We start from the raw sequence: 230,686 nt of genomic DNA, 5'->3' as shown, positions 1-230,686 counted from the left end.
GATACGCTCTGGATAGGTGAGCACGGAACAAGAGATCTCGGCGGCTGGGCCATGTTTGCGATACAGTTCTTCTGGCAGTTCCCGCATTTCTGGGCAATTGCATGGATAGCACACCGCGATTATGAGGCTGCAGGTTTTAAGTTGCTGCCATCTGTTGAAGGGCCTACAAAGTATTCAGCGATACAATCGATCATTTATTCAGTATTGCTGATACCGGTTGGATTATTGCCCTATTTCACAGGACTTACCGGTTGGGTGAGCCTGCTTATAGTGCTGATAGCTAACCTGGGGATGGTATACCTGAGTGTGCGGCTTTATTATGATATGGAAGTGAAAGCTGCTCGCCGGGTGATGTTTGGAAGTTATTTTTATTTGATGGTAGTGTTTTTTGCACTGCTCGCCGATAAGATAGGGTAAATAAATACAGTGAGAATGAGTACTAATATAGCTATGGAACAAAGAAAAAGGATACATCCAAGTAAGTTCACTCTTTGGGTGGCAATTGGGAGTATGATAATGATGTTTGCCGGGCTTACAAGTGCCTATGTGGTCAAAAGAAGTATGCCCAGCTGGACCACCTTCGAGATGCCAACCATCTTCTGGTATTCCACCGCGGTAATGGTCATCAGCAGCTTAACTATGATCATGGCACTGAGGGCATTTAAACAGCGTGAAAGGGTGAAGTATCGTGCCTTACTAACGCTAACAGCCATCCTTGGAGTGGCATTTGTTATAATGCAGGTTATTGGCTTCAGCCAGATCTGGGCAACGGGCATCACCTTTGCAGGGTCAGGAGCGGGACAATTCCTTTATATCATTGCCGGCCTTCATGGGATACACGTTTTAGGCGGGGTGATAGCACTGATAATTATGTTTTTTAAAGCATTTAGCACAAGAATGCGAAATTATAATGCCGTACCGGTAGAAGTAATGAGCACATACTGGCATTTTGTAGACTTTTTATGGATCTACCTGCTGGTATTTTTTATGCTAATGCAATAGTTAATTCCGTATATCCGATTAAATTTGCGAACCAATCTTAAACACTGAACATGGCACAAGCAGTACCTGCAGAACAAAAATGGTGGAGTGGCGGTAAAAGTCCCTTCAACGTGGAGTATGGTAAACTGATGATGTGGTATTTCCTTATGAGTGATGCTTTCACCTTTGGTGCATTCCTGATCTCTTATGGCACCATCCGTTTTTCCAGCAATTCATGGCCCGACCCCAATGAAGTTTTCCAATCATTCCCTGGATTAGGTTCCGGACTCCCATTGATGTTTGTGAGCCTGATGACATTTATCCTTATCATCAGTTCGGTTACCATGGTACTTGCGGTTCAGGCCGGTCATGCGATGGATAAGAAAGCCGTGGTTAGAAACCTTATACTCACAATTATCGGGGGTATCGCCTTCCTTAGCTGCCAGGCATGGGAGTGGAACCATATGTTCCATGAAGGTGCATGGTGGGGTAGCAATCCCTTCCTGAATATTGATGGCACCAAGGCATCAACTAACTTTACTAACTTCTTCTTTACTATAACAGGCTTTCATGGTTTCCACGTATTTAGCGGGGTTGTCATAAATATCATCATGCTGATCATGACGCTTAATGATGTATTTGAGCGCAGGGGTCATTACCTGATGATAGAAAAAGCCGGACTGTACTGGCACTTTGTAGACCTGGTATGGGTATTTGTTTTCACTGTATTTTACCTTGTTTAACCCAATAAAGACAATCATATCATGGATAATATTCACGATCTTCAAGAAGTAACCCATCACCACGAATTTGACCGGGAAGCAGGCCGCAAAGAGGTGATCAGAGTTACCGTGATTCTTTCAGTTATCACACTGATTGAACTTGCCCTGGGTTTCTGGCTGATGTATATAGATGGCGAATTCTTCCGCTTACTCATCAAAGGAGTTATATGTGTGCTGATGCTTGCAAAGGCTTTTTACATTGTTGCATACTTCATGCACCTCAAACATGAGTTGAGAAATATGATCATGACGATAGTGGTTCCGCTATTGCTGTTTGTATGGTTCCTCATAGCTTTCCTGTATGATGGAAACTCATATAAGAATCTTAAGAATACATATGATCCTTACCACTATGAACAAAGCAAGACCAAGGCTGAGAAACCAGCCCATGGCGGTGGTGAAACTAAGGATGCCAAGAAGGAAGGCTCAGTTGAATAAGGGCTAATGTTCTTAATGGAATTGAACCATCCGCCCTGCGGATGGTTTTTTAATAGGATCCAATCATCAATAAAATAAGGTCTTGAATAAGAAAGCATTAGTGGGGATATTGATAGCGCTGGTTCTTCCCGTGATCTGTTACTTTATCGTGGATTATTACAGTGTGGGTGCTATTGATATGCCACGTCGTTATTATGTTGATACTGTATTAACACGTGTAGACGGAGGAAAGGAAATCACCGACACCGTTTGGCATAAAGTGGCGGATCTCTCGCTTGTTAACCAGTTGGGTGATACGGTTTCTCTCAGCGATGTAAACGGTAAAGTGATCGTAGCTAATTTTTTCTTTACACGCTGCCCTTCCATTTGTCCAGTCCTCACCCGTAATATGCTGCGTCTCCAGAATACACTTCAACTGAAAGAGGTTACCCGGAAAATTGATACCACCTTTGTGCAATTCCTTTCATTTAGCGTAGATCCTGAGCGCGATTCAGTTCCACAGCTTAAGAAGTATGCCGACAAATATGGTGTTAATCATGATGTGTGGTGGATGCTTACCGGCGATAAGAAAACCATCTATGATTTCGCCCTGAATGAAGTGAAATTATCAGCATTGGATGGAGAAGGTGTCGATTCAAATTTTATCCATACCGAACGCTTTGTTTTGCTTGATAAAGACCGCGTGGTAAGGGGATATTATAATGGCCTCGACAGTATGGCCATGCAGGATCTTGCCGGCGATATCGTTAAGCTGATGCTCGAAAAAGATAAAAAGAAGAAACGTAAATTATTTGGCAATTAATTGAAATACCATGTTACCGGCACTAATAGAGAAAAATGATAAACAAGCCAGGATATTGATAGGCATTGTTTCCATAGTAGTTTTTGCAGCAGTGGTGATGCTGGGCAGGGTAGAGTTGAAGGTAGATCTAGGCTTTGACGTGCACCTGTTCGCTAAAATTAATGCAGTGATCAACTCTGTAGTTACCTTATTACTGGTAGCCGGGTTAGTGGCGGTTAAAAAAAGAAAATATTCATTGCATAAAAAGATAATGCTCACCGCAATGGTATTGTCGGCTCTTTTCCTGATATCTTATATCGGCCATCATCTTTTTGCCGGCGATACAAAATTTGGTGGGCAGGGTTTCATAAGACCGGTTTATTATTTTATCCTTATCACCCATATCATTCTCGCCGCTATCATATTGCCATTTATACTATTCACTGCTTATCGCGCGCTCACAGCAGAATGGCCAGCACATCGGAAACTTGCAAGGATAACCTGGCCTATATGGTTCTATGTTGCATTGACAGGGGTCATAGTATATCTTATGATCAGCCCTTACTACGCTAATGCATGACCGAAGTTTTGTATTTTAATTTAGCATAAATTCACGGGATGACAGTTCGGTCTTCTCCATTTTACGAATTGCAAAAGCTGTACAGGATACTTCTTTATGCCCAGATCGGTCTGGGTATTCTGGGAATTGCACTCATTCAGTTTAACCTGCTGAAGCCCTTTGCCTCCGTTTCGATGGACCGGCTGCTTCAGGTGATCACGGTTATCTATTCATTTGCAGCCGTTATAGTTGGTATGCAGCTATTCCGCCGCCGGGTTGAATCTATCCGTTCTGATGATAATGCTGTGAGGACAAAACTTGCAGCCTACAAAAGTGCAGCCATGCTTCAGTGGTACCTGCTATTAGGAGCGAGTGTTTTCTGTATGGTATCATATGTCATAACAGGGAACTGGTCATTTCTTGGGCTGACAATAATGATACTAGCTATTTTCGGCGGACTTAATCCCTTCAAACAAAAGGTGATGCTTCAGTTAAGGTTATCGGAGCAGGATGTTGCTGGCATTTAGATGAGCATCAATCGTCTGCCAGTTTGGTTGGGTCCCAGAATCTTTTATTAAAATCCATAACAGTATCGTTCTCTACTATTATCCCCTCTTTCTCGAGGAGTTCCTGCATTTGAGTGGGTGTGGCGAAATGTGCCTTTCCGCTGAGTTGCCCGTTTCTGTTCACTACTCGTTGGGCAGGGATCTTTCGTGAACTGGTGAATGATCCGTTGAGCGCCCAACCGACCATCCGGGCTGATAATCCTGATCCTAAAGCCCTGGCAATGGCCCCGTATGTGGTAACACGACCCCGGGGGATCTGTTCTACAAGATCATATACCTGTTCAAAAAAAGAGCTTTCCGCTTTTCCGGAGGGTAAGACAGTCTTAACCTCCTTCTTTTTCCTGGGCATGTCTCTCTGTTTTTTGGCGGATAAATTGACTTCGGCGGGGCTCTTCCACGTTGTCATAGTTATATGGACAATGCAAACAACCGTTGCCACAGCAAAATCCCTTCTCGAGATGATACTTTTCTGTGAGTACTACAAATCCCTCAGCATTATAATAGAAATCTATTCCTTCAACTAGTTGCTTCTTCATGTTTCTTAACCAATTCCTGCAGCTCATCATCCAGATCCTGCAGCGGCTGTTCCGGTAGCCGGAATGAAATGTAATGAATGCGATTACTTCCCGCTATATCCAGTCCCTCATAATGTGTTTTGATCTTCAATTCAGGAGTGATGCCTTCCCATGAATGTATATCATCATGATGTTCAACCATCTCCAGCCGATGAAGGTCAATGACCATTAAGGTAAATCGGTATAGTACGGGCGAGTCGGTCTTTAAATGAACTAAACCGCCGGGCGACAGAAATTGTTGGTACAATCGTAGAAATTTCGGGTGTGTCAGCCGTTTTTTAGCCCTTGACCGCCTTAATTGGGGATCTGGAAATGTTATCCATATTTCGTTTACCTCGTTTTTATTGAAGTAAGTGCCTATCCGGTCAATCTGCGTACGCAGAAAAGCTGAGTTGCTGATATTGGCAGCAATCGAGTTTTTAGCACCTACATAGAGCCTGTTTCCCTTCACATCAACGCCTATAAAATTCAGCTCCGGATACATCGCCGCCAAACCAACGGTATATTCTCCTTTCCCACAGGCCAGTTCGAGGGTAATCGGATGATGATTGCCAAAATGTTTATGCCAGTTACCACCCATTCCTTCCGGGTTCTGTAAAACATTGGGAAATCCCTTGATCGCCTCAAACCGCAGTAATTTTTTTTGACCCATGCGCGCAAAGATATGCAGAAGCAAATACTGAAAATGGGTTGTTTGAAAGGAGTGTAAACCCGGTACTTTTAACGTCTTATCCTAGGGTTATCCTAGGGTTATCCTAGGGTTATCCTAGGGTTTTTAGCCTTCAAAAGCCTAGGATAACCCCAGCACAACGCCAAGATAACCCTAGGATGGCAATTAGTCCATTCAACTTTAATACAAGGATTAATAAAACGGCCGTCTCAAATGAATGAGACGGCCGTCATTTATCTTTCAGATGGGCAGGAAATTACCTTTCGAGTATATTGGTATTAGAGGGGATGATATGCAGCAAAGCACCTTTCCCCGGTGCTAATGCAGCAATGCGCGAATGACCTTCGATCACCATAAAATCGCCACTTTCCTTATTGGCAAAGCGGGCCAGGATGTTGATTGGTCTTTGCTGATTCTGTATAATGAAATCCTCATCCTCGCACCATGCACTCAGGGTGCCATCAGGACCCATTTGGATCGTACGGATCATGGTTCTTAGTGGCCGGATAAAACTTTTATCGATCTTTTCTTTGATAGATGCAAATCTGAATACGCCCAGTTTGCTGCTTATCTTGTCCATTTCAATCTTTTTCATGATCGTACAATTTTTATTATCAGTTAATTAGATGAGGATTTGACTATTGTCCGGTTCCTGCTTCCTTTTTAGCGTCTTCAACCATCTTTTCTGTTGCATAGATGGCGAATTCAACACGGCGGTTCTTGGCACGGTTAGCCTCTGAATCATTGGGGAATTTTGGTTGATTTTCACCATACCAGGCTGTCTTGAGTCGGTTGGTTGCAATCTTTTTTGATTCCAGGTAGGCAGAAACAGCTGCGGCTCTTTTTTCTGCGAGCTCCATATTGTAGCCAGCTCCTCCTTTAGAATCTGTGTGGCCTTCAATAAGTATATAAGTATCAGGATACTTGTTGAGAATATTGGCCAGTTCTCCAACTTTCTCTTCAGCTGCAGTGGTCAGATTGGACTGATCGTAACCAAAAAGAACACCAGAGTCGAATGTTACATTGATTCCTTCTCCAACCCTTTCAACAGTAGCCCCTGGGATAGTTTCAATTTCTTTAGCCTGCTTATCCATCTGCCTTCCGATAATCCCTCCGGTAACGCCACCAACTGCCGCACCGATGATTGCACCAACTGCGGTGTTCCCTGCAGCCTTACCAACACCAGCTCCAACAGCACCGCCGGCAGCAGCACCTATTACAGCGCCTTTCTGGGTTTTATTCATTGATTTACAACCCGTTGCTACAGAAGCAATGAGTGCTATACCAAGCGTGAACCTTCCCAGGTTCCTGCTTATAGATTTTTGATTGATTGTCATGGGTTTCGATTTTTTAATTATTCAGGCCTTACTTTACCAATTCCAAAGGTTACGCCAACGTTCAGTCCGAGATTCCTGTTTTTCATATCCAGGTTATCGGCCTTCATTACATCAGAGAAACCATGGTAATAATTGAGGTCGAGGTTTAGCCAGGTTTTGTTTACCAGGCGGTAGTTCAATCCAACAGATCCGTTCAGACCTATATCAAAGGAATTGGCGATATCTTTTGAATCCACTTCTGTTTGAAAGGCGTCACTAACTTCATATTTCTGCTTTCCACCAACGAGGAAACCAAGTGAAGGTCCGAGGGTCACTTTAGGTCTTACCCTGTTACCCAGTTCTCCAAAAAAGTACATAGCCTTGATGGGAACCCTGATATAATCGAGGCGGGTAGTGGTAGTTGAATTGTCTGTAGAAGATTTTCCCCCTTCTATACTCCATTTAACGTCAGCTCCAAATCCGAAGCGTGTTTCCGTACTTACAACCAGTGCTAACCCAACGTTTCCAGCCGGCTGATACTTACTGTTTGGGCTGTTGCTCAGCCAGGTATGGCCAAATCCGGCAGTTGGTCCGAGAGATACATTGTCCTGTGCTTTTACAGTTGTTCCAAGGGTCAGTGCCGCTGTGATGCCTAGAATCGCCGGCCTGATCATCATACTCATTTTCATGTGGTCATTAATTAGTTATACACGGGTGGGAAAAAAACTATGCCATCCAAACCTCAATTCCTCACCGGCTAATAGTCAATATTATCCCGTTCCCATATAAGCATAAATGTTATATGGGGTTATCCTGACCCGCTATTTAATTGAAAATGAATTATTAAGACAAAAAAAGCCCCTCCTAACAAGAGGGGCTACCTAACAGCTGTAAACACACACATGAGAAAAAATCGTTGGGCCATTAACAAAAAAATCCCACCATAGGGGGCGGGATTTAAGCGAAAAATTGCTGTAGGGGGAGGAGTCGAACCTCCACGAGGCAGTTAGCCGTAGCACAAAGATTAGTGGTCAACCCTGGTCGGCTTTATTACAGTACCGGTTACCCGGAACAGCAATACCAGTCGGCTCTATGCTAAGTTTATCCTGGAATCCCCACCCCCGAGACGAGAGGGCATGTCTGCCAAAGATTTCATCACCCCACAGTATTAAGAACAAAAAAGATATACGGTTGCTGTAGGAGGAGGAGTCGAACCTCCACGGGGTCGTTAGTTTTGCCGAAGCAAGCTTTATCCGATTGTCCCCACCCCCGAGACCAGAGGGCATGTCTGCCGAAAAATTTCATCATCCCACAGTGTCTATAAGAACTTCGATAATGCAAACATACAGAGAAATGGGTATTCCTTGCAAATAATTCAATCAATAATTGAAAACTATCGAAATTATCTAAAAATTACTATATTGTGGTAGAAATCATCAAAAACAGTGACCGAAAATGGCGGTGAAATTAAATTTAGATAAACTGGATTACCAGATCATCCATGAGATGATGGAGAATGCGGAGACCTCTTATGCAGATCTCGGTAAAAAGCTCTTTGTTTCTGGTGGTACCATCCATGTACGCATTAAGAAATTGCAGGAGATGGGCGTTGTCAAAGGCTCCCGACTCAGTGTTGACCTGAAATTGCTTGGATATGATGTAATTGCCTTTATTGGTATTTATCTTGAAAAGAGCTCCTTGTATGATACAGTTGCGCGTGAGCTGGGAAAGATCCCGGAGATCGTGCGCATGAATTATACGACCGGAAATTACAGTATTTTGGCGGAGATCATCTGCAAGGATATAAATCATCTCCGGAATGTATTGCATGACCAGCTGCAGAAGATCAAGGGTATAGAGCGGACCGAGACATTTATTTCACTTGATGAGAGTCTGAACCGGAATGTTCAGGTGAGGGGTGAGACTAAGATATAAGAGAGCAAACGGTTATGAATACAGTTGACTGGTTCAACAATTATTGTGTAGAAAATACATATCCGTTATCTTTAAAATTGAACAATGATAATGCTATCGCATGAAAAGAATATTTCCTTTTTTACTGATTGTTGCAAGTCTGGCCCTATTAGGATTACCATCCTGCAGTAAGGGCGGCGGAGGTGGTGGCACAACGCCAGAGGAAAACCTGAATATTACAACCAGTCCGGCCATTAATGGCCAGTTGGAAGCTCCGGGAGTTGGACCAGATTTTCCCTTAACCGTAACTGTTAATTCCGCGATGCCGCCCCAGGGAGTCCGGATAGAAGTAACGGCAAGACCGGATGGTTCAGGTACTGCATTTTTTACGGAAACAAAAACAACCAGTGCTAAGACAACAACTTTCCAGATAAAGAACACCCCGGCTGCAACGCCTTGTCGGGTAACCGTTACTGTTACTTCGGTTTCTAAACCAAGTAATACCGTATCAGGATTTTATTTGTATTCCAGAAAGAGCTGATGCCTCTAATGACCTAGGCTTTTACATCCAGTGCATCACGGATACCATTACCCAACAGGTTAAAAGCTAATACCAGCAACATAATAGCAAAGCCCGGTGCCAATGCCAGCATCGGGTTATTTGTTATGATGAAATTGTAGTTCTCTTTGATCATACCACCCCAGCTGGGCTGCGGGGGCTGCACACCCATTCCAAGAAAACTGAGTCCCGCTTCAATTACTATTGCTGATGCAAAATTTGCCGCTGCAACCACCAGTACCGGACCCATTATATTGGGCAGAATATGTTTTATGATGATGCGCATATCACTATAACCAAGTGCACGCGCCGCCTCCACGTATTCGAGGTTCCGGATGGCCAGCATTTGCCCTCGAACAATCCGCGCCACATTCACCCACATGGTGAGTCCAACGGCGATGAACACCTGCCAGAATCCTTTTCCCAGCAATAGTGTAATTGCGAAAACCAACAAGAGCGTGGGGATGCTCCAGATAACGTTGATGAACCACATGATCCAGTTGTCAACCTTGCCTCCATAGTAACCGGCGAGCGCTCCTAATATAAGCCCAATAGTAAGGGATAGCAACATAGCAATGCCCCCCACAAGCAGGCTTACACGAACACCAATCAGGAGCCTGCTCATTATATCACGTCCATATTTATCTGTTCCGAGATAGAATTTCTTTGTAATGATATTTTTTTCTAGCGGAGTGTTTAAATCATCAAGGCTGATCTCCATTGGCTCTGATAATCCCTCATCAATGAATTTATGGAGAATAATACTATTTGTAGTTAGTGTAAAAGAGTCGATGGGTATAAAAATATGTTTATCGGGCTCACCGTAAATTGTTTTACTGAGCCAGTTTTGTTTTTCGCCTGTTTCCTTAGGCTGCAGGAAAAATGTTTGCCGGAAACCAGGTTTACGCCCACCGATTTCAACGATCATACGATTGGCATCGGGACTCCCATCAGGCGCCAGCCAATAAGCAAAAATGGCCAGGAAGAATGAAGTAACAATCAGAACCATACCGAATGCTGCTCCTTTGTTCTTAAGCAGTTTACGGATAATATGATTTTCATTGTTTGATTGCATTGGGTAAAAATAAAGAATTAGCTGACCCTCCTTCCTTTCCATTCGTATTGTCCGAACTGGCCGAAGCTGCCTGCTATAACCGTATATAAAATATGGATTGGCTGGAAGAGCGGAAACCAGACCATCAGATTTTGTTGTTGGTAAAAACTGGAAACTGAATACATGAACCGCCATTCCACCAACGTCTTAAGTAATAAAAATCCAACCGCAATTATTGCCTGGTCGATTGAAAAAAATCCAGCTATCAAAATGGTAAGGAGTAGCAGGTTCATGGTGTAAACGAGCAGCAATACACGAAAAACATTTTTATCCTTGTAATCCTGTGCTTTACTGGCCCACCTGATGCGTTGCTGGAAGAACGCACGAAGGGTTGGTTGTGGATTTGTAGTAACAACAACTGCCTTATTTTTCAGGTATCCAACCTTCCCGGGGAACTTCCTGGCTATTTTGTGCATAAGCAGCATATCATCACCGGAAGCCTTTCGATCAATATCACGGAAACCCTCAACAGTATAAAATGCATTTTTTGTGTATGCCAGGTTGGCGCCGTTGCACATACTGTGAAAACCCCTGTGAACCGATGCTGCCGTAATACCCTGCAGACTCGTGAAATCGAGTACCTGGAAAATGGAAAGCCATCCCCCTCTGTGTTTGATCTTTACCGGAGCGGCAATAAACTGATCACCGGTTTTCTCATAATGTGCAACCATATGATTTAACCAGTCCTGCTCCATGGTACAATCTGCGTCGGTGGTTATGATCAGTTCTCCCCCGGCAGCTGCAATTCCTGCTTCCAGTGCTTTTTTCTTGTATGAATTAGTGGATGGTGAAATCCCCTGGTCATGCAATGAGATCAGGTGCAGAATAGGCGAGTCGAACTGTTTTACTATGCGGGCGGTATTGTCCTCTGAATGATCATCAACAATGATGCATTCCATCAATGAGGATGGATAGCGTTGCTGCAATATCGACTGAATACAGGAGGCAATATCTCTTTCTTCATTTCGGGCCGGAACAATTATCGAAACCCTTGTATGTGGGGAGCTGGTTAGTGCTGGCTGGGCTGGTTCTGCCGGCATATCTTTCCAGCTTCTGAAATAGTATTGAAGCAGCAGGGCATACGCAGCCAGGAGTACTAACGCAGTGATATATACGAAAATCATCATGCCGGTTGCTGATATATTCTTTCTGCAATGGTAGCAGCAAAAGCTGGCTTTAGCAAACGATGCCCTGCTTCTATAATGTAGAGCCTGGTTTCTGCGCCGCTCTTTCGGAGGAACCGCTCGCCCTGGCGGGTTGTAATGATGCGGTCATAATTGCCGAAGAAAAACAATAGAGGCAGTTTTGATGATTTCAACAGATGGCTTAGCAGGGTTGTATCGGGGCGGAAGTTGCGGAACAGCGTCCAACGTTCATATAGTTGGTTTCTTTGTTCGGGGTCATCGAGGTAGCGATGGCTGAATTTAAAGATGCTCTGGTTCAGTAGCCCAGCCTTACGGGCCCATTTCATTGCGCGGAAAAGCCAGTTGGGGTTATTCATCGTTTGGCGGAAAAGCCGGTTACCTACCTGGGTTTGGGTGGTGAGCCAGTACCAGAAATTGAGCTTGAGTCCATCAGGTGCCAGTAATATCAGTTTCGTAATACTGCTTGTATAATGCTGGGCCAGTGTTAACGCAAGTCTTCCCCCCATACTATAACCTGCCAGGGCCCATTGGGAAGTACCGGGCATCACCTTTTCTGCAATGGAAAGCAGGATCAGTTGCAGGTCGGGAGGCAGGAATTCGGCCTGCCGCCATACCGTTTTACCATGCAGGGGTAGGTCGGGGCATATTACAGTATAGGTCTTAGCCAGTTGTTCTGCAAGGGCGCTGAATTCCTCGCCGGTTTCGCCATAGCCATGCAGGCAGAAAAGCAGGTTGGGGCCGCTGCCGAAACGGATATAATGAATGGTATTATTCTGGTGATTGAGGTACATGAGATGCAAATCTGCCATACAATATAGCTCCATTTTGACGGAGAAACCCAGTGATCAAAAGCAACAAAAAGAACTTGCAGATATGAATTTAATCTATTACATTTGAATAGTTGTTTAACTAACTATATGCCAAACAACCAATTCAAAAAGGGGGAGTTATACAGTTTTATCACGGGTAAAGCATCCACTGCCATAGCGAGGCGTTTGCAGAAGAAATTCAATTCAGCCGACCTGAACCTTACTATTGAGCAATGGAGTGTTTTGTATCATTTATGGAAACAGGATGGCATTAGTCAGCAGGAGCTATGCAATGCAACATTCCGGGATAAGCCAAGTATCACCCGGTTGGTCGACAACCTGGAGAAACTGAAGCTTGTAAAGAGGGTTTCATCCAAAGAAGACAGGCGTATGAACATGATCTTCCTGACTGCTGAGGCGAGGAAGCTGGAGATAGAATCAATGGAACTGGCAGAGGAAACACTTAATGATGCGCTGGAGGGGGTGCCCGCGGACCAGGTTGAAATTTGTAAGCAGGTTTTACAGATCGTGTATGATAATCTGAAATAGATCTCCCAATATACCAAACCACATAAAAAAACAAAAATGAGCAGTGCCGCCCAACAACAAGCCACCATCCTTAAAGGAGGAGAATGGCTGATCAAAGAAAGCGCAGCGTTTGAGACCTTCATTCCGGAGGATTACAACGAAGAGCAGCAGATGGTGAAAGAGATGTGCGTTAGTTTCCTTGAATCGGAAGTGATGCCCATTCTTGACAGAATCGATAAACTGGAGCCGGGGCTAATGCCTTCGCTTGTTGACAAAGCAGGGGAACAGGGTTTGCTGGGCACTTCCATTCCGGAAGAGTTTGGCGGACTCGGCAAGGATTTCATCACCTCAACTTTGGTGAATGAAGGCTTGGGTGGCGGATTTTCTTTCTCTGTGGCAATTGCAGCCCATACGGGGATCGGAACCTTACCCATACTATATTTTGGAACCCCCGAGCAGAAGGCGAAATACATTCCAAAACTTGCTTCCGGTGAGTGGAAGGGCTCCTATGGACTTACAGAACCTAACAGTGGGTCAGATGCCCTGAGTGCCAAAACAACCGCAAGACTCAGTGAGGATGGAAAGCATTACCTGCTCAATGGACAGAAATGCTGGATCACCAATGGCGGCTTTGCAGATATCTATACTGTATTTGCAAAAGTGGATGGAGATAAGTTCACAGGCTTTATTGTTGAGCGCGGCATGGAAGGATTCACCCAGGGGCCGGAAGAGCATAAGATGGGTATCAAAGGCTCCTCAACCGTACAGCTCTATTTCCAGGATTGTAAAGTACCGGTGGAGAATGTATTGGGTGAAATAGGCAAAGGACATATCATCGCCTTCAACATCCTGAACATTGGAAGATTAAAACTTTGTGCGGCAGCATTAGGTGGAGCCAAAAGAGCATTCAATGTTTCTATTGAATATGCCAATACCCGCGAACAATTCAAACAGCCGATTGCAAATTTCGGGGCTATCAAACATAAGATCGCTGAAATGGCGGTTCGTATATGGGTAGCCGAAAGTGCATTATACCGCACCAGCAAATGGATCGATAATAAAGAACATGAATTGCTGGATAGTGGCAAGCCTTTCAATGAAGCCCTACTGGGGGCTGCTGAAGAATATGCCATTGAGTGTGCCATGCTGAAAGTATATGGAAGTGAGATGTTGGATTTCATTGTGGATGAAGGCGTGCAGATTCATGGAGGGAATGGCTACAGTGATGAATATGTGATCTCCAAAGCCTATCGCGACAGCCGTATCAATAGGATCTATGAAGGCACCAATGAGATCAACAGATTACTTACTGTTGATATGGTATTGAAGCGGGCCATGAAGGGAAAGCTTGATCTGATGGGTCCAGCTATGAATGTGATGAAGGAACTGATGAGCATTCCTGATTTCGGGTCAACTGATGAAGCGCCTTTTGAAGCGGAAAGAAAAGCTGTCAATAATTTCAAGAAAGCAATACTCATGACAGCGGGTGCTGCCGTACAGAAACTGATGATGAAAATTGAGGACGAGCAGGAAGTGTTGATGCAGGTTGCCGATATGGCCATTGAAACTTTCAATGCAGAGAGTGCACTCCTAAGGGTCATGAAACTTGTAGAGCAAAGAGGGGAAGCAGCCTGCCAACTTGAATTGGATATCATGCGTACCTATCTCTATGATGCCGCCGACCGTATCAATAAACATGGTAAAGATGCGATCAATGCATTTGCCGATGGTGATGAACAAAGAATGATGCTGCTTGGACTGAAGCGGTTTACCAAAGTTTCTTCTTTTAACAGCAAGGAAGCACGTCGCCGGATAGCAGCAAAAATATTGGGAGATAATAAATATCCCATGTAGTTGGTTTAGTTACATTTCTGACAGATCCCGGTGCGACCCACCGGGATTTTTTATGTCTATATCCCAAAAATATTTTTAAGTGTAAAGTTGACTATTAAAAAAAATATGTTATTATTGGGATAGCATTAACATTTAGGGAACGGGTATTTACAAAAGATGATGTTTAAGAAACAGCTTTATTTTAGCAAATTACCTAATACAGATAATGTTAATTTCGAGTTAATTGGAGATAAAATCGGGGTGGTAACCCCAATCTATTTCCATTAGCTTTAACCAGGTTCCGAAGTCAAGCGCGGAAACTGGAAATTTAAGACCAAAAAACTGCTATTATGAAACGATTGCTTAATTGGCTCCGCCACATAAGGAGTGATGTCTTTAAAAGCCCTCCCGTTATTTCCCCTAGTTACATATCATCTTAAGAAGACCGTAGTTGTTACCGGGCAGGTTCCGGCCTGACCTGAAGTATTTATTAACCAAGTCAACTATCATTCATGAACAAAAGTTCTTTGTTTCATCCCCTGTTTGCTAAAAAGAGAGGAAGCGTTCACATGATGATCGCACTCTGCGGTATGGCTATTGCCACACCTTTATTTAATTACGCTACTCCAGACATTCCGATGGAGACTCCCTATTATGCCGATCGAGAGATCAGCGGCAGAATAGTTGATGAAAAGGGAGCGCCAGTGGCCAATGTGAGTGTAATGGTAAAAGGAACTACCATTGGAACTACCACTGATGATAATGGAAATTTCAAGTTGACTGTTCCCGATGGCCAGTCTGTACTTGTAATCAGTTATGTTGGATTCAAATCAACAGAGTATACGCTTAACAGTTCTAACACTGTTGCCATCACGCTTACTCCCGAATCATCCCAGTTATCGGATGTTGTGGTTGTTGGTTATGGAACCCAAAGAAAAGTAACCGTTACAGGAGCAGTGAGTGCTATAAAGGGTGAAAACCTGGTGAAATCACCAGCTGTTGACCTTTCCAACTCACTAGCCGGACGTGCGCCGGGCCTGGTGGTTATCCAACAAAGTGGTGAACCAGGATATGATGGTGCTACTGTATCAATCAGAGGTACAAATACACTGGGAAATAATAGTCCCCTTATCGTTATTGATGGTATCCCCGACAGAGACGGAGGACTTGGTCGTTTGAATCCAAGGGATATCGAATCTATTTCTATCCTTAAGGATGCATCGGCTGCCATTTATGGTGCAAGGGCCGCAAATGGGGCGATCCTTATCACAACAAAGAAAGGCAGTAGCGGAAAGCCAAAGATCACCTACGATTTTAATCAGGGTTGGAGTCAGCCTGCCCGGATACCTAAAATGGCAAGTGCTTTCCAGTATGCAAATATCATGAATGAACTTCCAATTTATAAGACCATACCTGCAAATGAATGGGAAGCTGCATGGGAATCTATCAGAACAACAGGAACCTACGATTCTCCTACACCTGATGTAAGTACACTTAACGCAAACTATAGTCCGGATGCGGTTCAAAAGTATGCAGATGGTTCAGATCCCTGGGGTTATCCTAATACTGACTGGTTTGGTGATGCCTTTAAGAAATGGTCACCCCAGTCAAGGCATAATCTTCAGTTGACCGGTGGAAATGAAAATATCCGCTATTTCGCTTCCATGGGATATGTTAGCCAGGATGCCTATTACAAAAATTCAGCAACAAATTATAAGCAGTATAATTTCAGGACCAATGTTACTGCCAAGGTGAATGATTATATAAGCACCACTTTAGGAATCCTTGTACGTCGTGAGGACCGGAACTTTCCAACGGAGAGCGCAGGATCCATTTTCAGGATGTTGATGAGGGGCCGTCCTACTGAACCTGAAGTTTGGCCGAATGGCAAACCAGGTCCCGATATTGAAAATGGGCAGAACCCTTATGTAATTACTACAAATGCTACAGGGTATGTAAAAAATCCCAAGGATTATATTCAGGCCAACGGTTTAGTTGATATCACGAACCCTTGGATCAAGGGACTGAAATTGACTCTTATGGGTGCTATTGATAAGAATAGCCAAACAGAGAAAAGGTGGCAAACCCCATGGATGCTATATTACTGGGATAAGATCTCCTATGATGATAATGGTGATCCCTTACTGGTTGGTGCTATCAGATCAAATTTCACTGATCCGAGGTTGACGCAGAGCTATGGTACCGTATTAAATACCAACCTTTCTGCTATCCTGAACTATGACCGTAAAATTGGTGACCATAATATCGGGGTGATGGCTGGTGTTACCAAAGAAACCTTTGAAGGTGAAGGATTTCTTGCCTTCAGAAGAAATTATATATCACCTGCTGTTGACCAGCTTTTTGCTGGCGGATCATTGCAACAGAATACGGGGGGAAGCGCATATGAAAGAGCTCGTCTGGGTTATTATGGACGCGCACAGTACAACTACAAAGAAAAATATCTTGCTGAATTCATCTGGAGATATGATGGTTCCTACATTTTCCCAGAGAACAAGCGTTTTGGATTCTTCCCTGGACTTTTATTGGGATGGAACGTATCTAATGAAGATTTCTGGAATGTAAATGCCATTGATTACCTGAAGTTGAGAGCTTCTTATGGTCAGATGGGTAATGACCAGGTATTCTACAACAATCAGTTGCAGGAATATGCATATCTGTCTACTTATAGCTTCGGTGCTTATCCTATCAACAATGCTGTTGTTACCACCTTACAGGAAACTGTATTGGCCAATCCTAACTTTACCTGGGAAAGAGCAAATAACTACAACGTTGGTTTGGATGCAACCTTCCTGAATAACAAGTTTGACTTAACACTGGAGTATTTCTTTAACCGCCGCGACCAAATCCTGATTCAGAAAACAGGATCAACTCCTTCTTCTTCTGGTATCAATGCACTCCTTCCACCTGTAAATGCCGGACAAGTTGATAACAAGGGTTTTGAATTTGCATTAGGTTATAATACAAGGGTTGGAAAGGACCTCACTATTCGTGCAGGCATAAATGGTGGGTATGCTAAAAACAAGGTGGTATTCATGGATGAAATTCCAGGTGCCCCTGATTACCAGAGAATGGAAGGAAAGCCAATTGGAGCTTATCTCGCATACAAATCAGACGGTGTATTCCGTGATATGGAAGAGATCAATAAAAATACGATCGACTATAGCGGTGTTACAGGTCAACTCATACCTGGTGATATGAAGTTTGAAGATACCAATGGCGATGGTAAAATTGATGCTGATGACCGCGTGCGTCTCGATAAGAATGCAACTCCAACTTTTAACTATGGTGCTACATTCGACCTCCGTTATAAGGGATTTGACTTAAGCATACTCTTCCAGGGTGCAAGTGGTGCAGCTATTCGTATTCAGACTGAATCAGGAGATATCGGTAACTATCTTGAATATTTTTATGAGAACAGATGGTCAGTTGATAATCCAAGCAGTGTTCATCCACGACTTGCCAGTCGCGGTGATACATATTTCACTGGCGGTAACTTTGGTTTCAACACTTATTATCTCTTCAATAAGAATTACCTCCGCCTCAAGAATATTGAGCTTGGATACAATTTCCAGCCACAAATTCTTGAAAGAATCAAGATGAGTAATCTGAGATTATATGTTAACGGTCTAAATGTATTCACTATCGACAAAATGAAAGTATTTGACCCGGAAGCAACTGTTGAAAGTGGCGTTTATTATCCACAGGCAAGGGTTATCAATGCCGGTTTGTCATTAACTTTCTAAATTATCAGCGTATGAAAAATATAAAATTATTAATTGGACTGATCGCATTTTCGCTGGTATTCATGGCCTCGTGTAAGAAGAATTTTTTGAATACACAGCCACTGGATAAAATTTCCAGCGAAGCAACATGGGCTGATGGCCCTCTTGCTGAGGCCTTTATATTCGGGGTATATTCCTTCCTGGGATATGGTGGTTTTGAAGAGCAGGCGCTTGCTGCTTATACGGATGAAGCAATGTTTACCCATGCCGGCAGGAACATAAATACCTTTACCGAGGGCTCTGAAACACCTTCCAATATTGGTTGGATAAGTAGCACCTATGGATGGGACAATATGTATTTCGCCATTCGTGAGGCAAATGTTGCCATCAACAGGTTGCCAACATCCACTTTCGCAGATGATGATTTACGTGACCAGTTGTTGGGCGAAGCCTATTTCCTCAGGGGATATTATTACCATCAGTTATTGCGGTATTATGGTGGTGTTCCACTTATCAAGCAACCTTATGGACTTAATGAAGATTATACAATTGCGAGGAATACTTTTGAGGAGACCGTTTCTTCTATTGTTTCTGATCTCGATAGTGCAACATTACTATTAACGGGAAAAGACATGTCGGATGGCCGAGCCTCAAAACTGTCGGCTATGGCATTAAAAGCACGCGTTCTGCTATATGCTGCCAGTGATCTTCATGATGCCACTACAGCCAAGGCAAAATCAGCTACTATGGCTGCATATCCCCAGATTAACCTGGTTGCTTACGAAAGTGGCGACAGGCAAGCCAGGTGGCAGGCTGCTAAAGCTGCAGCAAAAGCTGTATTGGATGAAGGTCAGGGATACAAGATGGACCTTACAGCACCAGTGTCGGCCGAAGAAGGTAAAATGAATTATATCTCTATTGCTATGGGTGGTCAAAGTGCTATTGGAGATGCAGCTGCTGCAACTGAGCTTATATTCCAACGTACGCACACTGCTTTGTATACACAAGAAGATAACTGGCCATTGGGTGGTATTCACTATGGAATTAATAACGGACCGAATGGTTATCATAACTGGGCAGGCAATACACCTATCCAGCAATTGGTTGACGATTATGAAATGATGGATGGATCAAAATTTAACTGGAGTAATCCGGAACATAAGGCTGCCCCTTATGAAGACAGGGATCCACGATTCTATGCCTCCATTCTTTATGATGGTGCTGAGTGGAAACCCCGGCCGGCAGACGTTGCTGCATTAGATCCGGTTAATAAGATCCAGACGGGTTATTATCCTGATGGAAATGGCGGAACCCTCAATGGTATTGACACCCGTGAATCAGTTATTGAAAACTGGAATGGTAGTCGTACCCATTATTATACACGCAAGTTTATCGATCCTAACCCAGCTTTGGCAGACAACCAATCAAGTGCACAGGTAGTGCCATGGCCTTTCATTCGTTATACTGAAATGGCGCTTAACTATGCCGAAGCCTGTATTGCCCTTGGTGAAGAGGGTGAGGCCCGTGACTGGATCAATAAAATAAGGTTCCGAGCAGGAATGCCTGCAATAGAAGATGCAGGTACTGCATTGGTTGACCGCTACAGAAATGAACGCCGAATTGAACTGGTTTATGAGGAACATCGCTACCATGATGCCCGCCGTTGGATGATTCCGGCACAAACCGTGGGAAGAGGAATTAAGGCAATTAATATAGTTGCAACACTTAAGCCAGGCAAATCTGCGCTTGTTCCCTACAGGCATGATAACACCGTATATAATTATACCTATACCCCGGTTGATAATACAGAAAATGAAACCAGGAAATGGGATGATAGAATGTATTACAGGCCAATCAGCAGAGATGAAATTAACAGGAATGACAAACTAGTTCAGAATCCAGGATTTTAAGCAAGCTAAATAGGTATCTGAGAAAAATCTATCCCTATATTGGGGATAGATTTTTTTATAGCATTATCTCCCAATGAAATCTTTCTATTCATATTACGGTGTCTTATTTATCAGCCTTATTTTTTTAATTGGCTGTAAAAACGATGCGGATTTAAAATCTGCGGAAAAAGGAAATAGCATGTTTGTTTTGATGTCTCCCGAAGAAACCGGGGTCGATTTTCAGAATACACTCACGGAGGCCTTGAATACAAATATTCTGATGTATGAATATTTTTATAATGGTGGGGGAGTGGCGGTAGGAGATTTCAATAATGATGGACTTGAAGATGTTTATTTCACCTCCAATATGTCAGAGAATAAAATGTTTCTGAACAAGGGTAATCTGAAGTTTCAGGATGTTACCCTTGTTTCTCGAGCGGGCGGCAGACCGGGTCCATGGAAAACCGGGGTAAATGCAGTTGATATCAATGCAGATGGCCGGCTAGATATCTACCTTTGTTACTCGGGAGCATTACCGCCCCAGAAAAGAGCCAATCAACTTTTTATAAATGCAGGAAATGACTCCAGGGGAATACCCGTTTTTGAAGAACGAGCCGAAGCATTTGGATTAGCCAGCACCGGCTTCAGCAACCAATCTTATTTTTTCGATTACGATAAAGACGGAGATCTTGATATGTTGCTTATGAACCATAATCCCAAAAATCTCCCACTATTAAATGAAGCCGGAACAGTGCAGCTCTTAAAACAGGATAACCCGGAAAAAGGATTACGCCTTTTCAGACAGGATAATGGGTTGTTTACTGACGTCACAATAATATCAGGTATTAATGGCTCGGAGCTTAGTTATGGGCTGGGCTTAGGAATCGCTGATCTCGATGGTGATGGCTGGCCCGACTTTTATGTTTCTAATGACTATTCCGTTCCGGATTATCTATATATCAATAACAAAAACGGAACATTTACCAACAAACTGGAAAGCAGCCTGGGTCATACAAGCCAGTTTTCCATGGGCAATGACATTGCGGATATAAACAATGATCAGCTGCCTGATATCTATACATTAGATATGTTGCCAGAAGATAATCATCGACAGAAGCTTTTGCTTTCACCGGATAATTATGAAAAATTCAACCTGAACCTTCGAAGCGGTTTTTATTACCAGTATATGCGTAATATGCTGCATTTGAACAATGGTAATGGCAGCTTCAGTGAAATTGCACAGGCAGTAGGTATTTCCAATACCGATTGGAGTTGGGCAGCACTACTTGCAGATTATGACAATGATGGTTGGAAAGATCTCTTTGTAACGAATGGTTATTTAAGAGATTATACTAATCTTGATTTCATTAATTATATGAATGAATATGTGCAGCAGAAGGGCCGCTTACAACGCGAAGATGTAATGCAGATCATTCAGCAGATGCCTTCATCTAATGTGGCTAATTATATTTTTAGGAACAGGGAGGGATTTTCATTTGAAAATAAAAGCAATGAGTGGATCAACAGCAAAGCATCAAATAGCAATGGAGCAGTGTATGCTGATCTCGACAATGACGGGGACCTGGACCTGATCGTCAATAATATCAACGAGCCTGCATTCATTTATAAAAATGATTCCCGTTCTGGGGGGAAAAATCAATACCTGCAATTCACCCTGAAAGGTCTTACTCCTAATCTGCAAGGTATAGGAGCGAAACTGGTTGTATTTCACAAGGGCCAAAGCCAGGTTGTTGAGCAATACCCCGCCAGGGGATATCTTTCAAGTGTTAGCACTACACTTCATTTCGGGCTCGGTGAGGCAATGAAAGCAGATTCAGTGATTATAATCTGGAATAGTGGGAAGAGCCAGAAACTCTATGATGTAAAAACCGGACAGCGTATAGTATTCGAGGAGAAGGATGCTACAGAATTGAATAAACCTGTTGGGAATAGCGTGAGATGGTTTACAGAATCCCAATCTGATATTCGTTACCAAAGTTTCAATAACCATATTAATGATTTTAACCGTCAGCCCTTATTAATAAGCCAGTTTTCTTATGCCGGTCCCTGCATGGTTACACATGATCTTAATGGTGATGGAACAGAAGATGTTCTTGTTGGTGGGGAAGCAGGTGTCGCCGCTTCCCTTTGGATGCAAGCTTCTGATGGGTCATTCAGCCAGAAACGCATCCCCGCATTTGAAAATGACAAGGGTTTTGTGGATAGTGATATTGCAGTATTTGATGCTAATGGGGATGGACAGTTGGATATTTATATTGCAAGCGGAGGGTATCATTCTTTATTGCCTTCAGATTCATTACTGCAGGATAGATTATACCTGAATGATGGTAACAATAATTATAGCAGGACTAATGGTTTACCCATGGTATCAGGCAGTAAATCCTGTGTGCGGATTCATGATATCAATGAGGATGGGTCACCAGATATTTTTGTTGGGGGGAGGGTTGTTCCGGGTAGATATCCCGAAAAACCTTCAAGCTATATATTGATCAACAATGGAAAAGGAATTTTTACAGATGAAACCAAAAAGATAAGTCCCGAATTATCTGCAATTGGTATGGTGACCGATGCATCCTGGGTTGATCTTGATAATGATAAAAAAGGGGAATTGTTATTGGTGGGTGAATGGATGCCTATAACTGTTTTCAAATTTGAAGGCAGTAAACTCATCAAGAGGTCTGAACAATTCTTTGACAAAACATTTGAGGGTTTCTGGAACAGAATTAATGTTGGAGATCTGAATGGTGATGGACGGCCAGATCTGGTGCTTGGAAATATGGGATTAAATACCCAATTCAATGCCTCCGAAAAAGAGCCCTTGGAAATGTTTTATCGTGACTTCGATCAAAATGGTTCTGTGGATCCAGTTTTCAGTTATTATATTCAACATAAACGCTATCCATATCTTACACGTGATGAGTTGATAGGTCAATTGCCAGCTATGCGTAAAAGGTTTGCCAGTTATAAAAGCTTTGCGGATATAACCCTGGAGGAACTATTTGATAAGGAATCTTTGAAACAGGCAGGCAAGCATACAGCAAATCATATGATGACAAGTCTTTTCCTAAGTACCGCTGCAGGAAAACTCCAAATGATAGAATTGCCACAGGAAGTGCAATATTCCCCAGTCTATACAATTAACCAGTTAGATTTTAATAAAGATGGATTAACGGATCTTCTTCTATGCGGAAACAACAGCCGAACAAAAATCAGACTTGGTAAATTTGATGCTAATTATGGACTACTATTAAAGGGAGACGGCAAAGGAAAATTTAATTATGTAAAGCAGCATGAATCAGGGTTTAAAATCAAAGGAGATGTTAGAAGCTGCGTTCAGGTAGCAAATACATTTTATTTTGGAATTAACGGAAAAGGGGTTGCTGCGTATAAATTGATTAAATAATGAAAATGCGAGTCGGTATTATGGTTATATTTTGTTGGCTGTTAGCCTGCACAGTATTCCTTTCCTGCCAGGACAAAAAGGCCACTCCACCAGAGGATTATGAACTTGCTGCCTCCTGGGCAGATATTACGAATTATATAACTCAGAATACCCCGGCCAATTCACCAACATTTGCCTCCCGATGTTTTGGTTATATAGGTCTAACGATGTATGAAGCCATAGTTCATGGGTATCCCGATTACCAATCGGTAGCTGGACAATTAAATGGATTGGGAAAATTACAGGAACCAGAACAAGGGCTGGAATATAATTGGCACCTCGCGCTCAATGCCGCACAAGCAGAAATCATCCGGAATATCTATATCCAAACTTCTGCGAATAATAAAAGAAAAATCGACTCACTTGAACAGCATTATGCCAACATTTATAGTGCGGCTATATTGAATGACAGTATTGCTGAAAGGTCTGTTTCCTATGGAAAAAAAATTGCCCTGCAGATTTTTGAGTGGTCAAAAACAGATGGAGGCCATAGGGGATATCTTAGCAATTTTGACAAAAAACTTGTATTTGAGGAAAAACCCGGATGTTGGCAACCGCCTCTTTATGCGCAGTCTTTCAGCCATTACCCGCTTCATCCGCATTGGGGTAAGAACCGGACTTTTCTTTCCAATGATTCTTCACTTGTTCCACCTGAATCTCTTCCTTATGATACCACTCCCGGTTCGGCCTATTATGAACAATTCAGGCAGGTTTATGAGAAAAGGAAAATACTATCCCAGGATGAAAAAGAAGCGGCATTGTGGTGGGGCGATGACCCAGATGTTAGTTTTACTCCCCCCGGGCATTCCTATCATCTTGCAACTATAGCAGTCAGAAAAACAAGACCGGATCTCATACATTGTGCAGAAACCTATGCTCGGGTAGGCATGGCCGTGGCAGATGCATTCCGAAATTGCTGGAAATGGAAATATCAATTTTATACAGAGCGGTCCAATACTTTTATTCCACGGTACATCGACGCGCGATGGGAATCGTTCTGGCCCGATCCGCCTTTTCCTTCATTCCCCTCAGGGCATGCCATGCAGGCAGGCGCAACAGCCGCCGTTCTTACAGATTTATATGGCGATAAATTTGCCTTCACTGACAGCGCACATGTTGGAAGAGCGAAAGATGAATTGCGTAATACAGCCTTTAATCCACGACATTTCAATTCTTTTTGGGAAGCTGCAGAAGAAACGGCTATGTCCAGATTTTATGGTGGAATTCATATTCCTCTGGAAAATGAAAGGGGATTGGAAAAAGGAAAAGAAATCGGTATGAATGTGAATCAATTAAAATGGAAAAAATAGTTTCTCTTTTAACAATTGCCATCTTCTCGCTTGGCACTGCAAATAGCCAGAAGCCCTTTACAGATGTTACTGATTCGGCAGGAATCAATCATGTTTTTAAAGTTTATGAAGGAATGTTTGGGGGAGGAGCTTGTGTGTTAGACTATAATAAAGATGGATTTGAAGACCTGTATATTACTGGTGGCATGAATGATGACATCCTGTATAGGAACAATGGTAATGGCAGCTTCACCAATGTTTTTGAACAATCAGGAATGTTGATTACGCGAAATTATGTTACCCAGGGGGTAGCGGGTGCTGATGTAAATCGCGATGGATATGTTGATCTTTTTATTACAACCATTACAAGGCGCGACAGAAAAGAGGCCATACCCCGTGAAATCAACCTTTTTTTTCTAAATAATGGGGATGGCAGTTTTCATGATGCAACAACTGAGTATGGTCTTGACCAACTCTATTCTTTTAGTACCGGGGCAAGCTTTGGAGATTTCAATGGAGATGGCTTGCCCGACCTGTATGTAGGTAACTATTTTAATGAGTACAAAGGAAAGCTTAGTGTAATTAATGATGAAACTGTAGTGGGGGCCAATCAAATCGCTAAAGGGTATCTCCTCCTGAATGATAAAGGAAAAAAGTTCAGGGATGTTTATCAGGCTTATGGCCTCGATTACCGCGGATTTGGATTTGGTGGCGTTTTTACAGATTATGATAATGATGGTGACCAGGACCTTTTCGTTAACCATGATTTCGGTTACAAGCGCACGCCTGATATGCTTTTGGAAAACAATTTCCCCCGAAAATCATTTGAGGATGTTGCAAAAGAAAAGGGCATGGATCTTAAGATTAACTCAATGGGTACTGCCGTAGGCGATTATAATAATGATGGCCTCATGGATTACTATATTACCAATATAAAGTTCAATCCTTTTATGGTCAACCAGGGAAAAGGAAAGCCATTTCTCGACAAAGCAACTGACCTTGGTATGGGATTCTTTGCTATTAGCTGGGGAGCCAATTTCGCTGATTTTGATCATGATGGAGATGTTGATCTTTTCGTTGCAAATGGTGACCTTAATCCGAACTGTGCCGTAATGGCGGATTTCTATTATGAGAATCTGGGAAAATCGTTCCGTGAAAATGCCCGTGCCGTTGGCGTAGCCGATTATGGGATTGGCCGCGGATCTGTAGTTTTTGACTATGATAATGATGGCGACCTCGACTTGCTTGTTGTTAATCAGGAACCCATACTCCAATATCCTGTTCCCTCTGTTACCCGGCTGTACCGGAATGATTCTGTAAGAGGTAACTGGATAAAAATCGCTCTGAAGGGTGTAAAGGCAGAAAGCCAGGGTATTGGTTCCAAGATTGAAGTGCAGTCCGGGGGGAGGAAGATGATCAGGGAAATAGATGGAGGGGGCTCAAGTCATCTTTCCCAAAACTCTGTGATTGCTCATTTTGGTCTTGGTAATGCAACCTCCATAGATAAGATCACTGTATCTTGGACAGGTGGGGTTAAACAGGAATTTAGAGGAATTTCAGTAAACCAAATGGTTACCCTAACAGAGATACCATTAAAAGAAACGGGCAGCGTATATATTTATTTGTTAATAGCCGTAGGCGTCCTGGCGGTTGTCGTATTTTGGTGGAAATGGGTGTATTCTCGCAAATAACAATGGGTATTAACTATTCACATTAATTAATTTTTTCGTAGCTTAATTTCCCTAAAACGCAAGCAACAACATGGAAACCCAAACAAGGCGGGAATTTATTTCCGAAACTGGTAAGGCTACTGTAATGGGTGGAATAGGAGCTTTCTCTGCAGCATCGTGGGAGAACAAGCTTCGCCACAAATTTATCCACCACGTATATTTCTGGTTAAAAAATCCGGATAGCGCTGATGATAAAAAGAAGTTGCTGGAAGGATTGAAAAAACTTTCATCGGTTAAAACAATAGCGATGTCGCATATTGGTGTTCCGGCACCAACCAACCGCGAAGTAATTGACCGTTCTTATGCTGTTTCCTGGCTTCTTGTATTCGACAATGATGAAGACCAGGCCAGCTACCAAACCGACCCTGTTCACCTGAAATTTATTGAAGACTGTAGTATGCTCTGGGAAAAGGTAATCGTGTACGATTCCGTAGAACAAAGCATTGTTTAGTCCTGCAGCTGGCTTGCGGCGGCTTTGTCAACTATCCAGTGGGTAACGCCGTATTCTGGTTGGATCACCTGTGATGGGTAGAGGTTAATATTGGTATCACCCTGTAATACCTCTTTCAATGCCGCGGCCTTATTGGCTCCTGTTGTCAAAAATAATATGCAGGCAGATTTGTTGGCGATGGTTTTGGTGAGTGTAATCCGGAACATATCCTGTTGCTTCAGAAAAAAGGAGGTACACCACTTTTCGGTTTCATACACCACTTCTGTGCCGGGAAAAAGTGAAAGTGTGTGTCCATCATCCCCCATCCCCAGCAACAAAAGGTCGAAGCTTTGTTCTTTACCGTCAAAATACTGATGTAATACTGCCTCATACTGTGTGGATGATTCACGGGGATCAGGCAGGTCGGTCCGCATTACATGGATCTGTTCTGCAGGAATGCTCACATTATTCAGAAGCGTATCATATGCCATTCGCGCATTGTTCCTTTCATCTTCAAAAGGAAGGTAACGCTCATCACCCCAGAAAATATGGATCCTGCTCCAATCGATGCGCGAACGGTAGGGTTCGGCACTCAAGAGTTCATGCAATCGTTTAGGTGTACTACCACCTGATAATGCCATAGTAAACCGGTCACGGCTCTGCAGTGTTTGCTCAATCCGTTCGGTGATAAACTGTGCTGCATGCTGAGCTACTGATTCGGCATCCGGGAGTATATGCAGGGCTGGGGAAATCATGGCTTTTCTTTTGGTTATTTACCTCTATTTTTTTTTGATTACCTGCTTTCCTGGTGAGGCGGAGGCAATGTCACCCAATTCCTTCCATCACGGGCAATAAGCGCTTCAGCATCTTCCGGTCCCCATGACCCGGGGGCATAATTCGGAAAATCAACCGGGGGTCTTTGCTGCCATGCCTCCAATATGGGCATGATCACTTTCCAGGCGGCTTCAACCTGATCCTCACGCATGAAAAGCGTGGCATTTCCTTCCATCACGTCTAACAAAAGTGTTTCATAGGCTTCGGGCTCATGTTCTTCATAAGCATCATTATAGCTGAAGATCATATCTACCGGGCTTAGTGTGAGGTCCTGTCCAGGTCGCTTGGCCTGGAAACGAAGGCGGATATCCATAACAGGCGCTATGCTGATGGTAAGCCTGTTGGAACGCCAGGTTTCGGCTGATTCGGGCGGGAAGGCATAACTGGGTGCCGCCTTGAATTGCACCGTTATTATCGTCTCTTTATCCTGCATCCTTTTGCCAGTTCGAACATAAAATGGAACATCCTGCCAGCGCCAGTTATCAATATAAAATTTAACGGCTGCGAATGTATCCACTGCCGAATCTGGTGCTACATTCTTCTCCTGGCGATAACCTAAAACCTGTTCACCTTTCATCCATCCCCCCGAATACTGACCGCGGACGGCATAGTGGTGAACATCCTCGCGACTTATTTTCCGCATCGCATGCAATACATCCACTTTCTTATTTCTGATCTCATCAGCATTAAAATTCACAGGCGCTTCCATAGTAACCATGCACAATAGCTGCAGGATATGATTCTGTACCATATCACGCAGTGCTCCTGAACTCTCATAAAAATCTCCCCTTCCTTCAACACCAACCGTTTCAGCCGCCGTGATCTGGATATGATCAATATAATTGCGGTTCCAGATAGGTTCGAATAAGGCATTGGCAAAACGAAGCGCCAGGATATTCTGAACAGTTTCCTTTCCGAGGTAATGGTCTATTCTGTAGATCTGTTTTTCATCGAACATACCTGCCAATAGCCGATTGAGCTCAAGGGCACTGGCAATATCATGGCCAAAGGGTTTTTCCACCACTACGCGTGTGCACTTTGTATCGGCACATATGTTGAGTGGGCCCAGCTTGCTTACAATTCCCGGTACCAGTTGAGGTGCTACTGCCAGGTAAAAAATCACATTTGGATGCTCCCCATAGGCGGCCTCTTTCTCTTTTACAATTGCGGCAATCTTCTCATAATCTTCCTCCACTTCCGCATCCATCTGCAGGTAAGAAACATATTCAGAAAATACCTGCCATTTGCCGCCCTGGTCGTCCTTGCGCCTGCTGAATTGTTGTATCCCGTTAAAGAGATGTTTCCTGTAGGAAATGTTGTCATAGGGCCTGCGACCAATTCCGACGATATCAAATTTTTCCGGCATCCATTCATCTATAAAAAGATTATATAGCGCGGGGGATAGCTTGCGGTGGTTGAGATCGCCGCTGCCTCCGAAAATGAAGATCAGTGATGCAGACGGGCGTTTATGTGCAGCAGACATAATTTAATTTCTTGTTTTCGTTTTGTGGTTTCTGATCAGGTCCATTGCGTATGATACTTGCCTTCCTTATCTGTTCTTTCATAGGTATGTGCACCAAAATAATCCCGCTGGGCCTGAAGTAGGTTGAGCGGTAATCTTCCTGTTGTATAAGCATCATAATAAGTCAATGCATTCATAAGTGCACCAGCAGGAAAACCATTCAGTGCAGCCTGCGATACTACCCTTCGGAGTGCATGAATGTTATCTGTCACAAGCTTTGCAAGAGTATCATCAAGGAGCAGGTTGGGTATTTGCGGGTTGCGGAGATATGCCCCATAAAATGTTTCCAGTAAAGTGGAGCGTATGATGCATCCTCCCCGCCAAACCTTAACAGCATTGTGAAGCGGAATTTGCATCTCCAATTCTGATGACGCTGTATGTAACATGGCCATTCCCTGAACATAACTCATGATGATGGCAGTATATAATGCCCCGCGGCAGTCATCCGCCAATGTGCCAGCTTTCAACATTTCGGCCGGGTTAGAAGTTATTCCAGCTTGTTTGTCGCCATGTATCTTATCGGCTTCCACTCTTTGCGACTTAAGGGCTGAAAGATTTCGCATGGTCACAGCCATATCAATAGTTGGGATAGCAACACCCATGTCCATCGCAATCTGTGAAGTCCACTTGCCGGTTCCTTTAGATCCGGCCTTGTCAAGAATCATATCAACAAGATGGTTGCCGGTCTCTGGATCTTTCATGGAGAAAATATCAGCGGTGATCTCTATCAGGTACGACTTGAGCTCCGCTTCGTTCCAGCTGCTAAACAATTGGTGAAGTTCTTCATTGTTCTTACCCGCCCCGCGACGGAGTATATCATATATCTCGCAAATAAGTTGCATGATCGCATACTCTATTCCGTTATGCACCATCTTAACAAAATGCCCGGCGGCACCATTTCCCATATAATCCACACAAGGTTCGCCATTCACTTTTGCTGCAATGGATTGGAGGATAGGCTTAAGATGTTCCCAGGCTGTAATATCCCCACCCGGCATCATGGAGGGACCAAACCTTGCGCCCTCTTCGCCACCGGAAACCCCAATGCCGATAAAATGAATTCCTTTCGGGGCTAAGTATTGGTAACGTCGAAGTGTATCCGTATAATAAGTGTTACCACCATCAATTATAATATCCCCCTCATCAACCAATGGAAGAAGACTTTCGATAACATCATCTACTGGCTTACCTGCAGGAACAAGTATCATAATTCGGCGGGGAGTGGCTAGTTGGCTAACCATCTCTTCCAGCGTATTAACACCTTTCACGATGGTGCCAGCCGTGGCGGCCTTTTCAAAATCAGCTGTCTTGACGGGGTCTTTATCGAAGCCGATGGCTTTGAAGCCATGATCGGCAACATTCAGCAGGAGATTGCGGCCCATTACACCAAGGCCCACCATTCCGAAATCATATTGTTGGTCCATTGCAGTTGGTTGGATTGGCCGCAAAGGTAAGAAGCCGCGTCCATTTAAGGTGGCGCATTTACGTTACCTATTCCCCTTTTCTATTCAGGATTGGGGAAGGGTGGCAAGCGAAGCCCTTCCGGCTTTGTGTCCAGCGAGGGCATAATACAGTATATATACATAGGCGGGAAAGGAAACCATAAAAAAGGAGAGGTTATTGGGAAGTTTGAGGCTATCCTTCAGGAAGCCATACAATAACGGGATCAGCGCTCCCCCGGCAATACCCATGATAAGCAGGGCAGATCCCATCTGTGTATGTTTACCAAGGCCATCAATGGCGAGCGGAAAAATGGCTGGCCACATCAGGGCATTGGCTAATCCAAGCAAAGAGATCAGTGTAATTGCAAGGTAACCGTCTGAAAAATAGATCCCGCCACATAAGATAAGTCCAAGCAATGCTGAAGCCTGAAGTGCTTTCTGCTGGCTGAGATAACGGGGTATTGTGAAAATGCCGATGATATATCCGAGCAACATAGCAAGTAGTGTGAACGTAGTAAAATATTTAGTCTGGTCGAGGCTCATGCCCATCGATTTCCCATAGGTACCGATGGCATCACCAGCAAGTACCTCAACGCCAACATAAAGGAAGAGGCAGGCTACTCCTAATAAAAGGTGTGGATAGGAAAACACAGATGCTCTTGCTGTAGCAGAACTATTTTGTTCAGTCGCTTCCTTCCCGATCTCCGGTAAACGGGAGAAATAAATGAGCAGCGAAAGGGCTGCCAGGCAAATGGCTATAATGATATAGGGTGTGATTATACGTGAAGCCAGCTCCTGGAGCAATTGCTCTTTCAGGATGGGATCTGTTTCGGTAAGAATTTTGTTTTCGATGGCTTGAGCATTCTTCAGTACAATGGCGCCTAGTATGATAGGGCTCAATGCCCCGGCAACCTTATTGCAGATTCCCATGATACTTATTCTCCTGGCTGCACTTTCAATGGGTCCAATAATACTGATATAAGGATTAGACGCTGTTTGCAACAAGGCAAGGCCTGCACCCTGGATAAAAAGGCCAGTTAGAAACAGTGGAAAACTCCTGCTATTTGCTGCCGGGATGAAAACAAGGGAGCCAATAGCCATAACCGCCAGTCCGAATGCCATGCCCTTTTTATAGCCTGAAATTTTTAATATCGCTGCCGATGGGAGCGCCAGGAAAAAATAAGCCATATAAAAGGCGAAGGTCACAAAGAAGGCTTGTATATCATTTTCCAGCTGGCAGGCGAGTTTCAGAAATGGTATAAGCGTACCATTCAGCCAGGTAATGAAGCCAAAGGAGAAAAATAGGATTCCTATTATTACAATGGCATAGCTGGCTGAAGCTGATTTTGTGTTGGACATCAGTATTGGTTTTATTCTTTTCCCAAAATAGTCAATCGGGTGTTCATAAATTGATAAGAAGGCGGGTCAATCGATTGCATATTTTTGCGGGCCTCCGGATATGAATGATTATATGTGGGGTTAACAAGATTTATGGCAAGCAACAGGAAAGCGGCGCTGGGATTTATTTTTATTACCATTCTTATCGACGTGATAGGTCTTGGTATCATAATACCTGTGGTTCCTCAACTAATCACCAATCTCATTAATGGTGATATGAGTGAGGCCTCCAGGTATGGCGGGTGGCTGGGTTTTGCCTATGCCATCATGCAATTTGTCTTTGCCCCGGTGCTGGGAAATCTCAGTGACAGATATGGACGGAGACCTGTTCTGCTTCTTTCCTTATTGGGTTTTGGAATCGATTATATTTTCGTTGCCTTTGCTCCTACCATTGGCTGGCTATTCCTTGGGCGTATCATTGCCGGGATTTTTGGTGCCAGCATTACCACGGCCTCAGCCTATGTGGCAGATATAAGTACTTCAGAAAACAGGGCACAGAATTTCGGAATGATAGGTGCAGCTTTTGGGATGGGCTTTATCATAGGCCCGGTAATTGGTGGATTGCTAGGTGAGCATGGTGCAAGACTTCCCTTTCTTGCCGCCGCTGCTTTAAGTTTGCTGAATGTGATCTATGGTTATTTCGTATTGCCTGAATCATTGCCCCTTGAAAAGCGCCGACCCTTTCAATGGAAAAGAGCTAACCCTGTAGGATCCTTCAGGCAGTTAAAAAAATATCCTGCAATCTCCGGACTCGTGGCCTCGCTCACGCTAATTTATATTGCTGTTCATGCGGTACAGAGCACCTGGACCTTTTATACCATTGAAAAGTTTGGTTGGACAGAGAAGATTATCGGTTATTCATTAGGGTTGATCGGATTGATGATCGCCATTGTACAGGGCGGTCTGATCAGAATTGCTATACCCCGACTGGGTAATGAACGTAGTGTATATATTGGCCTCTTGTTTTATAGTATTGGATTTCTGCTATTTGCTTTTGCCGGGAATAGCTGGATGATGTTTGTTTTTACAGTGGTCTATTGCCTGGGAGGAATTTTTGGTCCAGCTATGCAGGGGATCATATCCTCCAGCGTGCCCGCCAATGAACAAGGGGAGCTACAGGGTGCGCTTACCGCACTGATGAGTGCAACCTCAATAGTAGGACCCCCACTGATGAATAATCTCTTTTCCTATTTCACCAGGCCCGGGGCGTCATTTCGCTTTCCGGGAGCACCCTTCGCCATGGCCGCCCTGTTGGTGTTAATAAGCGCTGCGCTGGCCTACAGGAGTCTGCATTCTACCATTATGTTACAGAAAAAGAATAGGTAGCACTTACTCTTAATAGTTGATTAACAGGAATAAATTTGTGGCGGAACATTAAAGCTGTACATTTGCGTCGTTATTGAGTTAAGGATCCCGGCTTTGGATCGAGTTATTCTGCTACGCATTTTCTGCTATCTGGTAATTTTCCCGCCCGAATCGTTTCGCTCATTTTTTATTTATTTTTTTATTTTAGTATGAACATTTACGTTTCAAATCTGAGCTTCAATGTTGAAGACGAAGATCTTAGAGAGTTTTTCGCTGAGTATGGCGAAGTAACCTCTGCCCGTGTAATCATGGACAAATTCACCAACAAGAGCCGTGGTTTCGGTTTTGTTGAAATGTCTGATGACGAAGCTGCCCAGAAAGCAATCGCTGAACTGGATGGTGGTATGGTTGAAGGTCGTGCTATCCGCGTATCAGTTGCTAAGCCCCGCGAAGAGCGCAGCAACACTGGTAACGGAGGTGGTGGCGGTCAACGTCGTTCTTTCAGCAACAGCGGAAGCCGTTGGTAAGATCGAAGATGACCTGAGGGTCATCTCCCAAAAATTTAGCAGGCCATTCCTTTGTTGGAATGGCCTGTTTTTTTATTCAATGATTTTCTCAATTCTTGTAAGCTTCCCCTGTGCATTAACTCCTTCTACAACTATTCGCAACCTCTTACTGATATCATTGTTGTAAACGTCATAAAAAATTCTTCGGTTATTCCTGTCTGTGAAAACATTTGGGTTCCAGAACAGGGTAGGACGATTATCCTCATTGCTATGTTCAGGTTCTACTTTTGAGTAATCGGGTGAATAGAATTGTTTCTCCGGCAAGTAGCCCGGCACATTGGTAAAATCCAATCCTTTAACATTATCATTTGCCGCCGCGCCCTTTTTTGTATACACCGCAATGGCGCCGCCGCCACCTCCCGTACCCCCAAAAAATGGTGGCCGGAAAACTTTGATCATGGCAACATCACTCATAGATGTATTTTGAAGTACATCCATCTGTGATTGCATTTCATTAAGGAATAAAGATGGTGAACCTCCTCTCCAGCTTAGCTGGGTATTTTGCCCGGCCCCGGTGATCTGTAATCCAGCTACTTTTCCTTGCAGATATTGGAATACAGACATTGCCGAATTTGCTGTTGGATCATCTTCCATGATAAATGTATAACCATCCTGGCCTTTGAAAAATCCACTTGCATATTCTTCATCCATCTTTTCCTTCTTCGATTTTGTTCTGGCCACAACCGTTACCCCTGCCAGGGTCTGCACTTTCCGGCGTTCTTCTTCCTGCATTATATTTTTACGGGCCATATCGCGGTTCAGGCGGTAGAAGCTGCTGTCCTGCCTTCTCCAGCTGGGTGTCCAGGCTGCTGCTGCTTTGAAGGAAGGAGCTACCTGCAAAAAATCCCCTTTTATATTAATAAGTGCCTTTGAGCTTAAAATTTTGTTCTGGTCATTATTGAACTGGTAGTACATTTTGGCTGTATCATAAAAGATCAAACCGGGAATACTGAATTTACCTTCGGTGCTCACCGGAATCACCATCACCTGCTGGCTGCCATTCTTAAGGGTAAAAATTCCAGTTAGTTCCTTTTGGGTTAATTCGGATTTCGAGAGCCCCATTACCGACCCATTTATAGTAAGGTAATCCTCCACCGGATGTTTAATGACAGGCCATTTATCTGCCAGGATATCTTCCCATTTAAATCTCCTCCAGCCATTTGTCATCATTACCAGATCAAGGTTGCGGGATACGGATTCTGATTCACTTGAAAAATAGTACCCGGGATTGTGAACATAACCCCTGATATCACTGGCAAGCAAGAGATGAGAATAAATATCCTGATCGCTTTCATGCGGCGGATTGATAGTTGCATCGGTAACTGATATGCTCAGATTACATTCAACTGTATCCGGAACATCGATCTGAATTACATTCCTTGCCCTTTTATCTGTTCCTTTTAAGGGAATGTTGAGGTCAGTAATGAAATAGTAATCCTGGTGATTTACAAAAGCGATCCTTTCTGCCAGTGGTTTGCCTTCCTCACTAAAAACAGTAACCTGTGTTATGCCCGTGGGAAGTATGTCGCCGGGGATTACTGCTTTCACTTCTGCTGAACGGGTAAGATTTACCTTGGCCTGGTAAAGCATCTGTTGTTGCGACTGCGCAACCAGCACTACAGAAGGCACGTCAGTGGCAGCTGCATTTCGCCTCACTGTGAATTGAAGTCCGCCATCAACATTGTTTATTTCAAGTACCAGCCCGGTTTTCTGAATTGAAGGTAGTTTTACCTGCTGCTGTTTTCCAGTGGGGTCTTTGAAAGATGCTGTATAGGTTTCGCCTAAATCAGGGGTGATACTGAATATGCCCATGCCATCGTGTTGGGTGGTAAAGCTTGCATGCTTTTTTCCCTTTGAATCTGTAATATCTCCGGCAATGGTTACCGGGATACCATTTCCATCCGTTGCTTTGAATGCTACTCTTGATTGTACGCCCGCCACCAGGTCGCCCCCTTCAGGGAAAAAGTTGAGCTTTGTTATAGCAACAGTTTTTTTTGCTACTGCGTTGGAAGGATTCCTCACAGAGAGCACGGGAATTGTTTTGGTGTAGAGGAAAGCAGAGTCGAAATTCAGCATCCATCGGGTATAAGCACGAACATACACAAGGGAGTCGGTGATACTTGCCGGAATTTCAAAGGAAGATGCTGCCCCGGCCTTAATGATGGGCGTAATATGCCTTTGCAATAGCTCTCCTTTCTCATTCAGTAATTCAGAATAAAGGTTTCGGCTAAAGGGGGAGGCATTGTTTCCTACCTGTACATAGGCCTTGAACCATATAGTTTCACCTGGATTATAGGCCGATTTATCAAAATGCAGGTATAGCTTTTCCTGAGGGTAATTTGCGTCGAGCTGGGCCAATGCCGAATCATATTTTTGTGCCTGGCCCAATATTGCTGAGAGAACCAACATTGTAATTAGAACAGTGGCCCGAATTTGTCGTCTTTTCATATCTGTACGCTTCAACATAGTCGGCAATATCCTAAATTTTTACGCAACGGGAGAAGCCCACCTTCAGCGGGAGTAATTTTTATCGAAACCTTTCGAAAAACTCCCAGGTCCTTAATAGCTGGTCCATACGTTGCCTGTTATTTCCGCTTCGGGTGATCTCATGCGTAGCACCCGGATGCCGAACATATTCCACTGGGCGCCCCAAAACTTTAAGGCTTTTATAGATTTGTTCGCTTTGAATAACGCCGGTACGAAGGTCGTTCTCGCCATGGAAAATGATATAAGGTGTAGTGATGTTCCCCACATAGTTGATGGGTGATTCGCGTTCAAGAACTTCCCGTGTCTTCGGCTCCCATGGATACCCATCAAAATAGTTGGGAACCAGGCGCCATGCATTGCCTTCTCCAAAAAAAGTTTCCAGGTCATAAACCCCGCGCTGGCTGCAGGCCGCCCTGAACCTCTTGTCGTGGGCTATAATATATGCTACAAGATATCCGGCATAGGATCCTCCTGTAACAAATAAGTTACTGGTATCAGCCCAACCTTCACTAACAGTTTTGTCGAGCGCCGTAAGTACATCACTCATTGGACCTTTGCCCCAATCGTTTTTATTGGCAACCAGGAAGTCCAGGCCATAACCACCTGATCCGCGGGGGTTGCTGTATACAACACCATATCCCTTACTACACCAGTACTGGAATTCATGCCACATGGAACTTTCGCCGGGTCCCCACATAGCAGCCGGACCACCATGGATCTGTAGCAGGAGAGGATATTTTTTGCCTGCAGTATAATTGGCCGGTTTCATGATCCAGTATTCAACTGTGAGTCCTTTGTCATTTACAAAGCTTTGTTTTACCGGCTCTGAAATAGATTTCCTGTTAACCCAGTTACTGTTGAAATTGCTTATCCTCTTCTCATTTTTTCCATCCTGGTCAGCAACATAAATATCAAAGGGATTTTTCACCATGGTCTTCACGTAAACCAGGCGGTTGCCAGCCACATCGAATGAGCCTATGCCTTCATCAGCACTTCCCAGGAATTGTTGTGTTCGGGTTTTTAGGTCGTACCTCAATATGCGTGCGCCCCCGTTGCCCGGGACGTTGGCAAACAGCACTTCATCACCCTTCCAGGCCAGGCCACCTGTATTCCGGTCAACGGAAATATTTATGAGGTCTTTTTCTCCGCCATCAGCAGGCAGGATGGCAAGCGTGGGAATAGTAACATAGCCAACACCACCATGCTGCAGAGCGATCCACTTACCAGTGGCGGAAACCCGGGCACCAGTAAAGCGGTAATCATTTTTGGCGAGAAGAGGAGAGAACCCACTGCCATCTGAATTCACCCGGTAAATTGCCGTGGCCAATGAACGGTCGGGATGACTGTTTCCGCCAATGCCCCCTTCCACAATAAGCTTCACATTTGTCAGGAACTGTGGATTATTAAATGAGTTAAAACCTTTGGTGAGCTGTTGTTCACGGCCATTTTCACTGACGGAAATAATAAAGACATGCGACCGGTTCATTTCGCCGCTGGTAGATGATTCGCCCTGAAATTGCAAGCGGTTTATGACCTTGGCTTTCTTGTCCTGTTCATTCTTTTTGAGCCAGGCTCTTACCTCTTCGAGGGATCCATCGGGGTCGGCAGTTTTATTGCCCGCTACCAGAAAATCATTATTGCTAAATCCTGGCTTTTCGGTTGACCATTCCGGTGATTGTTTACCCGGGTTGAAAAGAGAGTCGGTGGCCAGTTCCGTTAAGCTCGCCGATGAAACAAATGCGATCTGTTTACTATCAGGGCTCCAAACGGGTGAGGACGCTCCATATCTGTTATGGGTAAGCTGAATAGCTTCGCCACCATCCATTTGTAAAAGGAATAGTTGGGATTTCCCATCCACCTGGCGGGTGAACACAAGCCTTTTACCATCTGGACTAACTGCCATTTGGGAAGATGATTCTTTTGATGCAGTAAGCTGACGGGGTGCTGCGCTGCCATCGGTATTCACCATCCAGACTTGTGTGCGATATTGATATTCCCATTTCTTATCAGCTTCCGATTCGATTTTGGTTAGCGTGAAATAGGCTTGTTTACCATCTGGTGACAACTGAATATTAGCGGGCTGGCTTATCCTAAGCATATCAGTGAGCAAAACAGCAGAACTGTCAGGCTTTCTGCTCTGTGCCGACGCAAAGCTTATGCTGAAAAGAAATGATAGCAGGATGGTGAATTTCATATTCGCGCTTTTGTCTAATATACGAAACAGCAGCTTCCAGTTCCGTAGATTTGCAGGGTTAAAAATTGAAACATGAGTCAGCTGGTAAAAGAATTCAATGAATATCGCGAGAAGATGAACGAGGTGATCCTCAGCAAGAATAACCTTGTAATGAAAAGGCTCTGGAACCTTGATACAAACACTTATGATGAGGGCGCCCTTGATAAGAAAACCAAGGAGATGCTTGGCCTGGTGGCCAGTATGGTGTTACGTTGTGATGATTGTATAAAATATCATGTTGGCAAATGTCATGAGTTAGGTATCACCACAGAACAGCTTTATGAGATCTTCGCAGTTGCTAATATAGTGGGAGGAACTATTGTTATTCCGCATACTAGGAGGGCAGCGGAATATTGGGAAGAATTGCAGACAGCCTGAGTTATCGCTTATGCACCACCAACTCCCCCTGGATCTGAATATTTTCCGGGGGCAGGGGCTCATCACCAGTATTATTGAGTTGATTCAATAAAAGTTCAGCCGCTTTGGCGCCTTGTTTTTTAGGGTATTGTTCAATTGAAGCCATGGGTGGATTCTCGAGGTAGTTCGTAATTGGCAGGTTAGCATAGCTTACAAAAAAGATATCCTTGTTGTTCCTGATCTTCTTCTTTTTGCAGTACTGGATGGCATCCAGCGCCACATAGTCATTGATAGCAAGAATGGCTGTGGGGGGCTGTTTGAGGCTTAACAGGGATTCCATGGCTTCAGCGGTTCCTTCCTTGGTAAGATCGCAGTAAGCAACGAGGGTCAGGTCAATTTTCAGTCTTTTTTTCTGCATCACCTCCATATAGGTGTCAGTTCGTTCTTTTGAGGATTTCATTTCAACGGGACCATTTATAATGCCTATGCGGCGATGGCCCTTTTCCATCAGGTAGGTAATTGCCTGGTGTGTGCCTTGTGGCATATCAAAGGCAACTTTATTAAATTGGTTTGAAGCAGGTACCCTGTCGAAAAATACTACCGGGATCTGGTACTTTTCGAGAGCAGTGAAATGGTCGAGGTTGCGGGTATGTTTTGAAAGTGAAACGATAATACCATCAACCCGTTGGTTTTTCATGGCAGTTATTATCGTCTTCTCTCTTTCCACATCATCATGGCTCTGACCGATAAGCACATTATATTTTTGACTGTTGGCAACCTCCTCTATACCACTTATTGCACCGGCAAAGAAATCTTCAATTAGGAAGGGGAGTACAACACCAATGGTAAATGTTTTACGCTGTTTAAAGAAAATAGCCGTCTGGTTGGGTTCATATCCAAGTTCTGCTGCCAGCTGCTGAACCCTGGTGCGTGTACGCAAACCTATGCTGGGGTGATCATGCAATGCCCTCGAAACTGTTGAAACAGAAATGTTCAGTTGCTCGGCAATTTCTTTAATAGTGGGTAATTTCTTATTTATCATGCTATTAATGATCGATTAAATGTAAAGATAATTGGCCAATCAGCTGCGTCGTGAACCCGGGGTTCTCCCTACCTTTGCTTATTATTTGACTTTATGAGTACTACTGAAGCAACACCCTCACCTGCCCTGACAGCCAAAGATTTTGCCACTGACCAGGAAGTACGCTGGTGCCCCGGATGTGGCGATTACTCCATTCTTGCGCAGGTTCAGAAGATCATGCCGGGTATTGGTGTTCCCAGGGAAAATATTGTGATCATATCAGGGATCGGCTGCAGCAGTCGCTTCCCTTATTATATGAATACGTATGGGATGCATTCCATCCATGGCCGGGCAACCGCGGTTGCCAGTGGATTAAAGGCTGCCCGCCCCGAACTCAGCGTGTGGATCGTAACGGGTGATGGTGACGGACTAAGCATCGGCGGTAACCATACCATTCACCTTCTTCGCAGGAACTTTGATGTAAATATTCTGCTTTTCAATAACCAGATATATGGATTGACCAAGGGGCAATATTCTCCAACCTCTGAACAACAAAAGATTACCAAGAGTACTCCATTCGGGTCAATCGACCATCCTTTCAATCCGCTGGCACTGGCTATGGGGGCCGATGCAAGCTTTATTGCGAGGAGTATGGACAGAGACCCTAAACACCTGCAGGATATGCTGGTAAGAAGCCATAAACACAGAGGGTCGTCTTTTCTGGAGATCTACCAGAATTGCAACATCTTCAATGATGGCGCCTTTGAGATCTTCACCGAAAAATCAACAAAACCCGAACATGGGCTTTTCCTGGAACAGGGGAAACCTCTGCTTTTCGGCGCTAATAAGGAGAAAGGTATAAAGCTTGATGGATTGAAACCCGTAGTTGTAGATCTTACCCAGGGCGAAAGTGCTGATGATTGCTGGATTCACGATGAACGCGATTTCTTTAAAGCACAATTGCTTGTTCGTCTCTTTGACAATCCAAGAATTGAAGGACATATGCCAAGGCCATTCGGTGTATTTTTTGAAACTGAACGAGCCTGTTATGAAGATGTAATGGCTATGCAGATTGACGATACCATTGCCCAGAGAGGTAAGGGCGATCTTGATAAGCTCCTCAGGGGGAGGGAAGTTTGGACAATCAGCTAATTTTTTTATATAAATCGGTTGGGCAAATAGGTTAGTTACCTGTTTGCCCTTTTTTTATGTGTTGTGAAGTCATTAAAAAAAATGCCAGCGATTGAGATCGCCGGCCTGTGCTTACCTCTGAAACCACAAAAAGAAAGAGGTGATATATTGGTTTTCAATTAATCAATACAAGTTATCACGCCATAGGCGGACATCAATTAAAAATTCAAAGGGAAGATTTGATCAGGATGGCTTTTACTGGATAGTGGTCAGGAGAGGAAAAGGTGATGGCGTAAATTTATAACCTGTTTATTGATATTGCAAGTGTTATTAAAAATAAATTATCTTTTTTTTATGTCCGTAAGAAAACCTGGCCTATTCAATATAGTGAGCCTCCCGCTCAACCTTCCTGTTTATGCTTAACTTAGGGCATGCTTATTCACGTGCATCCTGATAATCCACAACCCAGGGCTATCAATACTATTATAGAGACGCTGAGGGCAGGTGGGGTTATCATCTATCCCACTGATACCATTTATGGCATTGGCTGTGATATTTTTCAGCCAAAGGCCATTGAAAGAATATGCCGCATCAAGCAGGTGGCTCCCCAGAAGGCACAACTATCATTCATTTGTTATGACTTAAGTGACATGAGCCAGTATACGAAAAGCATATCCACACCCCTTTACCGGATATTAAAAAGCCATTTGCCCGGCCCCTATACTTTTATACTGCCCGCAAGTAAGGAAGTGCCTAAACTGCTGAAAAGTAAGAAAGACACTATTGGCCTTCGGGTACCCGAAAATAATATCGCCCGAACCATCATAAGAGAATTGGGAAGGCCTATCCTTAGTGCCTCTTTGCCGGGTGAGATGATCGAGGAGTATACTGATCCTGAACTTATGCAGGAAAACTTTGGCAACCTTGTTGACATGGTTGTGGATGGTGGAATTGGCGGATGGATACCTTCCACAATTATAGATTGCACCCAGGAACCCCCGGTAGTGCTCAGGCAGGGTGCAGGTGTTTGGGAAGAAACAGAATAATTCATGCAAAACTTCGAAACATACTTTCCTCCTTCCCTCGTGCTTATGACCGAGCGGGTATTGTTGCGTAAACTTGAAGATGACGATGCTGAAAGACTTTTTACTATAGCACAGGAACCGTCCCTTTTTACCTGGTTCACCCGTTATCTGAATGAAAGGGATGGAATGGATGGGTGGATTGAAGAGGCGATGGGCCATTACCAGCAAAGAATCAGATTTCCCTTTGTTGTGACTTTAAAAGATAAAGACACTATTTGCGGGAGTACAAGCCTGGGAAATATTTCATTCCCCGACAAAAGAGTAGAGATCGGGTGGACCTGGTATGGGGATGCATTTCGTGGAACGGGTATCAATATTCATTGCAAGTTCCTGCTGATGCAATATGCCTTTGATACCCTTGAATTTGAAAGAGTTGAACTAAAAACGGATGCATTAAATCTTCGGTCGAGGGCAGCAATGAAAAAACTTGGACTTGTAGAAGAAGGAACATTGCGTAGTCACATGAGCATGCCAGGGGGGCGAAGACGTGATTCGGTGTATTATAGTGTGATAAAATCCGAATGGCCTGCGATGCGCAGTAGGTTGCTCGAAATGTTATGATGATAATCCCTCAAAACAAAATTCTTTCTGAACCGGAAGTATATTAAAACTTCTGCGGTGGTAAGAACAAAGGCCATGAGATTCAATTGCCATTCGATGTTCTGGTGTTCCATATCCCTTATTCTGTTTCCAATTGTAAGAAGGGAACTGCTCATGCAGCCGTATCATATGGTCATCGCGATAGGTCTTAGCCAGAATGCTTGCTGCGGCAATGGAAGTATAGGTGGCATCCCCCTTTACAATACAATGATGCGGAAGGCTGCCATATGGCCTGAACATATTGCCGTCAATCAATAAAAGTCCGGGTGTGATCTGTAATGCTTCAATGGCCCGGTGCATGGCAAGCCAGGAGGCCTGAAGAATATTGATGCGGTCAATTTCCTCTTCGCACACTGACGCTACAGAATATGCAATGGCTTTCTTTTCAATTACTTCCCGGAGCATATACCGTTGCTCTTCCTTTACCTGCTTTGAATCATTAAGGAGGGGATGTCTGAAATCACGGGGAAGTATAACCGCCGCGGCAAAAACCGGGCCTGCATAACAGCCCCTTCCTGCTTCATCGCAGCCCGCTTCGAGCAGTTGATCCTGGTAGTACTTTTTGAGTGCCATCTTGCGCTCAAATGTAGAAAGAATCTTTTGTTGTAATTTCATTGACACGCAAAAACTGTCCACAAATGTCAACTACCGCCATTGACCAAACCTTCCCTGATTTTGAAGAAGCACTGAAGGAGGATATCCAGAAGAATAGTGAGATCCGAACTTTCCGGGCTGGCGAACAAATGATGCGAACCGGGCAATATTTCAGAAGTACAATGCTGATAATTGATGGGCTTGTGAAAGTTTACCGGGAGGATGATGCAGGTAATGAATACTTCATGTATTATCTGAAACCTGGTCAGGCATGTGCACTCAGCATGGTTTGTGCAGCCAAACGTGAAACCAGTGAGATAATGGCCAAGGCAGTTAAGGATACTGAAGTAATTGCCATACCACTTTCTTATATGGACGAATTCATGAGTAAGTATAAATCATGGTATCATTTTGTGCTGGAGACCTATAGATCCAGATTTGAGGAATTACTGGTTACCATTGATCACATCGCATTCCGGGCAATGGATGAAAGGCTGGAATTCTATCTGATTAAACACCAGCAAACACTTAAGGACAATATTGTACATCTCAGCCATCAGGAAATTGCAGATGAGCTAAATTCTTCAAGGGAAGTTATTTCCCGTTTGCTCAAGAAAATGGAACAATTGGGAAAGGTGCGTCTTCACCGCAATGCTATTGAGATTATCAGCCTGGGATCGATATGATCTGATGATTTCAACCCACTCTACCGACCCTCCGCCATATTATGTGACAAAAGTCATAGATAACCCTGTATATCCAATGCAATTTTGCCATATCAAATGCTAAAACACTTTCAGTATGAAAATTGAACAAATTTATACCGGATGCCTGGCACAGGGTGCCTATTATGTGGAGAGCGATGGCGAAGCTGTTGTGATAGACCCGCTTCGCGAAGTGCAGCCCTATATTGATCGTGCAGAAAAGGATGGCGCTAAGATCAAGTATGTTTTTGAGACCCATTTTCACGCTGATTTTGTGAGTGGTCATCTTGATCTCTCCCGGAAAACAGGAGCACCTATTGTTTATGGTCCCACGGCTAGCCCAAGCTTTGAGGCACATATTGCCTATGACGGCGAAGTTTTTAAGGTGGGCAAGCTGAGTTTTGTTGTTTTACATACTCCTGGCCACACCATGGAAAGCTGCTCATATCTATTAAGAGGTGAGTCTGGGAAAGATATTGGACTTTTTTCGGGTGATACGCTATTCATTGGCGATGTTGGAAGACCTGATCTTGCACAGAAAGCCGCTCATATGACGCAGGAGCAACTTGCGGAGACCCTTTATGATTCACTTCGTAATAAGATTATGCCTTTGGCTGATGATATCATTGTTTATCCCGCCCATGGCGCTGGTAGTGCATGTGGTAAGAATATGAGTAAGGAAACTACTGACACATTAGGTCACCAGAAAGCTAGTAATTATGCTCTCAGGGCAAATATGACCAGGGAAGAATTTGTGAAAGAAGTTACTACCGGATTAATGCCTCCACCAGCCTATTTCCCACTCAATGTAATGATGAACAAGCAGGGCTATGATAGTATAGACGAGGTACTGAAACGCGGACAGCATGCGTTTAGCGCTGAGGGATTTGAAGTTGCAGCCAATGAAACCGGCGCTCTTATCCTTGATACGCGTGATCCACAGGTATTTGCGAAAGGCTTTGTTCCTAATTCAATCAATATTGGAATTGACGGCAATTTCGCTCCCTGGGTAGGTGCATTAATACCGGATGTAAAACAGGAGTTATTGATCGTATCTGAGCCCGACCGTGTTGAAGAAGTGGTTACAAGACTTGCACGCGTAGGATATGATTATACTATTGGATTCCTCGAAGGTGGATTTGAAACATGGCTCAAGGCTGGTAAGGAATATGATAGTATAAAATCTGTAACTGCGGAAGAGCTCGCTGAAATAGCAGGAAGAGAAAAAATAAATATCCTTGATGTTAGAAAGAATAGTGAGTTCCAAAGCGAACACCTCGCTGATGCAGAAAACGCACCACTCGATTTCGTCAATGAAAGCATGCTGCAGGTAGATAAAAATAAGCAATACTATGTTCATTGTGCCGGAGGGTATCGGTCAATGATTTTTAATTCAATTCTTCGCGCTCGTGGATATGATAACCTGATAGATGTTAAGGGGGGATTCAAAGAACTAAAAGAAACAGGAAAGTTTGCAGTAACTGATTATGTATGCCCCTCAACATTGCTTTAAAAATTTAATCGAACTATCGGAATGAAAACAATAAAGGAATTATTAAGAGATCAGAATGCGACTGTGGTTGATGTTCGCAGTGAGGAGGAATTTAATTTGTCGCATCACCCAGGGGCCATCAACATACCTCTTGACCAGGTACAGCAACGTGCAGATGAATTAGGGTCTATGTCAAAGCCATTGATCTTGTATTGCCGTTCGGGCAACCGGTCTGGTATTGCACAGGCTATACTTAAACAACTCGGCGTGTTGGAAGTGTATAATGGAGGAGGATTGGAAGATATGGCTCAATCATTAAAGAACTGATATGTTTGATTTTTTAAAAAAGATGTTCGGTTCAGGAACTGATTTTAAGGCTTTAAGAGCTAAAGGTGCGGTTATCATTGATGTACGCACCCCCGCCGAATACATGGCTGGACATTTAGAAGATTCATTGAATATTCCGCTTGACTCATTGAAAGCGCAACTGCCGGTTCTGAAGAAGAAATCACAACCAATAATAGCTGTTTGCAGATCAGGTGCACGAAGTGGTGTTGCTGTTGCACAGTTAAAGCAGGCAGGGATTGAAGCATATAACGGAGGCGCATGGATATCACTTAAACAAAAAGTTTAGCATGAGAGAAACAATTTTGACGGGATGGAATTGGATGCGCTGGCTTCGTTTTGCTATAGGTGCTTATGCACTAGTGCAATCGGTAATCGAAAAGGAGCCCTTGTTGGCACTTGCAGGGATATTTCTCCTTGGTATGTCAATATTTAATATTGGTTGCTGTGCCGGTGGCGTATGTGCTGCGCCGCGCAGCAATACCAAAAGCGGTAAAGATGAGATTGTTCAATATGAAGAAATAAAAAGTGATAAACAATAATCAATGGCAACCTTTCAGGAAATAATACAATCAGAAAAGCCGGTGCTGGTTGACTTCTTTGCAGAATGGTGCGGTCCCTGTAAAATGATGACCCCCATACTGAAGAATGTTAAAGAAAGTGTGGGCAGTGCAGTAACCATCATTAAAGTTGATGTTGACAAGAATCCTGAAGCTGCAAGGCAGTTTGGAATCCAGGGCGTTCCTACTCTTATGGTATTTCAAAATGGGCAGGTAAAATGGCGACAGAGTGGAGTGGTTCCTGCAAAACAACTTGAACAGGTACTGGAGAAATACAAATAAGAAAAAACAGCGCATTAAAAATATTAAGCTACAAACTTCAAACAAATACAATATGAATTTTATAGAATGGATCAAACAACCATGGCCCTGGTATGTAGCCGGACCCCTCATTGGATTAACCGTTCCTACACTACTGATAATGGGTAACAAATCTTTTGGCATCTCTTCTTCCCTACGCCATGTTTGTGCAGCATGTTTTCCCTCCAAAATTCCCTTCTTTCAGTATGACTGGAAGAAAGAACTCTGGAATATGTTTTTTGTAGTAGGCATCCTGCTGGGAGGCATTCTCACTGCAGCCTTCTTATGGAACCCGGAGCCAATACAAGTGCATGCCAATCTTGCCAGTGAATTATCGGGTTATGGTATCACTAATTATACCGGGCTTGTTCCGGTTGATGTATTCAACTGGCCGGCACTATTTACTTTAAGAGGGTTCATTATGATGGTAGTGGGCGGACTACTTGTTGGTTTTGGAACAAGGTATGCCGGTGGTTGTACATCAGGCCATGCAATCATGGGAATTAGTAACCTTCAAATGCCTTCTGTAATAGCCACCTGTTGTTTTATGGCAGGTGGATTTATCATGGCAAACCTTGTACTTCCCTACATTCTTTCACTTTAACCCAGTAATTTATTATGTCAACTAATACAACATTTGTAGAAGCAAAAACACCTAATACTGATTTTGAAGTTCGTTCTCTTGATACCATGTGCGTCAATGATACGAAAAGGCAAGAACCCTGGTACAGCAATATTAAGTATCTCGTACTTGGAGTTATTTTCGGAATTGTGTTTACAAAAGCTGAAGTGATCTCCTGGTTCAGAATACAGGAAATGTTCCGGCTTCAGAGTTTTCATATGTATGGTGTCATCGGATCTGCCATTGCAGTTGGTATGCTCTCCATTTTTATTATCAAGCGGTTTAATATTAAAACCATACATGGTGAAAAGATAGAGTTCCATGATAAGAAATTCAACAAGGGACAGATCTATGGAGGCTTGATTTTTGGTTTCGGCTGGGCAATAACAGGTGCTTGTCCCGGACCACTATTTGCACAAATCGGAACAGGCGCAACAGTAATTATTGTTACACTTATTAGTGCAATTGCTGGTACCTGGATTTATGGAAAGTTTCGTGATAAATTACCCCACTAATTATGTCAATTGAAATCCGGCATGGCTTAAGACAAAACTGGCAGCAATTCAGTTTACTGGTTCTGGTGAATGCATTTGTAGGCGCCATGATTGGTCTTGAGAGAGCCGTGATGCCGGGTTTCGCTGAAACAGTTTTTCAAAAGCAGGGCCAGGTGGTCTTGCTTTCATTCATTGGCGCCTTCGGAATAGCAAAAGCATTTGCCAATCTGGCTATGGCATCACTTAGCAAAAAGTATAGCCGAAAGATGCTGCTGGTAGCGGGCTGGCTGCTGGCCATTCCCGTTCCATTCCTGCTCATTTATGCGGAAAGCTGGAGTATGGTGGTGGTGGCAAACATCCTGCTGGGACTCAACCAGGGGCTGGCATGGTCTTCTACCGTTATTATGAAAGTTGACCTTGTGGGAGAGAAAAACCGGGGCCTTGCAATGGGTATCAATGAATTTGCGGGATATGTATCAGTAGGATTGGCTGCATACCTGGCCAGTTGGCTCGCTACTGAATATGGCTATCAAACTGCACCCTTCATACCGGGGATAATATTTTCTTTCCTTGGGCTGCTTATAACCCTGATATGGATTCGTGATACGGGCCATCATGTGAAAAAGGAATCGGTAGAAAGCAGGATACCATTGCTGGAGAACGTTTTTATAGATACCAGCTACAGGCATAAGACCATAGGAACTGTTACCATAAATGGTCTTGTCAATAATATGAATGATGGGGTTATATGGGGCTTGCTTCCAGTGTTACTAATCAATAAAGGATTCAGCCTTACTGAAACTGGTATGCTTGCCGGTTTATATCCGGCCGTATGGGGATTGGCCCAACTTTTCACAGGCAAATTGGGTGATACGCATTGCAAAAAGCAACTCATCAGCACTGGCATGCTTATGCAGGCTACCGGTATTCTTATACTAGTGATCGCTCCAATTACATTTCTTGTTGCGCTCAGTATGATATTATTGGGACTGGGTACTGCACTCGTTTACCCTAATTTCCTATCAATGATCGCCAACCACAGCCACCCTTCCCAAAGGGCGGCTTCATTGAGCATTTTCCGGTTCTGGCGCGATAGCGGCTATGTTTTCGGTGCATTGGTTGCCGGATTTACTGCAGCTTTTGCTGGCATACCCACTACCCTGATATTGGTGGCTATTATTACTGGTGCTGCAGGCCTGCTAAGTCATTTCCGGATGTGTTGCACCAACAAAACGATCTGGAAGGAGACGCCATGTCTTGAAATATACTGATCTCAGTTGCCATCCCGGCTGATATTTATCATGGTTAATATCATACCCTTAAGTGACAGTTATCACGAAGGGCGCCTGGCACCAGGACTACCTTTGACATATAAATTTTATTGTTATGTCTCAGCATTATCAGGTTCTTATAATTGGCGGCGGAAACGCCGGAATTTCAGTAGCAGCCCAATTGCTGCGGAAGCGTTCCAATCTGGAAATCGCCATCATTGAGCCATCTGATAAACATTATTACCAGCCCGCCTGGACCCTTGTAGGGGCAGGTGTATTCAATATTCATGATACTATCCGTTCAGAGTCATCGGTGATGCCGGATAAAGTAAAATGGATCCGTGATGCGGCAGAAAGTTTCCAGCCTGAAATAAACCAGGTAACTACAAAAAGCGGAGCTGAAATCACCTATGATTACCTCATTGTTGCCCCTGGAATCCAACTGAACTGGAAAGATATTGAGGGCCTGAAACAAACCCTCGGCCGAAATGGAGTTACAAGTAATTATTCAGTTGACTACGCCACTTATACTTATGAGTGTCTGCAACAATTAAAACCTGGCCAAACAGCTCTATTTACCAGTCCGGGTACAGCTGTGAAATGTGGTGGAGCCCCACAGAAGATCATGTATCTGGCGGCTGATTATCTGCGTAAGCATGGCCTTCAGGGCAAAGTGAATGTAGAATTCGTTACTGCAGGGGGTGTGATTTTCGGCATAAAAAAATATGCAGATGAACTCATGAAGAAGGTTAATGAATATGGCATAAAACTTAATTTCAAACATGATCTTGTTGCAGTAAACGGTGACCAGAAAACTGCGACTTTCAAAGTGGTTGATGGGGAAGGTGTTGTAAGCATGGTGGAAAAACATTTTGACATGATCCACGTTGTTCCGCCACAGAGCGCTCCTGATTTCGTGAAAGCAAGTCCCCTTGCCGATGCAGGGGGATGGGTTGAAGTTGACAAATTCACGCTTCAGCATACACGCTATAAAAATATTTTCGGAATTGGTGATGCGATGAGTGCACCCAATTCTAAAACTGGTGCAGCTGTCAGGAAGCAGGCTCCGGTGGTTGTCAAAAATCTTCTTGCATTAATAGATGGACAGCAAATGCCTGCTGCATACAGCGGATATGGAAGCTGCCCTCTGGTAGTAGGATATGGTAAATTGATTCTTGCAGAATTCGGTTATGATAATAAGGTTATGGAAACATTTCCTTTTGACCAGTCGAAGCCTCGTTGGAGCATGTGGATACTTAAACGTTATATACTTCCCTGGTTGTATTGGAATAAAATTTTAAAGGGAACTGCTTAAGCATTTCTTGCGTATCTTGTTGTTAAGTTCATCCTGCAGTACCCGCTGTGGGATGAATTTTTAAAAGCAGCACTATGGCGAATATATTAGTCCCTTTTGATTTTTCCCCCAATGCGATTGCTGCATTGGAGCAGGCATTTTATATTGCTGATGGCAAAGGCCTGAATGTTGAAGTTTTACATATCCTGAATTTTAAAGCAGCGCATGATTATCCGAAGGAGTGGAATATTGATCCCCATCATGTTGATCTTGGTGCTATACATACCCGTTTATCAGAACTTGTATTTGATAAAATGGAAGCCTGTTGCGGGGGTCGTAACAAACTTGAAGTAACTACCCTTGTGAAGGAAAGTGTGATGATAAATGGTGGTATCATCAACCATATGTTGCTGGAGCGGTCAGACATTATTATAATGGGCACCCATGGTGCAACAAATGCAATGGAAAGATTCTGGGGTTCCAATACAGCCACCATGATCAATCATGCGTTGTTCCCTGTTATGGCTGTTCCCCCTCATTGGAACCCGGTACGGTTTAAGGAATTGATCGCGGCTGTAAGCCTGAAAGAGTTGACTACACTAGCCCCTCAAATTATAAAATGGGCCAACTGGTTACATGCGGAAGCAGAAGTAGTGACTATGACTTCCCTGCCCTCCGCCGACCAGGAAGAACTCGATAAAGCCATACTGGAATTTCCTGGAATAAAGGCCCACCTGGTGGAAAAAAAGAATGACCTGCCCATGTGGAAGAACCTGGTACAGTTCACAGCTGAACGCAAAGAAGCCGCATTGCTGATGTTTGTTCATGAACGTACAGTATTGGAAAAGCTTTTCAATTACAGCATCACTTCCAAAGTGGCTGATGGTATCCGTATTCCCTTACTGGCACTTCCAACTAAACATAAGTAAGACGCTGCTTCAACACCCGGTTACAAACTTCAAACATCTCCCTATTTTTGCATCCTTATGGAAACGCAGCAGCACACGAAGGGTAACCGGGCAGTAGCTACCTGGTTGATAATTGGGGTGGTTATGATCATTGTTCAGGTGATATTAGGAGGTATCACAAGGCTTACAGGCTCGGGTTTGTCGATAACTGAATGGGAAGTGGTAACCGGCAGCTTTCCTCCTTTGAATGAAGCAAACTGGTTAGCAGAGTTCAGGAAATACCAGGAAACCCCTCAATACCGCCTGCTAAACACCGATTTTACCCTTTCGGATTTTAAGTTTATTTATTTCTGGGAATGGTTTCACCGAGTTTGGGCAAGGCTAATAGGAATCGTATTCCTTGTGGGCTTCATTTGGCTGACCGCAAAAAAATACCTCCGCAAGGATATGGTTAATCCTTTGTTGGTACTCTTTATTCTTGGTGCTATTCAGGGAGCAGTAGGTTGGATCATGGTTGCGAGTGGTTTAACAGGAGATGCTGTTTATGTTAAACCAACCCGACTGGCCCTTCACTTTATTCTGGCTTTGTTATTACTCTGCTACACCTGGTGGTTTGCACTTCAATTACTGGTTCCTGCACAACAGAGAATTTCATCCCCCCCAATTAGAAAATTGACCATAGTATTACTTGTTTTGATGACGGTACAATTGATATATGGTGCATTGATGGCAGGTCATAGAGCAGCAACCGTGGCCCCCACATGGCCAACAATAAACGGAGACTGGCTACCACCCACCATCTGGCAGGATAATCCTCTATTGCTAAACTTCATTGATAACCCGATTACTATTCATTTCATTCATCGTAATCTGGCTTATCTCATTGTAATTCTAGTAATCATCTGGTACCGGAAAATGAGCCAGGCAGAGATCACACCACTAATAGGGCGATGGAAACGGTTCCCGCTAATTCTTACTGTTATCCAGGTTTTGATGGGCATATTTTCTGTTCTTACAAGTAAAGATATCATCCCAAATCATTGGGGTAATTTTGAGTGGATGGCCCAGCTTCACCAGATAGTGGCCATGATATTGTTGCTTTCCATGGTAAGCCTTCTTTATCTTTTCCATAAACCGAGGCAGCAGGCATAATTTCGGTCTTGTCTACACGTTTATAGATGTAACTTGACAAGTATGAAGCCGCGACTGAAAGCCATATTTTATTCTTTCCCGGTTCAGCTCATCCTGCTTCATTTTAAGAAGTTCCAGGTGTTGCTGTTATTCTGGATGGTTTTATTTGGTGCCGTTAATGGAAGTTTTATGGCGGCATATGGCGTCAATTCCCTTTATCTCTCACCCGAATACCTTGGCAAGGTCAATACTGTAAGTGCAGGAATTGTTGGTGTTACTATTGGCATCTTCATTATGAGCTGGAACATTACCACCTTTATCCTTTTCAGCCGGCATTTCCGTTTTCTTGCTACTACCACCCGACCATTTTTAAAATACTGTATTAATAATGCAGTGATACCAGTTCTTTTCCTTGTTTTTTATTTTGTAAGGGCGGTAGATTTTGAAATCAACAAAGAACTCCTGGGCTGGGGCGAAGTGCTCATGCTGATTTCCGGATTTCTGATTGGGCTGGTCATTATAGTACTGATATCTTTCGGATATTTTTTTGGTGCTGATATTCATATTGCACGCAATATGATTAATCTCGACCCATCTCCACTTCCCTTTCACCGGGGACTGAAACCACATATAGTACTCAATAGTGGAGGAAGCAGGCTGATTAAAGTGACTACCTACTTAAGCGGCCGATTTGAGCCCCGGGCTGTAAGAAATGTTTCACACTATAGTAAGGACTTCCTGGAGAATATTTTTAATCGTCATCATTTTGCAGCTGTACTCTCCATATTCATAGCTTTCGTTTTCCTGATGGTAGTTGGTTTTCTGCTCGATTACGAAGTGTTCCAGTTGCCTGCTGCAGCTAGTATCACCTTGTTTCTGGCGATATTGGTTGCCGTAGTGGGGGCCTTTTCCTATTTCCTTCAAAGCTGGAGTGTACCCTTTGCCGTTATAGTGATACTGGTATTGAACTTTCTCTATCGTAACGGTATAATCGATCCAACTAATAAAGCATATGGTCTGGATTATGGCAAGTCCATTCCACGTGCAGCCTATGATCCTGAAAATCTCAGGCAACTGACCAGTCCCGCTAAAATCACTGCTGATAAGGCGGTTATGTTATCAGTACTTGAAAAATGGAAGGCAAAGCAGGGAGTAGAAAAACCCTATCTATATCTTGTGAATGTTAGTGGTGGAGGAACAAGAAGCGCCACGTTTACCATGGGAGTGATGCAAAAACTGGATAGTTTGAGTGGCGGACAATTCATGCAGCAAACCTTTATGATAACGGGAGCTTCTGGTGGCATGCTGGGGGCTGCTTATTTCAGGGCTTTGTCGCAGCAACGGGCATTGGGCAAGCCCATTGATCTGTTGGATAATAAATATGTTGATGATATTTCAAAAGATTTGTTGAATCCGATTTTTTCTTCCTTTGTTGCGCGCGACCTTGCAGCCCCCGCTCAGAAATTCAGGGTAGGGGATTATGAGTATGTGAAAGACAGGGCTTATTCTTTTGAACAGCAGCTTAACATAAATACGCGCTTCCTTCTCGATAAAGAATTGAGTGACCTTGCACTGGATGAACGCGAGGCTCGTATCCCATTGATGCTATTCAATTCTGTAATAACCCGTGATGGCAGGAAAATGCTGCTCAGTACACTGCCGGTTAGTTTTTTGATGCGGCCCGGGGGCGATACAAGTATGCATGATGCAGCCGATCCGGATGCTATTGATTTTGCTGCCCTCTTTGCAAAGCAGGATCCCATGAACCTTCGGTTACTCACGGCGCTTAGGATGAATGCCACATTTCCTTACGTTCTCCCCAACGTATGGTTGCCAACTGAACCAAAGATCGACGTTATGGATGCCGGCTTGAGAGATAACTATGGAATGGAACTGGCATTGCGATTCACATTTGTATTCCGCGAGTGGATACAGAATAATACAAGTGGAGTAGTATTGTTACAGATCAATGACAGAAAGGGCGGCGGCTGGGAGTATCCATTTGAATCTAAAGACATTTCGGAGATCGTTACAAAACCTATGCTTCTGTTACAATACAACTGGTACAAGATGCAACAGTATAATCAATTCGATAATCTTAGCTATACTGCTGCAATGATGGGAGGGAAGCTGCAACGGGTAAGTTTCCAATATTTGCCCGAAAAAGAAGACATGAAAGCAGCCCTTAATTTTCATCTTACTCAAAGGGAGAAACAGGACATACGCAATGCGTTGGGCAATACTTATAACAGGGAAAGCTTTCGAATCTTCCAGGGCCTTGTTAAGCATGATTCCGCTGGTATGCAGTTATCAGAAAAATGACCTTGATTTTATTTAGCTTATGACGGGTTGTATAAGCGAAAAACAACGAGGCAGAACTTTAATATTCAGGTATTCACAGGTTTCTTTTGGTTCTCCATCAATATGCAAGGGTGCACCGTCGCGATTGCGAAGTTGAAGTTTTGGAGTCTGGAAATACTGAATAGTTCCTTCTGCTTCTTCTTTTACCCCGGTAAATTGTCCTGCACTCACCTGTTGTATGAGTGCGAATGGAAGTATGGCCTTATTCATCTTCGGAACTACAACAATATCAAGTAACCCATCATTCAGGCTTGCCTTGGGGGCAATGGTGAACTGGTTTCCAAACTGGTTACTATTGGCAATGCTTATGAAAAATGCATCTGTCTGGATTACATGGTCATTTACAACCAGGTCAAAATGATAGGAGTTGGCGGTAAAAAAATTCTTAAGTGTTTGCTGTGTATATGTTAATAATCCACGGGAAGGTTGTTGTGCAAAATCATGTGCCACTTTAGCATCAAAACCAAGCCCGCATAGCATACAGGCAAACTGATCATTCACCATGAATGCATCAATGTATCTGGCCTTGCCTGAAAAGGCAAGTTCAATGGCTTTATTTATTGATTTTGGTATTCCCGCAGAATAAGCAAGTCCATTTCCCGAACCAAGTGGAATGATACCAAACCGTACATTCATATTTCTAAGATTATCCACTACCTGGTTCACCGTACCATCACCACCGCATATCACTACGTCTGTATAGTTCTCTTCTTCAATCTTTTGACGTACAAACTGGTAATCACCACCGTCTACTGTTGGTAGTATTATGGCATGCGCACCTGCCAGGGCAGCACCCTTTAATATTTTATCACCCAGATCGGTTTTAGGCTTAGTACCTGAAATAGGGTTGACGAGGAAAATAAATTTTTTATCTGCAATGGTTGTTGGCATTGGCATTCTTATTGGCCCCAACAAAGCTAGGGGATTCGGTTTTCTATGATATGTTTAAATTCTGCTTTGCTGATGGCAAAAACAGTACCATGCCTTGCGCCTTCTGGAAATTGTAATCTATCAGAACTGTCGGTCCAGTTCACCAGGTTGTTGGATTCAAGCAGGCCATAAGATTTCTGGGTATATTTATCGAAGTAAAGCAGCCACCTGTTATTAAATTTTACGGCAGTGGGTCCTTCGGCCCAGTATTTTCCGGTTATCGGTGCAGTAGGGGATGAAAATCCTCCATCGGCACGCGGGCTCCTTGCAATACGGATATTTTTTTGCGCATCAGGCTTCAGGGTTTCATCCTTCAGGAACATCACATATTCATTGTTGTTGCGTACGATACTTGCATCGATCACATTAAAACCTTTATCGTAAAGAATTTTGGCCTTGCTGAATGTTTTAAAATCTTTGGTGCTTACCTGGTATATACGATGGTTATGATCACCCTGCTTTTCTGTTTCCGGAAATCGGCCTTTGATTGTTGTTGACCAGTAAATCATATAATGCTTTTTATCTGCATCAAAGAGAATTTCAGGAGCCCAGCAATTCTCTGCAGCCGGCTCATGGGCCATAACCGGAATGAACTTTTGTTCCGACCAGTTCAAAAGGTCAGTTGAACTTGCATAGCCAATCCCTTTATCCTTCCAGCTCACTGTCCACACCATATGAAAGCGGCCATCCGGTCCCTTGGTGATGCATGGATCGCGCATAAGTTTATCACCAGCAACCTTTGGCTGCAGGAAGGAGCTGTCGTTCTTTAACGATATCCATTTATAACCATCAGCACTGGCGGCAAAATGTAACCCGTCTTCTCCATTGCCTTTGAAGTAAGCAAATAACAACACACTGTCCGATTGATTGAAATCAGACAGATCTGAGTTTGCAGTCTTACTTCTTACTGTACGTACACCAAACACTCTCCCGGCAGTTTTCCCATAATTGGATTCTATTCGAATTTTGATTACGGTTTTATTAGCAAGTAAATCTTTAGGAAGCGTATACTCCCGGTCATAAAATTTACCTGTTGTTCCACCAGTTAATGTTGCTGTATGAATAAGTTTACCATCAGCAACGATATCAAATTTCCTGTCGCGGTCATCACCCAGGTATGTTAGCATTAAATTATTTTGAATGGCAGGATCAACTTTGATATCAAAAGAGAAAAATCCACCGGCTCGCACCTCCCTTCCATTTATTCCAAGTGCATCACTTACATAGCTTTTTTCACTCGCCTGCAGGTTATGGTCTCGCTCGGGTTGCATCTCGCCAATGCGGAAAACATCAATGGTGCGCTCTGCAATGCTTTGTTGTCTTTTCTTTTCGGCTTCATATTCGGCCTGCCTGGCTGTCCAATCGGCTGGCGTGAAAAAATCCCAATACACCGAATAGTACTCTTTATACATTTTGAAAAAGGGAATGAGTTCAACGTCTTTGGGCTTACCTACGCCATTGAGAGTAAAATGCAAAGGCTTACCGGCTACAGGTTGTATCCAATTATTGACATTTTTATCAGCTGTGAGCAATACCGGTGATCCAAAAACAGGGTCCGGCATTTCTGTTCCCAGGTTACCTGCAAGCACGAGGGGGCCATACATTAAAGCGATCCTGTCCTTATTATCCGGCATGCTTTGAGTATGGAGAAATTTAGGCAACCCTAGGGTAACCCGATCCTTATTTTTCCATTTGCGGTGTATAGTAATAAAGCCGCTGGAATCTGTAATAATTTCTGTGGGAATATTATTGATGTGGAGCACTGCATTTTTTACCCAATAAGGTTTGCGGATTCGTAAAGTGAAACTTTTGGCAGTTTTTGTTTCAATTATAAATTGCAGGCTGTCAGATTCTGGAAAATTATGCTCTTGTATGAGCTTTATCTTTTTCTCCCTCCAGTTTAATACCGAAGGTATGAAGAGATTCACAAATAGGCTGCCATCTGCACCATTATAGTAAATACCCTCTCCGTATTTGCTATGGTTTTCCATACCACTTCCCACACAGCAGGTAAATGATTGCAGTGAATCAGAGAATTGTTTTTTTGTTCCCATGCGCAATGGCACGAAATAGCACATCATTCCGGTTTCCGGATTCTGTGATGCCAATATATGATTGTAAAGAGCACGTTCGTAATAGTCGCCCATCTCAGCTGATGGTTGCATGCTGAACAGACTTCTGGTAAGCTTCAGCATATTATAGGTATTACAGGTTTCTGAAGTGTTATCACTAAGCCTGTCATTGAGTTTTCCAGCCTCTCCGCAATACTCATAATTGCTATTACCACCAATTACATAACTGTGATTGTTCACCATGGTACTCCAGAAAAAGTTTGCAATTGTCTTATCACCTTTTCTTCCACCAAACATATACTGCGTGGCACTGCCTATCGCTTTGGGCACATTGGTATTACTGTGTTTGCCCGGCATTGGATCGATCTCCTTTGAAAGAGGCTCCATAACGAAATCATCATAGAATTTATAGGAACGATCCAGGTGTTTTTTATTTCCTGTGATACCATAGAGCTGAGCAAGTACATCATTCATCCCACCAAATTCACAACGAAGCATTTTCTGCAATTGCGATTCGTTGAGTCCTTTCAGAATATTTGCTGTCCAGTCGCTCATCCCCTCTGCAATTGCTAATGCTTTTATATTGCCGGTATACAGGTATGCATCTACCAACCCACTCATTAATTTATGTACTACATACCAGGGCGCCCAAAGGCCGTTAAGGTCAAATCCTCCTGACCTTATATCTCCATCCGCAACCTTTCTCCAGGCGCTGTCTTCGCCGGGCATGGCGCCAACAAAGCCCGTGCCTCTTGCCTGTTGGCAGCGACCGAGCTCACTAATTATATAGTCTACCCGCTTTTTGTATTCCTCCTTTCCAGTTGATGCGTACATCATACTGATAGCCGAGAGATAATGGCCAAGCGTATGACCGGAAAGGCCTTCCGTCTCCCATCCACTGTAAACCGCTGCTTTGGGGGAGAGGCCGGCATTCAGATGAAATCGGTGCAAAAGCCTGTCGGGCTCCAGGAAAAGAAGATAGCCCGCATCCTGTTGCATGGCATGATAAAATGGACTTCCTTCCTTTAGCTTAACATCTCTAAGGTCAAATCCATATGCTTTAATAGGCACAACTGGTTTCACCATGTATCGACTATCATTCTTAACGGGGATATATGATTGGGCCTTGAGGTTGGCTGCCACCAGAAACAAGGCAAGAGGTATAATTATTCTTTTCATACTTCTGTTATAGGTGTCTGACACATGTTCGGAGGACGTTAGAACATGTGTTCGAACATATCACGAACATGTGTCAGACACTATGTAATGATCAGAGAACCTGGAAGCCATAAGCATAGGGATCATCTGAAGGATCGATGGTTATTGTATTGTATCCGTAAATACGTGCCCACCCTTCGATACCTGGCCTGATAGCAGGCTTACCAGCTATACTTGTTTCTTCTTCGATGGTTCCGGTGAAAGTTGATCCGATTATACTTTCATGTACAAACCGATCCCCCTTCTTCAATTTACCTTTCGTGTACCATTGGGCCATTCTTGCGGAGGTACCTGTACCGCATGGGCTTCGGTCAATTGCCTTATCGCCATAAAATACTGCATTGCGAGCAGTTGAAGCCCGGTTTAACACGGCTCCGGTCCACAATATATGCGAGCAGCCATTGATTGTTGGGTCCTCAGGATGAACAAATTCATATTTTTCGTTTATACGTTCCCGTAAAGTACGAGCCATTGAGATGAGTTTATCGGCAGTATAATGTTCCAATCCGGCAAAATTTTTCTGGGTATCTACAATGGCATAGAAATTCCCTCCATAAGAAACATCAATGACCAGTTCGCCGAGCCCGGGACAATCAACAGTAAGTTCAGTCGCTGCAAGATATGCAGGTACATTTGTCAGTTTAACTGATCTGACCTTGTTTCCTTCCTGCTTATATTCAATATTGATCAACCCTGCCGGTGCTTCCATCCTGATTATCCCAGCTGTCTTCGGAATGATTAGCCCTTCCTCCACAGCTATAGTTATTGTACCAATAGTACCGTGGCCACACATAGGCAGGCAGCCACTGGTTTCAATAAAAAGTACGGCAACATCATTATCGGGGTCATGTGGCGGATAGAGTATCGATCCACTCATCATGTCATGTCCGCGTGGTTCAAACATAAGCCCCTTGCGGATCCAGTCGAACTCTCCCAGGAAATGCTGCCTCTTTTCACTCATCGAATTTCCCTTAAGTACGGGCCCTCCTCCGGCAACAAGACGAACCGGATTTCCACAGGTGTGCGCGTCGATACAAAAAAAAGTCTTTTTCATTATTGCTTGAATAAACAGAAGTTAATTTACCTTAATCTGCCCGTTTAGAAATATCCGGGAGCATTCTTTATTCAATTTGAAAATTATAAATATGGCTTCATTTTCATGGTCTGGTGTATTTCCGGCTCTGCTAACCCCTTTTGATAAAGAGGAAAACCTTGATCTTACACTTTTCGAAACCAACCTGAAGGCGCAGATTGAGGCTGGGGTAGATGGTGTTATTATTGGCGGCTCACTTGGTGAGGCAAGTACGTTATTGAATGAAGAAAAAAAGGAATTGCTGCTCTATGCAAGAAATATAGTGCCTGCTGGTTTTCCTGTTCTGGTGAACATTGCCGAGCAACGCACCAGGGATGCCGTGAATCTGGCAATGGATGCAGAAGCCTCCGGTGCCAGCGGACTTATGCTGCTTCCACCTATGCGTTACCGGTCTGATGATGCAGAAACAGTCGCCTTCTTCAGGGCCGTGGCAGCAAGCACTTCCCTTCCCACCATGATCTATAATAATCCGGTGGATTATAAGATTGATGTAACCCTTGATATGTTTGAAGAATTATCTGCCCACGATAATATCCAGGCGGTAAAAGAATCTACCCGTGATATAACGAATATAACAAGGATGATTAACCGCTTTGATAAACGTTTCAGTATATTATGTGGTGTAGATACAATTGCACTTGAAGCACTGGTGTCAGGTGCTGATGGGTGGGTAGCGGGATTAACAGATGCATTCCCAAGGGAAACAGTAGCTATTTTCCGCCTGGTTAAAGCTGGAAAAATAAAAGAAGCACTCGATATTTATCGATGGTTCATGCCATTGCTTGAGCTCGACATACATCCCAAACTGGTGCAATATATTAAGCTTGCAGCAGCCTCTACCGGAATCGGTTCAGAATATGTGAGGGCGCCCCGTCAAATACTTCATGGCGATGAGCGTATTAGGGTGCAGCATATCATTGATAAGGCACTTGGCAACCGTCCTCTACTTCCCGATTACATGAACCTTTAAACAGAGGGCAGTTTATATCCATTATGGTATTGTGCCTTCAATAACTTATTGGCCGAAGCAGAATCAAACTTTTGTTTTTTGTGATCCCATTGAAGTTTTTCACCTGTGCGGAAGGCAATATTGCCCAACTGGCATACCTGTGCAGTATGCGAACCTTGCTGAATAGATGTGTTTAGTAAACCCGGATCACTTGCTTTAATGGCACTTACAAAATTCTGCATGTGTTTTTCGAGTGAACCACCCTGGTCCTTTTGTAAAGCTACAGGTTCCATTTTTCCTTTCTCTGCACTTACATACCATCCTTCCCTGTTAAGGACCAATGTGCCGTTGTTACCTATGAAAGCAGTTCCGTGTGTAAGTCCATATGGACCAAGATCAATTCCCGTGGCATGTTCCCATACCATGTTAAATTTATCAAATTCAAAAACAGCAGCAAGCGTATCAGGCGTTTCGGATGCATCATCGGGGTAGGCCATCTTACCACCGGAGGCCATAACCTGGTTCGGAAATCCTGCTTTCATTCCCAATAATGCATAATCTACCATATGCACTCCCCAGTCTGTCATAAGTCCCCCTGCATAATCCCAAAACCACCTAAAGTTGAAATGAAATCTGTTGCTGTTGAAAGGCCTTTGGGTGGCTGGTCCAAGCCAACGGGTATAGTCAACTCCGGGAGGTACACTTCCATCTGATTTGATGGGAACTGGTTTCATCCAACCCATATATGCCCATGACTTTACTGTTCTGATATTTCCCAGCTGACCGCTATGAACAAATTTAATGGCATCCTGGAAGTGGGGAGCACTTCGCTGCCACTGCCCCACCTGTACTATAGATTTATACCTTTGCTGCGCTGCCTCCATTACCAGGCATTCTTCCACCGAGTTGCCACATGGTTTTTCAACATAAACATATTTACCTGCTGCGCAGGCATCAACCATCTGTATGCAATGCCAGTGATCGGGCGTGCCAATAATTACAATATGTACATCCTTATTTTCCAGTAGCTTCCGGTGATCAGAATAGGTCTTCACCGGCATATTGAGCTTTTCGAGTTCTGCCACCCTTCGCCTGATCACATTTTCATCAATATCACAAATCGCTATGCATTTTGTTCCCGGGATCTTGAGTAAAGCAGTAAGGTTACTCCATCCCATTCCATTGGCACCAATTAGTCCGATATTCAGTTGGTCGGATGAACCGGTTCTGGATTGGCCTATCGTAAATATATCATTAGCGAAAGCTGGGAGCGCTGTTGTTCCTAAAAGTAAGGCACCGGAATTGCGCAGAAAATTGCGACGTGGGTTTGGCATAGCTTAGTTTATTTATCCAATTGACACTTAATTTACATACAATATCAATAAGGAAGGAAAATGTATATAAGTTTTATAAATGTCATTCGTACATTTATATTGATTTCTGAATTTACAAAGCATGTCATATGAAGAAGCCGTGTACGATATTATTGATGTTTTTATCTTTTGGAGGAGGTAAAATTTCAGCCCAGCAAAAAATAGGTGATTATCTCATACAGCCTGTAGACTTTACCCGTGTACATTTTACAGACCAGTTTTGGGCACCCAAGATAGAAGTGAACCGGACCATTACCATTCCTTATACTTTGCAGAAGATTCGTGAAACAGGGAGAATTGATAATTTCCTCAAAGCCGCAGGAAAAATGCCTGTGGGAAAAATTACCGAATTCCCCTTTGATGATACGGATCTGTACAAAGTGATTGAAGGAGCCTCTTACTCGCTGCAGGTAAGGCCTGACGAGGCGCTCAACAGAACTCTTGACACGCTTATACAGATCATAGGCGACGCACAGGAGCCGGATGGTTATCTATATACTTTCAGGACCATGAAACCGGAAAAACTACATCCATGGATCAGTGTGAACCGCTGGGAGAAGGATCCAGACCTAAGCCACGAACTCTATAATTCCGGCCATTTATATGAAGCGGCAGTAGCTCATTACCTTGCAACAGGTAAAAGATCATTATTGAAAATAGCCCTTAAGAATGCCGATCTGCTGGTTAAGGATTTCGGTCCGGGTAAAGCAGCATTTTTTCCAGGTCACCAGGTAGTGGAAATGGGCCTTGCGCGACTCTACCGTGTAACAGGAAAGAAAGAATACCTCGACCTGGCTAAGTTTTTTCTTGACATAAGAGGTGATGGAAAAATCAAGGGAGCCGAATATAGCCAGAGCCACAAAATGGTGACGGACCAGCATGAAGCAGTTGGCCATGCTGTAAGAGCTGCATATATGTATACGGGAATGGCTGATGTGGCAGCACTTACAGGCAACCGCAAATATGTTAATGCCATCAATGATATCTGGAAAGATGTTATAGACCATAAGCTCTACCTCACAGGAGGAATTGGTGCTACCGGTAATGGGGAAGCATTTGGTGATGCATACCATCTCCCTAATATGTCGGCCTATGCAGAAACATGTGCATCAATTGCCAATGTATACTGGAACAGTAGAATGTTCCTGATGAATGGTGACGCTAAATATATTGATGTTCTGGAAAGGATATTGTACAATGGATTGCTATCCGGTGTTTCATTGAGTGGAGATAAATTCTTTTATCCCAACCCACTTGCTTCCATGGGCCAGCACCAGCGGAGTGAATGGTTCAGCTGCGCCTGCTGCATTTCCAATATGACCCGATTCATGCCCTCCATCCCCGGTTATGTATATGCACAAAAAGAAAATGATCTCTACGTGAATCTCTATGTTGCCAATACAGCTACTATTGAATTGCCAGCAGGCAAAGTTTCACTAGAGCAGCAGACCAACTATCCCTGGGATGGTCAGGTGAAAATCAAGGTTAAACCTGAAAAAGAAAGTAGCTCCTTTGCACTTTTTGTAAGGATTCCCGGCTGGGCAAGTCAGGATGCGGTGCCGGGCAATCTATATACATTTCTTGACCAGCAGAAACGCCCGATACCCATCCGTATAAATGGTAAGTTGGTAGAATATAAAATTGAAAATGGATATGTGAAGCTCAATCGTGAATGGCGAAACGGTGATGTGGTTGAACTACTGTTGCCAATGGAGATCGAGAAAGTACTGGCTCATTCAGCAGTTAAAGACGACAATGATCGTTATGCAATACAAAGAGGGCCGCTTGTTTATTGCCTTGAGGGAACGGATAATAAAGACAGTGCAGTACTTAATATCGTCATAGATAAAGAGGCAACTTTTGAAAATGCATTCAAGCCAGGATTCCTGAATGGGGTGATGGTGCTCACAGCAAATGGGACGGCAACAAAGCGACAAATTGACTCTGACCAGTTGTTGCGATCTACCCAAACGGTTATGGCAATTCCATATTATGCCTGGAATAATCGTGGTGCGGCAGAGATGCAGGTTTGGATTCCCTTCAATGAATCGGCTGCCAGACCTAAGCCTGCACCCAGCATAGCTACTAAAAGCAAATCCAGCAGCTCAGTAAGTAATCCCCGCATGTTGCGCACACTGAATGATCAGTATGAACCTCAAAACTCACAGGATCATAATGGGGGATACCTTCATTGGTGGCCGAGGCAAAATACAACAGAATGGGTACAGTATGATTTTGACAGCACCTATACCATAACCGAGTCAACTGTATATTGGTTTGATGACGAACCTTTTGGCGGATGCAGAATCCCCAGATCTTATAAGCTGCTTTTTCAGCAAAATGGAAAATGGTTGCCTGTTGAAATGGTAAGAATGGATTCAATCCGTAAGGATGCATATAACAGCATATACTTCAAACCTGTGCGTACCAACGCCCTGCGCATGGAGATACAATTACCGGAAGCACACTCATCGGGCATTCATGAATGGATCATTAAATAGTTAGTATTACCAACGGAGCAATGCACTAGCCCAGGTAAATCCACTGCCGAAGGCAGCAAGGCAAACAAGGTCGCCTTCTTTGATCTTACCCTTTTCCCATGCCTCGCAAAGTGCTATCGGAACTGAAGCTGCTGTGGTATTACCATATTGCTGGATATTATTATATACCTGGTCATCACGGAGCCCGAGTTTTTGTTGTACAAATTGTGCAATTCGAAGATTGGCCTGGTGAGGTATCAGCATAGAAATATCAGAGGCATTCAGCTTATTGGCAGTAAGAGACTCCATTATTACTTCCGGAAACTTTACCACCGCTTTCTTAAATACTGAAGGCCCATCCATAAAGGGGAAATTCTGTGCATTGTCAATCATCTCATGGCTCATAAACATTTCTGCGATAGGAGCATCCTTGAAATCGGCATAATGTCCCCAATGATTTGCATGTGTACCTGGATTATACATGGCAAGTATCTCTGCACCTTCACCATCACTATGCAGATGAGTGCTTAGGATACCACGGTCTTCCTCTTCTGTTGGTTGCAATACTACCGCCCCGGCACCATCACCAAAAATGACAGAGATGTTCCGGCCACGGGTGGAGAAGTCGAGACCAAAAGAATGCTTCTCACTTCCAACAACCAGGATATTTTTATATGTTCCGGTCCGGATAAACTGGTCTGCTACCGATAATGCATAAACGAATCCACTGCACTGGTTGCGTATGTCGAGAGCCCCGATCTCTTTCATCTTCATGGCCCTTTGTAACAATACACCGCAGCCCGGGAAATAATAATCGGGTGAGAGAGTTGCAAAAACGATGAAATCAATATCCTGTGGGGTGATGCCAGCACGTTCAATAGCGATCGAAGCTGCTTCTACAGCCATGGTAGTGGTTGTTTCGCCCGTGCGATCTGCATAACGCCGCTCAATAATTCCAGTTCTTTCCTGGATCCATTCATCACTGGTATCCATATATTTTTTCAGATCATCATTAGTGACAATATTCCTGGGCACATACATCCCTATACCTGAAATTTTTGAACGCAACATGGCAAGCAGTTTAGTCTTCAAAAATATAGAGTATTTTCATAGCATCATGATCATTCAGAGGATATGGAGAAACAATGAGTTGCTGGCCTGGGTCAGTGCCTTGTTATGGCTGTATTTTATGGTTGATCCCGGTCAGCAACAACCAGGTTATTGCCCCTTTCACTGGCTGGGCCTTGATCAATGTCCGGGTTGTGGAATTGGCCGTAGCATCCATGCTGCCATGCATCTCCAATGGAAAGTTTCATGGAACTATCACTGGATGGGCATTCCCGCGCTAATTATTATATTACATCGCATTTATTCACTAATACAACCAACAACAAAACATCTTATTCATGCAAAATTATCTGGCGGGACTGACTGACCTGCAGCCCGAAGAAATGGCAGGTATCAATGAATTAACCAAAAACATGACCGCCTCACAGCAACAGCAATTCTTCATGTTATACCAGGGCAAGCGCAAAAAGCCCCAGGATATCTTGTTGCTTACATGCCTTGGTTTCATCGTTATTGCCGGTGTTCAAAGGTTTGTTATCGGCCAGGTTGGCATGGGTTTACTATACTTGTTTACCGGTGGACTCTGTTTGATAGGAACCATCGTTGATGTTGTCAATTATAAGAAGCTGGCAACAGATTATAATCTGGAGCAGATGTATGAAGCATCAAGAATGGTAGTTTAAAACATTGATTAGTTTTTAATAACAGTTGACTTAAGAAAATCTTCTATCTCTCTTTCTACTCCCGCAGCATCTTTTGATTTGAACGGAGAGGCAATTACATGGTCGCCGGTTCCTGGCATAGGAACCTCGCGTTTCATGGAATTGGGAGTTGACACCTGCCGGAACATTTCACGCATAGCAGAGACCTTTACCACCGGGTCCTGGTTTTCTTCATCTTTATAATAGTAGAGAAGGAGCAGGGGCTGGGTGATTTTTGTAAAGGTCTCTTTGTTCATGCTGGTTTCTAACATCTCTTCCAGCGCTACAGTGGCCTCAAGTCTGTATGGACTGTTCCAGTATTTTTTATACTCTTCTCTTTTATCTGAGGACTCCCGGTACCGGCTACCCGTAACCGCAGTTGCCAGCTCTAATCCCCAGGGATTATTCAACAGCCATGCATTCGGATCATTAATGGCAATATTGGGAGATAGTAGTATCAGCGCATGAACATCACCGGGATAGGTTGCTGCAAGCTGAAGTGCATTGGTACCGCCGGTAGATGTGCCCATAAGAATAACCTTCCTGCCCAGCTGCTTTCCAATTACAAGTGCTTCTTTAGCTGATTCCCAATATTTATCAGCATTGAGATTAACAAGGGGGTCAATAGTATCTATTCCATGTTCTGCAAGCCTGGCAAGAAAGAGATTGGCACCAAACTTCCTGGCGATATTGGTATGTGTTGGAGCACCTTCAAATTGCGAGGCACTGAATCCATGCAGGTATACAATTGAATATTCGGTTGGCTGCTTCAGCGAATCGTTGTTCCATATTATTCTTGCATGGTTATCAGGTTTCAAACGATGGCGGCTTTCGTGCTCATTCAGATACTTCTCCAGGTCTGCGGCTACACCAGGAATAACAGGTAAGGTGGTTTTGTATTCAGGTGTTGAAGGAGATGGCCCTGCGATATAGGCGATAATCATCACTAAGGGTAAAGCAAGCAACCATTTCTTTTGCATAGAAGGAAATCATTTGTACTCCAAACTACGAATTGTAAACGCATGGTAAATCGCTTTTTGAAAAAATAAAGCAAGATGTTGGCGGCCTATGAATCTCTTATCGGCAATAAACTTGTTAAATTCGGATAAACCCTCAAAACTACATGCGCCAGATAGCCCCCCGTTTCCTCGCCCTTGACGTATTCAGAGGCATGACCGTTTGCTTCATGATCATTGTCAATACCCCAGGCAATTATGAAACAACACTGGCTCCCCTGCTGCATGCAAACTGGCATGGGTTCACCCCTACTGACCTTGTATTTCCATCCTTCCTCTTTGCCGTAGGAAATGCAATGGCATTTGTATCTCCTAAATGGGAAGGAATGCCGCAATCTGCTGTTCTAACGAAAATTCTCAAACGGACTGCTATTATATTTCTGCTTGGTTATCTCATGTATTGGTTTCCCTTTGTGCGATGGGATGGCAATCAATTTTCTGCTTTCCCTTTTTCCGAAACAAGGGTATTTGGTGTGTTGCAGCGGATCGCACTCTGCTATGGAATCACAGGACTGTTAATTTATTACCTGAAACCCAAAGCCACATACATCATTGCCATAATATTGTTATTGCTGTATTGGTTTCTGCTGGTGCAATTCGGATCTGGAACCGACCCCTATAGTCTGGAAGGGAATGCCGTTTTGCGTCTTGACAAGTGGCTCATTGGTGAAAAGCATATGTATCATGGCGATGGAATTGCCTTTGACCCGGAAGGACTACTTGGAACTTTGTCCGCCATAGGTAATGTTGTTTTTGGATTCTGGGCGGGGGATCTGGTAAGAAAGAAAGGACAGGTTTGGGAAACAGTTGCAAAGCTGCTGCTGGCTGCAGCCCTCTTTCTTTTAGTTTCCTATTGCTGGGATCCCTTCTTCCCCATCAATAAAAAACTATGGACCAGCTCCTACGTCATGCTAACTGTTGGGATTGACCTGGCATTGCTGGCTGTTCTTATGTATATTATAGAATTCCGAAAGCATACTGGCTGGACCAGTTTTTTTACTGTCTTCGGCAAGAATCCGCTCTTTATTTACCTCCTTTCGGAAGTTATTGCCATCCTTCTTTGGTTCTTTAAAACCAGTGATGGCAAACCCTATTACAACCATTTATATGACAAGATATTTAGTCATATGGGTCCATATACCGGATCCCTGGCTTTTGCTCTTTTCATTATGATGGTCTGCTGGCTGGTGGGCTGGTGGATGGACAGGAAGAAGATTTATGTGAGGGTTTAAAAATGGCCAGATTTCGGTCTTATATAACAAATTCTTTATTCAATACTGCTTGCCAGCCCGGCATTTTGGCTTACCTTTGCGCGCCCTTAGGGCTTTGGTTGAATGGTGGCCCCATCTAACCATTTAATCTTCAAGTAATTAGAAAATGGATATCAGAAATATAGCAATCATTGCACACGTTGACCACGGTAAGACTACCCTGGTTGACCGCATCCTTCACACTACCAAGGTGTTCCGCGAAAACCAGGATACAGGTGACCTGATCATGGATAGTAACGACCTTGAGCGTGAAAGAGGCATTACCATCTTTAGTAAGAACGCTGCCGTTATTTACAAAGATGTGAAAATCAACGTAATTGACACCCCTGGTCACGCCGACTTTGGCGGTGAGGTAGAACGTGTTCTGAAAATGGCTGATGGGGTTATCCTCCTTGTAGATGCCTTTGAAGGACCAATGCCACAAACCAGGTTCGTGTTGCAGAAAGCCTTACAGCTTAACCTGCACCCAATTGTTGTGATCAACAAAGTAGATAAGCCAAACTGTCGCCCCGATGAGGTGCATGATGCTGTATTCGACCTTTTCTTTAACCTTGACGCTACCGAAGAGCAGCTCAACTTCCCTACCTTCTATGGTAGTGGAAAAAATGGCTGGTTCAATGACAGCCTCACGCAGAGTGAAGATATCACTCCACTCATGGATGGCATCCTCAAATATGTACCTGAGCCAAAAGTTGAGGCCGGTCCGCTTCAGATGCAGATCACTTCACTCGATTATTCCTCCTTCCTTGGCAGGATCGCCATTGGAAAAGTAGCACGTGGAAGCATAAAAGAAAACCAGCCCATCGCCCTCATGCAGGCTGATGGTACTTTCAAAAAGCAGCGCGTTCGTGAACTCTATGTTTTTGAAGGCATGGGCAAGCGTAAGGTAACAGAGGTTCTTGCCGGTGATCTTTGTGCTGTTGTGGGATTGGAAGATTTCAATATCGGCGATACCATTTCTGACCAGGAAACAATGGAAGCATTGCCCGTTATCAGTGTGGATGAACCAACCATGAACATGCTATTCAGCATCAACAACTCACCTTTCTTTGGTAAGGATGGTAAATTTGTTACCTCCCGTCACCTCCGTGACCGCCTGATGAAAGAAACAGAAAAGAACCTCGCATTGCGTGTGTTCGATACCGATAGTGGAGATAGCTTCCAGGTTTATGGTCGCGGTATTCTCCACCTTGGCGTATTGATCGAAACCATGCGTCGTGAAGGATATGAACTCACCGTTGGTCAGCCACAGGTTATTCTTAAAATGATCGATGGCAAAAAATGCGAGCCTTTTGAATTACTGGTTGTTGATGTACCGCAGGAGTTTGCTTCTAAGGTAATTGACCTTGTTACCCGTCGTAAAGGTGAAATGCATGTGATGGAAACCAAGGGTGATATGCAACACCTTGAATTTGAAATACCTTCCCGCGGACTAATCGGTCTTCGTACCCAGATGCTTACGGCAACAACAGGTGAGGCGGTAATGAACCACCGTTTCATTGAATACAAGCCATGGAAGGGACCAATACCTGGTCGTAACAATGGTGTGTTGATCTCTAAGAATACTGAAAAGACAACCGGATATTCCATTGATAAACTTCAGGATCGCGGAACTTTCTTCGTTGATCCGGGAGAGGATGTATACGCCGGACAAATCGTTGCGGAGAATATCAAACCCGGCGATCTTGTAGTAAACGTTACGGAGCCTAAAAAGCTTACCAACCACCGTGCGAGCGGAAGTGATGATGCAACAAGAATTGCACCCAAAACACAGCTCAGCCTTGAAGAATGTATGGAGTACATCCAGCATGATGAGTGTATCGAGGTAACGCCAATCAATATCCGTATGCGTAAGATCTATCTCGATGAGAATGATCGTAACCGCATCCAGAAAATGGCGAAGACGGAAGAGGTTGGGTAATTAGGTGTCTGACTATAAAACTGAAGTCGCTGTGAGCAATCGCAGCGGCTTTTTATTTAAGCTACTACTAGCCCTTCTGAAAGGTCCAAAGCTGGAGTCCGCTAACCGGCTCTACAAGTTCGCGCAGTATTCGGAAACCCAGGTGTTGATAAAATGAGACATTAGCTGGTTGGGCCGTTTCGAGATAAACCGGAATACCGTCAGCGGCCGCCTGTTCCAAAACCGGATCAAGTAAGATCCTCCCGTAACCCTTACCCTGGTGAACCGGGTCAACCCCTATTACCATTGTGTACCAGTGCGGCATCGGGATATCCTCTTTGTGAAACGTCTCCACAAATGCAATTGCATTAAAGAAGCGATTCATCTCTTCTGTCCCAACCTCTTCCGGAAGTTTATCGAGCCCTGCCGCAACCGCCATCTCCGGACTGCCGTCAGTTTCACCCGGTCGCAACCAAACCACAGCGCCGCCAATGTCATCAGTTGTATATACATCCCCAAACAGGTATCCATAATTAAGTATCGACTTGAAATGGATTGGAGATTTTTCTCGGTTATCCTTTTCCTCCGGAAAAACATAACGCTGAAGGGGATCCATGAAGAATGCATTAGCTAACGATAATGATGCCGCTTCCAATTCCTCTTCTTTAATTTTTCTTATGTTCATATTTGATATATGCGTCTGACGCCTGTCACGACATACGTCAGATGGGGTTCAAAAAGGGTACATCAGCCAGCCTGCCGGCACCTGCCAAAGGGCAGTATCACGGAGGAAAATATATGTCAGCTGTCCAGCCAAAAAGATCGAAAGAATGATCAGGGAGTGACGGTATTTATTCCCTAGTTTCCTGTCGTAATTCAGCATTAGCAAAACAACGAAATCAATGATGAGGAATGAAGTAATATAATAGAGGTAGTCCCAGTACCCGCCTTCAATTCCTATTAACCAATAAAGCAAACGATCAAGCGTTGGACCAATAATAAGCATAGCGGTAGCGATCATATATTTGGCATGAATGATAGCTTTTCGCCTGAAATAAACAGCAAGGGGATAAAAGAGAAGGAACCCCCCAAAATATATAAATGGGAGGCCCAGGTTCTTTCTTGCCACCTCAATGGGTTGTGTTGAAAGCTGTGATTGATAGGTATAACGGATCATCAGGAAGGTTGCTAATAAAAGCACCGGAACAAGGAAGTAACTAAACCTTCCAACTTTACGATGTAGATCGAATCGCCTTTTTTTTATCAGGATAGGCTGCAATATTATTACACCCACCCAAACCATCATTAACGCAGCATGTAAATGAATGATGGAGGCCCTTGGCCTAAAGAGTACTGCAAAATAAGTGGGGTAGAATCCTGCAAACATCAATATAGCAAGAGGCATAAACCAATACCCGATATTCAGATAGATGTTTGCAGAACGTTTCATTTTGGAGGCTTTAAGGTCTATAGGTGGCGGCAACCTAAGTATAGTAATATATGAAAATTATTTATAAACTATATTGCCTGTCATTACCCCATTAAGCCAGGCCAGTGCTTGTTGTCTTCAACAATCGCTTTTCAATTGGCTTGCAACCCGTAATTTTGAACAAATCCCAGATAATGATGCGTGCTGTTGTTTCTCTGATGATGATATTTTTACTTTCCACCGGTCTGGAGAGCCAGGCACAATGTTCTATCTGCACTAAAACCGCCCAACAGCTTGGTGAGAAGCCGGCAAAAGCACTGAATGGCGGAATCATTTACCTGGCCGCCACACCTCTCGCTATTCTTGGTATACTTGGTTTTCGTTGGTATAAGGCAAACCGCGATATGTTCTAGCCTTCCCTCTTTAAAGGATTTCTTCGACTTCTTGCTGCAGTTTAGTAAATTGATGGATAAACCCCAGCCCATGCGATTGTCACTGCACTGCATATTTGCAATGCCATTATTGCGCATGCAATATCCACCTCTTTCAATTTTATTATCAGCATTCCAAATTAACCAATAATGAAGTTGAAGAAAGAGCAGGAAGCAGAACTTATGCAGGTGTACAATACCTGGTGCAACAGCTACCTGAATGGCGACGTAAAAACATACGATTCGATTCTTGCTGATGATTATCATTTTGTTGGCTCTTTTGATGCTACTGCTCACCAGTTAACCGGCAAAGCTGAATTAAGAAACGTTACAAGAAAAATTGAAGAATTGGTTGGTGGGCTGATCTTAATCACTGACCTGGCTGATGCATATGTAGTAGGTGAGCCCCAATGGGTATTCTATTCGCGTTTCAGGTTTTCCTCATTGATGCAGGAAACAGAACATGGATGGCGTTTTATTTACCAGCATTTTTCCGTCCCTGATACAAAGGCAAAAGTAGGCGAAGCTTTAGGAACTGAACAGATCACAAAAGAAAACCTGGAACTTCGTGATGCCATTAAAAGAAGAACGGTTGAACTGGAACATAAAAGCCGTGAACTGGAGATTGAAGCCTCTCTCGAAAGAGTAAGGGCCGTTGCTATGGGTATGACCAAACCCGACGACCTGTTGGAAATTTGTAAACAGCATTACGCTGAGTTACAGTTACTCGGCTTCAACGAACTAAGGAATACGATGATTCATCGATTCTTTGATGACAAAAAGTATTTCATTAATTACGATTATTCTGAAGCAACCGGCGGCTCCATTTCGACAATTCCCTACCATGGCAATTCCCTCATGGAAAAATTTATAAGGGATATCCGGAAGGCTAATGATTCATTTTCGGAACTTGAAATAGCCGGTGTAGAACTAGAAGAATGGAAATCATTCAGGCAGGCCAATGGCGAGTATGATGACCCACGGCTAAATGATATCCATGCATTATACTATTATAATTATTCGGTAGGCGAAACTGGTATCGGCATATCAACTTACAGTGCTATCAGTACCGGGAAGCTATCTGTTCTCAAACGTTTCAGGAATGTTTTTGACCTTTCATACAAGCGATATATTGATATCACAAAAGCAGAAGCACAGGCAAGAGAAGCGCAGGTGCAATTGGCTTTGGAAAGAGTGCGGGCAGGAAGCATGGCCATGCATAAAAGTGAAGAACTTGCGGATCTCTCTCTCGAATTAGTAAAGCAGGTACAGGAATTGGGGGTGCCAACCTGGTTTTGTGCATTTAATATAAATGATGAAGACCCCAATAGCTCTGTGGAATGGGGGAGTAATGGCAAGGGTACGTTTCCTCAATACAGAACGCCAAGAGAAGGGGTATTTCTTCGTTATTACGAAGCAGGGAAAAAGGGGGAAACGTTTTTGATCAATGAGATCGGCGAAGATGAATGTCCCGCTCATTACAAATACTTATGTAGTTTACCAGGGGTGGGTGATCAGCTCCTCCAAATGAAGGATGCAGGCATCCCATTTCCCGCCTCGCAGATAGACCATGTGGCCTTTTTCAGGTATGGCTACCTGCTCTTTATAACTTATAAACCAGCTCCTGAAGCCCACGATATCTTCATGCGGTTTGCAAAAGTATTTGAACAGACCTATACGAGATTTCTGGACCTGAAAAAAGCAGAAGCACAGGCAAGGGAAGCGCAGATAGAATCGGCATTGGAAAGGGTCAGGAGCCGTGCGATGGCTATGCATAATTCAGAAGAATTATCTGCACTTATAGGAACTGTATTCACCGAGTTAACGAAGCTTGAACTGGTTCTTACACGATGTCTGATTATGATCTTCAACGAAGAAACCAATGATTCAAAATGGTGGATGGCTAATTCAGAAGATCCGGAAAATCCGATGGGATTATATATAAAACAACATGATCATCCACCCATAACTGCATATTTTAAGGCATGGAGAGATAAAAAGTTAAAATGGAATTATGTTTTGGAAGGGCAAATAAAAAAAGAATGGGATGATTTTATTTTTTCAGAAACTGAATTATCCCAGCTGCCAGGTTTTGTACAGGAAGGTATGAGAGCCCCAGACAGGATAAATTTGAATGTGTCTTTTAATAATTTTGGATGTATCACTTTAGCAAGCATGGATCCCTTGCCCGACGAGCATTTTGATATCATGCTCCGCTTTTCAAAGGTTTTTGATCAAACCTATACTCGTTTCAATGATTTAAAGCAGGCAGAAGCGCAAGCGAAAGAAGCAATGCTTGAAGCAGCCCTGGAAAGGGTTAGAGCAAAAACCATGGGCATGCAGAGAAGTGATGAACTCCAGGATGCGGCATTGCTTTTATTCCAACAGATTCAGGAGCTCGGCATACCCCCTTTTTCCTGCGGCTTTAATATCTGGGATGAAGAGAGAAACACAGCTACAGCCTGGATGGGTTCGGTGAAAGGTCTTCAGCCACCCTTCAGGACCGACAGTTCAAAAGATATATACCTTCCAATTTATGAAGCAGCGCAAAAAGGAGAATCATTACTTGTAATTGAGCAGCAGGGAAAGGGTTTGGAAACTCACTACCAATACCTTGCATCTATACCCGTTTTCAGAGATACTATTTTGCCGGACCTAAAGCAAGCCGGTTTTTCATTGCCAACTTTTCAGATCATTCACTGTGCATTTTTTTCGCAGGGCTACCTGATGTTCATAACCTATGAATCCTGCCCATACGCTTACGACATTTTTGTACGCTTCGCCAAAGTATTTGAACAGACCTATACCAGGTTCCTCGACCTTCAAAAAGCTGAAGCACAGGCTTTGCGGGCAGAGCAGGATCTGATAGAAATCAAAGTAGCCAGGAAAAAGGCGGAAGAAGCATTAATAGAATTGCAGGAAACACAAAAACAACTGATACAAAGTGAGAAAATGGCCTCCCTCGGTGAACTCACCGCAGGTATCGCCCATGAAATTCAAAACCCGCTAAATTTTGTCAATAATTTTTCTGATGTAAGTACTGAACTGATTGACGAAATGATGGAAGAAGTGGCTAAGGGAAATTTTGAAGAGGTCAAAGCCCTGGCAGATGATGTAAAGCAGAACCTGGTAAAAATTAGTCATCATGGTAAACGAGCCGATGGCATCGTAAAAGGCATGTTACAGCATAGCCGCAGCAGCAGCGGACAAAGGGAGCCAACAAACATTAATGCCTTGGCTGATGAATATCTGCGATTAGCTTATCATGGGTTAAGGGCAAAGGACAAGAGTTTCAATGCATTGCTGAAAACAGCTTATGATGAAACAATCAGCAACATCAATGTGATTCCACAGGATATAGGTAGGGTGATTCTGAATTTAATAACCAATGCGTTTTATGCGGTTAATGAAAAGAAAAATCAAACCGGAGATGGATATGAACCAACTGTTTCAATTAGCACCCAAAAGTTAGGCTCTAATGTAGAAGTGACCGTAATGGACAATGGCAACGGCATCCCGAATAAAATATTGGATAAAATCTTCCAACCCTTTTTTACCACCAAACCCACCGGACAGGGTACGGGATTAGGTTTGAGCTTGAGCTATGATATAATAAAAGCTCATGGGGGAGAGTTGCAGGTGAAAACAAAAGAAGGAGAAGGGTCCGAATTTATCATTCAACTACCTTCAACAGCCTGGAATTGAAAGAATGAAAGGGGATGTTGTTAAAAAAAGCAAAATCGCCCGTAGTTTTGAACTTTTTGTGGGCTTCCCTGTTTTATCGGAACACTTAAATGCCTGTTCAAAGGATCAGGCTTCAGCAATTAACTCTCTTTCACATAACGGAAACCAAAAATGGCAAATGATCAGGCTGAGAAGGACCTAAAGCGTCCTTTACAACGTTTATTGCAGGTACTTAACCTGGAAAGGAAGGAAATAGGATCTATTTATTTTTATGCGATACTCGCCGGGCTTTTGCAATTAGCCGTTCCGTTAGGTGTGCAGGCCATCATCAATTTTGTGCTTGCCGGCCGGATGTCTACCTCAATTATTGTTCTGATAGTTCTGGTAGTGATAAGTGTATTTCTGACCGGATTACTTCAGGTGAACCAGATGAAAATCATTGAGAAGATCCAGCAGCGAATTTTTACCCGTTACTCTTTTGAATTTGCCTGGCGAATTCCACGCCTTGATCTTAAAAGGATCGATCAATACTACCTCCCTGAATTTGTAAACCGCTTCTTTGATACCATCAACCTTGAAAAAAGTTTAAGCCGGATTCTGCTCGATATTCCGGCGGCCATGATCCAAGTGATCTTTGGTTTGATCCTGCTTTCACTTTATGCCAATGTTTTTATCATTTTCAGTTTACTCGTGTTACTTATATTATTTATAATAATTCGTGTAACATACGCAAGGGGACTTTCCACAAGCCTCGATGAAAGTGAATATAAATATGCTGTTGCGGGATGGCTTGAAGAAATAGCAAGAGTTTTAAAATCTTTCCAGTTTTCACGTGGTTCATCTTTACCGGTTGATAAAACTGATGATCTGGTTACGGGATATTTACACGCCCGCACAAGTCACTTTCGCATTTTGCTGATGCAGTACTGGTCCCTTATTGGGTTTAAAATTATTATTACAGCAGGTATGCTCATTGTGGGAGCATTTCTGTTGGTAAGTAATGAAATTAACGTAGGTCAGTTTGCAGCAGCGGAGATCGTTATATTGTTAGTGCTGGCATCCGTTGAAAAACTTATCCGTAGCCTCGATAAGATCTACGATATCCTCACAAGCGTTGAGAAATTAGGTAAGGTGATTGATAAGCCATTGGAAGCAGAGGGTTCACTAAGCCCCGATGAACTACAACAGGGCATGTCAGTTTCCGCTAGCGATCTCAGTTTCAGTTATAACGACGAGACTTCTATTTTGCAACAGGTTTCTTTTGATATACGTTCAGGTGAGAAGGTCTGTATTACAGGTGGGGATGGTTCCGGCAAATCAACTATACTGAAATTATTGACCGGAGCCTACACCGATTTTCGTGGAAGAATAAGCATCAACAATATTCCGATCGGTAATTACAATCCAGCCCTCTTGCGGGCAGAAACAGGAATTCTATTTCATCAGCAAGACATATTCCAGGGTACCCTTTATGAGAATATTACCCTGGGAGATACTGCAGTTACTACATCCGAAATCACAGTACTGGCAGCCCAACTAGGAATAAGTGATTTTATCTCCTCATTAAAAAAGGGTTACGATACACCCATTGATGCGGCAGGAAAGCGATTGTCAAGTGCCGTTATCCGAAAAGTACTCTTATTGAGAGCACTCATATCTAATCCAAAATTATTATTGCTTGAGGAGCCGTGGCTGGGGTTTGATGCAGAAAGCAAAGCAAAAGTTGAGAACTATTTACTTCACCAGATCCCTGGCACCACGGTAATCGTTATCAGCAATGATGAAGATTTTGCCAGTAAATGTGATCAGGTACTTGCCATGCAGGATGGAACAATTATTAAGAAAGCAACACCATAATTATAACCAGTTATAAAAGCAAAATATGGCCTTTCAATTATTAACTCCTGATATACAATCCAAGGTTGGAAAGCCCTTACAATCCTTTGGAAAAATTTACCGGCAAAACAAGGTGAGTAATATCCGCCTATATTTTTTTCTTATTGTCTTAATTGTGATCATAATCTTGTTTCTGCCATGGACGCAAAATATCCGCAGTACTGGAGCGGTTACAACATTAAGACAGGAACAACGACCACAACAGATTAACAATATTATCGGTGGACGTATTGTAAAATGGTGGGTGAAGGAGGGCGACTTTGTTAATAAGGGGGATACTATTGTGCAGCTGGCAGAGATAAAGGATGATTACCTCGATCCGAATCTTTTGCAGCGTACCGAACAGCAATTATCTGCAGAGCGAATGACCATTGATTTTTATGAAGGGAAAGTAAAAAGCACTGATCAGCAGATTAATGCACTCGAGAATGAAAGGGAGTTGAAATTGAATTCAATTGATAATAAGATAATCCAGACCAACCGCAAAGTACAGAGTGATAGTATGAAAGTTAGCGCGGCAATGAATGAAATGAATGTAGCCGACCGCCAACTGGAGGGTGCTGTTAAAATGTATGAGCAGGGGGTTATTCCATTAACTGAGTTTGAACGAAGGAAAGTGATGCACCAGAATGTGAATGCGAAAATGATTGGCGCCCAAAACGATTTCAATAACAGCAAACAGGATCTGCTCATTTTACAATTGGAGCGTAGCGCAGCAATTCAGGAATATGCGGAGAAGATCGCAAAGGCTTCAGGTGATCGGTTTCAATCCCAATCTCAAATTTCCAGTGGTCAGGGAAAAGTGGCGAAGTTGCAAAATCAATATGATAATTACAGGATACGGAACGGACAGTATTATGTACTTGCACCGCAGGATGGACAGGTAATTAAGGCAATGAAAGCGGGTATAAATGAAATGCTGAAGGAAGGTGATATGATTGTTGAAATAGTTCCTAAAAATTATCAACTGGCAGTAGAGGTGTGGGTAAAGCCAATGGATCTGCAACTACTTAACCTTGGACAAAAAACACGGTTTATGTTCGATGGATTTCCGGCAATCATCTTCAGTGGTTGGCCCGAGGCTTCCTATGGAACCTATGGTGGTGAAATTGTAGCCATTGAATCGAATCTCAGCGACAATGGTATGTTTCGCGTTTTGGTTGCAGAAGATAAAAATGAGAGACCGTGGCCCGCAAATATGAAACTGGGAACGGGTGCTGTAAACTTTACACTCTTGAAAGACGTATCGGTATGGTATGAATTATGGCGGCAGATCAATGGCTTTCCACCAGATTATTATCGCCCTCAAACAGCATCAACCGTAAAAGAGGGGAAAGAAAAATAATTATTGATGATTAAGGATGTAGCATATATTTTGAAGCGTGGATTTTTGAGTTTGTTCATTTTTTGCGCAACTGCAGGCAGTCTCCTGCACGCGCAGGATTCATTGCGTGTATTGTCGGAAGAGGATTTTATCAATATGGTGAAAGAGCATCACCCCGTTGCAAAGCAAGCCGGCCTTTTGGTGGATGCTGCAAGAGCGCAACTTGTTGCTATACGAGGAGAATTTGATCCGCAGGTATTTATAAGCAATGACCAGAAAACATTTGATGGAAAAAACTATTACAATTATTCCAATGCAGAGCTTGGCGTACCTACCTGGTTTGGTGTAGAACTATATGCCGGCCTTGAAAATAATATTGGGGATTTTACTAATCCTGAAGTATCGCTTAGTCGTACTAGTTATGCCGGTATCAGTTTACCATTATTAAAAGACCTGGTATTGGATAAACGACGCGCAGCTCTTGAGAAGGGCAAACTTTTTACCCAGCAATCAGCGTTTGAACGACGCGTTTGGATCAACGATCTTTTATTGGATGCCTATAAAGCCTATTGGGGCTGGGCAAGGGATTACCAGCTGCTTGCGGTACTTGACACCACTATTTTATTGAATGAAGCCAGGTACGAGCTGGTGCGTATTTCATTTCAACAGGGCGACCGTGCAGCTGTTGATACCACGGAAGCACTCGTGCAATTGCAGGCCTTTCAGCAACAACGGGAAGAAGCATGGTTGAAATTCAGGAAATCAACATTGGAATTATCAACATTCTTATGGATGGAAGATGATAAGCCCGTATACCTGAACGAGATGGTTATTCCCGATACCTTATGGTCAAAGCAACCCATTTCAAAGTATGAAGTTGATCAACTCAATAACTGGATCACAGAAGCGCTTACTGAGCATCCTAAGTTGCAGGAAATCAATTTTAAATTACAGTCCCTCGAAGTTGAACGTAGATTGAAATTTCAAAGCCTTCTCCCAAAAGTTGACCTGAAGTACAATTTTCTGCAAAAGGGATATAATGTGACCAATTCCTTTAAGGCTAACCTATTTGAGAATAATTACAAGTTTGGGATAAATGCGATTATCCCCATTCCCAACCGAAGTGGAATCGGTAATTACCGTGCTGCAAAAATTAAGATTAAATCCACCGAACTTGATCGCAGCTTCACAGAACTGAATCTGGAGAATAAGATCCGGTTTCATTATAGTGAAGTGCTCAACCTGCAAAAGCAAATAGCCATTTACGAAGATGCTTACCGCAACTACTTACGCCTTTTTGAAGCTGAGCAACTCAAATTCTCATTTGGGGAAACAACCTTGTTTTTGCTTAACTCCCGCGAAACCAAAGTGTTAGAAGCAAAGCAGAAATTACTGGAATTGAAAGTGAAGTTTTACCAGGCCTTTGCTGCACTGAATTGGGCAGCGGGTGGATTGCAGTAATGCGAGGCCACATGGGGACCGGATGGAGATAAAGAGGCGACCAGGAGGCGACCACTATTGGTCTATGTAAAAGCTTAATGCCTTCTTTAGCGGTCGAATAGCGGTGTGCATTAATGGAACTGCATCACAAATTTGTATAGATTAAAAGCGTTCTTTTCCTGGAGTTCCTCAATTGCCTCCTTAAGCCGCTGCTTATTGATATCCTTCATCCGGTTGCGCTCAATCAGGTGGTATGCCCTTTCAGCAAGTAACCAGGCTTTTCTATCGGTTTGCTCATGGTGAAGTAAAACGGCCTCAATTGCTTCCAGCACGTCCTCCGTTCCTTTCTTTTCGGAAGCAATGGTTTTGATCACCACCACTTCATTTTTATGACGGCTGAATGTGGGCGCCAGCATGCTGCGAAGGTTTCGGACAAATTGATCGGCATCGGGGCGGTCTGCCTTATTTACAACAAACAGATCTGCGATCTCCATCAATCCCGCCTTCATGGTTTGGATCTCATCCCCCGCTTCGGGTACAAGGATTACTGCTGTAACATCCGCCAGACCAACGATCTCCACCTCACTTTGGCCCACCCCAACCGTCTCCACAATTATGTAATCAAAGGGTGCCACTTTAAGCAATTCAGTGATCTCAATGATATGTGGGTGCAATCCCCCCAAAGAACCACGGGTGGCAAGTGAACGGATAAAAACGGAGGGGTGGTTGTACCAATCGCTCATGCGTATGCGATCACCCAGCAACGCTCCCAAATTGAATGGAGAAGAAGGATCCACGCAGAGAACGGCAACTTTTTTACCCGCATTCACCATTATGCTGATGAGGGCATCAACCAGGGTGCTTTTCCCTGCACCGGGTGGACCGGTAATTCCTATGACCGGGGTGTTGAAATGAGGCAGCGATTGCATAAGTTCCTCATAACCAGGCACCTCGTTTTCAATAAGCGATATGCTTCTCGCGATGCTTTTCACATCTCCATCCATTATCCCTTTCATGATTGCTGGCCACATAATTGCCGTTAAGTTAAGATGATGCGGTCAATTGCCGGAACAATGCAAGGTATTGTTCTGTACAGTGGGAGATGCCATGATTTTCAAGCAGGTAATCATAAGCCTTTTCCGTCATTTTCAGATGCTCCTCATTTCTGTCAAGCAGGTTGTTCATGCCATTAGCCAAACAGGCAGCATCACCTGTTTCGCAGAGAAGCCCACGGCCATTACCCAACAGATTCTTCAGTCCCCCGGCTGCCGTTGCAACCACTGGTATCCGGTGATAAAATGCATCGAGCACGCTGCTACCCAGGCCTTCTTCCAAAGAACTCATCACGAAAACATGCATAACGGGGTAGATCTGCTCAATATGTTCGAGGTGGCCTGGGGTAAAATAAACCCCCGCTAATCCTTCCGACTGAACTTTATTCATGACCTTTTCCCTCAACACGCCATCCCCAAAATGAAGGAAAATAAAATCCTGTCTTTTTTCATAGAGCCGCTTTACAGAATCTACAAGAGTGAAGGGATCTTTTTCAGAGGTCATGGCGGCGGCAGTTCCAATAACCTTCCTATTACCGATATTGAATTCTTCTCTCAGCGCCGCAATTTTTCGTTCATCCCCGGGAGTTGGAAGAAATGCACTGGGAATTACCTGCACATTTTTCACGCCAAAAGTCAGGAGTGTTTCGCGGATGGCATCACTTACTCCCACCACAGCGTCCGTCTTCCTGTATTTCCAGGCGGTTAGCGCGCCTTTGGGTTTAAAATTGACCCGACGGCTAAGTACCACTGGACGGTTGTGGATTTTTTTTGTAAGGATACACCAGGTGAGTTCCTTACTTCCCTGGCAATGGATGATGTCATAGGAAGAGCCATAGGCCGATAGCCATCTGGCCATGGCCATACTGCCGGTAACCAGTGCGGTTGGAATTTGCTGCAGGTGGCAATGATCAGCCAGTTGCCCGCCCTTACTGCACAATACCGTCACCTCATGGCCCTTATCGAGCAATGATTTTGAGGTGTAGAAAGTTTGCCTTTCACCACCCCTCCACGAACGGGCCAGGTTTATCTCGAGAATTTTCATGCTGTATGATTAAGGTGTCTGACACATGTCAGACACCTATTAGGTGAGCCGGTAATTCCGAAAAGCAAACAATCGACGGCCGGTCAGTTTTTCAAAGGCATATAGCACCCGGTTCTTCAGGGTCATCCTGTTACGGCTCAGGTCGAACTGCATATCCCAGTTCCTCGTTGCCAGCCGTTCTTTCATTACCGCAGGGTGTGTGCCGGTAAATCGCTTCAATGAATCATAATCATTTACATCAAACACTTCAACCGGTGAAACAGCCCGCTCTTTTCTTTCCTGCCATAGCTCCAGTGCACTGCGAACTTTTTCTTTCATCTGCTCAGCACTCTTCACCCATCCATAATGATATACCCAGGCGTGAGCAGGTTTTACCCTGATCTTTTCTCCGTTCCGTCTAAAACCCTGGGCATCGCGGTAGGCGCGGATCGATTTATCATTGCGGATCAGCCTCACCTCTTTATCATACCATTTTCGGCTGTCGCCCACATAGTCATAGGTGCCATAAAAATGAAGGTAATTGAAGAGCAGTCCATCCACCCGACGGTCAGCCAGGTGCCGTTTGGCGGCTTCCAGAATGGAGGCGTGGTATTTTTCATGGATGCATTCATCGCCCTGGATATAGAATGCCCAGTCGCTGTCAGCACCCACCAGGTCAAAGGCTTTATTGGTTTCATCGGCCAGTACGAAACCACCTTTCTGGAGGCTCTTATCCCAAACAGAATGGTGAATGCGGATCTTATCTGAATTGATAGAGCGGATCAGGGCTTCGGTATCATCTGTGCTGTCGCCTACCAGAACAATCATTTCATCTACTATCGGTAAGATCGAGCGGATGGCTTCTACAATCGGGTAATCGTTGATGACCGCATTTTTGATGATAGTAAATCCGGTAATTTTCATAAACTTTATTGTGGCGAAAATAGTTACCTGTTATAAGGCGAAGATAAGCCCAACCGTGAATGCTGATCCATGACAAATTTCATTCCTATATTCCCCCTGGCCATCGTTGTTTATCCCGGAGAGCAACTGAACCTCCACATCTTTGAACCGCGCTACAAGCAGCTTATCAACGAATGTGTTGATGGCAAAAAGTTTTTCGGGATACCCACAGTAATAGAAAAGAAAGTTCAGGAGATGGGTACGCTGATGCGGGTAACAGAAGTGACCAAGACCTATGAATCGGGCGAAATGGATATCCGCACAGAAGGGGTGAAGGTATTCCGCATCCTCGAGCAGGTGAAGGATATCCCTGACAAACTCTACACGGGTGCCATTGTCAATTACCCGCCTAATATCGGGGGCAAGGGCAAGCGGCCGCTGATGGAGATGGTGGTGGCGGGCATCCGCGAATTGCACCGCCTGCTTGAGGTCAGAAAGGATTTTAAGAAGCCCGATGACCAGTTGATCAGTTACGATGTGGCACATCATGCCGGACTTTCAATTGAGGAGGAATATGAGTTGCTGGGATTACTCCATGAGCTCCAGCGGCAGGAATATCTTAAGCGACACCTTGCAAAAGTATTACCGGTGATTGCCGAGATGGAACAGCTTAAGGAAAAAGTGAAGCTCAACGGCCATTTTAAAAACCTATCTTCGCTCGATTTAGATGTGTAAACCAAATGGCTGCAATCACGCTCTGTTTTGATTTTGGCAATACACGCCAGAAATATGCTGTATTTAAGGGGGCCGATATGCAGGAAGTTATCCTGCTGGAAAATACCGGAGCGGAAGCTATCCGGCAGGCATTAGCGCTTTTCCAGCCAGAGAGAACTATTCTGTCGTCTGTAATGGACCATGATCCGCAGGTTGAAGTGGAATTGGAAGGAGGTTCGAAGTTTCATAAACTCAGCCACCTTACCCAGCTTCCGTTCACAACGCCGGTTGGAAAGCCAGCTACTATCGGGGCCGACAGGCTTGCCATCGTGGCTGCTGCCGTGAATCTTTTTCCGCAGCGGAACAACCTGGCAATAGCATTGGGAACGGCCATCACTTACAATTTCGTGAACCGTAACCATGAATTCCTGGGTGGGGGAATATCACCGGGTATGGATATGCGTTTCCGCAGCCTGAGCGACTATACGGCAAAGTTGCCACTGGTTAAAGAAGACTGGAATTTCCCCCTGGTGGGCTATGATACTGTCACGAATATTACCAGCGGAGTGATCCTCGGGATGGCTAAGGAAATTGACGGATTCATAGATGCCTACAAAGAAAGGTATGGGAACTTTAACGTGCTGTTAACCGGGGGTAATTCGGGCTATTTTGTGCCGCATCTAAAAAACAAGATATTTGCCGACCAGAATTTAATATTTAAAGGACTGTATGCGATCAGTGAGTGTAATTAAAAGACCAATTTCCCAGCTGTTTATGACTGTTTTGCTGTTAAGCGGACTGGTGGCGGATGCCCAGGAAAATTCGCCCTATTCACGTTACGGCTGGGGTAACCTGGTTCCAGGCACTCCTGTTGCCACAAGAGGAATGGGCGGTATCACTACCGGCTTCGTGGATTATGACCCCCGTTTTGACCTAAAACTTCGTTACCCGAAGCCACAGACCCTGAACACTTTCAATCCCGCCAGTTATGGCAAACTCAGGATCACCTCCTTCGATCTTGGGTTTCAGGTAGATAACCAAAGTTTGCGCCAGCAGAACCGGACCGATAAGTATAAAGCCAGTTTCGCCAATATCTCCTATGTTCAGTTGGGTATCCCCCTGAGCAGGAAGAATAATTTTGGGATGGTACTGGGGCTAAGGCCGGTTAGCAGGATAAATTATAAGATTACATCATCAGGCCGTGAATTCAATCCGGAAACAGGAAATCCCATTGATTCCACCCTTACCCTCAATGAAGGTACCGGCGGTTCTTACCAGGCATTTGCCGGTTTGGGAAAAGGCTTTGGCAATTTCAGCATAGGAGCTAATGTGGGATACCATTTCGGAACAAAAGATATCAGCACCAGGAAAAGCTTCCTCAATGATTCAGTCCTTTACCGGAAAGGGAACTACCAGACCAAGATCAATTTCGGCGGTGTATTCCTGAACGGAGGCGTTCAGTACATTGCTAAGCTCGACAAAAAAACAAGGTTGGTTTTGGGTGCCACGGGAACCCTGAAACAGGATTTTAACGCCACCCGCGATATCACCAATGAAACTTTTGAATACGATGGATCGGGCGGAACCTTCCCCATTGACAGTGTTTATAAAGAAGCTGATGTTGCAGGTAAGGTTAGTTTTCCCGCAACTTATTCTGTAGGTTTCACACTCGATCGCCAGGACAAATGGATGATAGGAGCCGAGTATACTACCACGGCCTGGGATGATTTCAGGATCTATGGTGAGAAAGACTCTGTGGTTTCCAATAGCATGATCAGGATAGGCGGACAATTAACGCCCAATCCTTTTGGCGCTAATTACTGGGGAAGGGTAACCTACCGGGCAGGTTTCAATTTTGGAACTGATTATATTAAAGTGCGTGATGAAGACCTGAATCAATATACAGTAACTGCTGGTTTTGGATTTCCGGTAAGGCCAAACCGTTTCAGTGAGCAGTATACCAATCTTAATCTCGCCCTTGAATATGGAAGAAGGGGAAACACATCCACTTATCTCCAGGAGAATACATTCAGGATATCATTAGGCTTCACCCTGAGTGACCTCTGGTTCGTGAAGCGTAAATATGATTAAGAACCTCTTTTATATCTTGTGCTGCCTTTTTTTCGTCGCCTGTGAAAACAGCGAAGAAGAGATCAATGCCCTAACCACCAAGCGCATTGCGGTGGAAGAGGCAAAATTCATTGAGAGTTATCTCAGCCAGGGGGGAAAGATGCGTGCGCGGCTAACCGCCCCTGTTATGAACCGCTACCAGACCGACAGTCCATACATCGAATTTCCCAATACGCTCCATGTTGATTTTTTTAAGGACAGTCTGCTTAAGGTGGAAAGCCAGCTGGATGCAAAATATGGTCGTTATAAAGAAAGTGATAACAAGGTTTTCCTGCGAGATAGTGTTATCGTTTTTAACGACAAGAAGGATACTTTGAAGTGCCAGGAGTTATGGTGGGACCAGAACCTGGAAAAATTCTATACAGATAAGCCGGTCCAGATCCATCAGCCCGATAAGATCATTTTTGGAACTGGCCTGGAAGCCGACCAGTCTTTTACCTGGTGGGTGATAACCCAGGTAACAGGAGAGTTGCTGGTGCCGAAGGGAGGATTTGCCACTACGCCGGTTATTGACTCATCAATGATAGCCCCCGGAGATGGTGAGGTTGACAGTCTTCAACTCAATGTTCCGCAACCCCCGCTGCGCCCGGTTCCCAGGATGCGGTCACCGGTTGATTCGGCTCGTGAAGCCCAACGGCGGGCAAGGGATAGTGCTAAGCAAAAGTGATCAGGGTCACCAACTGAACCCATTTTCATTTGTATATTCATCCCCCCGATTTATTCTTGCAAATCGCCAATTTTAATCGCTTTATCAGCAACTAAAAAATGTTTTATGCAATACCGTTACATGGGCCGTACCGGCCTGCAATTGAGTTTATTAAGTTTTGGTAGCTGGGTTAGTTTCCATAAGCAAATTGATGACAGCAAAGCCGATGAACTGATGGGCATTGCCTATGATAGTGGCATCAATTTTTTTGATAACGCGGAGGGCTATGCGCATGGCGAAAGTGAAAATATGATGGGCCGGGTGCTGAAAGGAAAGAACTGGGACCGGACCTCTTATATTCTCTCCTCTAAGGTGTTTTTCGGCAGCCGGAAAGATAGCAAACCTAACCAGACGGGGCTGAGCCGGAAGCATATTGTGGAAGCCTGCCATGAGGCTATTAGCCGACTCCAGACTGATTACCTTGATCTCTATTTCTGTCACCGTCCCGACCCCGCAGTGCCTATTGAAGAAGTGGTGTGGACCATGCACAATCTCATAACCCAGGGCAAGGTGCTCTATTGGGGAACAAGTATGTGGAGTGCAGCCGAGATCATGGAAGCCCACCGGGTGGCGCAGCAGTATGGACTGATCGGTCCGGTGATGGAGCAGCCCCAATACAATATGTTTGAGCGCTATAAAATGGAGATGGATTATTTGCCGGTATTCCGTAATGTGGGATTGGGCACTACCATCTGGAGCCCGCTGGCCGCAGGATTTCTTACCGGTAAATATCTATCAGGCTTTCCAGAGGGGTCAAGGCTGGGGCTCGAAGGGTTTGAATGGCTTAAGGATCGCTGGCTGCAGGAAGAGAAGATCGATAAACTTCGTCAACTGGATGCCCTGGCTAAAGAGTTGGGTATATCTGTTGGCGGGCTGGCCATAGCCTGGACCATCAGGAATCCAAATGTGACCACCGCTATTCTGGGAGCAACCAGTGCCCCCCAACTCGAAGAGAACCTGAAGGCCCTTGAAATTCTGCCGCTGCTTACTGATGAGGTGATGCAAAAAATTGAAGATATTCTTCAGAATAAGCCTTTCCTGAACCTGGCATAAAATAAAAAGCCCCCAAGGCGTGAGCTGCGGGGGCTTTAATGTTTTTGTACGATTCAGAACCATTAGGTCTAGGTCATCGATAGGTACAAATTTTACGGTCGGTCATTCTTTAGGAATTGGATCGCGTGAAATAGGATTTTAAAAACGTTCTGTCAGTTAAATGATAATCAATCATTTGGTCTTTCTTCGGATTTTTGGATGCTCTTGGTCTTTCTTCGGATCTGGATCTTTTGGACTTTGGACTTGAAACTTTTTGGACTTAAGTTACAAACGGTTTGGACTAGGACTTGGTTTTTCGGACTCTTGGACTTCTTGGTTTTTTAAAGGATTCCTGGACTTGGTTTTTTTCGGACTCTTGGACTTTTTGGTTTTTTAAAGGATCTGGTTCTTCTTTCTTCGGTTTAGGATCTTTTGGATTTCCGATTTACATCGGGTTGGTTTTTTCTTAGGATCTGGTTGATTTGTTATCGATCAACTGACTTAACAAAAGTATTAACAGTACCCTAACGTAACAAGAGCAGTAATGCTTAATCTTCCCTCTTCGGTAAATACCCCCAAAATCGTAGAATTACGAGGTGAAAATTGGTATAACTCGCCTAACTTCCGTTAGCTTTTAGATAATGATAATCCGTTAAACCTTCAAAAACCTCAGTAAACATGGAGTTTCAAAACAAAAACGTACTTATAACAGGTGGCAGCCGGGGCATCGGGAAGGCTATTGCACTGAGGCTAGCGGCCGGTGGAGCCAATATTGCCGTTGCTGCAAAAACCGTGGAACCGCATCCCAAACTTGACGGCACTATCTATTCTGCCGCTGAAGAAATCAAAAAGGCAGGGGCAGGGAAAGTACTTCCCCTCCAGGCCGATATCCGTTATGAAGAAAGTATTCAGCAGGCGGTGGAAGCAACCGTTAAGGAATTTGGGGGGATTGACATCCTTATTAATAATGCAAGTGCTATCAGTCTCACCCCAACGGAACAAACTGAAGCCAAAAGATGGGACCTGATGCATGGAATCAATGTTAGGGGAACCTTCCTGGTGTCAAAAGCCTGTATCCCACATCTCAAAAATGCGCATAATCCGCATATACTCAACCTCTCTCCGCCGCTGAATATGGATCCCCGCTGGTTTGCGCCACACCTTGCTTATACCATGAGTAAATATGGGATGAGCATGGTGGTGTATGGCCTGGCAGAGGAACTGAAACCTCACCGGATCGCTGCTAATGCCTTATGGCCCAAAACAACCATTGCCACTGCAGCGGTTGAAAACCTGCTGGGCGGTGATTTTCTCATCCAGCGCAGCAGAACGCCGGAGATAGTGGCCGATGCGGCCTGGTATATATTACAACGCCCTTCGCACGAATGCAGCGGCAATTTTTTCATTGATGAAGAAGTGCTTGCCGCCGAAGGCGTGAATGATTTCAGCAAGTATGCTGTGAATCCAAACCACAAGCTGATGAACGATCTGTTTGTATAAAAATCTGGTTATAAATAAAAAGAGCGCCTCTGATGGAAGCGCCCTTTTTTTTAATCTTCAAAATTTTCTGGCCTCATCTGGGGAAAGAGTAATACATCCTGTATGCTCGGTTGGTTGGTGAGCAACATGCAGAGACGATCAATTCCTATCCCGATTCCTGCTGTGGGGGGCATGCCATATTCAAGGGCACGGAGGAAATCCTGGTCAATGAACATAGCTTCATCATCACCCCGCTCCATCAGTTTCACCTGTTCCTCAAATCTTTCCCGCTGGTCAATGGGATCATTCAACTCAGAGTAGGCATTGGCAATTTCTTTGCCGTTGATCATCAACTCAAAACGTTCTACCAGTCCGGCTTTGGTTCTATGTTTTTTGGTAAGAGGACTCATCTCAACCGGATAGTCCATTATAAAAGTTGGTTGTATATATGTATGTTCGCTGGTAGCCCCAAATATCTCGTCTATTAATTTCCCCTTGCCGATATTGGGTGCTACTTCAATTTTGAGGTCTTTACAAACATCACGTAATCCTGCTTCATCCATTTCGCTGATATCAATACCAATATTTTCTTTTACTGAATCAAATATGGATATGCGCTTGAAGGGAGTCTTGAAACTGATGGACTTACTGCCGACAGTAAGTTCGGTTGTGCCATGCAGTGCAAGTGCCAGTTTCTCCATCAACTGTTCAGTTGTTTCCATCATCCAGAAATAATCTTTATAGGCTGTATACCACTCCAGTACAGTGAATTCAGGGTTATGCGTGCGGTCCATGCCTTCATTGCGGAAGTTGCGGCTGAACTCATACACCCAGTCGAACCCACCAACTATGCAACGTTTTAGATAGAGCTCATTGGCAATACGCAAATAGAAAGGAACATCCAGGGCATTATGGTGGGTGACGAAAGGTCGTGCCGCTGCACCGCCTGGAATGGCCTGGAGAACAGGTGTATCCACTTCCAAGGCACCGCGCTCATTAAGGAACCCGCGGATGGTATTTATCATCTTAGTTCGTTTTACAAAAGTTTCACGAACCTGCGGATTGATGACAAGGTCAGCATAACGCTGGCGGTACTTGAATTCAGGATCTGTAACGGCATCAAATGTTTGTCCTTCCGCTTCTTTCACTACTGGTAGTGGTTTCAGCGCTTTTGTGAGTAGAGTCAATTCCTGAACGTGAACAGATGTTTCACCTGTTTTTGTTGTAAATACAAAACCCTTTATCCCAAAAATATCGCCTATATCGGCGAGGTGTTTCCAAACATTGTCATAGAGGCTCTTGTCTTCGCCGGGGCAAATATCATCGCGACGAACATAGATCTGGATGCGGCCTGTGCTATCCTGCAGCACGGCAAAGCTTGCCTTACCCATATCTCGGATGCTCATGATGCGGCCGGCAAGGCAAACCTCAGTGAAATCAGCTTTATTCTCTTCTCCTTTATAGTATTCCCTGATATAGGAGGCATTGGTATTAACGGGAAAAAGCGCGGCAGGGAAGGGGTCTATGCCCAGCGCCTGCAGTTGGTGCAGTTTTTCTCTACGGATCTGTTCTTGTTCTGATAATTGCATGCTTCCAAAAATTTGATGCGCAAAAATAACGCATTTGGAGGGATAACAATTTCTTAGCGCATGATCATCATTCCTTAACCTTTAAGTAGTAATGAGGTAACAGGAGAAAATGAAATTTACCAAACATCCCCAATGAAAAAACGCAGCCTTGATGTAGCCGTCATTTCGGACCTCCACCTTGGCACTTATGGTGCAAAGGCAAAGGAGCTGCTAAACTATCTCAGGAGCATATCTCCACAAATGCTGATCCTCAACGGAGATATTATTGACGGATGGCAATTTAGCCGGCATTATTTCCCCAGTTCACATATGGCCGTTTTGAAAGAGATCCTTTGCATGATGAGTAATGGAACGAGGGTTATCTATATCACCGGTAACCATGATGAGATCATGCGGAAGTATTGCGATATCCAGGTGGGAAATTTTCAGCTTACGGATAAACTCGTGGTGGAGATAAATAATAAAATGACCTGGATATTCCACGGTGATGTATTTGATAATACAACAAGAGGTTCGGCAAAATTCTGGGCGAAACTGGGAAGCAGCGGTTATGGATTCCTGATACTTCTGAACAGGTTTATCAGCTTCCTGATGAAGATGATAGGACGGGAGCGTATCTCCTTATCGAAAGCTGTAATGGCTGGAGTGAACCGTGCTGTTACCCGCATCAATGATTTCGAGATGACTGCTGCAGAGATCGCGATTGAAAAAAATTATGATTATGTGATCTGCGGGCATATCCATCAGCCACAGAAAAGAATGGTAGAAACAGAAAAAGGCTCCGTCATGTATCTCAATTCGGGTGATTGGGTTGAACATTTGACAGCTCTTGAATTTCAACACAACGATTGGCATATATATCAGTATGATGAAAAGGAATTTGCTGATACCAGGCATGAACATGTTCAGCCTGTAATAAATGTTGTAACGGATGAGGTGAATTTTTATGTGAATTCATTAGCGGGATAACACAATTGATAAAGAAATTAAAACTAAACCATGAAGATCCTTTATTCTGTTCAGGCAACCGGCAACGGGCATATTTCAAGAGCGATAGAATTACTACCATATCTGCAACGATATGGTCTCGTTGATGTTTTCCTGAGTGGTGCAAATAGCCAGCTACGGCATGATCTGCCGGTAAAGTATCGAAGCAAGGGTCTGAGTCTTTTTTATTCAAAGAATGGAGGACTTCAATATGGTAAGATCGTCAGTCAATTGAATATTCCGGGAATAATCAAAGCAGCGCGTGAATTGCCAGTACATAATTACGATGTTATCATAAACGATTTTGAATGCATCACTTCCATCGCTTGTGCATACAGGAAGATCCCATCTGTCAATTTTGGTCACCAGGCTTCCTTCTATTCAGACCTGGTTCCACGCCCCGCGAACAAAGAGATAATGGGTGAGTTCCTTTTAAAAAATTATGCAAGGGCTTCGCAATATATCGGACTGCATTTTGAACGCTATGATGATTTCATTTTTGAACCGGTAATCAAGAAGGAAATCTTAGAATCAAAACCGCGTAATAAGGGTCATATCACAGTTTATCTCTCTGCTTATAGCGATAAGATCTTAATTGAAGCGTTTTCAAGGTTATCAAATTTTAAGTTTGAACTGTTTTCGAAAAACGTGAGATCGCCTGAAACAATTGGCAATGTAAAATTGATTCCAGTCAGCCAAAGGCTGTTTAATGAAAGCATGATAAATTCTTATGGAGTGATCACCGGTGCAGGATTTGAGACGCCTTCGGAAGTAATGCACCTGGGTAAGAAGCTGATGGTTATTCCTATTGGCGGACAGTATGAGCAAAAATGTAATGCTGCTGCCTTAGAAAAGATGGGTGTTACTGTAGTTCCTGCACTGGATAATAATTTCCATGATTCTTTCCTTGAATGGATCGGATCCTTCAATAGCTGTGTTAGACAGTACTCTAATAACATTCCGGATATACTCGGCAACCTTTTCGATAATTATCCTTCAGGAGGAGTTGGACTCGCTCTTTTATACCCTGAATTAATGATCGGTTAATGTTTTTGTTCAGAGCCCGGCCGGACAAAGGATAAGGTTTTCATGGTCTTTATTTTTTGTGCATAAGCATGGAATAGGCGATACCAGTAATGGCTTGCGTGCTACCAGGTAGGCGGAGAATATTTCCTTTAATTTGTCTGGAATAATTTTATCTAACCAAAGGCTGATACGGTTTAACCTGCCTGGAATTATCATGGGCCGGCCTTTCATAAGTGCATATAATGCTTCTTCCGCAACTTCCGCCGGCTCCATGGTGGCCAATTTGGTAAGCCAGCTTGCGGACTTAGATAGAAGATATTGATTAGGGTTAGAATTGATGCCTCCGGGGCATACCACTGTAACGCTGATGCCTGAGTGACGGAGCTCTTTCCGAAGGCTCATAGAGAAATAACGGATATAAGATTTTGTACCGCCATATACCTGTTTGTCGGCCAGCGGGAAGAATGAGGCGAGGCTGCTGACGTTGAGAATATATGCGGGCCCATTTAACTTTAGAATAGGAAGGAATAGGCGGGTGAGTAAGGTGGTTGCCATAATATTCAACCTTATCAGTTGCTGGTAAGCATTGATATTGCCATCAGCAAACAGAACAGTGTTGCCTATGCCCGCATTGTTGATAAGCATATTAACTTTCCATCCTCCAAACATTACCTGTTCAAAGAGCGACCAGCATGCGGTTTCAGTACTAAGATCCTTCTCAAATACCACTACAGTAACCTGGTAGTTCAGCCGGATATGCACTGCCAGTTGATGGATTTCCCTGCCGGGTAATGCAACCAGGAGAAGGTTCATTCCTTTCTCGGCACATTGGAGGGAGAATGATTTCCCAAGTCCCTCACTTGCGCCGGTTATAATTGTGAAATATGGGGTAGCCATGTCAGATCTTTTTTAAGTGATGAAAGGGTTTCAGCCATTCCGGATTCAAAAGGGGTTATAGAATAATTGAGATCTCTGCGTGCCTTAGAACTATCGAAGGCGGCATTGGAAGTGTATCTTTTAAGAGAGGATGGCGTGAAAAGGGCATCTTCCTTTATGAGTTTTTTATACTGTAGCAAGAGCTGGCTGAAAACTTTTAGTAAGCCCAGCGGGAGAGGAATATAGTTTACCTGTTCAACCAGTTGCCTGATACAGTGCAGCACTTCCCTCACCATTTTATTTTCTCCACCCAGCAGGTATTTTTCGCCGGTCCTCCCAAAACGCATGGCCTTGATATGTCCACTTACTACATCATCAATATAGGTATAGTTTCCAATTGCCTGTGGCGCATAAGGCAGCACGATCCATTCTTTCAGCAATGCTCTTTTCAGGAGATTGGTAATGGCATTGCCTGGACTATTTATTCCATAGCCATAAACTCTTGAGGGACTCACGATACACACCTCCAAACCATCCATGGCAGCTTTGATTACCTCTTTTTCTGCAAGGTGCTTTGACAGGTCGTAATCATTATCAAAGGGAGCTATGCGGGGTGATTCTTCTGTAGCCGGAAGAAAACCTGTGGGACCAAAAACAGCTGTACTGGAAGTATGTACCATTTTTTTTATGCCCAGTTCTTTGGCAGCTTTCAGCACATTTTTGGTTCCATCAACGTTCACTGCATAAAAGATAGAGCTATCCGGCGCCCAGAGACGGGCATATCCTGCTACATGATAAACCTGGCTGGCATCTTTCATAGCATTGTATAATGCTTCATAATTAGTGATGTCACCCGTTACGAGCCTGATATTTGGGTGATGCAGTGAGTTTTGCTTTTCTGGTGATCGAACCAAAGCAGTGACATCGTTTCCTTCATTAGCTAATGTGATTGCAAGCTGGTTGCCGATATAGCCGGTAGCACCGGTGAGAAATATTTTCATATGGTTATAGTTTTAGGGTATGTTGAATAGTGATAGGTGATCAGGAATTCATAGGATATACTTAGCAGTACATGAATGACCATGGCAGGCAGTGCAGATCCAAAGTACCAACTCGTTAAACAGAGAATGATGCCCGCAGGAATGCAGGCTAAGATCATCCTGCGACTTGCACCGTAATGTGCCATCATGTATAACAGCACATTGATGCCGATGGAAACAGTAAGGGAAAACAGGCTGGTAAAAACCCAGAGCATTAGTCCTCTGAAGAATGCCTCATACAAAATGAGATGGGCGATCCTCAGGGAAAAGTAAACAGCTAATGATCCTTTTCCCGGCAGTGGAAAAGTCCGGTCTTTGCTTTCGCGAAGGAAACGCATCGCACCAAAATATCCTGCAACTACGGCTACACCGGCCAGGGCAACAGGCAGGGTAAACTTACCGGTACTGAGAGCAGGAAGAGTAAGGTAAATGTTCTTTAGATCGGCATAGCGGCAGGAGAGAATGACTGGCAGCGAAAAGAGTATTATCCCCTTAATTTGTTTCATGACCAATTGGACATAACCGTCACCGCGACTATCTTTTTTGATAATGTCACTGATATTATAGGCTTCCATTTTGGATTATTTAAGGTTAAAGGAAATGGTATACAAAGAACCTTCAGTTACCATACGGGTGCAGATGCCATCTTTGTAATAATACCGGCAGGTGGTTCCATTGGGTAGCCTTATCGCATAGCAATCAGCGGCCACCTGCGAAATACTGATCATCCTGCTGTAGCTATCAGAAAATACTTCCCTGATACGAAATGGTTCCTGTGCATATAGTTTCAGGATATTGAAACTTATCTCAGGAAGGTTTAGCTTTTCTGCGGATGATTTTTTCTGAATAAAATAGCCATCCTTCTGGCGGCTGATTGCATGGTTCAATTTTACCTGGCCATTAACTTTACGATGAATGGATGATTGCACAAGGCTTTCATTTTCGAAACTCGCTTCTTCGTTGGACTGAACGGTAATCCTGAATAACATGGTTGCGGCGATGGAGGAAACAAGGTTATAATTAACTATATTGTTGCTCGCTTCCTGGGTGAAAACCATTTCGCCCACTTCTTTACCATTATGCATTGCCTGATATGTGCGTTGGATCCGCTGGCCCTGCATGGTAACTGTCAGCGATAAAAATAAAAGCAGAAAAATAATTAAGTGGCGGCCGCGACGATGTATAAAATCGGATACCAGGTTTAAAAATGAAACAGCGCCCTGGTTTCGGCCATATCTCCTGATATACAGAATTAATAAGAGCGTTAACATGGTATAAGGTTTTAGGTGATTGCTTGTGTAAAACTAGCAATGCCCCAAAGCCTTATCTAATTGATAAAACGAACTGTTAACTGAGTATTTGATAATAATGCGGCAATTGGCAAAAGAGAATTTTCCTTTGGTAATAAATCATAGTTTCTTCCGGGTATTTTTCCCGTTAGTACGCATTTTCTCCCAAAAATTACTGCGGCATTAGTAATTATTGCAAATTGTTCCACTTGCCATTAAGGAAGTGATAACAATACCTGCCATGCCTCGGCTATTTTATGCTTTTCCAGCAGTTCCTTAGCATATAGCTGGATCTCGCGTTCCATCTCATCGGGACTAACAGCATAATATTGGAAAATACTCTTTAGTTTATCGTCATCGAATGCAGGATCCACCACAGGCATTTCGTGTACATTTCCCAATTGTGCCAGCTCATTACCTGTAAGAATTAAGCTGGTACGAATTGTTTCTGGCAGCACATCGATGCCTATCCCAAGTTTTACATTGGGTTTCTCTACTTCAAAAAGATTGGATGGATCTACTTTACTGTACCAGTTGCCACCCAGCCTGGCAATATGATGTAATTTTCTTTGGTCAATCATACTGCCGTCTTCATTAAGTATGCTATCGTTTACGTGCATGCGAAGTACTTCACATATCACCAGGTTACCAGCTCCACCTTCAGTGCCTAAAGATTTTATTTCGATCACCCTGCATTCCATCTTCACCTTGCTTTCGCGAACCATTGGCGGCCTTATTATTGTGGCCGGTTCTTCTGTGAAGCCGGCCTTAATAAATTCATTCGTGCCGCGGGGATATTCACAACTGGCCAGTGAAACCTGTTGTACCATTTCTTCATCCACTATGTTGATCACAACCTCGGGGATCTCATTAACATTTTCAAGAGTATGCTTGATACTATTATCACGTACTCTTCTGGAAGGAGAGAAGATCAATATCGGCGGATTTGTAGAGAAAAGGTTGAAGAAGGAAAAGGGGCTAAGGTTTACCTCTCCCTTAGCGCTGATGGTGGAAGCGAAACAGATGGGCCTTGGGGCTACAGCATGCTGCAGCCACTGTTGCTTCATCATGGGGTTCAGGTCATTCAGATCAATCTGCATAATCGCTGTTTTATTCCTGGATTGTTTTTTTGAGGGCGAGAATTGAATAGTCTGTTGGTTCTGCAACGATAGTATTTGTCAGGATGCCAAGGCCATCAATCTCCAGTTCAACAACATCACCTTCTTTCAACCATTGTTGAGTGTAGTTGGGATCATTGAGTTTACCCGTGCCGTTCAGCTCAAGAAAACATCCTGTACCCACAGTGCCGCTTCCAATTACATCACCTGGATGCATGGTAACGCCATAAGAACAGCGTTCAATGATTTCCGCAAAGGTCCAGTCCATATCACCAAGATTGCCATCGCTAACCTGAACACCATTTACCCGGCATTGCATGCGAAGGTTCCAGCGCTTTCCTGTATGGTTTTCTTTTGCAGGTATTTCATATTGTTCTAACTCATCTGGTGTAACCAGCCATGGACCAATAACAGTGCAGAAGTCTTTTCCTTTGGCGGGGCCTAGGTTCAGCAGCATCTCCTCCATCTGCAATCTTCTTGCGCTGATATCATTCATGATCATGAGTCCGCCTATATATTCATCTGCCTCAGATGCTTTGATATTTCGTCCGGCTTTACAAATAACCACGGCAGCCTCCAGTTCAAAATCAAGTTTTTCAAAATGATCGGGCATGCAGATGACCTCACCAGGCCCCTGGATACTACCATGATTGGTAAAGTAAAAAATCGGGTACTGGTCAAATTCAGGAATCATGGGAGCGCTGCGATTACGTCTTGCCGATTCAACATGTTGACGGAACGCATATCCATCACGGCAGGAAGTGGGAAAGGGAACAGGTGCAAGAAGGTATGCCTCTTCAATGGGGAAGCCTTTTTCTTTCGTGATCCTACCTTCTTTAACCATACGTTCTGCCATCTGCGCAACAGGAAAAGATTCTTCCCAATATTGCAGAAACATATTCATGTTGCCGGGTAATTCGGGGTGTAGCATCTCCATGTCATAGAGGTAACCATCCACATAAATTCCTAATTGATCATGACCATCACGGAGATAAGAAACAAGCTTCATATGCAGGCATTTTTAGAGTGGTCAAAAATAGCGGGAATATTTATCTTTCCGCTATGCGCTCTATAGTCTTACTATTTATTGTCCTTTTATTTTGGGGTTTAAGCGGCCATGCTCAAACACGGCATAACCGAGGTTTGGAGAAGTTTATAAGGGAAAGAGCCAGCCCCTTCCTGAAGGGGATCCTTGACAATCCCGATACCTACCGGTATCAATTAATATATACACGTATTGATCGGAACAGGGCAAACCAACCCAGGTGCCGCTCACAATACCTTCGTGTGGATGCCGATGAATATTTCAATCCAGCCTCCATGGTTAAACTTCCTGTAGCAATTCTTGCACTTGAAAAGTTAAACCAGCTGAAAAAATATGGGGTAAATAGAAACAGCACTATGCTTACAGATAGTTCCTGTTGCCGGCAGACCCCGGTTCTTGCAGATACCAGTGCGGCTGATGGGAAACCCTCAATAGCTCATTATATAAAGAAGATCTTCATTGTGAGTGATAATGATGCATATAACAGGCTTTATGAGTATGTAGGGCAGGAAACGATCAATAGGAGGTTGCAGGAGATGGGATACCGGCAAAGCAGGATAACGCGTCGTTTCGTATCGATGAATGAAGAGGAGAACCGCCATACCAATCCGATCCGCTTCCTGGATGCTGAGGGTAAATTGCTTTTTCACCAGCCGGCTGCCTATAACCCGCAACCTTTTGATTTCAGTAAGAAGATCTTGATTGGAAATGCGCATTATGACCGCAATGATTCACTTATCCATCGTCCAATGGATTTTACAACACATAATAATATGCCCCTGGACCATCTGCGGCAGATGCTGCAGTCGGTTTTATTCCCGAACTCCGTAGCGGCAGAAAAACGCTTCCGGATAAATGAAGACGACCGTGAATTCCTTCGGACATGCATGCAACAGCTCCCATCTGAAAGTATTTCGCCTGTTTATGATACAACGGAGTTTTTTAACAGTTATACCAAATTCTTTTTTTTCCGGGATGGAAAACAGCCAATACCGCCATCTATCAGGAGTTATAATAAAACCGGCTGGTCATATGGATTTTTAACGGATGTAGCCTATATCGTTGATAAAGAAAACGGTGTTGAATTTATCTTGAGCGGCGTAATTTATGTGAATAGTGACGGTGTTCTTAATGACGATAAATATGAATATGAGGGAGTTGGTTACCGTTATTTCAGGGAAATAGGGGAAATGGTTTACCAGTATGAATCAGGAAGGAAAAGAAAGAACAGGGATTTTCGTATTTTTGCCCTGAACTAGGATACTATGAAATTTGAAAAGATACACAATAAGGGCCAGGCCCAATTGTTCCGGAACCAGTATCTGGAGATGCTCACCAAAACCCATCCGCTGGTAATCTGGGGGATGTATCTTCCGATAATAATCGGGTTTCCCTGGTATGGTTTACAACATGATGATTACGGCATAATTCAGATGGGGCTGTTGTTCCTGGGTGGTATGCTATTCTGGACTTTTTTTGAATACATCATGCATCGCTGGATATTCCACATGGTTGCGGATAGTGAACGTGCCCAGAGAATAATTTATGTATTACATGGTAACCACCATCATTTTCCGAGAGATAAAGAAAGACTATTCATGCCACCGGTACCAAGTCTTATAATATCTTCCATTATCTTTTCACTGCAGTACCTCGTTCTTGGCAAGTTTGCGTTCTCATTTTTTCCTGGCTTCATGCTGGGCTATTTAATGTATGGCAGTATGCATTATGCCATTCATGCATGGAATCCTCCTTTTAAATGGATGAAGCCATTGTGGAGGAATCATCATCTGCATCATTACAAAAATGATCACCAGGGTTTTGGCGTAAGCACAACCATCTGGGACCATGTTTTTGGAACCATGTTTGACCTCGACAAAGAAAAAGAAGACAAGGAAAAAGTTAAGGAACTGATGTATTAAATATTCAGTCCACCGCATGTGCTTAATACCTGGCCAGTCATATAAGAACTCATATCACTTGCGAGGAAAAGTGTAACATTGGCTATCTCTTCTGTTGTACCAAATCTGCCAAGAGGAATCTTTTTAAGGAACTCATCAGCACCTGCACCTTCTTTCAGGTAATGTGTCATATCTGTTTCTACAAAGCCGGGAGCGATAGCATTGCAACGGATATTGCGGCTGCCCAGTTCCTGGGCAATTGATTTTGTGAACCCTATGATACCGGCTTTAGATGCTGCGTAGCTGCTCTGGCCAGCATTTCCCCTGATACCAATGATAGAGCTCATATTGATGATACTTCCCGATTTAGCTTTCATCATCGGGCGAATGACCTGCTTGGTCATATTGTATACACTTTTAAGATTGGTGAGCATAACATCATCCCACTGGTCAGGCGTCATGCGAAGCAAAAGGTTGTCTTTAGAGATACCGGCATTGTTCACGCATATATCAATAGATCCGAAGGTTTTTAGAACATCATTCACGAATATTTCACACTCTTCAAAACTTGCAGCATTGCTTCGGTATGCTTTGGCGTTAACCCCCATGGATTTTAATTTCTCTTCCAATGCAGCAGCTTTTGGTGCACTGCCTTCACTAACATAAGTGAAAGCGATATGCGCACCCTGCTCCGCCAGTTTAATGGCGATACCTTCTCCTATGCCACGGGCAGCACCCGTTACGATGGCAACTTTATTATCGAGTAATTTCATGTGATCGAGTTTTTATCTGGTGGCAAAACTAGGCCATTGAAAGGATATTTTCTATGATGCTACGATCATTGGAGAGCCTTGGTACTTTATGTTGCCCTCCCAGTTTGCCTTTGAAGCGAAGCCATTCATTGAAGAGTCCCTTCCTTACCGCGTGTATAACGGGCATGCGCAGGGCAATATCTTTATGTCTCTTAGCTTCATAATCACTGTTCAGGTTCTTAAGTGCTGAATCGAGTTCATAGGCAAACAGAGAAAGATCGGCGGGTTCTTTTTCGAATTCAATCAGCCATTCATGTGCGCCATTACCCTCATCACTGAAGTAAACGGGCGCAGCAGTATAATCAATAACAGCGGCACCGGTTTTTTCGGCGGCGGCTGCCACGGCTTTGTCACTGTTGTCAACAATCACCTCTTCTCCAAAAGCATTGATATAATGCTTTAACCGACCGCTCACCTTAACCCGGTATGGTGCAATTGTTGTAAACTGGATGGTATCACCAATTATATAGCGCCATAGTCCGCCGGAGGTACTAATTATGACAGCATAGTTTTTTCCTGTTTCCACTTTTCCCAATCCAACCGTATGAGGAAATTTCTTTCCATATTCTTCAATGGGCATGAATTCATAAAATATACCATGACGGGTAAAGAGTAACATGCCGTCCGAATCAGGACTATCCTGCGCAGCAAAGAACCCTTCACTCGCATTATACATTTCCAGGAAGTGGATATCCTTACCGATAATTTTTCTGAACTGATCGCGGTAGGGCACAAAAGAAACCCCGCCATGCATATACAGTTCGAGGTTGGGCCAGATCTCTGATATAGAGGATTTGCCTGTCATTTCGAGTATACGCTTCATTAATACGAGGGTCCAGGTAGGAACTCCCGATATGGAAGTGACATTTTCGGGGATAGTGGCAAGTGCAAGTTGTTCGATCTTTGATTCCCATTCGTCCATAAGGGCAATAGAGAGTTCAGGTGTTCTGATCCAGCTTCCCCAAAAAGGGGAATTCTGCAGGAGCACGGCGCTGAGATCTCCATAATTTATTTCTTCACTTACCTGGCTTACCTGGTGGCTTCCCCCAATCACCAATCCTTTTCCTGATAAAAGATCTGAATCAGGGTTATATCCGTAATACATTGTGAGTACATCCTTGGCACCTTGAAAATGGTTCTCTTCAAGGCTTTCTTCGCTTACTGGTATGAACTTGCTTTTATCTGAAGTAGTACCGCTGCTCTTGGCGAACCAGCGGATAGGGGTGTTCCAGAGAACATGGTCTTCACCACCCATCATCCTGTCTATGTATGGCTTAAGATCTTCGTATTCGTGAACCGGAACAGTCTGTTTAAAGGTTCTTATATTAAAGAGGTGGTTGAAACCATATTGCCTTCCAAAGGCGGTATACTGGGCTGAAGTGACGAGTTCCTGTAACACTTCGCGCTGGGCTGCGATGGGGTCATTAACCCATTCTTCTATTTGCCAGAGCCGAAGCCGGGCCAGTCTGGATATGGCAGGCGAAAATATTTTCATGCTACGCCGGCAAAATACAGAAAAAAGCCGTTAAATCTTGGGGAAATCGGTCATGCCCTTCATTACTTCCTCATGCAGGTAGTCTTTTCGTTTGAGTTCGAAATTCCTTCCCAGGTAAAGTCTTCGCACATGTTCATCCGCCGCCAGTTCTTCTGCAGTGCCGTGTTTAAAGATCTTTCCTTCAATAAGAAGGTAGGCTCGGTCGCAGATAGAAAGCGTTTCATTCACATTATGGTCAGTGATCAGGATTCCAATATTCTTGTACTTAAGCCTGGCCACAACGGTTTGAATATCTTCAACAGCAATGGGATCCACTCCTGCAAAGGGTTCATCCAGCAGGATGAATTTTGGGTCTACCGCTAATGCGCGGGCTATTTCTGTACGTCTTCTTTCACCACCGCTAAGACTGTCGCCATTGTTTTTCCTTACATGATGCAGCCTGAATTCGTCGAGCAGTTCTTCCAGTTTATGCTTCTGTTCCTGCCGGGTTAGTGTAGTCATTTCGAGTACTGCCCTGATATTATCTTCAACAGATAGGCTCCGGAATACAGAGGCTTCCTGAGGAAGATAGCCGATACCGAGCTGTGCCCTTTTGTACATGGGCAATTCGGTTATGTCCCTGTCATTCAGGTAAACTTTTCCTTCATCGGGCTTAATAAGTCCGACTACCATATAGAAGGTTGTGGTTTTACCAGCACCATTGGGGCCAAGTAATCCCACGATCTCTCCCTGCTGTACATTCACTGAAACATGGTTCACTACAGTTCTGTTACTGTATGATTTTACCAGTTCGTTTGTTTGGATCACTAGGTTCAAAATCAAAGGCTTTGGGCAAAAATACCGGAATGGCTTGTTAATTGGGCCATGCGTCCTAAGTTTGTAGATAGTTAAATTCTGCAAGCAAGCAAATATGAAGGTAATCGATCATATAAGAGAGGCAAAGGATACGCTGATATCATTTGAAATTCTGCCACCATTGAAGGGTAAGGGAATCAATGCAATCTATAATCATCTTGATCCCCTGATGGAATTCAAGCCATCGTTCATCAATGTAACTTATCACAGGAGTGAGACCATGTTCAAGAAGCAGGCCGATGGATCTTTTGCCAAGATCGAGGTTCGCAAGCGGCCGGGAACGGTAGGTATATGCGCGGCCATCATGCAACACTATAATGTTGATCCTGTTCCGCACCTGATCTGTGGCGGATTTACGCGTGAAGAAACGGAGAACGCTCTTATTGACCTCGCCTTCCTCGGAATCGATAATGTGTTGGTGTTGAGGGGAGATGCGCCAAAAAATGAAACTTTTTTTGAACCTGAGCAGGGTGGTAACCACTATGCAATTGACCTGCTGAAACAAGTGGTTGATCTTAACCATGGACTATACCTCGAGGAAGAGGTTAAGGATCCGGGGAATGCTCAGTTTTGTATTGGTGTGGCCGGTTATCCTGAAAAACATTTTGAAGCGCCTAATAAATCTACTGACCTCGCCTACCTGAAAGCAAAAGTGGATGCAGGTGCAGAATATGTGGTTACGCAGATGTTCTTTGATAACCAGAAATATTTTGAATTTGTAGAATCCTGCCTGGCTGCAGGAATCAATGTTCCCATTATTCCGGGACTAAAACCCATTACCAACAAAAAGCAGATGAGCCTTTTGCCAAGGATCTTTCATGTTGATCTTCCTACTGATCTTTCAGGCGAGATCATGAAATGTAAATCTGATGCAGATGTTGAGTTGGTAGGAACCGAATGGTTGCTGAACCAGAGCCGAGAATTAAAGAAGGCAGGTGTTCCTGTGCTGCACTATTATACTTTGGGGAAACCAAAAGTGATCTGGAATGTGGTGAAAAACCTCGTTTGAGGTAAGAGGCAAGAATTGAGGTAAGAGGTAAGAGGTAAGAAGTAAGAATTACTTGGTGGATGAACTACGCTAAAATAAATCTAACTTCTTACCTCTTACCTTTAAATGTCTTACCTCTTACTTCTTAAGTGGCTAGAGGCTTAGCCCTAAACTTAGGCTCCAGACACGGTTCTTATTTTTATCATCAGAACTATTATCGCCACCAGAGTTGATCTTGGTAAGACCATGGCCATAATTCACTGATACCATTACATTCTTGAAAGCAAATCCTGCTGTACCATTCAGTCCAAGATCGAAACGCTTCATCATTCCAAGTCCGCCATTTTCTTCGGTACCGGTTGTAGTAGGATCATCATTGCTGAATTCGATCTTGTCTTCTGATTCAAAAGCTACACCGATGAATTTTCCTTCCGTTTTATTTTTTCCTGCAATACCCATTGCAGCATAACCACCACCACCTACAAAGAACTTCGATTCTTTATCAACCAGTGGAATATTAACTACCAGGTTAAGGGGAATTTCAATGTATTTGGGGCTGGTGGTAGCCTTGATATAGTTCTGGTCGGTTTCACTACCACTCTGCCACTTAGCACCCTTGCCTGAAAAAAGTAATCCAGGCTGGAACGAAAGTGCACCTTCACCTACCGGCAGGTCTGCCATAAAGCCGGCATGGAAACTTGATAATGCATTTGATTCTTCTATGCCTCCATCTTTGGAAACGGAGATATTAGCAAGGTTATAGCCGCCCTTAATATACAATTTACTGTCCTGGGCTTTGGCCTGAAAAGCGATGGCTCCCATTGCCATCATCACGATCATTGTTTTCTTCATTGTTGGTTTTTTTAGGTTAGTATCAAAATCTTTCACGCAGAGGGCTACACGCAGAAACCATGCCACTACCTGTTAATTGATTTCCAAACTGTCTGGTTGATCTTTACAGGATATTTCTTCTTTAGTTCCTTTATCCATGCATCTTCCAGCACCTGCTGGTAATCATTTAACACGAATCCTTTAGCTTCTTCATAGCTACGGGAAACATTAGCGGGCCATGTTTTGATCAAATAGAAGAACTGGTGTAATTCGTCCGCCTTGTTATATACGGGTTCAGTAATGAGTCCGGATTTGGTTTCAGGGAGTTTAAGAGGAAGCTGGTCAATCTCAAAACGGGAACTGTCATATTGCACAGCCCCGTTCTCCAGAAGTATCAATCCCTTCCAGGTTTCAGGTTCAGCCATGAGTTTTTTGTGGAATGACCGAAGTACGGATGCATCAGTACTACTAAACAGAACACCGCTTACACTTTCTTTCCATTTATACCTGCCACTATTATTTTTATAGTATTGCTGCAATCCTTTTTCATCGCCTGCCGATTTGTCCCATACCTTTCTCTGCATCGCTTCAAAGAGTAGATTACCTTCTGCAAATTCATTGATCTGTGCCGCATACCCACTGTCATACTGCTCTAGACCGGCAATATATTTTTCCAGGACCTCATCCTCACTGGTTTCTGCTGGTATTCCTGTAGCCTTTCTCGCGCGCTGCAGCACTGATAACCTGATAAGCGCATTACGATCATCATTTTGGATTAATGTTTTCATGGCAGCAATATCTTCTGCGTTATTTATGTCAGTGGGGCGGGGATATCTTCTCAGAAAACGAAGTATATGCCAGCCATTGGCTGTTCGGAATGGCTTACTAAAAATATTTTTATCAGATAGCATCACAGCCTGCTCTTCAAATAATGGATCATGCGTGCCGGGAGAGAAGGGCTGTAACACTCCCTGGTTATTAAAAGAAGCATTGTCGCTGCTAAAGCCCAGCGCAAGCTTTCCAAAATCTCCTCCTGCAACGATCACTGTATATAGGGAATCAGCCAGCTTTTTTACCCGGTCTGCTTCCCTGGAGGGTGCATTTTCAGGAAGCTCCAGCAGGATCTGTGCAACGTGTATATTGCCTGTAGCGGGTCTTTCTGCCGATGGACGGAAGAGATGATAGGCAGTGCTGCTTTTGTATATAGAGCTGATGGTGCCAATGGGTGTATTATAAACCAGCGATTCAATGGCATAGGGAAGGGTGAAGCTGCTGATCCAGCCAATATCACCCTTATTTGATTTGACAGATGGATCCTTAGAAAATTCCATTGCAACATTCTCAAAGGACTTTCCCTGCTGAACTGCTTTAGCTGCATTTTTTATTGCATCGGATGCTGCCAGCGTATCTGTACCATTAAATGGAATATATATATGCGAGAGCCTGATATCACGTTTACTATTAGCCATGGAAACTTTAACCAGTTCCAGCATCATGCTGTCATCAGTGAGGTACATTCCAATAACCTGGTTCCTGAAATTTTCCAGGTCAGCTTTCTGGGAAGGCAGGGTATCGAGTTTCATATCATATGCATCCTGCACCTTTAGCCTGAACCTGGTATATAATTCGAGGTATTGCTGCATGGCAGCGGCATCCTTTCCGCCTAAATTATTTTTTTCATAAGCGCGTAAGAAGGTTTCCTTACTAACCTTATGGGGACCATACGTGAAAAGCGGCTGCGCATTTCCGGTAGCCATTGCCAGCAATAGTATAATGGTGGCAGTTAAGTTTTTACACATGATCATTTTTTAGCGGTAGTTTTTTTCTGCTTTAGATCCAGGATATTATCCAGCTGCTGATAGGTAAGTTTTTTTGCTATGATGCGCTTATCCTTATCGAGAAGGTATAATACAGGCGTCTGGTAAACATCATATAATTGGCGGAAGCCCGGCTTTCCTGAATTGCTTTCAGCATCACGTTGTGCTTCGGTCTGGTGCACATGAATCCAGTCGTTTAAGTTGTTCTCCCGGATATAGCGGGTCCAGTTATCTCTTCCCCCTTCCGTCATCACACCAAAAATTTTGACATCATTCTTTTTCCATTTGGCCTGGTAAATGGAATCAAGTTTAGGTACCATTTCCTTGCAATGCCCGCAGGTAGGATCCCAAAAACAGATCACTGTAAAGGCTGCTTTCACTTCATAGAGGTTTGAAAGCTTACCACTGGTATCGGTCATTATGATATCCCAGGCAGGGTTACCGATCAGGTTTGCCATCAGGGAATATGCCCTGTCTGTCATGTATTTCTGGTATTTGTCGGTGAACCAGTTAACCTCGGGATTGCCGTTAATATATTTTTCAAAGAGGTGCACGAAAACTGCATCCTGACCCATATATTCAGGATTGATATATTTCTGTACGAAATGGGTTAGCAGGTATTTAAAGCTTTCCTTGCTGCTGACTGCCTGGCCGAGTATTATATCAATTTCTTTTTTTATTGAATCTGGATCAGGCGATACCATGTCGCGCAGATAACGGTCTATCCTTGCTTCATAAAAGGGTGTACGGATGAGGCGGTCGTCATTGAACTTAACTCCATCCCAGTAATGTGATTTAAAATAATTGAATGCATAGCTACTATCATACGCCCCTTTTGGATGTTGGTTGGCAGGAGGAACAACTGGTTCCTGCAATGCTGCGAACAATGCATTAAGAAAATTTGCGGAGGAAGTTTTGTTGTAGCTGGTTCGATAATCAATGATCTCCTGGTTTAGGGTGCGCATTTCAGTGGTAATGACAGTACTGTCGTTGCTGTTTTTTGCTGAAGCAAGACTTTGCTGAAGCCTGCTGATAGCAGCCCCTTTGGTATTTACATATCGGGTATAAGCCTGGAAATCACTATTCAATGGTGAATTGGTGAACTGTGCAGCCGAGGGGTTGGCGGTATCCAGCTTCATGGAGAATGCCTGGTCTTTATCAAGCAGCAATTCAAAAAGGATCTCTTTTTTGGGGGATACCATAAAATAGATGCCGCCTGGCAAGGGGTCGGCTCCACTGAAAATGGCAATGCCGGATGGGTTTACCAGCGCAGAATCAGCGAGGGCCTTGATCTTGCCATAGTGGTAGGCTAGATAAACATATTGTGATTTATAGCCATTGGTGTTCAGCGTGAGTTTGTATCCTTTTTCAGCGGCAGATTGGGCCATCAGGACTGGGCTGAAAAAATTGCATACGGTAAGGAGTAATATTAGAAAGGCGTTTTTCATCGAACCGATTAAGCTGCTAATTTCACGAATTGGCCGCAATAATATTGTGTTTACTTTTGCCGGATGCGTAAAAAGAATGTTACAGTTGATCGTCTGGCGGTGGAGGATTATGCCGCGGGGGGAAAGGCGATCGGGAGAGTGGACGGTAAAGTGATTTTTATTGAGGGTGCTGTGCCGGGTGATATTGTGGATGTAAGGCTCACCAAAAACAAAAAAGACTGGGCTGAAGGCAGGGTGATCCGTACCCATAAGTTTTCTGAGGATCGCGTGGAACCTTTCTGCCAGCATTTTGGCATCTGCGGTGGATGCAAATGGCAGATGCTGCCTTATGAAAAGCAATTAGCGTATAAGCAGCAGGAAGTGGAGCAGCACCTGAGAAGGATCGGAAAGGTTTCACTTCCTGCCATTGAACCTATACTGGGTTGTACAGACACAAGATTTTATAGAAACAAACTTGAATATACCTGCAGCAACCGGCGCTACCTTCTTGCTGAAGAAGTGGAAGCAGGGGGGGAGATCAAGCAGGAGAATGCAATCGGATTTCATGTGCCGCGCATATTTGATAAGGTTATTGATATATATACCTGTCATCTGATGCATGAGCCGGCTAATATCATTCGCAATACGATCCGTGATTATGCACTGGAACACGGCCTTAGTTATTATGACATCCGCGAACACCATGGATTTTTGCGCACGGTTATCGTTCGGGTACTCACCACCGGTGAAGTAATGGTGAATATTGCATTCGGAAAGGAGGATAAGACAGCACGCAAAGGATTGCTCGACCACCTTCTACAGAAAGTGCCTTCCATTACAACCCTGTTATATACCATCAATACAAAGTGGAACGATAGTCTATATGACCAGGAGCCAAAGGTGTATTACGGAAAGGGTTATGCGATGGAAACGTTGGAGGATTTCCAGTTTAAGATCAGTCCAAAATCATTTTTCCAGACCAATACCCGCCAGGGTGAACGTCTCTACCAGGTTACCCGCGAATTTGCTGAACTAACGGGTAAAGAGACTGTTTATGACCTGTATTGCGGAACAGGAAGCATTGGTATTTTCGTTAGCGGAAATGCTGCAAAGGTTATTGGAGTGGAAGTGATTGAAGATGCTATTGCTGATGCAAGGGAGAATGCATCCCTCAATAATATCGGGCATGCTGAATTCTTTGCAGGTGATGTGATCGATATTTGTGATGATGCTTTCTTCGCAACCCATGGTCGTCCGGATGTTATTATCACTGATCCACCAAGGGCAGGCATGCATGAAAAGCTTGTACAGAAGATACTGGATATGGAAGCTCCAACAGTAGTGTATGTTAGCTGTAATCCGGCCACTCAGGCAAGGGACCTGAACCTGCTGGATACTAAATATGAAGTAAAAAGAGTTAGACCGGTGGATATGTTCCCGCATACCCATCATATTGAAAACGTGGTACAGTTAAAATTGAGGAAACAACTATGAGATCATTACCGCCAGTAGTAAAGAATATACTTATAGCCAATGTGGTTATATTTTTCGCGCAGTTCATATTTGAAAAGCAAGGAATATTCCTGGAGCAGTGGGGAGCATTATTCCCTTACCAGAGTCCCCATTTCCGGATCTGGCAGCTGGTGACGCATATGTTCATGCATGCTGGACTCTTTCATATCCTGTTCAATATGTTCGCGCTCTATATGTTTGGTGCAATGTTAGAGAACCTTTGGGGGCCAAAGCGGTTTCTGAATTTTTACATGATATGTGGTATAGTGGCAGGCATCGCACAGCTACTCCTCGACCCTAATTTTGATCTTGCCGTGGGTGCCTCGGGAGCAATTATGGGTATACTGGCAGCCTTTGCCTACCTGTTTCCCAACACCCCGTTATACCTTATGTTTATCCCCATTCCCATCAAAGCCAAATATGCCATTCCCGGATTGATGGCCCTCGATCTTTTTGGGGCAATAGGCAGGGTGCCGGGAGATAATATAGCCCACTGGGCCCATCTTGGGGGTGCGCTGGCAGGTTTTATAATGGTACTTTTGTGGAACAAAACCAATCGAAATACGTTTTATTGATATCATATGGCTATGAATGTGCAAGAAGATAAGCGTAGAAGCGGTATTCTGCTGGGTGCCGATGGGAATGCACTGGTGAACCTGGTGGTGGTGAATGCAGTATTATTTGTACTTATTAAGTTCATTTATGTAATCTACCTGCTGAGTGATCTTAATATTGATGCTTTTTACAGCAGTGTTTTTAGCTGGTTTATTCTCCCCGCAGATATTGATAAACTTGCATACCGTCCCTGGACAATCATCTCCTTCATGTTTACCCATGAAAGGGTGATGCATGTTATAGCCAATATGCTATGGCTCTGGTTATTCGGTTATATCATGCAGGATCTTACCGGCAACCGCAAGCTGGTTTCAGTATATTTTTGGGGTGGTATTGCAGGGGCATTCGCTTTTGTACTTGCACATTATATTTTTCCTCGTTTACAGGCCGACCTTGGCTTTGCAAGTCTGCTAGGTGCAAACGCTTCAGTTATGGCAGTTGCCGTGGCCACTACAACTGTTTCACCCGATTACAGGATCTTCCCGATGATCAATGGAGGCATTCCTTTATGGATATTGACATCGCTCTATGTTATCATTGATTTTGCCACCATCTCGGTAGGTAATGGGGCTATGTATCTTGCCCACTTTGCAGGTGGTGCACTTGGATTTATGTTCATTTACCAAATGAGGCGGGGCCGCGACTGGAGTTTATGGCTTAACAACCTGTTCGACTGGTTTGATAATCTCTTCAATCCCGAGAAACCATCCCGAAAGAAAAACAACAAGGATAGTTTCTTTTATAAAGTGAGTGGGCAACCACCCTTTAAAAAATATCCTAATATCACTCAACAGCGGATCGACCAGATCCTTGATAAGATCAATGTTGAAGGTTACCATATGCTAACGGATGAAGAAAAAGACATACTGCGTCGGGCGGCAAATGAAGATGAGTTGTAAATTCGGTGATGGCTTCCATGCTCCGCAGCCTTACCAAAAGGTTATTTGTTCTACTCACTTTTGCGATAACGGTCCTATTCCTGTTATCATGTGCTGCGTGGTTTATTGAGCCTGGCAAGCACTGGTATATTGCATTATTGGGTGTGGGTTTTGCCTTCCTCTTTTTTGCAATTTCTGCAATGCTGATTTTCTGGATCGTGCTTCGTTCTAAATGGTTTCTGTTGCCATTGGCTGCTATGGCAATTGGCTGGAAGCCCATTAATGCTTTTATTGCTTTCCACCCTTTTACCCCTCAGAGCCAGCAAAAAAAACCATCATCGCTCCGCGTGATGCAATGGAATGTTGCACGTTTTGATGAAATGAGGGGCAGACCAAGGTCGGGGAAATCAAAACGGAGACAGATCCTTGAATATATCAGGAAGGAAAATCCTGACATCATTTGTATGCAGGAGTTCCTTGAAACCAATGACAGGAAACTTTTTGATGAGAATATTCCCTTTTTCAGGGATAGCCTTGGTTACCGGTATTTCTATTATGCAATGGATCATCGCCGGCCCGACAGGGTTTATGAACATGGGATAGCCATATTTTCAAAATACCCTATCCGTAAAACACACCGGCGAAAGTTTGGTGGTCCCCGCGAGCAGAAGGCAGATGAAAGTTTCATCTATGTTGATATTGCCGTTAATGGTAAAATGGTCAGGGTATTTACCACGCACCTCCAATCATTATTATTTACGAATGCTGAGTTCAGGAAATTTGAAGAGATAAAGCAGGGAGGAGATTCAACTATTGAAAAATCACGTGACATCTTCCTCAAATTTCGGAATGCCTATGGCTTCAGGCAGCAGCAGGCAGAAATGATAAGAAAGGAACTGGATGCAAGCCCTCATCCGGCAATCATTTGCGGCGACTTCAATGATGTTCCAAATTCTTTTGTTTACCATCGGATCAAGGGCGACCGCAAAGATGCTTTTACCCGAAGAGGGTTTGGTATTGGCCGAACCTATTCGGCGCTGAGTCCAACTTTAAGGATCGATTATATCATGACAAGTCAGGAAATCGGGGTATTGCAGTGTCGTAATCCACATCCCTCCCTTAGCGATCATTTCCCTGTTATAGCTGACCTCCTGTTGCCGGATTGAAATCATTATCTTAGAAGATCGTTATCCTATTATTTTTGCAAGCAATCGATATTAATATGTCCGAATTGAAAGTTTATAATTCCTATACCAGGCAGAAAGAAGTATTTGAACCAATAGTACCGGGTTATGCGGGCATGTATGTGTGTGGACCAACAGTAAGCGGTGAGAGCCATCTGGGCCACGCAAGGCCCTTTATTACTTTTGATGTATTATACCGCTACCTTATGCATCTCGGTTATAAGGTGCGATATGTAAGGAATATAACCGATGCTGGACATTTTGAAGAAGAAGGACGCGAAGCAGAAGATAAGATATCTAAGAAAGCGCAGATCGAGAAACTCGAACCAATGGAAATGGTGCAGAAGTATACCAACCTTTTTCATTGGGCCATGAAACAATTTAATAATCTTGATCCCAGCATTGAGCCAACTGCCACCGGACATATCGTAGAGCAGATAGATATGATCCGCACCATTATTGATAAGGGCTATGCGTACGAGAAGAATGGATCAGTTTATTTTGATGTCCGCAAGTATGCAGAAGAATATCCCTATGGAAAGATGAGTGGTAGGGTAATGGATGATCTGCTCGAAACCACCCGTGAGTTGGAGGGGCAGGATGAAAAACGTAACAAGCAGGATTTTGCTTTGTGGAAAGCCGCGCCGCCCGAACATATCATGCGATGGAATAGTCCATGGGGCGAGGGTTTCCCTGGATGGCATATTGAGTGTTCAGCCATGGCCACCAAATATCTTGGAAAGCATTTTGATATTCATGGAGGTGGAATGGATCTTCAGTTTCCCCATCATGAAAGTGAGATCGCCCAGAGCACTATCTGTAATCATGAAGTACCTGCACGATACTGGCTGCACAATAACATGATAACCATCAACGGAAAGAAGATGGGTAAGAGCTACAACAATGTTATCAAGCTTACTGAATTGTTCAGCGGCTCGCATCCATTACTGGAACAGGCCTACCATCCCATGACCGTTCGATTTTTTATACTTCAAACGCATTACAGGAGTACACTCGACTTCGGCAATGAAGCTCTGCAGGCCGCCCAAAAAGGAATGCGCAGATTATGGGATGCCTATAAAGTGCTTAATGAGATGGAAGGCGGTGGTGCTGATGCCGGAGATGCAGAACTGGATGCACGATGCATTAAATTGGTTGAGGAACTTGATGAGTTTATGAACGATGACCTTAATACTGCCAAAGTGCTGGCCAGTATGTTTGAAATGGTGCCCGTCATAAATGGTATCAGGGACAAACATATTGATGGCGATGCATTATCAAAGGGAACTATTGAAAAAATGCGGAAGGCTTTCAAATCATACCTTGAAGATATATTCGGATTGCAGGATGAACAGGCTGCTGGTGGTGGGGAGGATAGCAAACTGGATGGTGTGTTGCAATTGCTGATTGATATCCGTAAGGATGCTAAAAGCCGTAAAGATTTCGCCACATCAGATAAGATCCGCAACCAGTTACAGGAACTTGGAATTCTGTTGAAGGATGAGAAAGATGGCGGAGTGAGTGTGAGTTTTGCTTAACATTTAAAATATAGCGGATGAAAAACTTGCTCGGCCTATTCATGGCCATGACCTTTTTCAGTTTCTTGGCAAATGCCCAGGAAAAGAAAGCCAATAGCGAAAAGTTACTACGCCATGTAGTATTATTTAAGTTTACCGATAGCAGTAGTGAATGGGATGTAAAGAAAGTTGAAGAGGCTTTCCGTGCATTGCCCAAACGCATCAAAGAAGTCCATTCTTTTGAATGGGGAAAGAATAATAGTCCGGAGAATCTTAACCAGGGTTTCACCCATTGTTTTTTTGTGACTTTTAAATCAGAAGCCGATCGCGAAGTATACCTGCCACACCCTTCACATCTTGCTTTTGTAGAAGTGTTGAAGCCTCACCTTGATAAGGTTCTGGTGATAGACTATTGGGCAGATAAATAATTGCCTTACTAAACTAACAATGCTTGCTTATGAAGTTGAATTACTTCTCCCGTGGATTTGTTTCCATGCTCCTGCTGCTGCTTTGTAGCCAGCTTCTTTTTGCACAGGTAACTGTAATGAATACCCGATGCGAAAACCTTGCTAATCCAATTGGCCTTGATATTGCTGCGCCCCGTTTTAGCTGGCAGTTAAAAGGCAAAGACAGGGATATTTTACAAACTGCTTATGAAATAGAGGTTTTTACAGGATCACCAAAAGGAGCTAAAGCCTGGACATCAGGAAAAGTAAATTCGGATAGTTCAGTATTTGTGAGCTATAAGGGAGAGAATTTAAAGAGCGGCACCAGATATTTCTGGCATGTAAGGGTATGGGATAATAAAGGAAAGATGTCTAAATGGTCGGAGTTTGCCAATTGGCATACCGGCTTATTCGAGGCATCCGATTGGAAAGCAAAATGGATAGGGGGAGTGGCCGACAGTAGTTCAGATCAACCCAGTCCACTTCTAAGGAAGGAATTTCAAACAGCTAAAAAAATCCGATCAGCTATAGCTTATATCACCGCCAAAGGAATGTATGAAGCAAAGGTAAACGGAACCAGGGTGGGAGATGCTTATTTAAGTCCGGGTTGGACAAGCTATAACAAGCGCCTTCAATACCAGGTATATGATATCACCGATATGCTTCGGCAGGGTCAAAATGCTATTGCTGTTACGCTGGGCAATGGCTGGTACCGCGGGAATATTGGTTTCCAGGGACAAAGGAATTATTATGGCAAGGACATTGGCCTATTGTTCCAGCTAGATATCACTTACACAGATGGTAGCAAGGCGTCGGTAATATCAGATGAAAGCTGGAAAACATCTACCGGCCGTATCCGATCATCTGAGATTTATCATGGAGAAACAATTGATAACAGGTTAGATCAAAAAGGATGGGAGTTGGTGGGGTTTGATGATGCTGGCTGGAAGCCGGCTATCTCAGCTTTGCCTTATGAACATGCACTGGTAGCCACCCTCAATGAACCCATTCGTAAGAAGGAAGAGTTCAAACCGGCTAAAATGATCACTACACCTTCTGGTGAGAAAATAATTGATTTCGGCCAGAATATGGTGGGCTGGGTAAAAGTAAAGGTTAGAGGAAATAAAGGTGATAGCATTAAGATCTATCACGCAGAAATATTGGATAAGGCAGGAAATTTTTATACCACCAATCTACGCGCTGCCAGGCAGGAGAATATATATATCCTTGGTGGTGACGATGAAGAAATATTTGAACCGCATTTTACTTTCCAGGGATTCAGGTATATCAGGATCGAAGGGTATCCCGGAGAAATAAAACCAGAAAATTTTACGGCGATCACACTTTACAGCGATATGAAACCCACGGGTGAATTCACCAGTTCCAATGCCCTGATAAACCAGTTGCAACATAATATACAGTGGGGGCAAAGAGGAAATTTTCTGGATGTGCCAACAGATTGTCCGCAACGTGATGAAAGGCTGGGATGGACGGGGGATGCACAGGTTTTCTACCGAACGGCATCATTCAATTTTGGCGTAAATAATTTCTTTTCCAAATGGTTGAAAGACCTGGCGCTTGACCAGCTCGATAATGGATCAGTGCCCTTTGTAATACCAAATGTATTGGGTAAGGATGCATCCGGATCAGCAGGCTGGGCAGATGCAGCTACTATCATTCCATGGCAGAATTATCTTGCCTACGGTGATAAGAAAACCTTATCGGAGCAATATGCCAGCATGGAAAAATGGGTGGGTTTTATGAGTGCCAATAGCAAGGATGATCTTTGGAATAAAGGTTTTCATTTTGGCGATTGGTTGTTTTACAGACCAGATGATGATAATGATGGCCGATCAGCCATTACGGATAAATACCTCATCGCACAATGTTTTTATGCGAACTCCACACAGTTGGTCATTAACGCAGCTTCAGTGCTTGGTAAAAGCGCGGATGTTGAAAAATATACTGCTTTATTAAATAAAATTAAAGCGGCTTTTAACCGGGAATATGTAACACCATCAGGCAGGCTGGTTTCTTCATCTCAAACAGCTTATGTGCTGGCCCTGCATTTTGATATGTTACCTGAAGGAATAAGGCAGCAGGCTGCTGACAGGCTTTCAGAGAATATCAGTAATTATGGTGATCATCTCACAACTGGTTTCCTTGGTACTCCCTATCTCTGCCATGTACTTACTAGGTTTGGAAAAACTGAACAGGCATTTAAATTATTGATGCAGGAGAGTTATCCTTCATGGCTATACCCTGTAAAAATGGGTGCTACAACCATCTGGGAAAGATGGGATGGACAAAAGCCGGATAGTAGCTTTCAGACACCCGGAATGAATTCTTTCAATCATTATGCATATGGTGCTATCGGTGACTGGATGTACAGAACAATAGCAGGTCTTGATACGGAGGAGGGATTTGCAGGCTATAAAAAAATTAGCATCAAGCCACATATCGGTGGTGGGTTAAGCCATGCCAAAGCTGTGTTGCAAACAAATTATGGTCAATTGTCGAGTGAATGGAAGATTGATGCAAACGGCACCACTTACAACTTTGAAATACCGGCAAATACTAGTGCCACAGTTTATCTGCCTGAGGCTCCGGGAGATAAAATATTTGAAAATGGCAAGCCTCTTTCCGCTTCCAGGATTAAAGTTAATTCAAGCGAAGGTGGCCGTACCGGGTTGGTGCTTGGTTCCGGAATTTATAATCTTACAGTAATCAAATAGCAGAAGAGCAACCTGCAATGGTTATATTTATAGCTCTAAAATTTCTTGCTGTATGAAAAAAGTGTTGATTTTACCCTTATTACTATGGGGTATTATTTCCTTTGCCCAGGAACAGGTAATAAGGTTATATCCTGGTAAGGCACCCGGCTCTGAAAGCTGGACATGGCAGGAAGGCAGAAAAGATACCAATGTTTTTAATACACCTGTGGTTTATAATGTAGTGGATCCTACTCTAACAGTTGTTCCTGCAAAATCATCTTATAATACCGGAACAGCTGTGATTATTGCACCGGGGGGTGCTTTTCATACACTCTCTATCAACAGTGAGGGATTTGATGTGGCCAGATGGCTTAGTGCAAAAGGGATCACATGTTTTGTCCTTAAGTATAGAGTAGTCAGGAGTCTTACGGATGAGCCTGCAAAGGAAGTAATGGAGAAGATGGGAAACTCGGAAAAATTCGGAGCTGATGTAGCACCAGTGTTTCCATTGGCAATCAAAGATGGCCTGGAAGCGGTTGCTTATGTTCGAAACAATGCATCAAAATACAATATTGATCCCAATAGAATAGGTTTCATGGGATTCTCTGCAGGAGGCACGGTAACGATGGCAGTTACGCAAAATTCCAATGCATCAAACCGGCCAGACTTTATCGCTCCCATTTATGCTTATGTAGGGGAAATGATCGGGGGAAAGATTCCCACTGAAAAAATACCTGCATTTATTGTAGCAGCATCAGATGACCAGTTGGGATTAGCATCACATAGTGTTGGCATTTATAATAATTGGATGGCGGCGGGTCAGGATGCTGAACTGCATATGTATTCAAAAGGGGGTCATGGTTTTGGATTGCGTACCCAGGAAATTCCAACGGATACCTGGATAGAGCGGTTTGCGGATTGGCTTGGGGCAAGAGGCCTTCTATGGCCACCTAATCCAAAGGGCTGGATGGCCAACTCTAATTACCAGCTGATGAAAAAGAATGAAGTAGCACGTGAAGAGGGCTTTCATAATGACTGGGCCAATCTTAAGCGTTTTGAGGCTGATAATAAATTATGGGCGAAGGTGGTGCCAAAGGATCGAGTTGTATTCATGGGGAATTCAATAACTGAGGGATGGAAAAATATTGACAGTGCCTTTTTTAGTGGCCGGCAGTATATCAACAGGGGAATCAGCGGTCAGACTACACCGCAGATGTTACTGCGTTTCCGGCAGGATGTGATAGACCTCAAGCCGGGTGTAGTAGTATTACTGGCAGGTATAAACGATATTGCTGGCAATACGGGAGCTGCAACACTTGAATCCATTTATGGAAATATTGTTTCTATGGCAGAGCTTGCCAAAGCTTCAAACATCCGCGTGATAATATCTTCAGTACTACCTGCATATGATTTTCCATGGAGGCCGGGTCTTCAGCCTGCACAGAAAGTTGTGGAACTGAATAAAATGCTGAAGGCCTATGCACAGCGTTCCGGCAGCATTTATGTTGACTATTTTTCTGCAATGGTTGATGATAGGAATGGCCTGAAGGCTTCACTTGGAGATGATGGTATTCATCCAAATCTTGCCGGATACAAGATTATGGAACCTCTTGTAGAAAAGGCAATTCAAACTGCATTAAAGGCAAAATAAAATATATTCAATGATCAGAGCAGTCCTCTCATCAGTCATGTTTCTCGTGATTGCATTTGTTATTTTCAGTGTGCCAGCTTGTTCTGGTCGTTCGGGCAAGCCGCGTGTTCTTGTATTTGCAAAAACAGCAGGTTTTTACCACCAGAGTATCCCTGATGGGATGGCAGCCATTCAACAAATGGGTGCTGCAAATGGATTTGATGTTGATACTACCCGAAATGCAGAATGGTTCACGGAAGACAGTCTGGATAAATATGCAGCCGTCATCTTTTTAAGTACAACAGGAGACGTACTGAATAATTACCAGGAAGCTGCCTTTGAAAGGTATATCCAGGCGGGCGGCGGATTTGTTGGAATTCATGCAGCAGCCGATACAGAATATGAATGGGGTTGGTATGGCAGGATGGTTGGGGCATATTTTCTTGATCATCCGGCCATCCAGGAGGCCGTGTTGAATGTTACTGATCGCACACATAATTCAACAAAGCATTTGCCTGAAAAATGGAAGAGGACAGATGAGTGGTATAGTTTCAAAAATCTCAATAAGGAAGTTAAGGTGCTGATGTCTATTGATGAAACTACCTATAAGGGTGGTAAGAATGGTGATAATCATCCCATGTCGTGGTATCATGAATTTGATGGGGGAAGGGCTTTTTATACTGCACTTGGCCACACCTCAGAATCCTTTAAGGAAGAAGCGTTTCTGCAACATATGCTTGGAGGAATTCAATATGCAATCGGTAAAAACAATAAACTGGATTATTCAAAGGCAAAGACCCATCATGTGCCGGCCGAAGATCGATTTACAAAAACGATGTTGGTCACCGGGCATTTTTTTGAGCCTACCGAAATGACCATATTACCTAATCTGGATATCCTTATTGCGCAACGAAGAGGAGAGATCCTTCTTTACAAAAATGGAGACTCCACTGTAAGCCAGGCCCTTTCTCTTAATGTATACTGGAAGACCAATACACCGGGGGTGAATGCTGAAGAGGGCGTATTAGGTATTAAAGCAGATCCCAACTTCAGTAAGAATAAGCATGTCTATATTTTTTACTCGCCCATAGACACATCAGTCAACAGGCTCTCAAGATTTACATTTAATGGCGATAGTTTAACCGCCGAAAAAATAGTCCTGGAATTTTATTCACAACGTGAGATCTGTTGCCATACTGGCGGCTCCATTGCATTTGACAAAGACGGTTTGCTTTATCTCTCAACAGGAGATAACTCAACGCCCTTTGATGAACCAAATCAATTGTATGTAAATCGCGGTTATGCCCCATTGGATGACCGTCCGGGCCATGAGCAGTATGATGCACGCCGAACTTCCGGCAACCCCAATGACCTTAGGGGAAAAATTCTCCGGATACGTGTTCGTGAAGATGGAACTTATGAAATTCCGGATGGCAACCTTTATCCAAAAGGCCAGGCAGGAACGAGGCCGGAGATTTATGTACAGGGCAATAGAAACCCTTATCGTATTTCTGTTGACCAGAAGAATGGTTGGTTGTATTGGGGAGAAGTTGGTCCGGATGCCAGTAATGATAGCATGGGCATCAGGGGACCGCGAGGATATGATGAAGTTAACCAGGCAAGAAAAGCAGGGTTTTTCGGTTGGCCGCTTTTCATAGCTAATAATATTCCCTATCACCAATATGATTATGCAACGGGTAAAACTGGTCCACTTTTCGATCCGGCAAAACCAGTAAATGGTTCACGCAATAATACCGGTATCCAGGAATTACCTGCAGCCCAACCGGCATTTATATGGTATCCCTATGGAGCATCCCCCGAATTTCCACAAGTGAAAACAGGTGGAAGAAATGCAATGGCAGGCCCGGTATACTATACAGATATGTATCCTAAAGAAACAAGATTGCCAGAATACTATAATGGGAAGCTGATCATCTATGACTGGATTCGGGGATGGGTAAAAGCAGTGACCATGAAACCTAATGGTGATTTTGATAAAATGGAACCCTTCATGGAAAATACCCGGTTCAACTCCATGATTGATATGGAAGTGGGACCAGATGGTAAACTCTATCTGCTTGAATATGGTAGTGGCTGGTTCAGTAAGAATCCGGATGCAGGATTAGCCAGGATTGATTATAATGGTGGCAACCGCGCGCCAAAATTGACGGCACTTCGAGTTGACAAGCGTTCAGGTGCAGTTCCATTCAAAGTAGTTGCAACTATTGTGGCTAAAGATCCTGAAAATGATAAGCTGACCTATAGCTGGGATCTTGGTAATGGCGTTAAAAAAGAAACGACAGAACCACGTATTGAATATATATATGAGAAGGCAGGAGATTTCGATATTACAGTGGTTGTTGCCGATGATAAAAAGGAGTCGGTAAAAAGCAATCCGGTAAATGTGTATGCAGGTAATGAAACGCCCGAGGTATTGGTAACTGTTACAGGTAACCGATCATTTTATTTCCCTGGAAAACTGGTTGGATATAAAGTGGAAATCAATGATCGGGACGACCCTAATGCCGCAACTGATCTGTCCGGGTTATATGTATCTGCAGATTATATAGAAGGTTCAGATAAGGCAGGTGCCAACCTCGGTCACCAGGTGGTATCAGAATCTATGATTGGCAAGAGTCTTGTGCAATCGTTAGATTGTAAATCATGTCATAAGGAGAACGAAAAATCAATTGGTCCGGCTTATTTAGATGTGGCCCGCAAATATGAAAAGAAAGAAGATGCGGTAGCGTATCTAACCAATAAGATCCTCAAAGGAAGTGTTGGTGTTTGGGGTGAAGTTGCTATGCCTGCGCATCCCGATATGAAGCCTGATGAAGCCCGCCAGATAGTTTCCTGGATTCAGACACTTACTGGTAATAACAAGGCAGCTAAATCGCTTCCTGCGAGTGGAACTGTTAATGCTACACTGGGCAAGAAACCTGTTGACAATGGAGTACTTGTATTATCCGCCACCTATACCGATAAGGGTGGAAACAATGTGAAGCCAATGACAGGGTCAGATGCTGTAGTGCTAAGGAGCCCCAATCTGGATTTTTCGGCGGCGACTAATCTAAAGGAGTATTCTTCGATGACATATAATGGTATGAATCTATTGATAGTACCTAAGGATAGTGGTTCTTTTAGTATAGACAGCCTCGACCTGACTGGTGTAAATGCTCTCATGCTAACGATTGGATGGCAGGTGGCTTCTAAAGCAGGTTTCGGTTTTGAAATCAGGTTAGATTCGCCTGATGGGAAAAAGATTGGCGAAGCAGTTTTGAAAGGAGGGCTGAGTTCGCCAGCAGAGGGTGGCATCGGTGGTACAATCCTGACCTTTGAGGTTGAACCGGTTACTGATGGCAAATTCCATGACCTGTACATTGTAAGCAAAGCTGTGGATGCTAAAGAATCAAGTACAATAGCCTTACAATCGATCAGATTGGTTTCAAAATAAGTAACAATAAAAATTGAATGATCCGTAAAATGAAACTTTTAAAATTCTCAATATCCTCGGGCTTAGTAATAATGTTTGGAACTGTCTCCTTTTCACAGGAAGTGCGGACGTCTGCATCTATCAATGATACTGTACAGCTTGAAGATGTGGTTGTAACTGCACAGAAACGAGAAGAATTGTCTCAAAAGATACCTGTCAGTCTTAGTGTGATTTCTGCCCGTAAAGTTCAGGACCTACGTTTATGGAATAGTAATGAGCTCACAGCAGTAGTACCCGGACTATTCGCCAACAACTCGGGTGACGAAAGAAATGTAATATCTATCAGGGGCATAACTACTACATCTTATGATCCTGCCGTTGCAGTATATGTTGATGGTGTGAACCAGTTCAGCCTGGATACTTATATTCCACAACTGGCAGATGTTGAAAGAATAGAAGTACTGCGTGGTCCGCAGGGGACATTATATGGAAGGAACGCCATGGGAGGAGTTATCAATATCATTACAAAGCAACCTGGTAATACTCCGAATGGATTCGCAGAACTGAGTATAGGGAATAACGGATTGCAGAGATATGCTGCGGGAATAAGGACTCCCATTATAAAAGATAAACTTTACTTCGGTGCTTCGGGAGTTTACAACAAGCGTGATGGTTACTACACCAATACTTTTAATAATACCTCCTTTGACCGCCAATCGGCACTCACCGGTAATTATTTCCTCAAATATATTCCCATTGAGAACTGGGGTTTAACATTGAATCTTAAACATCAGAACAATCGCAATAATGGTGCTTTCCCTATGGTGAATGGCCTTGAAGAAGCGTTTGGAAATCCATACAAACTAAACCAGAATGCTGTGGGGAAAATGATAGATAATACCCTGAATGCTTCTCTCACGGTAAATCATTCCTCTCCCAGGTATTTTGATTTTATCTCACAAACGGCGTGGCAGAGCAACCAGCGTGTATATGACTCGCCCATTGATGGCGATTTTTCACCACTTGATGCTGTAACTATTATCAATGATTATGGCAATAAGTGGAACAAAGTAAAGGTGTTTACGCAGGAGTTTAGGTTCAGTTCACCTTCAAAGAGTTTTTCACCTGTGAAATGGGTAGGAGGAGCTTATTTGTTCCATCAATCAAACCCTGTTAAGCAGGCTACGCATTTTGGAAAGGATGCAGAAATGATTGGCGCACCCATGGCGAATTTTGCAACAATTAATACTACTACCGCAACTAATAAAGGGTATGCATTATTTGGCCAGATCAGTTATGATATTAATACACGGTTTTCAATAATTGGTGGTCTTCGTTTCGACCATGAATCAAAAGACCTTGAGGTTAGGGGTGAATTCCAACCCGATGGGGAAGAGGCTATGATTACTCAACCAGATACATCGGCAAGTGCATCTTTTAAAGCCTTCTCTCCTAAACTCGGAATTCAGTTTTCACTGGCGGAGGACAATATACTCTTTGCGAATTATAGCCGTGGATTTCGTACAGGAGGTTTGACGCAGTTATCATCTGACCCATCCCAACCACCTTTGTATCCTTATAAGCCTGAGTATAGTAATTCATTTGAGCTGGGTACAAAGAATATGTTCTTTAACGATAGACTTAGATTAAATCTCACTGCATTCTATGCAAAAATAACTGATGCCCAGGTGCCAACACTTGTATTGCCAGATGCTATAACGGTTACCAGGAATACGGGCGAACTTGTTTCAAAAGGTTTTGAACTGGAAATGAATGCACGGCCAACAAAGGGTTTTGAGATCGATTATAGTTTTGGATATACGCATGCCCGTTATGAATCACTAAAGTTGTCACAGTATGGAAATGAAACAGATCTTGAAGGAAAGCGTCAGGTATTCACTCCTGATATCACATCAATGCTTGCACTTCAGTATGGTATTCCACTTACAGCAAATAAGGAATGGCAATTAACGCTGAGAGGTGAATGGATATACCTCGGACAACAATATTTTGACCTTGCCAACCAGATAAGGCAGTCTCCATATCAGAAGCTGAATGCCCGGGTTGGTGTAAGTGGAAAACATCTGGGCTTGTTTTTGTGGGCAAGAAATCTCACCGACAGAAAGTTCATTGCATATGCTTATGATTTTGGAGCAATCCACCTAGGGGAGCCGGAAATATACGGAGTAACAGTATCTGCCAAATTCTGATGTAAAAATTAATGATATGAAAATGATGAAACAAAGTTCACTGGTGAACATCCTATTACTGTTCTCATTATTTTCATTTGGCCAGGTTTCAGATGCACAGATCATTCATGAACAATGGAAAGCTTCCTGGATAAAAATGCCCGGGGAGAGTGATTATGAATATGGTGTTTATCTATTTCGTAAGCGCATAAATCTGGATTCTGTTCCTTCCAGATTCGATATACATGTATCTGCTGATAACCGGTACAAGTTATATGTAAATCAAAAGTTGGTATCCTTAGGTCCCGCACGTGGTGATCTTGCGCATTGGAATTTTGAGACTGTCGATATTGCTCAATACCTGCAGCCAGGTCAGAATATAGTATCTGCCAGGGTCTGGAATGAAGCTGCATATAGGCCCGAGGCTCAGATTTCTTTGCAAACAGGTTTTATTCTCCAGGGTAGCTTGGGTAATATATCATTGAATACGGATAAGAGCTGGAAATGTAGCAGGGATAGCAGTTATGGACCTATTCCTTTTACCGGGCCCTTTTATTATGTTTCGGGTGCTGGTGAATTTATCGATATGCGTCATCATATTACCGACTTTGGTTCAGTTGATTTTAATGATGAATTGTGGGAATATGCCCAGCCTATATTTCATGGTATTCCCAAAGATATCAGGGGAGGTTATGGTACATCCAATGGATGGATGTTGGTTCCTTCAATCATCCCCGCCATGGAAATGAGTCCTCAAAGATTTCGGGCTGTGCGCGAATCCAGTGGAGTCAAACTTCCTGAATCGTTTCCCGTTCAGAGTACCGACATACAAATTCCGGCTAATACAAATGTCAGCTTTTTACTTGACCAGGGAGAGCTAACCAATGCTTATCCAACAATGCGTTTTAGCAATGGTGTTGGTTCTGCTATTACATTGCAGTATACAGAAGCGCTATATACAAAATTCCCGGACAAAGGAAACAGGAATGAAGTTGCAGGTAAGCAGTTCCTTGGGCGGATGGATAGCATCATTTCTAACGGAAAAGCAAACCAGGTTTTTGAAACTTTGAATTGGAGGACTTTCCGGTATATTAAGCTAGACATAAAAACCGGGTCAGAGCCTCTTGTATTAAACGATATCAGTTCTTCATTCACCGGGTATCCATTTCAATTCAATGCAAAGCTGGAAACAGCATTACCGGAAATAAAGACAATGCTGGATATTGGCTGGCGCACAGCCCGATTATGTGCTGTTGAAACCTATATGGATTGCCCCTACTATGAGCAATTGCAATATATAGGCGATGGAAGAATCCAGGCTTTGATTTCATTGTATAACAGCGGTGATGACAGGTTGGTGCGTAATGCATTAAACCTTATGGACCATTCGAGGCAGCCGGAAGGAGTTACTCTGAGTCGCCACCCATCTTTTACGCCACAGATCATTCCAACTTTTTCCTTGTGGTATATAGGCATGCTTCATGATTATTGGATGTATGCTAAAGACACCTCATTTGTTATAAAAAAAATTCCTGGTACCAGGCAGGTGCTGGAGTATTTCAATAATTACCAGGCTTCAGATGGATCCATACAAAACGTTCCCAACTGGATGTTCACCGATTGGGTTAATGCACCTGAATGGAAATCGGGCGTTGCGCCGAGAGGCAAAGATGGAAGTTCTTCTATCCTGGACCTTACACTATTGTGGGCATACCAACTGGCTGCTGAAATGGAAGGCCGGAATGGGATGCGTTCATTTAAAGACAGGTATCTTGCTGAAGCGGCAAAATTAAAGAAAACAATAAGAAGGAAATATTGGGATCAATCCCGCGGACTATTTTCCGACAGGCCAGAGAAAGACCTTTTCTCACAACACGCTAATTCGTTGGCCATTCTAACGGGGTTAACAAACAAGGCTGAAACAAATTCGATTGCTGAGAAATTATTGAGGGATACAACTATGGCTGCAGCTTCAATTTATTTCCGCTATTATCTTCATCAGGCATTGATTAAAGCGGGGAGAGGAAATGAATACCTTAGCTGGCTTGATAAATGGCGCGAAAACATATCATCGGGACTTAGTACCTGGGCCGAGATGTCTGACGTCAGTAAATCCAGATCTGACTGCCACGCATGGGGGTCGAGCCCCAACATTGAGTTTTTCCGAACTATACTCGGAATTGACAGTGATGCACCAGGATTCAGTACTATAAAGATTCAGCCACATCTTGGTTCACTAAAGAATATACAGGGTTCAATCCCTCACCCTAACGGTGAATTATCAACGCAGTATATATACCAGGAAGGCCAATGGAATATTCAGATAAAATTGCCATCCGCAACCCAAGGAAAACTTATTTGGAAGGGTAAACAGATTCCTCTGAATTCCGGACTTAATAAATTCCAATTGCAATAATCAATCAACGTTTAAAAATTCATTAATGAAAAGATCAATCATTTATTTGCCTGTGTTACTCATGACTGTGATGGGTTTTATAGCTTGTAATAACCAGGCCGCCACTGAACAGCAAACTTCAAATTCTATTGATACTGTCAGTTCAACCAGTGAATGGAATCTGGGTGTTGCCCTTTGGACATTCCACACATTCAATTTTCCCGAGTCGCTTGATAAAGTAGATAGTGCTGGCATACAATATATTGAGGCGAATACTTTTCACAAAACCGGCCCATCTTTAAAGGATACAATTGTGGGTCAACTTTCACCGGAAGGGGTGGCGGCGCTAAAAAAGATGATCGCAGACAGAGGACTTAAACTTGAGTCTATTTATGTTGGGGGTGGTGATACCTTTGAGTCCTGGAAAAAGGAGTTTGATATCGCTAAAGCCCTCGGAGTAAAATTTGTTACAGCAGAACCACCAGTTAAAATGTGGGACCAGATCGATAGTCTGGCAGGAGCTTATGGATTGAAAGTTGCGATCCATGATCATTGGAAAGGAGTGAGTGCATACTGGCACCCTGATTCAGTTCTTGCTGCGATAGAAGGCCACCCTAATTTCGGAGCTTGCGCTGATCTGGGTCATTGGCCTAAGAGCGGAATTGATCCTGTTGATGGCGTGAAGAAACTGGCCGGACATATTATTGCTATTCACCTGAAGGATATTGCAGAATTCAATAACACAAAAATTCAGGATGTTCCTGTTGGGAAGGGAGTAGTTAATTTTCCCGGCGTTTTCGAAGAGTTAAAGCGGCAGGGTTTTAAAGGGAATATATATATTGAAATGGACGTAGAAGGAAAACCAAGTAATCTTCCTGCCGTTGTAGAGACAGCAAAATATTATAAGGAACAGGTTGATAAATTGAAATAGCCTTAATAGGTCAATTGAACTTTGCGGAATGCTACTTCCGCACCCTCGGCCTGTAATGCGATCTGGCCTGAGGATACAGTGCAATTATATCCTTCATTGACGGGAATGGAATTGACCCACACTTTGATTGTATTTCCTTTACACTCAATTTTAAGGTGGTTCCATTCCCCCAATGGCTTTTCAGAGCCGTCGGTAAGGTTTTTGATCCTCCGTTCTTTTCCCTCCGTGCTTCCCCAGTTTTCTTTAGGCCCTCTCCTGGCTTCCATATCTGGTACGGTGATGTCTTCTCCAATACACCAGAAGTCGCCGGCATTTTCATGCATCATTTGCACCTCGATAGATTTGGGAAACATTTTATAAAGGATCCTTGGCCTAGATGCATGAACCAACACGCCACAATTGCCTGGTGTATTTACAAAACGATATTCCACGTCAAGCGTATAATCCTTATAAATAGCATCTGTAATAAGATGTCCGCCTGGTTTGCCCATGCTTATAAGCTCTTTATTGCGGACGAGAAAGGGACTCTTAAGGTTGGGGTCCTTATCCATATCGGGGATATCAATATGCCAACCATTGAGGTTTTTACCATTGAATAACTGAATGGACCTTGCAGTGCTGCTTAGTGGGGCGTGACAGGCTGAACAAATTGTCAAAGCCAATAATACATAAATTATATATTTCATCTTATGGTAATTTAATGAAATATTGCCACAAGGTTGGTAAATTGGAAATATGAAAAGGCTTGCATTCAAAATGAAATTATTCGAAGGTTGTGAGATAGAATATAAGAAAAGACATGATGCACTATGGCCAGAATTGAAAGAATTACTTAATGAAACCGGAGTAAGTGATTATTCCATATTTCTTGACAGCGATACGCTCACACTGTTTGGAGTTCTGAAAATAACAAACCCCAATGAAATGATAGCGCTGGCAGAACATCCCGTGATGAAAAGATGGTGGGAATATATGAAAGATATCATGGAGTCGAATCCGGATGATAGTCCCATCAGTATTCCACTTGAAGAAATATTTTATCTTCCATAAAAGTTGTATTTATGATTCATCCGCCGAAAGTTGCTCCTGCCTGAAAATCTTACCAAGCATTTCGTATAATTGGGGATGATGAATTTTAAGCAGGTCAGGTCTTTCAAAAAAATACTCTGCAACAACTGCAAAAAATTCTGTTTTATCAGTAGCTGCATAGGGATTGATATCTGAATCGTCATCAATTATCTCCTGCATTTTTTTATGAACAAGATCGATCCAGGGGATGCTGTATTGCTTTGCCAACAGTATTTCTGGAATTCCATCAATTGACCCATCAGCTTTGTCAAGAAGGTGAACGAATTCATGAATTGCTGTATTGTTCTTGTCAGTTCTATTTACAAAACCTTCGCGTAAAGCGGTTTTGCTCAACAACATCTTTCCATTCATATAACCACTACCAACCATTCCCATATAGGGACGATTTCGCCCTTCGGCCTGGAAATCTTCATTGAAATGATCTTTATATATGAGAACATTAGTGAGGTTACGATAATGCCATTCCGGAAATCCAAAAATTGGGATCACTGCACTCGCAGCAACCAGCAATTTATCCGTATCGTCAATTTCAGTACCTATTCCCTCGATGCGGGTAACTTTCAGAAAAGAAATCACCTCTTCTATAAAGCGGGACTTATCCAGTTCTGATAATTTGGCAAAATAATGAACTTCTTCATTTAGGATTGTTTCTATGTCCGACACAGGAAGATCGGGCGTTGGGTGTATTGGCCGACTTTTCCACCAGGCAAATCCAATGATAACAAGTATAAAGAAAAGCACACCAAACATTCTTATTATTAATTAGTCGCGAAATTTGATTTCATAGGATCATTATCCCCAAATTAACGTTTCACTCTTTTATAACGACAGTTCACTCCATTTTGTTCAACTATTGATTCTCGACTCTGTTACAAAAAGAAAAATCTACATCATGAAAAAAGTTTTTGAAAAAACCCGTTTCTGGGTAAGTGCCATTGCCATCGCAGGGGTTTTCTCCTTATCTGCATGTACTGAAGATAACGATGATGGTCCTGGTATGCAGGATCCCACCATAGCGGCAAGAGTTACAGGAGATGCTAATTTTTCTATCCTGGCTGCAGCAGTTACAAGGGCCGGATTGGCAGATGCTCTTAACCAGCCCGGTACGTTGACTGTTTTTGCACCTGATAATGCAGCTTTTAATGCAGCGGGTATAACTCTGGCTATGGTTAATAGTATGGCACCTGCTGACCTTGCTGCAATCCTCACCTACCATGTACTTGGGGCAAAAGTTGAGTCGGGTGGTGTTCCTGTGAGTGATGCTGTAGTAACCCTGAATGGCAAGAAGATTTTTGCATCCAGAAACGCGAACGGTGTTTTCGTGAATGGAGTTAAAGTTAAATCAGCTGACCTGGCCGCGAGTAACGGAGTTATTCATGTTATTGAGAATGTTCTGATCCCCCCAACACAAACAATTGCCGAAATTGCCAGTGGTATAGATAATTTTTCTATTCTTGTTGCCGCAGTTGTTAGAGCAGGCCTGCTGGATGCGGTATCTGGTGAAGGTAAATACACAGTTTTTGCTCCAACCAATGCAGCCTTTCAGGCAGCAGGTTTTGCGGATGCTGCAGCAATCAATGCGGCGCCTGTTGCAGATGTATTGGCAATTGTTAGTCAGCATGTAATAGCTACCAATGTATATGCCAGCGACCTGATCAACAATGCAACAGCACCAACCATTAAGGCTGGTACAACATTAACTATCAGTACTGCCCCTGCTGGAGTGAAAGTAACTGGTAGCGCCAATCCATTTAGTAATGTAGTAACTACCACTGCAGGGGCTACTTTCAATATTACTGCCACCAATGGTGTAATTCATGTGGTTGATCGTGTGATCCTTTAGAATTCAGGTACCGCGTTGTTCCTGACATAGGTTTTGTTTAGTTATTTTTTACATTTGCCAGCCAAAACTTTTACAATAATAGTTTGGCTGGCTTTTTTATGCACATTATTCAACGGAACCAGAAAATGCTTGTTAGAATTATCTAACGTGTTATAATGAGCAATCTGGCAACTAATCAATTACCAACTATTACAAGGAGGCTCAAGCTGTTTCTCAATGGGTTATTACCTGAAGAGCAAACGGCAGGTATACGATCAATAGACGAGACCCTTGACCTTCTTGAAAGGATTAAGCCTCGATTACGTTCGGTAGTTGATTACGAATCACGTTTAACTGGAACAATCGGGAAGAAACAGTTTTTTTTGCATCCACGGGATATTGCATTTTTCCAGGCGGATAATAAGATTGTTTTTATAATTACGCTTGATGGTACGCGTTATATTCATAACCAAAAACTGGAACATCTTGAGAAGATCCTGGATCCTCTTTATTTTTTTCGGATCAACCGGAGTGTAATTGTACATTCTCAGACCATAGAGCATGTGAAGCCGCATATAAATAGCCGCCTTAAAATAATATTGAAGGCAGGGTGCTCCCAGTGTGAATTTATAGTGAGCAGAGACAGGGTATCGGCTTTCAGGAATTGGGCACATTGTTAATCAGGTTTCTTTGTAAGCCCTTACCATTTCCCATTTTCCCGGTGGGCCCGGTATTTTCTCAACAGTGAATCCAACCGATTTCATAGCCCTTCTTACCAACCCCTTACTGCAATAGGTAACCAGTATCCCATTAATTTCCATCTTTTCGAAAATCATACGGAAAATATCAGTAGTCCATAATTCCGGCTGAACCTTAGGTGCAAAAGCATCAAAATAAACAAGGTGAAATCGGGTATCTGTTTGCAATTCTGATAATTGCAGTCGATACTTTATCAGTGTGAAATTTTCATTGATCCTGATTTGATTATTCCAATCAGCTGTATGCATTTCAAGGAATAATTCAGAAAGATCATGTCTGTTTAAAAGAGTACAATAATTAATTCTGGATATGGTTTCTATATCCACAGGATATGCTTCAACTGTTTCATATCGAATAGTTTTATCACCCCCTGAAGCCATTGTCATTAAAGCATTCAGTCCGGTTCCGAAACCCATCTCCAGGATATTTATTTTATCATGTTTCGTTGCAATGATATCAAGACCGGATTCAATAAAAACATGTTTTGATTCCTGTATTGCACCATGAGTGGAATGATAGGTGACCTGCATGGAGGGGATTGCAATGGTATGTGATCCATCTGCAGTTGTTCGAAGGATTCTTTCCATGCTGTAAAGTTATTATTTACTTTCGGGTATGGGCTATCTTGAACATCTTTCCAAAGACAAGAAACTCGCACCGGTACTCACTGGCGCACCGTACAAATTAAAGAAGCAGAAGCTGGTCTACCTCCATCTCTGTGGTTCCATTATGAGTCAGCAGTTATCAACCAAAGTAGCAGCTGTTATATGGAAACGCTTTCTCGCACTTTTTGAGGATGAGAGCCCAACCCCTGAACAAATCCTTGCGATTCCATACGAAACGCTAAGAGGAATTGGCCTATCGAATGCCAAAGCAAATTATGTTCAGAATGTTGCTCGTTTTACTATGGAGCAGGGGATGGAATGGGACCATCTGAAGAAAATGAATGATGAAGAAGTGGTTAGTCACCTCATACAAATCAAAGGGGTTGGAAGGTGGACAACAGAAATGCTGCTGATGTTTGCCCTTGGGCGCGAAGATGTGTTTGCTGTTGATGACCTGGGCATACAAACAGCTATGAAAAAGCTTTATAAACTGGATGATTCTAATAAGAAAGATTTCAGGGAAAAGTTGCTAAAGATTTCTAAGAAATGGTCGCCGTACCGCACATACGCCTGCCTGCACCTTTGGAACTGGAAAGATACCGCTCCTGTTAAGAATGCAACTTCCAGTTAAGTTTTTCAATCTCTATTAAAAAAAGAAACCATGATCATGACTACCACACCTGGCATTGAAGGTCGGCCAGTTCAGCAATACCTGGGCATTGTAACGGCAGAAACCATTATTGGCGCCAATGTTATAAAGGATATTTTTGCCGGACTCCGTGATTTCTTTGGAGGTCGTTCAGCAACTTATGAAAAAGTTCTGCAGGAGGCCAAGAATGCTGCTATGCAGGAACTGATGCATAAAGCGCAGGACCTTGGAGCAAGTGCAGTTGTGGGAGTTGACCTTGATTTTGAAACAATTGGAGCAAATGGTAGCATGCTTATGGTAATTGCAAGCGGTACTGCTGTTCGGCTGTGATCAGAGTTTTATGACACGAACGTCATGCTTCTCTATTGTTTCAATTTTAAATTTTCTATAAACTACCGGCTTCGGGTTTACCCACTCAAAGGTTAACTCGCGCGCTGCATTTACAGGAATACGATAAATTTTCTCACCCTGGAGGATCTTTATCTTTTCTTCAAAAACCAAATCACCATCCTGGTCACGTATGTATAATATTGTATTGGTGGGAGCCTCATTGTGATAGGTTGCCTTGAACAATAGCTGACCTTTTTCGGATCGCACAAATGATATATCTGCCCTTAGGCTATCTTTTGATGGGGTGGATTTATTTCTTTGAGCACTAGATTGATCCGGAGTCAGTAAAACTGCTGCTATCAGCAAAAAGAATACGCATACTAACAAGAACTTATTCATAAAATCTGCTTAGGATAATGGCAAATTAGCAGACTAGTATTAACTGAATGTGAATCCAGGGTTAAGCTATTGTTAGATAATTATTGCATACAAAAGTCTAATTATTCAGCAGGTTTATTCATTACGTTCCAAAGAAGGTCTTTTAATTCTATTAAGCCCTGCTGTGTTAGAGAAGATATGAATACATGCGGAATACCAGCTGGCATTTCCTTGCTGATGGCTTCTTTCAATTCATCATCAAGCATATCACTTTTGCTTATTGCAATTACAAATTCTTTCTGCAACATTTCGGGGTTATATTCTCGAAGCTCATTCAGTAAGATCTCAAATTCTTTACGGTGATCTTTGCTGTCGGCCGGAATCAGGAAGAGCAAAATGGAATTCCGTTCAATATGCCGAAGGAATCTATGCCCCAGCCCTCTGCCTTCTGCAGCTCCTTCAATAATTCCAGGCAGGTCTGCTATACAGAATGATCGTCCATTCCTGTATTCCACCATTCCCAGCTGCGGATTTATTGTAGTAAAAGCGTAATCAGCAATTTTTGGTTTTGCGGCTGTTATAACACTGAGCAAAGTGGATTTGCCAGCATTGGGAAAACCAACAAGTCCAACATCGGCCAAAACCTTCAGTTCAAGTATCTTGAAACCTTCAACACCTTCTTCACCGGGTTGGGAATACTCAGGTGCCTGATTTGTGGCAGTTGCAAAGTGGGCATTCCCTAGTCCGCCACGGCCCCCCTTCATCAGGATGATCTCCTGGCCGTCTTCCAGGATCTCCGCTTCTTTTTCACCCGATTCATCATCCATTACGATTGTACCTAAAGGCACATCTATATAAATATCCTTTCCACTACGGCCGGTTGAATTATTGCCACTTCCACTTTCGCCATTTTCGGCAAGAATATTCTTATGATAACGAAGGTGGAGAAGTGTCCAGAGATTTTTATTTCCCCTTAATATGATATGGGCACCCCGACCACCATCGCCACCGTCGGGACCAGCTTTAGGGTTGAACTTGGTGCGCATAAAATGTTTACTACCCGCGCCACCATGGCCACTGCGGCAAAATACCTTGATCTGGTCTACAAAATTTGATTTCTCTGACACGATTATTCGCTGTTGATTTGCGAAGGTAAACCTAATTCCATTAAGGCCAGAACCTTGCCTTAGCTATCGTTCCCCTTTAAAGATTGCCAGGTTTCGTAGAGTTTTTCCTGAGGTGGCCTGTCATTTGGTATAACCGAAAGAGGTTCGCATGGCTGACTATGCGCATGCATCTCTGCAGGTAATGCCTGATATAAAGACGTTCCCTTTGTTTTCCATTCAAGCATTTCATCATTTACCTCCCCGATGATCCTGGCCGGATTGCCAACCACCAAACTTCTCTCCGGAATCTTTTTTCCCTGCTTTACGAATGACAAACCGCCAACAATTGAACCGTCGCCCAGATCTACATTGTCCATGATCACAGCATTCATCCCTACCAGGCAGTTACGACCGATTTGTGCACCATGAATAATGGCACCATGTCCAATATGTGCACCTTCTTTGAGTAATACCGTAACGCCGGGGAACATATGAATGGTACAGTTCTCCTGCACGTTGCAACCGTCTTCCAGGATAATTCCCCCCCAGTCACCACGAAGTGCTGCACCAGGACCGATATAACAGTTTTTCCCAATGATCACATTTCCTGTAACACATGCCTGGGGATGCACATATGATGAAGGGTGTACTACGGGAACAAAGCCCTTGAATGAATAGAACATATTATAAACTACAAACTTGGTTCAAATACAGCTGCCGTGGAAGGAGCTGTTTCCTGTTTCTTTTTTTAAGGTCGTTTTCCGGTTGCGTTTTCAGTAAGTCTTTGGTTTATGGGTTGGCATCAAAATACTGCGTCAAGCTGTATTAACCGGATACTATAAGTTACCATTAATTCCTTAGCTTTTTACCTGTTCTGAAACATGTGCCTTTGAATAATGCAACTTGCTCGCCGCGCTGGTTGGTTATTGTTACCAGGTAAACCCCGGTACTTCTGCCATTATGAATTTCTTTGGCTTCCGCTGTGAGGGTGTCCCCAATATTTACTGCTTTAATGAAACTGGTGGTAACATCCAGTGCTACTGAGAGATTATTGCGGTTATTGCAGGCAAATGCAAAGGCGCTGTCTCCAAGACTGAAAGCAATTCCTCCGTGGGCTATACCGAATCCATTCACCATTTCTTTTCTAACTGTCATACGTATGAGACTATAACCTTCGCTGGCAGCTATCAGTTCTATTCCAAGCCATTGACTGAAGAAATCATTCTCCATCATGTGGTCAACTACCAGCCGGAATTCAGACCTTATATTCGTATCCATAAATTATTTTCCTTTGAAAACCGGCACCCTTTTTTCTAAAAATGCCTGAACACCCTCTTTAAAATCTTCTGAAGTAGCCGCACGCTGCTGAAGTTTATCTTCATTTTGCAATTGTTCTATGAGCGTATGGGTTTGTGACCATTGCAAAGCTTTTTTAGTATGAGCTAAACCAACTGTGGGCATGGAAGCCAGGGTTGATGTGATTTTATCAACCTCTGCAGCAAAGCTTTCATCATCATAATATTTATATATCATTCCCAATCGTTCTGCTTCTTCAGAGGTTATTTTATCACCCATCATCATCAGCGCACTTGCTTTCTGGTGGCCCACCAGTCGGGGAAGAAAGAAGGTGCCTCCACTGTCTGGAATCAATCCGATTTTAGAAAAGGCCTGTATGAATGATGCTGAGCGGGCGGCTACAACAATATCGCAGCAAAGCGCAATATTAGCACCTGCACCGGCAGCTACCCCGTTCACAGCTGCAACTACTGGTTTGCGTAAATCGCGTATGGCCAGAATTATTGGATTATAGTGTTCTGATAATATCCTTGCCATGCCTGGGCCCTGGGGATCCACCACTTCTGCAAGGTCCTGTCCTGCACTAAACGCCTTGCCCATACCAGTTATAACCACACAGCGGGTCTCGTCAGATTGGCATTGCTTTAGTACATCCTGCATTTCTAAGGCCATTTCACGATTGAAAGAATTTAGTTTGTCAGGCCTGTTAAAGGTGATCCTTGCAATTCCACTGAGCGATTCAAATATTATGGATGACATGATGATCTGAAATTAGTGATGTATTGGAAACATTGTAGAATCAATGGCATTTAAAATAGTCAAAAGGCTCCTGGCAATCACCACATTTATAAAGAGACTTGCAGGCGGTAGAACCAAATTCACTAATCATTCTAGTATTCCATGACCTGCAATGAGGGCACTGAACTGCTTCTTCTCTTTGGAAATATGCGGGTGTGCACACCTGTTGTTTAGCATTTGGCGGAGCAATACCATAGGCCTGAAGCTTTTCCTTGCCAGCTTCTGTCATCCATTCAGTAGTCCAGGCGGGGGAAAGAACCGTTTTTAATATCACGGGACCAAATCCCTTTTCCAACAAAATCATTCTAATATTCATGCTGATTACATCCATGGCCGGACAACCAGTATACGTAGGGGTAATCATTAGCTCAACAGATTTGCCTGATACGATGACATTACGAATAATACCAAGATCAATAACCGAAAGCACAGGTACTTCCGGATCAGGAACTTCTTCCAGCAATTTCCATACCGTGTTAGCTACTGGATCATTAATAGCCGATTGCTTATTATCGTTTATAGCTTCCATTTACCATTCACTATTGGGATAAGCTCTTTGGAGGTACTGCATCTCTGCAAGAAGAAATCCAAGATGTTCCGTATGTACACCATTCTTACCACCCTGCTGCATCCAGGTGTTTGTCGGCAATTCCAATGTAGTAGTTTTAAATGTATCAGTTATCTTTTCCAACCAGGCCTGCTTTATATCATTTAAGAAAGGAGCTATTCCTGCTGAGGCCATTTCATTTTCATAATCGGCAGGATGAAATAATTCACCCGTGAAAGCCCAAAGGCTCTCTATTGCGTTAATCATTCGTTGCCTACTTTCATTAGTACCATCTCCCAATCGGATGATCCATTCCCCACTCCAGCGAACATGATATAAAACTTCTTTCAAAGACTTCTCAGCGATTGCAGCTAATTGCATGTCGCTGCTTTTCTGCATCCCCCTGTAAAGTTGTTCCTGGTATGCGCTGAATAAAAATTGCCTTGTGACAGTACGGGCCCAATCGCCATTGAGTTGCTCAACGAGTAAACAGTTCCTAAACTCATTTACATCACGCAAATAAGCCAGGTCGTCTTCATCAATTTCACCGGGAACCTGTTGAAAAGCAGGTGAGTTAATCAGAAATGATAATGCATCATTATTCTTATTGAATAGTAATGCTGCATATTGATATAAATTTCTTGATTGTCCAATAAGATCAAGAGCAATATTTGAAATAGCGATGTCCTGTTCGAGGTTTGGCCCATGACCAGTCCATTCGCTATTGCGATGACCAAGTATAAGCGCATTGTCTGCAAGATGAAGTGTATACAGGAAAAGTTCTCGGTTCATAATATTTACTCTATCTACTGCTTTTACATATGTTTCAATTCATCCGGCAAGTCATAAAATGTGGGATGCCTGTATATCTTGTCATTGGCAGGATCATACAAACTTTCAGCATCATCGGGGTTAGATGCATGAATATGTTTGCTCTCCACCACCCAAATACTTACACCTTCCTGTCGTCTTGTATATACATCACGGGCATTCTCTATGGCCATTTGTGCATCGGCAGCATGCAGGCTGCCAACATGTTTATGGTCAAGCCCTTGCTTACTTCTGATAAAAACTTCCCACAGAGGCCAGTCGCGAGATAGATCCTCAAAGCCACCACCCATACCTGTGCCTGATGATTTTACTCCCTCCCGGTCACCATAATCACCATATAATTGATTTTTGATATAGTATTTCATAACGCTATATTTTATGTTGCTATCAGGCAACTGATCTTTCTGTTTTCTTTCGCTGTTTCTCTGCATATGCCATTGCTGCATCTCTTACCCAGGCGCCCTCTTCATGTGCTTTTATGCGATCTGCAAGCCTCTCGCGGTTGCATGGTCCGTTACCGCTCACCACATTCCAGAACTCCTGCCAGTCAATAGTGCCGAAATCATAGTGTCCCTTCTCCTCATTCCACATTAAATTATCATCAGGCAGCTTCATGCCCAACATCTTTACCTGTTCTGCACACACATCAACAAATTTCTGTCGCAGTTCATCATTAGTAAACCTTTTGATTTTCCATTTCATGCTTTGCGCAGTATGAGGTGATGCATCATCTGAGGGACCAAACATCATCACACTCGGCCACCACCAGCGGTTTATAGCATCCTGGCACATTGCACGCTGGGCTTCAGTTCCCCTGCTTAAGGTTAACAAAATTTCAAACCCCTGACGTTGGTGAAAACTTTCTTCCTTACATACCCGAACCATGGCTCGGGCATAAGGACCGTAGGATGTTCGCGTTAGCGGAACCTGGTTCATGATAGCAGCACCATCAACAAGCCACCCTATTGCACCAATATCCGCCCATGACAATGTTGGGTAGTTAAATATGCTGGAATATTTCGCTTTACCAGAATGGAGTTGGTCGATCATTTCTGCCCGGCTTGTACCGAGCGTTTCAGCGGCACTATACAAATAGAGTCCATGACCGGCTTCATCCTGAACTTTAGCAATAAGAGTAGCCTTTCTCCTGAGAGATGGGGCACGGGTAATCCAGTTACCTTCAGGCAACATTCCCACTATTTCACTGTGTGCGTGTTGCGAAATTTGCCTGACAAGGGTCTGGCGGTATTTCTCCGGCATCCAGTCGCGGGGTTCAATTCTAATCTCCTCATCGATCTTACCCTGAAAATATTGCTCCTGACTTTGATTCATTTGCGTTGTTTCCATCCTTCAAATTTAGGAAATTAAACTAACAATTGTTAGTACCCATCTGACGTATGTCGCTACTTAAATTCGAACATATGTCCTGACATATGTCAGACGGATATTATTTGGTATCGAAATCCACCACAACTGAATCTGTTCGTGGATGGCTCTGGCAGGTTAGTATAAATCCTGCCGCCAACTCATCGGGTTCAAGTGCATAGTTAATGTCCATTGATACCTTTCCGCTAATAAGTTTTGCCCGGCAAGTGGCACAAACTCCTCCTTTGCACGCATAAGGCAGATCGGCACCTTGCTTTAATGCTGCATCTAAAATAGATATGCTATTATAGGGAAGTTCGAAATCAAAACCAATGCCATCCAGCCTTACTGATACCCTGGCAACGGGTCCATCATTTTTAATATCCGGGGTCGTGATTGTGGTATCTTTTAGTTTCTGTCCTGGTGTTGTAAAGAGTTCGAAATGGATTTTTTGTGCGGCAACTCCATTATTCAATAAATAATCACGAACAGAAAATATCATTTCTTCCGGTCCACATATAAAGAACTGGTCCGTAGCTGGAATATTCACCAACTGCTTTGAAAGTTCGGCCACTTTTTCTGCATTGATACGGCCAGCATTAACAGCTGAATCAGTGCGTTCACGACTAAGTACATGGATCACACGGAATCGGTTGATGAATCGGTTCTTCAACGCTTCCAGGACTTCCTTAAAAATGATGGATCCTCTGTTACGGTTTCCATAAACAAGAGTGAAATTACTTTTAGGCTCAGTAGCAAGGGTTGTGCGGATTATAGATAGTATGGGAGTGATTCCGCTACCTGCGGCGAAGGCCAGATAACTTTTCTTATGATTGGCATCCAGGTCAGTATGAAATTTTCCAGTGGGAGGAAGCACCTCAAGACTATCACCCTTACGAAGTTTTTCATTAGCAAACTTTGAGAAACGACCATCCTGTACTGATTTAACAGCCACCCTGAGTTCATTATCAAACGGGGAAGAACAAATGGAATAAGAACGCCGGATCTCTTCTCCATTTATGTTGGTGCGTACTGTAATGTTTTGTCCCTCCCTGAATCGAAAGGTCTCCTTTAGGTTATCCGGTATGTCAAAGGCAATTGAAACACAATCATTGGTTTCTTTTCGAATATCGCAGATGGTAAGCTTGTGGAAATGGATAGACATTGCAATCGTTCTAATAATAACGTGAATAACCTTGTGTGAAGGTGATTATGCTTTAAGTCCTTCGATCATGATGAGGACCATATTTTCTTCAAGTTGTTTGGGACTAATCTTTTCCTTGCTTCGATGCCAGCTTTCTATGCCATTTACAGCATGGAGCATTATCAATACAACGGTAGGGGCATCCACGTCCTTGATCTCTTTGTTTGAAATGCCTTCTTCAATGATTCCGGCTATCCTCTTTCTGTATGCACGGCGTTGGTTGTGATAGTTTGAAAGATATGGGTCGGATAGGTGGCGCCATTCACGATCGGCCACAATCACCATTTCATAATGATTGAACATTTGTTGGATATGGAATCGCAGAATCGCCTCCACCTTGCGGATATTAGCGAGACCACTCGCTTCGATCTCATCACATTTCTGGTTGAAGGCATTGGCCACCTTGAAACATATCTCCTGCAATAGTTCTTCTTTACTCTGAATATGGTTATAAAGACTAGCGGCCTCAACACCAACTGCTTCTGCGAGATCACGCATAGAAGCAGCTTTAAAGCCTTTTTCCCGGAAGAGCCTGGTGGCTGCATCCACAATCACTTCTTTCTTGGTACCGTTGGTTTTGCTTTTGATCTTAGCCATAACATCCAAATATACAAACGAACAGCTGTTAGTTGCATGCCCCTATTCCCCACAAACCCAATATTTTGGAAAAAATCGGCTAGTTTTGCGCCGGTTTATGGTTTTAAACCGGTTCCACAGCAATTTCTAAGGGCTGGATTTACATTTTTAACCGTAAGCTTCAAACCTCAAACAACAAACCTCTTATATGTCTTTAATAGTTGTGGGTACTATGGCCTTTGATGCCATTGAAACGCCTTTCGGAAAAAGTGGCCAGATCGTTGGTGGTTCCGCTACTTATGTAGCTTGGAGTGCTTCAAATTTTGTACGTCCGGTAAATCAGATTTCAGTGATTGGATATGATTTTCCACAGGAGGAGCTTAATGCCCTTGCAGCCCGCGGAGTTCAATTAGAAGGGGTACAAATAAAACAGGACGAGAAATCGTTCTTCTGGGCGGGAAAATATCACCTTGATATGAATACCCGCGATACGTTAGACACCCAGTTAAATGTGTTGGCCAATTTTGATCCTGTAGTACCAGACAGTTACCAGGGATCGGAATTTCTTATGTTAGGAAACCTGATGCCCAGCCTCCAGCTGAGTGTGATAAAGCAATTAAAACAACGTCCGAAGTTAATAGTAATGGATACGATGAATTTCTGGATGGATATTGCTATGCCCGATCTTGAGGAAGTGTTAAAGGAAGTGGATGTTTTGATGTTGAATGATAGCGAAGCGCGTCAGCTGAGTGGCCAATTCTCGTTGGTAAAGGCTGCAAAAGAGATCAGAAAAATGGGCCCTAAATATGTTGTTATCAAAAAGGGCGAGCACGGTGCCCTTTTATTCCACGATGAGAATGTATTCTTTGCTCCTGCTTTGCCCCTGGAAGATGTATTTGATCCTACAGGAGCCGGGGATACCTTTGCTGGTGGTTTCATTGGTCATCTTGCTGCTACTAAGGACATCTCTTTCGAAAATATGAAAACCGCAATAATAAAAGGTTCTGCCCTTGCATCCTTTTGCGTGGAGAAATTTGGCACAACCAGAATGAAAGAAATAACTATTTCGGATATTGATCAGCGTGTACAACAGTTTGTTGACCTCGTAAACTTCGACATAACACTCACAAATAATATTTGATCGTCAGAAATTTTTATTGGCAAGCGTTACCGCAAAACGGTAACGCTTTGTTTTTCCTGTTAATTGAAATACATCAGTTGAAATAATATAGATACCAGGACCTGCTTTTTTGCCTTTATCATCCAGTCCGTCCCAGCTGAATTTCCCCTCCCTGCCACAGAGAACATTATTCGCCAGGTGCCGTAGAACCTGACCATTACGACTAAAGATGCGGATGGTAGCTATTGTTCCCGTTTCCTGAAAACGATACTTTATTTCGCAATCCTCTTCAATTCCATCCCCATCAGGTGAAAAGAGGGACGGTTCAGGCCATACTTCATCGTCATGGATCTGGTTGCTTATATGTTGAGAATTTTGGTATCCAGGAGTGCCATATCCTGAATGCATAGCGGCCGAGTACCAATTATTTTTGTCTTGTGTTTCAGCGCGGGGATTGATCTTTTCCAGTGATACACCATCTCTTATTCTCACTAGTTCAGAATGCCAGTTTTCATTATACTTAAGTTCATCAATCACTTTCATTGCTGTATCCAGTAGAACTATATTTCCTGTTTCATTAGGCCATGACGGAAGTGATGCAATAGTGATCACTTGTGATGGAGCCTTAAGATGATACTTATTGCCAACCCATGCAAGATCTGTCGTGAACGCCATATGATCACCAGGGAACAGATAACGGGTAGACTCACCGAGAGGCTTCACTGAACTTATCTCTGCTCTGCTATTTCGGTTTCCTACGCGTATATATTTTAGGTCAATTATTTTATCGCCATTATTATATATCTCAAAATAATCACTCCCCCCAGGAGGGGGGTCATTCATGATCTCGTTGATTATGATATTATCCGGAAAAGTGTGGGGAATACCTGTTTTGGTTCCATTGAAAGCACTTAAGGGTTCCTGTAAACAATTTTGCAGGTCTCTGGCAGTGATATTATAGATTTTACCTGGTTCCATAGCATCGTTTAACTCTAAGCGGATCAAATTATAGAATGGTGACAATGAAAACACATCATTAATCGGGATAGCCGGTTCCAGAATATATCTTTCCCTCAATCTTGCAGAAGCAGTGTCAACAGAATCATTAAATACCAATATTATATTCATGGAATCCAAAGTATATGCATGCAATAAGCTGAAATGTTTAGGATCAGGTATTGAAGTTGGGGAATTATTGGGTATGCCCGGACTGCCACCCAGAGTGTTACTACTAGCGATCCAATTAGATAGGATGGAACATGCTGCTTTTACATCCACAAGCTCATAACTCCAGCCACCATCTCTTTTATGGGCTGGCATTACTATAGGATTATAACTTACTGCATGATGTATAGCTGAATCTCTATCATAAAGAATAAGAGTATCGCCATCATTCAGAAGAGTGGGGAAGCGCTCAATCCCCCAAACTCTGCTATAAACCTGCAAATGGGTAACTGATTGTTTACCGCAGATAATAATTATGCTGTCTTTTTCGAGTACCACACCATCTGGAATAATAGCTGGATTGCGCCCGGTTCCCAGACCCCAACCCGAGAGATCAATGCGTTCACCGCTAATATTTGTTAGTTCAATGTATTCCTCCGGAGGCAGTGCAACCGCGGGAACCGGGTCTGCCATAATTTCTGTTATTACAACCTTTAACCCTTGCCCAGAAAGAGTTTGAGTGCAGAGAATGAGCATTAGTAGAATGGATTTACAAAGCATATCATAAAGCTCGTTTTTGCCCGGATGATATGCAATAGCAAAATAATATTTGGGTGAAAAAACCCTTCACTGTATTTTCGTATTCATGGCAATGATGAAACATACTACGAAGATTAAGAAACAGCTCCCACAGCAGGAAGGTGTTTGATAGTCGTATATGTTCGTATAAATAGACTCAAGCCTTCCCATCAGGGAAGGCTTTTTTTTAAACAATAAAGCAAGCAAAACGAAAATGAAAGTCGCAGTTGTGGGTGCCACCGGTCTTGTTGGCACCAAAATGTTACAGGTTCTGGCAGAGCGGAATTTTCCCCTCACCGATCTACTGCCCGTGGCCTCTGAAAGGTCAGTTGGAAAAGAAGTTGTGTTTAAGGGAAAATCATACAAAGTTGTTAGTATGGAAGATGCTATCTCAGCTAAACCTGATGTCGCATTGTTTTCTGCAGGAGGTAGTACCTCTCTTGAATGGGCACCCAAATTTGCGGAAGCAGGTATAACGGTAATTGACAATTCTTCCGCGTGGCGTATGGATCCCTCAAAACCACTTATTGTACCGGAAATCAATGCTGATGTTTTGACATCTGCGGACAAGATTATTGCCAATCCCAATTGTTCTACCATTCAGATGGTTGTAGCATTGAACCCCCTTCACAAAAAATATGGTATCAGAAGACTTGTTGTGTCTACATATCAAAGTGTTACCGGAACAGGCGTGAAAGCGGTTACTCAATTAATGAACGAACGCGAAGGCATCGAAGGGGAGATGGCATATAAATATCCCATCGATCTTAATGTTATTCCTCAGATTGATGTGTTCATGGATAATGGCTACACTAAAGAGGAAATGAAAATGGTAAATGAAACCAAAAAGATAATGCGCGATGATAGTATAAGAGTTACTGCTACCACAGTAAGAATACCAGTAATGGGTGGACATAGCGAAAGTGTAAATGTGGAATTCAATAAGGATTTTGATCTCAATGAAATAAGGTCTCTCTTATCTGAAGCTCCGGGCGTTATTTTGGTTGATGATCCTGCAAATGCACAATATCCTATGCCAAAAGATGCACATGAAAAGGATGACGTATTTGTTGGCAGGCTTCGTCGTGATGAGTCACAACCAAATACATTAAACATGTGGATCGTCAGTGATAATTTGCGCAAAGGTGCTGCTACTAATGCGGTTCAGATAGCAGAATATTTATTGAAAAAAAAGCTTTTATAATTCAATAGGAATAAGTAAGATTTAAGATTTAACCTTAGAAATCTTAAATCTTACCTCTTACCTTACCTCTTACCTTACCTGTTACCTATCTCAGTCTTCCAAAGCCCTGTTCAGAAACTGCAATAGAGGCTGCAATGTTTCAAAAGAATATAGAATTGTTTTAATGAGTGTTTTATCAACCAGATCCTCATCAGATAATGGTTTATCAGCTATATAACTTTTAAACAAAAGGTAAGGTGCCGCTGAACTGTCTTTATCAAAACCCTGCGGAACGCGGGAGAGCTTAACACCCTCCCATTCAGAAAGGGAACCGAATACCGATTTGAATTTTTTGGATTGGAGGATTTTAGTGAATTCCTCGAGGTTATAATCGATTTCCTGCCTAACTTTTTTAAGTGCAGGAGGCATAGGTACATATAATCCGCCTCCTGTAAAGCTTTGGCCTGGTTCGATATGGATATAGTAACCAGCCAGACCAGATTTTTTTCCACCCCCATTTATACTTGCTCCGAAATTTGTTTTGTAGGGTGATTTATCGTTACTGAAACGAACATCGCGGTTGATACGGAACATGCACTCCTTTGCCTTCAGGTCGGCAATCAAAGGATCCTTTTTGCCATGCATATCAATGACTGACTGAACCATCTGTTCCATATCTTTTTTAGCATGCTCATATACCTTTCGATGTTCATCAAACCAGGGCTTATTGTTGTTTTTCTTCAATGATTTCAGAAAAATGACGGTTGATTTTTGTAGCATACTTCAAAGTTGCAATAAATTTCTAATACTATTAATTGGTCGTGAGTTGCTGCTGATTGCTTAATTTAAAGCAACATATGAAAGAGATAACCTTGAGAAGCGCTGAATGGTTTGGCCGGGAGGGTAAAGACGGCTTTATTTACAGGGCATGGATGAAAAACCAGGGCATACCTGATGAAGCCTTTAATAATAAACCCGTCATAGGTATTTGCAATACCTGGAGTGAGCTTACACCCTGTAATGCGCACTTCCGCGAGTTGGCCGAATCGGTTAAACGGGGTATCCTGCAGGCAGGTGGTTTTCCTGTGGAATTTCCTGTTATGTCGCTCGGCGAAACACTTATCAAACCCACGGCCATGCTCTATAGGAATCTCGCCAGTATGGATGTGGAAGAATCTATCAGGGCAAACCCTCTTGACGGAGTAGTACTGCTATGCGGCTGTGATAAAACTACTCCATCCCTGGTAATGGGTGCTTGCAGTGTTGACATACCCGCAATAGTTGTTTCAGGGGGGCCGATGTTAACCGGAAATTATAAAGGACAGCATATTGGTACCAGTGATGTGTGGCGTTACCATGATGAGTTGCGTGCAAATAGGATGGAGGAAAAAGAGTTAAGGGAAATTGAATCGGCGATGTGCAGGAGTAGGGGAAGTTGTGCAGTAATGGGAACTGCATCCACGATGGCATGTATGGTTGAGTCATTGGGTTTATCGCTCCCAGGCAATGCTGCCATCCCAGCTGCAGATGCGCGTCGTAAGGTTTTAGCTGAAAGATCGGGGCTGCGCATTGTGGAAATGGTTAAGGAAAATCTCACACTTTCTTCAATTCTTACAAAAGAGGCATTTGAAAATGCAATTATGGTTAATGCTGCTATTGGCGGTTCAACTAATTTTGTAATTCATTTATTAGCAATAGCCGGTCGAATGGGTATACCACTGGAACTCTCTGAGTTAGACCCACTTTCGGCTAACATCCCTCTCCTTGTTAATCTCCAGCCCTCAGGCAATTTTTTCATGGAAGACTTTTATTATGCAGGTGGATTGCCTGTAGTTATGAAAGCACTTGAGAAACATCTTCATCCTCATTGTATAACTGCAAACGGTAAAACAGTGAAGGAAAATAATAATGACGCAAAAGGTTATAATGAAGAAGTTATTGCAAAATTTGATAGTCCTTTTAATCTATCCAGTGGCTTGGCTGTACTGAAAGGAAATCTATGTGAGAATGGCGCGGTTATAAAGCCATCAGCTGCAAGTGCCCACCTTTTGCAACATACGGGTGCTGCGGTTGTATTTGAAAATATTGAAGATTATAAAGCAAGAATTGATAGTGATGATCTGGAAGTGGATGAGTCGTCTATACTGGTATTGAAGAATGTGGGCCCAAAAGGATATCCTGGAATGCCAGAAGTGGGTAATATGGGCCTGCCAAAAAAATTGCTCGACCAAGGAATTAAGGACATGGTGCGCATTTCAGATGGGCGGATGAGTGGCACTGGCTTCGGTACAGTGGTTTTGCATGTGTCACCTGAAGCAGCATTGGGTGGTAATTTCGCAGTGATCAGAACTGGCGACATTATTACACTAGATGTCGCAAACCGAGCCCTCTCCGTTGCACTTACTGAAGAAGAACTCGCTGAAAGGAAAAATACTTTTGAACCTGCGACAACAATTACTGAAAGAGGTTATGTAAGTCTTTATATAAACCATGTTCAGCAAGCTCATTTGGGAGCAGACCTGGATTTTTTACGGGGTAACTCGGGGAGCAAGCTCAGCCGGGATTCTCATTGAGGATAAAAAAATACTGATATGAAGTTTAAGGATAAAGTAGCTCTGGTGACCGGTGCCGCGCAGGGGATCGGTTTTGAGATTTGCAGTCAGCTAGCTTCACAGGGAGCAATCGTAGTTCTGAATGATATTGACTCCGTACTTGCAGAACAAGCAGTGAATAATATAAATAAGGAATTACCGGGCTCTTGTATTTCGTTTCCCGGTGACTGCGGTGATACCGCTTTTATAACCAGAATGATAGAGACAACAATATCCCGATTTGGGCAATTAAATATCGTTATTGCTAATGCCGGTATCACTCTGTTTGGCGATTTTTTTACCTATTCCCCCCAGGATTTCAATAGGGTGATGGCCGTAAATCTCGGCGGCACATTTTTTTTGGCACAGGCGGCAGCAAGCCAAATGCGTAATCAGGGAAATGGGGGAACTATTTTATTTACATCCTCTGTGACGGGGCATCAGGCTCATAAAGACCTCGCAGCTTATAGCATGAGTAAAGCTGCCATTGAAATGTTGGCGCGTAACCTTGTAATTGAACTTTCTCCTTATGGGATAAATGTAAATGCGATTGCTCCCGGAGCCACGTTAACGGAGAGAACACTTAATGATCCGGATTATATAAAAACCTGGTCTAAGCTAACTCCGATGGGAAGGCCGGCAACAGTTAATGATATAACAGGGATTGCCCTATTTATGGTTTCTGATGGAGCGCGCCATATAACCGGCCAAACTATTGTTGTTGATGGAGGTTGGAGTTGCATAAGCCCTTCTCCATTTTAAAATTTTATTATGAAAGTTAGACCCATTGAAGCAAACGTCTCTATAGCCTCTCATCATAGTTGTTTATTGGGCGAAGGTCCTGTATGGAATGCAACCCTTAGCCAAATCATATGGGTCGATATTGTACAGGGGGAGATTCATGAATTATCCGTGAAAACCGGATCCATGAAAACCATTCCGGTTAGCCAGATGATAGGGTCATTGGCAATTTGCAAGAACGGAAATTATATCGCCGCTTTAAAAAAAGGACTCGCATTTGTTGACAGGGGAAATGGCGAGGTAAAAATGATTGAAGATCCGCTTAATCTAAAGGAGGAAATTCGTTTTAATGATGGAAAATGTGACCCCGCTGGCAGATTTTGGGCTGGTACAATGTCTATGACAGATACAAAGGAAATTGGAGAAGTTTATATGTTGGATAAAGATCTTCACCCAAAACTAAAAATATCAAAAACTACTATTTCAAATGGAATGGCCTGGAGCAGGGAAAAGGACCGTTTTTATTTTATTGATACACCTACAATGACCGTTACTGCTTATGATTATAATAATTCGAATGGTGACATTTCAAACCCAAAAATTGTGATCAGGGTGCCTAAGGAAGATGGGTCTCCCGATGGCATGACAATCGATAACGAAGGCATGTTGTGGATTGCTCATTGGGATGGCTGGCAGGTAACAAGATGGAATCCATTTACAGGTGAAAAACTCCATCAAATTCCTATGCCAGTGGCCAGGCCAACCTGCTGCACCTTTGGGGGAGATGACCTGACTGACCTTTACATTAGTTCTTCGAAAGAGGGCCTCTCTGATGATGAATTAAAGCAACAGCCAGACGCTGGTAAACTGTTTGTAGCCCGTAATTGTGGTTATACGGGTATGCCTACAGTTGAATTTGTGCAGTAATAGAAAGTTGATTAATCATAGCGCAGAAAGACTTCCTCCCTTAGCAAATATCCGATCTATTTTTTTTTCAGTTGCGGCATCGGTCTCAACAGCTGGTGCATGATGTGGTTTTATCCGGGCATCAATTACAATAGGGCCATTACAACCCCAATGCTTATGAGAGATAAAACTATCTATACCATGTATATCGTGTGACGGATTACATCTTGTAAAACTGACCCATAAAAAATTTCGAAGACTTGCAGCAGTGAAACCCGCATCGTCGCACCATATGATTAAAGGCAGGTCCCGGAGATTGTCTAACCTGTTTTTCAGCTGCTCATCCATTTTCTGAATAGTATTATGTGCATCATGCTCCGTGCTATATCCTGACGTTTGAATTGCGACTATACCTGGCATTACCCATTTTACATCCGTAATTCCTGTAAGGTCCTTAATAACTTGCGGAACCTCAGAACATAAGCTCCTTATTTCTTCACCATAAGCTGCAAAAACAACTTTACTGCCGGTATTGAGCCCTGTACCCGAATAATCAAGCGTATCAATTGTAGTATTAGTATAGAAATGAATATCACGGTTTGGCATGATCCTCTTAAGTACAAACTGCAAGTAGTCTTCAACGTTATGGGTGGTTAACCTGTTGCTATCATCAGCTGTTATAAATAGGAATTTAGCAAGACTTAGCTGACCTGTTCCCAGAACGTGATTAGCTATAGTCAACAATTCTGCAGGTTGCTTTGTAGGTGTATAAGGGGTGTATCTCTCGCTCCCAATTGCCAGTAACAGGGGATGAACACCCGCAGCATCTACAGCATGCACTTCTTTTAATCCCGGCACCTCCTGGGGTATTGCGGCACCAGTCATCTCATGAATGAGCTGCCCGAAGCTCGTGTCTTCCTGGGGCGGCCGGCCTACAACAGTAAATGGCCAGATGGCATTTTTTCGTGCGTATACTTTATGTACACGCATGACAGGAAATTGATGTGTCAGACTATAATACCCAAGATGATCGCCAAAGGGTCCTTCCGGCTTGTTTTCACCTGGATAAACTTCACCGGTGATAACAAAATCGGCATCAGTGCTAATACAAAATCCATCTTCATAGCTGTATCGGAACCTACGTCCACCAAGCACTCCGGCGAATGTCATTTCGCTAATGCCTTCTGGTAATGGCATAACTGCAGAAACAGTGTGGGAGGGAGGTCCGCCGGCAAAGATGCTAACCTTCAGCGGCTGCCCCTTGCTGTTAGCCTTTGTTTGATGAATGCCAATACCACGATGCAGTTGGTAATGCAGCCCAACTTCTTTATCAGGTATATATTCATTACCAGAGAGCTGGATCCTGTACATTCCAAGATTAGCATGCATTATACCTGGCTTGTCAATATCTTCGGTATAAACCTGGGGCAGGGTAACAAAAGCGCCGCCATCCATTGGCCAGTGCTGTATTTGCGGAATATCCGAAACCCGGATCTCCTGCTGTAAAACTGGCTTGTTGCCAGGATTTTTCATCGGCAAAGCTTTAATGGCAGCAAATGCGGCGCCAGCATTTCCAAATGGATTCTTTAGCGCTTTCACCGGGTCATTTTTCAACGCAATGATCTGCTGTACCGAGCGAAGGGTTTCCCTAAAAATGAACCTGCTCCTGTTAAGCGTGCCAAATATATTTGACGCTGCCCGAAAACGGCTTCCTTTTACATTTTCAAAAAGCAATGCTGGCCCCTGTTGCTCGTATACCCTTAAATGTATGGCCGCCATTTCCAGATAGGGGTCTACTTCTTCTTTTATTCGTACCAGCTGTCCGTTTTTTTCCAGATCTAGCAGGCATTCTTCCATTGATTGATAAGCCATATGCAAAAGTAATAGGTGAAAAAAGAAAAACACCGGCAAGCTTGCCAGTGTTTTTAATTCCTCAATATATTTTGTATGTTTTCCTGAACTATTTCACTTTTGCCCAGTTTTCACCGCTTTTGATACGATACATGGTCATTTCACTCACCCCATATTTTTCAGCAAGTTGTCGAATAGTTAGTGTTCGTTTTTTACTACTTAAGGTCTTCTTAATAGACCGTACCTGTGTTGCATTTAGTTTTAACCCAGTTGACCGGTTAGCCTGGATTTTTTTGTAGGCAACTTTTGCAGGACTGCTCTGCTGGTGCTCAATCATTTCTTCAAGGGTAGCCCACTTGAGATTCTTCACGGAGTTATCTGTCTTGTTGTGATTGATGTGAATCACATAGCGATGCTTGTTAGAAGGTTTTTTGAGGAACAAGCGCGCAATCTCCCGGTGAATATACAATGTACCGTTATTTCCCGGTCGGTGTAAATTAAGCGTCTTGTATCCGGTGGTGAGAGAACCGTTAAGCAACTTGCCATCCTCATTGACAGATTCCGTGAAACTGGCAACACGGCCACTTGATGACAATGCATACTGTTTGCGAAGATGTTTCCATCCCGGAAACTGAAGTGGCTTCCATACTTCGCCTGATAATGATTTGATCATCGTACCCTTTTTTCTAAAGTTACGAAAAGATATGCCACAAAACTATTATGCGTTTAATCCTTCCCGATCAATTTTAAAAATTCTTCCTCTGATATTATATGGATCTGGGAAATCTTTTTGGCTTTCTCAAGTTTTGAGCCAGCATCTTCACCAACAACCAGGTAGTTTAACTTGCTACTAACCCCACTCAGAAGCTTTCCCCCCTGCTCTTCAACCATTACTTCGGCATCGCTGCGCTTCAATCGGTTAAGGGTACCCGTGAACAGAAATGTCTGCCCAGCCAATGCACCTCCGGTAAAACTTTGTTTTTTGCCTGATTGCAGGTTTAGCCCCAGTTTTTCCAATTCTCCCAACATTTGAAGATTGGCGGGGTTGCGAAAAAATTGGCAAATGCTGGCAGCAACCTTAACGCCCACATCTTCCACGTTCTGCAATTCCTCCGTGCTCAACTTGCTAAGATCCATTAGGTGATCAATGGATTGGGCTAATGTTTTAGCTGTCGTTTCTCCCACATACCTGATGCCCAAGGCAAAAATCAAACGGTACAGGGGCTGCTGCTTCGATTTCTCAATGGCAGAAGCCAGGTTTGTGATCGATTTTTCGCCAAATCCCTCCATGCCCCTAAGCCTATCCAGTGGTAATGAATAAATGGATGGGATATCAGTCAGGAAGCCCATTTCATAAAACTTGCGGACATTGGCTTCACCAAAACTCCTGATATCCATCGCATCCTTTGAAACAAAATGAATAATTCGCTCAACAACCTGGGCTGGACAGTCAATATTTATACAACGCCAAACGGCCTCCCCCTCTTCCTTGAAAAGTTGGGCCTGGCATTGGGGGCATCTCTGAGGAAATTTTATCGGTTGCTCATCTCCGTTTCTAAGCTCAGGGAGTGATTTTACGATATAAGGGATAACGTCCCCGGCGCGTTCTACGAGCACCATGTCACCAAGCCGAAGATCTTTATCCTTTATCACATCTTCATTGAACAGTGAGATGGATCCTACCATGACACCTCCAATGTGAACTGGGTCAATTTTTGCCACCGGAGTTATGGCTCCTGTACGGCCAACCTGGAACTCAACTGCTCTGAGATGGCTTGTAGCTTGTCGTGCCTTAAATTTAAATGCAATGGCCCAGCGGGGGTGGTGGGTGGTCATGCCCAGTTTTTCCTGGAGCGCTACTTCATTCACTTTAACCACCATCCCATCTATTTCATAAGGAAGATCATCTCTCCCGGCCTCAAATTCACGACAATATTCTATCACATCCTGGATACCATTGAATACACGTTTTTCATTTTCCGGACTCCTAAAACCGAGATCCCATAACATCTTGAGACTACCTGAATGTGTAAGCAAAGCAGAATTCGGCTCGCCATTATCAATATGGTAACTGATATGGTAAAGAAATGCTTCCAGATTGCGGCGACGCACTTCTGCAGGATCCTTAATTCTCAACGAACCAGAAGCTGCATTCCGGGGATTTGCTAATGGTGGGAGATTTTGCTCTGCAAGTTTATCATTAAATTTTTTGAAGTTTTTCTTTGTTAGGAGTACTTCTCCCCTGATCTCAATTTGCTGTATGCCATAGGCTGAGAATTTTGCGGAAAGCGGCACAGAACGGATCTGCCGGATATTTATAGTGATATCGTCACCCTGAACGCCATCCCCCCGGGTTGCCGCCCTTACAAGCAGATCGTCTTCATATATAAGAGATATGCTGGCCCCATCAAATTTTGGCTCCACACTGTATTCAACAGAGTTATGCTTAGACCCCTCCCGTACGCGGCGATCCCAATCGAGCAGGTCATCCGCATTATAGGAATTTTCAAGTGAAAGCATTGGGACCAGGTGCGAAACGGTCGGGAATGTTGCAGTTAAACCACTCGCTACCCGCTGGGTTGGAGAGTCGGCGGTTATTAGATCGGGGTTGCTGGCTTCAAGTTTTTCTAATGCTTTATAAAACTGGTCGTATTCGAAATCCGCTAAAATGGGGGAATCCAACACATAGTAACGGTATTCGTGAAAACGGAGTATTTCTCTCAAATCCTCGATCTCTATAACAGGAATTTCCGGTAGTAAATGCTTCAATTCATTTGTTAGCGCTAATAATTTTTTTACCTCTTGCTCCTTATACATAATCTAAGTACCTATTAAGGGCAAAGATTAAAAACTTCCACAAAATTTGGTCAGAATATTCAAATGTGTATTTTTAACACATTATTACGATGCTTGCCATGAGAAAATTTCTATTGCCCCTATTCCTGCTACTGCTATGTGGATCCCTCAATGCTCAATTGGTTTCAGTTAGCCCAACCTTCCCTAAAGACGGAGATGCAGTAACTATTGTTTTTGATGCCTCAAAAGGCAATAAAGGACTCAACAATTATGTGGGTGATATATATATTCACACCGGGGTGATCACTGATAAAAGTACTGGCCCGGGCGATTGGAAATATGTGAATATGACCTGGAATACCAATACGCCTGCATACAAGATGACGGCACTGGGTAATAATAAATATGAATACAAGATCAGCAATATCCGCTCATTTTATGGTGTTCCGGCAGGGGAAGAGATTCGTAAAATGGCATTTGTTTTCAGAGACTATAATCCAGGAGGGAGTGTACGGGAAGGAAAAACCTCAGACTTAAGTGTAGATCAGGGTAATATGTACTGGGATGTTTATCCGGGCAATACCCATACAATACGATTCACAGAACCCGAATCAGAGCCAAGGTATATACCATATCTGCTGCCGCTTAGCGCCTCGGTAGGATCTGTCATTAACCTTAAAGCAGTAAGTAGCAAAAATGCTTCCCTTCTTTTGAAACTAAATGGCAACAATATTCAGACAGCCTCAAATGCTAGCACTATTTCGGGTATGGCTACCATAACAACCACCGGTGAAAATATATTTATTGCTACTGCAAATGATGGTATCACCACCGTTGGCGATACTTTCCGGATTTATGTAGCCCCTCCTGTAAATGTTTCACCTTTACCTGCGGGTCTGAAAGAAGGGATTAATTACGAAGCTGGTGACCAGGCTGCAACCCTGGTGCTGTATGCTCCAGGAAAATCAAGAGTTAACCTGATAGGGGACTTTAATAACTGGACAGAAACCAGTGCATACCAGATGAATAAAACAGCTGATGGCAAGTTTTTTTGGTTGCGTATATCCGGACTTACACCGGGAATTGAATACGGCTACCAATACCTTGTTGATGGCACTCTTCGGATTGGTGATCCTTATTGTGAAAAGGTACTGGATCCATGGAATGATCCATTCATAGAACCTACAACTTATCCAAATCTGAAGGCCTACCCAACTGGTAAAACATCAGGAATAGTAAGTGTTCTGCAAACAAAACAGGATTCTTATACCTGGCAGGCTACCGGATACCAGCGCCCAGACCAACGCAAGCTTGTTATCTATGAAGTCTTGTTGCGCGATTTCGTGACCAGGCACGACTGGAAGACTCTTAAAGATTCACTCGGTTATTTTAAGAATCTTGGTATTAATGCGTTGCACCTAATGCCATTCAATGAGTTTGAAGGAAACCTGAGCTGGGGCTACAATCCTTCTTATTATTTTGCACCCGATAAATTTTATGGTCCAAAAAATACCTTAAAAGCTTTTATAGACGAATGCCATAAAAACGGTATAGCCGTAATAATGGATATGGTATTAAATCATTCATTCGGGCAATCGCCAATGGTTCAGTTATATTTCGATGGTACCACTGGTCGCCCCGCAGCAAATAATCCATGGTTTAATCCTGTTGCCAGGCATGCTTTTAATGTTGGCTATGATATGAACCATGAAAGTGCTGACAGTAAAAGATTTTTTAGCAACGTTTGTGCATATTGGTTACAGGAATATAAGCTGGATGGTTTCCGTTTCGATCTCTCTAAAGGTTTCACCCAAAAGAATACCTGTGATGCCAATGGAGGCAATTGCGATGTGAATGGCTGGAGTGCCTATGATGCAAGCCGGGTGGCAATCTGGAAAGGATATTATGATACGTTGCAAAAGAAATCTCCAAACTCATATGTAATATTGGAACATCTTGGTGTAAATGATGAAGAGAAAGAACTGGCTTCCTATGGTATGATGTTATGGGGAAATATGAATTACAATTTTACTGAAGCTGCAAAGGGACAGATTAGCAATTCAAATTTCAGGGGTGCATTACATAGCGACCGTGGATGGCAGCACCCGCATCTTATCAGTTATATGGAAAGTCATGATGAAGAGCGCTCAATGGTGAAGGTAAAAAATGAGGGACTCAGCAGTGGCGGCTACAATACAAAGGACCCGGTCACAGCCTTGAAAAGAAACGAGTTGGCAGCCACATTTTTACTTGCAATGCCCGGGCCCAAACTCATCTGGCAATTTGGGGAGTTAGGTTATGATCTGAGTATCAATTACTGCAGCAATGGAACTATTAGCAATAGTTGCCGTACCGACCAGAAGCCTATACGCTGGAATTATTATAGCGAACCCGATCGGGTTAAACTAAGGAATGTTTACCGAAGTATGCTTGAGCTAAGGAAGAATCCATATTTCAGTGATCTTTTTGCCGCTGGATCAACTGCTTACGACCTTGCGCCTGCATTAAAATGGATGCAGGTTACAACAGACAGTTCTAAAATGATGGTAATTGGAAATTTTGGCACTACGCAGGGAAATATTCAGGTAAGCTTCCCACAATCCGGCATATGGTATGACCTGATAACAGGTGAGCCAATCGCTGCAACCGGTTCCGCACAAAATATCCCGCTAGCTGCAGGCGCTTACAGAGTCTATCTCAACAGAAGCCTTGCCGGAACCACGCCAACTCCGGTATTCGATATTGATCGGTCAGCCCTCCTTACTATGCAGGTTCGGCCAAATCCATTAACAACAGCGTCGGTTTTGCACTATGAGATACCCGAATCGGGCTCCGTTCAGATTTCACTGTTTGATATAAGCGGAAAGCTGTTATCTAATAGCAATGTTGGAAATAAATCGAAAGGCAGCTACCAATATCGTTTTGATGCGGGAATTATTGCAGGGTTAAGGAAAGGAGTTTATCTGGTCGAATTGCAGATTAACGATAAAAGAAAATTGTTGAAACTGCTGGTGCAGTAAATTGCCATATATGAAACAAATTTCGCGGTTCAGTCATTTCGGGGAACTAAGTGATAAGGATTATTTCCGTATAGCCTTATCTGTCGATTGCGTCATTTTCGGTTTCGAGGATGGTGAACTTAAAGTACTTGTTATTAAGTGTAATATCAAGGAGTATAAAGGGTTGTGGTCTTTACTTGGTGATCTGGTCCGACCTGATGAGGACCTGGATTCAGCATCCTATCGCATTCTTAAAGAAAGAACAGGCCTGGATGATGTTTATCTTGAACAGGTCCAAACCTTTGGCCAGGTTGGAAGACACCCCGCCGGAAGGGTGATAACTACCGCCTATTTTTCATTAGTGAACATCAAAGATCACCAGTTGAAATTATCAGATAATGAACTGCATTGGCACCCTGTAAATGAGATCGCTGAAATGGCATTTGACCATATGGAGATATTGAAGGGCTGCCTCGAGAGACTACGCGAAAAAGTAATTGATCATCCTGTGGTTTTCAACCTCTTACCGAAAAAGTTTTCTCTGCGTGAACTTCAAAGCCTGTATGAAGCAATTCTCAATATCAAGCTTGACCGTCGCAACTTTAGAAAGAAGTTTTTCATGATGGACTGGTTGGTAGATCTGGAAGAACTTGAGGAAGATGTCCCTCACCGCCCAGGCAAATTGTACAAATTCAACCAGGCTAAGTTTGGACGAAAAACCAAAAAGATATCCTAATAACTTTATACTCTTCCATCCAAATTCATATCAAAATATTTTTCTTAAATAGTTAAGATTAGTTTAAAAAATGCTCTAAGTTTGTGTACTTTTTACACATTTTTAATATGTAAAAAGTACACATAGTCAAAAACACTAACGATTTCTTATTATAAACGCAACAATTATTGATTATGTCCTTGAAACGTCTGCTTAAGATTGCCTTGCCTTTGTTCATTATGACATTGCAGCTAGGCGTTTTCGCACAGGTCAGAACTATCACCGGAAAGGTGGCTGACAAGGATGGTAACGGCATCCCCGGTGCAACAGTTACCATTAAGGGTACACAAAGAGGTGTATCCACCAGTGCAGATGGCACATTCGCCATCAGTATTTCAGATAACAGTGCTGTATTAGTAATCTCTTCCATTGGTTTTGCTCGACAGGAAGTTCCGGTTGGTGAACTTGGAGAGATAACAGTGTCCCTTGCAAACGATAACTCCGCACTCGGCGAAGTGGTAGTTGTGGGTTATGGTACCCAGCGTAAGAAAGATCTTACTGGTGCCGTGACCCTCGTTACAGCAAAAGATTTCCAGAAAGGAAATATCACAACCCCGGAGCAAATGATTGCTGGTAAGGTTGCTGGTGTTCAGATCACCGGAAATGGTGGTGCTCCAGGTGCTGGAAGTACAATCCGCATACGAAGCGGTGCATCCCTTAATGCTACCAATGATCCATTGATCGTAGTGGACGGAGTTCCATTAGATAACTCAGGAATTTCTGGTGCCGCTAATGGTCTTGCCCTGATCAATCCAAATGATATTGAGAGTTTCAACGTATTAAAAGATGCGTCTGCAACTGCAATCTTTGGTTCACGCGCATCCAATGGAGTAATCATCATCACTACCAAAAAGGGAAAGCGTGGTGCACCAACTTTTAATTTCAGCACACAATTATCAGTTGCAAAGATTGCCGATAAGATTGATTTGCTAAGTCCCACGCAGATCCGCGCTATTGTGCAGGAACGTGGAAATGATGACCAGGTTGCCAATCTCGGTAATGCAAATACAGACTGGCAGGACGAGATCTACCGCCAGGCACTTACTACTGATAATAACTTCAGTGCCAGTGGGTCTATAATGGGAATGCCCTATCGTGCATCTTTGGGTTATTTGAACCAACAAGGCGTACTTACAGGCGGTACTCTAAAACGTAATTCTGCTTCTATCAATCTTAGCCCACGCTTCTTTAATGATCACCTTAAAGTTGATCTGAATGTACGTGGCGCAGTCAGCAGAAATGATTTCGCTAATGAAGGCGCAATTGGCGGAGCCATAAACTTTGACCCAACACAACCTGTTAGATCTGGTAAAGCTGAGTTTGGTGGATATTATGAGTGGCTCGATAACGATGACAATCTCATCAACCTTGCAACTCGAAATCCTGTTGGATTACTGAATACTCGTATTGATAAGAGTATCGTGGAAAGGAGCCTGGGTAATATCCAGTTTGATTATAAATTCCATTTCCTTCCCGACTTGCGTGCTAACCTTAATCTGGGTTATGATGTATCACAAGGTGAAGGAACGGTATTTGTTCCCGCTTATGCTGCCCAATCATTCTTCCGTGAAGGTGTTAATAATAACTACCTGCAGAGCAATACAAACAAGTTGATGGACTTTTATCTTAACTACGTTAAGAACATTAAGTCGATTGATAGTCGTATCGACCTTATGGCAGGTTATTCATACCAGGATTTCAAGACAAAGAATTTTGCTTATCCCGACCGAAATGCAGCAAGGGAAATCATACCCAACAGTGAACCGTTGTTCCCTTTTGATATTCCACAATACACCCTCATATCTTTCTTCGGTAGAGCTAACTATGCATTTAAAGGTAAATACCTGGTTACTGCAACTTTGCGTCGCGATGGATCTTCCCGTTTCTCTCCCGATAATCGCTGGGGTATGTTCCCCTCAGTTGCATTTGCCTGGAGGGCAAGTGATGAAGAATTCCTGAAAAATTCAGATGTGGTTTCTGACCTGAAGTTCAGGGTTGGTTATGGTGTTACCGGACAACAGGATATAGGATCAAGATATCCTTATCTTCCAATCTATACACTTAGTACCGATGATGCCCGTTACCAGCTAGGTGATACATACTATAATATGTATCGTCCAAATGCTTACGATCCTAATATCAAATGGGAAGAGACTTCTACTTTTAACGTTGGTGTCGACTTTGGCTTCCTTTCTAACCGCATCAGCGGTAGTGTTGAGTATTTTAAAAAGGAATCAACGGATCTTCTCTCCGAGATTTTCATACCTGCCGGTAGCAACTTCAGCAACAAGCTTACAACAAACGTGGGAAGCCTTGATGTGGAAGGTGTTGAATTTACTTTGAACACCACGCCTGTAAGCTCAAACGATTTTAGCTGGGATATTGGATTCAATGCAACTTACCAGCAGAATGAAATCACCAACCTCAGCCTTTTCAAGAATGACGATGCAGAAGGTAACAGGATAGGAGGAATTGCTGGTGGTACAGGTAATACCGTGCAGATCAACTCAGTTGGATATAATAGAGCTGCGTTCTATCTCTACCAGCAGGTGTATGATGCCAATGGCCGCCCGGTTGAAGGAGCTTATGTTGACCAGAACGGAGATGGATCTATCAACCAGAATGACCTTGTTCGCTCACAGGGAATTGATCCGACATGGTTACTGGGCTTGAGCTCAAATCTTAACTGGAAGAAATGGAGCGCAGGATTTGTTATGCGTGCCAATATCGACAACTACATGTATAATAACGTGTTTTCCGGCACGGGTGCTTACAGGAATATCCTGAATCCTGGTGGCTTTCTATCCAATGGATCCTCAAATGTGCTTGAAACCAATTTCTATAATAACCAGTACCTCTCTGATTATTACCTCGAGAATGCTTCATTCCTTAGAATGGATAACATCAACCTCGGCTATAATTTCGGAAAAGTATTCAACAGCAAGGTTGGATTAAGACTCAATGCGAACGTTCAGAACGTATTTGTTGTTACTAAATACCAGGGTATTGATCCTGAGATTAACGGTGGTATCGATAATAATTTTTATCCCCGTCCCCGGGTATTTACCGTGGGTGCAAACCTTGATTTTTAATTGTTGAATTCAATCAAACTATTCGGATATGAAAAATAATATGTTGAAAATATTCGGGAGCATGCTCCTGGTTGCAGGAACACTTGTTTCCTGTACCAAGGATCTTGACCGCACCCCCACCAATGATGTAACATCTGAGGTAGTATACAGCACTTTTTCTGGTTATAAGCAAGCCGCAGCAAAAGTTTACGGTGCATTTGCCCTCACTGGAAATGATGGCCCTGCAGGTAACCCTGACATTCTGGGATTGGATGAAGGCACTGCTGATTTTACCCGACTCTTCTGGAAAGCCCAGGAGCTGAGCACCGATGAAGCAGTTGTAGGTTGGAATGATGAAGGTATCCGCGACTTCCATAACATGAACTGGACTGCGAATAACCCCATGCTAACAGGATTGTATAACCGTATGGTTTATCAGATCACTGTGGCAAATGAATTCATGCGTGAATCAACTCCTGAAAAGGTTGCAGCCCGTGGAATCTCTGGTGCTGACGCAGAAGAGATCAGCAAATTGCGCGCCGAAGCACGCTTTCTTCGTGCATTCCAGTATTGGGTTGGAATGGATCTTTTCGCAAGACCTCCAAAGATTCTCGATACCGACCAATTTGGTGCCGGAGCACCTGTACAGTGGGAATCACGCGTGGCATTATTCGACTGGATTGAATCAGAGTTAATCGCTCTGCAATCTGAACTGAAAGCGCCAAAAACAAATGAAACAGGAAGGGTTGACCAGGCAGCAGCATGGGCACTTCTCTCACGTATTTATCTGAACGCAGAAATTTACAGAGAAGAAACCACCACCGCTTACTATCCCAAAGTGATTGAATTTTCGAAAAAAGTTATTGATGCGGGATACGGCTTGGAAGATAACTACCGTCAGCTTTTCCTTGCCGACAACCATTTGAATGTAAAAGAGAATATTCTTTCTGTTCGATATGATGGAAACCAAACCAAGAACTACGGAGGTACAACATTTATAGTACATGCATCGATTGGTGATAATATGAGTGCCGCTGCCTTTGGTGTTAATGGCGGATGGTTTGGTATCAGAACTACCAAAAATCTTGTGGAACTTTTTGAAGATAATTCAGGGGAAACAGATCGCAGGGCCCAGTTCTTTGCAAACAACCTTGAGATTAATGATATCAGCAAATTCACAGATGGATACGCTGTTACGAAATTTAAAAATGTAAAGCGTGATGGCTCAGCTGGTTCAGATGCTACTGGTGATTTTGTTGATACTGATTTCCCGCTGTTCCGTGCTGCTGAAATGTATCTCAATTATGCCGAAGCTGCATTAAGGGGCGGTACTCCGGCAGAGCAGGCTCAGGCTTTAATTTATATTAATGATTTACGTGTACGTGCTTACAATGGAAGCGATGATGGTAAGGTTGCTACAATAACAAGGGATTTTATCCTTGACGAAAGGGGCCGTGAGTTGCACTGGGAAGGACTCCGCAGAACTGACCTCATCCGTTTTAATAAATTTACGGATGGCTCATATCTATGGCCATGGAAAGGTGGGGTAAAAGAGGGACGTGCTATGCCAGACCACCTCAGGATTTATCCCATTCCGGTTTCAGATCTTTCTGCAAACCCCAATCTTGAACAAAATACCGGTTACTAATAAAATTGCTGCATATGAAAATAATTATCAATAGAATGCTGATGCTTGTGACGGCGCTTGTTGTACTTGCATCCTGCGAGAAAGATGAGGTGAAAGCCGTTTATAAGATGGGCAATTCACCCGTATTAACAACTTCAAGCAATGCATTGATCCTTGAACAGGATAACGCTGCTAATGATGCGCTTACAATGAACTGGAGCGCTGCTGATTATGGTTATTCTGCTGCACAAACATTCACCCTGCAGATGGCACCCAATGGCAGCGATTTTACTGGCGACATGGCGGAAGTTAACGTGAGGGCGGCCTCTTCAAAAACTTTTACGGTTGGTGAACTGAACCGCGAAATGTTGAAGATTATTCCTTTTGGTCAGGCATCAGAAGTAGATGTACGTATAAAATCCTTTGTAACAGACTCTATTGCTCCAGCTTATTCCAACACAATAACGCTAACAATAACTCCTTACCAGGATATCATTTTGTATAGCTATCCGCAGGCCCTGAACGTTGCAGGTAATTACCAAGATTGGTCACCTGATAAAGCGCCGCAGATCGTATCGCTTTCTAATGATGGTGATTACGAAGGGTATATCAATTTTGATAATGCTACTCCCGAATTCAAAATTGTTAAAGGTGACAATTGGGGAGCCGGGGATTTCGGTGATGCAGGTAGTGGTAAACTAAGCAATGGTGGTAATAACCTTAAACTCACAGAGGGTGCAGGTGTTTATCGCCTTAAAGCTAATACTACAACAATGACCTGGTCAGCAACTAGGATCACAACCTGGGGTGTTATCGGAAGCGCAACAACCAATGGTTGGGATGCATCCACTCCAATGGAATTTGATGAAGCCACCGGATCATGGGTGCTGGTTTCCAACCTTGTTGAGGGTGAATTGAAGTTCCGCGCCAATAATGGTTGGGATATCAATTTCGGCGATAATAAATCTAATCTGGATGGCAAACCTGACTATGGTGGCGATAATATCGCAATCACCTCGGCAGGTAGTTATACCATCCGGCTGAATATTGGTGTAGCTGGTAATTACAGCTACACGATCAAGAAGAATCTCTGATCAGTTGAAAGTAAAAATGCAGCGCCGGGGTGGTTCCCGGCGCTTTTTGGTATCAGACACTTTATGTGATCTTGGGTTGATGCCGAAGTATAAATGATATGATCTCTTCCATAGGGCGGTCAATACGACTGAGGGCGTCATTGATCTCTTCCCGGCTAACCTGTGAGGCAAAAGATGGCGTTTTCAATTTTTTTGTTACCGATTTTACATCCATTCCCTCATATCTGGTGGGTCGGATTAATGCAGCGGCATGTATAAAGCCAGACAATTCATCAAATACATAAATCATCTTTTCCATATTGGTTGATGGCTCTACACCAAAATGAAATGGGCCATGGCAGGCAATCGTACGAATGACAGTTGCATCGATTTTACGGTTTTCAAGCTCTTCAATAATTACACTGCAATGCTTTTCTGGATATTTCTCCCAATCTGCATCATGTAGAAGTCCGGCCAACCACCATTTATGCGCATCTTCCTCACTGAGATGTTCCTCCTCCAAAGCCCATGACTTCATTACACCCGCTACCTGTTTCATATGTAATTGCAGCCTTTCATTGGGTACCCAGTCAGCCAAAACACTCATAGCCTCCTTTTCTGAAAGTATATTACCTGCATTAGCCTGATCACCAAATTCTGTCCTTCCAAGGTTTAAATTCGCCATCCTTTTTATTTTATAGTAAAAATTATTATTGAATATCAATCATTTATGAATGCTTATCAAAAAATACTCATCAAAATAGTTGGAAATGATCTATCCTCTGACCTACCTTTGCGCTCCGAATTATTTCATCATAACTGTTGCGGGGTTGGCCGTGGCAGTCTAAATTAAGTTAAATGAGCAAATTGCATTTCACCACCAAGCATGCGAACGAGGCTACCGTGCAACGTAATTGGTACGTTGTTGATGGTACCAATCAAACCGTAGGTCGTATGTGCGCCAGAATCGCGGCCGTTTTGCGTGGTAAGAACAAAGCGTATTTTACTCCACATGTTGATTGTGGAGATTATGTTATCGTGATTAACGCAGACAAGATCCAGTTCACTGGTAACAAGCTTGAGCAGAAAATGTATGATCATTTCACTGGGTATCCCGGTGGATTGAAGGAAGAAGTTGCAAAAGACCTGCTAAAGCGTCGTCCCGAAGTAATTATTGAGCGTGCCGTAAAAGGAATGCTTCCTAAGAATCGTCTGGGTCGTAAGATGTACAAAAAGTTGTTTGTTTATGTAGATGGTAATCATCCACACACTGCACAGCAACCTAAAGAACTGAAATTCTAATTTAATTTATCCCAAATTCCAAATACATGGAAAAGCAAAAAAATGGTTTAGGTCGTCGTAAGGAGGCTGTGACCCGCGTGTTCCTGAGCAAGGGCGATGGCAAGATCACGGTAAACGATAAAGATTATAAAGTTTACTTCCCGCTTGTTTACCTGCAAAACCAGGTAGAAGCTCCACTGAAAGCTATTGAATCACTCGACAAATTCGATATCGTTATCAATGCTACCGGTGGTGGTGTAAAAGGTCAGGCTGAAGCAGCAAAACTCGGAATTGCACGCGCACTTCTCGAAGTGAACGCTGATTTCCGTCCTGTTCTTAAAGCAGGTGGTTTCCTGACCCGCGATCCTCGTGGTGTTGAACGTAAGAAGCCAGGTAAAAAGAAAGCAAGAAAGAGCTTCCAGTTCAGTAAGAGATAATATTTGTTTGAGGTTTGAGGTTTGGTGTTGGAGTTTAATTCTCTCACTCCGCTTCAAACTTCAAACTTCAAACATCAAATAATTAATAAGACTATAATGGAAACAAATACATCCTTACAGCAGCAACTCCTTGAGGCGGGCGTACATTTCGGTCACCTTAAGAAGAAGTGGAACCCTAAAATGCTGCCTTATATCTTCGCTGAGAAGAAAGGTATCCATATCATTGATCTCAATAAGACCACTGAAAGTCTGCAGGAAGCATCAGCAGCCCTGAAGCAGATCGCAAGAAGCGGAAAAAAGATCATGTTCGTTGGAACCAAGAAGCAAGCGAAAGAAATTGCTACCCAGTGTGCCCAGCGCGTTAACATGCCATATGTTACAGAACGTTGGTTGGGTGGTATGCTCACCAACTTCAATACTGTTCGTAAGAGCGTAAAGAAAATGCAAAGCATTGAGAAAATGCTGGGTGATGGTACTCTTGATAATATCACTAAAAAAGAACGTCTCACGCTAACACGTGATAAAGAGAAGATGGAGAAAGTGCTTGGTGGTATCGCACAATTAGGCCGTGTTCCAGCTGCACTCTTCATCATTGATATCGGTCACGAGCATATCGCGCTGTCTGAAGCAAAGCGTCTCGGAGTAACAACTTTCGGAATGGTGGATACAAACTGTGATCCTAATAAAGTTGATTTCCCTATCCCTGCTAACGATGATGCTACCAAGTCAATTGCTATCATTATCGAGTATATAACTGCAGCTATTGCTGAGGGTCTTGCAGAAAGACAGGAAGCTAAAGACTCTGATGTGGAAGATAGCAGCGATGATACTGAAAAGCGCGCAGCTCGTCTGGAAGCCGAAGCTCAGTCTGAAGCTGGACGTGGTGGTCGTGCCCGTGGTGCTGCAGGTGGCAACGCTCCCAAGCGTCGTGTACCAAACAGCCCTAAGCGCACTGGTGCCCGATAATTTAGGATAGGCTAGATTTCAAAACTCTCAACTTTATATTATGTCTACTGTAACAATAACAGCCGCAGATATCAATAAACTACGCCAGGCAACTGGTGCTGGTATGATGGATTGTCGCAAGGCCCTTACTGAGAACAATGGTGATTTTGAAGCTGCCATCGACTGGCTTCGTAAGAAAGGTGCTAAAGTGGCCGCACTCCGTAGCGATCGTGAAGCAAAAGAAGGTGTTGTACTGGCAAAAACAACTGCCGACAATAAATCCGGTATCGCATTATGCGTTAGCTGCGAAACAGATTTCGTAAGTAAGAATGCAGACTTTGTTGCGTTCGCTCAAAGCATCATGGATGCCGCTATCTCTAATGATGTAAAAAGCGCCGAAGAACTTAACAATATTGCCATCAATGGACAAAAGATCGCTGACCTTGTGAACGATAAACTTGCTTCAATTGGTGAGAAGATCGGTATATCCAAGTTCGAGCGTGTTGATGCTCCTTATGTTGCCTCTTATATTCATGGTGCAAACCGTATGGGTGTATTGGTTGGTCTAAGTAAAGAGGCTGCAGATGCAGGTAAGGATGTGGCCATGCAGATCGCTGCTATGAACCCTGTAGCTGTTGATGCGGATTCTGTTCCGGCTGAAACTGTTGCCCGTGAAAAGGCTATCATTACAGACCAGGTTGCTGCAGATCCTAAAATGGCTGGTAAACCATCTGAAATGATCGAAAAGATCGCTGCCGGTAAGCTTGGTGCCTTCTTTAAGGAAAACACTTTACTTGCCCAGGCTTTCGTAAAAGACAACGGTATCAGCGTTGCCGATTACCTTAAGAGTGCAGGTGGAGTTACTGTAACTGAATTTAAGCGCGTCGCGCTCGGATAATATTTTGCTCCGTCAATCATTTTCTGCAAAAGACCGTCAATATCGACGGTCTTTTTGTTTGCCCTATCTTTATGTAAACCGCGTACCATGAAATACCAATTGATCATAATGGCAATGCTTTTCTCTTTTGCCAGTTTTGGACAGCCTAATCAAAAACCGGAAGATGAAATCAGGGAACAGATAGCTGCAGCAGTCGCATCTCTTCAGGTAAGTCCCGAGGAAATAGCCTCTATCACAAACCGTACTATTACTGAAGGCAAAGATTCAATCAACATACGCATCTATTCGCCTGCATCCACTGGAAATTTTCCAATAGTTTATTATGTTCACGGTGGAGTGTGGGTGGCAGGTGATCTTAATACTCATGATAATATTTGCCGGGCAATTAGCAAACACTTGCAGGCAGTGGTTGTTGCAGTAGATTACAGGCGCCCCCCCGAGTATAAATTCCCCACTGCATTCACAGACACTTATACCATCTTCAAATGGGTAGCTGCGCATGCTAAAGAGTTAAATGGTAATGGCACAATTTTCGTAGCGGGTGATAGTGCCGGCGGACAACTTGTGGCCTCTTTATGCCAGGCGAACCAATCAGAGTCAAGAAAAATTCCTATTGCCGCCCAGATACTTATCAATCCCGCAACAGACCTCCGCAATAGTTCAACCTCCTATAAACTTTACGGTGATATTATCGACTGGTATCTGAAAGAGGGAGATAATAAAAATGATTTTCGGATATCTCCTTTGGTGGGCGATAATATTTCAGGATTACCTCCCGCCATTATTATTGTTGGAGAACATGATGAGCTTCGTAGCGAAGGCGAGGCCTATCACCAAAGACTTCAGTCGAGAAATATAAAATCATTCCTTTTCGTACATCCGAGTGCCGGTCACCTGGCAGCATACTGGTGTGCCGCACATGAGGTGGCGATGCCCGCGCTTGCATTTATTATCGATACAGTGAGGGAAAATTTTGTAAAAAAATAGGCTAGGCTGATCATTATTCGTCCGCAGATTTATTTACCTCTGCCCAACTGATGTTCCCTATCCTCTTCATAAGTAACCAGCCGGCAAGTATACTTAGTACTGAAAGTAATAATACTACAGCCGTAAATTTGTAGACGAAGTAATGTGAAACTGCCGCTACACCAACAAGTACCAGCATCACCAGGCCGCGCAGAAAATTGCCTGAACGATCATTCATTTCATTTGGACGCGAAGCGGGAAACGCTTTCTTTCCCAACAATAAAATGATACTGCAAATTACCAGCTGGTTTGACAATCCAAGTACCAGGTTTGGAATGATACCCCATCCTTTCCATGCAATACCCCCAACAACAAGGATAATAGCAAGAGGAAGATAAAATTTACAGAGCATACTCTTAAAACTTCCTCTTATGATAATGCCAGGGCGCTTAATCGGATTACTATAGAATATCCATGATGATTTAAATTCATCTGCAAGATGGATGTTCTGGATCGCGTTAATTATTATAAATGAAGTGATATACATAAATACAAGAAAGCCATATGCCGAATTAGAAAAGTCCGAGGACTCTTCGTAAGTATTGGAACCGCCGCCCCGCACAAGAATCAGGATGATCCACACAATTACATACCCAACAGTAGGATATACACGCATTCGGAATCCGCGGTTTCTTCCGGTCCACCACCAGGAGAATAAAAATCCGGCACGCTCAGTTGCATTTCCTGTTACAAGTTTGGCAAGGACTTCGCCAATACCCTGACCACGTTTTTTGAGGTCAATTGTATCTTTAGTTAGAGAAAGATCAATGCTATCTGAACCACTTCCCTGGATCATTATCAACCGTGCATTGAATGCTGGTGCAAGAAATTTCACCACCACCCAAATACTGCCTAAACTGGCAGCAATACTGGTGACCAGCCAAATTATACCCATACTTTCAAGTTGCCCGTTCATCCAGCTCCATGCAGCCGCAAACCAATAGGGAGGAAAGAATTTTGCAAAGGGATATTCGTCTATACTGAATTGTTGGAAATCTGGCCGGTCAGTCGCTTTTAAGAAGAACTGATAACCACCATAAATGAATATTACAAATCCGATCTGAAACCAGGCAATGAAAGATTTGAATTTTTCCGGCGACATGATCTTCAATACCAGTAGATAAGCAGCATTTATAAGAAAGATTGCAAATAAGGCAGCAAGTGAAGTGAGGAACAGAAAACTCAACCCTGCCCAGATTCCTTTATTCCAGAGAACGAAAACCAGTACAGGAATGGTTAGAGGAATAATGACCCTGCTCAGATGTACAGCAATATGCATCAGTTTGGCCATTAAAATTGTCCGGTCATTTACGGGCCTTGGTAATAAAATAATATTGTCACGAACATCAATCAGCACCGAGGTGAAATCTGTAATAAGTATAGAGGCAAGTAGAAAGAGAAAAGCCAGGTAGAATATGCTGAAATGGGTAATATCATCCACCCCGATCGCAAAAGAGATAAGGTTTAATACGCCTCCAACAAAAGCCATGATCATTGTGCCAATAGTGGCATTGCTGATGCCCTCTTTTTTGGGCCTGCCCCTTGTTTGCTGAAAGGTATTGGGATGCCTGTCATCCATCATTAATTTGTACCGCAGAATAAGTTTTAATTGAGAAACATTCACGCCCGTTTTCTCAAATAATGGGAGTGGCAACAATACCATCTTATATAGCAGCAGGCTGATCTTATTCATCATCACGATGTTTTTGGAAGGCGGATACAAGGCTGCTTGCCACCCCTTGCAATGATTCCCCTGCTGTTAATTGTGCAAAAATATTCTCCAGGCTCCCCTTTCCAAGTGATTCCTGAAGCGTTTCGAAACTGCCATCCGCAACAATTGTCCCCTGGTTAATCAGGATTATCCGGTCACATACTTTTTCCACCACATCCATCATGTGGCTACAATAAAATATCGTCTTTCCCTGGGCCGCCAGCTGGCTGATAAGTTCCTTAACGATGATAACACTATTTGCATCAAGTCCGCTTAGTGGTTCATCTAAAATCAGTATATCCGGATCATGCAGCAGGCCTGAAATAAGCAATACCTTCTGTCGCATGCCTTTGCTGAAAGTATCCATCCTTTGGAGCATATTTTGTTCCAGTCCAAAGGCTGTAAGCATTTTGACGATACGATCTGATGCTATGGCAGGGTCAAGTTCATGCAAACCCGCAATAAGCTCCAAAAATTCAACCGGTGTAAGTACTTCGTAGAGATCAGCAAGCTCAGGCACATATCCAACGATTCGCTTAACGGCAAGCGGGTCCTGTCTAAGATCAATTCCTTTCACGATTACATTTCCCTCAAAGCCGGAGAGGAGGCCACAAAGTATTTTAACAGTAGTGCTTTTGCCAGCACCATTAGGGCCAATATAACCGATTACTTGTCCCGGGAAAATTTTAAGGTTAATGTCCTTTAGCACCTGCTTGTTGCCGTAGGATTTATGCAGGTGTTCCATTAGGATGATAGGTTCCATATTTTGGAAAGATAAAAAATCCTTTCTTTGCAGCACACCACAAGAAAAGAACAGCACATGGAACCCAGGTACAAAAGAATTTTGTTGAAATTGTCGGGTGAAGCCCTCATGGGCGACGGCGGCAATGGCCAGTATGAACCAATGAATCATAGCATCATCGCACAGTATGCGCGCGAAATCAAGGCTGTTGTTAGAGAGGGAGTGGAGGTTGCTGTAGTTATTGGTGGTGGTAATATCTACCGGGGAATGAATGAGGCTGATACAGGGATCGAGAGGGCACATGGCGATTATATGGGTATGCTGGCTACCGTTATCAATGGGATGGCAGTGCAGGCCTCCCTTGAAAAAGAAGGGGTCTTTACAAGGCTGCAAAGCGCCATAAAGATGGAGCAGATAGCAGAACCCTATATCCGTCGCCGCGCCATCAGGCACCTTGAGAAACATCGGGTTGTGATCTTTGCCGCCGGTACAGGAAATCCATATTTCACTACCGATACTGCAGGATCGCTTCGTGCCATAGAAATTAAAGCGGATGTAATTCTGAAAGGTACCAGGGTTGACGGCATTTATACTGCTGATCCCGAGAAAGATCCAACAGCAACAAAGTTTGAGACCATCACATTCCGGGATTGTATAAATAAGAATCTTAAAGTGATGGATATGACCGCATTCACCCTTTGTATGGAGAACAACCTTCCCATTATTGTTTTCGATATGAATAAGCCTGGTAACCTGATGAAAGTTGTAATGGGCGAAAAGGTGGGAACACTGGTAAAAGGCTAGAGAGCTGACCGACCGGAATTTGCGTAGTTTTACTCAAAAGCCGCTGCGGGCTTGTATATTTCGGTTATACTTTTTACATTCGATACGAAAAATCCACCTTGCAGGGTGGTTTTTTATTCCCCATCTCATCATCCCTTGAAAGCCGCGAAGGATTTTTCCTAAACTCCGACCGTTATGATGACTTTATTAAACATTTTTCTAATCAGGATATCTGTGGGGATAGCCGAAATAATTATTTTCCAGTTAGGGGCCATTGCACTGGGATTTGCCATACATTTTTTTCTCACCTCCCGCAGCAGTACCAAACAACATACTCAGCATAATGCAGAGAAAGCAGCGCAGCAGGAAGCCGATGGCTGGAAGCTGAAGTATTTTAATGATACAGAGGAAATGGAGAAACGACTCCTTAAGCTTCAGCATGAATTAAAACAGGCTCGCGAAAATGAAGGGTTCCTTTCCATGGAAATAGATTCTATCCGGCAGGAAAGGGAAGAACTCCTGGAGAGCCAGGCCGAACTTGCAGCCATGCCACCACCGCCACCTCCAGCTCCCAGTACAGCAAAAGAGTATCTCGATCAGTTGCAAGGCACCCAGGAAACACTGTTCCAGCAAAATGAGCATGTTAAGAATATGCTCTCCCAGATCGAACAGCTTAAATCAATGGAACAAAAGCACCTCGACCTGCTACGTACAAACGAAAACCTCAACAGGCAACTGGGTGAGATGAGGGTTCAACTGCTTGAAAAGGAAAATGAAGTGAGGGCTCTCCGCCAACAAAACAGGCTTGGCGAAGAGATGCAACAACGCCTTGAAAAAGTATATTCCGATTACAACGGACTTCTGGAGAAAATGCAGAAACTGGAAGCACATGTTAATGCCACCCAGAAAGAAGGCACCAATTATGCCGAATTGCAGGACGCATATTTTAAAGTTACTAAGGAGTCTGATGAACTGAAGATGAAGTATCTCGCATTGCTCGAAGAATATCAACGTAATTCCAGGACCCTTGCTGAAACAGAAGATAAATTGCGGGAATCGAATTTTCAACGGACCCAACTTCAAAAGAAGGCCACTTATCTGGAGGAGTTGAACCAGGATCTTCAGCAGGTTGCAGAGCACCATAATAAACTCCATAGCCAGATGCGCCGTATTAGCGAGATCGAGCAACTATTGGCAAAAGCAACCCAGATCACTCCTTCCTCCGACAAAGAAGAGTCTGGCCTTTAATGTGAATTAGCTGCTTACCTGCGTACAATCAGTTTTTAACTGAAAAGCTGGTATTAACTTTGCCCGCAAAGCTGATTTATGTCACATCATTCCATTGCAGATATAAGGAAAGAGTATAGTCAACACTCACTCGATGAAGCCGATGTTGCGGCGCACCCCATCCGCCAGTTTGACCTATGGTGGAACGAATGCATCAACAGCAAAATAGATGAAGTAAATGCAATGACCCTCGCAACAGCTTCGTCTGATGGGTTGCCAGCCGCCAGGATTGTATTACTAAAAGGATACGATGACAATGGGTTTGTTTTTTTTACCAATTACAATAGTTTCAAAGGCCAGCAACTGGAAGAGAATCCAAGGGCCTGTCTTGTATTTTTCTGGAAAGAGCTGGAAAGACAGGTTCGAATTACCGGACTCATAGAAAAAGTGAGCTCAGAAGAAAGTGATAATTATTTCCATAGCAGACCACTCAGCAGCAGGATAGGAGCCTGGGCTTCACCTCAAAGCCAGGTAATTGAAAGTCGTTCTATTTTAAAAGATAAGGAAACCGAATTGGCAGAATCATTCGATGGAAAAGAGATACCCCGGCCGCTGCATTGGGGCGGTTACCGCGTAAAACCTGTTTCAGTGGAGTTCTGGCAGGGCAGGGCAAGCCGGCTTCATGACAGAATTCAGTATACGCTGGAGGAAAACGGTAAATGGAAGATAGAGCGATTGGCGCCGTAAAGAGGAGACCATCTCTCCATCTCTCCATCTCTCCATTACGCTTCTTTTTTCTTTTCAGCAGCTTTCTTGGCCTGTGCTGGTCTTGCTGGCCTGCTTTTACCGAAAGAACCTTTGAAGATCTTTCCTTTTTTGGTTTTCTTGTCGCCTCTTCCCATGATTGTAAAATTTTAAAGTGCAAAAGTAAATAAAAAAAGGGAAGGAAGCCCTGCTTCCTTCCCCGCAATTCAGTTCTGCATCCCAAGAGATGCGCCTCACTACATTTTAGAAGAAAGTTCTTTACCAGCCTTGAAGCGGGCAACTTTCTTTGCCTTGATTTTGATTACTGCACCAGTCTGTGGATTACGGCCATTACGGGCAGCTCTTTTAGATACAGAGAAAGTACCAAAACCAACCAGGGTCACTTTACCACCACCTTTAAGGGTTTTTGTTACAGCCTCGATGAAAGAATCCAGAGCAGTGTTTGCCTGGGTCTTGGTAATTTCAGCATCGTCGGCAATTTTCGCGATTAATTCAGCTTTGTTCATAGTGTGAAATTTTAGAATTTTAAGCAAAACAAATATAGACGGTTTTTGATTCCAACAAAATTTTTTTGAGTTTTTTAATGCATAGTTTTGATTTGCTGTAACCCGCACCAAATCTGCATTATAGCCGAAAAAATTAATGTTTCAATTAGCTTATTTCTGAATCATATCAGCTGAAACCCTTGCCAGCACTGTGTTTCACGAAATACAAGCTGAAATGCCCGCCAGTACTGCCTTTCATGAGAATGTAACCTTTTTATGGCATATTGTAGGAACATAGTTTTTATTATCCACAATTAGTGCACAACCCGTCTGACGCCTGTCACGACAGGCGTCAGACGAGAACCATTACTGATCGAAAGGCTATGAACCTGTCTCCCCACTTCTGAAAGCTTTTATTACGCAGTGTTTCAGCATGTGTGGTTATATAACGGTTGTAATCTTCTTTTGATTCAGCTGAATACTGCGCAGCATACGTTGGTCCTGCTGTTTCATCAACTTCCACAAGCCGCAATAACCGACTCTCCGTAAAACAGCCCGTGGCCACCACTTCCGGCATATGCTCCTCTTTCATCCATAACAGCCAATCCTCGGCAATCGACCAATCTACCTGTAAGGTTACATTGTATATGTACATCACTAGTATTTGAGTTTTAGATAAACCGGACAATGATCACTATGCTTAACATCCGGGTAGATCTCTGCGTCCAGTAATTGCGGCGCTAATTCTTTCGTTACATTAATATAATCGATCCTCCATCCCTTATTATTTAACCTAACACTCGGGAATCGCTGGCTCCACCAACTGTATCGGTGCGGCTCGGGATGAAAAACCCGGAAGGTATCAACAAAGCCATTATCAAAAAATTTATCCATCCACTGCCGTTCTTCAGGCAGGAAACCGGTAGATTTTTTATTACCCTTCGGATCATGGATATCAATCTCTTTATGCGCAATATTATAATCAGCACATATGATAAGCTTTTTCCGCTTCTTCTTTAACAGCGTGGTATAACCGAAAAATTCTTCAAGCCATTGGTACTTATATCCCTGCCTTTCCTCCCCCGAAGTGCCGGAAGGGAAATATGCATTTAACAAGGTCATATCTCCAAAATCTGCCCTGATGACCCGCCCTTCAGAATCACTCTGCATATACCCATTTCCCATTTCAACATTATCTGGCTTTATCTTAGTAAAGATTGCCACTCCGCTATAGCCCTTTTTTTCTGCCGAGTACCAGAAATCCTCATAACCCAGATCATTGAATGCCTTGTAATTCACATTGTCCTTATGTGCCTTCGTTTCCTGTACACATATGATATCAGCAGGATCTGTTTTTAACCAATCCACCAGGCCCTTATTCATAGCGGCCCTGATGCCATTAACATTGTATGATATAATGCGCATAACCCGTTTCATTTATTTATATTGGTCACTGTTTAATCAAAAGTATTAAAATGGCGGCTGATCCACAGGTAATACCTCCTAAAGAACCTTTTTATCTTGATGGCCCTAAGGACCGTAGCTTTGAACTCCATTTCGCCTGGCGTGTGTTCCGGCAATTCCTGAAAGGATTCCGGGAATTACATTTTATTGGTCCTGGCATTACGGTCTTTGGTTCGGCCAGGTTTGCAGAAGACCATCCCTATTATAAACTGGCACGTGAAATGGGAAAGCATATAGCCCAGGCAGGCTTCACCACCATAACGGGAGGTGGCCCTGGTATCATGGAAGCGGCTAACCGCGGGGCCTTCGAAAATGGTGGATACTCTGTTGGTTGTAATATTCAACTTCCCTTTGAACAGAAGCCTAACCCATATGCACATAAGTCCGTTACCTTTGAACACTTTTTTGTGCGGAAAGTATTGTTGGTGAAATATTCCTATGCCTTTATCATAATGCCGGGCGGCGTAGGAACAATGGATGAATTTTTTGAAACATTAACCCTGGTGCAAACAAAATCTATCATCCAGTTTCCTATTGTACTTGTGGGCAAAGCATATTACCAGCCCATGCTCGATTATATGAAATTTATGGTTGAACAAAAAACGATTGGCGAACACGATATGGATCTGGTATGTATTACAGACAGTCCGGAAGAAGCCATGGAACATATTTCAAAATATATAAAAGCGAATTATATTTCCAAGCCCCGTAAGTTGCTTTGGTGGTTATTTGAAAAGAAATAAGATGGAAGCATTAGAAGAAGCAAATCTGAAATCATGTTCTTATTGCGGCAGCGAAATAGGGGAGAATGAATATATCTGTCCCAATTGCGGAAGGGCAACTGTTCCGGAGGAAGAATATGAAGGAGCCCATGAAACCTTCCGTCTGTTGGTTGTAGTGTTTTTTTCAATTAACCTCATCGCCTGCCTCCTGTTCAATTTCTGGCCACCCGCAGCACAGGGACTGACCGGATTGGTAGTTGTTGATCTTTTCCTGTTTTTCTGTGCTATACTGTTTTCCTATATCATGCGCCGTGATATATTGCCACTTCTTCACTGGAACAACTTCAAATGGTGGAAAGTGATAGTTTTGATGATTTTCGCCATCACCAGTGCGATCCTTGTTAACTATGGTGTAAAATGGATCAACCGTTTCATTTTTGAGCGCGAGCTTTTTTATTACTCATCATTCAAGCACCTTGCTAATCCAAAAACTGCAATGATTTTATTAATAGCAGTCATTCCTGCTATTTCGGAAGAGCTTGCCTATCGCGGCATAATTCAGGCGGGTCTCCTGAAGTTCATGCATGGCCGGCACGCAGTGGTGCTAACAGCATTGCTCTTTGCCATCATCCACATGAGCCTGATCTCTTTTTTCTGGTTATTGCCTTTTGCCCTTTTCCTGGGATGGCTGCGCCAGCGCGAGCAGACCCTGTGGTATGGAATATTAGTACACTTCTGTTTCAACGCAACAACCTGCTTACTCGAACTTTATTCCCTCGACCTTCTCTAATAATATCAGGCCTCTTCTTCAAGTATCGGTCTTAACCATCGTGTAATTTCTTCAAGTGGCATATCCTTCTTTTGTGCATAAGCCGCCACCTGGTCGGGCTTTATCTTACCAACACCAAAATACTGGCTCCTGGGATGCGCAAAATACCATCCACATACAGATGCAGCAGGATACATCGCCAATGACTCCGTCAGGTGTATTCCCGTTACAGCCTCGCCTCCCAATAAGTCAAACAGCTTGTACTTTTCTGTGTGATCCGGACAAGCGGGATAGCCAGGTGCAGGCCTAATACCGGTATATGTTTCTTTGATTAACTCTTCCGTACCCAACTTTTCTTCCGGCGCATATCCCCAGAATTCCTTTCTCACTCTCTCATGCAGGTATTCAGCTGATGCCTCTGCAAAACGATCAGCAAGAGCCTGTAACATGATCTTGTTGTAATCATCATGTTTCGATTCAAATGCCTTGATATGTTCTTCTATACCTTCAACAGTAACCGAAAAGGCACCGATATAATCTGTTTTACCTTCATCGGCCGGCATGATAAAATCAGCAAGTGAAAAGTTAGGTTGACCTGCGGTTTTCTTTATTTGCTGCCGTAGTGATTCAAGTCTTATTTGCCTGTTTCCCTCATCTACAATAATAGTATCTCCACCATCAGTATTGGCAGGCCAGAATCCTACAACTCCTTTCGCTGTCAGCCACTTCTCCTTTATCAATTCGTCCAGGAGTGCATTGGCATCATTAAACAGTTTAGTTGCTTCCTTGCCAATCACTTCATCTTCCAGTAATTGGGGGAAACGTCCACCCAATTCCCAGGCAATGAAGAATGGTCCCCAATCAATATAACCGCGCAGTACAGAGAGGTCTATATCCTCCAGTACTTTTGTGCCTGTGAAACCTGGCTTAACCGGTGTATAAGAACCCCAGTCTATCGCAACTTTATTCTTCTGTGCCTGCTCATAGGTCAGGTATTGTTTGATGGTTCGTTTCTTATTGAAATCATCGCGAAGCTTCTCATATTCCACCGCAGTATCTGAAAGAAATTTTTCCTTCTGATCCTTATTTAGCAATGACCCCGCAACAGTCACACTCCTTGAAGCATCCAGCACATATACCACACCGTTATCATATTGTTGCGCGATCTTCACCGCCGTATGTTGCCGACTTGTAGTAGCGCCACCAATCAACAAAGGCTGCGTCATTCCCCTACGCTTCATCTCATGCGCTACATGCACCATCTCATCAAGGGATGGCGTTATCAACCCACTCAATCCAACTATGTCAACATTCTCCTTAATAGCTGTGTCTAGAATTTTATCAGCAGGAACCATTACACCCAGGTCAATGATATCATATCCATTACATCCCAGTACCACCCCTACAATATTTTTCCCGATATCATGTACATCTCCTTTCACCGTTGCAAGCAACACTTTCGCAACACTTCCCTGCTGGGCATCAGGATTGTTTCTTTTCTCCTCTTCAATATAGGGCGTAAGCCAGGCAACACTCTTCTTCATTACCCGCGCACTCTTCACCACCTGCGGAAGAAACATTTTACCAGCACCGAATAGATCACCTACCACATTCATCCCATCCATAAGCGGACCTTCAATCACATCAAGAGGCCGTGGATATTTCACCCTCGCTTCTTCTGTATCAAGCTCTATATAATCCGTTATTCCGTTGATAAGTGAATGTGTGAGTCTCGCTTCCACCGAATCATTTCTCCAGGCCTCATCCCTTATGATCTCCTTTCCTTTTGCCTTAACAGTTTCGGCAAACTGTATCAACCGCTCCGTTGCTTCATTGTTGTCATTATTTCTATTGAAGATTACATCCTCACACAACTGTTTCAGTCCCGGTTCTATTTCATCGTATACAACCAACTGCCCGGCATTAACGATACCCATATCCATACCGGCTTTAATGGCATGGAACAGGAATACACTGTGCATGGCCTCGCGCACATGATCGTTACCACGGAAAGAAAAGGATAGATTACTCACCCCGCCACTGATCTTCGCCAGCGGCATACGTTGCTTGATGATGCGCGTGGCCTCAATGAAATCAACGGCATAATTATTATGTTCCTCAAGGCCTGTAGCAATGGCAAAAATATTTGGATCGAAGATGATGTCCTGTGGATCAAATCCCACCTGTTCTGTAAGTATCTTATATGCACGGGTACAAATATCAACCCTCCGTTCAAGCGTGTCAGCCTGACCCTTTTCATCAAAGGCCATCACCACAACAGCAGCTCCGAAAAGTTTACAGATATTGGCTTCGCGAATGAATTTATCTTCACCTTCTTTCATGGAGATGGAGTTCACAATGCATTTTCCCTGCACACATTTTAAACCTGCCTCAATGATCTCAAACTTAGAAGAGTCGATCATGATAGGGATCTTCGCAATATCAGGTTCACTCTGCAGGAGGTTGAGATATGTTGTCATGGCCACCACCCCATCGAGCATGGCGTCATCCATGTTTACATCCAGGATCTGTGCTCCATTCTCCACCTGCTGGCGTGCAACCGATAATGCCTCTTCATATTTATTATCGCGAACCAGTCGTGCAAATTTCTTGGACCCGGTTACATTGGTACGTTCGCCAATATTTACAAAATTCGTTTCCGGCCTAACAATAAGGGGTTCAAGCCCCGCCAATCTTAAATATGGTTGTATAGTGGTCATGCTGTAATAGCTGTTTCAACAACTGGAAGTTGTCTGGGTGGAAATTTTTTTACGTGTTCTGCAATATGCCTGATATGATCGGGTGTTGTTCCGCAACATCCGCCAACAATATTTACAAAACCTTCTTTTGCCCACTCTTCAATGAAGTGTGCAGTTTCCTCTGGTTGCTCATCATATTCTCCCATGGTATTAGGGAGTCCGGCATTGGGATAAGCCGATGTATAACAGGCTGCTTTCTGGCTTAGCTCCTCAATATGACTTCGCATATCAGCCGCACCCAATGCACAATTCAGCCCTATGCTCAAAGGCCGGGCATGCATAACCGAAATATAAAAGGCCTCCAAAGTTTGTCCGCTCAATGTTCTTCCGGAAGCATCTGTTATAGTGCCGCTGATCATGATAGGCAGCTCCTTCTTTTTCGTATCCTGGAAATATTTTTTGATGGCATAGATAGCGGCCTTTGCATTGAGTGTATCAAAGATCGTTTCAACCAACAACAGGTCCGATCCTCCTTCTACCAATCCCTTCACCTGTTCGTAATAAGCTGACACTGCCTCATCCCAACTCAATCCACGATAGCCGGGATTGTTTACATCTGGCGACAGGCTCAATGTTTTGTTCATTGGTCCGAGTGAGCCGGCAACATATCGGGGCTTTGAAGGGTCTTTTGCATTATAATCGTCTACCGCTCTGCGTGCAATACGAGCAGCTTCAAAATTTATTTCATAGGCCAACGATTCCATCTGGTAATCGGCGAGGCTCACCCTCTGCGAGTTAAATGTATTGGTCTCAATGATATCAGCACCGGCTTCAAGATATTCGCGGTGTATGCCTTCAATGATTTCCGGCTGTGTTAAACAAAGCAGATCATTATTGCCTTTCAGGTCAGAGGGCCAGTCGGCAAATCGTTTGCCGCGGTAGTCAGCTTCTGTTAACTTATGTCGCTGGATCATGGTACCCATGGCGCCATCAATAATGAGGATGCGGCGGTTCAATTCAGATCGTATATCGGTCATATTTAAATTCTGTTTGGTTTGAGTGCTACAGGCAATAGCGAGTAGTCAATTGATATTAGCATGGAATGCTCTTTTGACTATTGCCAATTGCCTAAACAAAAAAACCGTAGTTCAACAATACGAACTCAATAAACGCGGGGGAAACAAAACGGAACGTTTCGGGAGCATTTATTAGTTCTGTTAACCCACCAATTAAGGCGGCGACAGGTCGAACAATAAATAAATCCACCTGTGCGGTTGCAAAGATAAGGAAAATGGGAAAGGCGAAATGCTAAACTCTTAACTGCTCCACCGGCATCCTATGCTGAAGACTCCTTGCCAATGTCATCTCATCCGCATACTCCAGCTCGCCACCAAAGGAAATTCCACGCGCTATGGTGGTAAAACGGATAGGAGAGGGTAATAGCTTTTTCTGTATATAATAGATAGTGGTATCTCCCTGAATATTGGGGTTAAGGGCGAAAATGATCTCGTTGATATCACCCGAGCGCGCCCGCTCCAGCAGGGGTTCAATATTCAACTGGTCGGGACCAACCCCGTCCAGCGGCGATATCACACCTCCCAGCACATGGTAGGTTCCGCTGAATTGCTGGGTACTCTCAATAGCTATCACATCACGGATACTTTCCACAACGCAGATCAGGTCCTGCTTTCGCATGGGATTTGAACAGGTGCTACAGAGAAGTGTATCCGAAATATTGAAGCAGCGCTGGCAGAAATGGATCTCTTCCCGCATCCGTACAATGGCTTCCCCAAAAGCCCTGACTTTATCGGTATCCTGTTTTAGCAGGTGCAGGGCCAGTCGTAATGCAGTCTTCTTCCCGATACCCGGTAATTTACTGAATTCACTGACAGCATGTTCCAATAAGGCAGAGGGGAGTTGCATCCTGCAAAGATATAAAGTATTGAGCCTTTAGAGGGAGATGTCGATCTCATTGTCCCAGTTGCCCTTGATATTCACTTTTTTCCCGATAGCCTGAACACGCTCGGGTTGACGACGCTCGCCATAGAAAATACCATGGTCCCAAACGCCATTTCCGTTAGTATCATATAGTACTCTCAATTCAAATTCGGCGGGTCTGAATCTTGGGATCACCAAATCCCTTCCCCTGATCCGGTAACTAAACAAAACATTATTATTCTGTACCAGCTGTAGTACAGGATTCCGTGCAGTATCTAAATTCGCGATCCTGAATTTTATACTGCCATAATCAGTTTCCTTCATGGTCCGGAACCGTAAAGTGTCATTGCGCAGTGTACTCTTACCTAAACTGTCTTCCGCCATCCCCTTTTCCGAGATCAGCACAAACTCCTGCTCCAGCGGCCAGTTATAAGTAAGGGTGAAGATCCTGTTGGTTGTATCCCTCTCAAGGGTATATCCTTCAATTGGTTTGAACTGCGCATCGGCAAATATCAGCTTGGAACTGTCAAATGATTTGAGGGGATCAGTAAAAGTTATGGTAAGGGGCTTCAGCACATCCTGCTGTCCGTTTTCAAGGCTGGTTCCAAATCGAAGTCGCTTGTCTTGTTCCGCTTCCTTCTCTTCCCTGCGACTGGTGGGCGCCTTTGGAGCAGCTTTCACTGGCTTCGGTGGCTCGGGCTCAGAATATGCTAATAGCTCAACAGGCGCAGTTTCCCCGCTGATAACCAATGGACTATCAGCAAAAGCAAAGAGCTGGCCGGGCGACATATATCTTCTGCTACCCCCATCATCTTTCAATGCATAAAGGTCATAGGTTCCAGGCGCAAGGTTACGGAACAGAAACCGGCCCGAGCTGTCTACCGTTGTATAATATCGCGGACGCTCATTGGTTACAGCAGAGTCCTCTAAATTATTGTGCAGCATCACGATCATGGTACTATCCGTCTTACCCGTTTCAGCAAGGGTAACTACTCCCCCTAATTCCAGCGAATCCAGGTATGGCCCGGTAGAGAACGCATACCGAAAACCAGTGAGGGGATTGCTTTCATTGATATCCTGAATGCTCTTTCCAAAATCCAGTACATAAGTAGTGTTGGGGTCGAGGGTGTCTTTTATGCGGATGGTGATAGTCCGAAGACGTGAAGTCACAACAGGAAATACTTTAGGGGTGGGACTCACAACAAGATTTTTCTGGAGTTCACCAAGCTGTACATATTCATTGAAGACCAGCTCGATCCGGTCGCCCTTGAAATTAAGGGTTGAATCCGCAGGCTTTATAGATACGGGAATGGGGGGGATAGTATCACGTGGGCCACCGGTTGGCGGAATAACATTGGCACAACTCTCAAACAATACTAGCAGGGTGATAAAAACAATTACCAAAAAAGTTGCGTATGAAAAAACAGGGCGGAATGGCCTCATTGATGGCTTCTTTTAAAGATGCAAACTTAGCCGCTTTCCTTCGCTTCTCCCTGAACCTTTTTCATAAGAAATGGTTGTTATTACTCAAATATTTTCGATGGCAGTCCATTCTCTCCGTACAGAACAACGTTTACCCGTGGATTTAAAGCAGGCATGGGATTTCTTTTCCAGTCCCGCCAACCTTTCCGTCATCACCCCCTCTAAGATGGATTTCAGGATCATTTCAAAACATCATGGGGATAAGATGTACCCGGGACAGCTCATCGAATATACCGTGAAGCCGGTTCTTGGGGTACCGCTCTACTGGATGACAGAAATCACCCATGTTGAACCCCAGCGCTTTTTCGTGGATGAGCAGCGCTATGGACCTTACAGCCTCTGGCATCACCAGCATCATTTCCGGGAAATTGACGGGGGCGTTGAGATGACCGATATCGTGCATTATAAAATACCGTTGGGATGGCTGGGTGATATTGCCAATACCCTTTTCGTCAAAAAACAATTAGCAGAAATCTTCCACTATCGCTTCAAAAAAGTTGAAGAACTCTTCGGAACCCTGCACTAACAGTCTCTTTCCATCCCTCCATCTCTCCATCCCTCTAACCCGGTATTCTCGCTATATACTTCTCAATCTGCTGGATCTGCTCAACGATCTGAGGGGTCTTTGGCTTCAGTGCCTTGGCTTTGCGGAAGAAATCTTTTGCTGAGCGAAACTCGCGTCGGGTCATCATGATTGAACACATCTGGAGGTAGGCGGCAGCTTCATTTTCTTTATCAGGAAGGCCTTTGCGCAGGGCAGAGCGGATATAGTTCTCCGCACCCTTGATATCACTTCTCTGCATCGCGATCATCCCCATTTGCAACAGGCTGGCACCTTCAGCTTCTTTCATGGGCATACCGAGATCAAGGCCCTTTTTCATCATCTTCTCCGCACCATCAAAGTCCTGCTTCATCATAGCGATATTGCCCTTCAACGTGTAGTAAACAGAACGGATAGGCTTATAAAGTAGCTGCGGATATTTAATGGACGATAAAACCTTTTCAGCACCTTCCATATCACCCGATTCCATATACTCCTGGATAAGGCGCATGGGGCCAAAAAAGAAATGGCCAAAAATCAGCACCACCCCAATCAGGTAAGGGAGGAATGCAGGCCAGAAACCCGCATAAATATTTGTGATTATAGCAATGATTAGAAATAAGGCCGCCAGTTGGAGCCTGTATTTGATAACAATAGTGTAAAACTTCATAGTTGTGAAATGGACCGCAAAGATAGGGAACTGGGGGTGGTTTAAAAATCATCATTGGCTTCAATCCAATAGCCGTCGGGATCCTGGAACCAGATCTGCCTGATTCCATCAACCCTGATGTTCACCTTGCCCTTTGTGCCAGCCCAATCTTCAAAAGAGATATTATGCTTTTTCAGGGTGGCTATGAGCGCATCCAGGTCACCTGAACTAAAACATAAATGGGTATTCTTATTAGGAACCGGATCATTTGGTTTTCGACCCTGGATCAAATGCAGATGCGCCTTATCACCGATGGAGAACCATGTATGCAGGCCATCATGAAAAGGTTCCGGGATGGTATCAAGTCCGATTATATCATCATAGAAAGGTGCGCTCACTTTCAGGTCGGTAACTGATAACGCCATATGATTGATGCGGGCTTTACCCTTTGCAGGCTGGGCATTACTATCGGTGCTCATAATCAAGACAGTAAAAATTAATGCGATAGGTATGATGAAATATTTCATGCGAAAACTCTCCTGCTGTTAAGCTAGCGATTTTTCCGAATAGGTGCGACGTAATGTCAAAACCTGTATTTTTGCTGCCCCGGAATTCAGATTCCGATGGTCCCGTAGTTCAATGGATAGAATAGAAGTTTCCTAAACTTTAGATACAGGTTCGATTCCTGTCGGGACTACTCCGTCCGCCGAAGCTTTAGCGTAGGCGGGCCTTCCTCCACCTTCAGCACTTGAAGGCCTTCACCATCTGAGAGGTAAGAGGTAAGATTTTGCTTACTTACGCCAATCGGTTCCTGAATTCACTTGGAGTTACACCTAACAATTTTTTTACGTAACGGGTGAAAAAGGAACGGCTTGAGAACTCCATCTTATCGGCAATCTCAGCAATATTTAGATTTTTGTTTTTCAGAAGCAGTATAATTCTTTCCTTGGCGTACCGTTGTATCCATTCCGATGCGGTAACATCCGTATTTTGTTTACTTACGTAGTTCAAATGCTTCGCAGTAATGTTCAGCCGATTGGCGTAAAACTGCACTTCACGTTCTTCCATACAATGTTCTTCTACCAGGTGCATAAACTGCTCGTACAGCGATCCACTTTCTACCGTGCGTTTCCGGCGCTCATATTCATTTGCAAAGATGTGCCACATTTCAAAAAGGAACAGCTGCATCTGTAATTGCAGTGTTTCATTGTAAAACCGATGTCCGGATTCCAGAAATCTATTATATAGAAGTGAAAAGTTCGAAACGACTTTTACCTTGTCATTTTTATCGTATAAGTGCAATATTGGATTTGCCCTGGAATGTAATATGACATCAATACTCCAGTTTTGATCAGGAATATTATTGTCCAGAAAACTTTTTTCTATAAATAAGACATGTGCTTTGAAAATTCTTGAAAAGCTGATGTCTGTCACTTGGCTATTGGCAAACCAAAATACAAATTCACCCGCTTTAGCTGAATATGATTTATTATTGAAAACAAAGTTTATAGACCCTCTGGTACACAGTATATGCGTATGATAATGTTCTATATAGTATTCTGGAAATTTCCCGATCCTGGAAAATTCCTGCAAGATGATCTTCTCCATATCTCCTAACTCATTTGCGGATTGCTGCCTTTTGTAAGTATACGTAATATTTGAAACTATTTGCGTAATAAGTGTACCAATTAGCTTATCAAGCTATATTACCTTTACAGAGTAAAGACTTTAAAACATGGATGTACAAGGCACAGATATTTTTCAAAGGTTATTAAATGGTGAAGCTGTTCCATTCAGCGATCCGGATTATTTCAGGATTATTAATTCCTGTAATGAAACCAGAAAGTTATTGGTTCAGTTAAACGCTGCATCAGATGGGGAAGAGATTATGACTCTGTTGAGGAAGATAACAGGGTTTGACATTGATGCCACTTCAATGATTTTTCCGCCGTTTCAAGTCAACTATGGAAAGAATACCCGAATCGGGAAAAATGTGTTTATCAATTTCGATTGTACATTTCTCGATCTGGGTGGCATTACCATTGATGATGATGTAATGCTAGCTCCCAAGGTAAGTCTTGTATCTGAAGGACATCCTCTTGCAGCCAATAATCGACAGACCCTTACTGTGGGAAGAATACATATTAAAAAGAATGCGTGGATTGGTGCTAATGCCACCATTTTACAAGGCGTAACTGTAGGTGAGAATGCTATTGTGGCGGCAGGAGCCGTAGTGTCAAAGGATGTTCCTGCTAATACAGTTGTAGGCGGCATTCCTGCGAAACATATTAAAAACATCTAATGCAGTAATACTATGAAATCTCTAATAGCCTTCTTGTTCTGTCTCATCTGCCTCCAGCTTTTTGCCTGCTCTAATAAAACTAACGACATGACAGGCAACCCCAATAATGTTTTAAATAAAGACAGTATGAAACTGAAAATAATAATCGGCACAATTGCTTTCACTGCAACACTCTATAACAACCCTACTGTAACAGCATTTAAGACAAGATTGCCCATGACAGTTAACATGAGAGATTTAAATGCTAATGAAAAGTATTTTGACATGCCTGATAATCTGCCGGCTAACGCATCAAATCCGGGCACTATACAATCAGGAGATTTGATGTTATACGGCTCAAACACTTTGGTGGTTTTCTATAGATCCTTTTCAACATCATATAACTATACACCAATTGGACGTATTGATGATATGGCTGGATTGACTTCTGCACTAGGGTCAGGCAATGTAACTGTGACGTTTGCATTGCAATAGTAATAAGGATGAACATTCTCAATAATAAGATTAGCTAAATAAACTGAATAGCATGAAACCCGTGAAATGCCCGCCAAACGTAGAACATTGGCATGGAGCCAGTCCTGATGTCGGTATGCTTCAATTGTACATTTTACCTAAAACAGAAAATGGAATCGTTACCTGGTTACAGAAAGTGACAGATGAAGAATATAACAATAAGAAATAGTTTAAATGAAAATGGTTGATAACAATAATATGATTTGCATGAAAGACAATTTTGAATCATCAAGAAGAAAGTTTATTCAACAAACTTCATTTGCTGGTGCAGGATTAATACTGGCGGGTCCGTTTCAAATTTTCGGCCAATCAACTATGAAAAACATCAAGTCAAAAGGCTATGCCGCTAAAGATGCCTCTGGAAAATTAGTCCCCTGGGAATTTGAACGCAGAGCGGTGGGTGACAATGATATTCTTATTGATATCAAGTTTACCAGTATCTGCCATTCCGATATTCATCAAATGAAAGGCGATTGGGGTGCGCAGCCTTACCCGCAAGTGCCTGGACATGAAATAGCAGGTATCGTTACCGCTGTAGGCAGCAAGGTTACTAAGTTTAAAGTTGGTGACCGAGCTGGTGTTGGCTGTATGGTAGACAGCTGCATGAAATGCGAAAGCTGCAAGCATGGTGAAGAGCAGTTTTGTGACAATGGTGCTACTGTTTTCACCTATGGTTATCCTGATAAAACATCGCCTTCAGGTATTTCACAAGGCGGCTATTCCAATAACATTGTTGTGCGTGATCATTTTGCCGTCCATATTCCTGCCCACATTCCTCTTGAACAGGCAGCACCATTGTTATGTGCAGGTATAACTACTTATTCTCCATTAATGAATGCAGGTTTCAAACGTGGCGATAAGATCGGTGTGGCGGGTATAGGAGGGCTGGGACATTTAGCGGTGAAACTGGCAGTAGCGAAAGGTGCGGATGTGTATGCATTTACCACATCGCCTGATAAAGTAAATGACATACTTAGTTTTGGAGCGAAAGATGCAATCGTAGTTGATGATGTATCGAAGTTGAAGCCTTATAAAGGAAAGCTTGACTACATGATTTCTACCATTCCGACGCAATTTGATGTTGCTGCCTATGCTTCGGTGGTGAAACGGGGTGGCTTTTTTACGCAGGTAGGTATGCCAGTTGGATTCAATCTAACGCTGAGCAATATTGGATTGGCTAATACACACGTCAATTTCAACGCTTCGCTTATTGGTGGCATGCCCGAAACACAAGAGGTAGTAGACTTTTGTGCAGACAACAAGGTTTTTCCGCAAATACAGATCATTAGAGCAGATCAAATCAATGATGCCTGGACGAAAGTGCTAAACAAAGAAGCTCGTTACCGGTATGTGATTGATGCGGCAACATTTTAAATTAATTGATCGCTTTCCTTACTGCCGGAACTACTTTAGTCCCAAACAGTTCTATAGATTTCATAACCTTATTATGTGGCACATTTCCAACACTCGCCTGGGCCAGGAATCGGGTATTACCGAACAATTCATGTTCATATAAAATTTTATCTATCACCTGCTGAACACTGCCTACCATCAAGGCTGCTTTGGGAGTTCGGAGCGCTTCATATTGGTCGCGGGTCAGCGGCGACCAACCTCTTTCTTTACCAACCCTGTTCATCATCTTAGCGTAGTAAGGATAAAATTCATCTGCTGCCTGTTGTGAATCTTCTCCTATGTAAACATGATTGTTGATGCCCAGTTGCATACTTTTCTCATCCTTACCCGTTCTCTTTAAAGTCTCTTTATAAAGATTTACAAACGAAGCAAATTGATGCGGCATTCCCCCAATGATAGCCAGCATAAGTGGTAAGCCAAGAGTTGCCGCTCTAACAGCAGATGATGGTGTGCCTCCTGCCGCAAGCCACACAGGAATGGATGATTGAAATGGACGCGGATAAACTCCGCGGTTTTTTATGGATGGCCGGTGCTTTCCTTCCCAGGAAATTACCTCGCTTTTATTGAGTGCTAATAACAGATCTAACTTCTCTGTAAACAGTTCATCATAGTCTTCCAGGTCATTGCCAAACAAAGGAAATGATTCTATAAATGATCCACGACCTGCCATTATCTCGGCTCTTCCACCCGACAATAAATCTACTGTTGCAAATTGCTGGTAAACACGAACGGGATCATCAGAACTTAATACTGTAACCGCACTGGCAAGCCTGATATTTTTAGTTATTGCCGCCGCTGCACCAAGTATAACGGCTGGTGATGATACTGCGTAATCAGGTCGGTGATGTTCACCTACTCCAAATACATCAAGGCCGAGCTGATCAGCCAATTGAATTTCTTCCAGCAGATCTTTAATACGCTGCTCTCCGTTAATTCCATTTCCCGGTAAATTTTCGGGTTCCATGTCTGCGAAAGTGATTAATCCTAATTCCATCCTTTAAATATTTAATTCCGTTGTTCTGTGATGTTTTTTCTTACACAAAACTACTAAATGCCTAAATCACACCCCTTGACTTAGGGTAAGAAATGGCATTGATAAAAATCAATGAAATATCGCCATAAATTTGCATCTTAGATATTGTGAAAAATTCCCCTTCAGAGAGTTCCATTGAGCCACTGCTTACTTATTTTGATGGACTTATTCCATTAAATGCGGATGAGAAGGAGTTCGTTATTGAAAAATTCCACTCCCGTCTCTTTCGCAAACGTCAGTACCTCCTTCAGGAAGGAGATATATGTATGCAACTCTATTTTGTTGTAAGGGGATGTTTGAGAATGTATAAAATTGATGAGAAAGGCAATACCCATATCATTCAATTCGCAGCAGAAAATTACTGGATCAATGACCTTGGTAGTTACCATGGCCAAAAACCTTCTGCATTGAATATTGATGCACTGGAAGATACTGTTGTTCTGCAAATTAGCAGAGACGACCTCATCGCGCTCTATATGCAAGCCCCAAAGTTTGACCGTATTTTTCGGGTGCTATTGGAGAAAAGCTTCATTCGCTTACAGGAACGATTGCTTCAGAATATCAGTTCCACCGCCGATGAGCGATACCAGTCCTTCCTTGAAATCTATCCTCACTTAATGAACCGCCTCTCACAAGTTCAGATAGCCGCTTATTTAGGGATAACGCCCGAATTTTTAAGCCGCCTGCGAAACAAGCGCAGCAAGGCTTCCAATTCTTCCAATTCTTAAACCAGATCAAGAGTATTTCTTAAACAAGGTCATTGGAGCACATTGCCCCATTGGCGGAGCTTTGCATTAACAAAGAATGCTAAAACAATTCACAATGTCTACAACAAAGCACCCAATAGTATTGATCTTAATAATGCTGGGCATACTCATTAACAGTTCTGTTTCATCTTCAGCCCAGGACAACAAGCTTGCATATTCAATTCCTGAAGGCGGAAATATTTATGTAAATGCAAATACAGGCAATAATGCTAATAGCGGTATTCTAACTAGTCCTCTTAAAACGTTGAACGAAACAGCAAAAAGAATAAATAGTGCCAAAGGCAAGGGGCCAATTTCAGTTTTTATTTCCAAAGGAATTTATGCCCTTGAGGAAACAGCGGATTTTAATCCGGTGGATTGGGAGTTTTCGAAAGAAAACCGTTTAACAATCCGTGCAGAAGTTCTTCCTGATGATTCTAACTGGAATCCCGGAGATATGCCTGTAATACTATCTACTATGCCTTTTTCGGTAGAGAAAAATGATAGTAATAAAATAACCGGTGGACAAAATTTTGGGATCATGATTCAGGAAAGTCATGTCACTATCCAGGGACTTAGAATTTTGGGAGAGCCTGTTCATGAGAATCCATACCCGGGTATTTTAATCCGGAATTATCCGATTATTTGGGAGGGGAAAAACCTTGAGGACCTCAGGGTAACACAATGTTTGTTTATTGGGAACAAGTACGTCATGGCAAATCACCTGGGGGTTTTAGCAAATGGTAGTGGATTGGAAGTGGATCATTGTCTGTTCTATGGTGTTAAGGATGCCGTGGTTATGTGGAATAGTCCCGCTGCTAAATCTTCCTTTCACCACAACCTGATTGTTGATAGCTATGGTGGTATTGTCTGGACCTGGTCTGCCACAGACGATTTCAAATTCTACAACAATGTTGTAAGTAATGCAAATGTGTTATGGATGCTTGATAAAGAAGAAAAGCTATCCTATAGCATAGATAATTCAGTAATAGTTGGATACAATTCTCTTGTCAATAAAGGCGGAGGCGCCCATGGATTTGGAGAAAAAGCCAACCAGTCGAAGATCACGATCAATAAGAATGTAACCTTAAGAAAGGATGGGAGATTGGAGATAGTAGAAGACCTGACAAGTAAAAGATTCCTGCATATTAAACCCGGCACACTGGGTGCCGATCTGCGAGCTGGATTATTTACCAAATGATCCGGTTCAGTATTCCGATTCTTGAACCAGATCAAGACTCTTTCTTAAACAAGGTCATTGGAGGAAGCTGATCTCACGACGGAACTTTGCATTAACAAAATAATTTTTATAAAAATACATTCATATGAAACTTAAATCAAAAGTAGCAGTTATCGGTCTTGGTAACATTGGAACTGCAGTTGCGGCTAATCTTATAAAAGCTAATCGTTCAGTAATTGTTGCGGACAGAAAAATTGAGAAGGCAAATGAGTTTGCTCAACAAGCTGGAAACCTTGCTCAGCCTCTGGCAATTCCAGATGCTATCAAAGAAGCAGACATTATTGTTTTTGCTGTTTGGTTTGATGCAATCAAGGAGCTCTTCATAACCTATAAGGATGAACTGAATGGTAAAATCATCGTTGACCCATCCAATCCTATTGCACCAGATGAGAAGGGTGGATTTAAGAAGATCATTGGCGAAAATGAGTCTGCAGGTGAAATTCTCTCTGCCCTACTTCCCCCCGGAGCCAAACTTGCAAAAGCACTAGGAACATTGGGTGCTGCATCGCTTTCTGGTACTGCTTTTCAAAAGCCTGACGCCGCAGTGCTCTTTTATGCATCCGACGTTTCAAGCATCAATAACGACATAGAAGAACTTATTCGAGATAATGGGTTTGAACCAGTTAATGTGGGCGAAATTGACCAGTCAATTCGAATTGAAGTGTTTGGAGACCTCCATGAGTTTGGTGCCATGGGTAAAGCTGTAACCTTATCAGAAGCAAGAGAAAAGGTACTTGTAACTAATTAAAACATCCTTCAACAATTTAAATAAGAAAACATGAAATCATTATTATTCGCAATCGTAATATTAGGATCACTTTTATTTTTTCCAAGTAAAGCAGAAGCGCAGACAAATGCTAAAGTTGAAATTGAGAAACTGATCTTCGCTTATCGTGACGCATTAAACGCCTCAGATGCAAACAAAGTTGTAAGCCTTTATACCTCGCAGGGTGTATTACTGGCAAATGCAGCTCCCACTGCTGAAGGGGCCGAACAGGTAAAGGGTACTTACCAGTATGTATTCGATAATTACAAATACAGTCTGGAATTTACAATCATTGAGATTATTGTTAATGGGAACTATGCCTTCGCCAGGTCAACATCAAAAGGCTCCTTCATTATAAAGGCAAGCGGTCAAACTGTAGCAGATGAAAACCGGGAGCTGTTCGTATTCGAGAAAGTTAATGGCAATTGGAAGATTGCAAGATATATGTACAATAAGGCAAAATAAGCTAATGATATAATTACTATCAACGAATACAAAAAAGTAAATAATGAAAAATAGAATCTCAAAGTCAATACATTTTACCTTATTATTAATTTCAGCATTTGTCATAATCCAAAGCTGTCAATCTTCAACTTCCACCTCCAATACTTCAATTGATAGTATAGACAGCCTGAAGAGAATTGCACTTCAGTTAACCGCATCAAACGACAGTATTTCCAGTCGCCTGAAAATATTTGATGCCTTGGACTATGATGTGTTCAGTAATCAAAAGTGGGATCGGATAAAAGAAAGTCATGCACAAAATATTAAAGTGTTCTGGCCTGATGGTCATATAACTGAGGGGATTGATGTGCATATTGAAGACCTGAAGAAACTTTTTGTACATGCTCCCGACACCCGTATCAAAGAACATCCTATAATGTTCGGCTCTGATAACTATACCCTTGTTACAGGTGTTTTTGAAGGAACTTTTACAAAGCCAATGCCAATCGGGAATGGTAAATTTATTCAGCCCACCGGGAAAGCATTCAAAATGCCTATGGCAACTGTTGGTATTTGGGAGAATGGAGTGATGAAAGAAGAGCATCTCTTCTGGGATAACCAAACCTATGCAACACAAATCGGATTGTAATGAAGTTCACGTTAATTTCTCTGCTTGCACTATTTTACCTGTCGGGATTATGCCAGCAGCAGTGCATAGTTTCCTTTTTGGAACAATAACTTATTTCGATATCAGTTAACTTTAATAAATGTTCAGGATGAAATGCTTCTCCTTATCAATAATGGCTTTCAGTTTGCTTATTGCTGGCAATTTGAACGCCCAGTCGATAAACTTGAATTCGGGTAATCTGGAAGCAGTAAATGTTCGCATATCATTTGAAAAAATGAATTCCAAAAATGCTGTAAAAGCTATTAAAGATTCCAGTATCAAAGAATTTGACGAACCCACATTTATTAAGATCAAAAACCTAAACTTTCAAAATGGTACCATTGAGGTAAAAGTTTTAAGCAAACTTTTAAAGAATGTGCCCGCATTCGCCAGAGGCTTTATAGGCATCGCTTTTCGTATTAACGATGATAATACTAAGTATGAAAGCATTTATTTACGCCCCACCAATGCAAGAGCAGGTGACCAGGTAAGGCGCAATCATTCCATACAATATTATTCCTATCCCGATTACAAATTTGATAGACTGAGAAAAGAGTCACCTGAAAAGTATGAATCCTATTCAGATATGGAAATGGGTAAATGGATAACGATGAGAATAGAGGTGAAGGGTTCGGTTGCAAAATTGTTCCTTGGTAATAACACTCAACCCTCATTGATTGTTACTGACCTGAAGCATGGTGCGGATATATCGGGCTCTATTGGTCTTTGGGTGGACATTGGAACAGAAGGTTATTTCTCCGACTTAAAGATAAATACAGAGAAATATTAAACCCCGGTTGAAGTTTTTCAACCGGGGTTTGTGTATGGCACAACTGAGGCCTAAACATTCCCATAAATATTGCTCTGACCTCCGTCAATGGCAATGGTCTGCCCGTTTACATACGAAGCATCATCACTCAACAGGAAAGCAACCACTTTTGCTACCTCTTCCGGTAATCCCAATCGCTTGGTCGGATTCGCTTTTGCATAATCCGCCTCAGCCGCTTTAGGATCGGCTGGATTTACCTGCTTAAATGCTTCTGCAACCATTGGCGTCAGTATTGCTCCAGGAGCTATGGCATTGGAAATAATCCCATCCCTTCCATATTCCAGTGCTGCATTTTTTGTCATACCCGAAACAGCGTGCTTGCTGGCAACATAAGGCATTTGATTAAGCACCCCACGTATGCCTCCTACAGAAGCGACGTTTACAATCCGGCCATACTGCTGCTTTTGCATAACGGGGATTATATAACGTAATGCATAGTAAACTCCCATCAGGTTTATATCAATCACCTTTTTGAATATATTGATATCATATTCCGTAATAGCAGCCTGCCTTCCCTCAATCCCGGCATTGTTGTAAAGGCCATCAATTCGACCAAATTCCTTCACTGTTATATCCACATAATTCTTTACCGCTTCCTCACTTGATACATCCGCTACCACAGTAATGATCTTTACAGCAGGAAATTCCTTGCTGATTTCATCCTTCGCCTCATCCAATACTTTCGAATTGTAATCCACTAAGCTTAGCGATGCTCCTCTTGAAGCAAGCTCTTTTGCTGCGGCTAATCCAAGTCCCATCGCAGCACCTGTAATAATGATTACTTTGTTTTCAAACGTTTTCATATAATTTATTTTGAAGGTTACCTATCCAAACTTTACGGATGTCATGGTCAATGATCCGGCAACCGCCTTATCATTGAAGAATGACACTGCATCATTTGTTTTCTTTAGTCCAAGTGTGTATAATAATGGCAGATAGTGCTCAGGGGTAGGAATAGCCAGCATCGCCTCCTTACCCAGGCCTTGATAATTTATCAATTGCTTATGATCATTATCCATGATCAATTCCTTGAACCTGCTGTTCATTTGTAATGCCCAGTCAAATCCGAATTCATTCTCATTCAGCTTATCCCAGGCAACCATACGAAGATTATGGACCATATTACCGCTCCCGATAATCAACACACCTTTCTTTCTTAAGGCCTGCAACTCCCTGGCCAGGTCATAATGATACTGGGGACCCTTTGTATAGTCAATGCTTAACTGAAGCACCGGAATATTGGCTTGGGGATACATATGCCTCACCACCGTCCAGGTGCCATGATCTAAACCCCAGTCATGGTCTAATTCAACCTGCGCCGAATGAACCAATGCTGCCGTTTCCTTTGCTAGTACCGGATTGCCCGGGGCATTGTATTGCACATCAAAAAGTTCTTGCGGAAATCCACCGAAATCATGAATGGTTTTGGGGAAATCCATGGCGGTTATTTTGGTGCCCTTGCTAAACCAATGCGCCGAAACAACCAATACCGCTGCAGGTGTTGGGATCTCCTTTGCCATCGCGGCCCAGCGCCGGCTGAATGCAGTATCCTCAATCCCATTCATGGGTGAGCCATGGCCAATGAACAGAACAGGCATTGCCTGCTCCTGTTCTTTTAGCGTATCGGTAAATTTATTGAATGCTGATAATGCTGTCATAGTAATTGCTCCTTTGACGAATGTCTTTATGAATTCTTACCTTTTCATTGAGTCTTATTGGTAAATGGCCAATGTTGGATCTTTCTCTTCCCTCTGATTACTGCTTTTTGCTTTTTCGCCTCCCAGTAAGTAGTCGATCGAATATTTTCCGCTACCACCAAAAAGTAATACCAGGTATACGAGTAAATATTGCAGTCCCGGTTCTTTCTTCGACATCGGATCAGTGGCATGTATTAAAAACACCGCAACCAACATGGTTATAATAAGCGGAACGACCGCGATCCTTGTTCCAAATCCTACCAGTATTAAAAGCGAACAGAGAACTTCTGAAAAAATTGTCAGTCCCAATGATACCTCTGCACTCATTCCCATTACCCGCGGAAACTGTACCGGACCTCCTGACAACAACATCATCAATTTGGGAATGCCGTGGGTGAGCATCAATCCTGCTATTCCAATCCTGGCAATTAATAATGCTGTATCTGTTGCCTTTGAATTATTATTTACACTGAATATCTTTCTCATGATAATTACGGCTTTTGTGTGAACTCACCATCTGCTTTGATCTTGACTTCATCACTGATCATTGGTGCAGGAAAATTTGGTCCTACTTTAAAATCAGAACGATTAATTTTTCCGGTTAACTGGAACCCTGCTGTTTTTGCTTTCGACTGCGGATTATCTACAGTTCCCCTATACCAGAGGTCCATGGTTACCGGCTTTGTTATATCGCGGATGGTTAGATTACCAGTAAGTTTGTACCTATCCTTTCCACTCTTTTTAATGGATGTACTTGTAAAGCTCATCTTTGGAAACTTTTCTGTTTCAAAGAAGTCAGCACTTTTTAAATGGTTATCACGCATTTCTATCTCAGTATCAATTGAACCAACATCGGCTGTAAGCGTGAATACTGCGTCACTGAAGTTTGCCTGGTTTCCGCTGATTGTTACCTCAAAGGTCTTGAATAATCCGGCTACATCAGAGATGCCAAGGTGCGTTGTACTGAATGCCAGCTTCGAATGCATAGGGTCTGATTTCCAGGTTGTTTGTGCAAATGCGGCACTGCTTAGAAATGCGAGCGTAAGAAACGTTAATACCTTTTTCATGTTTTTTTAGTTGAAATGTTTAATTATTAATTATGTAAAATTTTCCATCCTGCTAACCAGTTATAGTTATTTTTTAATCCTATCTGTATCAGCAGTAGTTGCATATTTTCTAATGTTCTGCTTACTTGTAATTCACCAGCAATAATGGGATTGAATCCCGCTGTGCTTACCAGCTCAGAAACTGTTTTCAAGGCTTCTTCATCATTACCCGCTATGAAAGCATCCACTTGCTTGCCATCAATCACAGGTGTAAAAAAGTCGGCTGCGAATGTGGTGTTGAATGCTTTTACCACTTTTGAATTTGGCAGTAATTTTTGCAACTCTTCGGCTGCACTGGTATCCGGTGAAGTAACCAATCCATCATATGTGCTGTTCAAAGGATTGGAAATACTGATAACGATCTTTTGATTTGCCTTCTCCCTGATCTTTTCTGCTACCGCTTTCTCCGCCGCATAAGGAACCGCCGCAATGATTATATCCGCTTCCCAGGTGGCCTCCACCGAACATTCAATTCCTTCCACATCTGCAGCGTCATTTTCTTTTCTTATCTGTTTTGCCAGCGTCTTCGCCTCCTCGGGCTTTCCTGCAATAAGGAGAAGCCGGTAATTGCCACGGGCCAGACTTTTTGAAATAGCAGATCCCATATTTCCGGTAGCACCAATCACTGCTATTGTTTGTTTTGTCCTCATGTTTCATTCATTTCGATAAGGCAAAATTAGCCCATGGCAATGCCCTGCTCCAATGCGTTGAAACAAGAAAAAGCATTGATTTTAGTCAATGCTTATAGTAAATGGGATGATTATTTCTTAGTGGCGATCTTCCTTCTGATGCGGCTTAATGTTTCCGGCTGCAGCCCCATATAAGAGGCAATCATATGCTGTGGAACCCTCTCCACTATAGTAGGATAGAGCGCAGTGAGGTTTTTATACCTTTCTTCCAAAGGTGAACTGATAATAGATGTAAGTCTTTTCTGCATCGCTATATAGGCACCGGTTACCTGGATCCTGAAATAGGTTTCGTATTTGGGAAGTTTAAGCAATAAATCTTCATGTGCAGCTTTGCTTATCAGCACCAGCTCTGAATCTTCTAAAGCATCAATATTATAAGTAGCAGGCTCGCCAGTCAGAAAACTATAGAGGTCCGAAATTGTCCATCCTTCCAAAGCAAACTGGATGATATGCTCTTTTCCAATTTCATCTACCGAATATGCTCTTAAAGCTCCTTTTTCAACAAATGCCATGAACTTGCAAACATCAGTCTCCTGTAATAAATATTGCTTTTTTCGCAGCTTCTTAGGCGTTAGATAAGTTTTAATTAAAGCTTCTTCTTCCTCCGTAAGCTTTACCTTACTGTTGAAATTATGCAGGAATAATTCGTACATGAAAACTTTATTGTTGGCACAATTTACATCAGCAACAACGCACTCAACTTCCATAACCCAACTATTATTTGAAATTCCTCTAACTGCACTAAGAGTAAGCAGGAATCCTGCCTTGTTAAACAGCACAATTACTGCTATTTTCACGTATTAAAATCAAAGAGCCGGTGCAAGAGACGGGACGAAAAAAGATACCTCTCCCTTTTTTACAGGGTGGGGGTGAAATGGGAGAAAAGATGCGTAACCATAACTGGTCACAATCTTTGGTTGGCGAGCCTGAAAACTGGCCACAGAACCTGCGTATATACCTAAGCCTGCTGCTGAATTCCCGCTTTCCCATGTTTTTATTCTGGGGACCGGAATCTATCTGCTTTTACAACGATGCCTATCGCCCCAGCCTCGGTGATAATGGCAAACATCCGGGTATACTGGGAATGCCCGGTAAAGAGGCATGGCCGGAGATCTGGGATTTTATTGGTCCGCTCATTCAAAAAATTCTGGAAGGCGGTGAAGCGATCTGGTATGAAGACCAGTACCTGCCCATCTTTCGGAATGGACAAATGGAAGATGTTTACTGGACTTTCAGCTATAGTCCCGTAACAGATGAATCCGGTAATCCCGCCGGGGTGTTCGTTACATGTACTGAAACCACAAAATCAGTGACAAGTTTCCGGCAATTACAGGAGAGTGAATCATATCTCGAAATCCTCAGCAATACCGTGCCGGCAATGATTTTTTATGTGGATAAAGATCAGCGGTACAGGTCATACAACCAGCGCTTCATGGAGTGGTTTAATGTTGGTTCCAAGGAAGTTATTGGCAAAACGGTTCTTGAATTTGTTGGTGAAAAAGCATACCAGATGGTATTCCCCCATCTTTCCAGGGCCTACAATGGAGAACAGGAACAATATGAAATGAGATCTCCCGCCCGAATGAATGATAACCGATGGCTTCGGATCGTCTATACACCGCATAAATCAGAAGAGGGGGAAGTGCTTGGCGTTATTGTTCACGCCACAGATATTACTGAACGCAAAGAGTCGGAAATTGCCCTTCGCGAAAGCGAAGAACGGATTCGTACCCTTATTGAAGAAGCGCCTATCGCTATCTGCTTTTTCACCGGAAGGGAAATGAAAATTGAACTGGCAAACCGCCTCACATTAGAAGCATGGGGTAAAGATCATTCAGTGATTGGTATGCGTCTTGAAGATGCCGTTCCCTCCATGCAACACGATCCATATTTAAGTATATTGGATAAGGTATTTACATCAGGGGAAACTTTCAGCGATATAGCCGCCCCTGTTCAATTAATCGTGAATGGTATACCAACTACTCGTTATTATAATTATACTTTCAAACCATTGCTGAATGATTCGGGTGAAGTGTATGGAATTCTCGATATGGCGGTAGACGTTACCGAACAAGTGCTGGTGCAACAACGCATTGAAGAAAGTCGCCGCGAACTCCTCTCATCTTTTAATGATTCACCGGTTGGCCTCGCACTCATTACCGGCGATGACCTTGTCTTTAAAATGGTAAACCCATTTTATGCTTCATTAACGGGCCGTTCTGCTGAAGAGCTAATTGATAAGCCGTTACTAACGGCAATACCTGAACTAAGTGGACAGGGATTTGATGATCGCCTCAGAAAAGTAATGAGCACCGGCGAACCTTATATGGCCAAGGAGGATGTTGTTCGCGTAATGCGAAACGGTGAAGAGGTAACGATGTATATAGAACATACCTACCAGCCCCAAAGAAATGAAGGGGGTGATATTATAGCGGTGCTGGTAGTTGTGATGGATATAACACAACAAATATTATCCCGTCACAACATCGAAGAAAAGGAAGCCGCATTAAGAAATGCAGTTGAACTGGCAGAACTTGGAACCTGGTCTTTGGATATTGCTTCTAAACTTGCCACACTCTCCCACAGGCATATGGAAATGCTGGGATTGGATTCGCCCATTGCCACTCCTGAGAAACTTCTTTCCATTATTGTTGAGAATGACCGTCAAAAAGTGGAGAATGCCTTTTATAATGCCGTCAAACCGGGTTCCGAAAGCCGGTATGAGGCAGAGTATGAACTTGTAAATGAAAAAACCGGCGAGCAAAGAATTGTGAGGGCGCTGGGACAGGTTTATTTTGACAAGAATATGAATCCTGTAAAAATTGCAGGTACCGCACAGGATATCACCACCCAAAGACGTACACAGTTTGCCCTGGAGGCAGAAGTGAAAAAGCGGACCAAACAACTCGCAGAGGCAAATGAATCACTCAACAATACCATAAGGGAGCTCAATCGCTCTAATACAAACCTGGAAGAATTTGCCCATGCTGCCTCACACGATCTCAAAGAGCCTATCAGGAAGATCCACTTTTTTACACAGCATCTGAAAACCCAGTTGAATCCCCTCCTGCAGGAAACACATTTAAGTTCTTTTGCCAGAATAGAAAAAGCTACCGAAAGGATGGTTAACCTGATCGATGACCTTCTCCTTTATTCACATGTTAGTGAAAGGCCGCTTGAAATGGAAAGTATCGACCTGAACCAAAAAATTCAAAACGTACTTGACGACCTCGAATTGGATATACAGGAGAAGAAAGCCAGTATCAATATTGGAAACCTTCCTGTTATAAAAGGATACCGCCGGCAATTGCAGCAACTTTTTCAGAACCTCATCAGCAATGCTCTTAAGTATAGCAAGGCTGATGTGGCTCCCCTCATTGATATTAGCGCAACAATAATTAGTAATAATGGTCAGCATTACCATCTTATTATGGTGAAGGATAACGGTATTGGCTTCGAACAGATCTATGCAGATAAGATTTTCCAGATGTTTACCCGCCTTCATGGAAGAACAGAGTATAGCGGCACAGGGGTGGGATTATCAATAGTGAAAAAAGTAGTGGAGAACCACAACGGCTTTATTAATGCTGAAAGCATACCTGGACAGGGTACAACATTTAAAGTTCATTTTCCGGTATAACGAAATCTAATAAACATCCATGTCATACTGTATTGCAATAGAAACAATGACCGACGAAAGAAAGGCATTGCATAAAAATTACCATGATAACCATTACGGATTTCCTATCCATGATGACAATGAACTATTTGGAAGATTGATCATGGAGATCAACCAGGCCGGACTCAGTTGGGAAACCATCCTCAAAAAGGAAGCGGGCTTCCGTGAAGCATATCATAATTTCAATATTAAGAAAGTTGCTTCCTATAAAGAGAAGGACTTTACCCGCCTTATGAGCGATCCGGGTATCATACGCAACAGGCTGAAAATACAGGCAGCCATAGAGAACGCTAAGACCATTTTACAGCTTCAGAATGACCACGGTTCATTCAAAAGCTGGCTCGAACTTCACCATCCCAAAACAAAAGAAGAATGGGTGAAGCATTTCAAGAAAACCTTTCGCTTTACCGGCGGCGAAATCGTAAATGAATTTCTTATGAGTATTGGCTTCCTTCCTGGAGCACATAGTGATTCCTGCCCTGTGTATAAGAAAATCCTGAAGGCCAAACCTAAATGGAAGGAGGCAGTATTATGAAAGGGATTTTAAGGCAACATATTGAATGTTATGTTTTAATAAGTCGGGACCAAACATTCCGACTTTTTAGAAGTTTTTCTTAAGTTGAGTTATAGTTGGTCTTAAAACCTAATATAGTTCAGTAATGAAGCACCTTATCCTGATTTCCATTTTATTGTTTTCTATAATAGACGCACACTCACAAAAATCAATGCCGGGTTTCTATATTAACCTCGAAAATGATACTATCGAAACGCAGATAAGAATCAGGAAGGGTGTATTTGGCCAAACAACAAATGATTTCATTGATGAAGTTGAAGTTGGCGACAGCTTAACAGGTTTTAAAAAGTATGGTCCTGATGATATAAAGGGATATGGGTTTATCTCTGGTAGCAATAAAGTCTTCTTATTGTCAAAACCGATCAAAAATGGTTCAAAGAAATTTCTTGCTCCCTTTTATATCGGCCCTAAATCAAGCCTCTACCAATATGGTTTTCGTAGTTCCGGTGGCGGAGCCATCGCCTCACAGCAAACATTTTACACTTTTGAAAAATCAGACGGCAGCTACCTTTTCTTAAGAGATATTGTAAATAAAAAATTTAAAGCTGAAGTAAAGGAGTTTTACAAAGACAATACAGAGGTGCAGCAAATAATTGATACAAAACTTAAGTACTGGTTAGATTTGAAGAAGGATCTTACAGAGATATTAACTGCTGCCAATAAATAATCCCGACAAACATAATTTAATAATGCGTTCTACAATATCTTATCCTGGCAAACTGTCCATCCTCCTATTGATTTTGCTGGCTAAATCATTCTCTGGCCTCGCCCAGTCCAAAAGCCCCATAGTACTTTATTATCAAAAGGAAATAGTTCTCCAGAATGCAAGAATCGTTGATGTTGTAAAAGGTATTATTCTGGAAGGCCAGTCCCTGTTAATAGCTAACGGCATCATTAAAAGCATCGGCAAACCAGGTGAACTCGCCATTCCGGCCAACGCTAAGGTTATTGATCTTAGAGGGAAGACTGTACTACCCGGACTCGTAATGCTTCATGAGCATTTTAATTACAATAACGGTGCGGGCGTATGGCAGTTTCAACCCATCAGCTTTCCTAAACTTTATCTCGCTGCCGGCGTTACTACCCTGCGTACCGCAGGCGCTGAAAACCCCATGTATGATCTTAACCTGAAAAGAGAAATTGATAAGGGAGCTGTAGCCGGACCAAGAATGTTCGTTACCGGACCAATGTTTAATGATGAATCGGGAGGGTTCCTGGGCGACTTTATTATTTCCAATAATGAAGAAGGCCGCAAAGCCACTGCCTTCTGGGCCGAAAAAGGTTGCACCTCTTTTAAAGTATATTCTGATATCAGTCCGGAAGCATTGAAAGGTGTAATTGAAGAAGCACATGCAAGAGGATTAATGGTTACAGGGCATCTCGGAAAAATGTCCTGTACCGAAGCGGCAAACCTGGGAATCGATAACATTGAACATAGTTTCCTTTCCTGCTCGGTGGATCTTAGTCTGCCCTGGAACAGCAACTGGAATCTTCAGCCCGATCAGGAAGGAGTAAATGAACTGATCGATCTTTTGGTTGCAAAGAATATTGTAATGACAATTACCCCATTTTCCGACAGCGATTTCGGAAACCCATCGCTCTTTGATTATCTAAGTTTGGATGAAAGAAAACGAGTTGAGCGACTAATTAAAAACCCGCCGCCCTTCCTGCCCAAAGAAGTGAATGATAAACAGTTAAGACCACTGGAAAAACGCTTCATACAAAAAGGGGGAAGGGTAGCCCTTGGGGCCGACGCAGCGGACCTTGGCATTCTTCCCGGCTTTCAAAACCATAACGTGCTGGTTACAATGGTTAAGGCGGGATGGGCTCCCATGGAAGTTATTAAAATGGCTACCATTGATGGTGCAAAAGTTTTGAAGCTGCAGAATGAAACAGGAAGTATTGAAATTGGGAAGCTAGCTGATTTAATGATTGTATCAGGCAGGCCTGATCAAAATATTGAGGATATAAGAAATATTGAAATGGTTTTTAAAAAAGGGATCGGTTATGATTCCAAAGCTTTACGCGAACAAGCAAAAGGTTTGGTGGGCCGACACTAATTTTCTTACCCATGGAAACGATCCGCGATCTTGAAGAATTATTACTCCCCCCTGATGAACAACCGCTTCCGGGGAGCGACAGCAGCAATCTCCGGATCGTGGTGCTGAAACAATTCCGTTTCCATAAATCACTGTGCATAGAACTATACGATGCCGCCACAACACAGTCCGGTGCAATCAAAAATCCGCTCACACCCATTAGCGCAGCCGATGCAGCACTCATGGCAACAAGCAACAGCGATGCTGTTTTATTTTATTCCAGCATCAGCAGATTTCAATATAATCCAACTGCCATCAAAACGGCTACGGATATACGCTGCCTGAGAACCATCATCAAAAACCCGCTTGCATTAAAATTCTACTACCATAACCCCGCCTTCTCTGAAAATGTAAGCGCCGGCGCACTAATAGAAACAGAAGTTGGCGATCTACTTGAAAAGGTTGTGATAAAAGTGCATAAGGAAGAATCTTTTTATAGACTCACACCAGAACTACATTTAGCCGGGCAGGTTATTCACCCCCGCAACACCGAGATCAAATACGAATATTTTGTCCTGCACCAGGGCAGGCTCTGGCTCGCCGCCAACCTCACCGTCCTTAAATTACTCCAGGTATTTGGAACCCGCCCCCATATACAGGTTCATGAATCTCAGTTCAATGCCTTCCAGCAAAAAGTGCTTTCCAAGCTGGAAGAAAAAGTGGAAGTAGTACATAGCTATATAGAAGCCGCAAAGCCCGAACAGCTGGAAGAAGCTGGATGGCTGGGCGCGCAGGAAAGACTTATTTATCTCTCCGACCTTGGACAGTATGTTGCCATCAATCCCATGATGCGATATGGCAGCCTCGAAATACCGGTACGAAGTAAAAAGATGGTCTACCTGCCCGATGCACGTGGAAGAATGATGGCCATGCGTCGCGATGAAGCAGCTGAAAATTCTTTCCTCGCCCTGCTGCTTCAGCAACATCCTCATTTCATGGAGCAGCTAGATGAAGGACTCACTTATTTCTATCTCCATCGCGATCGCTTCCTCAATGAAGACTGGTTCACCGATGCCTTTGAACAATGGCGCGAGGCTGGCATCTCCATATTCGGCTTCAACCAACTGAAGGGCAACAAAAAGAATGCACACAAGGGAACAATATCGGTGCAGGTTGAAACCGGCCTCAACTGGTTCAATCTGAAAGTGAAAGCTAAATATGGTAACCAGGAAGCTTCACTAAAACAAATACAGCAGGCCGTTAGAAATAAGAGCAGGTATATACAATTGGACGATGGCACATTGGGACTGCTACCGGAAGCATGGCTCGAAAGGATGTCGCGTTTCTTCTTCGCCGCCAGCATCATGGGCGATGATCTCATCATGCCCGGCACACAATTCGAGACCATAAATGAATTGTTTGATGAAACTGAAATGGATAATTCCGTTAAGTCCACCATTCAGAACTACCGGGAAAAGCTAACCGACATTAGGGCCATCGAGCAAGTTGAAGTTCCATCCGGTTTGCAGGCAAATCTGAGGCATTACCAGCAGGAGGGACTAAGCTGGCTTTACTTCCTCCACCAGCACCAGTTTGGCGGTGTGCTGGCAGACGATATGGGATTGGGTAAGACCTTGCAGGTGATCGCATTCATTTTACTGCTGAAAGAAAAAGGGCAATCAGATACACATTTGCTAGTGGTACCAACCTCACTTCTTTTCAACTGGCAGGCCGAACTGAATAGGTTCGCTCCTTCAATAAGTCATATTACCCTGCATGGTGCCCACCGCGAAAAAGATATTCAAACATTTTCAAATTTTGATCTCGTCATTACTTCATATGGCACCCTGCTTTCCGATATAAACTACCTGCGCCGGTTCACCTTCGGATATATTTTCCTGGATGAATCGCAACAGATAAAGAACCCAGGTTCGCAGCGATACCAGGCCGCGCAGATGCTCCGCGCTAAAAACCGTATATCCATCACCGGTACTCCTATCGAGAATAATACCCTCGATCTGTATGCGCAGTTTTCTTTTGCCTGTCCGGGTTTACTGGGGTCACAGAAATATTTCCAGGATATCTATTCAACACCCATCGACAAGTTTGAAGACAGTCGCCGTGCCGCTGAGCTCCAACGCAAGGTGGCGCCCTTCCTCCTCCGTCGTACCAAAGAAGAAGTGATGCAGGAACTCCCTGATAAAACAGAGCAGATTTTATACTGTGCTATGGGAGATGCGCAGCGCGCTGTTTACGAAGCCTACGAAAAAGATCTTCGAGATTACCTGGAGAACAAGATGGAGGATGAGATCCTTCGCAATTCTATTCATGTATTACGGGGACTAACACAATTAAGACAGATCTGCGATGACCCCCGTCTGCTCAAAGCCGACCACCTGCAGGGTGAAGGCTCTTCCAAGATCGAAGTGTTGATGGAACAAATAGAATCGAAGAGTGGGCAACACAAAATCCTCGTGTTCTCGCAGTTCGTTTCAATGCTGGAGCTGATAGCAAAGGAACTAGATAAAAGTGGCATCGTTTACGAAACACTCACCGGCGCCACTCGAAACCGTGAAGCTGCTGTTGACCGCTTCCAGCACGATCCCCGTGTACGCGTATTCCTGCTTAGCCTCAAGGCCGGCGGCGTAGGCCTCAACCTCACTGCAGCCAGTTATGTATATCTTGTGGATCCCTGGTGGAACCCTGCCGTTGAATCACAGGCAATCGATCGTGCTTATCGTATAGGGCAGCATAAGAATGTGCAGGCGATAAGATTGATTTGTCCGGGTACCGTAGAAGAAAAGATGATGCAACTGCAGCAAAGCAAAAAAGAATTGTCGGCGGGATTAGTACAAAGCGGCAAAGACTTCTTCAGCACCATGACCAAAGAGGATTGGAGAGCGGTGTTGGGGTCTACTCAGGAAACGGGCAGTTGAGGAGTCAAATTCAGCCATTCACAAGATAGTTCGGTTAACCCCCTGATCTAATTGTTAACTTAGGTGAAAGCTAGCGAATGGCAGTCAGAGTTTTTCTGCTGATTATAGTGTTTTCACTGATTGTGCAATTCGTGTGTGCACAACTGCTACAGCCCCTTCATTTTAAAACCCAGCCCGTATTGGAGCACGGTATTGCTGTTGAACCTTATGCTTTGTTTTATAGAAGCCCATCCGGCGATACAACAGAATCGATCCGGGAAGTAGCGCAGCAACGGTTTATTTCTTCAGTGCTCATCCCAGGTACAAAGTTTATTCATAACAGACAAATGAAGCGTACAACCCAGGTTATCTGGCTTCAGTTTCAAATTGCTAACCAGCACTCTTCAGATACACTTCGATTGTGGTATGCGGGCGGAGTACATGCTTATTTATCACTTTATTTAAAGGACAATAATTCATTTTCGCATTTGGGTGATGCCGGTATGTGTACGGTTGAATCAAATCAGCCTCTGGGTAAGTATGCGATGTCATTGAAAATCCCACCGCTTACTACTAATCATTATTTTATTAAGGTAGTTGATCATCTTTTGTTATTTGAAGATGTTGCGGGGGCTATTCATACAAGCCAGAGTTATCAAAGCTCTCTTCTGGCTGAATCAAATGCTGTCAGGTGGCTTTTTTTTGTGATATCCATGATAATAGGATGCCTGTTATTCATGAGCCTCTATTCTTTTTATCAGTTTTATCTGAATCTTGATAAAGCATTTTTATTCTATGCATTATATGCTGCCCTGGCTTTTTTATGGATATTGAAGTTTGCAAATCCCCGCTTTGAATTAGGGCTAACCCCAGCGTCTTTACCATGGCTTGCCCATCCATGGTCTTTTTCTTTTTCCCATATTCTCAGCCTTGCTTATGCGCTCTTTCTGATAAATCTTCTTTCTATTCCCCAGGAGCAGCCAAAACTCTGGCAAATTATTCGTCCGTTAATGGTTTTGCTCTTTATACTGCAGGTGCTGGTGGGTATACAACTTTTTACCGGCATCCTGATTCCCAGCGCTCCTATGTTTTTTATCATAGACACAGTACCCTCTTTGTGTATGGGTGTGTTGCTCATTATTGCAACATTGCGCAGCCGAAGCAGGCTAAAACCTTACTTACTTGCTGGGGGAATAAGCCTCTATGTTATTTCCCTTTCCCCTATACATGGGATTTTTCTTGTTGAGAACGCTTCACCGCAGGTTTATGCTTTTGTGAATTATCCACCATTTTTTATGGCACTCGGGTTATTTATTGAACTCTTCTGCTTTTCCCTTGCCCTGGCATACAGGAATAAGTTAGTGGAGGATGAAAAGAATACCATGCAGAAGCATTATACAAGCCAGTTAGAATCTGATCTTTCACAGCGAACTAAAGAAATAAGAGAAAAAAGTCGCAAGTTGGAAGAGCAACAGGAAGGAAGCATAAAACTCGCCTATGAACAAAAGCTTGCCGAAATGGAGATGACAGCTTTGAGGGCGCAAATGAACCCGCATTTTATTTTCAATTGCCTTAATTCCATTAAACTTTACACCACTGATAATGAGGCAGCCAAAGCTTCGGCCTATATTACTAAGTTCAGTCGTTTGATAAGACTGGTATTGGAAAATTCGCGTTCCGAAAAAGTAACCTTGAAAAATGAATTGGATGCATTGGACCTTTACCTTCAGATGGAAGCTATGCGGTTTAAAGATAAATTGAACTTTACAATTGATGTTGATACCGAAATTGATACCGGGAATATTGAAATCCCACCCATGCTACTACAGCCCTATGTGGAAAATGCGATCTGGCATGGACTTATGCACAAGAAAGAAGGGGGCAATGTAAGGATAAGATTAATAAAACTACAGTCAGATTGTTTACAGGTAACAATAACTGATGATGGTATAGGTCGAATCAAATCCGCTTCCTTAAAAAGCAAATCGGTTCTAGCAAACAAATCATTCGGAATGAAAGTAACAAATGAGCGGATTTCATTGATCAATCAGTTATATCAAACCCATACAAAAGTACAGGTCAATGACCTTATCGATAATGAAGGTACTGCCGCCGGAACAGAAGTGGTTTTGGAAATTCCAATATAAAATTCATGGAAACAATCATAAATAATAATGTTAAGAGCCATACTGATTGATGATGAACCGGATTGCGTTCGGTTGCTCGCCCTTCAATTGAAGGAACACTGCCCACAGGTGCAAATACTGGCGCAATTTACCAGTAGTGAGGATGGGTTGCAAGCTATCCGTACCCTGAGTCCTGACCTGGTTTTCCTGGATATTGAAATGCCTGAAATGAATGGCTTTGCACTGCTTGAACAGTTGGGCAACATTTCCTTTAACCTAATTTTTATCACAGCTTATAACGAGTTTGCTCTTAAAGCTTTTCGCTTCAGTGCGCTTGACTACCTGCTCAAGCCCCTGGACACTAATGAACTGCAAGAGGCAGTAAGAAAGGCTGAAAAACGCCAACATATTGATATGCGTCAATTTGAAATGCTTCGTTCTCAATTATTAGGTGGACAGTATCCTCAAAAAATAGCTGTACCATGCCAGGGAGGTGTTCATTTTGTTGAGCTGAAGGAACTTGTGTATTGTGAAGCTGAAAGTAACTACACAAGACTCTTTCTCACAAACGGTAAAAATTATTTGCTGAGTAAAACCTTACGTGAGGTACAGCAGGTATTGGAAGAGCGGAATTTTTTACGGGTGCATCGGCAGTACCTCGTTAATCTTGACCATATTAAAATGTATCACAAGGGAGAGGCTGCTTATCTCATTATGCAGGGTGACATCAATATTCCGGTAGCAAAAAATCAAAAGGATAAACTTGTACAAAAGTTTGGTTGGCTTTAGATTTTTCTTCTCCCTCACTTAAACAGACTCCTCGCTAAGATATTCATGTCTTTCACATGAATGTTTACTGAAAGGCTTCCGGATTGATGGAAATTGGAATCAAACATTAAAAATCAATCAGGATGAAAAATATTATTTATGTAGCAGTCTGTTTTTTTTGCCTGTGTACATTTATCAGTGTTAGTTCCTTTGCACAGCAGGCAGATTTGATACTCACCAACGGTAAAATATTTACTAGTGATAGTAAGCAGCCTTATGTGCAGGCTCTGGCCATCAAGGGTAATAAGATCCTTGCAAGCGGCAGCAACCTGGCAATTGAAAAATTGGCATCTCCCAAAACGCGATGGATTGATCTGGAGGGAAAGTTGGTTGTTCCGGGTTTTAATGATGCACATGATCATCCCGGCTGGGAAGCGCAGATAGGGAAATCATATTCATATACGGAAATGGATCATGTGGGACTTAGCAAAGCAGCCGTTTTGGATTCTATTGGAACACTGGTAAAAGAAGCCAGACCGGGCGAATGGATTCATGGATTAATAGGAATAGCAGTATTACATGATTCCAGTATGCGGGCTTCGTTAGATAGTTTAGCACCAAACAATCCGGTAGCACTTCAAATTTGGTGGGGGCATGGTCTAACAGTTAATGGTAAGGCGTTGGAAGCCTCGGGATTGCGTGATAGTGATAAAGAGCCTGTGGGTGGATGGTTTATTAGAAATGCTGACAATAAAATTTCATCACTTGAACAAAATGCCCAGGCACCAATCTGGATAGCCAGGTATAAATCGGATCCGGAGAATTTGATAAAAGGACTACAATCTTATGCCCATAAACAACTACAGGGAGGGATAACAACCGTTCAATATATGGGAACAGGTTTCAATGCGAAAGACGCAGATAATATTTTACCTGCTGCTAATCTGCCGCAACGTATTCGAATGATTGCTTTTCCCCGATCTACCTCCGCAGGTCGACAGTTAAGCGATTGGAATACAAAAAGTAAATCGCCTTCATCGCTCACTTACCTTACAGGAATTAAATATGTTATAGACGGATCTCCCATGGGTGAGAACTCCCTGCGAACAATTCCTTATCCGGGTAAGCCTGGCTGGTACGGACGATTTAATTATCCCATCGATACGATGAAGCAAATATTCAGGGAAGCGCTTACTACTGACAGGCAGCTGCTGATGCACATAACTGCCGACAGTAGTTTTGCTGTAATCCTTTCGCTCATGAAAGAAATGGCAACAGCCCAGCAGTGGAAAACAAAAAGAGTAAGGATAGAACATAATTGTGTAGGCGATATTTCTATCCAACAGCGAAAAGACCTGAGAGAGATGGGAATTATTATGATGCACACTGCCTTTTACTGTATGGCGAGTCCGCTGCGTTCCCTGCTTGAAGATGGGGTACTGCTGGGTGTTTCTCCTGATGGTACCACCAACCCTCTGATCGAGATCATGATGATGACAAGCACCCATTCCAATCCAAAGGAAAACCTGACACGGGAGGAAGCAGTGATAGCTTATACAAAAACCAATGCATATGCAGAGTTCAAGGAAAATGAAAAAGGCACGCTCACTAAAGGGATGTTAGCTGATCTGGCAGTATTATCTCAGGATATATTTACAATACCTGCAAATCAGCTTACGTCTACTAAAAGTATAATGACCATCATAGATGGAAAGGTAGTTTATGAACAGTCTAAAGACATGAGTGTAAAAACTGAAACCATTCTCAATACAAAAACTAAGCATTAAATTCATATAAATTCTTTAGCATGTCAGGGCCTCGTATATGCCAATAGTCAGTTTCACTGGCCTCAATGATATTCGCTATGTATAATGTAAACCTTCATACAATGGTAAAGGAAAAAGGGTATGACGTGTTGATAGTAGGTGGTGGCCTCGCCGGACTAACACTTGCTTTACAACTTTCTCGCACCCAGCCGGATATCTCTATCCTGGTGCTGGAAAAACGAAAAGAGAATGCCCCGGAAGCAACCCACAAAGTGGGCGAATCACTCAGTGAATTAGGCTCCTCTTACCTGAGAAATGTACTGGACCTCAAAGATTACCTCTCTGAACACCAGCTTCCTAAATTTGGCTTTCGCTTTTTCCTTAGTCCGGAACATACTGATGATATATCCCGTCGCGTTGAACTGGGTTCGAAATTCTCTAACCCTTTTAAAACCCACCAGCTCGACAGGGGACTGTTGGAGAATGAACTGGTACGCAGGGTTCAGGAATTTGGCGTAGAAATCGTTCTCGGGGCAAAAGTTATTGCCGTTGAATTGTCGAAAGAAAAGCACTTGGTGCAATATGAATGGGATGATACCATTCACCATGCTGAAGCCTGTTGGATCGTAGATTCCTCCGGCAGAAACAGTTTCCTGAAAAGAAAACTTGATCTCGCAAAAGACATTCACCATGATATTAATTCTGCCTGGTTCAGGTTGGATGCTGCAATTGATATAGACAACTGGTCCGACGATCTTCAATGGCGGAATTTTGTTGACCCGGGAAAGCGCCGCCTCGCTACCAACCACCTGATGGGAGAAGGCTACTGGGTTTGGCTCATCCCCCTTATATCAGGAAGAACCAGCATTGGCATTGTTGCAGATCCCAAATTTCATCCCTTTAACACCTTCAATACTTTTGAGAAAGCATTCAACTGGCTGGAGAAACATGAGCCACTTGCTGCAAGGATCCTGTCTGCCGAAAAAGACAAGCTGATGGATTTTAAAGTAATGAAAAGCTTCGCCTATGATGTTAAACAGTTTTATTCTTCCGACAAATGGGCCGTTGCAGGTGAAGCAGGTGCTTTTATGGATCCATTATATTCACCTGGTTCAGATTTTATCGGGCTCAGTAATAGCTGGATCACCGATTTAATTGTGCGGCACAGGAACGGTGAAAATATAGCACTGCGCACCCTTATTTATGATCTTGCCCATAAAGAATTACTCCGTGGATGGATCACATTGTATAAAAATATGTACGGTCTCTTTGGCAAAACACAGATCATGTTGCTGAAGATAGTCTGGGACTGGGCAGCCTATTGGGCCATACCGAATGTGCTGTTCAATAATAACGGATACACCAACCCGGAGATATTAAAACAATACTCCACAACCCACCACGGCATTGGCCGGAAATTTTCAATCCTTAACGAACACATGCAGCAATTGTTTCTCTCATGGGGTGAATATGCTATTGAATCCTGTTCAGACAAGCAGTTGAATATATTTGATCTGGCCTGCCTGCACAGGCTACAATCCGAACTTATCAATCAATACCTGCCAGGGGAGTTAATGCCAAAAATTGAATCTAATTTGAAAACCCTGGAGCTTATAGCCGCAGAAATATTCCGGCTGGTGAGTTCGCATATCCATGATACTCCCAACAACATGCATGTTGATCCCTATGAGATGAAATTGACGGATGGAAAAGAATTGCTTCTCCATAAATCAAAAAGCCAACAGGCACTTGCAATAGATGAATCCATTCAAATGGATATTGCGAAAATGTGGGTAGTAAAAAAAATGACACCTACCAATGAGCTTGTCAGCTAAGGTTTCTGACAACATGCACCAGGTGCAGAAACTGTTCCTGGAAGTACAGGAATTTATGTTTCAACCTCATTCTTTGGAGGAGATAATTTCTTTCCTGGATGCACAACCGCTAATTTTCCGATCCGTGGGCTATGAAAGCGCTTCTTTCATGATGGGCATGAAGGATCTGGAGGCTGGCAATGAAATGGAAAACCTGATGGCATTGTATAAAACCTCCCTGCTGCAACATAGTTTTCATATGGATATAGGTCTGGGCTGGGCATTCGCTAAATCCGGAACCCTACCTGGCATTTTCTTCCCAAACAGGAAACCAGTGATGAGGGAAATGGTGTTTGACGGAATCGGTTATTACCATGGCCTTTTTAAAGGAAGAAGAACCGTGCGGGAACAGTTGGTTCCGGAAGGCATAGCGGGAACTGACCTCTGGGGATTTGACCAGGGACTTGGAAGGCGACTATGGTATATGGCTAAGGGCAATGTGGATGAACTCTCCCTCTTAATGGAGTCATTTCCTGCCCACCGCCATCCTGCTTTGTGGTCAGGTGTTGGAATTGCCTGCGGCTATGTGGGTGGTAGCATACAGGAGGGGCTGGAGCTGCTGCTGAAATATTCAGGAGAATCAAAAAACAAACTGCAAACAGGCATCATACTGGCCTTGATGAGTCGCCAGGCTTCCGGCAGCATTGGTCAGGATCTGGAAACCGCCTGCCGGGTTATTTGTAATAAAACCACTACAGAAATAGAAGAGAAAATAGGTGACTTCACGAAAAAATATTTCTATATTTATAACAGTAAGGCCTATAGTAGTTTGCTGACAGAAATTGAATCGATCCTTATTTAGTTCACTCCCCTTTGATTATCAACGGCATCTAATTTTATGTAGTTAAATATTGCTGCTGTGAAACATAAAACCCTTCTTACCACAACCATCCTGGTCCTGATCGCCTGCTCCCTAATCATGCGCGACGGACTGATCTTCCTGGTATCACTTTTAATGGCAGGTGTTATCTGGGGAATGATCTGCTATTTCCGCACCGGCGTTTTTAAAATGACCAGATGGTCAAAAGCCCATCCTCATAAAGCACAGGGTTTAATTTTTGTGCTGCAATTGCTCCTGATGGCATTGGGATTATTCGTAGGCAACAACATTAATGAATTGGGATATGCCTTTTCCAAGTCCACCGCCTTCATCTTTTTCGCTATTATAGTGGCAGGTTTTGTTATAGTCCCATTCCTGCCAAAACGAAGCAACCTTGTCTTACCCATTGAATTGGCCAAAAACAGGTTGGCATATCTGGGTATTATTCTTTCTTCCTTTTTTATCATGGTATTGTTTGGTAACAGGGTAGGAGATATCTATCCTGACTCGCCTGTTACGCATGCGCTAAACAAAATTGACCGGGCTGTCTTCCCCCAGGATAACCTGGATGAAACAGATGTGCATGCCCCAACCCCGGAAGCTGTTGCTGTAGCATTTGCCGCGTATACCAGTTCTACCAACGAAACAATCAATCCCTCAAAAGGAAATTTTAAATCATCAAAAGAAGAGCTGAAAGCCGCCAGGAAGGCAATTAAATTGGAAAAGAAAAAGGCGCGGCTGATGAAGCTCATTACCAAATATAGGCATGCCTTTAATGGCATGTCAGCCGGCGTTGCCACCCTCCTGATCATATTGCTGCTGATCCCCGCTTGTGCAGGCATATGCCTGGTATTTAGTGGTGGTGGGGCCGGTGCCGTTATAGGAGGTATCGCGTTATTAGGACTCTCTATTTTTGGAATATTTAAGATCGCCAATCGTAACAAAACGAAAAATGCGGAAAGCACCTGATTGTGCTTTAGTCACAGGAGGAAGCAAAGGAATCGGTCGGGCAATTACTTTACAGTTGGCCAAAGATCACGGCCTTCACATTTTAATTAATTATGCCTCTGATACCCAGGCAGCACAGGAAACGCTAAGGCTGTTAGAAGAACAGGGAGGATCAGGCGAGCTGCTGAAGTTCAATGTGCAGAACAGGTCAGCCGTTGATAAAGCCATCGGGGAATGGCTCTCTGCCAATCCTGAAAAATTTGTAAAAGTACTGGTTAACAATGCCGGCATCACCAGGGATGGATTGTTTATGTGGATGCCAGAAAATAATTGGGATGAGGTGATAGACATTTCCCTGAAAGGAACCTATAACGTTACCCAAAACCTGGTGAGGCAAATGATCAAAAATAAGAGCGGGCGCATCATCAACATCTCATCCGTATCGGGATTAAGAGGGGCAGCGGGACAAACAAATTATTCAACCGCCAAAGCCGGAATTATTGGCATCACCAAGGCATTGGCACAGGAACTTGCTCGGTTGAATATAACCGTCAACGCAGTTGCTCCCGGCTTTATAAACACAGACATGATCACAACCATTGATCCGGAGAAATATATCAAACTGATTCCGGCCGGCAGGGTAGGTGAACCCCGGGAAGTTGCCCACCTGGTGAGTTTTCTGGCCTCTGAAAAATCTTCGTACATTACCGGAGAAGTCATCAATATTAATGGAGGCCTTTATTCCTGATGGTGATCAACAAAGAACAAATAGAAAACTATATTCCGCAACGCGCCCCTTTTATCATGATCGATAACCTGGTTGAAGCTTCTGCGGATAGGTTTAAAACCGATTTCCTGGTTTTACCTGGTAATATTTTTCTGGAGGACGGAATGCTGCGGGAATATGCACTAATTGAAAATATTGCCCAAAGCAGTTCGGCTGGTCTCGCAATAACTGTTATGTCAACCAAAGGGAAAAATGCAGACGGATTTATAGGGGCCATCTCAAAAATGAAATTGTATTCTTTACCCAGGGTTCACGATACCATTATTACCATCATTCATCTCCTCGTTCAGTTTGAAAACATGTTCCTGTTAAAAGGGGAAAACTATTCAAATGGCAACCTGCTTCTCGAATGTGAGATCAAACTGGCTGGAATGTAGAAGTATACATTATGGAGGATATAAAATATCAATTGAAAAAACAGATCATTGAAGAACTTAACCTTCAGGAGATCCGTCCGGAAGATATCCAGGATGATGCCCCCTTGTTTGGTGACGGACTGGGACTGGATTCAATTGATGCGCTTGAACTGGTTGTATTGATCGAGAAGTATCATGGCCTGCGCATCACGGATGAAACCGTTGGCAGGAAAGTGCTTCAATCCATAAACGCTATGGCGGAATTTATCCAGGAGGAAAAGGCAAAATCTTCATGAAAGTATATGTTACCGGTATTGGTATTGTAAGCGCAATCGGGTTAAATGGACGGGAGAACTTCCATTCCCTCCAATCCATGTGTACCGGTATCAAAAGATCAACTGAATACAACCTTATGCTTGCCGAAGTGAAGCTAAGCGATAAAGAACTGGTCGAAATGCTTGCATTGCCTGAGCTCGATTATTCACGTACAACATTACTGTCGCTGCTTGCAGCAAAAGAAGCCTGGGGAAATAATGTGCATCATCCTGGCATTTCCACCGGACTGATTTCTTCCACCTCAGTGGGGGGATTAGACCGCACGGAAAAATATTATATGGAGTCGAAAAAGAATCCATCTTCCGCCATGCATAAATTGATGACGCATGACAATGGCAGAACCACCGAAAGGGTGGCTGCTGCATTGGGTATAGCAGGATATATCGGAACCATCTCCACTGCCTGTTCATCTGGTGCCAATGCCATCATGCATGGCGCCCGTCTTATTGAAGCTAATATGCTCCACAGGGTACTTGTAGGAGGATGCGATCCGCTCGCCCACTTTGATATCAATGGATTCAGTTCCCTCAATATTTACGATACGGATATCTGTAAACCCTTTGATGAAAACCGGAAGGGACTCAACCTGGGGGAAGGCGCAGCATTTTTGCTGCTCGAAAGCGAAAAGAGTATTTCCATCTCGGGAAACAAACCCCTCTGTACAGTGGCAGGCTGGAACAACGCAACGGATGCATTCCATCAAACAGCGAGTTCCGCCAACGGTTATGGTGCATACCTCGCCATGATCAACGCCCTTGCCAAAGCTAAGATCCGCCCGGATAACATCAGCTATATTAATGCCCATGGCACCGGAACCGGCAATAATGACCTTTCTGAATCAACAGCCATAAAAAATGTTTTTGGCGATCATATCCCGCCGTTCAGTTCAACCAAGGGATATACCGGACATACCCTGGCAGCAGCCGGCGCAATTGAAGCAGTGTTTTGCGTTCAGGCGATGACCCATCAGGCGCTCCTGCCAAACCTCAATTTTTCAACGCCCATGAAAGAAACCGGCATGCAACCGCAAATCCGTTTTCAACCCGGAGTGAATATAGATTATATCCTCTCCAACTCATTCGGTTTCGGAGGAAACTGCAGTACGCTGATTTTCAGTAAAACCCAGTAAATGTTTATTATCGCCGCATCAACCATATCGTATCAACCAACCTTCCAGAACAAGGGATTCTCTTCAACCCTGACGGAATTGGATTCCTCCGCTCTTTTGAGGGAACCGGATTACAGCGGGTTTATACCGGCCATGGACAGACGCAGGATGAGTGAGGTCCAGAAAATGGCCATTACATGCTCTCTCGATTGCCTGGCCCAGGTAAAGCTGTCGCAACCCGATGGCATTATCGTTGGCACCAGTATGGGCTGTTGCGCCAATACCAAAAACTTCCTCGATAAGATAATTTCATCAGGGAGCGGGCCTTTGGCGCCTACCTTCTTCATCGTTTCCACGCATAATACCATCGCCGGACAGATATCCCTAATAATGAAGAACCATGGATATAATTGCACCCATACGCAGAACAGCTTATCCTTTGAGCAAAGCCTCCTTGATGGGGTCTTATGTATTCGTGAAGGCGGCAATAATATATTGTTAGGTGGTGCCGATGAAACAGAAGAGGCGATCTATAGTACCAACGAAAGATTGAACCGGGAGGATGTTCTTCTGACCAGCGGATCATCTTTCTTCATCTTATCAAAGGAAGAAACGGATTCCTGTGTAAGGCTGGTTGACGTGGTAAGCCTGGGCCTGGTTGTTAACCCGGCGCAAAGGATAGAAAATTTTCTTCAATCAAACGCCCGCCCGGCAGATGAAATTGACCTGGTTCTTTATGCAAACAGTACTCCTGAAATTTATGATGAGTTGATTCGGCTATTTGGTTTGGAGAAGCTGATTGATTATCAAAAGCTATCCGGTACTTATTTTACCAGCTCCGCCTTTGCCATGCATTTTGGCGTAGATATTTTATTAACGGGGGCACCACCGCATTTCAGGGAAGGGATAAAAAATATATTAATATGCAATAATTTAATTCCTGAAAACCTGGGATTGGTACTTCTCCGTAAACAACCCTCCTGATGTGAAACTGTTTGGTACATTATACAAGATACTTGAAACAGAAAATGCTGCCATGCATTTTTCTTCCACTGTTGAACTCAATGCAAACCATATCGTTTATACTGGTCACTTTCCAGGGCACCCGGTTACACCCGGCGTTATCCAGATGCAGATAGTGCATGAATTGGTGGAGAAGCATTTTGCAAGAAAACTCACACTCCTTACCATGGACCAGGCAAAATTCCTTACAATACTGGATCCCACGATAACACCCTGCATCACGATCAAAATTGAATACATGAATACCGGAGATCTTTTGCAGGTTAAAGCAATTGGTGGATGGGGAAAGCTTGTCTTTTTCCGGATGCAATCGCTCTTCCGGTTCAGCCCGCCCCTGCCTGTTTAAGTGAATTGATAGCAGCAAATTCTTTTGACGGAATAGAAGCATACTGTACTCTGAATATTTATGTAAATTGAAGTATGGCAAAAAATACCCGGCTTAAAGCAGTACTATCTTTGGGAATAGCTATCGCATTGTTAATTATTGTGAGCGACCTGATAACAGCAGAAGATCTCAACTCAAAGACCCTGGGCGGTATTATTGGATCTGGTATCATCTGGGGCGCGTTGGGTGGGTTTATATTGGGATGGGTAATGGGAGTAGAAATTCATATTAATAAAAGGCATACTGCAAAACCTGATCAGGGTAACGAGCATGTACAATAGAATTGAAATATTATTTAAGAATATTTTGTTCAGATCATTTATCTGGCTGTTAATTCTAAATACCATCACTTTCACTGTTTCTGCACAGCAAAAAACCACTGCCTCTTTTGTTGCCAAACTCGGCAATGATACCGTCATCGTTGAAACCTATAATATGCTGCCCAACCATCTCTTTGGAAAGGCTTTTCTCCGTTACCCCGTCGACCAGGTAGGTGTATTCGATTTTCATTTTTATCCCGACGGCAGTATAAAGCATTACTCCATCTCCTACATGAACCCCGATAGCAGCTATCTTACCTCATCCGGCACCCAGGGACTCTATTGTGAAAATGATACATGCACCTGGTTCGCCTCCGGTCCGGGTGATACAAAAGAATATACTAATAAGCGCGCCTCAGCTCAAATGCATTTTGTTGGGGGATGGACGCCAACACTATCACTCATCGAATGGCACTGTATACGTTTGATCCAATCAGGACAACAAAGCCTTCCCCTTACGCTGATCAATGATTATATCGGCATCCGGCAGGTAGCCATATCAAAAGGTAACGGTGATACCCTTGTTTTTGGTGGCGACTTCCTGGAATACACGAAAATCAAAGCTAGTGACGATGGTAGAATTCTCTACTATGATGGAACCGGCACCCCATGGAATTATATAGCCACCAAACATGAACCCATAGATGTTGATGCCGCAGCAAAAAGACTATCCAAAACGCCAAAGATTGGCATTCCCTCCCCCGAAGTGAAAGTTGCTTTCGAAGTTGAAAAGGATACTATCCATATTTCCTATGGCAGGCCCTACAAAAGAGGCCGCAAGATATTTGGAGGTATAGTTCCTTATGATTCTGTATGGCGAACAGGTGCTGGCCATCCAACTATTATCAGCCTTCCTTATGATATTCAATTCGGTAAAACAATCATCCCGAAAGGTGACTATAGTTTATATACCATCCCATCGCTAACACAATGGAAATTGATCTTTAATACCGATCTCAAACAATGGCCCACCGACCCCGACCACGCAAAAGATATTGCAACCATCCCCCTGGAAGTAAAGAAAGCATCCCAACAAACCGACCAGTTCACCATCACCATTGATCCCAATAAAGGCGGAGGTGTCCTGAAATTTATTTGGGATGAAACAGAGGCTTCTACTGCGTTTAAGGTAGTGCGTAAGTATAAATAAAAATCCATGCCCACAGAAAAAGAAAAAATGATCGCCGGCGAATTATACAACGCCCTTGATGAACAACTTTCTACAGAAAGAACCAATGCACGAATCCTACTTCTACAACTGAACAATGCCGATCCTGCTGATACAGAAAAGCTAAACACAACACTGAAAGCTCTCATCCCTAATGCCGGACAGGATCTCTGGATCCAGCCCCCTTTCTATTGTGATTATGGCTACAATATTGAAGCGGGAGATAAGGTCTTTTTTAATTTTAATTGCGTGGTGTTGGATGTTATGAAGGTCACCATCGGTAGCAGAACATTATTCGGTCCCAATGTCCAGATCTATACCGCCATGCATCCTGTTAATCATGCTGAAAGGGCAACGGGACTTGAATTTGCCAAGCCCATTGTTATAGGAGAGGACGTATGGGTAGGGGGATCAGCGGTAATATGTCCCGGCGTTACAATCGGCAGCAGATCTATCATCGGCGCAGGAAGTGTAGTTACACGCGATATCCCCGAGAATGTTTTTGCTGCCGGCAATCCATGCAGGGTAATACGCGCTATTGAATGAATATGCCTTCCTTCATCATCGCGTTTACAGTTTCTTTGGCAAACACCTCCGCCAGCTTATCCGTTCCCTTTTACAGCTTTCCACTAAGGCCCTTGCTCCATTGCATGTTCTGAGATGAACGGTTGTAAAAAACTAGCAGTCACATTTACAACAGCTACAGATTTGGTCCCCCCTGCAATGGAAACATTGGTGCCAAGAAAACCTCTGAAGATGCCGACCCTAACCGGAATACCAAGGTGTGCATCTAAACGAGGTGAATTCTTTATTTGAGTATTCCTGCCCGTTACGGTATAAGCAAGAAGAGCATCAACCTGCAGTTCATCCGCCTTCGCTATCAGCTTTTCCTCCGTTGAAATATCTGCATCTGTAATGTTTGAATAGGCAGGTATTGCAGTAATACCTTTTTCCATTAACAGCCTTACGGTGAAATCTTCGATCTGTCGCTTGGCCAGTTCGTCGGTGGTTTTGGCCAGCACCATCACTTTTCGATAGCTCTCCGCTTTGTACTCAGGTGATTTCCAGGAAGATTGTGCTAGACCCTCTAATGGAAAAAAGGAAATGCACAGGAAAAACATGAATGCTCTCTTAACTGTTTTATTCATAACAATAAGTATTTCATTAACCGAAATATTATTTCATGCTTAAATCAGTGCCTGCTTAATCGCTAATCTTGAAAATACATAAAAAATTAATGAATTATTTATCACCCTATTTGTAATATAGCGTCTCATGAGCACCCAGGCCAGGAAAATATACACTAAAGCATTCTGGAGTATTATCATTCTCTTAAGTGTCTACTATTTTTACAGGGCTATTCACTTCAGATTTTACAGGGAGGGATTAGGACCAACTTTCTGGAATAAACAGTTCCTCTATATTTTTCATATTGCAACAGCGCTCGCTCCATTAATACTTGGACCGATTCAATTCTGGAATGGATTCCGGATCCGGTATATGAACCTGCATAGAACCCTTGGCAAAGTTTATATTATTGGCAGCCTGCTGGGAGGCGTCTCTGCTTTTGTGCTGGGAATAACGCAACCTTATCAAGGATCTATTATTCCGGTAATGCTGCTATCCATACTATGGATATTCATGACGATTGCCGCATGGTTAACCATCAGGCGAAAGAATATCAAAGCTCACAGGCATTTTACGATACGTAGCTATACGCTTGGATTAACATTTATCGCATTGCGTATATTAGATGACCTTGTTTACAAGCAGAACCTTTTATTTTTCATCAGTAACGATGAAGTAAAGGATACTACCTATGAATGGATGAGTTGGGTTTTGCCGCTACTGGTCGTCGAGTTTTTTATATCATGGATACCAGCCATAAGGCAGAAAAAATCCGTCCCGAATCGCTAAGCTTATCTTGATTACCCATCAAACATTAGCTTTCTCTTAGCTTGAAATTTCGATAACTTAGGATATGGAAGTTATCATATGAAACTACCTTACCTAATAACATTATGCTGCCTTGTACTTGCGTGTTTCAGCAGTTGCCGGGGACAGGAAAAAAAGGATAGTTCATCATCCCGGCTAGTACAGTCAAAGGCTGATGTAGGCGGACCATTCGAGAATCGTGAATTCACTTACTACAACATCCCCCGAAATATCAGTTCAACAGATACCAGTCCGGGGTTCACGTTATCCGGACAGAAACTTCTTGTCACCGGTATCGTTTACCAATCAGATGCGAAGACCCCCGCCCCCGGTGTATTGCTTTATTACTACCAGACCAATACAGAAGGGCGATACCTGCACAAACCAGAAGAGAAAAGAAGCATGCCTCCTAACGATCGTGGACAAACGCATGGCTATATCCGTGGCTGGGTTAAAACGGGAAGCGATGGCAGGTATTCCATCTATACCATCCGACCCGGATCATACCCTAACGCAACAGAGCCTGCGCATATCCATGTTACCGTTAAAGAACCCAATGATATCGCCGAATATTGGATCGATGACTTTGTTTTTGATGACGATAAATTACTTACCCAGCGGCACCGTGACAGACTAAGCAAACGTGCGGGAAGTGGTATATTGGAATTAAAAAAGAAAGACGAACTTTTGGTTGGAGAGCGTAACCTGGTACTGGGCCTCAATATTCCCGGCTACCCGACGAAATAAAATATAATACGTATATTTATTTGCTTAAAGACACGTGTATGACTACAAAGTTAACATTGACAATTGAGGAAGAGGTAATTAAATCAGCTAAAGTGTATGCGCAGAAAAAAGGAAGGAGTTTGTCTGATTTGGTAGAGAATTATTTAAAAACATTATCAAGCAAAGAGGGCGGTAAAGAAAAATTATCGCCTCGGGTTAAAAGATTGGTCGGTTCAGTAAAATTACCTAAGGATTTCAATTATAAGGACGCATTACAGGGAAGTATAAATGAGAAATTCAGCAAATGAAAAATCTTTTTCTGGACACCAACGTAATAATTGATGTCCTTGCCAATAGGCAACCTTTTTCAGATGCCGCTGCGAGAGTTTTTCATTTAGCTGAGACTGGTAAACTTAAATTATTTATTTCCGCATTATCCTATTCCAATATCTACTTTATTATTAGAAGAAATTCCTCGCATAAAGAGATCATCTCTATTTTAAGGGATCTTGAAGCTTTAACGGAAACATTAGATGTTACAAAACAGGTCATTTCTCATTCACTATTGAGTGACTTCAAAGATTTTGAAGACGCAATTCAATATCAAACTGCTTTAATAAGTAAAAGGATAGATGTTATTGTAACAAGAAATGTAAAAGATTATAAAAATAGCGCATTACCGGTTTTAACTCCAGAAGAAGTAATTAGTGCCATTGAAAACCTTAAAAAAGGCTAATTTATGTTAGAGCTCTGAGCCTAAACTGATTCTAAATACATTGGTTATGAAACCGAAGATCCTGCTATTGATCATGTTGATTGTTGTGAATCTCGTGTATGCACAAACGCCGGCGGACAAAGAAGCAGTAAAGAAAGTGATTATAATGTTCCAGGATGATTTTAATGATGGCACTTTCAAAAATGCCCGGCAATACGCAGCCAATGATTGGATCCATATACATCCGGGAGGCGGTATAAAAAAGGGAATCGATGAAGTGCTTGCAGAAGTAATTGCGGTACATAAAACATTTCTCAAAGGTGTTACCATGAAAGTAGAATCAATGGATATTCGTTTTGTTCATCCCGATGTTGCTGTTGCAGATGTAGTACACACAATAGATAACTACGAGAATCCACCGGGTGTAAAGCATATAAATGAAAGGCACATGAAACTTTACGTTGTTGCAAAGATCAACGGTAAATGGCTGATGACCCACGACCAGAACACAATTATAATGGGCACAAATACCGCAACAAATAAATAGAAGGAATAAAACCCGCACCTAATGACCCTAGAACATGTAGCTATCTGGACCAACAACCTGGAAGCTCTCCGCGAATTTTACTGCACCTATTTTGAAGGCAGTTCAAACAACCAGTACTTCAATCCTGATAAAGATTTCCGATCTTATTTCATCAGCTTTCCCTCGGGTGCGCGACTTGAACTGATGAGCAAGCCCTCTATCCCACAGAATCTCAACGACCGCGTTGAGGCCCAACACCAGGGTATCATCCACCTCGCCTTCGGCGTTGATACCATGGAAGCCGTTGACCAGAAAGCACGGGAGTTAAAGGAGAATGGATTCCCTATTCTTAGCGGTCCACGTAAAACCGGCGATGGTTATTACGAATTCGAAACCCTCGACCCTGACCATAACCGTATTGAAGTAACAACGCTTTTCAAAGACGAATAGTTAACTTTAGTAATCCCATTAAATCCTCGCAATTGTATAACCATGCTTAAATACAAATCACTTCATAAGTGGATGGTCATCCCCATGATCTTTATGCAGCTTGGGATATACCGCGACTACTGGGGCGATTTTACTGAAAATGCATGGGCCGTTCATATTCATTACTGGACAGGAACCATCTGGTATATCTACCTGATCATCCAGCCTTATTTTGCCACCCATGGCCAGATGCCAAGGCATCGCACCAACGGGATCATAGGCATGTTTCTCGCCGGTGGTGTTTGCCTTACCGCACTTGGAATGATGCACCGCGATATCGCTACTACCGATCTAATCATGAAAGATCCTGCACGTTTCGGCCCCTTCCAGCCATGGTTCTTCTTTGGCGTTGCAGCAGTTGAAATTGTAATGATGTCGGCATTCGGGTTCGCCATTATTAAGAGCATCATTCATCGCAAGCAAATCGAGAACCATGCCTGGTGGCTGATCTCGACGGTATTCCTGATCATGATGCCCGCCCTCGGACGAGGTGTACAAAATGTTTATGTGGGAATAAATCGTAGCGACTGGCCCAACATCAATATCATGACGCCTATCTATATCGCCCAGTTCATGATCATCGGAATGCTGTTGCTGGGAGCCTGGAAATATGGCAAACTCAGGCATCCTGCTACTTACCTGGCGCTAGCAGTTAACCTCTTTATTTTCCTGCTTGAACCTATCGGCAGATCAGAAGCTGTTCAACATTTTCTAAGATCAATCATCAAAGGATAAAACGACTATTGAAAACCACTTCTTCAACCATTATGCAAAACAACCTCAAAATAGCATCCGCCCAGTTTGAACACCAAAGCAATAACAAAGACTATAACCTAACGGTGATCGATAACCTATCCGCTTCTGCCGCGGCAGCAGGTGCTGACGTTATCGCCTTCCACGAATGCTCCATCACCGGCTATACTTTTGCGCGCCATCTTTCCAAAGAACAGATGCTCGATCTCGCCGAACTGGTTCCGGAGGGGAGCAGTATCAAAAGACTTCAGGAAATTGCCGGCAGGCATAATATCATCATACTCGCCGGACTCTTTGAAAAGGATTCAACAGATAATCTTTTCAAAACCTATGTATGTGTTGACAAGGGCGGACTCGTCGCAAAATTCAGGAAGCTGCATCCTTTCATTAATCCTCATCTTACTCCCGGTGATGCCTACTGTATTTTTGAGATCAAGGGATGGAAATGCGGCATTCTGATTTGCTACGATAATAATATCATTGAAAATGTAAGAGCCACAAAACTGCTGGGCGCCGAAATTATTTTCATGCCACATGTTACCATGTGTACTCCATCTTCCCGGCCCGGTGCGGGTTTCGTGGATCCGCAGCTCTGGAAGAACAGGGAGGCTGATCCCACCTCACTCCGGCTTGAATTTGATGGCATGAAAGGAAGGGCATGGCTCATGAAATGGCTTCCTGCAAGGGCTTACGACAATGCGATCTATGCAGTGTTCTCAAATCCTATCGGGATGGACGACGACCAGCTCAAGAACGGCTGCTCTATGATACTCGACCCCTATGGCGATATCATCGCCGAGTGCCGAACTTTTGAGGATAGTTATTGCATCGCAACCATCACTGCCGATAAACTTACACTCGCCGGTGGTCACCGCTACATCAATGCGCGCCGCCCCGATCTCTACAAGGATATCATAGGCCAGCCCCACCATCCCGAACAGGTGGTGGCATGGCTTCATAATACTAAATAACATCAGCTATTATGACTGCGCTAAAATCAATTTTCCGCAAACAGGAAACATGGATCTCACTAGTTCTGCTGCTGGCGATCACTTTGCGCGCCATTCATTTTTTCGGTCGATCCTCCATGTGGCTCGATGAACTGGCCGCCGCCTTCAATGTGATGGAACGCAACTTCTACCAACTTGCTACAGAATCACTCGGCTTTAACCAGGTTGCACCACCCGGATTTCTTTACCTGCAGAAAATAGCTACACTGATAATCGGCGAAAACGATCACGCCTTTCGTTTTTTCCCTTTTTTGTTTTCACTGGCCGGACTCCTATTTTACCGCTCCCTCTGCAAAACATTTACTACGGGCGTTCCGGGCATAGGCGCTTTCGCTCTTTTCGCGTTAAGCATCGCAATGGTATTTTATAGCGGTGAATCAAAACAATATGCCGGCGATCTCACAGCAGCGGTATTCATCGTTTGGACCGCACATCAGTTGATTTACAAGGTCCCCGATAAAAGAAGGCTCTGGGTGATGGCAATTGGCGGACCCATATTAATCCTCTGCTCCATGCCGGCAGTTGTGATGGCGCCAATGGCCATGCTCATCGTTTTCATTCGCATACTCCAGAAAAAATCACCCATTGCATTATCGCGATTCTTTGCAGTAGTAATACCATGGGCTTTTGCCTGCCTGCTCGTTACACTCTATGCAAAATTGGTTATCAGCACTGATGTTCAGGAGGCAATGAGTGAATACTGGAGCCGTGGCTTTGCACCACTTCACAATGTATGGGAATTACTCAAATGGTTCCCCACCAAGATCCATAAAGAGCTTTCCTTTTCACTGGCATGGTGGGCTGCCGACATCATTCCTTTTACATCCTATATTGCCTGGGCGCTGATGCTATTATCTATACCCGGAATAATTTATTGCAGCAAAAAATACGGCATCGCTACTCTATTATTATTTATCCCGCTCATCACCGCACTGCTGCTTTCCATACTCCGTGTGCTTCCTTTTGATAACCGTGTCTCACTTTACGCCACATGGCCGATTTTTATCAGCGGCATGGCAGGAATAAATGCTTTGGGCGAATGGCGACCACAGATATTCAGACCTGTGGTAGTGGGAATAATTGCCGCTCTCATTGCTTTTCCACTGGCAATTACCAAACTGGCAGTTCCACTGCTCCGGCCACCTTATAATGGACAATCGGCGCAGCCAATATTGCGGGAACTGAAAAAACAATGGCAGCCAGGCGATGTTCTCTATGTTTATTTCAAGAGCCGGTATGCCCTCCGTTTCTATGGTCCACGTGAAGGTATAACCGAATACGTTGCAGGACGATCACACCCATCTGTAGAACCTATCTTGCGTGATATTGATTCACTTCGTGGTAAGAAAAGAGTTTGGTTCTTCTTTTCGCAGAGCACGCCCAAGCAACCTTTCCCCGACAGTATCAAAGCTTATATGGGAACAGTTATCGGTAAACAGATAGCCGTAATTCCCGACCCCGATGGCAATACAGGAGAGGCGGAGGCTGCTGCTCATTTGTATGATCTGTCCATTAAAGAGGAGGAGAATCAATAACTCATCTCATCCAGCTTAACCTTGCCCTTGAATGTCCAGAATACAAAACTGGTATAGATGGCTACCAGCGGTGTACCGATCAGTGCAATGGTAAGTAGTATCCGCATGGTTTTGGTGGATGATGCTCCATTGTGAATGGTAATACTATTTGCGGCATCATTGCTCGCATAAACAAGATTGGGAAATACTTCCATCGCTATCGTGATCAGTAAACTCGCAATGGTGATGGCCGAACTCAAAAAGGCAAAGCGGTAGTTTCCCTTCTTCAGTTGCCGCGGTATATTGGCAATGGCAAGAAACATCAATACGGGGAAGATAAAATACTGCGGACTGCTCCTGAATGTATTACTCAGGTGAGGAATATACAGAAGGGTATACAAGGTGGTGACCCCAAATGCCACCAGGAAAAACACATTGAAATTCTTGGCAAGGATGGTTAGCTTGGTATAGAGTCTGTTCTCTGTTTTCATGGCCAGGTATATAGCGCCATGCATCATGAACAAGGCCAGTGTGGTGATGGCCACCAGCACGGAGAAGGGATTGATAAACGACAGGAACTCACCCGTGAATTCTTTATTCTCATTGAGGGGAATACCCATCGCAACATTTCCCAGCATTAGTCCGAGTGATAAGGTCACCACGATGCAGGCAAAGGAATAGATAATATCCCAGGTGAGCCGCCAGATCCTGCCGGGCTCCTTACTCCTGAACTCAATAGCCACGGCCCGCCAGATTAATCCAACCAGGAAGATCATCACCGGCACATAAAAAGCTGAGAACACTGCCGCATAGGCAACTGGAAACCCGGCGAACAATGCGCCGCCGGCAATTACCAGCCATACTTCATTGCCATCCCAAACCGGACCGATAGCGTTGAGTGCAATACGCCTGCTGTTCTCCTTTTTCAGGAATAGATGCAGCGCCCCTGCGCCAAGGTCAAATCCATCCAGTATGGCATAGCCGCTGATAACAGCGCCGAATACCAGAAACCACCATGTATTATAATCGATTCCCAAAAACATCTCCATTATTTTTAAGTTTTGCCGCCGCGCAGCATCGGGTTTTCACGTACGCCGAAATGTTCTGTATCCTCTTCTGCAGCAGATGTATGCATAACCGGCCCATGTTTTATTTTTTTA

218 protein-coding genes and 1 tRNA gene (2 of these 219 cut by a window edge) are annotated in these 230,686 nt (G+C 43.3%); 135 read left to right on the top strand and 84 right to left on the bottom strand.

What is annotated here, in order from left to right; genetic code table 11:
- The 7 genes from cyoE to V6M43_RS13330 all read left to right on the top strand — a co-directional run.
- Positions 1-417: the 3' end of a heme o synthase gene (gene cyoE, locus V6M43_RS13360; RefSeq protein WP_332736032.1), read on the top strand. 513 nt of this gene lie to the left of the window's left edge; the window shows 417 of its 930 coding nt (coding positions 514-930); the start codon falls outside the window, past its left edge; it ends in the stop codon at positions 415-417.
- A gap of 15 nt (positions 418-432) precedes the next feature.
- Positions 433-1,002 carry a cytochrome c oxidase subunit 3 gene (locus V6M43_RS13355; RefSeq protein WP_332736030.1) on the top strand — a complete coding sequence of 190 codons (570 nt, stop codon included), beginning with the start codon at positions 433-435 and terminating at the stop codon, positions 1,000-1,002.
- A gap of 50 nt (positions 1,003-1,052) precedes the next feature.
- Entirely contained in the window at positions 1,053-1,724 is a 672-nt protein-coding gene (locus V6M43_RS13350) for a cytochrome c oxidase subunit 3 (RefSeq protein WP_332736029.1), read from the top strand.
- A 21-nt stretch (positions 1,725-1,745) separates the two neighbouring features.
- Positions 1,746-2,201: a cytochrome C oxidase subunit IV family protein gene (locus tag V6M43_RS13345; protein WP_332736027.1), complete on the top strand. Its 456-nt coding sequence runs from the start codon at positions 1,746-1,748 to the stop codon at positions 2,199-2,201.
- Between the two features lie 82 nt (positions 2,202-2,283).
- The gene (locus V6M43_RS13340) at positions 2,284-3,003 is read left to right on the top strand and encodes an SCO family protein (protein ID WP_332736025.1); all 720 of its coding nucleotides are present in this window, start codon (positions 2,284-2,286) and stop codon (positions 3,001-3,003) included.
- Between the two features lie 10 nt (positions 3,004-3,013).
- The gene (locus V6M43_RS13335; protein ID WP_332736023.1) at positions 3,014-3,562 is read left to right on the top strand and encodes a DUF420 domain-containing protein; all 549 of its coding nucleotides are present in this window, start codon (positions 3,014-3,016) and stop codon (positions 3,560-3,562) included.
- Between the two features lie 38 nt (positions 3,563-3,600).
- On the top strand, positions 3,601-4,068 hold the full coding sequence (locus tag V6M43_RS13330) for a hypothetical protein (RefSeq protein WP_332736021.1): 468 nt from the start codon (positions 3,601-3,603) through the stop codon (positions 4,066-4,068).
- A gap of 7 nt (positions 4,069-4,075) precedes the next feature.
- Here V6M43_RS13330 and V6M43_RS13325 read toward each other — a convergent pair whose 3' ends face one another.
- The 6 genes from V6M43_RS13325 to V6M43_RS13300 form a co-directional block, all read right to left on the bottom strand.
- Positions 4,076-4,456, bottom strand: a complete 381-nt coding sequence (locus V6M43_RS13325) for an MGMT family protein (RefSeq protein WP_332736019.1) — start codon at positions 4,454-4,456, stop codon at positions 4,076-4,078.
- Positions 4,431-4,643, bottom strand: coding sequence for a DUF5522 domain-containing protein (locus tag V6M43_RS13320; RefSeq protein ID WP_332736016.1), 213 nt, complete (start codon positions 4,641-4,643; stop codon positions 4,431-4,433). Before V6M43_RS13320 ends, V6M43_RS13325 begins: the two co-directional genes overlap by 26 nt.
- The gene (gene trmB / locus V6M43_RS13315; protein WP_332736014.1) at positions 4,624-5,334 is read right to left on the bottom strand and encodes a tRNA (guanosine(46)-N7)-methyltransferase TrmB; all 711 of its coding nucleotides are present in this window, start codon (positions 5,332-5,334) and stop codon (positions 4,624-4,626) included. The genes V6M43_RS13320 and trmB overlap by 20 nt, the downstream gene beginning before the upstream one ends.
- Positions 5,335-5,608: 274 nt before the next feature.
- On the bottom strand, positions 5,609-5,947 hold the full coding sequence (locus V6M43_RS13310; RefSeq protein WP_332736012.1) for a hypothetical protein: 339 nt from the start codon (positions 5,945-5,947) through the stop codon (positions 5,609-5,611).
- Positions 5,948-5,990: 43 nt separating this feature from the next.
- Positions 5,991-6,689, bottom strand: coding sequence for an OmpA family protein (locus V6M43_RS13305; protein ID WP_332736010.1), 699 nt, complete (start codon positions 6,687-6,689; stop codon positions 5,991-5,993).
- A 17-nt stretch (positions 6,690-6,706) separates the two neighbouring features.
- Positions 6,707-7,357 (bottom strand): porin family protein, encoded by a 651-nt coding sequence (locus V6M43_RS13300; protein WP_332736008.1) that lies wholly within the window; start codon positions 7,355-7,357, stop codon positions 6,707-6,709.
- Between the two features lie 766 nt (positions 7,358-8,123).
- Here V6M43_RS13300 and V6M43_RS13295 point away from each other — a divergent pair.
- Together V6M43_RS13295 and V6M43_RS13290 are read left to right on the top strand one after the other, a co-directional pair.
- A complete protein-coding gene (locus V6M43_RS13295) occupies positions 8,124-8,603 on the top strand; it encodes an Lrp/AsnC ligand binding domain-containing protein (protein WP_039130567.1) in 480 nt (159 codons plus the stop codon).
- Positions 8,604-8,703: 100 nt separating this feature from the next.
- On the top strand, positions 8,704-9,123 hold the full coding sequence (locus tag V6M43_RS13290) for a hypothetical protein (RefSeq protein WP_332736006.1): 420 nt from the start codon (positions 8,704-8,706) through the stop codon (positions 9,121-9,123).
- Positions 9,124-9,136: 13 nt separating this feature from the next.
- Here the strand turns inward: V6M43_RS13290 and V6M43_RS13285 are convergent, their stop codons facing one another.
- The 3 genes from V6M43_RS13285 to V6M43_RS13275 are packed head-to-tail and all read right to left on the bottom strand — an operon-like array spanning position 9,137 to position 12,209.
- Positions 9,137-10,216, bottom strand: coding sequence for an ABC transporter permease (locus tag V6M43_RS13285; RefSeq protein ID WP_332736004.1), 1,080 nt, complete (start codon positions 10,214-10,216; stop codon positions 9,137-9,139).
- Between the two features lie 17 nt (positions 10,217-10,233).
- The gene (locus tag V6M43_RS13280; RefSeq protein ID WP_332736002.1) at positions 10,234-11,382 is read right to left on the bottom strand and encodes a glycosyltransferase; all 1,149 of its coding nucleotides are present in this window, start codon (positions 11,380-11,382) and stop codon (positions 10,234-10,236) included.
- Positions 11,379-12,209, bottom strand: a complete 831-nt coding sequence (locus tag V6M43_RS13275; RefSeq protein WP_332736000.1) for an alpha/beta fold hydrolase — start codon at positions 12,207-12,209, stop codon at positions 11,379-11,381. The genes V6M43_RS13280 and V6M43_RS13275 overlap by 4 nt, the downstream gene beginning before the upstream one ends.
- Before the next feature lie 108 nt (positions 12,210-12,317).
- Here V6M43_RS13275 and V6M43_RS13270 point away from each other — a divergent pair, with 108 nt between their 5' ends.
- The 8 genes from V6M43_RS13270 (at position 12,318) to V6M43_RS13235 (ending at position 27,135) form a co-directional block, all read left to right on the top strand.
- Entirely contained in the window at positions 12,318-12,758 is a 441-nt protein-coding gene (locus V6M43_RS13270; RefSeq protein ID WP_039130578.1) for a MarR family winged helix-turn-helix transcriptional regulator, read from the top strand.
- Positions 12,759-12,794: 36 nt separating this feature from the next.
- A complete protein-coding gene (locus tag V6M43_RS13265) occupies positions 12,795-14,591 on the top strand; it encodes an acyl-CoA dehydrogenase family protein (RefSeq protein ID WP_332735997.1) in 1,797 nt (598 codons plus the stop codon).
- A 491-nt stretch (positions 14,592-15,082) separates the two neighbouring features.
- Positions 15,083-18,334, top strand: coding sequence for a SusC/RagA family TonB-linked outer membrane protein (locus tag V6M43_RS13260; RefSeq protein WP_332735995.1), 3,252 nt, complete (start codon positions 15,083-15,085; stop codon positions 18,332-18,334).
- 11 nt (positions 18,335-18,345) lie between these two features.
- Positions 18,346-20,223, top strand: a complete 1,878-nt coding sequence (locus tag V6M43_RS13255; RefSeq protein ID WP_332735993.1) for a RagB/SusD family nutrient uptake outer membrane protein — start codon at positions 18,346-18,348, stop codon at positions 20,221-20,223.
- A 178-nt stretch (positions 20,224-20,401) separates the two neighbouring features.
- The gene (locus tag V6M43_RS13250; RefSeq protein WP_332735991.1) at positions 20,402-23,626 is read left to right on the top strand and encodes a VCBS repeat-containing protein; all 3,225 of its coding nucleotides are present in this window, start codon (positions 20,402-20,404) and stop codon (positions 23,624-23,626) included.
- A gap of 5 nt (positions 23,627-23,631) precedes the next feature.
- Positions 23,632-24,975 carry a phosphatase PAP2 family protein gene (locus V6M43_RS13245; protein WP_332735989.1) on the top strand — a complete coding sequence of 448 codons (1,344 nt, stop codon included), beginning with the start codon at positions 23,632-23,634 and terminating at the stop codon, positions 24,973-24,975.
- Positions 24,963-26,645, top strand: a complete 1,683-nt coding sequence (locus V6M43_RS13240) for a CRTAC1 family protein (RefSeq protein ID WP_332735987.1) — start codon at positions 24,963-24,965, stop codon at positions 26,643-26,645. Before V6M43_RS13245 ends, V6M43_RS13240 begins: the two co-directional genes overlap by 13 nt.
- Before the next feature lie 70 nt (positions 26,646-26,715).
- Entirely contained in the window at positions 26,716-27,135 is a 420-nt protein-coding gene (locus tag V6M43_RS13235) for a Dabb family protein (RefSeq protein ID WP_332735985.1), read from the top strand.
- On the opposite strand, the gene pgl is transcribed toward V6M43_RS13235, so the two are convergent.
- From pgl to V6M43_RS13215, 4 genes are all read right to left on the bottom strand, one after another.
- Positions 27,132-27,869 (bottom strand): 6-phosphogluconolactonase, encoded by a 738-nt coding sequence (gene pgl / locus V6M43_RS13230; RefSeq protein WP_332735983.1) that lies wholly within the window; start codon positions 27,867-27,869, stop codon positions 27,132-27,134. The two genes, V6M43_RS13235 and pgl, sit on opposite strands and share 4 nt — an antisense overlap.
- Positions 27,870-27,907: 38 nt before the next feature.
- The gene (gene zwf, locus V6M43_RS13225; protein WP_332735981.1) at positions 27,908-29,431 is read right to left on the bottom strand and encodes a glucose-6-phosphate dehydrogenase; all 1,524 of its coding nucleotides are present in this window, start codon (positions 29,429-29,431) and stop codon (positions 27,908-27,910) included.
- 35 nt (positions 29,432-29,466) lie between these two features.
- Positions 29,467-30,894: an NADP-dependent phosphogluconate dehydrogenase gene (gndA, locus tag V6M43_RS13220; RefSeq protein ID WP_332735979.1), complete on the bottom strand. Its 1,428-nt coding sequence runs from the start codon at positions 30,892-30,894 to the stop codon at positions 29,467-29,469.
- Between the two features lie 84 nt (positions 30,895-30,978).
- A complete protein-coding gene (locus V6M43_RS13215) occupies positions 30,979-32,271 on the bottom strand; it encodes a sugar MFS transporter (RefSeq protein ID WP_332735976.1) in 1,293 nt (430 codons plus the stop codon).
- A gap of 132 nt (positions 32,272-32,403) precedes the next feature.
- On the opposite strand from V6M43_RS13215, the gene V6M43_RS13210 reads away from it, so the two are divergent.
- Positions 32,404-33,636, top strand: a complete 1,233-nt coding sequence (locus V6M43_RS13210) for a TCR/Tet family MFS transporter (RefSeq protein ID WP_332735974.1) — start codon at positions 32,404-32,406, stop codon at positions 33,634-33,636.
- Positions 33,637-33,824: 188 nt separating this feature from the next.
- Positions 33,825-34,142 carry an RNA recognition motif domain-containing protein gene (locus V6M43_RS13205; protein WP_039130600.1) on the top strand — a complete coding sequence of 106 codons (318 nt, stop codon included), beginning with the start codon at positions 33,825-33,827 and terminating at the stop codon, positions 34,140-34,142.
- Positions 34,143-34,214: 72 nt separating this feature from the next.
- Here the strand turns inward: V6M43_RS13205 and V6M43_RS13200 are convergent, their stop codons facing one another.
- Together V6M43_RS13200 and V6M43_RS13195 are read right to left on the bottom strand one after the other, a co-directional pair.
- Entirely contained in the window at positions 34,215-36,629 is a 2,415-nt protein-coding gene (locus V6M43_RS13200; protein ID WP_332735971.1) for a hypothetical protein, read from the bottom strand.
- A 79-nt stretch (positions 36,630-36,708) separates the two neighbouring features.
- Entirely contained in the window at positions 36,709-38,862 is a 2,154-nt protein-coding gene (locus V6M43_RS13195; protein WP_332735970.1) for a S9 family peptidase, read from the bottom strand.
- Positions 38,863-38,934: 72 nt separating this feature from the next.
- Here V6M43_RS13195 and V6M43_RS13190 point away from each other — a divergent pair, with 72 nt between their 5' ends.
- Positions 38,935-39,279, top strand: a complete 345-nt coding sequence (locus V6M43_RS13190) for a carboxymuconolactone decarboxylase family protein (protein WP_039130607.1) — start codon at positions 38,935-38,937, stop codon at positions 39,277-39,279.
- 1 nt (position 39,280) lies between these two features.
- Here V6M43_RS13190 and V6M43_RS13185 read toward each other — a convergent pair whose 3' ends face one another.
- Positions 39,281-40,300 (bottom strand): LacI family DNA-binding transcriptional regulator, encoded by a 1,020-nt coding sequence (locus tag V6M43_RS13185; RefSeq protein WP_332735967.1) that lies wholly within the window; start codon positions 40,298-40,300, stop codon positions 39,281-39,283.
- Positions 40,301-40,393: 93 nt separating this feature from the next.
- On the opposite strand from V6M43_RS13185, the gene V6M43_RS13180 reads away from it, so the two are divergent.
- From V6M43_RS13180 to V6M43_RS13170, 3 genes are all read left to right on the top strand, one after another.
- The gene (locus V6M43_RS13180; protein ID WP_332735965.1) at positions 40,394-41,431 is read left to right on the top strand and encodes a 2-oxoacid:ferredoxin oxidoreductase subunit beta; all 1,038 of its coding nucleotides are present in this window, start codon (positions 40,394-40,396) and stop codon (positions 41,429-41,431) included.
- A 410-nt stretch (positions 41,432-41,841) separates the two neighbouring features.
- Complete coding sequence (locus tag V6M43_RS13175) at positions 41,842-42,456, top strand: L-threonylcarbamoyladenylate synthase (RefSeq protein WP_332735964.1); 615 nt, start codon at positions 41,842-41,844, stop codon at positions 42,454-42,456.
- Positions 42,457-42,459: 3 nt separating this feature from the next.
- Entirely contained in the window at positions 42,460-43,056 is a 597-nt protein-coding gene (locus V6M43_RS13170) for a GNAT family N-acetyltransferase (protein ID WP_332735963.1), read from the top strand.
- Here the strand turns inward: V6M43_RS13170 and V6M43_RS13165 are convergent.
- Complete coding sequence (locus V6M43_RS13165; protein WP_332735962.1) at positions 43,051-43,710, bottom strand: ribonuclease HII; 660 nt, start codon at positions 43,708-43,710, stop codon at positions 43,051-43,053. The two genes, V6M43_RS13170 and V6M43_RS13165, sit on opposite strands and share 6 nt — an antisense overlap.
- A 23-nt stretch (positions 43,711-43,733) precedes the next feature.
- Between V6M43_RS13165 and V6M43_RS13160 the strand changes: the two genes are divergently transcribed.
- From V6M43_RS13160 to V6M43_RS13100, 13 genes are all read left to right on the top strand, one after another.
- Positions 43,734-44,375 (top strand): Crp/Fnr family transcriptional regulator, encoded by a 642-nt coding sequence (locus V6M43_RS13160; protein WP_332735961.1) that lies wholly within the window; start codon positions 43,734-43,736, stop codon positions 44,373-44,375.
- A 115-nt stretch (positions 44,376-44,490) separates the two neighbouring features.
- Positions 44,491-45,906, top strand: a complete 1,416-nt coding sequence (locus tag V6M43_RS13155; RefSeq protein WP_332735960.1) for an MBL fold metallo-hydrolase — start codon at positions 44,491-44,493, stop codon at positions 45,904-45,906.
- A gap of 21 nt (positions 45,907-45,927) precedes the next feature.
- Positions 45,928-46,212 carry a rhodanese-like domain-containing protein gene (locus tag V6M43_RS13150; RefSeq protein ID WP_332735959.1) on the top strand — a complete coding sequence of 95 codons (285 nt, stop codon included), beginning with the start codon at positions 45,928-45,930 and terminating at the stop codon, positions 46,210-46,212.
- A 1-nt stretch (position 46,213) separates the two neighbouring features.
- Entirely contained in the window at positions 46,214-46,519 is a 306-nt protein-coding gene (locus tag V6M43_RS13145; RefSeq protein WP_332735958.1) for a rhodanese-like domain-containing protein, read from the top strand.
- Between the two features lies 1 nt (position 46,520).
- On the top strand, positions 46,521-46,772 hold the full coding sequence (locus V6M43_RS13140; RefSeq protein ID WP_332735957.1) for a hypothetical protein: 252 nt from the start codon (positions 46,521-46,523) through the stop codon (positions 46,770-46,772).
- Between the two features lie 3 nt (positions 46,773-46,775).
- Positions 46,776-47,072 carry a thioredoxin gene (trxA, locus tag V6M43_RS13135; RefSeq protein ID WP_332735956.1) on the top strand — a complete coding sequence of 99 codons (297 nt, stop codon included), beginning with the start codon at positions 46,776-46,778 and terminating at the stop codon, positions 47,070-47,072.
- Between the two features lie 52 nt (positions 47,073-47,124).
- Positions 47,125-47,694: a YeeE/YedE family protein gene (locus tag V6M43_RS13130; protein WP_332735955.1), complete on the top strand. Its 570-nt coding sequence runs from the start codon at positions 47,125-47,127 to the stop codon at positions 47,692-47,694.
- Between the two features lie 14 nt (positions 47,695-47,708).
- Positions 47,709-48,227 (top strand): DUF6691 family protein, encoded by a 519-nt coding sequence (locus tag V6M43_RS13125; protein WP_039130633.1) that lies wholly within the window; start codon positions 47,709-47,711, stop codon positions 48,225-48,227.
- 2 nt (positions 48,228-48,229) lie between these two features.
- Entirely contained in the window at positions 48,230-49,477 is a 1,248-nt protein-coding gene (locus V6M43_RS13120; RefSeq protein WP_332735954.1) for an MFS transporter, read from the top strand.
- A 115-nt stretch (positions 49,478-49,592) separates the two neighbouring features.
- Positions 49,593-50,792, top strand: coding sequence for an NAD(P)/FAD-dependent oxidoreductase (locus tag V6M43_RS13115; RefSeq protein WP_332735953.1), 1,200 nt, complete (start codon positions 49,593-49,595; stop codon positions 50,790-50,792).
- A gap of 74 nt (positions 50,793-50,866) precedes the next feature.
- Entirely contained in the window at positions 50,867-51,700 is an 834-nt protein-coding gene (locus V6M43_RS13110; protein ID WP_332735952.1) for a universal stress protein, read from the top strand.
- A gap of 57 nt (positions 51,701-51,757) precedes the next feature.
- On the top strand, positions 51,758-52,831 hold the full coding sequence (locus V6M43_RS13105) for a COX15/CtaA family protein (RefSeq protein WP_332735951.1): 1,074 nt from the start codon (positions 51,758-51,760) through the stop codon (positions 52,829-52,831).
- Positions 52,832-52,873: 42 nt separating this feature from the next.
- On the top strand, positions 52,874-55,132 hold the full coding sequence (locus V6M43_RS13100) for a patatin-like phospholipase family protein (protein WP_332735949.1): 2,259 nt from the start codon (positions 52,874-52,876) through the stop codon (positions 55,130-55,132).
- A gap of 12 nt (positions 55,133-55,144) precedes the next feature.
- On the opposite strand, the gene V6M43_RS13095 is transcribed toward V6M43_RS13100, so the two are convergent.
- The 3 genes from V6M43_RS13095 to V6M43_RS13085 all read right to left on the bottom strand — a co-directional run bounded on the left by V6M43_RS13095 (position 55,145) and on the right by V6M43_RS13085 (position 60,445).
- On the bottom strand, positions 55,145-56,062 hold the full coding sequence (locus V6M43_RS13095) for a diacylglycerol/lipid kinase family protein (protein ID WP_332735947.1): 918 nt from the start codon (positions 56,060-56,062) through the stop codon (positions 55,145-55,147).
- Positions 56,063-56,088: 26 nt separating this feature from the next.
- Positions 56,089-59,352, bottom strand: a complete 3,264-nt coding sequence (locus tag V6M43_RS13090; protein ID WP_332735945.1) for a beta-L-arabinofuranosidase domain-containing protein — start codon at positions 59,350-59,352, stop codon at positions 56,089-56,091.
- Positions 59,353-59,443: 91 nt separating this feature from the next.
- Positions 59,444-60,445, bottom strand: coding sequence for a 4-hydroxyproline epimerase (locus V6M43_RS13085; RefSeq protein WP_332735944.1), 1,002 nt, complete (start codon positions 60,443-60,445; stop codon positions 59,444-59,446).
- Positions 60,446-60,536: 91 nt separating this feature from the next.
- Between V6M43_RS13085 and V6M43_RS13080 the strand changes: the two genes are divergently transcribed.
- Entirely contained in the window at positions 60,537-61,454 is a 918-nt protein-coding gene (locus tag V6M43_RS13080) for a dihydrodipicolinate synthase family protein (protein ID WP_332735942.1), read from the top strand.
- On the opposite strand, the gene V6M43_RS13075 is transcribed toward V6M43_RS13080, so the two are convergent.
- On the bottom strand, positions 61,451-62,767 hold the full coding sequence (locus tag V6M43_RS13075; RefSeq protein ID WP_332735940.1) for a Gfo/Idh/MocA family protein: 1,317 nt from the start codon (positions 62,765-62,767) through the stop codon (positions 61,451-61,453). The genes V6M43_RS13080 and V6M43_RS13075 overlap by 4 nt on opposite strands.
- Positions 62,768-62,895: 128 nt before the next feature.
- On the opposite strand from V6M43_RS13075, the gene V6M43_RS13070 reads away from it, so the two are divergent.
- Positions 62,896-65,307, top strand: coding sequence for a glycoside hydrolase family 127 protein (locus tag V6M43_RS13070; protein ID WP_332735938.1), 2,412 nt, complete (start codon positions 62,896-62,898; stop codon positions 65,305-65,307).
- 6 nt (positions 65,308-65,313) lie between these two features.
- Here the strand turns inward: V6M43_RS13070 and V6M43_RS13065 are convergent, their stop codons facing one another.
- Positions 65,314-66,357: a 3-oxoacyl-ACP synthase III family protein gene (locus V6M43_RS13065; protein WP_332735936.1), complete on the bottom strand. Its 1,044-nt coding sequence runs from the start codon at positions 66,355-66,357 to the stop codon at positions 65,314-65,316.
- Positions 66,358-66,403: 46 nt separating this feature from the next.
- Between V6M43_RS13065 and V6M43_RS13060 the strand changes: the two genes are divergently transcribed.
- Positions 66,404-66,721: a DUF2752 domain-containing protein gene (locus V6M43_RS13060; protein WP_332735934.1), complete on the top strand. Its 318-nt coding sequence runs from the start codon at positions 66,404-66,406 to the stop codon at positions 66,719-66,721.
- The gene (locus V6M43_RS13055; RefSeq protein WP_039130664.1) at positions 66,693-67,037 is read left to right on the top strand and encodes an NINE protein; all 345 of its coding nucleotides are present in this window, start codon (positions 66,693-66,695) and stop codon (positions 67,035-67,037) included. The genes V6M43_RS13060 and V6M43_RS13055 overlap by 29 nt, the downstream gene beginning before the upstream one ends.
- 8 nt (positions 67,038-67,045) lie before the next feature.
- On the opposite strand, the gene V6M43_RS13050 is transcribed toward V6M43_RS13055, so the two are convergent.
- Positions 67,046-68,035, bottom strand: coding sequence for an alpha/beta hydrolase (locus tag V6M43_RS13050; RefSeq protein ID WP_332735929.1), 990 nt, complete (start codon positions 68,033-68,035; stop codon positions 67,046-67,048).
- 143 nt (positions 68,036-68,178) lie between these two features.
- Between V6M43_RS13050 and V6M43_RS13045 the strand changes: the two genes are divergently transcribed.
- Both V6M43_RS13045 and typA read left to right on the top strand, forming a co-directional pair.
- The gene (locus V6M43_RS13045; RefSeq protein ID WP_332735927.1) at positions 68,179-69,303 is read left to right on the top strand and encodes an acyltransferase family protein; all 1,125 of its coding nucleotides are present in this window, start codon (positions 68,179-68,181) and stop codon (positions 69,301-69,303) included.
- Between the two features lie 145 nt (positions 69,304-69,448).
- Positions 69,449-71,263 (top strand): translational GTPase TypA, encoded by a 1,815-nt coding sequence (gene typA, locus V6M43_RS13040; protein WP_332735925.1) that lies wholly within the window; start codon positions 69,449-69,451, stop codon positions 71,261-71,263.
- A 67-nt stretch (positions 71,264-71,330) separates the two neighbouring features.
- Here typA and V6M43_RS13035 read toward each other — a convergent pair whose 3' ends face one another.
- Positions 71,331-71,927: a GNAT family N-acetyltransferase gene (locus tag V6M43_RS13035; protein ID WP_332735923.1), complete on the bottom strand. Its 597-nt coding sequence runs from the start codon at positions 71,925-71,927 to the stop codon at positions 71,331-71,333.
- Between the two features lie 48 nt (positions 71,928-71,975).
- The gene (locus V6M43_RS13030) at positions 71,976-72,692 is read right to left on the bottom strand and encodes a hypothetical protein (protein WP_332735921.1); all 717 of its coding nucleotides are present in this window, start codon (positions 72,690-72,692) and stop codon (positions 71,976-71,978) included.
- A 173-nt stretch (positions 72,693-72,865) separates the two neighbouring features.
- Here V6M43_RS13030 and V6M43_RS13025 point away from each other — a divergent pair, with 173 nt between their 5' ends.
- The 5 genes from V6M43_RS13025 to V6M43_RS13005 all read left to right on the top strand — a co-directional run bounded on the left by V6M43_RS13025 (position 72,866) and on the right by V6M43_RS13005 (position 81,467).
- Positions 72,866-73,084: a hypothetical protein gene (locus tag V6M43_RS13025; RefSeq protein WP_332735920.1), complete on the top strand. Its 219-nt coding sequence runs from the start codon at positions 72,866-72,868 to the stop codon at positions 73,082-73,084.
- 168 nt (positions 73,085-73,252) lie between these two features.
- A complete protein-coding gene (locus V6M43_RS13020) occupies positions 73,253-76,807 on the top strand; it encodes an ATP-binding protein (protein ID WP_332735918.1) in 3,555 nt (1,184 codons plus the stop codon).
- Between the two features lie 150 nt (positions 76,808-76,957).
- On the top strand, positions 76,958-78,643 hold the full coding sequence (locus tag V6M43_RS13015; protein ID WP_332735916.1) for a peptidase domain-containing ABC transporter: 1,686 nt from the start codon (positions 76,958-76,960) through the stop codon (positions 78,641-78,643).
- Positions 78,644-78,668: 25 nt separating this feature from the next.
- Entirely contained in the window at positions 78,669-80,027 is a 1,359-nt protein-coding gene (locus tag V6M43_RS13010) for an HlyD family secretion protein (RefSeq protein ID WP_332735914.1), read from the top strand.
- A gap of 6 nt (positions 80,028-80,033) precedes the next feature.
- Complete coding sequence (locus tag V6M43_RS13005; protein WP_332735912.1) at positions 80,034-81,467, top strand: TolC family protein; 1,434 nt, start codon at positions 80,034-80,036, stop codon at positions 81,465-81,467.
- 110 nt (positions 81,468-81,577) lie between these two features.
- On the opposite strand, the gene meaB is transcribed toward V6M43_RS13005, so the two are convergent.
- Genes meaB through V6M43_RS12990 form a run of 3 tightly spaced genes read right to left on the bottom strand, consistent with a single transcriptional unit; the run spans position 81,578 to position 84,446 of the window.
- Positions 81,578-82,477, bottom strand: a complete 900-nt coding sequence (gene meaB, locus V6M43_RS13000) for a methylmalonyl Co-A mutase-associated GTPase MeaB (protein WP_332735910.1) — start codon at positions 82,475-82,477, stop codon at positions 81,578-81,580.
- Positions 82,478-82,490: 13 nt separating this feature from the next.
- On the bottom strand, positions 82,491-83,543 hold the full coding sequence (locus V6M43_RS12995) for a glycosyltransferase family 4 protein (RefSeq protein WP_332735908.1): 1,053 nt from the start codon (positions 83,541-83,543) through the stop codon (positions 82,491-82,493).
- A 39-nt stretch (positions 83,544-83,582) separates the two neighbouring features.
- On the bottom strand, positions 83,583-84,446 hold the full coding sequence (locus V6M43_RS12990; protein WP_332735905.1) for a glycosyltransferase family 2 protein: 864 nt from the start codon (positions 84,444-84,446) through the stop codon (positions 83,583-83,585).
- Between the two features lie 69 nt (positions 84,447-84,515).
- Here V6M43_RS12990 and V6M43_RS12985 point away from each other — a divergent pair, with 69 nt between their 5' ends.
- From V6M43_RS12985 to V6M43_RS12960, 6 genes are all read left to right on the top strand, one after another.
- Positions 84,516-85,160 carry an LON peptidase substrate-binding domain-containing protein gene (locus V6M43_RS12985; RefSeq protein ID WP_332735903.1) on the top strand — a complete coding sequence of 215 codons (645 nt, stop codon included), beginning with the start codon at positions 84,516-84,518 and terminating at the stop codon, positions 85,158-85,160.
- A 5-nt stretch (positions 85,161-85,165) separates the two neighbouring features.
- Positions 85,166-85,891, top strand: coding sequence for a type III pantothenate kinase (locus V6M43_RS12980; protein WP_332735900.1), 726 nt, complete (start codon positions 85,166-85,168; stop codon positions 85,889-85,891).
- A gap of 22 nt (positions 85,892-85,913) precedes the next feature.
- Positions 85,914-87,230, top strand: coding sequence for a hypothetical protein (locus V6M43_RS12975; RefSeq protein WP_332735898.1), 1,317 nt, complete (start codon positions 85,914-85,916; stop codon positions 87,228-87,230).
- Entirely contained in the window at positions 87,223-87,936 is a 714-nt protein-coding gene (gene lptC / locus V6M43_RS12970; protein WP_332735896.1) for an LPS export ABC transporter periplasmic protein LptC, read from the top strand. Before V6M43_RS12975 ends, lptC begins: the two co-directional genes overlap by 8 nt.
- Positions 87,937-88,041: 105 nt before the next feature.
- On the top strand, positions 88,042-89,028 hold the full coding sequence (locus tag V6M43_RS12965) for a potassium channel beta subunit family protein (RefSeq protein WP_332735894.1): 987 nt from the start codon (positions 88,042-88,044) through the stop codon (positions 89,026-89,028).
- Positions 89,029-89,685: 657 nt separating this feature from the next.
- Entirely contained in the window at positions 89,686-90,507 is an 822-nt protein-coding gene (locus tag V6M43_RS12960) for an SDR family oxidoreductase (protein ID WP_332735893.1), read from the top strand.
- Positions 90,508-90,557: 50 nt separating this feature from the next.
- On the opposite strand, the gene lysS is transcribed toward V6M43_RS12960, so the two are convergent.
- Positions 90,558-92,075, bottom strand: coding sequence for a lysine--tRNA ligase (gene lysS / locus V6M43_RS12955; RefSeq protein WP_332735891.1), 1,518 nt, complete (start codon positions 92,073-92,075; stop codon positions 90,558-90,560).
- A gap of 132 nt (positions 92,076-92,207) precedes the next feature.
- Here lysS and V6M43_RS12950 point away from each other — a divergent pair, with 132 nt between their 5' ends.
- Complete coding sequence (locus V6M43_RS12950) at positions 92,208-93,044, top strand: UDP-2,3-diacylglucosamine diphosphatase (RefSeq protein WP_332735889.1); 837 nt, start codon at positions 92,208-92,210, stop codon at positions 93,042-93,044.
- 30 nt (positions 93,045-93,074) lie between these two features.
- The gene (locus tag V6M43_RS12945) at positions 93,075-94,109 is read left to right on the top strand and encodes a glycosyltransferase family protein (RefSeq protein ID WP_332735887.1); all 1,035 of its coding nucleotides are present in this window, start codon (positions 93,075-93,077) and stop codon (positions 94,107-94,109) included.
- A 9-nt stretch (positions 94,110-94,118) separates the two neighbouring features.
- Here V6M43_RS12945 and V6M43_RS12940 read toward each other — a convergent pair whose 3' ends face one another.
- The 6 genes from V6M43_RS12940 to V6M43_RS12915 all read right to left on the bottom strand — a co-directional run bounded on the left by V6M43_RS12940 (position 94,119) and on the right by V6M43_RS12915 (position 99,420).
- Entirely contained in the window at positions 94,119-94,985 is an 867-nt protein-coding gene (locus V6M43_RS12940) for an SDR family NAD(P)-dependent oxidoreductase (RefSeq protein WP_332735885.1), read from the bottom strand.
- A complete protein-coding gene (locus tag V6M43_RS12935) occupies positions 94,958-95,965 on the bottom strand; it encodes an NAD-dependent epimerase/dehydratase family protein (protein WP_332735884.1) in 1,008 nt (335 codons plus the stop codon). Before V6M43_RS12935 ends, V6M43_RS12940 begins: the two co-directional genes overlap by 28 nt.
- Positions 95,962-96,579 (bottom strand): CPBP family intramembrane glutamic endopeptidase, encoded by a 618-nt coding sequence (locus V6M43_RS12930; protein ID WP_332735882.1) that lies wholly within the window; start codon positions 96,577-96,579, stop codon positions 95,962-95,964. The genes V6M43_RS12935 and V6M43_RS12930 overlap by 4 nt, the downstream gene beginning before the upstream one ends.
- 6 nt (positions 96,580-96,585) lie before the next feature.
- Complete coding sequence (locus tag V6M43_RS12925; RefSeq protein ID WP_332735880.1) at positions 96,586-97,275, bottom strand: DUF6134 family protein; 690 nt, start codon at positions 97,273-97,275, stop codon at positions 96,586-96,588.
- Positions 97,276-97,508: 233 nt separating this feature from the next.
- On the bottom strand, positions 97,509-98,393 hold the full coding sequence (locus V6M43_RS12920; protein ID WP_332735878.1) for a flavin reductase family protein: 885 nt from the start codon (positions 98,391-98,393) through the stop codon (positions 97,509-97,511).
- 10 nt (positions 98,394-98,403) lie between these two features.
- Positions 98,404-99,420 carry a fumarylacetoacetate hydrolase family protein gene (locus tag V6M43_RS12915; RefSeq protein WP_332735876.1) on the bottom strand — a complete coding sequence of 339 codons (1,017 nt, stop codon included), beginning with the start codon at positions 99,418-99,420 and terminating at the stop codon, positions 98,404-98,406.
- 134 nt (positions 99,421-99,554) lie between these two features.
- Here V6M43_RS12915 and V6M43_RS12910 point away from each other — a divergent pair, with 134 nt between their 5' ends.
- Together V6M43_RS12910 and V6M43_RS12905 are read left to right on the top strand one after the other, a co-directional pair.
- A complete protein-coding gene (locus V6M43_RS12910) occupies positions 99,555-100,715 on the top strand; it encodes a serine hydrolase (RefSeq protein ID WP_332735874.1) in 1,161 nt (386 codons plus the stop codon).
- 6 nt (positions 100,716-100,721) lie between these two features.
- On the top strand, positions 100,722-101,378 hold the full coding sequence (locus V6M43_RS12905) for a sterol desaturase family protein (RefSeq protein ID WP_332735872.1): 657 nt from the start codon (positions 100,722-100,724) through the stop codon (positions 101,376-101,378).
- Here the strand turns inward: V6M43_RS12905 and fabG (V6M43_RS12900) are convergent.
- From fabG (V6M43_RS12900) to lptB, 3 genes are read right to left on the bottom strand one after another with little or no spacing between them, the layout of a single operon-like run.
- Entirely contained in the window at positions 101,375-102,130 is a 756-nt protein-coding gene (fabG, locus tag V6M43_RS12900; RefSeq protein WP_332735870.1) for a 3-oxoacyl-[acyl-carrier-protein] reductase, read from the bottom strand. The two genes, V6M43_RS12905 and fabG (V6M43_RS12900), sit on opposite strands and share 4 nt — an antisense overlap.
- Positions 102,131-102,158: 28 nt before the next feature.
- Complete coding sequence (locus tag V6M43_RS12895) at positions 102,159-103,664, bottom strand: GH3 auxin-responsive promoter family protein (RefSeq protein WP_332735868.1); 1,506 nt, start codon at positions 103,662-103,664, stop codon at positions 102,159-102,161.
- A gap of 30 nt (positions 103,665-103,694) precedes the next feature.
- Positions 103,695-104,471 (bottom strand): LPS export ABC transporter ATP-binding protein, encoded by a 777-nt coding sequence (gene lptB, locus V6M43_RS12890; protein WP_253271540.1) that lies wholly within the window; start codon positions 104,469-104,471, stop codon positions 103,695-103,697.
- Positions 104,472-104,574: 103 nt separating this feature from the next.
- Between lptB and metF the strand changes: the two genes are divergently transcribed.
- Positions 104,575-105,528 carry a methylenetetrahydrofolate reductase [NAD(P)H] gene (metF, locus tag V6M43_RS12885; protein WP_332735866.1) on the top strand — a complete coding sequence of 318 codons (954 nt, stop codon included), beginning with the start codon at positions 104,575-104,577 and terminating at the stop codon, positions 105,526-105,528.
- Positions 105,529-105,660: 132 nt separating this feature from the next.
- Here metF and V6M43_RS12880 read toward each other — a convergent pair whose 3' ends face one another.
- The 3 genes from V6M43_RS12880 to V6M43_RS12870 all read right to left on the bottom strand — a co-directional run bounded on the left by V6M43_RS12880 (position 105,661) and on the right by V6M43_RS12870 (position 109,543).
- Positions 105,661-106,359 carry an outer membrane beta-barrel protein gene (locus V6M43_RS12880; RefSeq protein ID WP_332735864.1) on the bottom strand — a complete coding sequence of 233 codons (699 nt, stop codon included), beginning with the start codon at positions 106,357-106,359 and terminating at the stop codon, positions 105,661-105,663.
- Positions 106,360-106,424: 65 nt separating this feature from the next.
- The gene (locus V6M43_RS12875; RefSeq protein WP_332735862.1) at positions 106,425-108,137 is read right to left on the bottom strand and encodes a peptidylprolyl isomerase; all 1,713 of its coding nucleotides are present in this window, start codon (positions 108,135-108,137) and stop codon (positions 106,425-106,427) included.
- Between the two features lie 2 nt (positions 108,138-108,139).
- Positions 108,140-109,543: a thioredoxin-like domain-containing protein gene (locus V6M43_RS12870; protein ID WP_332735860.1), complete on the bottom strand. Its 1,404-nt coding sequence runs from the start codon at positions 109,541-109,543 to the stop codon at positions 108,140-108,142.
- A gap of 123 nt (positions 109,544-109,666) precedes the next feature.
- Between V6M43_RS12870 and rlmD the strand changes: the two genes are divergently transcribed.
- The 12 genes from rlmD to V6M43_RS12810 are packed head-to-tail and all read left to right on the top strand — an operon-like array spanning position 109,667 to position 129,026.
- Positions 109,667-111,076: a 23S rRNA (uracil(1939)-C(5))-methyltransferase RlmD gene (gene rlmD, locus V6M43_RS12865; RefSeq protein WP_332735858.1), complete on the top strand. Its 1,410-nt coding sequence runs from the start codon at positions 109,667-109,669 to the stop codon at positions 111,074-111,076.
- Positions 111,073-111,669: a rhomboid family intramembrane serine protease gene (locus V6M43_RS12860; RefSeq protein WP_039130744.1), complete on the top strand. Its 597-nt coding sequence runs from the start codon at positions 111,073-111,075 to the stop codon at positions 111,667-111,669. The genes rlmD and V6M43_RS12860 overlap by 4 nt, the downstream gene beginning before the upstream one ends.
- A 12-nt stretch (positions 111,670-111,681) precedes the next feature.
- Positions 111,682-112,608, top strand: a complete 927-nt coding sequence (locus V6M43_RS12855; protein WP_332735854.1) for a rhomboid family intramembrane serine protease — start codon at positions 111,682-111,684, stop codon at positions 112,606-112,608.
- Between the two features lie 8 nt (positions 112,609-112,616).
- Positions 112,617-113,753: an endonuclease/exonuclease/phosphatase family protein gene (locus V6M43_RS12850; RefSeq protein ID WP_332735853.1), complete on the top strand. Its 1,137-nt coding sequence runs from the start codon at positions 112,617-112,619 to the stop codon at positions 113,751-113,753.
- A 56-nt stretch (positions 113,754-113,809) separates the two neighbouring features.
- Positions 113,810-115,309 (top strand): cysteine--tRNA ligase, encoded by a 1,500-nt coding sequence (cysS, locus tag V6M43_RS12845; protein ID WP_332735852.1) that lies wholly within the window; start codon positions 113,810-113,812, stop codon positions 115,307-115,309.
- A gap of 17 nt (positions 115,310-115,326) precedes the next feature.
- Entirely contained in the window at positions 115,327-115,716 is a 390-nt protein-coding gene (locus V6M43_RS12840) for a Dabb family protein (protein ID WP_332735851.1), read from the top strand.
- A gap of 29 nt (positions 115,717-115,745) precedes the next feature.
- Entirely contained in the window at positions 115,746-118,469 is a 2,724-nt protein-coding gene (locus V6M43_RS12835; protein WP_332735850.1) for a family 78 glycoside hydrolase catalytic domain, read from the top strand.
- Between the two features lie 52 nt (positions 118,470-118,521).
- Positions 118,522-120,099 carry a GDSL-type esterase/lipase family protein gene (locus tag V6M43_RS12830; protein WP_332735848.1) on the top strand — a complete coding sequence of 526 codons (1,578 nt, stop codon included), beginning with the start codon at positions 118,522-118,524 and terminating at the stop codon, positions 120,097-120,099.
- Between the two features lie 10 nt (positions 120,100-120,109).
- Positions 120,110-123,532 carry a ThuA domain-containing protein gene (locus tag V6M43_RS12825; RefSeq protein WP_332735846.1) on the top strand — a complete coding sequence of 1,141 codons (3,423 nt, stop codon included), beginning with the start codon at positions 120,110-120,112 and terminating at the stop codon, positions 123,530-123,532.
- A gap of 29 nt (positions 123,533-123,561) precedes the next feature.
- Positions 123,562-125,721, top strand: coding sequence for a TonB-dependent receptor (locus V6M43_RS12820; RefSeq protein ID WP_332735844.1), 2,160 nt, complete (start codon positions 123,562-123,564; stop codon positions 125,719-125,721).
- 16 nt (positions 125,722-125,737) lie between these two features.
- A complete protein-coding gene (locus V6M43_RS12815; protein ID WP_332735842.1) occupies positions 125,738-128,116 on the top strand; it encodes an alpha-L-rhamnosidase-related protein in 2,379 nt (792 codons plus the stop codon).
- 25 nt (positions 128,117-128,141) lie between these two features.
- Positions 128,142-129,026: a sugar phosphate isomerase/epimerase family protein gene (locus V6M43_RS12810; RefSeq protein WP_332735840.1), complete on the top strand. Its 885-nt coding sequence runs from the start codon at positions 128,142-128,144 to the stop codon at positions 129,024-129,026.
- Positions 129,027-129,028: 2 nt separating this feature from the next.
- Here V6M43_RS12810 and V6M43_RS12805 read toward each other — a convergent pair whose 3' ends face one another.
- Positions 129,029-129,712, bottom strand: coding sequence for a 3-keto-disaccharide hydrolase (locus V6M43_RS12805; protein ID WP_332735838.1), 684 nt, complete (start codon positions 129,710-129,712; stop codon positions 129,029-129,031).
- Positions 129,713-129,761: 49 nt separating this feature from the next.
- On the opposite strand from V6M43_RS12805, the gene rhaM reads away from it, so the two are divergent.
- A complete protein-coding gene (rhaM, locus tag V6M43_RS12800) occupies positions 129,762-130,076 on the top strand; it encodes an L-rhamnose mutarotase (protein WP_332735836.1) in 315 nt (104 codons plus the stop codon).
- Positions 130,077-130,085: 9 nt separating this feature from the next.
- Here the strand turns inward: rhaM and V6M43_RS12795 are convergent, their stop codons facing one another.
- Positions 130,086-130,865, bottom strand: a complete 780-nt coding sequence (locus V6M43_RS12795) for a zinc-dependent peptidase (protein WP_332735834.1) — start codon at positions 130,863-130,865, stop codon at positions 130,086-130,088.
- A 142-nt stretch (positions 130,866-131,007) separates the two neighbouring features.
- Between V6M43_RS12795 and V6M43_RS12790 the strand changes: the two genes are divergently transcribed.
- Both V6M43_RS12790 and V6M43_RS12785 read left to right on the top strand, forming a co-directional pair.
- Entirely contained in the window at positions 131,008-131,958 is a 951-nt protein-coding gene (locus tag V6M43_RS12790) for a fasciclin domain-containing protein (RefSeq protein ID WP_332735832.1), read from the top strand.
- A 155-nt stretch (positions 131,959-132,113) separates the two neighbouring features.
- A complete protein-coding gene (locus tag V6M43_RS12785) occupies positions 132,114-132,617 on the top strand; it encodes a LytR/AlgR family response regulator transcription factor (protein WP_332735830.1) in 504 nt (167 codons plus the stop codon).
- On the opposite strand, the gene mnmD is transcribed toward V6M43_RS12785, so the two are convergent.
- Positions 132,618-133,283, bottom strand: coding sequence for a tRNA (5-methylaminomethyl-2-thiouridine)(34)-methyltransferase MnmD (gene mnmD, locus V6M43_RS12780; RefSeq protein WP_332735827.1), 666 nt, complete (start codon positions 133,281-133,283; stop codon positions 132,618-132,620).
- A gap of 28 nt (positions 133,284-133,311) precedes the next feature.
- Here mnmD and V6M43_RS12775 point away from each other — a divergent pair, with 28 nt between their 5' ends.
- Both V6M43_RS12775 and V6M43_RS12770 read left to right on the top strand, forming a co-directional pair.
- Positions 133,312-133,932, top strand: a complete 621-nt coding sequence (locus tag V6M43_RS12775) for a DNA-3-methyladenine glycosylase family protein (protein ID WP_332735825.1) — start codon at positions 133,312-133,314, stop codon at positions 133,930-133,932.
- Positions 133,933-133,962: 30 nt separating this feature from the next.
- Complete coding sequence (locus tag V6M43_RS12770; protein ID WP_332735823.1) at positions 133,963-134,280, top strand: heavy metal-binding domain-containing protein; 318 nt, start codon at positions 133,963-133,965, stop codon at positions 134,278-134,280.
- Here the strand turns inward: V6M43_RS12770 and V6M43_RS12765 are convergent, their stop codons facing one another.
- The 11 genes from V6M43_RS12765 to V6M43_RS12715 form a co-directional block, all read right to left on the bottom strand.
- Positions 134,281-134,679, bottom strand: a complete 399-nt coding sequence (locus V6M43_RS12765; RefSeq protein ID WP_332735821.1) for a hypothetical protein — start codon at positions 134,677-134,679, stop codon at positions 134,281-134,283.
- Between the two features lie 101 nt (positions 134,680-134,780).
- Complete coding sequence (obgE, locus tag V6M43_RS12760) at positions 134,781-135,785, bottom strand: GTPase ObgE (RefSeq protein WP_332735820.1); 1,005 nt, start codon at positions 135,783-135,785, stop codon at positions 134,781-134,783.
- A 59-nt stretch (positions 135,786-135,844) separates the two neighbouring features.
- A complete protein-coding gene (locus tag V6M43_RS12755; protein ID WP_332735818.1) occupies positions 135,845-136,447 on the bottom strand; it encodes an acyltransferase in 603 nt (200 codons plus the stop codon).
- Positions 136,448-136,613: 166 nt separating this feature from the next.
- The gene (gene paaI / locus V6M43_RS12750; RefSeq protein ID WP_332735816.1) at positions 136,614-137,042 is read right to left on the bottom strand and encodes a hydroxyphenylacetyl-CoA thioesterase PaaI; all 429 of its coding nucleotides are present in this window, start codon (positions 137,040-137,042) and stop codon (positions 136,614-136,616) included.
- A 3-nt stretch (positions 137,043-137,045) separates the two neighbouring features.
- The gene (locus tag V6M43_RS12745) at positions 137,046-137,819 is read right to left on the bottom strand and encodes an enoyl-CoA hydratase-related protein (RefSeq protein ID WP_332735815.1); all 774 of its coding nucleotides are present in this window, start codon (positions 137,817-137,819) and stop codon (positions 137,046-137,048) included.
- A 40-nt stretch (positions 137,820-137,859) separates the two neighbouring features.
- A complete protein-coding gene (gene paaD, locus V6M43_RS12740; RefSeq protein WP_332735813.1) occupies positions 137,860-138,387 on the bottom strand; it encodes a 1,2-phenylacetyl-CoA epoxidase subunit PaaD in 528 nt (175 codons plus the stop codon).
- Positions 138,388-139,197 carry a 1,2-phenylacetyl-CoA epoxidase subunit PaaC gene (paaC, locus tag V6M43_RS12735; RefSeq protein ID WP_332735811.1) on the bottom strand — a complete coding sequence of 270 codons (810 nt, stop codon included), beginning with the start codon at positions 139,195-139,197 and terminating at the stop codon, positions 138,388-138,390.
- A gap of 23 nt (positions 139,198-139,220) precedes the next feature.
- Positions 139,221-139,601: a 1,2-phenylacetyl-CoA epoxidase subunit PaaB gene (paaB, locus tag V6M43_RS12730; RefSeq protein ID WP_442902316.1), complete on the bottom strand. Its 381-nt coding sequence runs from the start codon at positions 139,599-139,601 to the stop codon at positions 139,221-139,223.
- Between the two features lie 22 nt (positions 139,602-139,623).
- Positions 139,624-140,583, bottom strand: a complete 960-nt coding sequence (gene paaA, locus V6M43_RS12725) for a 1,2-phenylacetyl-CoA epoxidase subunit PaaA (RefSeq protein WP_332735809.1) — start codon at positions 140,581-140,583, stop codon at positions 139,624-139,626.
- A 100-nt stretch (positions 140,584-140,683) separates the two neighbouring features.
- Positions 140,684-141,766, bottom strand: coding sequence for a 1,2-phenylacetyl-CoA epoxidase subunit PaaE (paaE, locus tag V6M43_RS12720; protein WP_332735807.1), 1,083 nt, complete (start codon positions 141,764-141,766; stop codon positions 140,684-140,686).
- A gap of 45 nt (positions 141,767-141,811) precedes the next feature.
- Entirely contained in the window at positions 141,812-142,402 is a 591-nt protein-coding gene (locus V6M43_RS12715) for a TetR/AcrR family transcriptional regulator (RefSeq protein WP_332735805.1), read from the bottom strand.
- A gap of 187 nt (positions 142,403-142,589) precedes the next feature.
- Between V6M43_RS12715 and V6M43_RS12710 the strand changes: the two genes are divergently transcribed.
- A complete protein-coding gene (locus V6M43_RS12710; RefSeq protein WP_332735804.1) occupies positions 142,590-143,522 on the top strand; it encodes a PfkB family carbohydrate kinase in 933 nt (310 codons plus the stop codon).
- A gap of 3 nt (positions 143,523-143,525) precedes the next feature.
- Here V6M43_RS12710 and V6M43_RS12705 read toward each other — a convergent pair whose 3' ends face one another.
- On the bottom strand, positions 143,526-145,202 hold the full coding sequence (locus V6M43_RS12705; protein ID WP_332735802.1) for a lamin tail domain-containing protein: 1,677 nt from the start codon (positions 145,200-145,202) through the stop codon (positions 143,526-143,528).
- A 256-nt stretch (positions 145,203-145,458) separates the two neighbouring features.
- Here V6M43_RS12705 and V6M43_RS12700 point away from each other — a divergent pair, with 256 nt between their 5' ends.
- A complete protein-coding gene (locus V6M43_RS12700; protein ID WP_332735800.1) occupies positions 145,459-146,448 on the top strand; it encodes an aspartate-semialdehyde dehydrogenase in 990 nt (329 codons plus the stop codon).
- A 90-nt stretch (positions 146,449-146,538) separates the two neighbouring features.
- On the opposite strand, the gene V6M43_RS12695 is transcribed toward V6M43_RS12700, so the two are convergent.
- Complete coding sequence (locus V6M43_RS12695) at positions 146,539-147,207, bottom strand: DUF2461 domain-containing protein (protein ID WP_332735798.1); 669 nt, start codon at positions 147,205-147,207, stop codon at positions 146,539-146,541.
- Positions 147,208-147,284: 77 nt separating this feature from the next.
- Here V6M43_RS12695 and V6M43_RS12690 point away from each other — a divergent pair, with 77 nt between their 5' ends.
- The 3 genes from V6M43_RS12690 to V6M43_RS12680 are packed head-to-tail and all read left to right on the top strand — an operon-like array spanning position 147,285 to position 150,686.
- Positions 147,285-149,000: an IlvD/Edd family dehydratase gene (locus V6M43_RS12690; protein WP_332735796.1), complete on the top strand. Its 1,716-nt coding sequence runs from the start codon at positions 147,285-147,287 to the stop codon at positions 148,998-149,000.
- 18 nt (positions 149,001-149,018) lie between these two features.
- Entirely contained in the window at positions 149,019-149,780 is a 762-nt protein-coding gene (locus tag V6M43_RS12685; RefSeq protein ID WP_332735794.1) for an SDR family NAD(P)-dependent oxidoreductase, read from the top strand.
- A 9-nt stretch (positions 149,781-149,789) separates the two neighbouring features.
- Positions 149,790-150,686 (top strand): SMP-30/gluconolactonase/LRE family protein, encoded by an 897-nt coding sequence (locus V6M43_RS12680; RefSeq protein WP_332735792.1) that lies wholly within the window; start codon positions 149,790-149,792, stop codon positions 150,684-150,686.
- A gap of 15 nt (positions 150,687-150,701) precedes the next feature.
- Here the strand turns inward: V6M43_RS12680 and V6M43_RS12675 are convergent, their stop codons facing one another.
- The 3 genes from V6M43_RS12675 to ligA form a co-directional block, all read right to left on the bottom strand.
- A complete protein-coding gene (locus V6M43_RS12675; protein WP_332735790.1) occupies positions 150,702-152,537 on the bottom strand; it encodes a UbiD family decarboxylase in 1,836 nt (611 codons plus the stop codon).
- 88 nt (positions 152,538-152,625) lie between these two features.
- Complete coding sequence (locus tag V6M43_RS12670) at positions 152,626-153,189, bottom strand: NUMOD4 domain-containing protein (protein ID WP_039130813.1); 564 nt, start codon at positions 153,187-153,189, stop codon at positions 152,626-152,628.
- 53 nt (positions 153,190-153,242) lie between these two features.
- Positions 153,243-155,285, bottom strand: coding sequence for an NAD-dependent DNA ligase LigA (gene ligA / locus V6M43_RS12665; protein ID WP_332735788.1), 2,043 nt, complete (start codon positions 155,283-155,285; stop codon positions 153,243-153,245).
- 146 nt (positions 155,286-155,431) lie between these two features.
- On the opposite strand from ligA, the gene V6M43_RS12660 reads away from it, so the two are divergent.
- The 5 genes from V6M43_RS12660 (at position 155,432) to V6M43_RS12640 (ending at position 164,878) form a co-directional block, all read left to right on the top strand.
- On the top strand, positions 155,432-158,332 hold the full coding sequence (locus V6M43_RS12660) for a DUF4961 domain-containing protein (protein ID WP_332735786.1): 2,901 nt from the start codon (positions 155,432-155,434) through the stop codon (positions 158,330-158,332).
- Positions 158,333-158,342: 10 nt separating this feature from the next.
- Positions 158,343-159,047 (top strand): NUDIX hydrolase, encoded by a 705-nt coding sequence (locus V6M43_RS12655; protein ID WP_332735784.1) that lies wholly within the window; start codon positions 158,343-158,345, stop codon positions 159,045-159,047.
- A gap of 173 nt (positions 159,048-159,220) precedes the next feature.
- Positions 159,221-162,178, top strand: a complete 2,958-nt coding sequence (locus tag V6M43_RS12650; RefSeq protein WP_332735782.1) for a SusC/RagA family TonB-linked outer membrane protein — start codon at positions 159,221-159,223, stop codon at positions 162,176-162,178.
- Between the two features lie 28 nt (positions 162,179-162,206).
- Positions 162,207-163,805 (top strand): RagB/SusD family nutrient uptake outer membrane protein, encoded by a 1,599-nt coding sequence (locus tag V6M43_RS12645; RefSeq protein ID WP_332735780.1) that lies wholly within the window; start codon positions 162,207-162,209, stop codon positions 163,803-163,805.
- A gap of 14 nt (positions 163,806-163,819) precedes the next feature.
- Positions 163,820-164,878 (top strand): SusE domain-containing protein, encoded by a 1,059-nt coding sequence (locus V6M43_RS12640; protein ID WP_332735778.1) that lies wholly within the window; start codon positions 163,820-163,822, stop codon positions 164,876-164,878.
- A 61-nt stretch (positions 164,879-164,939) separates the two neighbouring features.
- Here V6M43_RS12640 and V6M43_RS12635 read toward each other — a convergent pair whose 3' ends face one another.
- On the bottom strand, positions 164,940-165,542 hold the full coding sequence (locus V6M43_RS12635; RefSeq protein WP_332735776.1) for an HD domain-containing protein: 603 nt from the start codon (positions 165,540-165,542) through the stop codon (positions 164,940-164,942).
- Positions 165,543-165,715: 173 nt separating this feature from the next.
- On the opposite strand from V6M43_RS12635, the gene rplM reads away from it, so the two are divergent.
- From rplM to V6M43_RS12610, 5 genes are all read left to right on the top strand, one after another.
- Positions 165,716-166,159, top strand: a complete 444-nt coding sequence (gene rplM / locus V6M43_RS12630; RefSeq protein WP_039130829.1) for a 50S ribosomal protein L13 — start codon at positions 165,716-165,718, stop codon at positions 166,157-166,159.
- Positions 166,160-166,185: 26 nt separating this feature from the next.
- Entirely contained in the window at positions 166,186-166,575 is a 390-nt protein-coding gene (gene rpsI / locus V6M43_RS12625; RefSeq protein ID WP_332735774.1) for a 30S ribosomal protein S9, read from the top strand.
- Positions 166,576-166,671: 96 nt separating this feature from the next.
- A complete protein-coding gene (gene rpsB, locus V6M43_RS12620; protein WP_039130834.1) occupies positions 166,672-167,541 on the top strand; it encodes a 30S ribosomal protein S2 in 870 nt (289 codons plus the stop codon).
- A 40-nt stretch (positions 167,542-167,581) separates the two neighbouring features.
- Positions 167,582-168,418: a translation elongation factor Ts gene (tsf, locus tag V6M43_RS12615; RefSeq protein WP_332735771.1), complete on the top strand. Its 837-nt coding sequence runs from the start codon at positions 167,582-167,584 to the stop codon at positions 168,416-168,418.
- Positions 168,419-168,505: 87 nt separating this feature from the next.
- Positions 168,506-169,405 (top strand): alpha/beta hydrolase, encoded by a 900-nt coding sequence (locus V6M43_RS12610; protein WP_332735769.1) that lies wholly within the window; start codon positions 168,506-168,508, stop codon positions 169,403-169,405.
- A 13-nt stretch (positions 169,406-169,418) separates the two neighbouring features.
- Here V6M43_RS12610 and V6M43_RS12605 read toward each other — a convergent pair whose 3' ends face one another.
- Both V6M43_RS12605 and V6M43_RS12600 read right to left on the bottom strand, forming a co-directional pair.
- The gene (locus tag V6M43_RS12605; RefSeq protein ID WP_332735767.1) at positions 169,419-171,140 is read right to left on the bottom strand and encodes a hypothetical protein; all 1,722 of its coding nucleotides are present in this window, start codon (positions 171,138-171,140) and stop codon (positions 169,419-169,421) included.
- Positions 171,130-171,918, bottom strand: a complete 789-nt coding sequence (locus V6M43_RS12600; RefSeq protein WP_332735765.1) for an ABC transporter ATP-binding protein — start codon at positions 171,916-171,918, stop codon at positions 171,130-171,132. The genes V6M43_RS12605 and V6M43_RS12600 overlap by 11 nt, the downstream gene beginning before the upstream one ends.
- Before the next feature lie 57 nt (positions 171,919-171,975).
- Here V6M43_RS12600 and pyrH point away from each other — a divergent pair, with 57 nt between their 5' ends.
- The 3 genes from pyrH (at position 171,976) to pdxH (ending at position 174,654) form a co-directional block, all read left to right on the top strand.
- Positions 171,976-172,701, top strand: a complete 726-nt coding sequence (gene pyrH / locus V6M43_RS12595) for a UMP kinase (protein ID WP_039130841.1) — start codon at positions 171,976-171,978, stop codon at positions 172,699-172,701.
- 174 nt (positions 172,702-172,875) lie between these two features.
- Complete coding sequence (locus tag V6M43_RS12590) at positions 172,876-173,928, top strand: hypothetical protein (RefSeq protein ID WP_332735762.1); 1,053 nt, start codon at positions 172,876-172,878, stop codon at positions 173,926-173,928.
- Between the two features lie 78 nt (positions 173,929-174,006).
- Positions 174,007-174,654 (top strand): pyridoxamine 5'-phosphate oxidase, encoded by a 648-nt coding sequence (gene pdxH, locus V6M43_RS12585; RefSeq protein WP_332735761.1) that lies wholly within the window; start codon positions 174,007-174,009, stop codon positions 174,652-174,654.
- A gap of 35 nt (positions 174,655-174,689) precedes the next feature.
- Here the strand turns inward: pdxH and V6M43_RS12580 are convergent, their stop codons facing one another.
- The 4 genes from V6M43_RS12580 to V6M43_RS12565 form a co-directional block, all read right to left on the bottom strand.
- The gene (locus tag V6M43_RS12580) at positions 174,690-174,809 is read right to left on the bottom strand and encodes a 30S ribosomal protein THX (protein WP_332735759.1); all 120 of its coding nucleotides are present in this window, start codon (positions 174,807-174,809) and stop codon (positions 174,690-174,692) included.
- A gap of 99 nt (positions 174,810-174,908) precedes the next feature.
- A complete protein-coding gene (locus tag V6M43_RS12575) occupies positions 174,909-175,286 on the bottom strand; it encodes an HU family DNA-binding protein (protein ID WP_442902319.1) in 378 nt (125 codons plus the stop codon).
- Positions 175,287-175,509: 223 nt separating this feature from the next.
- A complete protein-coding gene (locus V6M43_RS12570; protein WP_332735757.1) occupies positions 175,510-175,812 on the bottom strand; it encodes a DUF4286 family protein in 303 nt (100 codons plus the stop codon).
- Positions 175,813-175,814: 2 nt separating this feature from the next.
- The gene (locus V6M43_RS12565) at positions 175,815-176,582 is read right to left on the bottom strand and encodes an exodeoxyribonuclease III (protein WP_332735755.1); all 768 of its coding nucleotides are present in this window, start codon (positions 176,580-176,582) and stop codon (positions 175,815-175,817) included.
- 50 nt (positions 176,583-176,632) lie between these two features.
- Between V6M43_RS12565 and V6M43_RS12560 the strand changes: the two genes are divergently transcribed.
- Positions 176,633-177,364, top strand: coding sequence for a TIGR00730 family Rossman fold protein (locus V6M43_RS12560; protein ID WP_332735753.1), 732 nt, complete (start codon positions 176,633-176,635; stop codon positions 177,362-177,364).
- 1 nt (position 177,365) lies between these two features.
- On the top strand, positions 177,366-178,133 hold the full coding sequence (locus V6M43_RS12555) for a CPBP family intramembrane glutamic endopeptidase (protein ID WP_332735751.1): 768 nt from the start codon (positions 177,366-177,368) through the stop codon (positions 178,131-178,133).
- 5 nt (positions 178,134-178,138) lie between these two features.
- On the opposite strand, the gene metH is transcribed toward V6M43_RS12555, so the two are convergent.
- From metH to V6M43_RS12535, 4 genes are all read right to left on the bottom strand, one after another.
- Complete coding sequence (gene metH / locus V6M43_RS12550) at positions 178,139-180,832, bottom strand: methionine synthase (protein ID WP_332735749.1); 2,694 nt, start codon at positions 180,830-180,832, stop codon at positions 178,139-178,141.
- Positions 180,829-181,848 (bottom strand): homocysteine S-methyltransferase family protein, encoded by a 1,020-nt coding sequence (locus V6M43_RS12545; protein WP_332735747.1) that lies wholly within the window; start codon positions 181,846-181,848, stop codon positions 180,829-180,831. Before V6M43_RS12545 ends, metH begins: the two co-directional genes overlap by 4 nt.
- Before the next feature lie 271 nt (positions 181,849-182,119).
- A complete protein-coding gene (gene recR / locus V6M43_RS12540) occupies positions 182,120-182,734 on the bottom strand; it encodes a recombination mediator RecR (protein WP_332735745.1) in 615 nt (204 codons plus the stop codon).
- Between the two features lie 27 nt (positions 182,735-182,761).
- Complete coding sequence (locus tag V6M43_RS12535) at positions 182,762-184,192, bottom strand: Ig-like domain-containing domain (protein WP_332735743.1); 1,431 nt, start codon at positions 184,190-184,192, stop codon at positions 182,762-182,764.
- Between the two features lie 97 nt (positions 184,193-184,289).
- Between V6M43_RS12535 and V6M43_RS12530 the strand changes: the two genes are divergently transcribed.
- Positions 184,290-184,757 carry an SRPBCC family protein gene (locus tag V6M43_RS12530; protein ID WP_332735741.1) on the top strand — a complete coding sequence of 156 codons (468 nt, stop codon included), beginning with the start codon at positions 184,290-184,292 and terminating at the stop codon, positions 184,755-184,757.
- A 34-nt stretch (positions 184,758-184,791) separates the two neighbouring features.
- Here V6M43_RS12530 and V6M43_RS12525 read toward each other — a convergent pair whose 3' ends face one another.
- Together V6M43_RS12525 and V6M43_RS12520 are read right to left on the bottom strand one after the other, a co-directional pair.
- Complete coding sequence (locus V6M43_RS12525; protein WP_039130860.1) at positions 184,792-185,442, bottom strand: tetratricopeptide repeat protein; 651 nt, start codon at positions 185,440-185,442, stop codon at positions 184,792-184,794.
- A 41-nt stretch (positions 185,443-185,483) separates the two neighbouring features.
- Positions 185,484-185,900 (bottom strand): VOC family protein, encoded by a 417-nt coding sequence (locus V6M43_RS12520; protein ID WP_332735735.1) that lies wholly within the window; start codon positions 185,898-185,900, stop codon positions 185,484-185,486.
- A 146-nt stretch (positions 185,901-186,046) separates the two neighbouring features.
- Between V6M43_RS12520 and V6M43_RS12515 the strand changes: the two genes are divergently transcribed.
- A tRNA-Arg gene (locus V6M43_RS12515) sits at positions 186,047-186,118 on the top strand.
- A gap of 98 nt (positions 186,119-186,216) precedes the next feature.
- On the opposite strand, the gene V6M43_RS12510 is transcribed toward V6M43_RS12515, so the two are convergent.
- Positions 186,217-186,855, bottom strand: a complete 639-nt coding sequence (locus V6M43_RS12510) for an AraC family transcriptional regulator (protein WP_332735733.1) — start codon at positions 186,853-186,855, stop codon at positions 186,217-186,219.
- A 301-nt stretch (positions 186,856-187,156) separates the two neighbouring features.
- On the opposite strand from V6M43_RS12510, the gene V6M43_RS12505 reads away from it, so the two are divergent.
- From V6M43_RS12505 to V6M43_RS12495, 3 genes are all read left to right on the top strand, one after another.
- Positions 187,157-187,723 (top strand): DapH/DapD/GlmU-related protein, encoded by a 567-nt coding sequence (locus V6M43_RS12505; RefSeq protein WP_332735731.1) that lies wholly within the window; start codon positions 187,157-187,159, stop codon positions 187,721-187,723.
- An 87-nt stretch (positions 187,724-187,810) separates the two neighbouring features.
- The gene (locus V6M43_RS12500) at positions 187,811-188,197 is read left to right on the top strand and encodes a cyclophilin-like fold protein (protein WP_332735729.1); all 387 of its coding nucleotides are present in this window, start codon (positions 187,811-187,813) and stop codon (positions 188,195-188,197) included.
- Between the two features lie 246 nt (positions 188,198-188,443).
- Complete coding sequence (locus V6M43_RS12495) at positions 188,444-189,610, top strand: NAD(P)-dependent alcohol dehydrogenase (protein WP_332735727.1); 1,167 nt, start codon at positions 188,444-188,446, stop codon at positions 189,608-189,610.
- A 1-nt stretch (position 189,611) separates the two neighbouring features.
- Here V6M43_RS12495 and V6M43_RS12490 read toward each other — a convergent pair whose 3' ends face one another.
- Positions 189,612-190,643: an LLM class flavin-dependent oxidoreductase gene (locus V6M43_RS12490; protein ID WP_332735725.1), complete on the bottom strand. Its 1,032-nt coding sequence runs from the start codon at positions 190,641-190,643 to the stop codon at positions 189,612-189,614.
- A gap of 146 nt (positions 190,644-190,789) precedes the next feature.
- On the opposite strand from V6M43_RS12490, the gene V6M43_RS12485 reads away from it, so the two are divergent.
- From V6M43_RS12485 to V6M43_RS12460, 6 genes are all read left to right on the top strand, one after another.
- Positions 190,790-191,410, top strand: coding sequence for a Crp/Fnr family transcriptional regulator (locus V6M43_RS12485; RefSeq protein WP_332735723.1), 621 nt, complete (start codon positions 190,790-190,792; stop codon positions 191,408-191,410).
- A gap of 94 nt (positions 191,411-191,504) precedes the next feature.
- Positions 191,505-192,629 carry a hypothetical protein gene (locus V6M43_RS12480; protein WP_332735721.1) on the top strand — a complete coding sequence of 375 codons (1,125 nt, stop codon included), beginning with the start codon at positions 191,505-191,507 and terminating at the stop codon, positions 192,627-192,629.
- Positions 192,630-192,753: 124 nt separating this feature from the next.
- The gene (locus tag V6M43_RS12475; protein WP_332735719.1) at positions 192,754-193,416 is read left to right on the top strand and encodes an NADPH-dependent F420 reductase; all 663 of its coding nucleotides are present in this window, start codon (positions 192,754-192,756) and stop codon (positions 193,414-193,416) included.
- Between the two features lie 30 nt (positions 193,417-193,446).
- Positions 193,447-193,899, top strand: coding sequence for a YybH family protein (locus tag V6M43_RS12470; protein WP_332735717.1), 453 nt, complete (start codon positions 193,447-193,449; stop codon positions 193,897-193,899).
- A gap of 43 nt (positions 193,900-193,942) precedes the next feature.
- Positions 193,943-194,527 (top strand): ester cyclase, encoded by a 585-nt coding sequence (locus tag V6M43_RS12465; RefSeq protein WP_332735715.1) that lies wholly within the window; start codon positions 193,943-193,945, stop codon positions 194,525-194,527.
- A gap of 118 nt (positions 194,528-194,645) precedes the next feature.
- Complete coding sequence (locus V6M43_RS12460) at positions 194,646-195,335, top strand: hypothetical protein (protein WP_332735713.1); 690 nt, start codon at positions 194,646-194,648, stop codon at positions 195,333-195,335.
- A 50-nt stretch (positions 195,336-195,385) separates the two neighbouring features.
- Here the strand turns inward: V6M43_RS12460 and V6M43_RS12455 are convergent, their stop codons facing one another.
- From V6M43_RS12455 to V6M43_RS12430, 6 genes are all read right to left on the bottom strand, one after another.
- Positions 195,386-196,177 carry a glucose 1-dehydrogenase gene (locus tag V6M43_RS12455; protein WP_332735711.1) on the bottom strand — a complete coding sequence of 264 codons (792 nt, stop codon included), beginning with the start codon at positions 196,175-196,177 and terminating at the stop codon, positions 195,386-195,388.
- 21 nt (positions 196,178-196,198) lie between these two features.
- Positions 196,199-197,032: a 4,5-DOPA dioxygenase extradiol gene (ygiD, locus tag V6M43_RS12450; RefSeq protein WP_332735709.1), complete on the bottom strand. Its 834-nt coding sequence runs from the start codon at positions 197,030-197,032 to the stop codon at positions 196,199-196,201.
- 54 nt (positions 197,033-197,086) lie between these two features.
- Positions 197,087-197,557: a DoxX family protein gene (locus V6M43_RS12445; RefSeq protein WP_332735707.1), complete on the bottom strand. Its 471-nt coding sequence runs from the start codon at positions 197,555-197,557 to the stop codon at positions 197,087-197,089.
- 5 nt (positions 197,558-197,562) lie between these two features.
- Positions 197,563-198,138 carry a YceI family protein gene (locus V6M43_RS12440; protein WP_332735705.1) on the bottom strand — a complete coding sequence of 192 codons (576 nt, stop codon included), beginning with the start codon at positions 198,136-198,138 and terminating at the stop codon, positions 197,563-197,565.
- Between the two features lie 26 nt (positions 198,139-198,164).
- Entirely contained in the window at positions 198,165-198,827 is a 663-nt protein-coding gene (locus tag V6M43_RS12435) for an NADPH-dependent F420 reductase (RefSeq protein WP_332735703.1), read from the bottom strand.
- Between the two features lie 110 nt (positions 198,828-198,937).
- Positions 198,938-199,663 (bottom strand): Crp/Fnr family transcriptional regulator, encoded by a 726-nt coding sequence (locus tag V6M43_RS12430; RefSeq protein WP_332735701.1) that lies wholly within the window; start codon positions 199,661-199,663, stop codon positions 198,938-198,940.
- A 20-nt stretch (positions 199,664-199,683) separates the two neighbouring features.
- Here V6M43_RS12430 and V6M43_RS12425 point away from each other — a divergent pair, with 20 nt between their 5' ends.
- From V6M43_RS12425 to V6M43_RS12330, 20 genes are all read left to right on the top strand, one after another.
- Positions 199,684-202,506 carry a PAS domain-containing protein gene (locus V6M43_RS12425; RefSeq protein ID WP_332735699.1) on the top strand — a complete coding sequence of 941 codons (2,823 nt, stop codon included), beginning with the start codon at positions 199,684-199,686 and terminating at the stop codon, positions 202,504-202,506.
- Positions 202,507-202,525: 19 nt separating this feature from the next.
- On the top strand, positions 202,526-203,080 hold the full coding sequence (locus V6M43_RS12420) for a DNA-3-methyladenine glycosylase I (RefSeq protein ID WP_332735697.1): 555 nt from the start codon (positions 202,526-202,528) through the stop codon (positions 203,078-203,080).
- 124 nt (positions 203,081-203,204) lie between these two features.
- Entirely contained in the window at positions 203,205-203,786 is a 582-nt protein-coding gene (locus V6M43_RS12415; RefSeq protein WP_332735695.1) for a hypothetical protein, read from the top strand.
- Between the two features lie 22 nt (positions 203,787-203,808).
- Positions 203,809-205,179 carry an amidohydrolase family protein gene (locus V6M43_RS12410; protein WP_332735693.1) on the top strand — a complete coding sequence of 457 codons (1,371 nt, stop codon included), beginning with the start codon at positions 203,809-203,811 and terminating at the stop codon, positions 205,177-205,179.
- 11 nt (positions 205,180-205,190) lie between these two features.
- A complete protein-coding gene (locus tag V6M43_RS12405) occupies positions 205,191-208,094 on the top strand; it encodes a DEAD/DEAH box helicase (protein ID WP_332735691.1) in 2,904 nt (967 codons plus the stop codon).
- Between the two features lie 77 nt (positions 208,095-208,171).
- Positions 208,172-210,220 carry a histidine kinase gene (locus V6M43_RS12400; RefSeq protein ID WP_332735689.1) on the top strand — a complete coding sequence of 683 codons (2,049 nt, stop codon included), beginning with the start codon at positions 208,172-208,174 and terminating at the stop codon, positions 210,218-210,220.
- A 27-nt stretch (positions 210,221-210,247) separates the two neighbouring features.
- Complete coding sequence (locus V6M43_RS12395) at positions 210,248-210,988, top strand: LytR/AlgR family response regulator transcription factor (RefSeq protein ID WP_332735687.1); 741 nt, start codon at positions 210,248-210,250, stop codon at positions 210,986-210,988.
- Positions 210,989-211,110: 122 nt separating this feature from the next.
- Positions 211,111-212,754 carry an amidohydrolase gene (locus tag V6M43_RS12390; RefSeq protein WP_332735685.1) on the top strand — a complete coding sequence of 548 codons (1,644 nt, stop codon included), beginning with the start codon at positions 211,111-211,113 and terminating at the stop codon, positions 212,752-212,754.
- A gap of 101 nt (positions 212,755-212,855) precedes the next feature.
- Positions 212,856-214,568 (top strand): NAD(P)/FAD-dependent oxidoreductase, encoded by a 1,713-nt coding sequence (locus V6M43_RS12385; RefSeq protein ID WP_332735683.1) that lies wholly within the window; start codon positions 212,856-212,858, stop codon positions 214,566-214,568.
- Positions 214,552-215,409, top strand: coding sequence for a DUF1702 family protein (locus tag V6M43_RS12380; RefSeq protein ID WP_332735681.1), 858 nt, complete (start codon positions 214,552-214,554; stop codon positions 215,407-215,409). The genes V6M43_RS12385 and V6M43_RS12380 overlap by 17 nt, the downstream gene beginning before the upstream one ends.
- Before the next feature lie 57 nt (positions 215,410-215,466).
- Positions 215,467-216,396, top strand: a complete 930-nt coding sequence (locus tag V6M43_RS12375) for a hypothetical protein (protein WP_332735679.1) — start codon at positions 215,467-215,469, stop codon at positions 216,394-216,396.
- Complete coding sequence (fabG, locus tag V6M43_RS12370; protein ID WP_332735677.1) at positions 216,380-217,123, top strand: 3-oxoacyl-ACP reductase FabG; 744 nt, start codon at positions 216,380-216,382, stop codon at positions 217,121-217,123. The genes V6M43_RS12375 and fabG (V6M43_RS12370) overlap by 17 nt, the downstream gene beginning before the upstream one ends.
- Positions 217,123-217,539, top strand: a complete 417-nt coding sequence (locus tag V6M43_RS12365; protein WP_332735675.1) for a hypothetical protein — start codon at positions 217,123-217,125, stop codon at positions 217,537-217,539. Before fabG (V6M43_RS12370) ends, V6M43_RS12365 begins: the two co-directional genes overlap by 1 nt.
- Before the next feature lie 11 nt (positions 217,540-217,550).
- Positions 217,551-217,814, top strand: coding sequence for a phosphopantetheine-binding protein (locus V6M43_RS12360; RefSeq protein ID WP_332735674.1), 264 nt, complete (start codon positions 217,551-217,553; stop codon positions 217,812-217,814).
- A complete protein-coding gene (locus V6M43_RS12355; RefSeq protein WP_332735673.1) occupies positions 217,811-218,983 on the top strand; it encodes a beta-ketoacyl-[acyl-carrier-protein] synthase family protein in 1,173 nt (390 codons plus the stop codon). Before V6M43_RS12360 ends, V6M43_RS12355 begins: the two co-directional genes overlap by 4 nt.
- Positions 218,984-219,946, top strand: coding sequence for a beta-ketoacyl synthase chain length factor (locus V6M43_RS12350; protein ID WP_332735671.1), 963 nt, complete (start codon positions 218,984-218,986; stop codon positions 219,944-219,946). It begins immediately after the preceding gene.
- 1 nt (position 219,947) lies between these two features.
- Complete coding sequence (locus V6M43_RS12345) at positions 219,948-220,331, top strand: 3-hydroxyacyl-ACP dehydratase (protein ID WP_332735669.1); 384 nt, start codon at positions 219,948-219,950, stop codon at positions 220,329-220,331.
- Positions 220,332-220,405: 74 nt separating this feature from the next.
- Positions 220,406-220,651 (top strand): hypothetical protein, encoded by a 246-nt coding sequence (locus tag V6M43_RS12340; protein ID WP_332735667.1) that lies wholly within the window; start codon positions 220,406-220,408, stop codon positions 220,649-220,651.
- A 25-nt stretch (positions 220,652-220,676) separates the two neighbouring features.
- Entirely contained in the window at positions 220,677-221,840 is a 1,164-nt protein-coding gene (locus tag V6M43_RS12335) for a DUF2911 domain-containing protein (RefSeq protein ID WP_332735665.1), read from the top strand.
- 6 nt (positions 221,841-221,846) lie between these two features.
- Positions 221,847-222,404, top strand: a complete 558-nt coding sequence (locus tag V6M43_RS12330; RefSeq protein ID WP_332735663.1) for a sugar O-acetyltransferase — start codon at positions 221,847-221,849, stop codon at positions 222,402-222,404.
- 83 nt (positions 222,405-222,487) lie between these two features.
- Here the strand turns inward: V6M43_RS12330 and V6M43_RS12325 are convergent, their stop codons facing one another.
- Positions 222,488-223,006, bottom strand: a complete 519-nt coding sequence (locus V6M43_RS12325; RefSeq protein ID WP_332735661.1) for a hypothetical protein — start codon at positions 223,004-223,006, stop codon at positions 222,488-222,490.
- A gap of 127 nt (positions 223,007-223,133) precedes the next feature.
- On the opposite strand from V6M43_RS12325, the gene V6M43_RS12320 reads away from it, so the two are divergent.
- The 9 genes from V6M43_RS12320 to V6M43_RS12280 all read left to right on the top strand — a co-directional run bounded on the left by V6M43_RS12320 (position 223,134) and on the right by V6M43_RS12280 (position 229,547).
- Positions 223,134-223,775, top strand: coding sequence for a DUF2306 domain-containing protein (locus tag V6M43_RS12320; protein ID WP_332735659.1), 642 nt, complete (start codon positions 223,134-223,136; stop codon positions 223,773-223,775).
- Positions 223,776-223,853: 78 nt separating this feature from the next.
- Entirely contained in the window at positions 223,854-224,540 is a 687-nt protein-coding gene (locus tag V6M43_RS12315; RefSeq protein ID WP_332735658.1) for a dioxygenase family protein, read from the top strand.
- A gap of 38 nt (positions 224,541-224,578) precedes the next feature.
- Positions 224,579-224,827, top strand: a complete 249-nt coding sequence (locus tag V6M43_RS12310) for a DUF6364 family protein (protein WP_332735657.1) — start codon at positions 224,579-224,581, stop codon at positions 224,825-224,827.
- Positions 224,824-225,255: a type II toxin-antitoxin system VapC family toxin gene (locus V6M43_RS12305; RefSeq protein WP_332735655.1), complete on the top strand. Its 432-nt coding sequence runs from the start codon at positions 224,824-224,826 to the stop codon at positions 225,253-225,255. The genes V6M43_RS12310 and V6M43_RS12305 overlap by 4 nt, the downstream gene beginning before the upstream one ends.
- A 46-nt stretch (positions 225,256-225,301) precedes the next feature.
- Positions 225,302-225,781: a YybH family protein gene (locus V6M43_RS12300; RefSeq protein WP_332735653.1), complete on the top strand. Its 480-nt coding sequence runs from the start codon at positions 225,302-225,304 to the stop codon at positions 225,779-225,781.
- Between the two features lie 21 nt (positions 225,782-225,802).
- Positions 225,803-226,210 (top strand): VOC family protein, encoded by a 408-nt coding sequence (locus tag V6M43_RS12295; protein WP_332735651.1) that lies wholly within the window; start codon positions 225,803-225,805, stop codon positions 226,208-226,210.
- A 42-nt stretch (positions 226,211-226,252) separates the two neighbouring features.
- Complete coding sequence (locus tag V6M43_RS12290) at positions 226,253-226,984, top strand: hypothetical protein (RefSeq protein ID WP_332735649.1); 732 nt, start codon at positions 226,253-226,255, stop codon at positions 226,982-226,984.
- Positions 226,985-227,016: 32 nt separating this feature from the next.
- Positions 227,017-227,973: a nitrilase family protein gene (locus tag V6M43_RS12285; protein WP_332735648.1), complete on the top strand. Its 957-nt coding sequence runs from the start codon at positions 227,017-227,019 to the stop codon at positions 227,971-227,973.
- Positions 227,974-227,984: 11 nt separating this feature from the next.
- Positions 227,985-229,547, top strand: coding sequence for an ArnT family glycosyltransferase (locus tag V6M43_RS12280; RefSeq protein ID WP_332735646.1), 1,563 nt, complete (start codon positions 227,985-227,987; stop codon positions 229,545-229,547).
- On the opposite strand, the gene cydB is transcribed toward V6M43_RS12280, so the two are convergent.
- Positions 229,541-230,575, bottom strand: a complete 1,035-nt coding sequence (cydB, locus tag V6M43_RS12275) for a cytochrome d ubiquinol oxidase subunit II (protein ID WP_332735644.1) — start codon at positions 230,573-230,575, stop codon at positions 229,541-229,543. The genes V6M43_RS12280 and cydB overlap by 7 nt on opposite strands.
- A gap of 5 nt (positions 230,576-230,580) precedes the next feature.
- Positions 230,581-230,686 carry the final stretch of a cytochrome ubiquinol oxidase subunit I gene (locus V6M43_RS12270; protein WP_332735642.1) on the bottom strand. It continues 1,289 nt past the right edge of the window, so only the last 106 of its 1,395 coding nucleotides appear in the window; its start codon lies off the right edge, out of view — the gene reads right to left on this strand; it ends in the stop codon at positions 230,581-230,583.

It is taken from the genome of Flavihumibacter sp. (genome assembly GCF_036676075.1).
Classification (GTDB): Bacteria; Bacteroidota; Bacteroidia; order Chitinophagales; family Chitinophagaceae; genus Flavihumibacter.
Note: the sequence above shows the minus strand (reverse complement) of the source record. Positions and strands in the feature narration are given on the sequence as shown.

What these genes read in the sequence shown, in the direction of transcription:
- V6M43_RS13355 (WP_332736030.1), top strand. Translation starts at nt 433, where the DNA reads ATGAGTACTAATATAGCTATGGAACAAAGAAAAAGGATACATCCAAGT.
- V6M43_RS13350 (WP_332736029.1), top strand. Translation starts at nt 1,053, where the DNA reads ATGGCACAAGCAGTACCTGCAGAACAAAAATGGTGGAGTGGCGGTAAA.
- V6M43_RS13345 (WP_332736027.1), top strand. Translation starts at nt 1,746, where the DNA reads ATGGATAATATTCACGATCTTCAAGAAGTAACCCATCACCACGAATTT.
- V6M43_RS13335 (WP_332736023.1), top strand. Translation starts at nt 3,014, where the DNA reads ATGTTACCGGCACTAATAGAGAAAAATGATAAACAAGCCAGGATATTG.
- V6M43_RS13330 (WP_332736021.1), top strand. Translation starts at nt 3,601, where the DNA reads ATGACAGTTCGGTCTTCTCCATTTTACGAATTGCAAAAGCTGTACAGG.
- V6M43_RS13325 (WP_332736019.1), bottom strand. Translation starts at nt 4,456, where the DNA reads ATGCCCAGGAAAAAGAAGGAGGTTAAGACTGTCTTACCCTCCGGAAAA.
- V6M43_RS13320 (WP_332736016.1), bottom strand. Translation starts at nt 4,643, where the DNA reads ATGAAGAAGCAACTAGTTGAAGGAATAGATTTCTATTATAATGCTGAG.
- trmB (WP_332736014.1), bottom strand. Translation starts at nt 5,334, where the DNA reads ATGGGTCAAAAAAAATTACTGCGGTTTGAGGCGATCAAGGGATTTCCC.
- V6M43_RS13310 (WP_332736012.1), bottom strand. Translation starts at nt 5,947, where the DNA reads ATGAAAAAGATTGAAATGGACAAGATAAGCAGCAAACTGGGCGTATTC.
- V6M43_RS13305 (WP_332736010.1), bottom strand. Translation starts at nt 6,689, where the DNA reads ATGACAATCAATCAAAAATCTATAAGCAGGAACCTGGGAAGGTTCACG.
- V6M43_RS13300 (WP_332736008.1), bottom strand. Translation starts at nt 7,357, where the DNA reads ATGAAAATGAGTATGATGATCAGGCCGGCGATTCTAGGCATCACAGCG.
- V6M43_RS13295 (WP_039130567.1), top strand. Translation starts at nt 8,124, where the DNA reads ATGGCGGTGAAATTAAATTTAGATAAACTGGATTACCAGATCATCCAT.
- V6M43_RS13290 (WP_332736006.1), top strand. Translation starts at nt 8,704, where the DNA reads ATGAAAAGAATATTTCCTTTTTTACTGATTGTTGCAAGTCTGGCCCTA.
- V6M43_RS13285 (WP_332736004.1), bottom strand. Translation starts at nt 10,216, where the DNA reads ATGCAATCAAACAATGAAAATCATATTATCCGTAAACTGCTTAAGAAC.
- V6M43_RS13280 (WP_332736002.1), bottom strand. Translation starts at nt 11,382, where the DNA reads ATGATGATTTTCGTATATATCACTGCGTTAGTACTCCTGGCTGCGTAT.
- V6M43_RS13275 (WP_332736000.1), bottom strand. Translation starts at nt 12,209, where the DNA reads ATGGCAGATTTGCATCTCATGTACCTCAATCACCAGAATAATACCATT.
- V6M43_RS13270 (WP_039130578.1), top strand. Translation starts at nt 12,318, where the DNA reads ATGCCAAACAACCAATTCAAAAAGGGGGAGTTATACAGTTTTATCACG.
- V6M43_RS13265 (WP_332735997.1), top strand. Translation starts at nt 12,795, where the DNA reads ATGAGCAGTGCCGCCCAACAACAAGCCACCATCCTTAAAGGAGGAGAA.
- V6M43_RS13260 (WP_332735995.1), top strand. Translation starts at nt 15,083, where the DNA reads ATGAACAAAAGTTCTTTGTTTCATCCCCTGTTTGCTAAAAAGAGAGGA.
- V6M43_RS13255 (WP_332735993.1), top strand. Translation starts at nt 18,346, where the DNA reads ATGAAAAATATAAAATTATTAATTGGACTGATCGCATTTTCGCTGGTA.
- V6M43_RS13250 (WP_332735991.1), top strand. Translation starts at nt 20,402, where the DNA reads ATGTTTGTTTTGATGTCTCCCGAAGAAACCGGGGTCGATTTTCAGAAT.
- V6M43_RS13245 (WP_332735989.1), top strand. Translation starts at nt 23,632, where the DNA reads ATGCGAGTCGGTATTATGGTTATATTTTGTTGGCTGTTAGCCTGCACA.
- V6M43_RS13240 (WP_332735987.1), top strand. Translation starts at nt 24,963, where the DNA reads ATGGAAAAAATAGTTTCTCTTTTAACAATTGCCATCTTCTCGCTTGGC.
- V6M43_RS13235 (WP_332735985.1), top strand. Translation starts at nt 26,716, where the DNA reads ATGGAAACCCAAACAAGGCGGGAATTTATTTCCGAAACTGGTAAGGCT.
- pgl (WP_332735983.1), bottom strand. Translation starts at nt 27,869, where the DNA reads ATGATTTCCCCAGCCCTGCATATACTCCCGGATGCCGAATCAGTAGCT.
- zwf (WP_332735981.1), bottom strand. Translation starts at nt 29,431, where the DNA reads ATGTCTGCTGCACATAAACGCCCGTCTGCATCACTGATCTTCATTTTC.
- gndA (WP_332735979.1), bottom strand. Translation starts at nt 30,894, where the DNA reads ATGGACCAACAATATGATTTCGGAATGGTGGGCCTTGGTGTAATGGGC.
- V6M43_RS13215 (WP_332735976.1), bottom strand. Translation starts at nt 32,271, where the DNA reads ATGTCCAACACAAAATCAGCTTCAGCCAGCTATGCCATTGTAATAATA.
- V6M43_RS13210 (WP_332735974.1), top strand. Translation starts at nt 32,404, where the DNA reads ATGGCAAGCAACAGGAAAGCGGCGCTGGGATTTATTTTTATTACCATT.
- V6M43_RS13205 (WP_039130600.1), top strand. Translation starts at nt 33,825, where the DNA reads ATGAACATTTACGTTTCAAATCTGAGCTTCAATGTTGAAGACGAAGAT.
- V6M43_RS13200 (WP_332735971.1), bottom strand. Translation starts at nt 36,629, where the DNA reads ATGAAAAGACGACAAATTCGGGCCACTGTTCTAATTACAATGTTGGTT.
- V6M43_RS13195 (WP_332735970.1), bottom strand. Translation starts at nt 38,862, where the DNA reads ATGAAATTCACCATCCTGCTATCATTTCTTTTCAGCATAAGCTTTGCG.
- V6M43_RS13190 (WP_039130607.1), top strand. Translation starts at nt 38,935, where the DNA reads ATGAGTCAGCTGGTAAAAGAATTCAATGAATATCGCGAGAAGATGAAC.
- V6M43_RS13185 (WP_332735967.1), bottom strand. Translation starts at nt 40,300, where the DNA reads ATGATAAATAAGAAATTACCCACTATTAAAGAAATTGCCGAGCAACTG.
- V6M43_RS13180 (WP_332735965.1), top strand. Translation starts at nt 40,394, where the DNA reads ATGAGTACTACTGAAGCAACACCCTCACCTGCCCTGACAGCCAAAGAT.
- V6M43_RS13175 (WP_332735964.1), top strand. Translation starts at nt 41,842, where the DNA reads ATGCTTATTCACGTGCATCCTGATAATCCACAACCCAGGGCTATCAAT.
- V6M43_RS13170 (WP_332735963.1), top strand. Translation starts at nt 42,460, where the DNA reads ATGCAAAACTTCGAAACATACTTTCCTCCTTCCCTCGTGCTTATGACC.
- V6M43_RS13165 (WP_332735962.1), bottom strand. Translation starts at nt 43,710, where the DNA reads ATGAAATTACAACAAAAGATTCTTTCTACATTTGAGCGCAAGATGGCA.
- V6M43_RS13160 (WP_332735961.1), top strand. Translation starts at nt 43,734, where the DNA reads ATGTCAACTACCGCCATTGACCAAACCTTCCCTGATTTTGAAGAAGCA.
- V6M43_RS13155 (WP_332735960.1), top strand. Translation starts at nt 44,491, where the DNA reads ATGAAAATTGAACAAATTTATACCGGATGCCTGGCACAGGGTGCCTAT.
- V6M43_RS13150 (WP_332735959.1), top strand. Translation starts at nt 45,928, where the DNA reads ATGAAAACAATAAAGGAATTATTAAGAGATCAGAATGCGACTGTGGTT.
- V6M43_RS13145 (WP_332735958.1), top strand. Translation starts at nt 46,214, where the DNA reads ATGTTTGATTTTTTAAAAAAGATGTTCGGTTCAGGAACTGATTTTAAG.
- V6M43_RS13140 (WP_332735957.1), top strand. Translation starts at nt 46,521, where the DNA reads ATGAGAGAAACAATTTTGACGGGATGGAATTGGATGCGCTGGCTTCGT.
- trxA (WP_332735956.1), top strand. Translation starts at nt 46,776, where the DNA reads ATGGCAACCTTTCAGGAAATAATACAATCAGAAAAGCCGGTGCTGGTT.
- V6M43_RS13130 (WP_332735955.1), top strand. Translation starts at nt 47,125, where the DNA reads ATGAATTTTATAGAATGGATCAAACAACCATGGCCCTGGTATGTAGCC.
- V6M43_RS13125 (WP_039130633.1), top strand. Translation starts at nt 47,709, where the DNA reads ATGTCAACTAATACAACATTTGTAGAAGCAAAAACACCTAATACTGAT.
- V6M43_RS13120 (WP_332735954.1), top strand. Translation starts at nt 48,230, where the DNA reads ATGTCAATTGAAATCCGGCATGGCTTAAGACAAAACTGGCAGCAATTC.
- V6M43_RS13115 (WP_332735953.1), top strand. Translation starts at nt 49,593, where the DNA reads ATGTCTCAGCATTATCAGGTTCTTATAATTGGCGGCGGAAACGCCGGA.
- V6M43_RS13110 (WP_332735952.1), top strand. Translation starts at nt 50,867, where the DNA reads ATGGCGAATATATTAGTCCCTTTTGATTTTTCCCCCAATGCGATTGCT.
- V6M43_RS13105 (WP_332735951.1), top strand. Translation starts at nt 51,758, where the DNA reads ATGGAAACGCAGCAGCACACGAAGGGTAACCGGGCAGTAGCTACCTGG.
- V6M43_RS13100 (WP_332735949.1), top strand. Translation starts at nt 52,874, where the DNA reads ATGAAGCCGCGACTGAAAGCCATATTTTATTCTTTCCCGGTTCAGCTC.
- V6M43_RS13095 (WP_332735947.1), bottom strand. Translation starts at nt 56,062, where the DNA reads ATGCCAACAACCATTGCAGATAAAAAATTTATTTTCCTCGTCAACCCT.
- V6M43_RS13090 (WP_332735945.1), bottom strand. Translation starts at nt 59,352, where the DNA reads ATGAAAAGAATAATTATACCTCTTGCCTTGTTTCTGGTGGCAGCCAAC.
- V6M43_RS13085 (WP_332735944.1), bottom strand. Translation starts at nt 60,445, where the DNA reads ATGAAAAAGACTTTTTTTTGTATCGACGCGCACACCTGTGGAAATCCG.
- V6M43_RS13080 (WP_332735942.1), top strand. Translation starts at nt 60,537, where the DNA reads ATGGCTTCATTTTCATGGTCTGGTGTATTTCCGGCTCTGCTAACCCCT.
- V6M43_RS13075 (WP_332735940.1), bottom strand. Translation starts at nt 62,767, where the DNA reads ATGCCAAACCCACGTCGCAATTTTCTGCGCAATTCCGGTGCCTTACTT.
- V6M43_RS13070 (WP_332735938.1), top strand. Translation starts at nt 62,896, where the DNA reads ATGAAGAAGCCGTGTACGATATTATTGATGTTTTTATCTTTTGGAGGA.
- V6M43_RS13065 (WP_332735936.1), bottom strand. Translation starts at nt 66,357, where the DNA reads ATGTTGCGTTCAAAAATTTCAGGTATAGGGATGTATGTGCCCAGGAAT.
- V6M43_RS13060 (WP_332735934.1), top strand. Translation starts at nt 66,404, where the DNA reads ATGATCATTCAGAGGATATGGAGAAACAATGAGTTGCTGGCCTGGGTC.
- V6M43_RS13055 (WP_039130664.1), top strand. Translation starts at nt 66,693, where the DNA reads ATGCAAAATTATCTGGCGGGACTGACTGACCTGCAGCCCGAAGAAATG.
- V6M43_RS13050 (WP_332735929.1), bottom strand. Translation starts at nt 68,035, where the DNA reads ATGCAAAAGAAATGGTTGCTTGCTTTACCCTTAGTGATGATTATCGCC.
- V6M43_RS13045 (WP_332735927.1), top strand. Translation starts at nt 68,179, where the DNA reads ATGCGCCAGATAGCCCCCCGTTTCCTCGCCCTTGACGTATTCAGAGGC.
- typA (WP_332735925.1), top strand. Translation starts at nt 69,449, where the DNA reads ATGGATATCAGAAATATAGCAATCATTGCACACGTTGACCACGGTAAG.
- V6M43_RS13035 (WP_332735923.1), bottom strand. Translation starts at nt 71,927, where the DNA reads ATGAACATAAGAAAAATTAAAGAAGAGGAATTGGAAGCGGCATCATTA.
- V6M43_RS13030 (WP_332735921.1), bottom strand. Translation starts at nt 72,692, where the DNA reads ATGAAACGTTCTGCAAACATCTATCTGAATATCGGGTATTGGTTTATG.
- V6M43_RS13025 (WP_332735920.1), top strand. Translation starts at nt 72,866, where the DNA reads ATGATGCGTGCTGTTGTTTCTCTGATGATGATATTTTTACTTTCCACC.
- V6M43_RS13020 (WP_332735918.1), top strand. Translation starts at nt 73,253, where the DNA reads ATGAAGTTGAAGAAAGAGCAGGAAGCAGAACTTATGCAGGTGTACAAT.
- V6M43_RS13015 (WP_332735916.1), top strand. Translation starts at nt 76,958, where the DNA reads ATGGCAAATGATCAGGCTGAGAAGGACCTAAAGCGTCCTTTACAACGT.
- V6M43_RS13010 (WP_332735914.1), top strand. Translation starts at nt 78,669, where the DNA reads ATGGCCTTTCAATTATTAACTCCTGATATACAATCCAAGGTTGGAAAG.
- V6M43_RS13005 (WP_332735912.1), top strand. Translation starts at nt 80,034, where the DNA reads ATGATTAAGGATGTAGCATATATTTTGAAGCGTGGATTTTTGAGTTTG.
- meaB (WP_332735910.1), bottom strand. Translation starts at nt 82,477, where the DNA reads ATGTGGCCAGCAATCATGAAAGGGATAATGGATGGAGATGTGAAAAGC.
- V6M43_RS12995 (WP_332735908.1), bottom strand. Translation starts at nt 83,543, where the DNA reads ATGAAAATTCTCGAGATAAACCTGGCCCGTTCGTGGAGGGGTGGTGAA.
- V6M43_RS12990 (WP_332735905.1), bottom strand. Translation starts at nt 84,446, where the DNA reads ATGAAAATTACCGGATTTACTATCATCAAAAATGCGGTCATCAACGAT.
- V6M43_RS12985 (WP_332735903.1), top strand. Translation starts at nt 84,516, where the DNA reads ATGACAAATTTCATTCCTATATTCCCCCTGGCCATCGTTGTTTATCCC.
- V6M43_RS12980 (WP_332735900.1), top strand. Translation starts at nt 85,166, where the DNA reads ATGGCTGCAATCACGCTCTGTTTTGATTTTGGCAATACACGCCAGAAA.
- V6M43_RS12975 (WP_332735898.1), top strand. Translation starts at nt 85,914, where the DNA reads ATGACTGTTTTGCTGTTAAGCGGACTGGTGGCGGATGCCCAGGAAAAT.
- lptC (WP_332735896.1), top strand. Translation starts at nt 87,223, where the DNA reads ATGATTAAGAACCTCTTTTATATCTTGTGCTGCCTTTTTTTCGTCGCC.
- V6M43_RS12965 (WP_332735894.1), top strand. Translation starts at nt 88,042, where the DNA reads ATGCAATACCGTTACATGGGCCGTACCGGCCTGCAATTGAGTTTATTA.
- V6M43_RS12960 (WP_332735893.1), top strand. Translation starts at nt 89,686, where the DNA reads ATGGAGTTTCAAAACAAAAACGTACTTATAACAGGTGGCAGCCGGGGC.
- lysS (WP_332735891.1), bottom strand. Translation starts at nt 92,075, where the DNA reads ATGCAATTATCAGAACAAGAACAGATCCGTAGAGAAAAACTGCACCAA.
- V6M43_RS12950 (WP_332735889.1), top strand. Translation starts at nt 92,208, where the DNA reads ATGAAAAAACGCAGCCTTGATGTAGCCGTCATTTCGGACCTCCACCTT.
- V6M43_RS12945 (WP_332735887.1), top strand. Translation starts at nt 93,075, where the DNA reads ATGAAGATCCTTTATTCTGTTCAGGCAACCGGCAACGGGCATATTTCA.
- V6M43_RS12940 (WP_332735885.1), bottom strand. Translation starts at nt 94,985, where the DNA reads ATGGCTACCCCATATTTCACAATTATAACCGGCGCAAGTGAGGGACTT.
- V6M43_RS12935 (WP_332735884.1), bottom strand. Translation starts at nt 95,965, where the DNA reads ATGAAAATATTTCTCACCGGTGCTACCGGCTATATCGGCAACCAGCTT.
- V6M43_RS12930 (WP_332735882.1), bottom strand. Translation starts at nt 96,579, where the DNA reads ATGGAAGCCTATAATATCAGTGACATTATCAAAAAAGATAGTCGCGGT.
- V6M43_RS12925 (WP_332735880.1), bottom strand. Translation starts at nt 97,275, where the DNA reads ATGTTAACGCTCTTATTAATTCTGTATATCAGGAGATATGGCCGAAAC.
- V6M43_RS12920 (WP_332735878.1), bottom strand. Translation starts at nt 98,393, where the DNA reads ATGCAGATTGATCTGAATGACCTGAACCCCATGATGAAGCAACAGTGG.
- V6M43_RS12915 (WP_332735876.1), bottom strand. Translation starts at nt 99,420, where the DNA reads ATGAAGCTTGTTTCTTATCTCCGTGATGGTCATGATCAATTAGGAATT.
- V6M43_RS12905 (WP_332735872.1), top strand. Translation starts at nt 100,722, where the DNA reads ATGAAATTTGAAAAGATACACAATAAGGGCCAGGCCCAATTGTTCCGG.
- fabG (WP_332735870.1), bottom strand. Translation starts at nt 102,130, where the DNA reads ATGAAATTACTCGATAATAAAGTTGCCATCGTAACGGGTGCTGCCCGT.
- V6M43_RS12895 (WP_332735868.1), bottom strand. Translation starts at nt 103,664, where the DNA reads ATGAAAATATTTTCGCCTGCCATATCCAGACTGGCCCGGCTTCGGCTC.
- metF (WP_332735866.1), top strand. Translation starts at nt 104,575, where the DNA reads ATGAAGGTAATCGATCATATAAGAGAGGCAAAGGATACGCTGATATCA.
- V6M43_RS12880 (WP_332735864.1), bottom strand. Translation starts at nt 106,359, where the DNA reads ATGAAGAAAACAATGATCGTGATGATGGCAATGGGAGCCATCGCTTTT.
- V6M43_RS12875 (WP_332735862.1), bottom strand. Translation starts at nt 108,137, where the DNA reads ATGTGTAAAAACTTAACTGCCACCATTATACTATTGCTGGCAATGGCT.
- V6M43_RS12870 (WP_332735860.1), bottom strand. Translation starts at nt 109,543, where the DNA reads ATGGCCCAATCTGCCGCTGAAAAAGGATACAAACTCACGCTGAACACC.
- rlmD (WP_332735858.1), top strand. Translation starts at nt 109,667, where the DNA reads ATGCGTAAAAAGAATGTTACAGTTGATCGTCTGGCGGTGGAGGATTAT.
- V6M43_RS12860 (WP_039130744.1), top strand. Translation starts at nt 111,073, where the DNA reads ATGAGATCATTACCGCCAGTAGTAAAGAATATACTTATAGCCAATGTG.
- V6M43_RS12855 (WP_332735854.1), top strand. Translation starts at nt 111,682, where the DNA reads ATGAATGTGCAAGAAGATAAGCGTAGAAGCGGTATTCTGCTGGGTGCC.
- V6M43_RS12850 (WP_332735853.1), top strand. Translation starts at nt 112,617, where the DNA reads ATGGCTTCCATGCTCCGCAGCCTTACCAAAAGGTTATTTGTTCTACTC.
- cysS (WP_332735852.1), top strand. Translation starts at nt 113,810, where the DNA reads ATGTCCGAATTGAAAGTTTATAATTCCTATACCAGGCAGAAAGAAGTA.
- V6M43_RS12840 (WP_332735851.1), top strand. Translation starts at nt 115,327, where the DNA reads ATGAAAAACTTGCTCGGCCTATTCATGGCCATGACCTTTTTCAGTTTC.
- V6M43_RS12835 (WP_332735850.1), top strand. Translation starts at nt 115,746, where the DNA reads ATGAAGTTGAATTACTTCTCCCGTGGATTTGTTTCCATGCTCCTGCTG.
- V6M43_RS12830 (WP_332735848.1), top strand. Translation starts at nt 118,522, where the DNA reads ATGAAAAAAGTGTTGATTTTACCCTTATTACTATGGGGTATTATTTCC.
- V6M43_RS12825 (WP_332735846.1), top strand. Translation starts at nt 120,110, where the DNA reads ATGATCAGAGCAGTCCTCTCATCAGTCATGTTTCTCGTGATTGCATTT.
- V6M43_RS12820 (WP_332735844.1), top strand. Translation starts at nt 123,562, where the DNA reads ATGAAACTTTTAAAATTCTCAATATCCTCGGGCTTAGTAATAATGTTT.
- V6M43_RS12815 (WP_332735842.1), top strand. Translation starts at nt 125,738, where the DNA reads ATGAAAATGATGAAACAAAGTTCACTGGTGAACATCCTATTACTGTTC.
- V6M43_RS12810 (WP_332735840.1), top strand. Translation starts at nt 128,142, where the DNA reads ATGAAAAGATCAATCATTTATTTGCCTGTGTTACTCATGACTGTGATG.
- V6M43_RS12805 (WP_332735838.1), bottom strand. Translation starts at nt 129,712, where the DNA reads ATGAAATATATAATTTATGTATTATTGGCTTTGACAATTTGTTCAGCC.
- rhaM (WP_332735836.1), top strand. Translation starts at nt 129,762, where the DNA reads ATGAAAAGGCTTGCATTCAAAATGAAATTATTCGAAGGTTGTGAGATA.
- V6M43_RS12795 (WP_332735834.1), bottom strand. Translation starts at nt 130,865, where the DNA reads ATGTTTGGTGTGCTTTTCTTTATACTTGTTATCATTGGATTTGCCTGG.
- V6M43_RS12790 (WP_332735832.1), top strand. Translation starts at nt 131,008, where the DNA reads ATGAAAAAAGTTTTTGAAAAAACCCGTTTCTGGGTAAGTGCCATTGCC.
- V6M43_RS12785 (WP_332735830.1), top strand. Translation starts at nt 132,114, where the DNA reads ATGAGCAATCTGGCAACTAATCAATTACCAACTATTACAAGGAGGCTC.
- mnmD (WP_332735827.1), bottom strand. Translation starts at nt 133,283, where the DNA reads ATGGAAAGAATCCTTCGAACAACTGCAGATGGATCACATACCATTGCA.
- V6M43_RS12775 (WP_332735825.1), top strand. Translation starts at nt 133,312, where the DNA reads ATGGGCTATCTTGAACATCTTTCCAAAGACAAGAAACTCGCACCGGTA.
- V6M43_RS12770 (WP_332735823.1), top strand. Translation starts at nt 133,963, where the DNA reads ATGATCATGACTACCACACCTGGCATTGAAGGTCGGCCAGTTCAGCAA.
- V6M43_RS12765 (WP_332735821.1), bottom strand. Translation starts at nt 134,679, where the DNA reads ATGAATAAGTTCTTGTTAGTATGCGTATTCTTTTTGCTGATAGCAGCA.
- V6M43_RS12755 (WP_332735818.1), bottom strand. Translation starts at nt 136,447, where the DNA reads ATGTTCTATTCATTCAAGGGCTTTGTTCCCGTAGTACACCCTTCATCA.
- paaI (WP_332735816.1), bottom strand. Translation starts at nt 137,042, where the DNA reads ATGGATACGAATATAAGGTCTGAATTCCGGCTGGTAGTTGACCACATG.
- V6M43_RS12745 (WP_332735815.1), bottom strand. Translation starts at nt 137,819, where the DNA reads ATGTCATCCATAATATTTGAATCGCTCAGTGGAATTGCAAGGATCACC.
- paaD (WP_332735813.1), bottom strand. Translation starts at nt 138,387, where the DNA reads ATGGAAGCTATAAACGATAATAAGCAATCGGCTATTAATGATCCAGTA.
- paaC (WP_332735811.1), bottom strand. Translation starts at nt 139,197, where the DNA reads ATGAACCGAGAACTTTTCCTGTATACACTTCATCTTGCAGACAATGCG.
- paaB (WP_442902316.1), bottom strand. Translation starts at nt 139,601, where the DNA reads ATGAAATACTATATCAAAAATCAATTATATGGTGATTATGGTGACCGG.
- paaA (WP_332735809.1), bottom strand. Translation starts at nt 140,583, where the DNA reads ATGGAAACAACGCAAATGAATCAAAGTCAGGAGCAATATTTTCAGGGT.
- paaE (WP_332735807.1), bottom strand. Translation starts at nt 141,766, where the DNA reads ATGTCTATCCATTTCCACAAGCTTACCATCTGCGATATTCGAAAAGAA.
- V6M43_RS12715 (WP_332735805.1), bottom strand. Translation starts at nt 142,402, where the DNA reads ATGGCTAAGATCAAAAGCAAAACCAACGGTACCAAGAAAGAAGTGATT.
- V6M43_RS12710 (WP_332735804.1), top strand. Translation starts at nt 142,590, where the DNA reads ATGTCTTTAATAGTTGTGGGTACTATGGCCTTTGATGCCATTGAAACG.
- V6M43_RS12705 (WP_332735802.1), bottom strand. Translation starts at nt 145,202, where the DNA reads ATGCTCATTCTCTGCACTCAAACTCTTTCTGGGCAAGGGTTAAAGGTT.
- V6M43_RS12700 (WP_332735800.1), top strand. Translation starts at nt 145,459, where the DNA reads ATGAAAGTCGCAGTTGTGGGTGCCACCGGTCTTGTTGGCACCAAAATG.
- V6M43_RS12695 (WP_332735798.1), bottom strand. Translation starts at nt 147,207, where the DNA reads ATGCTACAAAAATCAACCGTCATTTTTCTGAAATCATTGAAGAAAAAC.
- V6M43_RS12690 (WP_332735796.1), top strand. Translation starts at nt 147,285, where the DNA reads ATGAAAGAGATAACCTTGAGAAGCGCTGAATGGTTTGGCCGGGAGGGT.
- V6M43_RS12685 (WP_332735794.1), top strand. Translation starts at nt 149,019, where the DNA reads ATGAAGTTTAAGGATAAAGTAGCTCTGGTGACCGGTGCCGCGCAGGGG.
- V6M43_RS12680 (WP_332735792.1), top strand. Translation starts at nt 149,790, where the DNA reads ATGAAAGTTAGACCCATTGAAGCAAACGTCTCTATAGCCTCTCATCAT.
- V6M43_RS12675 (WP_332735790.1), bottom strand. Translation starts at nt 152,537, where the DNA reads ATGGCTTATCAATCAATGGAAGAATGCCTGCTAGATCTGGAAAAAAAC.
- V6M43_RS12670 (WP_039130813.1), bottom strand. Translation starts at nt 153,189, where the DNA reads ATGATCAAATCATTATCAGGCGAAGTATGGAAGCCACTTCAGTTTCCG.
- V6M43_RS12660 (WP_332735786.1), top strand. Translation starts at nt 155,432, where the DNA reads ATGAGAAAATTTCTATTGCCCCTATTCCTGCTACTGCTATGTGGATCC.
- V6M43_RS12655 (WP_332735784.1), top strand. Translation starts at nt 158,343, where the DNA reads ATGAAACAAATTTCGCGGTTCAGTCATTTCGGGGAACTAAGTGATAAG.
- V6M43_RS12650 (WP_332735782.1), top strand. Translation starts at nt 159,221, where the DNA reads ATGTCCTTGAAACGTCTGCTTAAGATTGCCTTGCCTTTGTTCATTATG.
- V6M43_RS12645 (WP_332735780.1), top strand. Translation starts at nt 162,207, where the DNA reads ATGAAAAATAATATGTTGAAAATATTCGGGAGCATGCTCCTGGTTGCA.
- V6M43_RS12640 (WP_332735778.1), top strand. Translation starts at nt 163,820, where the DNA reads ATGAAAATAATTATCAATAGAATGCTGATGCTTGTGACGGCGCTTGTT.
- V6M43_RS12635 (WP_332735776.1), bottom strand. Translation starts at nt 165,542, where the DNA reads ATGGCGAATTTAAACCTTGGAAGGACAGAATTTGGTGATCAGGCTAAT.
- rplM (WP_039130829.1), top strand. Translation starts at nt 165,716, where the DNA reads ATGAGCAAATTGCATTTCACCACCAAGCATGCGAACGAGGCTACCGTG.
- rpsI (WP_332735774.1), top strand. Translation starts at nt 166,186, where the DNA reads ATGGAAAAGCAAAAAAATGGTTTAGGTCGTCGTAAGGAGGCTGTGACC.
- rpsB (WP_039130834.1), top strand. Translation starts at nt 166,672, where the DNA reads ATGGAAACAAATACATCCTTACAGCAGCAACTCCTTGAGGCGGGCGTA.
- tsf (WP_332735771.1), top strand. Translation starts at nt 167,582, where the DNA reads ATGTCTACTGTAACAATAACAGCCGCAGATATCAATAAACTACGCCAG.
- V6M43_RS12610 (WP_332735769.1), top strand. Translation starts at nt 168,506, where the DNA reads ATGAAATACCAATTGATCATAATGGCAATGCTTTTCTCTTTTGCCAGT.
- V6M43_RS12605 (WP_332735767.1), bottom strand. Translation starts at nt 171,140, where the DNA reads ATGATGAATAAGATCAGCCTGCTGCTATATAAGATGGTATTGTTGCCA.
- V6M43_RS12600 (WP_332735765.1), bottom strand. Translation starts at nt 171,918, where the DNA reads ATGGAACCTATCATCCTAATGGAACACCTGCATAAATCCTACGGCAAC.
- pyrH (WP_039130841.1), top strand. Translation starts at nt 171,976, where the DNA reads ATGGAACCCAGGTACAAAAGAATTTTGTTGAAATTGTCGGGTGAAGCC.
- V6M43_RS12590 (WP_332735762.1), top strand. Translation starts at nt 172,876, where the DNA reads ATGATGACTTTATTAAACATTTTTCTAATCAGGATATCTGTGGGGATA.
- pdxH (WP_332735761.1), top strand. Translation starts at nt 174,007, where the DNA reads ATGTCACATCATTCCATTGCAGATATAAGGAAAGAGTATAGTCAACAC.
- V6M43_RS12580 (WP_332735759.1), bottom strand. Translation starts at nt 174,809, where the DNA reads ATGGGAAGAGGCGACAAGAAAACCAAAAAAGGAAAGATCTTCAAAGGT.
- V6M43_RS12570 (WP_332735757.1), bottom strand. Translation starts at nt 175,812, where the DNA reads ATGTACATATACAATGTAACCTTACAGGTAGATTGGTCGATTGCCGAG.
- V6M43_RS12565 (WP_332735755.1), bottom strand. Translation starts at nt 176,582, where the DNA reads ATGCGCATTATATCATACAATGTTAATGGCATCAGGGCCGCTATGAAT.
- V6M43_RS12560 (WP_332735753.1), top strand. Translation starts at nt 176,633, where the DNA reads ATGGCGGCTGATCCACAGGTAATACCTCCTAAAGAACCTTTTTATCTT.
- V6M43_RS12555 (WP_332735751.1), top strand. Translation starts at nt 177,366, where the DNA reads ATGGAAGCATTAGAAGAAGCAAATCTGAAATCATGTTCTTATTGCGGC.
- metH (WP_332735749.1), bottom strand. Translation starts at nt 180,832, where the DNA reads ATGACCACTATACAACCATATTTAAGATTGGCGGGGCTTGAACCCCTT.
- V6M43_RS12545 (WP_332735747.1), bottom strand. Translation starts at nt 181,848, where the DNA reads ATGACCGATATACGATCTGAATTGAACCGCCGCATCCTCATTATTGAT.
- recR (WP_332735745.1), bottom strand. Translation starts at nt 182,734, where the DNA reads ATGCAACTCCCCTCTGCCTTATTGGAACATGCTGTCAGTGAATTCAGT.
- V6M43_RS12535 (WP_332735743.1), bottom strand. Translation starts at nt 184,192, where the DNA reads ATGAGGCCATTCCGCCCTGTTTTTTCATACGCAACTTTTTTGGTAATT.
- V6M43_RS12530 (WP_332735741.1), top strand. Translation starts at nt 184,290, where the DNA reads ATGGCAGTCCATTCTCTCCGTACAGAACAACGTTTACCCGTGGATTTA.
- V6M43_RS12525 (WP_039130860.1), bottom strand. Translation starts at nt 185,442, where the DNA reads ATGAAGTTTTACACTATTGTTATCAAATACAGGCTCCAACTGGCGGCC.
- V6M43_RS12520 (WP_332735735.1), bottom strand. Translation starts at nt 185,900, where the DNA reads ATGAGCACCGATAGTAATGCCCAGCCTGCAAAGGGTAAAGCCCGCATC.
- V6M43_RS12505 (WP_332735731.1), top strand. Translation starts at nt 187,157, where the DNA reads ATGGATGTACAAGGCACAGATATTTTTCAAAGGTTATTAAATGGTGAA.
- V6M43_RS12500 (WP_332735729.1), top strand. Translation starts at nt 187,811, where the DNA reads ATGACAGGCAACCCCAATAATGTTTTAAATAAAGACAGTATGAAACTG.
- V6M43_RS12495 (WP_332735727.1), top strand. Translation starts at nt 188,444, where the DNA reads ATGAAAGACAATTTTGAATCATCAAGAAGAAAGTTTATTCAACAAACT.
- V6M43_RS12490 (WP_332735725.1), bottom strand. Translation starts at nt 190,643, where the DNA reads ATGGAATTAGGATTAATCACTTTCGCAGACATGGAACCCGAAAATTTA.
- V6M43_RS12480 (WP_332735721.1), top strand. Translation starts at nt 191,505, where the DNA reads ATGTCTACAACAAAGCACCCAATAGTATTGATCTTAATAATGCTGGGC.
- V6M43_RS12475 (WP_332735719.1), top strand. Translation starts at nt 192,754, where the DNA reads ATGAAACTTAAATCAAAAGTAGCAGTTATCGGTCTTGGTAACATTGGA.
- V6M43_RS12470 (WP_332735717.1), top strand. Translation starts at nt 193,447, where the DNA reads ATGAAATCATTATTATTCGCAATCGTAATATTAGGATCACTTTTATTT.
- V6M43_RS12465 (WP_332735715.1), top strand. Translation starts at nt 193,943, where the DNA reads ATGAAAAATAGAATCTCAAAGTCAATACATTTTACCTTATTATTAATT.
- V6M43_RS12460 (WP_332735713.1), top strand. Translation starts at nt 194,646, where the DNA reads ATGTTCAGGATGAAATGCTTCTCCTTATCAATAATGGCTTTCAGTTTG.
- V6M43_RS12455 (WP_332735711.1), bottom strand. Translation starts at nt 196,177, where the DNA reads ATGAAAACGTTTGAAAACAAAGTAATCATTATTACAGGTGCTGCGATG.
- ygiD (WP_332735709.1), bottom strand. Translation starts at nt 197,032, where the DNA reads ATGACAGCATTATCAGCATTCAATAAATTTACCGATACGCTAAAAGAA.
- V6M43_RS12445 (WP_332735707.1), bottom strand. Translation starts at nt 197,557, where the DNA reads ATGAGAAAGATATTCAGTGTAAATAATAATTCAAAGGCAACAGATACA.
- V6M43_RS12440 (WP_332735705.1), bottom strand. Translation starts at nt 198,138, where the DNA reads ATGAAAAAGGTATTAACGTTTCTTACGCTCGCATTTCTAAGCAGTGCC.
- V6M43_RS12435 (WP_332735703.1), bottom strand. Translation starts at nt 198,827, where the DNA reads ATGAGGACAAAACAAACAATAGCAGTGATTGGTGCTACCGGAAATATG.
- V6M43_RS12420 (WP_332735697.1), top strand. Translation starts at nt 202,526, where the DNA reads ATGTCATACTGTATTGCAATAGAAACAATGACCGACGAAAGAAAGGCA.
- V6M43_RS12415 (WP_332735695.1), top strand. Translation starts at nt 203,205, where the DNA reads ATGAAGCACCTTATCCTGATTTCCATTTTATTGTTTTCTATAATAGAC.
- V6M43_RS12410 (WP_332735693.1), top strand. Translation starts at nt 203,809, where the DNA reads ATGCGTTCTACAATATCTTATCCTGGCAAACTGTCCATCCTCCTATTG.
- V6M43_RS12405 (WP_332735691.1), top strand. Translation starts at nt 205,191, where the DNA reads ATGGAAACGATCCGCGATCTTGAAGAATTATTACTCCCCCCTGATGAA.
- V6M43_RS12400 (WP_332735689.1), top strand. Translation starts at nt 208,172, where the DNA reads ATGGCAGTCAGAGTTTTTCTGCTGATTATAGTGTTTTCACTGATTGTG.
- V6M43_RS12395 (WP_332735687.1), top strand. Translation starts at nt 210,248, where the DNA reads ATGTTAAGAGCCATACTGATTGATGATGAACCGGATTGCGTTCGGTTG.
- V6M43_RS12390 (WP_332735685.1), top strand. Translation starts at nt 211,111, where the DNA reads ATGAAAAATATTATTTATGTAGCAGTCTGTTTTTTTTGCCTGTGTACA.
- V6M43_RS12385 (WP_332735683.1), top strand. Translation starts at nt 212,856, where the DNA reads ATGGTAAAGGAAAAAGGGTATGACGTGTTGATAGTAGGTGGTGGCCTC.
- V6M43_RS12380 (WP_332735681.1), top strand. Translation starts at nt 214,552, where the DNA reads ATGAGCTTGTCAGCTAAGGTTTCTGACAACATGCACCAGGTGCAGAAA.
- fabG (WP_332735677.1), top strand. Translation starts at nt 216,380, where the DNA reads ATGCGGAAAGCACCTGATTGTGCTTTAGTCACAGGAGGAAGCAAAGGA.
- V6M43_RS12365 (WP_332735675.1), top strand. Translation starts at nt 217,123, where the DNA reads ATGGTGATCAACAAAGAACAAATAGAAAACTATATTCCGCAACGCGCC.
- V6M43_RS12360 (WP_332735674.1), top strand. Translation starts at nt 217,551, where the DNA reads ATGGAGGATATAAAATATCAATTGAAAAAACAGATCATTGAAGAACTT.
- V6M43_RS12355 (WP_332735673.1), top strand. Translation starts at nt 217,811, where the DNA reads ATGAAAGTATATGTTACCGGTATTGGTATTGTAAGCGCAATCGGGTTA.
- V6M43_RS12350 (WP_332735671.1), top strand. Translation starts at nt 218,984, where the DNA reads ATGTTTATTATCGCCGCATCAACCATATCGTATCAACCAACCTTCCAG.
- V6M43_RS12340 (WP_332735667.1), top strand. Translation starts at nt 220,406, where the DNA reads ATGGCAAAAAATACCCGGCTTAAAGCAGTACTATCTTTGGGAATAGCT.
- V6M43_RS12330 (WP_332735663.1), top strand. Translation starts at nt 221,847, where the DNA reads ATGCCCACAGAAAAAGAAAAAATGATCGCCGGCGAATTATACAACGCC.
- V6M43_RS12325 (WP_332735661.1), bottom strand. Translation starts at nt 223,006, where the DNA reads ATGAATAAAACAGTTAAGAGAGCATTCATGTTTTTCCTGTGCATTTCC.
- V6M43_RS12320 (WP_332735659.1), top strand. Translation starts at nt 223,134, where the DNA reads ATGAGCACCCAGGCCAGGAAAATATACACTAAAGCATTCTGGAGTATT.
- V6M43_RS12315 (WP_332735658.1), top strand. Translation starts at nt 223,854, where the DNA reads ATGAAACTACCTTACCTAATAACATTATGCTGCCTTGTACTTGCGTGT.
- V6M43_RS12310 (WP_332735657.1), top strand. Translation starts at nt 224,579, where the DNA reads ATGACTACAAAGTTAACATTGACAATTGAGGAAGAGGTAATTAAATCA.
- V6M43_RS12305 (WP_332735655.1), top strand. Translation starts at nt 224,824, where the DNA reads ATGAAAAATCTTTTTCTGGACACCAACGTAATAATTGATGTCCTTGCC.
- V6M43_RS12300 (WP_332735653.1), top strand. Translation starts at nt 225,302, where the DNA reads ATGAAACCGAAGATCCTGCTATTGATCATGTTGATTGTTGTGAATCTC.
- V6M43_RS12295 (WP_332735651.1), top strand. Translation starts at nt 225,803, where the DNA reads ATGACCCTAGAACATGTAGCTATCTGGACCAACAACCTGGAAGCTCTC.
- V6M43_RS12290 (WP_332735649.1), top strand. Translation starts at nt 226,253, where the DNA reads ATGCTTAAATACAAATCACTTCATAAGTGGATGGTCATCCCCATGATC.
- V6M43_RS12285 (WP_332735648.1), top strand. Translation starts at nt 227,017, where the DNA reads ATGCAAAACAACCTCAAAATAGCATCCGCCCAGTTTGAACACCAAAGC.
- V6M43_RS12280 (WP_332735646.1), top strand. Translation starts at nt 227,985, where the DNA reads ATGACTGCGCTAAAATCAATTTTCCGCAAACAGGAAACATGGATCTCA.
- cydB (WP_332735644.1), bottom strand. Translation starts at nt 230,575, where the DNA reads ATGGAGATGTTTTTGGGAATCGATTATAATACATGGTGGTTTCTGGTA.